This window comes from Promicromonospora sp. NPDC110617 (assembly GCF_055598465.1).
Genome location: NZ_JBVKBM010000003.1, coordinates 55996 through 279815 on the forward strand (window position 1 = coordinate 55996; position 223820 = coordinate 279815).

Genomic DNA, 223820 nt, shown 5'->3' on the forward strand with positions numbered 1-223820 from the left:
CGGTCCCCGCGGGCGAGCCGGTGACGATCGCGGAGGCCGAGGCCGACGGGTGGCTGCCCCCGGACATCGAGTGCACGGCCGGGGCCACGCCCGAGGAGCGCTCGGTGACCGTGGTGCCCGTGGCCGGGCAGGAGATCGGGTGCACCTTCACCAACACGCAGCTCGGCACCGTGATCGTCTCCAAGGAGGCGCACGGCGTCGACGGGCGCACGTTCGACTTCGCGAGCGACATCCCGGGCGGCGAGGCGTTCTCGATCGAGGTCGAGCAGGGCGACGGGACGCTCTACGAGCAGGTCGTCACGGACGTCCCGGCCGGCACCTACACGATCGAGGAGCTGACCGACGCCGCCGACCCGCCGACGGTCCTGGCCGACCTCGCGTGCACCTACGGCGGTTCCGACAACTCGGGCGACCCGGCGACGCGGACCATCGACCTCACGGTGCTGCCCGGCGAGACCGTCCGCTGCTTCTTCACCAACACCCTGCCGGGCTCGATCACGGTGATCAAGCGGACGGTCCCGGTCGAGTACGACCAGGAGTTCGACTTCGTCCTCGACCCGCCCGACGGCGGACCTGAGCCGTTCACCCTGAACGGGAACTCGGAGCCGCCCAACGTCGCGCTGCGGACGTTCCTGGGCCTGGACGAGGGCGTGCACACCATCACGGAGCCGGCCGACGAGCCCGGCTGGGCGTTGTCGGACCTGGAGTGCAACGACGACTTCTGGACACCGACGGCGGACGGCCGCGGCGTCGACGTCGACCTGCCGGCTGGCGGCGTCATCGTCTGCTTCTTCACCAACACGGCCGATCCCGCCGCGGTGTCGCTCACCAAGACGGTCTCCGGCGCCGGCCCGGACCTGGCGTGGTCGTTCGACGTCGAGCTGGTGGCACCGGACGGGACCGTCGTCTCCCGGTCGGCGACCTCCGGCTCGCCGACGGTCGAGTGGGCGGACCTGGTCCCGGGCACGCAGTACACCCTGCGCGAGGCCGGGACGACGCCGGACGGCTGGACCCGGGGCGAGGTCACGTGCACCGGGCTGACCGACCAGAGCCCGGCGGCGGGCTTCCAGCTCGTGGCGACGCCGGGCCAGGCACTGAGCTGCGCGGTGGAGAACACGGTGGCGCCGTCGTCCGTCAGCGTGTCCAAGGTGGCCACGGGGATCGGCACCGACCTGCCGTGGGAGTTCGAGCTGAGCATCGACCCCCTGCCGGCGGGTCAGGTCTCGCCGCTGACGGTCGCGGGCACCGGGCAGGGCGGCGAGACCGTGACGTGGTCGGGGCTGCTGCCGGGGCAGGCGTACTCGATCACCGAGGCGCAGGTCCCGGGGTGGACCGGCGACTTCGAGTGCACGGGCATCACGGACACCGCCCCGGGGACCCCTGGCGTGCAGTTCGTCGCGCCCGTCGGCGTGGAGGCGACCTGCGGAGCCTTCAACACCGCCGTGCAGGGCAGCGGCACGCTCACCAAGACGGCCGTGGGCGGTGACGGGCAGTTCGAGCTCGTCCTGACCGACCTCGACGGGGCGGTGGACCCGGTGGTGGTGCCCGTGACGTCGGAGGGCGGAACGGTGACCGTCGACCTTCCGCAGATCGTCCCGGGCGTGCGGTACTCGCTGGTCGAGTCCGACGCCGACGGCTGGATCGAGGGGGCGCTGACCTGCACGATCACCCCTGCGGACGGCGGGGAGCCGTTCGTGCTCGACGACCTGGGCGACTTCTCGGTCAACCCGGGGGACGTGGGCGACTGCACGGTGGAGAACGTCCGGACGGGCACGATCGTCGTGGCGAAGGCGGTCACCGAGGGGGACGGCGAGTTCGACTTCACGGGTGACTGGCTGGATCCGCCGGAGTTCTCGGTCGCGACCGAGGACGGCGTCGGGACGCGGACGTTCCCGGACGTGGATCCCGGCTCGTACACCGTGACGGAGGAGCCGCAGGACGGGTTCGGGACGACCGACCTGACCTGCGTGGACGGCGACCCGGACGGGGAGCCCTCGGACGCGGACGGCCCGACCGGGTCGATCGCGCTGGACCCCGGCGAGACGGTGACCTGCACCTACACCAATGCACCCTGGGGCATGCTGCTGGTGGACAAGCAGACGAGCCCGGCGGGCTCGCCGCAGGAGTTCGGCTTCTCCTGGGGGCCGGACGGCGGGCCCCAGGAGCCGTTCGTGCTGACCGACGCGGACGAGCCGTTCGTGACCGGGCCGGTGGAACCGGGGGCGTACCAGGTCGCCGAGGACCCGGTGCCCGGCTGGACGCTGACGGGCATCACGTGCACGGGTGCGGCCGGTGAGGTCGCGGTCGAGATCCCGGCGGTCACGGTCGACGTCGGACTGGGCGAGACCGTGCTGTGCACGTTCGCCAACGCCGCAGAGGCCGGCAGCCTCACCGCACGGAAGACGGTCTCCGGCGCGGACGCCGGCGCCTCCTGGATGTTCGACCTGGTGCTGACCGGGCCCGATGGTCCCGACCCCGTCACGGTGACCGACCAGGAGCCCGCGGCGAGCTGGCCGGACCTGGCGCCCGGCGCGTCCTACAGCCTGACGGAGCCGGACCCCGGCGCCGGGTGGACGGTAGAGCTGACCTGCACCGGGGCCGACGACGAGGACCCGGCTGCCGACGGGTTCCAGTTCACCGCGACGGCCGGGCTCGTGCTCTCGTGCGAGGTGGTCAACACCGTGGAGGGGCCGACGCCCACGCCGACCCCGACGCCGACGCCGACGCCGACGCCGACCCCGACGCCGAGCACGCCGGAGCCGACTCCTGCGCCTCCGCCGGGTCCTGGGCCGGACGGGCCGCCCGGACCAGGCGCCGCGCCCGGGTCCGACGACGGCGACCTCGCGGCGACGGGCACCGACGTGGCGGGTCTGCTGGCGGCCGCGACGGTGTTCCTGGTGCTGGGATCCGCGCTCCTGGTCGGGATGCGTGTCCGCCGCGCACGCTGACCGGGGACGATGCCGCGCCGTATGACAGCCGACACATGCGGAATGCGGCATCCCGGGTGAATATGTGCCGGTGCCGATTGTGACTGTGGAGCAGGGTGGGGCAAAGGGCCTCGAAGTGGACGCTCGGGTGGTAGGCGTGGACATCGGCGGCACGGGTTCCCGCCTCCGGTTCAGCTCCGGGCGGGGCGGCGTGTCCTACGAGGTCACGGGGCCGCCGGCGACGATGGTCGGCGGACGGTCGACCGTGCCCGAGGTGGTGCGCGAGCTGTGCCGCGGCTTCGCCGCCCGGTTCGGCGGGCGTCCGCGCGTGTCGGCGGCCGCCGTCGGGATGCGCGGGTTCCGGTCGATGACCCAGTCCGGGACGCTGGACCCCAACCGGGTGCACGACATCCTGTCCGAGGAGCTGCGGACCACCTCGACGGCGGTCTCGAGCGACGCGGTCACGGCGCACCTGGGTGCCATCGGCACGGGGTCGGGTGCCACGCTGGCCGTCGGCACTGGTGCGGTGGCCGTGGCCTGCGACGACGTCGGCCGCTGGCACCTCGCCGACGGGATGGGGCCCCATGTCGGCGACAACGGCGGCGGCGCCTGGATCGGGCGGCGCGGCCTGGACGCCGCCGCGCGGTCGATGGACGGCCGCCGCATGGGCGCGTCGCCGGGCCTGGTCCGGGCCGCCGAGGAGCACTTCGGGCGGCGGGAGCGGTGGGCGTCCGTCAACGACGTGTCGCTGTTCGCCGGGTTCGCACCCCAGGTCATCACGGCGGCGGACTACGGCGACCTGGCGTGCCGCGAGATCCTCGACGAGGCCGCCCGCTCCCTGGCGGACGGGTTGTGCGCGGTGCTGAGCCACCCCGGCGTCGTGCCGGTGGCGGTCACCACGGGAAAGCTGCTGATGCACGCGCCGACGCTGCGGGCGATGGTCGTCCAGCACCTCCTGGAGAAGCGGGACGACGTGCGTGTGCAGCCCAGCGCCGGCCTGCCGCTCGACGGCGCGCTGGCCCTGGCGCGCATGCTGGCCGCGCACCCGAACGTCGTCCAGGAGCACGTGCCGTTGCTGGCGGTCCGGATCGGCGCGGCGCCCCGGCCCGACGATTCCGTCACGCTGCCGCGGGTGGTCCTGCCCGCCGTGCGGCCGTTGCGTGCGGCCACGGCGCCCACCGCCTGGGCGGTCGAGGTCCGGTCGGACTACGAGTGGTCGGCGGAGCAGGCGCCGCAGGACGGCCTGGCCCCGTCGTCCCCGGCAGCCCTGTCGCCCCTGTCGTCGCGGACGTCCCCGGCCTCGGTGGCCGCCACGGCCTCCGTGACCGACGCCGTGGTGCCGCTCACGGGGGAGCGGCTCGTGGTCGGCCGTGCCTCGCGCAGTCGCGGCGTGGTGCCGGACATCGTGTGCGAGGACACCGGCGTCTCGCGTCGGCACTGCGAGATCGCCTGGTCGGAGGGCGGCTGGAGCGTAATCGACCTCGGGTCGGCCAACGGGACGTATGTCGCCGCGCGGGGTGACGCGCTGCCCACCGAACCCCTGCGCCCGGGGGAGCGCCGCTGGCTGGCCGACGGCGACCGCATCTATGTGGGCGGCTCGACCTGCCTCACGGCGCGCGCCGTGACCGCCAGCGTGCGCTGAGCCCGCCGGCCGCCGGCCGTCGGCGGCCGGCGGCCGGCGGCCGGCGTGTGGCGCACGGCCAACGGCGGATGGCGGACAGCGGACGGCGCGCCGTCCCTGCTCCGGTGCGGCCCGCTGACAACCGGTGGTGCGGCGCTGGTCGTGCGGTGCTGGTCGTGCCGCGGTGGGGTGGTGATGCGAACGCGGACGGTGGGTGTCGGCTGGGCTGAATTCCGTGCGTCCTGTGCTGACTCGATCAATCCGAGATGAACTATCTCGCTCAGCCGAATTAGTCGGGGCACAACCATACGTGTTCTGCATTGTCGAAATATTCGGTTGTGCCGGATTTTCCGATATATAGCTTTACCTGGTAGCCGCTCACGTGATTGTTCGGCTGAGCGATATCTTCTGGGATGCTGCCGCACCGGGTTCACGTCGGCCGAATAGTTTGCCCGAGCCGGAATTCCGAAAGCGTGGTTCGCCGTGGGTGGACTGTTCGGGTGAGCCAGATCGTGCGAGGCAGAGCCGAACGCAGTTCATGCCTGCCGACACCCCTCGTACGAGTGGTGTGTGCCCCGGAGCCGGGACCACGCTTTCCACCGCGGCCGCTCCAGGGGGCGGCCCAGGCGCAACGGGCGGGAACAGGGGCGGGCGGGATTCACCTGGACCCGCCCCGTCGCGGCTCCTAGGTTGACCGCATGTCCGGAACCGAGCTCGCCCGCGCGTACTGGGCCGACGTCGTCCGCCCGATCCTGGACCGGAAGCTACCGGAGGTGCCGCGTGCGGCCGCCCGGCTCGGCTCCGGCTCGGACGTGCTGGAACTGGACGACGACACCTCCCGCGACCACGACTGGGGGCTGCGACTGACCCTGCTGGTCCCCGCCCAGCGGGTCCGTGAGGTCGACGAGGTCCTCACGGCGGCCCTCCCGGCGTCGTACCGCGACCTGCCCACGGCGTTCCCGGTCACCTGGGACCCGACCGTGCGGCACCGGGTCGAGGTGGCCGCGCCCGTCGACTTCGTCCGGTCGCGCACGGGGCTCGACCTCGGTGGCGACCTCGGCGTCACCGACTGGCTGTCGCTGACCGGGCAGGCCGTGCTGGAGGTGGCGGCCGGGCCGGTGTTCGAGGACACGCCGGGGGAGCTCACCGCGCTGCGCGAGCGGCTCGCCTGGTACCCGCACGACGTCTGGCTGCACGTGCTGGCCGCCGAGTGGACACGCGTCGAGCAGGAACTGCCGTTCGTCGGCCGCACCGGCCAGCGCGGCGACGACCTCGGCTCCCGGCTCCTCGCCGCACGCCTGGTCACCGCGCTGGTCCGGCTCGGGTTCCTCCTGGAGCGGCACTGGCCGCCATACCCCAAGTGGGCGGGCACGCTCTTCGGGCGGCTGCCCGTGGCGGCGTCGGCCGGCGGAGAGCTGGCGCGGACGCTCGCGGCCGGGACCTGGCAGGAGCGCGACGCCGCCCTGCGCGCGGCGTGCGAGGCGCTGCACGCGCGGCAGCGTGCCGTGGGCCTGCCCGCGCTGGACGGTCCGGTCTGCCACGACTTCTACGACCGGCCGTTCACGGGCCTGCGTGACGTGGCGGCCATGCTGCGCGCCGCCGTCGCCGACCCGGAGGTGCGGGCGCTGCCGCACCGGGGCGGCGTCGAGCAGTGGGTGGACGACGTCGGGACGCTCACCGACCCGGGTGCGCGGGGGCGGCTGGCCCAGGCCGCGCGGGCCTGAGCGGGCGCGGTCCCGCGCGCGGACGGACTCAGCCGCCCGCGTTCTCCAGCAGCGCGGGACACGTGCCGCCGGGTCCGGTCAGCAGCTCGAAGTGCCAGATCTCGTTGGAGTACACCTGGCACAGCCCGTACTCGGTGCCGTGCTGGATGAGCCAGTAGGCGCCCTCGGTCGGGCCGATGTCGATGGCCTTGCCGCTCACGTGCTCGGACAGCTCGGGCGTGCTGACCCGCTCGCGGGCGGCCTCCAGGCTCCCGTACTCGGCGACGGCGTCGTCGAGCAGCCGCTGCTGGTACGCGGGGCTGCGCCAGCCGCTCGTGACCCAGAAGTCGATGCCGTCGTCCGCGGCGTCCGCAGCGGCCTCGCGGACGGCGGCGGCAAGATCGGCGTCGAGGTTGGTGATCGCCGGGAGGTCGTCGTCGAGGGTCGCCGCGCCGTCGGGGATGTCACCGCCGGCCACGCCGGTCGACCCGGCGTCGCCCGCCGAACCCGGCCTCCGGTCGAGCACCTGGTCGACGGCCTGCACGACCGGCGCGTCGCCGCGGTCGAGCAGGGGATAGACGCCGAACACGGCGGTGAGCACCACGGCGGCGACCACGAGGGTGAACGCCATCGGGTGGCGGGTGCGCCGCGGTCGGGGGACGTGCCGGGGCGGGCCGCCGACGCGTGCCGGCGGGTGGGCCAGTTCGTATCGAGTCATGTGCCCAGCCCACCGGGACCGACGTTGCCGGGGCGTCTTCGCTTTTGGATACGCCCCGGATATGTGCCCGCAGGTAGCGTGTGCTGACATGCGCGTCTTGGTGGTGGAGGACGAGCCCTACCTCGCCGAGGCGATCCGGGACGGGCTCCGGCTGGAGGCGATCGCCGCCGACGTCGCGAACGACGGCGCGGCCGCGCTCGACCTGGTGGCCGCCAACCCCTACGACGCCGTCGTGCTCGACCGCGACGTCCCTGTGATGCACGGGGACGAGGTGGCCCGCCGGGTCGTCGCCGAGCATCCCGCGGTCCGGATCATCATGCTGACCGCGGCCGGCGAGCTGACCGACAAGGTGAGCGGCTTCGAGCTCGGCGCCGACGACTACCTGACCAAGCCCTTCGCGATGCGCGAGCTCGTGCTGCGGCTGCGCGCGCTGGCCCGCCGGCCGGAGGCGACGACCCCGCCCGTGCTCGAGCTCGGGCCGCTGCGGCTGGACCCCTACCGCCGCGAGGTATACCGCGACGGCCGGTACATCGCGCTCACCCGCAAGCAGTTCGCCGTGGTGCAGGTGCTGATGGACGCCGGCGGCGGTGTCGTCAGCGCCGAGGAGCTGCTCGAACGCGCCTGGGACGAGAACGCCGACCCGTTCACCAACGCCGTCCGCATCACCATCTCGACGCTGCGCAAACGACTGGGCGACCCCTGGCTGATCCACACGGTGCCCGGCGTCGGGTACCGGTTCGGGGAACACCCGTGACGGTGCCGCCGACCGGCCTGCGCCGCCGCCGCGCCGGGCTGTCGGTGCGCCTGCGGCTCACGCTGAGCTACGCGGGGTTCCTCGTGCTGGCGGGCACGGCCCTGTTCACCGCGCTCCTGCTCGTGCTGCGGTACGTGCCCGACGAGAACCTCACCGTCCAGGACGGTGGGGGCTTCGCGCCCAGCCGCTCGGACCTCCTCGACGTCGCGATCCCGCTGTCGGGAGCGGCGATCGGCTTCCTCGCGCTCGTCGGCCTCGTCGGCGGCTGGATCCTGGCGGGCCGCATGCTCCGGCCGCTGGACCGGATCAGCGAGGCCGCGGCGCTCGCCGCGGACGGCGCCCTCGACCACCGGATCGCCCTGGAGGGGCCCGACGACGAGCTGCGCCGGCTCGCCGACACCTTCGACCTGATGCTCGCCCGGCTGGAGCGCTCCTTCGAGGAGCAGCGCCGGTTCACCGCCAATGCGTCCCACGAGCTGCGCACGCCCAACACCGTGGTCAAGGCGCTGCTGGAGGTGGCGCAGGCGGATCCGGCCGGCCGGGACGTGGACCGCCTGCTGAGCCGGCTGCACGAGACCAACGAGCGCTCGATCGTGATGGTCGAGTCCCTGCTGCAGCTCGCCCGGCTCGATCACGAGAGCCTCCGGGCCGAGCCCGTCGACCTGGCCGACGTCGTCCGCGAGGCCGTCCTGGAGTCGCCGGAGCTGGGCGCGTCCGCCCCGGCCGGAGGCGCCCCGCCGGAGCTGGTCCTGACGCTTGACGAGGTAGCGGTCCACGGCAACCGGGTGCTGCTCGGTCAGCTCGCCGCCAACCTGCTCGGCAACGCCGTGCGGCACAACCTCCCCGCGGGCGGTGAGGTCCGGGTCGGCACGCGGATCGACGACCGTCGTCGTCCGACGCTGGTGGTGGAGAACACGGGGGCGCCGCTCGATCCGGCCGTCGTCGCGACGCTGGCCGAGCCCTTCGTCCGCGCCGACGCCCGGACGCGCCGCCCGGACCGCGCCGCCGGCAGCGGGCTCGGGCTGTCGATCGTCGCGTCGATCGCCCGGGCGCACGGTGCGGAGCTGGCGCTCGGCGCGCGCCCGGGCGGCGGCCTGATCGCGACGGTCACCTTCCCTCCCGCGTGAGCCCTCGTGTCAGACGTACAGGTCACCCGAGTGACCTGTACGTCTGACACGACGGGTTCACGCGGTCTGGAGCTGCGGGTAGAGGTCGCTCAGCGGGCCGGAGAGGGCCGCCTTGACGCGGCGGCTGGTGTCGTCGGCCAGCACCTCGGGCTCGCCTGCCTCCAGCCCGTCGAGGATCGCCGCCACGATGTCGCGCGGGTCCTCCTTCGGCACGTCGAGCCGCTCGGTCATGGGGGTGTCCGTGTAGCCGAGGTGCGCGCCGAGCACCTGCGTGCCCTGGTCCAGCAGCTCCACGCGCAGCGCGTTGCTGTACGACCAGAACGCCGCCTTGGTCGCCGAGTACGTGCCCATGGCGAACCAGCTCAGCGCCGAGTGCATGTTGATGATGGCGCCGCCGCCGTTGCGCGCCAGCACCGGGGCGAACGCCTGCGTGACGCCGAGCTGGGCGAACACGTTGGTCTCGAACACGGCGCGGACGTCGTCGAGCGACGCGGTCAGAACCTTTCGGCCGGCGTCGGAGATCCCGGCGTTGTTGACCAGGACCGTGGTGTCCCCGGCCAGCTCTGCGGCGGCCGCGACCGACCCGGGGTCGTTGATGTCCAGGGGCAGCGGCACCACCCGGGGATCGGTCCACTCCCGCGGCGTGCGGGCGCTGGCGTAGACCTTGGCGGCGCCCCGCAGGAGTGCCTCGGCGACGAACGCGCGGCCGAGGCCGCCGTTCGCGCCGGTGATCAGGACCACGGCGTTCTTCAGATCAGTCATCACGAGCTCGCTTTCATGAGGTGGTGCGGTGCGGTGTCTTCGGGAACGGTGTCGACGGGAACGGTGTCGACGGGAACGGTGTCGACGGGAACGGTGTCGGCGGGTGCGGCTTCGGCGGGGGTGGGCGCCGCCTTGGGCGCGACAGCCCGGGTGCGGACGGTGAGCACGGCGGCCAGCGCGAACGCGATGACGGCGGCGCTGCCCACGACCAGAGCGGTCTGCAGCCCGTGCCCGGTGGCCAGGCGGCCGACGGCGACGGCCGTGCCCGCCTGCACGAGGTAGGCGACCAGGTAGGCCGACGACGTCGTCGCGGCGCGGTGCTCGGCCGGGGCGCTGCGGGTGACCAGGGTGACGCCGCCCGAGAACAGGAGGCTGTAGCCGGCGCCGCCGATCAGGGAGTACAGGACCAGTGCGGTCATCGAGTGGCTGGCGCCCGCGACGAGCATCAGGCTCTGCGCGGCCAGCGCGGCCACGGCGCCGAGGCGCAAGGCCGTCGCGGCTCGCAGCCGCCCGGCGAGCAGGGCGACCACGCCGATGGCGGCGGCAGAGATCGCCAGGACCACACCGTTGACGAAGGCGTCGTCGGACCGCACGGTGTCCCGCGCGAACTGGGCGCCGATCCCGAGGAAGATCGCGCCGAGCGCGTAGGCGGCGCTGACTCCGAGCGCACCCGCCACGAACGGCAACCGGTGCCGCGGCACGGCCAGCGGCCGGGGGCGCCAGCGGTGCACGGCGGCGCGCAGCCGGCGCGGCAGGAACCAGGCGGCCGCCACGGCGACGACGACGCCGGCGAGCAGCACCCCGTAACCCGCGTGCAGCGGGCTGGGGCTGAACTGCACGGTCGCGCCGCCCACGAGCAGCGCGGTGATGAGCCCCACGGCGGACGCCGCGGCGGTGGTCGCGCCGGTGCGGTCGCGAGCGTCGTCGGACCCGGAGGCCGCGATGACGCTCGTGGCCGGACCGAGGCTGAGCCCCACCCCGACGCCCATGAGCGCGCGGCCCACGAGCAGCAGCGCCAGGTTCGGCGCGAGCAGGAAGGTGAGGGCACCGAGTCCCAGGAAGCCGAGGCCCGCGAGGATCGCGCCCCGGTTGCCCACGGTCTCCGCGAGGCCGCCGAGCAGGAGGAGCGTCGCGATCAGGGCCACGGGGTAGGCGGCGAACACGGTGGTGGTGACCGCCGTCGTGAGGTGCCACTCGGCCGCGTAGACGGGGTAGATCAGCGTCGGCGCCGCCGACGCCCAGAGCGCGAGGGCCACGGCGGCGGCCGCCGCCCAGCGGCTCCCACGTGCCGCCCAGGTGAAAGTCATCGGAGGGGGTCCAATCTGAGTTGGGATTCACAACTTAGCATCTGGATTGGAAAAGACAACTCAGATAGGATGTGGGCATGAGCACAACGCCCCGCGAACGCAACGCCCGCTGCTCCGTGGCCCGGAGCCTGGAGGTCCTGGGGGAGAAGTGGACCCTGCTCGTGGTCCGCGAGGCCTTCTTCGGCTACACGCGGTTCGCCGACTTCCGCGCACGCCTCGGCATCGCGCCCGACGTGCTCACGGCCCGCCTGGAGACCCTGGTGGAGGGCGGCGTGCTGGAGCGTCGGCCGTACCGCGACGCGGGTCAGCGGCAGCGCGACGAGTACGTGCTCACCGAGGCGGGGGCGGAGCTCAAGACCGTCCTGGCGGCGTTCGTGGCGTGGGGGGACGAGCACCGGCCCTCGGGCTTCGGGCCGTCGATCGTGTACGTCGAGGAGGCCACGGAACAGCCCGTGCGGGTCGCCTTCCTGACCGAGGACGGTCGGGAGCTCGCACCCGACGCCGTCGCGGTGGTGCCGGGCCCGGGCTCGCTGACGACGGCGGCCTGACCGTCGCCGCTGCGCCGGGTCAGCCCGCCTGGGTCTCGTGGAGGGTCGCGTAGCGGCCGCCGTGGGCGACCAGGTGGTCGTGCGTGCCCTGCTCGACGATCCGCCCGTGCTCCAGCACCACGATGCGGTCGGCCTGCCTGATCGTCGAGAGCCGGTGGGCGACGACCAGCGTCGTCCGCCCGTGCATGAGGCGGCCCAGCGCCTCCTTGACCAGGGTCTCCGACTCGGTGTCCAGCGCGCTGGTGGCCTCGTCGAGCAGCAGGATGCGCGGGTCGCGCACGAGCGCGCGGGCGATCGCGATGCGCTGCCGCTGCCCGCCGGACAGCCGCGCCCCGCGCTCGCCGACCACGGTGTCCCAGCCGTCGGGCTGCGCCTCGACGAACTCCAGCGCGTTGGCGTCCCGCAGCGCGGCGCGCACGACGTCGTCCGAGGCGTCCGGGAGGCCGTAGGTGACGTTGTCGCGGATGGTGCCCTCGAAGAGCACCGACTCCTGCGGCACCACGGAGACGTGGCGGCGCACCGTGCGCAGGTCCAGCTCCTGGGCGTCGACGCCGTCCACGAGCACACGGCCCGACGTCGGCCGGACGAACCCCAGCACCAGGTTGAGCAGCGTGGACTTGCCCGAGCCGGACGAGCCCACGAACGCGACCGTCTGGCCGGCGGGGACCGTGAGGGTCACGTCGTCCAGGGCGTCGTCGTCGGCGCCGGGGTAGCGGTGGTGCACGTGGTCGAGCGTGAGCCCGCCGCTCACGGCGTCCACGGCGCGGCGGCCCTCGTTCTCCTCCAGGTCGGGCTCCTCCAGCACCTCGGCGATGGAGCGCACCGACTCCATGCCGCGCGCCGTGACCGGCAGCAGCATGAGGAGCTGGGTGAGTCCCTGCGTGAGCAGCGTGAAGTAGCTGGAGAGCAGCACCACCTCGCCGGCCGTGACCGGCAGGAACCCGGTGAGCGAGAAGATCGCGGCGAGCGCGAGGCACGTGACGCCGAGCAGCTGCATGGTCACCCAGGACAGCGACGCGACGCGGCCGTTGAGCATGTCGAGGTGCAGGCCGGCGCGGCGGACGCCGTCGGCTCCCGCCGCCAGGCGCGTGACCGCCGTCTGCTCCAGGCCGTGGGCCCGGGTGATCGGGATGAGCGAGGCCATCTCGCCCACGCGCGAGGCGAAGCCCTCGACCTCCCGGCGGAACCGCTCGTTGCGGTCCCGCGAGCGCCGGGCCGTGAACCAGCGCAGCCCGAGCGCGAGCGGCACGGCCAGCAGGTAGACGGGCAGGAACTGCGGCACCTTGAGCGCCGTCATCGTCACGGCGCCCACCAGCACCATGAGCGAGGAGAGCAGGGGATGGGTGACCTGCTGGAGCATCGTCTCGATGTTCTCGACGTCGCGCACCACCTTGGACTGCACCACGGACGAGCTGGCGCGCGAGTGGTACCCGATCGACAGGCTCTGCAGGCGGGCGGCGAGCGCGTTGCGCAGGCCGGCGCCGGTGTCGCGTACCACCGTCATGAAGCTGCGCGTGTAGACCAGGTGGTTGGGGAAGTTCTGCAGGAGCAGGACGGCGGCCACCGCGAACCAGACCAGCACGTCGCGCACCTCGCCGCCGGTGGCCACGATGTCGATGACGGCCGCCGTGACCACCGGCAGGAACCACATCGGGATCTCCTTGACGGTGAACGCCGTGACGGCCACGGTCATGCGGCCGGGACGCCGGGCGAGCAGCCGCAGGATCGACCGTGCGGGCCGCGAGCTGTCGATGCGGATCGGGGCGGTAAGCGCTTTCTCGGCAGCCATGCCGCACATGCTATCCACCCCCGCCCCACGAAGCGCTGAGTGCTGGCTATTTGCGGGTTTCCAGTCCGGAAACCCGCAAATGGCCAGCACTCAGCGATGTCGGGGAGGGGTCAGCGGGTCATGAGGCGGTACTGCTGCGCCACCTCCTGCGGCGTGATGGCGCGGTCCAGGAGCTGGATCGTGTCCATGCGGCAGTTGCAGGGGTTCCGCTCCTGCGTGTCCTGCGGGAAGCTGCCGCCGATCTTGATGCCCCGCGGCGTCGTGGCCGACGTGCCGGTGCCGTCCACCTGCCACGGGTCGCCGTCCACCACGTAGAAGCCCGGCACCCGCTCGCCGTCGCGGAACAGGGCCATCTTCCCTTCTGTGTAGTCGAACGTGGCGGCCAGGTGCACCCACTCGTCCTGCGGCAGCAGGGTGCGCCAGTCCTCGCTCGCGGCGAAGGTCTGCGACGCCCCGCCGTCGACCCGCCGGCCCAGCGCGACCAGCCGCAGCTCGCCGTCCACCTGGATGATCTCCAGCAGGGCGCGCACGCCGTGCCCGTCGGAGTCACCGCTGAGCAGGCCCGCCAGGCCCACGGCGTTGTAGTAGTCGTCCGGGTTCGCGGTGGTGGTGTTCGGGCTCGGGTTCTCGCCGGTCATCTTGACCCAGCCCATCACCGTCACGCCGTCCACCCCGTTGAACGCCGACAGGGTGGGCACCCCGTTCGCGTTGTAGACGCCCGCCTTCCAGTCGTCGTTGCCCGCCGTCAAGGGGTTGATCTGGCCGAGCTGGATCGAGTTGTTGCTGCCCGGGTAGGCGCCGTCCGCCACCCGCATGTCCTCCCCGCCGTTGATCAGGTTGAGGTAGGTGCGCGACAGGCCGCGGTCGATCTCCACGGCGCCGTCCTGCTGGAACGGGTGCTCGAAGTCGTAGAAGCTGACCGAGTTCTGCTCCAGCGACCGCGGCACGTCCTGCGGCACGGGCGCGTGCACGGTGTCCACGATCTTCCAGATCTTGCCGTTCGCCTTGGCCACCAGGTACAGGTCGCCCGACGCGTCCCGGCCCATGCGCAGGTCGGCCCGCTCGTCGCCCGTGAAGTCTGGCATCCGCTTGCGGGTGCCGTCGGTGTCGTAGAGCGCGAGCTCGTACATCTGCGCCTCGGGACGCCCGCGCCGCATCTGCGACTCCTTGGCGTAGAACACGCGTCCCTCGACCAGGTCGGTGAACAGGTACTTGCCGTTCAGCGCGGGCAGGTCGCGCCCGCGGTAGACGAACCCGCCGCTGATCGCATATCCGCTGTCCGCCGTGCACGACCAGCCGGGCGGCGGGTCGTGGTCGTACGCCACCACGGGATACGTGAAGCCGAGCTCGTCGTCGTTCTCCGGCAGCGGGTACAGGTTGCACCGGTCGGACGCGTCGAAGACGTACTTCCCCTCCCGGTCGCCCCAGCCGAAGTTGTCCCCGGCGCGCACGTCGTACACGGCCTCGATCGCATGCTCCCCGATGTGGCCCAGGAACATGCGGCCGGTCCTCGTGTCCCAGCTGAACCGGTGCGGGTCGCGCATGCCGATCGCGTAGATCTCGCCCAGCGTGCCCGGGGTGTCCACGAACGGGTTCGACGCCGGGATGCCGTACGTGCCGCCCGGCCCGTTGGTCCCCGCGGGGTCGATGCGCAGAATCTTGCCCGCGGGTGTGCCCCGGTCCTGCGGCACGCCCGTGCCGACGCCGATGCCGCCGTCGCCCACCGCGAGGTACAGCAGGCCGTAGTCCTCGTCGCCGGGTTCGGCGGTGGGGTTGAAGTCGATCTGCTGGATGGCGTGCACCTGCCCCGCGAAGCCCAGGCGCATCACCTCCCGGCTCGTCCCGGCGAACACGTCGGCGTCCGGGTCGTCCGCGACCCACTCCGTGACCACCGCGTGCAGGAACGTCGGCGTCTGCGCCGGGTAGGTCGTGGGGTCGGACGGCGGCCCGGCGTTGCCGGGGCGCTCGCTGTGCACCGTGTAGAACGTGCCGTTGTGCTCGAAGTCCGGGTGGAACGCCGCGAACCCGAACCCGCTGCCCATGCCCCGCCCGGAGAAGAACTCCGGCGCGAACCGCGCGGCCACGTCCAGGTACACCCGCGGCTCGCCGTCCTCCACGAGGTACAGCGGGCCGTTCAGGTCCGGGACGTACGTGCGGCCCGACCCGTCCGGCAGCTCACCGATGCCGTTGATGCGCGCGTGCCGCATCAGGCGCCGGTCGACGGGCGCCGGGATCGGCTCCGTCTTCGGGAACTGCGCGTACTCCTCGAGCACGAGGCCGATCGTCGACTGCTTCTCCTCGGGGGCCGGGTCCTCGATCGGGTCGCCGACCGGGGCGGCCGCGGCGAGCGTCGCCGTCGTCAGCCCGGCCAGCGCGGCAGCGGTGACCGCCACCGCGGCCACCGCCGACCGCCATCTCTGTCTGGTGCGCATGGTGCCTCCTGAATGTCGTCGTCGTCATTGCGGAGTGCTGTGTCGCTGGTCGAGTCTGTCGAGACCTCCCGGACCTACCGGCAGAAGGGCCGCTCGCCGGCCGCGCTGAGGATGCCGCCCACCACGTGGGTCTTGAACGAGTCGGCGCCGGGCAGCGTCGAGTCCGCGGTCCAGGCGGCCGGGTCGTGGCCGAGCGAGGTGACCCACGCGCGACCGCCGTCGTAGTACTGGCACCAGGAGACGGGGTGCTCGCCCGCGTGCCCGGGGTGCCCGTTGAAGCCGGTGCCGGAGCCGATCGTGGCGGTGTCCACCTCGGCGAGGAACCGCACGCCCGTGGGGAACGGTTCGAGGTTGTACCACTCGTCGCGGAAGTCCCACCGGCGCGGCAGGTCCTTCGTGGACGCGTCGCGCCGGTCGACGGTGAGCACCTGTCCGTCGCGGTGCGGCCCGTGGTCGTAGAAGTTGGCGCCGCCGAGCAGCCCCTGGAACCACGGCCAGTGGTACATCGCGCCGAGCGTGTTGTGCACGGCGACGAAGCCGCCGCCCGAGCGAACGTACTGCAGCAGCGCCGTCTGCGACGCGTCGTCGAGCATGGTGCGGGAGTTGCTGAGGAACACCACGGCGTCGTACGGCGCGAGCTTGGCCGGGGCGTCGAGCTGGCGCACGTCCTCGGTCCAGTCCACCTCGAACCCGTACTCCTGTCCCCAGCGGAGCACGGCGTTCTGCGCCACGTGCGCCGAGGTCAGCGGCGGGTTCATCCCCGCGGGCAGCAGCGGCCCCAGGTGGGCGTGCCGCGAGACGCCGGTCGCGGTGAAGACCAGCACGCGCACCCGCCCGTCGGAGGTGCGGGGCAGGTCCCAGTCGTTGTAGCAGGCCGGGTCGGTGCCCCGGCAGACGCCGTAGTCGGCCACCTTGTCCTGGTAGGGATCCTGCCGGCCCGCGGACGACGGCGGCCCGCCGGAAGCGGCCCCGCCCGACGTGGCCGGCGCGAGGTGCAGGCCGGCGAGCAGCGCGGCCAGGATCGCCAGGCCGAGCACGACCTGTCCCGCACCGCCGAGCGATTTTCCGAGCATGGTTCTGAGCGACATGACGGTTCTCCTTTGAACAGCCAGCAGTCAGTGCACGTGTGAGGCCCCCGCTGGTCGAGCTTGTCGAGACCTGGTGCGGTCTCGACAAGCTCGACCGGCGAGAGGTCCTACGAGACCTCCTTCGGGCGGCCGCCCAGGTAGAGCTGGGCCAGGCGGGGGTCCGCGAGGAGGTCCGGGGCGGGGCCGGTGATGTGCACGCGGCCCAGGTCGAGCACGCAGCCGACGTCGGCCGACTCCAGCGCCCGCCGCGCGTTCTGCTCCACGAGCAGCACGGCCGTGCCGGCGTCGCGCATGCGCTGCACCTGCTCGAACACGACCGCCGTCGCCTTGGGGTCCAGCCCCATCGACGGCTCGTCCAGCAGCACCACCTTGGGCCGCACCATGAGCGAGCGGGCGAACTCGACCTGCTTCTGCTGCCCGCCCGACAGTGCGCCCGCCAGGGCGGACCACCGCTCGCCGACCAGCGGGAACAGCTCCGTCACGGCGTCCGTGCGGGCCGCGATCTCCGCGCGGTCGCGCACGGTGTACGCGCCGAGCAGCACGTTCTCGGCCACCGTCATCTCGGGGAACACGCTGTGCCCCTGCGGCACGTGCGACAGCCCGGCGGCCAGGAGCTGCTGCGGCGAGCGCCCGGTGACGTCGACGCCGTCGACCACCACCTGACCGGCGCGCGGTCTGAGCAGGCCGCTGGCCACCTTGAGCACCGTCGACTTGCCGGCGCCGTTGGGGCCCACGAGGCAGACCACGCTGCCGGGCGCCACCGTCACGGACAGTCCGCGCAGCACGAGGGCGGCGCGGCCGTAGCCGGCCTGCACGTCGGTCAGGCGCAGCAGGGGTTCGGCCACGGGGCCGGGCTGGGCGGCCGGTCCGGCCGCCGTCCGGGGTGCGAGCTCAGACGCCAAGGTAGGCCTCCAGGACCTGCGGGTCGTCCTGGACGACGGCGGGGGTGCCCTGCGCGATCGGGCGGCCCCGGTCGAACACCACCACGTGGTCGCTCAGGCCCATGACCAGCTCCATGTTGTGCTCCACGATGATGAAGGTGCGGCCCTCGGCGTTGAGCTCACGCACCAGGTCGGCGATGCGGTCCACGAGCGCGGGGTTCACGCCGCCGGCCGGCTCGTCGAGCATGATCGTGTGCGGGTCGCCCATGAGCACCCCGGCCAGCTCCAGCAGCTTCTGCTGGCCGTAGGAGACGTCGCGGGCCTCGGCGTGCTCCAGGTGGTCGATGCCCACGCGGGCCAGCAGCTCGCGGGCCCGGGCGACGTCGTCCGGGTTGCGCATGCCGCGCAGCCGCTCCAGCAGGCCGTGCGGCTGCACCGCGACCAGCACGTTCTCCAGCACCGTGAGCCGCGGGAAGACCCGGCAGAGCTGGAAGCTGCGGCCGATCCCGGACCGTGCGATCCGGTGCGGGGCGAGCCCGGTCACGTCCCGGCCGGCGTAGGTGACCGTGCCGGCGTCCGGCCTGATCATGCCGGTGACGCAGTTGAAGAACGTGGTCTTGCCGGACCCGTTGGGCCCGATCAGGGCGTTGATCTCGCCGTCGTGGAACGCCACGGAGGCGCCGTCGACGGCGCGGACGCCGCCGAACGACTTGGTCAGGCCCTCGGTGGTCACCGAGCCGGTGGTGCTCATCGTGCTGCCTCCTCGCGCTGCCGGGCCAGCTCCTCGGCGCTCACCTCGCGGATCGACGCCGCGCGGCGCCGCCGGTTCAGGAACGAGGTGATCGCGGGGATGACGCCGTCGGGCATGAACAGGACGACCAGGCCGAGCAGGATGCCCGTGGCGACCAGGTGGAACTGCGTGTCGCCGTACTGCGACTTGAACACCTCGACCGCGTACCCCACGACGACGGCGCCGAGCAGCGGGCCGAACAGGCTGCGCACCCCGCCGAGCAGGGACATCAGCACCATGTAGGTGCCGACCAGGATCGAGAACTGGAAGATCGGGTCGAGGTAGCCGAACCACAGCGCGTACAGTCCGCCGCCCAGCGCGGTGAAGAACGCGCTGGTCACCAGGGCGGTGAGCTTGTACGCGAACGTGGGCACGCCGAGCGCCTGCGCCTTGTCCTCGTCCTCGCGGATGGCCTTGAGGCCCGCGCCGAGCCGGGAGCGTTCGATGGCCCACCAGGTCAGCAGGGCCAGCGCCAGCAGCGCGGCGTGCAGGTAGAAGAACCGTTCGTGCTGCTCGGGCCGCAGCACGTCCGGGCCGAACGGCCGGGGCACGCGCAGCCCGCCCGAGCCGCCGGTGAACGTGTGCCAGCTCTGGAACGTGAGCTGGAGGATGAGCACCAGCGCGATCGACACGATCACGAACGAGGCGCCGCGCACCCGCAGCGACGCGATACCGACCGGGATGGCGACGAGGGCCACGATCAGCGCCCCGACCACGAGCGCGAGCCACGGGTTCAGCCCGGACCGCAGGATCAGCAGCGCGGTGGCATACCCGCCGAGGCCCGAGTAGGCGGCGTGGCCGAGCGAGATGTAGCCGGTGAAGCCGCCCACGAGGTTCCAGGACGTGGCGAGCACGGCGTAGCTCAGGATCACCACGCCGACGGACAGGATGAACGGGTCGGGGGCCAGCGACGGGAACAGGAGCACGACCACCACGAGGGCGAGCAGGGCGGCGATCCGGACCACGCGTGCCGTCGTCGGGCCGGAGGCTCTGGCGGGGCTAGAAGCGTTGGGCAAGGCGACCTCCGAAGAATCCCTGCGGGCGGATCATGAGGGTCACGAACAGGGCCAGGTAGAACACGGTCTGCGCCCAGGTGGTGCCGAGCGGCACCTGCAACAGGCTCGCGGCCACGCCCAGCAGCAGCGCCGCGATCGCGGCCCCGGGGATGCTGCCCAGGCCGCCCACGACGATGATCGCCATGAGCGGCCCGATCCAGTGCCAGTGCAGCGACGGGTAGATCGTGTAGTCCAGGGCCAGCGCGGTTCCGCCGACGGCGGCCGTGGCCAGCCCCAGCCCGAAGCCGAGCCCGGCCACGCGGTCGGTGTCGATGCCGATCAGCCGCGCGGCCTCCGGGTGCTGGGTGGTGGCCCGCAGCGCCCGGCCGAACGACGTCCGGCGCAGGATCAGGTACAGCGCGCCCAGCGACAGCGCGGCCAGTCCGAACGCGATGAGCTTCACGACGGCGATGCTTACGCCCGCCACCTCGATGCTCGTCCCCGAGTAGCCGAGCTGGATGCGGCGCTGCGTGCCGGTCCAGACGAACCCGAGCAGCCCCTCGATCGTCAGCGCGACGGCGAACGTGAGCAGCACCGACATGGTGGTCAGCGTGATGGGCCGCAGCCGGGACACCAGGAACCGCTGCATCCCGTACCCCACCACGAAGAACAGCGGCACCGTGACGACCAGGGACAGGAGCGGGTCGATCCCCGTACGCTCGTGGAAGTACCAGGCGAGGTAGGCGGCCAGGATCAGGAACGCCGAGTGGGCGATCATCACCACGCGCATCACGCCGAAGTACAGGGTCAGGCCGGCGGCCAGGAGGGCGTAGAGCCCGCCCAGGAGGACGCCGAGCACCAGGCTCTGCGCGAACAGGGCACCGGTCATCGGGTCACCACGCGGGCTTCGGGTGGACGAGGTCGGCTTCCTTGACGTCGTCGGGCAGCACGATCTTGATCTCACCGTCCACGTACTGCTGGATCAGGTGCGCGCTCTGCGGCCGGCCCTGGGCGTCCCAGCTCAGCGCGCCGACGACGGTCTCCACCTCGTTCTCGTGGAGCCACCCGACGAGCTGCTCCTGGCACTCCGGGCTCGGGTCGGCGCAGCCCACGGCCTCCACGGCCGCTGCGACGACCTGGCCGGTGGTCCAGGCGTTCGCCTCGTCCTCGGCGGGCGGGGCGTCGTGCTCCGCCGTGTAGAACTCCACGAACTCCTCGTTGGACGGGTAGGGCGCCGTCGGCGTGTAGCCGGTCGGGGCGAGGATGCCCTCGGTCTTGTCGCCGATCGCCGCCGGGAACTCCGCGTTCGTGGGCGCGCCCGAGATCGCCGCCATCTGCGGCTGGTAGTCCTGCTGCTGCAGCGCGACCACGAGGTTCACGCCGTCCTGGTACTGCGACCCCACGATCAGCAGGTCCGCCTCCGTGTCCGCGATCTTCGCCGCGATGCCGCTGAAGTCGGTGGTGTTCGGCGGGTACACCTCGTCGACCACCACCTCGATGCCGGCCTCGGCGAGCTGGTCGCGCAGACCGTAGGCGGTGCCCTGGGCGAACGGGTCGTCCATCGAGGCCACGGCGACGGTCTTCGGCCGCTCGCCCTCGGGCAGGGCCAGGATGTACTCGGCCAGGTGGTCGTAGTGGTCGTCGGCGATGGCCGGCGCCGCGTAGAACAGGTTGTCGAAGCCCTGCTCGAAGACCTCTGCCGCGGCGCCCGCCGGCTCCACGAACAGGAAGCCGTAGTCCTGCGCGACCTGCGCCGCCGGCACCACGAGCCGGGTCGAGAACGGCCCGAAGACCAGGTCCACGCCGTCCTGGTTGATCAGCCGCTCGTAGTCCGAGGCGACGCGGTCCGCGTTCGACTGGTCGTCGACGATGACCAGCTCGACCTGGCGGTCCAGCAGCCCGCCGTTCTCGTTGACGTGCTTGGCCCAGGCCTCGTAGCCGCGCTGCACCCCCTTGCCCGGCTCGGCGAAGTCGCCCGTCAGGGGGAGCGAGACGCCGATGACGATCGGGTCGTCGGGGCCGGCGGCCTCACCACCCTGCTCCGGGCTCGCCAGACAGGCGGACAGCGACAGTGCCGAGGACGCGGCGACTGCCGCTACCGTCAGGCGTCGGGTTGCTCTCATGGTCCACTCCCTTGTGGGTCCACATCATTGTGGGCAAGCGCTTCCGTAACCGCTTACGGCACTCTAGGAACTGGGACGCTGTGTGACAAGGGTGTTGGCACCATCCATAACCGGTCGCTTGACCTGTGGCGAGGAGATTCGATGCGCAAGCACACCGCCGGGCTCCGCCTGGTCGACGTCGCAGAGCACGCCGGTGTGTCCATCGCGACCGCCTCCCGGGCGCTGTCCGGGGCCGCCGGGGTGTCCGAGGCCCTCGCCGAACGGGTGCGCGCGGTCGCGGCCGAGCTGGGCTACGTCGCGAACGTGCACGCCCGGTCCCTGGCGAGCGGCGCCAGCCCGTCCGTCGGGCTCGTGGTGCACGAGATCGGTGACCCGTACTTCGCCGAGATCGCCAGCGGCGTGCTGGAGGTGGCCGGCGCCCACGGCCGCATGGTGCAGATCTGCCACACCGGACGCGACCCGCACGCCGAGGTGGCCCAGCTCCGGGCGCTCGCGGGCGCGGGCGTGGGGATCATCGTCGTGGCCGGTTCCGGACACCTCGACCGGGAGGTCCAGGGGCAGATGAAGGCGCAGGTGCAGGCCTTCGAGGCGTCCGGCGGGCGGGTCGCCGTCATCGGCCGGCACCCCCTGCTCGGCGTCGACGCCGTGGTGCCGGCCAACGTCGCGGGCGGCCGGGCCATCGCCGACCACGTGCTCGCCCTGGGGCACCGGCACATCGCCGTCGCGTCCGGTTCGCGTCGGCTGGCCACCATGGCCGACCGGCTGGCCGGCGTCGAGCAGGCGCTGGGCGCCCACGGCCTGCGGCTCGCGGACCTGCCCGTGGTCGAGGCGGCCTTCACGCTCGACGGCGGCAAGGACGCGGCCGCGCAGATCCTCGACGCCCACCCGGACGTCACGGCGATCCTCGCGCTCAACGACGACATGGCGGTCGGCGTGCTGTCGGTGCTGGGGGAGCGGGGCGTCTCGGTGCCGGACGACGTCTCGGTCACGGGGTTCGACGACGTGACCGTGGCCGGGCACCTCTCGCCCGCGCTGACCACGGTGCACCTGCCGATGAAGGAGATGGGGCGGCAGGCACTGGAGCTCGCCCTCCTGCCGCGGGCGGCACGTGCCCGCCGTCGGACGGCGGAGCAGCGGTTGATGGTCCGGGCGTCGACGGCGCCGGTGCGGAGCTGACGCGGCCCCTCCGGCTGTGTGTGCTTCGCCCACGGCGAGTCACTGGTCAGGAGGCCAGGACGATCCGGCTCGGGGGTGAACTCCTGAACCCCTGGTTGACGCATGCCGATATGGGTATATGTTTGGGCCATGGCACGAGCAGCGACCACGACCGACGCGTTCAACGCGGTGGCCGAGCCTCGCCGTCGCGAGATCCTCGACGCCCTGGCCGGCGGCGAGCTCGCGGTGGGCGACCTCGTCGCGCTGCTTGGGCTCGCCCAGCCGCAGGTGTCCAAGCACCTGCGGGTGCTGCGGGAGGTGGGGCTGGTGGACGTGCGCGACGACGGGCGCCGCCGCCTCTACCGGGTCAACGGGGCGCCGCTGCGCGCCGTCCACGACTGGGTCTCGCAGTACGAGCGGCTCTGGAACGAGCGGTTCGACCTCATGGACGACGTGCTCGACGAGCTCGGGACGCAACCACCGACCGATGCAGGAACCGGACAAGGAGACTGACATGACCACCACGACCAAGGGCAGCGCCGTCCTGGCGCTCCCGACCGACACCGAGATCCTGGTCACCCGGGAGTTCAACGCGCCGCGCCACCAGGTGTGGCGGGTGCTGACCGAGCCCGCGCTGATCCGGCGCTGGTGGGCCGGGCAGCGCGGCACGGTGACCGAGGCGACCGTCGACCTGCGCGTCGGCGGGGCGTGGCGGTACGTGATGACCGCGAACGACGGCTCCGAGGTCGCGTTCCACGGCGAGTACCGCGAGATCGAGGCCCCGGGACGGATGACGCACACGGAGGTGTTCGAGGGGATGCCCGACGGCGACTCCGAGCCCAGCCTGAACCACTACACGCTCACCGAGCACGACGGCCGCACCACCCTGACCGTCCGCACGATCGTCTCCAGCAAGGAGATCCGCGACATGATCGTCGGCTCGGGCATGGAGGGCGGCATGCAGGAGGGCTACGACCTGGTCGAGGAGCTGGCCGTCGAGCTGGCGGCGTCCTGAGGCGTCGGCGGCGGGGAGGCGTACCGCCGTCCGCCACTGTCTCACTCACCTTTGAGGCCCGGGTTTCTTCGCTTTGACGCGCGTCAAAGCGAAGAAACCCGGGCCTCAAAGGTGAGGGGCTTCGCCGGATCCCAGGCGTTCGCTAGCGGACCGGAGCGCTGCTGCGGCCCTGTTCCCGCCCGCTCAGCTCGGCGTCGAGCGTCGCCTGGGCCACACGCATGCCCTCGGCGTAGACCGGGTCCTGCAGCCGCTGCCACATCACGTCCTCCGGGACGTCCTCGACGTGGCTGACCACCCACCATATGTTGCCGAAGGGATCCCGGACCCGTCCGCCGCGCTGGCCGAAGGCGCTGTCGCTCAGCTCGGTGACGACGACGGCGCCCGCCGTCACCGCCCGGCCGAACGCGGCGTCGGCGTCCGGCACGAACACCCGCAGCAGGCTCGGCATGGCGGGCCACTCAGGTCGTCGGTCGAAGGCCAGCACGACGGTGTCGCCGACGCGGATCTCGCCGTGACCGACCTGGCCGTCCTCGGTCACGACGCGCGCGAGCTCCTCGCCGTCGAACGCCCGTGCCACGAAGTCGAGGAATGCGCCGGTGTCGTCGGTGACGACCCAGGGGGCCACCGACGTGTATCCGGCCGGGGCGGCGGTGCTGGTCTGCTCGGGCATGACGGGTCCTCTCGGGGGCTTGTCTCGTTGTTCCCGACGCTAGACGGAGAAGCGGCCGGCTTCTGTCCTGTACCTGGTCCCCGCCGGCGGATCTCGGTTGGCGCGGGCAACTATGTAAGGTGCAGGTATCCCCCTCGTGCCCGGGCGGTCCTCGTGCTGCGAGCACGCCGAGCGTGCCGAGGCCCGCCCGCTCGTCGAAGGGTTGTCTGCCGCGCATGAGATTCCGCTTTCCCCCTGGTGGCCAGGACCGTTCTCGGCTCACGCGGATGCCGCGCCCGGGCCTGGTGATCGCCGTCCTCGCGTTCGCCGGCATGGGGGCGTCGTTCATGCAGACGATCCTGCTGCCGATCCAGGCGGAGCTGCCCGTCCTGCTGGGTGTCTCGCGGGACGTCACCGCCTGGGTGATCACCGTGACGCTCCTGGTGGCGGCGATCTGCACGCCCATCTCGGGGCGGCTCGGCGACATGTACGGCAAGAAGGCGGTCGCGCTCGTGCTGCTCGGCCTGCTGGCCCTGGGCTCCGTGGTCGCGGCGCTGTCGCCGTCGGTGGTGCTCCTGATCGTCGGGCGTGGCCTGCAGGGCATGGGCATGGGCGTGGTCCCGCTCGGCATCTCGATCCTGCGCGACGTGCTGCACCGGGACCGGCTCGGCTCGGGCATCGCGCTGGTCAGCGCGACGCTCGGCGTCGGCGGCGCGCTCGGCCTGCCGATCAGCGCCTTCGTGACCGAGCGCTACGACTGGCACGTGGTGTTCTGGGTGGCGGCCGGGATCGGCCTGCTCGCGCTGGCGCTGGTCGCGTGGATCGTGCCGGTGAGCACGCTGCGCACGGGCGGCCGGCTCGACGTCGTCGGCGTGATCGGCCTCGCCCTCGGCCTGACGGGGGTGCTGCTGGCGGTCTCGCGCGGCAACGACTGGGGCTGGGGGTCACCGCGCACGCTCGGGCTGCTGCTCGGCGGGCTGCTCGTCCTGCTGGTGTGGGGCTGGTACGAGCTGCGCATCCCCGAGCCCCTCGTGGACCTCCGGGTGACGGCGCGCGGCACGGTGCTGTTCACCAACCTGGCCTCGATCGCGATGGGCTTCGCGCTGTTCGCCTCCAACGTCGTGTTCCCGCAGCTCCTGGAGCTGCCGACGGCGGCCGGCGGGCTGGGGCTCAGCCTCATGCACGCGAGCCTGATCCTCATGCCGTCCGGCCTGGTGATGCTCGCCATGTCGCCCGTCGCGGGCCGGCTCGAGCACCGCTTCGGACCCAAGCCGCTGCTCGCGGCGGGGTCGGCCATCATCGCGATCTCGTACGTGATCGCCGTCGTGGTCGATCTCGACGTGTGGCACGTGCTCGTGGTCAACCTCGTGGTGGGCGTCGGCATCGGCCTGGGGTTCGCGGCCATGCCCGCCCTGATCATGCGGGTGGTGCCGTCGCACGAGACGGGCGCCGCCAACGGGCTCAACACGCTCATGCGGTCGCTGGGCACGACGTCGGCGGCGGCCGTCGTCGGCGGGGTTCTCGCCGCGGGCGGCGCCCGGTATCAGGGAGTCCCGGTACCGTCCGGCGACGCGTTCCGCACGGCGCTGCTGCTCGGCCTGCTCGCGTCGGTCGTGTGCACCGTCCTGGCGCTGCTGATCCCACGGCCCAAGCCGCCCGCCGACGAGCACCCCTCGCTCCCGGACGGGGTGCTGTAGGTAACGCCTGGCGTTCCGGGCGGCGGCGCTCCTGACCAGGCTGACGTCCTGGGGACGTCCTGCGCTCCCGGTCCGCGCGCGGCCCGGGTGACGTTTTCCACAGGCGCTGGTCGCCCGGCGAGAACGGTCGCCCGATCCGTGACAGGCTGTGCGCCATGTTGAGAACGACTCTCGTTCGCGCATCCACGCGCGGAGCGTGCTGACGTGGCGAACCTGTTGATGATCGAGAGCTGGCTCCAGTCGACCGGCCTGATGCTCCCGCCCCTGCTGCACGACGCCGGTCACGAGTACGTGCTGATCACCCGCGACCCCGGCCTCTACCGGCTGCCCGACGGCGCGCCCCATCCGGTCCTGGCGCTCGCCGCCGAGGTCGTGGTCGCCGAGACCAACGACGACGCCGCCCTGCTCGCGGCGGCGCGGGACGTCGCGGCGCGCCGGCCGGTCGACGGCGTGCTGACGACCTGCGACTACTACCTGCCCGCCGTCGCCCACGTCGCGGAGGGCCTGGGCCTGCCCGGTGCGCCCGCCGACGTGCTGCGCACCGCGACGCGCAAGCACCTGGTGCGGCACGTGCTGGCGGCCCGGGGAGTGCCCGACGTGCCGTTCGCGGTGGCCGCCACCTGGGACCAGGCGCGCAAGGAGGCCGCGAGCCTCGGCTACCCGCTCGTGGTCAAGCCGGTCGACATGAACTCCGGCACCGCCGTGCGCAAGGTGGTCGACGAGGCCGGGCTCGCCGTCGCCTTCGCCGAGGCGACCGGTCCTGAGCGCAACACCCGGGACCAGCCGCTGGAGCGCCTCGCGCTGCTCGAACGGGTCGTCGACGGCCCGGAGTACAGCGTCGAGTCCGTGACCCGTGGCGGCGTGACGCGGGTGCTGGGCACTACCGCCAAGTCGGTTGCCGAACCCGGCGTCGCGGCGGGGTCGGGCTTCGTCGAGTCGGGGCACCTGTTCCCGGCCCCGCTGACGCCCGGGGAGCGGGAGGCGATCGAGGCGCACGTCGTCGCGGTGCTCGCCGCCGTCGGACTGACGCACGGCATCAGCCACACCGAGGTGCGGCTCACCGCTGCCGGCCCGCGGCTGATCGAGCTCAACCCGCGCCAGGGCGGCGGGTACATCTTCGAGCTGGTCCGTCTCGTGACGGGGTTCAACCCGCTGCGGGTGCTGGTGGACCTGGCGCTCGGTCGCGAGCCGGTGCCCGGACCGTCGGTCGCGACCAGCGCCGCGGTCACGTTCCTGCTCGCCCCGGCCGCCGGCGTCGTGCGGGAAGTCCGAGGCGCGGAGCGCCTGGCGGACGACGACCGCGTGCTCGGCCACGAGACGCCGTCGCCCGGCCGCGAGGTGCGGCCGGGCGACAACAACGAGCGGATCGGGCACGTGCTGGTCGCGGACCCGACCGGGCACGCGGCCAAGGACTGGGCCGACGAGCTCGCGGCCGGCGTGGAGGTCCGGGTCGAGGCGGGCGCGCTCGCCCGCTGACCTGCCTCCCCGCCGTTCGGACGACGAACGCCCCGGCGCTGCTGCGCCGGGGCGTTCGTGCTGCCGCGCTCCACGAGCTCAGCGGGGTGCGGGTCTCAGTCGGGGACGACCAGGCCACGCCGGAGGGCGGGCACGAGCCGCGCGGGGATGCGCACCTGGCGCCCGTCCACGGTCACCGCGACCAGGTCGGGCACGAGGGCCGTCCACTGCGAGCGGCGGGACCGGGTCCGCGACCGGGACATCTTCCGCTTGGGGACCGCCATCGATCAGCGCTCCTCGCGGAAGTCGACGTGTTGCCGCGCGACGGGGTCGAACTTGCGCAGCACGAGCCGGTCAGGATCGTTGCGCCGGTTCTTGCGGGTCACGTAGGTGAACCCGGTGCCCGCCGTCGAGCGGAGCTTGATCACGGGACGAAGGTCGGTACGCGAGGCCATCAGTTACCACCCTTGCTGTTGTTGCTCGTGTTGTGCTTGGCGTAGCGCTGCCGGAACTTCTCGACGCGTCCGGCGGTGTCGACCACGCGGGCCGAACCGGTCCAGAACGGGTGGCTGGCGCTGCTGATCTCGACGTCGACCACGGGGTAGGTCTGGCCGTCGGACCACTCGATGGTCGCCGTGGGGCGGCCCGGACCGGAGTCCGTGGTGCCGGCGAGCGTCGAGCGGGTCAGGAACGTGAAGCCTGCGCTCGCGTCCCGGAAGACCACGGGGCCGTAGGTGGGGTGAAGGTTCTGCTTCATGGTGTTGTCTCCTGTCCTCAGCCCTGGCGCGCCTTGAAGCGCGGGTTGAGCTTGTTGATCACGAACGTCTTGCCGTGCCGGCGCACGACCTTGGCGCCGGGCTTGTCCTTCAGGGACCGCAGTGATGCGCGAACCTTCATGTGTCACTCCTTGCGTTCAGGGGGCGGACGGCGGGGACGCCCCGGGGGCAGGTCCTCACCAGCTCGACGTGGTCACCCCGGGCAGCTCGCCGCGGTGGGCCATCTCGCGCAGCCGGATCCGGGAGAGCCCGAACTTCCGCGAGTACGCGCGCGGCCGTCCGTCGACGGCGTCGCGGTTGCGCAGCCGGGTCGGGCTGGCGTCGCGCGGCTGGTTCGACAGCTCCGCGGCCGCGGCCTGGCGCTCCTCGGCCGGCAGGTCGAGCCGGCGCAGGGTGCGGCGCAGCTCCGCGCGCCGCTCGGCGTACCGGGCGACGATCTCGCGCCGCCGCTCGTCGGCGGCGATCTTCGACTTCTTGGCCATCAGACCTTCTCCCCTCTGGCCAGGATCTGGGCGACGACGACGTCGATGCCCTTGCGATCGATGGTCTTGATGCCCTTGGCGCTCACCCGCAGCGTGACGTTGCGGCCGAGCGACGGGACCCAGTAGCGCTTCTTCTGGATGTTGGGGTCGAACCGCCGCTTCGTCCGCACGTGGGAGTGCGAGATCGAGTGGCCGAACCCCGGCACGGTGCCGAGCACCTGGCATCTGGCTGACACATGACCTCCTGTGACGACGGACTGGCCGCCGCTGGTGAGAACCGTTCTCATATCGCGCTACAGTGAACCAGAACTGAGAACGGTTATCAATTATTCCGGGGCCTGCCCCCGGGCGAGGAGGCAGCATGTACCGAACCGGAGAGCGCCGCGGAATCATCCCGGTGAGCGTCCTGGCCACCGCCGACCCCGTGCTGCGCGACTCCGCGCTGTTCGGTCTGCTCACCGACACGCCCGGCGTCGTAGCCGCTCGGCACGACATCTACGAGGACCACCTGCGGCGCGTCGTCCTCGACGCCACCGGCGTCCTCGAGGACGTGCTGGTCCCGCTGGAGCACGCCTGCCTGTCCTGCGCCGTCCGCGAGGACGCTGTCCCCACCATCGCGCGCCTCGCCCGCGACGGCCGCTGGTCCCACGTGCTGCTCGCGCTCCCCATCAGCGCCGAACCCCTGCCCGCGGCCCGTGCCCTGACCGCCGAGACCGCACCCGGCGGCGCGCTCGACCACGCACGGATCGCCACGTCCTTCACCGTGGTCGACGTCGACACCCTCCAGCGCGACCTGCTCGGCGACGACACCCTGCTCGAACGCGGCCTCGGCCTCACCAGCGCCGACGAGCGCTCGGTGGGGGAGGCGCTCGCGGCACAGATCGAGCAGGCGGACCTCGTGGTGACGTACACGTCAGCGCCGGTCGAGCCTGCCTCGCTGGTGGAGCCTGCCGCGCTGGTCGAGCCTGTCGAGACCCCCCGGCCCCCGCTCCCGCCCACGGCGTCGGGCCTGCTGGACCGGCTGCGCGGCGCCGGGACGCGCCGGGTGGACGGGCTGCACGCGCTCTCCGTCGCCGGGCTCGCCGCCGCGACGCACTCGCCGGCGCGCGCCGAGCACCGGGCGCACCCGCTCGGCGCCGTCGTCACCGGTCCGGGCGGCGTGCCCGAGGACCGGAGCTGGACGCTGGAGCTGCGCTCACCGCTGCCGTTCCACCCGGAGCGGCTGCTGGAGCACATCGAGTCGCTCGGCGCGGGCGGGCTGCGGGCCCGCGGCGTCTTCCACGTGGCCGACCGGCCCGGCCTCGCCTGCCTGTGGGACGGTGCGGGCGGTCAGCTCGCGGTCGGCGACCTGGGACCGTGGTCGGAGGTCTGCGCGGGCACGCCGCCGCACACCCGGATCGTGGTGGTCGGCGTCGCCGGACCGGACGACGAGCGGCGCCGCCTGCGCGAGGCGTTCCAGGCGGCGCTGTGCACGCCCGAGGAGGCCGCCGCCGGCGTCGAGTGGCTGTGGCGCGAGGACCACCTGGCCCCCTGGCTGGGCGCCCGCTCCGCCTGAACAGTCACGCTGAGTGCTGGATATGTGCGCTTCCGGAGGCGCTGGAAGCGCAAATATCCAGCACTCACCAGGTCTGGGGGCTGGGTCAGCGGGGGCAGAGGTAGGCGGCCGTCCGCGGGCGGACGCCGTCGGGGCCGGTCCAGGCGGCCGGCCCCGACGCCACCCGCACCCAGCCGAGTCGTTCGTACAGGCGGACGGCGGGGCCGCCGTCGTCCACGACGTCGAGCACGAGCCGCCGCCCGCGCCGGGTGGGCGTGTCCTCGACGCGCTCCAGCAGCGCCGTGGCGATGCGGGAGCCGCGCGCCTTCGGCGTCACGAACAGGCGGCTCACTCCGGCAAGCCCGGTCACGCTGGTCCGCGCGGCGGTCGCCAGCTCCTCGACGTGCTCGACGCCGTCCGCGGCGACGAGCATGGCGTGTCCGACGACGGCGCCGTCGTACAGCGCGACCCACGCTCCGATCGTGCCCGCGGGAACGAGCCAGGCGACCGGGTCGTCGGGCCAGACCATCGGGTAGCCGTCGCTCTCGTGCACCTGCCGCAGCGCCTCGACGACCCGGTCGAGATGGGCCGTGTGGCGCTGGGCGATCAGGAGGTCGGGCACGGGCTCAAGGTATCCGACGCCAGGCGGCGCCGGCGCCCGGACAGCGGTCGCGACCGGGTGAAGGGCGGCATCTCGCGCCGGTCGTCCTCAGCGGAGGTGCCCCCGCTCGACGGCCTGCCGGATCGCCGCCCGGTAGCCGGCGGGCAGGTTCAGCGTGGTGGCCTCGTCGGGCGTCACAAGGACCAGCTCCTTGTGCTCGTCGCTGAAGGTGGGCGCGGCGTCGCCGTCGTGGTCGGCGAGGAACGTGAGGACGAGGACGTGACGGTGGGGGAAGACCCGGTACACCCAGCTGTGGAAGGGGTCGCCGACCGTGACGTCCCAGGCGAGCTCCTCCTGGATCTCGCGGGCCAGGCACTGCGCCGGGTCCTCGCCGAGGTCGAGCTTGCCGCCGGGCAGCTCCCACTCGTCGCGCTCGTTGCGCAGGAGGGGAAGCCGGCCGCGCCAGCCGATCACCGCCTTGACCGAGACCGGGAGCTGGTACTCGAAGTAGCCGGGATTGCGTTCGACCAGGTAGGGCTCCTCGGGGGAGCGGGTGTTGAGCATGGGACCGTCCTACCGCACCGGACGGCAGCGCACGATCCAGTGGCGTCGGTGTGGTGCCGGAGGGTACTTTCCTGGACGATTGTTCAACTTTTCTGGACGATTGATCAGAACGCGGTGCGGCCCTTTCCCGGAACTCCGGAAAAGGGCCGCACCGTGCATCTCAGATGTCTTTCATGACGCCGACGTCGGCGTCATGTTCAGCCGACCGGGAGCGGGACCGGCAGCGGGACGGGAAGCCCGCCGCCGAGGGCGCCCAGCAGGGTGCTGAGCAGACCGCCGACCGCGTCCAGCAGGGAGCTCACGAGGCCGCCGGTCGGCGGCAGCGGGACCGGGAGCTCCGGAACCGGCAGGTCGTCGACCGGAAGGGCCGGCACGGGGAGGTCGTCGACCGGAAGGTCCGGGACCGGCGCGTCGATCGGCAGGTCGGGGACCGGGGCGTCGACCGGAAGGTCCGGGACCGGGGCGTCGACCGGCAGGTCAGGCACCGGGGCATCGACGGGAAGGTCCGGGACAGGCGCGTCCACGGGAACGTCGGGGACCGGGGCGTCGACCGGTACGTCCGGGACAGGGGCGTCCACGGGGACGTCCAGGACAGGTGCGTCGACCGGCACGTCCGGCGCGGGTGCGTCGACGGGAACGTCGGGCACCGGCGCGTCCACCGGGGTGTCGGCCGCTGGGGCGTCGACGGGAGCGTCGACGGCTGGGGCGTCGACGGGAGTGTCGGCTGCCGGGGCGTCGACCGGGTCGGTCGCGCCGATGAGGTGGGCCGCGGGCAGGTAGGCCCCTGGCTGCACCATCGCGCTCGCACCTGTTGCTGCCGTGCAGACCAGGCCGGCCGAGATGGCCAGCACCGTTCCCGCACGACTCATGACACGGAATCCTCGGATCATTGTGTTTCCCCTCGAATCGCTCCGCCGGAACAATGGTGTTGCACGTAAGCGTGGGTTCACCGCGAAATAGCGTCGGGCGAGGTTTTCAACCTGTCAATCGGAACGTGACGTGGAACACCCGGAACGAAACAAGACATTCCAGGACCGAACTCTGCGACAGGTCGTCATTAATAGCCGTAACCCAGACATCACAACGGTGATATCTGACCCTTGCCTGGAAGCTGACCGAGTCGTGACGGAGCAGGGTAATCACCTTGGCCTGACGGCGCCCGCGTGCGTACCGTCGCCGCCGATGAGTATTCCGAAGCGACAGGTGCGCGCCGTCCACGACGCCGACACCCTCACCGTCTACCAGGCCTACCCGCCCGCGATCGCCGACGCCGCCCTGCGGGCCGGCCGGTTCGTCCCGCCCTTCAAGCGCAAGCGGATGACCTGGGTCAAGCCGTCGTTCTGCTGGATGATGTACCGCTGCGGCTGGGCGACCAAGCCCGGCCAGGAGCGGGTCCTCGCGGTGCGCATGTCGCGCACCGGCTTCGAGCAGGCTCTCCGCACGGCCACCTTGAGCCACTTCGACCGCTCGGTGCACGGCGACGCCGCGGCGTGGGCCGCGCAGAAGAGGTCCAGCCCGGTGCGGGTGCAGTGGGACCCGGAGCGGACGCCGTCGGGCCACGCGCTGGAGCATCGGTCCCTGCAGGTCGGGATCGGCGGCGAGGCCGTTGATGCCTACGTGGACGAGTGGGTGGTCGGGCTGGACGACGTCACCGACCAGGTCCATGCCTGGCGCGCCGAGCTGACCGGGGGCGGCTCGCCCGCACTGCCGCACGAGGCGCCGTACGCGCTGCCGGCGGACGTGGCGGCACGAATCGGGGCGGACGGATAAAGTCCTCGGCGCCGGGGCGCCCGCCGTGCCAGGATCCCGTCCATGACGACGGTGACCCTGTGGCGGCCGACCGGTCCGGCGGAGCTGGCCCTGGTCGAGGAGTCGGGCTGGCGTGCCTGGCCGCCGCGGCTTCCGGACCAGCCGATCTTCTACCCGGTGCTGAACGAGGACTATGCCACGCGCATCGCGCGAGACTGGAACGTGAAGGCCAGCGGCGTGGGCTACGTGACCCGGTTCGACGTCGCCCAGGAATTCCTCGACCGGTACGAGGTCCAGCAGGTCGGTGGGCAGACGATCCTGGAGTACTGGATCCCCGCGGACGACCTGGACGAGCTGAACGCGAACATCGTGGGCCGGATCGAGGTCGTGGCGGAGTTCCGCTGAGGCTGGCCCGTCCCGGCGCCGTCAGGCCTGTGGGCGGAGCGTCGCGAAGCTGCGTTCGAGCAGCTCGCTCGCGGTGGTGCCGTCGTCGGCGTTCGCCCAGGCAGTGAGGGCGACGTCGAAGCAGGCGAGGGCCGACTGGACGATGATCTCGGCGCGGAACGCGGCGTCGTCGGCGGGGAGGCGTGCCGCGACGAGCGGCGTGAGCATGCGTGCCCACAGGAGGTGCTTCTCCAGGCTGCGGGCGCGCAGCGAGGCGGCGCTGACCATCACGCGCATGGCGCGCTTGCCGCTCTCGTCGTCCCCGCCCTTGTGGGGTGCCTGGGTGACCAGCGTCTCGAAGGCGATGTGCAGCGAATCCCAGACGGGCTCGTCCTGGGGGCGGCCGGCCAGGACGTCGCGCACGAACTCGCCGCCGCGCGCCGGGTCGCCGATGACGACGTCCTCCTTGGCGGGGAAGTAGCGGTGGAAGGTGCGGGCGGACATGCCGGCCTCGGCGGCGATCTGCTCGACGGTCACCTGCTCGAACCCGCGCTCGGCGAACAGGTCCAGGGCGATCTCGGTGATGCGCGCGCGCACGGCGTCGCGGCTGATCTCGCGCAGGGTCTGGCCGCTGCTCGGTCCGCTGCTCGTCGTGCTCGACATGCCCTCAGGGTAGCGCCGATGTCACATGTGTCAGTCTCTGACAGAATCGGCGTATGCTGACACGCGGGTTCGAGCCGGAGTCTCGGACCAGGGCCTCGACCAAGGAGTGGGAACCATGGAGCAACGCACGCTGGGCACGCAGGGCCTGACCGTCTCCGCGCTGGGCTACGGCGCGATGGGGACGGCGATGGCCTACGGGCCGACCGACGACACCGAGTCGATCGCCGCGATCCGCCGCGCGCACGACGAGGGCGTGACCTTCTTCGACACCGCCGAGCTGTACGGCTGGGGCGTGGGGGAGAAGCTGCTGGGCCACGCGCTCGCGCCGATCCGGGACGAGGTGGTGGTCGCGACCAAGTTCGGGTTCACGTCGACCTACGGCTCCGACTCGCGCCCCGGGCACGTCCGTGAGGTGGTCGACAACAGCCTGCGCAACCTCGACGTCGACACCATCGACGTGCTCTACCAGCACGTGCCTGACCCGAACGTGCCCATCGAGGACGTCGTGGGCGTGATGGAGGAGTACGTGGAGGCCGGCAAGGTCAAGTACCTCGGACTCTCGAACGCCGACGAGGACACGATCCGCCGGGCGCACGCCGTGCACCCGATCTCGGTGCTGCAGAACGAGTACTCGATCTTCGCCCGGGAGACCGAGTCCCTGCAGCCCGTCCTGGAGGAGCTCGGCATCGGTCTGGTCGCTTACTCGCCGCTGGCCCGCGGCTTCCTGAGCGGCGCGGTCCAGTCCCGCGACCGGTACACCGCCGACGACGTGCGCCGGATGATCGGCTGGTGGGCGCCGGAGAACTTCGACGCCAACGTCGAGATCGCGCGCCGGTTGACCGAGATCGCGGCGAGCAAGGGCATCACGCTCTCGCAGCTCGCGCTCGCCTGGCTGCTGGCGCAGCAGGACTACGTCGTGCCGATCCCGGGCTCGCGCAACGCCGGCCGGGTCAGCCAGAACAACGCCTCGGCGCAGGTGCGGCTCACCGCCGAGGACCTCGCGCGCATCGCGGAGATCGCGCCCGACGGCGGGGTGGGCAGCCGGGGCCGCTGACGCCCCCGCGGGCCGGTCAGTGCAGGGTCGGCACGTAGACGAGCTCCTGGATGCTGCCGTCGAGGGTCCGGTGCTCGATCAGCTCCAGGTCGAGGTCGGCTGCGCCCTGGAAGACGGGGTCCAGCCCGCTCTGCCCGGTGACGACCGGGAAGAGCGTCACCTGGACGCGGTCGACCAGGCCGGCGGCGAGCAGCGCCCGGTTCATCGACAGGCTGCCGTGGGACCGGAGCGGCACCGTGGACTCCTGCTTGAGCCGGGCGACGACGTCGACGGCGTCGCCGTGCTCGACCGTGGCGTCCGGCCAGTCGAGCGGGTTCTCCAGCGTCGAGGACACGACCGTCGTCGGCAGGTTCCGCATCCGCGTGACCCAGGGGTCGAGCACCTCCGGGTTCTCGGTGCTCGAGGCCAGCATCTGCGCGAAGGCGCGGTAGGTGGTGGCCCCGAGCACCAGGCGCTGGTCGGCGCCGTACTCGGTCAGACGGCGGGCGAGCAGCTCGGGGCCCTGCTTGCCCCAGTAACCCGTCCAGTCGCCGCCCGCGGCACCGAAGCCGTCAAGGCTGGAGAAGACGTCGAACGTGTAGGTCGCGGGCATGGTGTGCTCCTCGTGTCGCGGATGCGGTACGAGGGGGCAGACCGGTCCGTGCCCCAGGACTCATCGGCATCACATCCGGTCGGGCGCCGCGAGGCCCAGCAGGTCGAGCCCGGTCGCCAGGGTGCGGCCCGTCAGCTCGCACAGCGCCAGACGGTTCGCCCGAACGCCGTCGTCGTCCGCCCGCAGGACCGGGCACTGGTCGTAGAACTCGGTGTACGCGCGGGCCAGGCCGAACAGGTAGCCGGCCAAGCGGTGCGGTTCGAGAGTGCCGGCGACGTCGTCGAGTGTCGCCGCCAGCTCGTCCAGCGAGAGGGCCAGCGCCCGTTCCGCCGGATGCAGGGGGAGGGCCGGGTCCACCGGCCGGCCGAGCGGGATCCCGGCGTCGGCCGCCTTGCGCAGGATCGAGCGGACGCGCGCGTGCGCGTACTGGAGGTAGACGCCGGTGTTGCCGTTCAGCGCCACCATGCGGTCGACGTCGAAGACGTAGTCCTTGGTGCGCGTGTTCGACAGGTCGGCGTACTTCACCGCGCCGATGCCCGCCGCCTGCGCCACGCGCTCGAACTCCTCCGGCGTCAGCCCGTGGTCCTTCTCAGCCAGCTCCGCACGGGCCCGCTCGACGGCCTGGTCCAGCAGGTCGTCGAGGCGCACCGTGCCGCCGTCGCGCGTCTTGAAGGGTTTGCCATCGGCGCCCAGGACGGTGCCGAACGGGACGTGGGTCGCGGCGACGTCGTCGGGCAGCCAGCCGGCCCGGCGGGCGACGTCGAAGACCATCCGGAAGTGCAGGGCCTGCCGCGCGTCGACGACGTAGAGGATGCGGGTGGCCTGGTACTCGTCCACGCGCAGGCGCAGCGTGGCGAGGTCGGTCGCGGCGTAGCCGAAGCCGCCGTCCTTCTTGCGCACGATGAGCGGGACGGGAGCGCCGTCCGGACCGACGACGCCGTCCGTGAACGCGCACAGGGCGCCGTCGGAGTCGACGGCGATGCCCTGGGCCACGAGCTCGTCGACGATGCCCGGCAGGTCGGCGTTGTAGCGGGACTCGCCGTCGGCGTCGGCCGGGGTGAGCAGGATGCCGAGGCGGTCGTAGACGGCCTGGAAGGCGGCCTCGGACTCGGCGACGAGCTCGCGCCAGGTGGCCAGCGTGGCGGTGTCGCCGGACTGGAGCGCGACCACGCGGGCGCGGGCGCGGTCGGCGAAGGCCGGGTCGGCGTTGAACTCGGCGCGGGCCGCCCGGTAGAGCGCGTCCAGGGCGGACATGGAGGCCTCGCCCTGCCAGGTCTGCTCGGGGTGCTCGTCGATGTACTGGATGAGCATGCCGAACTGCGTGCCCCAGTCGCCGACGTGGTTCTGCCGGATCACCGTGGCGCCGAGGTGTGTCAGGACGCGGGCCAGGGTGTCGCCGATGATCGTGGAGCGCAGGTGGCCCACGTGCATCTCCTTGGCCACGTTGGGCGCGGAGTAGTCGATGACGGTGCGCTCGCCGTGGTGGGTGCGGGCGATGCCGAGGTTCTCGGCGGTGAGGCGGGCGGCGACCTGTTGCCAGAGGGTCTCGGCCGGGACCGTGAGGTTGAGGAAGCCGGGGCCGGAGACCTCGGCGGTGACGGCTGTGCCGGCGCCGGGCTCGGCGTCGGGCTTGGCGTCGGAGCCGGCTCCCGCGAGGCGGTCGGCCGTGGCCGTGGCGAGGTCGCGCGGGGCGCGTCCCACGCGCTGGGCGACGGCCAGCGGGCCGTTCGCCTGGAAGTCGGCGCGGTCGGATCGTCGGACCACCGGGTCGGTGCCGGCAAGCTCGGCCGGGAGCACCTGGGTCAGGGCGGCCCGGACGGCCGCCTCCACCTGGTCCTTGATCGCGACGACGTGGGACACGCGGGGCTTCTCCTCGTGGGGTGTGCGGGGTGGCAGGCCCTGCCCTGAGGTGGGCGGGTCGGGTCAGTCTAGGGATCGCCGACGGCGTCGTCCCCACGTATTACGCGGGGCGAACGACGGGCTGCACGACCAGGTGAGCGGGCCGCGTAGAGCGTGTCCGACTTGGGCCACAGGCCCTGACCCCAGGACAGCCCGGGTCAGTCCACCGGATCCGCCAGCACGACGACCCCCGACTCAGCGTTCAGCAGCGGCACCGTCAACCGCGCGGCGTCATCCACGTGGATCCGTGGGTGCGCGGGAGGCTCCGTCTCGTAGTACGTGCCCGGGCCGTAGAGCTGGCCGTACCGGACCACGACCCCGTCCGCGTCCAGGACGGCAGCCTCGTGCCAGGCCACGGCGTCGGCTCGGCCGGGCGGCGTCCAGGCGATGGACTGCGCCAGCACCTTGGGCGCGCCCGCGGCTCGGGCCGCCGCGAGCAGGTTCGCCGTGCCCTCGGTACGGATCCGCGAGTTCGCCGCGGCGCGCGCCGGGATCGCGGCGACGTCGTCGGGCAGGTCGGTGAGCTGGTGCATCACCAGGACGGGCCGGAACGCGACGACGGCGGTGGTGAGCGCCTCGACGTCGTAGACGTCCACGACGACCGGGCTGCCCCCGAGCCGCTCGATCGCGCCCGCGCGTTCGGGCGAGCGTGTGGTCCCGGCGACGTCATGACCGGCCGCGACGAGCAGCGGCAGCAGCCGGGACCCGATCACGCCGGTCGCGCCGGCGAGGAAGATGCGCACGGCGGCACCCTATGGACGGGTCAGGACGCGGCGCAAAGTTCTGGGCGCGGATCGTGGTCGCACGCCTGCCTTCACGGGCACCCTGTGGGCCAGTGGGCGGACCAGGGCTCGGCGACGACCTGGGCGCCGTCGGCGTACAAGATGCGGCCTGGATCGAACGTCCGGATCTCGCGCCAGCCGACGCCGTACCGGTCGAGCAGGTTCAGATAGCCGCGGGTGAGGGTGAGCAGCTCGAGTGCGTCGGCGCGGAAGAACGCGCGGGCGCCGGGGTGCAGGTCACGGTCGTAGACGCTCGGATCGACGGACGCCGGGTCCGCGTACGCCGCGTTCATGAGGTCGTTGTGCGTGCGCCACCAGGCCCGGTCTGCGGCCGACAGCTGCCCTGAGTGCGCGAGCCCGTTCGCCAGTGCGAAGACGCCCGGGTAGGTCATGCGGCGGTTCGGCTCGCTCGCCTGGAACCGGACGTACTCGACGAGCGGCTGTAGCTCGTCCAGCCTGCCGGCGATGTCGGCCCAGTCGTCATCGGGAGTCGCGGTGAGGTCCCCGTACCGGGAACCCAGCACGAAGTCGTCGACGAACGTGGCGAGATCGTCGGTGAGCCGTCGGAACGCGGTTCCGTCGCTCCAGTGGCCGCCAGGTTCGCCGTCGACCAGCCACACGGAGCGGTCGTCGTCGTTCACGAGGAGCAGGTCGACGTCGTTCACGTCCCCGACCACGTGCCAGGTACCCGCTGGTGGGTCCTGTTCCAGGACGAGCGCGGCGAAGGGGTCGTAACCCGGCAGCCATGGCCCGTCGTTCAGCCGGACGACGCCGAGTACGAAGCCGTTGGCGACCTGGAGCACGTCGGCGTGGTCGGGGTGAACGTCGGCAGGCCCGCCGTCAGCTGCCGGTCCCCAGACCTGGTGGTTCATCGCCAGGCTCTCGTCGGCGTCCAGCAGGAGGCGTGCCTGGATCAGGCGGCGGGCGACAGTGTCGGGCAGGGGCACGAAGCGAGGGTAGGCCCTAGGTGTCCAGGCGCTCCTGGAGGCCGGCGGTCACGTCATCGCTCTCCTCGAACGAGCTCTCGAACTAGCAGGGCGCCGCGAGACCGACAGCCGTCACGACTCCAGCCACCGCAGGATCGCCAGCACCCGCCGGTTGTACCCGTCCGCCGCCACCAGCTCGAGCTTGTCGAAGATCGCGTTCGAGTGCTTCTCCACTGCCGATGTCGAGATGAACAGCGCCCGGGCGATCCCCGCGTTGGTGCGCCCCTCGGCCATCAGCGCCAGCACCTCCCGCTCCCTCTCGCTCAGGAACCCGAGCGGGTGCGACGTGTCCCGGAAGAGCTGTCCCACCACTTCGGGGTCGAGTACCAGGCCTCCGGCCCGCACCCGGTCGAGGGCCTCCAGGAAGTCGTCGACGCCCATCACCCGGTCCTTGAGCAGGTAGCCGACGGCGCGCGCCTCGTCACCCAGCAGCACCTGCGTGAACTGTCGTTCGACGTACTGCGACAGCACGAGGATGCCTGTGTCCGGCCAGCGCTCGCGGATCTGCACCGCAGCCCGCACGCCCTCGTCGGTATGGGTCGGCGGCATGCGCACGTCGAGCACCACGACGTCGGGCTGCTCGGCCTCGAGGCGCCGCAGCAGGCCGTCGGCGGAGCCGTAGGCGGCGACGACGTCGTGGCCCTCGTCCGTCAGGAGGCTGCGGATACCTTCGCGCAGCAGGGCGGAGTCCTCGGCCAGCATCACGCGCACGGCAGCGTCACCTCGATCCGCGTGGGGCCGCCGGCCGGGCTGTCGATGGTCAGGGCGCCGCCCGCGGCGGCCGTGCGGCCGGCCAGGCCCGCGAGCCCGTGGCCCGAGCGCGGTGCGGCACCGCCCGCGCCGTCGTCGCTGATCACCACGCGCACGTCGCCGCTTCCCGGGTTCTCGTCGCCGACGAGGCACACCGCCACCCGGGCCGCCTCGGCTCCCGAGTGCTTCGCCACGTTCGTCAGTGCCTCCGCCACCACGTAGTACACCGTCGTCTCCACCCCGGGCGGCAGCCGCACAGGGACCGCCCAGTCCAGCACCGTCGGCACCGCGGCGTGCGACACGAGCTGTCGCAGCACCGGCTCCAGCCCGTGCGTGTCCAGCGTGGTGGGTCGCACCCGCCAGGCGACGTCGCGGAGGTCCGTCACGAGTTGCTCCGCCTCGTGCCCCGCCTGCTCCAGCAACAGGGAGCCCGCCGAGCCAGGCCCGGCCAGCCGCCGTGCCCGGTTGACCAGCAGACCGAGGGCGACGGCCCGCTGCTGCACCCCGTCGTGCAGGTCCCGCTCGATGCGGCCGCGTTCCGCGTCGAGCGCCGACAGCAGGTCCGTGCGACTGACCGTCAGCTCCTCGACCTGCGCCTCCAGGCGTTCGCTGCGGCTCGGCGACAACCACCGCGCAGCGGTCCACCGGTCCAGCAGACCCACCCCGAACAGCCCCATGAGGTCCAGGTACAGCAGGATCGCGCCGATCGGCACCAGCACGACCACGTCCCACGTCGACAGGCCGTCGCCCTGGACCGCCGCGTCCACGGTGAGGCGCACGTCGAACAGCCAGGACGCCAGGCTCACGACCACCCCGAACACGCCGTACACCAGCAGCCCCAGCACCAGGAGGCTGAGCGAGCCCATGCCGACGCGCAGCGCGAGGTACGCGGCGGCGCGCCGGGACGTGAGCGGCGCGCCGACGTCGGACCAGTCGAGGAACCGGACCGCGCGCCGGCGGTGCCACGTGACCACGGCACGAACCGGCCCGAGCGGCTCCGGACCGCCTGCCGTCAGGACCGCCAGCACGGCGCAGAACAGGTCGACCGGCCAGGTGACGGCGCCGAGGGCAGCACCCCACATCACCCGTACGGGGGAGCTGTGCGGAGCGACGGGGGCTGGGTTCACCTCGTCAGGATAGGGACGACGGCGGCCGGGCGGACTGCGGAAAACCACACGTCACCTGCGGCATACCCCCACGCCGTGACGGACTACCGCAGTCCGCCGACCCTCCCGGGCCGAATAGCGTAGGGGCATGACGACACAAAGCTTCGCCACGACCGTCGCCGACTGGGCCGTCGGGCTCATGGAGACCCTCGGCGCACCGGGCGCAGGCGTAGCGATCGCCCTCGAGAACCTGTTCCCGCCCCTTCCGAGCGAGGTGATCCTGCCGCTGGCAGGCTTTACAGCGGCGCAGGGCACCCTCGTGCTGTGGCAGGTGCTTGTCTGGACGACTGCGGGGTCCGTGGTCGGCGCCGTCCTCCTGTACGGGCTCGGCGCGTGGCTCGGGCGGGACCGGTTGCGCAACATCGTGGACCGGATGCCGCTGGTGAAGCTGGAGGACGTCGACAAGGCGGAGGCCTGGTTCAACCGGCACGGCGACTGGGCGGTGCTCATCGGCCGCGTCATCCCGATCGTGCGCAGCCTCATCTCCATCCCGGCCGGTGTGGAACGCATGCCGCTGACCCGCTTCCTGCTGTTCACGACGCTCGGCTCGGGCGTGTGGAACACCCTGCTGGTCGGGGCCGGCTACCTGCTGGGGGACCAGTGGCACATCGTCGAGGAGAGCGTCGGGGTGTTCCAGAAGGTCGTCATCGTCGTGGCCGTCCTGCTGATCGTGTGGTGGCTGGTCAAGACGCTGCGCAACCCCGACCGACCGCGCCATGCCCGCCAGCGCTGATCGGGCATGATGCAACCGTGACTGACGACCGCACCGCCCAGACCCTCCGTTCCATCGCCCCCTACCTCGCCGACTGGGCCTCGTTCCAGGCCGCGTACCACGGCATCCCCGGCCTGCAGCTCGCCGTCGGACGCCGCGGCGAGGTGTTCGTCGACCTCGCCTGGGGCAAGGCCGACGTCGAGACGGGGGAGGACCTGACCAGCGACCACCTGTTCCGTGTCGCGTCGCACTCCAAGACGTTCACCGGCGTCATGGTGATGCAGCTCGTGGAGCGCGGCGAGCTGCGGCTCGACGACCGGGTGGGCGACCTCGTGCCGGAGCTGGACGGCTCGCGCGCCGCCGGCGTCACTGTCCGAGAGCTCCTCGGTCACCAGGCGGGGATCATCCGCGACTCCTCCGACGGCGACTTCTGGCAGCACCACCGGCCCTTCCTCGACCGCGCCGAGGTGCTGGAGTGCGTGCGCGCCGAGGGCGTCGTGTTCGAGCCGAACGAGCACTTCAAGTACACGAACATCGGGTACAGCCTGCTCGGGATCATCATCGAGCAGGTCACCGGCAAGACGTACGACGAGGTGGCCCGCGTCGCCGTCATCGAGCCGCTGGGCCTGACACGGACCGGGACCGAGCTGGACCCCGCCCGCGCCACCGAGTACGCCGCCGGCCACACCGGGCGGATCGCCCACGGCGATGCGCGCCGCGTCATCCCGCACGTCGACACCCGCGCGATGGCTGCGGCGACCGGTTGGTACTCCACGGCACGGGAGATGGTCCGCTACGGTGCCGCGCACGTTCACGGCGACACGACCCTGATCAGCGACGCCAGCAAGCGCATCATGCAGCGCGACGAGTCCCACGTCGCGGTGCGCGGCAAGGAGCTCGGCCGCTACGGCGTCGGCATCGAGGTCGGCAAGGTCGGGGACCGTGAGGTCGTCGGGCACTCCGGCGGCTACCCCGGGCACATCACCCGCACCTGGATCGACCCCGTGGACGGGATCGTGGTCTCCGCCCTGACCAACGCCGTCGACGGCACCGCCGGGCAGATCGCCAACGGCGTCATCCAGCTGATCAACCTGGCGCTCGCGGCGGCGGACGAGGTGGCGGCCGCCGCGCTCCCCGGCGGCTCCGGCAAGGGCGGCGACGCGGGCAAGGTCGGCGACCCTGTGCCGGGTGTCCCGGCCGACGCGCCCCTCGGGCGGTTCGCCAACCTGTGGGGCGTGGCCGACGTCGTGGACCTCGGCGGGATCCTGCACGCGATCAACGTGCGCGCCGCCGAACCCGCCGAGGTCGCGCAGCGGTTGGTCGTGTCCGACGGCGGGCTGGTGCACGAGCCGGTCGCCGGGTTCGGCACGGTGGGCGAGCCGGTCCAGACGGAGCGCGACGCCGACGGCGCGATCGTCTCGGTCCGGATCGGTGCGATGACGTCCTGGCCGATCGAGCAGTACCGGAGTCGCACGGCCGGGTAGTCCCGGCCCGGCAGCCTCTGCCCGCGGGCCGGCGGGCCGGCGGGCGTGGGGCGCCGGGCGAGGCCTACCGGTCGAGGTGGTCCCGCACCAGGAGCTCCAGCACCCGCATGAAGCGCTGCGCGCGGGCACGGCCGAGGACGAACGGATTGTGCGTCCCGGCCGTCCCGTCGCGCAGCGCCTCCAGACGGGCCAGACCGTGGTCGGTCTGGGCATGGTTGTTCAGCTCGACGTCCACGCCGGCGCGGCGCATCAGGGCGGCGTAGTCGATCACGGAACGCAGGTAGTCGCGTTTGCCTGACGTCGGCTCCGGGAGGCCGGTGCCGCCCCACAGCATCGCCGTGTGCCGCCGGCCCTTCCACCACACGGGGAAGATCGGCGACACCGTGCCGGGGGTGTGGCCCGGCGTGTACGACAGACGCATCGTGACGCCGCCCAGCGTGAGTCGTTGCCCGTCGGCGATCTCCAGGTCGCGCTCGGGCACGTCAGGGGAGTCGTCCGCGGCGGCGAGGTCCCAGTCGGCGGGGCTCATCAGCACCCGGGCGCCGTAGCGGTCGGCGAGGTACTGGGCCCCGCCGAAGTGGTCGGCGTGCCCGTGCGCCACCACGACGTACCGGATGCGCGCCGGGTCCACGCCCAGCGCCCGCAGCTCGGGGACCAGGATGTCGGCGGCCTGGTCCCGGGACTCCAGCGCGTCGATCAGGATCACACCGTCGGAGGTCTCCACGGCCGTCGCCGACACGAAGTCCGTGCCGATCACGGTGACGTTGTCGAAGATCCGCGTGGGCTCCGGGTCGGGGGCCGACGGCGGCAGCCAGCCGGGCGTGAACGCGGCGAGCAGGGCGAGCAGCACCCGGTCCTCGCCGGCGATCCGCTCGGCCCGCTCGCGATAGTCCGCCGGTTCCGGAGCCTCCGTCGTGGTGGACGGCGACGCCCCGTCGGCCCCTGCGCTCTCGCCCGGTGGGGCCACCGATGCCGCCGGCTCCCGCGCGCATCCCACGAGGGGGACGAACGCCGCGGCGAGCACGGCACGACGGGACAGCTCGGCATGTCGCAGCAGGTCCATGCGCCGATCGTACGAACGGACCCGTCGCCGCGCCGGTTACCGGTCCCCGCCGACCGCACGGCCCCGGTCGGCCCTGCCGAGCACCGTCGCGGTCCTCGACGGGTGCCGTCGGTCCTGGACGAGTGCCGACGAGACATGTTGCGGTGAGTAGACGTTGTCGACGCGGGGCAACACGGCCCGATCGCGTTGCGTCTCCCGGGCCGGACGAGCCTCCGGGTGCCGGCACCCGCGTCGCGGTAGCGTTGTCAGGTGACTTTCAGCGAGGGCGGGCAGTTCGAGGGTGGCCGGGTCCGCAAGGGTGGCGGACGCCGGGGCGCCGTCGGCGCCGGTGTCGGCGGCGGTGCGGCGCTCGTCATCGCGCTGCTCTACATGGTGCTGACCGGCAACAGCCCGGCCGACATCCTCGGGACCACCACCGACAGCGGGGGCGGCGGCGAGCAGGGCTACATCGGCGCGTGCACGGCCGAGGAGGCGAACGTCGACCCCGAGTGCCGGCTCAACGCCGCCGTCGACTCGCTGGACGTCTACTGGGCCGAGACCCTTCCGGAGCAGGGCGGCGTCGAGTACGAGCTGCCCGAGGTCGTCAGCTTCACCGACGCGGTCGACACCGGCTGCGGTTCCGCGACGTCGGCCACGGGGCCGTTCTACTGCCCGGCCGACACGACCGTGTACGAGGACCTCTCGTTCTACGACCAGCTCTCCAGCCAGTTCGGCGCCGAGGGCGGGCCGCTGGCGGAGATGTACGTGACGGCGCACGAGTTCGGGCACCACATCGAGAACCAGCTCGGGCTGTTCGCGCGGGCCGACCGGTCGGGCACCGGCCCCGAGTCCGACTCGGTGCGCATCGAGCTCATGGCGGACTGCCTCGCCGGGATGTGGGCCGGCAACGCCGCGACCACCGAGGACCCGGACACGGGCGTGCCGTTCCTCCAGCCTATCTCGCAGGCGGAGCTGGAGCAGGCGCTGTCCGCGGCCGCGGCCGTGGGCGACGACAACATCCAGCGCCGCTCCGGCGGCGGCGTGAACCCCGAGGCGTTCTCGCACGGCTCCAGCGAGCAGCGCGTGCGGTGGTTCTCGATCGGCTACGACGGCGGCACGATCCAGGACTGCAACGCCCTGGACGCCCGCACCCTCTGACGCTACGGTGGGCGGCATGCACCTCAGCGCACGCACGACGACGCCGGACCCCTCCGGCGCGCGCTGACCTGCACCCAGCACCCAGGCCCCGGAGCTCGCTCCGGGGCCTTTGCCGTGCGCGACGGCGATACCGGGGCGGCTCCTCCATCGAAGGAGCACCGACATGAACGTCCCCGCATCGAACCAGCAGCAGTCCCCGTCCCCGGCAGCGGCTCAGACCCCGGCCCGCGGCTCCGCGCCCGCAGAAGCACCCGCAGAAGCGCCCGCCGTCGTCGACCACCGCACCCTCGGCCGCGACATGCGGATCTTCGACACCAGTCCGCTGGTCGGGCCCGGCCTGCCGCTGTGGCTGCCGGCCGGCGCGGCGATCCGGTACGAGCTGGAGCAGTACGCGCGCGAGGTCGCCCTGCGCACCGGCTGCGAGCCCGTGTACTCACCGGTGCTCGGCAAGCGGTCGCTGTACGAGCGCTCGGGCCACTGGGCCAAGTTCGCCGACGACATGTTCCCGCCGATGTACCTCGGCGGGAACACCGAGGACGACGGCCCGGCCGGCCGGGACGCCGACGCCGACCCCCTCGTCCTGCGCCCCGCCAACTGCCCCCACCACGCGCAGATCTACGCGTCCGAACCCCGCTCGTACCGTGACCTGCCCGTGCGCTACGCGGAGCTCGCGTCGATGTTCCGGGCCGAGCGGTCCGGGGTGCTGTCGGGGCTGAGCCGGGTGCGGCAGATCAACCTGGACGACGCCCATGTCTTCTGCCGGCCCGACCAGGTCGGGGCCGAGGTGCGCACCGCGCTGGCCGCCGTCCTGGAGGTGCTCGACACCCTGGGCATCGAGGTGGCGTACCTGCGCCTGTCCGGCCGGGACGCCTCCGACCGGTGGCTCGGCGTGCCCGAGCAGTGGGCCGCGGCCGAGGAGGCGCTGCGCGTGGTGCTCGACGACGTCGCGTCGCCCGCCGGCGTACCGTGGCACGCCGAGGCCGGCGAGGCGGCGTTCTACGGGCCCAAGATCGACGTCCAGGTGCTCGACGCGCGCGGCCACGAGGAGACCCTCGCGACCGTGCAGCTCGACTTCAACCAGCCCGAGCGGTTCGACCTGACCTACGTCGCGGCGTCCGGCGAGCGCGAGCGGGTCGTCATGATCCACCGCGGCACCGTCGGCGCCATGGAGCGGATGGTCGCGTTCCTCCTGGAGCGGCACGGCGGACGGCTCCCGTTCTGGCTCGCGCCGGTGCAGGTCTGCCTGTTGCCGCTCCCGGACGGCGCCTCCGACGGCGCCCCGGGCGCCGACCAGCTCGTCGACGAGCTCGCCGCCGACCTGAGGGCGCGCGGCCTGCGGGTCCGGGTGGAGCGGGAGGGGTCGCTGGGCAGCCGGATCCGCCGGGCCCGGGAGCGTCGGGACGCGCTCCTGGGCGTGCTGGGCGCCCGTGAGGTGGCGGCGGGCGCGCTGGCGGTGACCGACCCGGCGTCGGGCGCGAAGGCCTCGGTGCCGCTCGCGGAGCTGGGCGACCGCCTCGCCAAGGCGGCGCGCCGGCGCGTGCCGCGCGTCGGGCTGTGAGTGCCGCCAGGCGCGCGGGTCCGGCGGTGCGTCGCCGGACGGTCAGCGCACCCAGGTCCGCCGGTCGCGTGCCGCCAGGTGGACGACCTCCAGCTCGCGGTCGGTGAGCACCGGCCGGTGCTTCTCGAGCCAGGGCACGAGCTCCCGGGCCGTCAGCACCTGGACGCCCTCAGCCGAGCCCTCGACGTGGGGTTCCTTGGTGCGGACGAAGACGATGACCGGCTGCACGGTGATCGGCACGCGCGTGGCCCGGCCCAGGATCTCCTGGGTGCGGCGCGCCTCGTTCCGGGCGGCCTCCGCGGTCACCTCGTGCGCGGGCCGGTAGATCGTGTGGATCGTGAACACGCCGCCGGGCCCGATGACGAGCTGGTCGAGCTCCAGGGCGCCGCCGTCGGACTGGACGGACTGCAGCACCCGCCAGACCGGGCGCCGGGCCACGAGCTTCCAGAGCTCGTCCGCGGCGCCGCGGGCCCCGGTGATCCGGTGCCGCAGCTCGCGGTGGTACGCGTCGGGCCGACCGGTCAGCCGGCCGCGCAGCACGGCGGCGGCGTGCTGCCGGAAGTAGGTGCGGCGCCGGGCGATCAGGTGCTTCGCCGGCCGGTTGGCCGTGAGGTCGTCACCGCCCGTGAGGCGGCCCGCGCGCAGGTGCGGCAGGGCGTCGGCGACGGTGACCGGAACGCTGGAGGTCTCAGGGCCCATGGGGCGGACGTTACGTCCGTGTCGCCGGGTGCGCGCGTCCTGGCGGTGAAGGATCACCTGGCCGGGAACGCCCTGCGCGCCACCAGCACCATGACCAGCGCCGCCACCACGAGCGCCGCGCCGGTGTACGGGACGGCGGCGACGCCCGCGCCGTCGAGCACGAGGGCGCCGAGCGCCGCGCCGCCGCCGATGCCGATGTTCGCCGTCGCGTTCACCAGCGCACCGACGACGTCGGGCGAGGCACCGTGCGTCCGGATCGCCGCCGTCTGGAACACGGCGGCGACGGCGCCGAAGCCGATGCTCCACACGGCCGCGGCGGCGAGCGTGCCGACCGTCGCCGGGAACACGACCCCGAGGGCGAGCACGCCGCCGGCGACCACGGACAGGGTGATCACCGTGGTCTGGCGGGGCCGGACGTCGAGCCGCGCCGCGGCGAACGCGGCCCCGACGAGCCCGAGCGCCCCGATCAGCAGCAGCGCGGGGCCGAGCGCCGCGGTGGCGAGCCCGGCCGCGAGGAGCAGCACGGAGATGTAGGTGTAGACGGTGAAGTGGCCGAGGTACGCCAGCGCGTTGGCCGTGGTGACCTGGGCGAGGGCGGTGCGCCGGGCGCCGCGGGCGGCGTCGTCCGGGGGAGCGCCGCCGCCCGGGACGGACGGCAGCAGGAGGGCCGTGAGCACGCCCGCGACGACGCAGACGCACGTCAGGACGAGGAACGCGTTGCGCCAGCCGACGGCGGTGCCCAGCGACGTCGACAGCGGGACGCCGAGGATGAACCCGGCCGAGGCGCCCAGCGTGACGAGTGCCAGGGCACGGCCCGCGAGGTGCGGTCGCACGAGGCGCGACGCGTACCCGATGCTCACCGAGAAGAAGACGGCGTGCGCCGCCCCGCCGAGCGCCCGGGCCGCGGCGACGACCGCGAAGGTGGGGGCGAGCGCGACGATCAGGTTGCTCACCGTGTAGACGGCGAGCGTGCCGAGCAGCACGGTCTTGCGCGGCAGCCGGCGCGTCGCCGACGTCAGCGGCAGGGCGAGGGCCGCGACCATGAACGCGTACGCGGTGACGAGGAGGCCCGCCACCGGCTCGGAGACGGCGAGGTCGTCGCTGATCAGGGGGAGCAGGCCCACCGGGACCAGCTCGGTGGTGACGGCGACGAACGTGGCGAGGGCCAGGGCGAACAGTCCGCCGGCCGCGTCGCGGACGTCGCCGGGCTGCCAGGCGGTGACCTCACCACGTGAACGGGGCATGGGCTCCATGGTGACATTCGTCGCGACCTGCCCGTTGCCGCACCCGCACCCCCTAGACTGGACCGGCCCCCGCCGCCGTGGGCCGATCCACCCTGCCACCATCCCCCTGACCGTGAGGAACACCTGCGTGATCACTGCCCATGGCGTCGAGCTGCGCGTCGGCGCGCGCGTGCTGCTGAGCGAGGCCACCTTCCGGGTCGCCTCGGGCGACCGGATCGGCCTGGTCGGTCGGAACGGTGCCGGCAAGACCACGCTGACCAAGACCCTCGCGGGCGAGACCCAGCCCACGGGCGGGCAGATCGTGCGTGGTACCGACATCGGCTACCTGCCGCAGGACCCGCGCACGGGCGACCTCGAGGTCCTCGCGATGAACCGCGTGCTCTCGGCGCGCAACCTCGACCGGGTCATCACGCAGATGCGCGAGGCCGAGGGCGAGATGGCGTCGGCCGACCCGGACACACAGGCCGCCGCGCTGGAGCGGTACCCCAAGCTGGAGGCGCGGTTCCTCGCCGCCGGCGGGTACGCCGCGGAGTCCGAGGCGCAGATCATCACGGCGAACCTCGGCCTGGACGAGCGCGTCCTGGGCCAGCCGCTGAGCACCCTCTCCGGCGGTCAGCGCCGCCGGATCGAGCTCGCGCGCATCCTGTTCAGCGGCGTCGAGACGCTGCTGCTGGACGAGCCCACCAACCACCTCGACGCCGACTCCATCATCTGGCTGCGCGACTACCTCAAGGCGTACAACGGCGGGTTCATCGTGATCAGCCACGACGTCGAGCTGCTGCGTGCCACGGTGAACAAGGTGTTCCACCTGGACGCGAACCGGGGCGAGCTCGACCAGTACAACATGGGCTGGGACACGTACCTGGAGCAGCGCGAGACGGACGAGCGGCGGCGCCGGCGCGAGCGGGCCAACGCCGAGAAGAAGGCGGGCACGCTGCTCGCGCAGGCCGAGAAGATGCGCGCCAAGGCGACCAAGGCGACCGCCGCGCAGAACATGATCAAGCGCGCCGAGAAGATGCTCGGCGGCCTGGAGAACGAGCGCGCCGCCGACCGCGTGGCCAAGCTCCGCTTCCCGACGCCGGCGCCCTGCGGGCGCACGCCGCTCACCGCGACCGGGCTGTCCAAGGCGTACGGGTCGCAGGAGGTGTTCGCCGGGGTCGACCTGGCGATCGACCGCGGGTCGCGCGTCGTGATCCTCGGCTTCAACGGCGCAGGCAAGACGACGCTGCTGCGCATCCTCGCGGGCGTCGAGGCCCCGGACACCGGCGAGGTGGAGCCCGGGCACGGCCTCAAGCTCGGCTACTACGCCCAGGAGCACGACACGCTCGACATGAGCGCGACCGTCGTGGAGAACCTGCGGCACGCCGCGCCCGACCTCACCGACACCCAGGTGCGCTCGGTGCTCGGCTCGTTCCTGTTCAGCGGGGACGACGCCGAGAAGCCCGCCAACGTGCTCTCCGGCGGTGAGAAGACCCGGCTCGCGCTGGCGACGATCGTGGTCTCCGGCGCGAACGTCCTGCTGCTGGACGAGCCCACGAACAACCTCGACCCCGCCTCCCGGGCCGAGATCCTCGGGGCGCTCAAGACGTATGAGGGCGCGGTCGTGATGGTGACCCACGACGACGGCGCCGTCGAGGCCCTGGAGCCCGAGCGCGTGCTGCTGCTGCCCGACGGCGACGAGGACCTCTGGAACGACAGCTACCAGGAGCTCGTCTCCCTCGCCTGAGCCGGCCCGTCGCTGGTCGAGCTTGTCGAGACCCCCTGGGCGGCGGGAGAGACCACTACTCCACGGGCCCTGTTGCTCTGCGTCGACAATGTCTACGCAGAGCAACAGGGCCCGCTGTCGTCATGTCTACCCGGAGGCGTGGTGAGGTCTCGACAAGCTTGACCAGCGGTGGACTCGACCGGCGATCGGCTCAGCTCAGTGCAGCTGGGACTCGATCAGCGCGTCTTCCTCGTCCTCGGCGCTGCGCCGGCGCTCCTTGGGCGCCTTGCGGGCCCGGACCCCCTCGCTGTCGGAGGCCTCGCCGGAGGCCAGCAGCAGGTCGCCCGCCGACACGTTCTCCCCGCGCAGGGCCCCGCGCTCGCGGCGCCACAGCACGATGTACCCGCCCACGGCGCCGAGCGCGAAGATGGCCCACTGGAACGCGTACGAGAGGTGCGAGCCCGGGTCGGTGTCCGGCTTGGGCAGGGTCGCCAGCGCGACGTCGGGAGCGGGCTGCTCCGACCGCAGCGCGCCGTACGCGCCGACGGTGCGCCCCTCGGCCCACGCGGCTCCGTCGGGCCCGGCGGCGAGCACCTGGGCCGTCGAGATCGCCTGCACCTGGCCGGGCTGCGCGCCACGGTCCGACGGCGGCTCGTCGGCGCGCAGCGACACCACGACGCTCACGTCGCCCGAGGGCGCGTCGGGGACGGCGTCCGGGCCATGCGCGTCGCGGCCGAGCGGCACCGTGCCGCGGTTGACGACCAGCACGATCTCCTGGCCGTCCGGCAGTCGCGTCTCGAACGGCACCAGCACGTGGTACCCGTTGCGGCCCGCGACCGGCCGGTTGCGCAGCAGCACGGTCGCGTCCGTGACGTAGTGGCCCTCCAGCTCGACCGGGCGCCAGACGTCGGAGTCCGGCACGACCGCACCCGGTCCGGGCAGGATCTCGTCCACGGGCACCGCGGCCGCGGACCAGTTGTTCTCGATGAGGTCGATCTCGGCCTCGCGGGACTCGTACCGGTTCCACTGCCAGCGTCCGGCGACCAGGCACAGCGCGGCCAGCACCACGGCGGCCACCGCCAGGATCACCCACTGGCGGGTCGTGCGCGGACCGCGCGCGTCGTCGGGCGCCGGGGATCGCTCGGCCACGGGCGTCCGGCTCACGAGACCCTTTCCAGCTCCGCGACCGGGACGGTCTGCTTCCAGAAGGACCGCGCGCCCAGGAACTGCTCGAGGTGCTCGCGGTGCTCGTCGCACGCGAGCCAGACCTTGCGTCGCTGCGGCGTGTGCAGCTTCGGGTTGTTCCACAGCAGGCCCCACACGGCCTGGTTGCCGCAGCCCTTGGCGCTGCAGATCAGCTCGCCGTCGGGAACGGCGTCGGGCGTCGCGCCCGCCAGTCCCAGCACGTCCATCAGTCGTCCACGTGGTTGATCACGCGGCCCTGGTGCGGGGCCGGGGGCGCGTCCTCGGGCAGCTCCTCGAGCATCGGGGCAGCCTGCGGCGTGACGGGGGAGGTGTCGTGCGTCGTGTGGTCGCGCCCGGCGTTGGCGATCAGCACTGCGGAGTACGGCAGCACCACCGCGGCGGCCACCAGGGCCCAGCGGATCCAGCCGTCGACCAGCACGGCGCCGATGATGCAGACCACGCGGATGGACATCTGGATGAGGTAGCTGCGCGTGCGGCGCGCCTGGTCCACCGCCAGCGGCTCAGGGGCCGAGGTGATGGAAGGAACCGGCTCGCTCATCCTGCCAGTCTACGTGCGTCCGACGCCGTCGGACACGATGCCGACGCACCTCACACGACGGGGCCCGCGCCCGATACGCTCGGGGTTGTTGTAGAAAACCGACAAGGTCCGGTCCATCCCTGTGGCCCGGCGCGCGCGGCGCGCGTACGACGCGCGGGGTAGCGTCGCAGCGGACCCGGATCGACCCAGGTACCGGCCGCGGCCCCCAGCCTCGCGCGGCCCTTTGCGAAAAGCCCAGCATCGAGGAGCTTCAGGTGACCACCATGCCCGCCACTCAGAGCATTGCCGCAGGTCCGACCGGCCGTGTCGTCGTCGTGACGGGTGCCGCACGCGGCATCGGCCGCGCCATCGCGGAGCGGTTCGTCGCCGACGGCGACCGCGTCGCCACGATCTACCGCGGCGGCGAGCTGCCCAAGGGCGTGGAGCCCTACGTGGCCGACGTCACCGACACCGCGGCCGTCGACGCCGCGTTCACCGCCATCGAGGCCGACCTGGGTCCCGTCGAGGTGCTCGTGGCCAACGCCGGCGTGACCAAGGACCAGCTCCTCATGCGCATGAGCGACGAGGAGTTCGAGACCGTCATCGACGTGAACCTCAAGGGCACCTTCCGCTGCGTGCGCCGCGCGTCCAAGGGCATGATCCGCGCCCGCAAGGGCCGCATCGTGCTGCTCGGCTCGATCGTGGGCCTGTCCGGCGGTCCCGGCCAGGTCAACTACGCGTCCTCGAAGGCGGCCCTGGTGGGCATGGCCCGCTCGATCACCCGCGAGCTCGGGACGCGCGGCATCACCGCGAACGTCGTCGCCCCCGGGTACGTCGAGACCGACATGACGGCCGCGCTGCCCGAGGACGTGCGCAACGGCTACCTGAAGTCGATCCCCGCCGGCCGGTTCGCCACGCCGGACGAGGTGGCCTCCGTGGTCTCCTTCGTCGCGTCCGACTCCGCGGGTTACGTCACGGGTGCCGTCATCCCCGTCGACGGTGGCCTCGGCATGGGGCACTGACCCGTAGTCTGACGCCGCCACCTGCGGCTTCGGCCGTACATATCCAACATTCTCGGCATCGAGAACGGCGCGGAGTTTCGTTCCGCGCGGCAATCCGCATTACGCTCGCACCCAGCACAGGGGTTGCTCCGGCACGCCTGCGCCTGATCGGAAGGACAACATGGGTCTCCTCGAAGGTAAGAAGCTGCTCGTCACGGGCGTGCTGACGGACTCGTCGATCGCATTCCACGCCGCCCGGCTCGCCCAGGAGGAGGGCGCGGAGGTCGTGCTCTCGTCCTTCGGACGGCAGATGAAGCTGACCCAGGCCTTCTCCAAGCGTCTCCCCGTCGAGGCGCCGGTCGTGGAGCTGGACGCCACCAGCCAGGAGAACCTCGACGCGCTGGCCGACGCCGTGCGCGCGGAGGGCTTCGAGCGGCTCGACGGTGTGGTGCACTCGATCGGGTTCGCGCCGCAGTCCGTCATGGGCGGCAACTTCCTGTCGGGCACCTGGGAGGACGTCGCCACCGCACTGCACGTCTCCACGTTCTCGTACAAGTCGATCGCGGTGGCCGCCAAGCCGCTGATGACCGACGGCGGCGCCGTCGTCGGCCTGACGTTCGACGCGCAGTTCGCCTGGCCCGTCTACGACTGGATGGGTGTGGCCAAGGCCGGTCTGGAGTCCGCGAACCGCTACCTGGCGCGCGACCTCGGCCCGGAAGGAATCCGCTGCAACCTCGTCTCGGCCGGGCCCATCCGCACCACCGCCGCCAAGTCCATCCCGGGCTTCGCGACGATGGAGGACGCCTGGCCGACGCGAGCCCCGCTCGGCTGGGACCAGACCACCGCAGAGCCGGCCGCGCGCGCCGTGGCCGCCCTGCTGTCCGACTGGTTCCCGGCAACGACAGGCGAGATCGTGCACGTCGACGGCGGCGTGCACGCCATGGGCCAATAGACGGTCAGGAGGCACTGATGGGCAGAGCGTCGGGCACGGAGCCCACCACGACGCCGTCACGGCGTCTGGTGTTGCTCCGGCACGCCAAGGCGGAGCCGGCGTCGGAACTTCCCGACGAGTCCCGGCCACTCGCCCTGCGTGGCCGGGACCAGGCAGGAAAGGTCGGCGCGGCGCTGGTCGCGTCCGGCCTCGTGCCCGACGCCGTCCTCGTCTCCGGGGCGCTGCGCACGCGGCAGACCTGGGACCTCGTGCGCAAGCACCTGGGCGAGCCGGCGGTGGCCTTCACCGACGACCTGCTCGGTGCCATGCCGCGCGGTGTCCTCGCGCTGGTACGTGAGCTGGACCCCGCGGCGCGGACCGTCCTGGTGATCGGTCACGAGCCCGCCATGGCGGGCACCGCCGAGCTCCTGGCGGGTCCCGGTTCGGAGGACGGAGCCCTCGCGCAGGTGCGTGTCGGCGTCCCGACGGCGACCTACTCCGTCCTGGAGGCCGACCTGGACTGGGCGGACTGGGACCGCAAGACGGCCCGCCTGACGGAGGTCACGCGCCCGGCCTGACGCCCCTGTGTCAGACGCGAACGGACCTGTCAGACGTACGGATCACTCCGGTGACCTGTGCGTCTGACACGTCCGTTCGTGTCGGACAGGACTGGGGTCAGAGGAGGGCCAGGAGGTTGTCCAGGCGGTCCTCGATCACGTGCGGGGCCTGGTCGCGGACGATCTGCTTGGCGTTGAACGCCACGCCCACCCCGGCGGCGGCGATCATGTCGAGGTCGTTCGCGCCGTCGCCCACGGCGACCGTCTGCTCCATCGGCACACCGGCCTGCGCGGCCCACTCGCGGAGCGTCGCGGCCTTGGCGGCGCGGTCGACGACGGGGCCCACCGTGCGACCGGTCAGCACGCCGTCGGCGACCTCGAGCCGGTTGGCCCGCACCAGCTCGATCCCGAGCTCCCGCGCGATCGGCCCGGCGACCTCCTCGAACCCGCCCGAGACCAGCCCGAACGCCCAGCCGCGGGCGTGGCACTCGGCCACGAGCTCCCGGGCGCCCGGCATCAGCTCGACCGCCGCGCGGACCTTGTCCAGCGCCTCGACGGGCACGCCGGCCAGCGTCGCCACGCGCTCGCGCAGCGACCCGGCGAAGTCGAGCTCGCCCCGCATCGCCCGCTCGGTCACGGCGGCCACCTCGTCGCGGGTGCCGGCGTGCTCGGCGATCAGCTCGATGACCTCCTGGCGGAAGAACGTGGAGTCGGCGTCGGACACGATGAGTCGCTTCACGCTCCCCAGTGTGCCGGAGCGGTGCGCCGTCGCGCCCCGGCGTCCACGTCCTGACGGGCCAGGGTGACCCTGCGGCCGACAGAGCCGCAGGACCGTCAGTCGACGACCGTGCCCTTCGGGACCACCACCAGGCCCGACTCCGTCACCGTGAAGCCGCGCGCCCGGTCCTCGTCGTGGTCGACGCCCACGCGGGCCCGCTCGTTGATGATCACGTTCTTGTCGACGATCGCCCGGTGCACGTGGGCGTACCGGTGCACCTGGACGTCGTCCATCAGCACCGAGTTGGACACGTTCGACCACGAGTGCAGGTGCACGCCGGGGGACAGGACCGACCCGGCCGCCTGCGCGCCCGAGATGAGCACGCCCGGCGACACGATCGACTCCGCCGCGTGCCCCATCCGCCCCGGGCCCGCGTGCACGAACTTGGCCGGCGGCAGCCCCGTGTAGCCCGTGTACAGCGGCCACTCCATGTTGTAGAGGTTGAAGACCGGGTGCACGGCGATCAGGTCCGTGTGGGCGTCGTAGAACGAGTCGATGGTGCCGACGTCGCGCCAGTAGTCGCGGTCCCGGTCCGTCGAGCCGGGCACGTCGTTGCGGATGAAGTCGTAGACGCCCGCCTCGCCCTGGGCCACGAACGCCGGGATGATGTCGCCGCCCATGTCGTGCCGCGAGTCCGGGTCGGCGGCGTCGCGCGTGACGGCCTCGACCAGCGCGTCGGCGTCGAACACGTAGTTGCCCATCGAGGCCAGCACCTCGGTGGGGGAGTCCGGCAGGCCTGTCGGGTCGGTCGGCTTCTCCAGGAACTCGCGGATCTTCGTGGGGTCGCCCGGATCCACGTCGATCACGCCGAACTGGTCGGCCATGTCGATCGGCTGCCGGATCGCGGCGACCGTCGCGCGCGCCCCCGACTCGATGTGCGCGTCCACCATCTGCGAGAAGTCCATGCGGTAGACGTGGTCGGCCCCCACCACGACCACGATGTCCGGACGCTCGTCGTCGATGATGTTGAGGCACTGGTAGATCGCGTCGGCGCTGCCGAGGTACCAGTGCTTGCCCACGCGCTGCTGCGCGGGGACGGGGGCCACGAAGTTGCCCAGCAGCGGCGACATGCGCCACGTCTTGGAGATGTGGCGGTCCAGCGAGTGCGACTTGTACTGCGTCAGCACCACGACGTGCAGGTACCGCGAGTTGACGATGTTGGACAGGGCGAAGTCGACCAGGCGGTAGATACCGCCGAAGGGCACAGCGGGCTTGGCGCGGGCGGCGGTCAGCGGCATCAGCCGCTTTCCCTCGCCGCCGGCGAGAACGATCGCAAGGACGCGGGGGGCGGAAGCCATACGGTGAGATTAGGGCCTTTCTGCCGGTTCCGTCAGGTGGCACGCTGAGACGTCGCGCACGCTAGGTTGGCACTGTGCCCGACGTTCCCGCCGCCCCCGGCTCCGCCCCCCGTCCCGACGTCGCCGCGCCGGACGCCGCCGGCCGGCCCGGCGACGCGCTCCGCGTGGACCTGCTGACCCGCGAGTTCCCGCCCCACGTCTACGGCGGAGCGGGCGTGCACGTCGCCGAGCTGGCCGCCGTCCTGGCCCAGCACGCGGACGTGCGCGTGCGCTGCTTCGACGGCCCGCGCGACGCCGCGACCGAGGCGTCCGGCGTCACCGGCTACACGACGCCGACGGCGCTCGCGGACGCGAACGCGGCCCTGGCGACCCTGGGCACCGACCTTGTGATGGCCGACGACGTCGCGGGCGCGGACCTGCTGCACTCCCACACCTGGTACGCCAACATGGCGGGGCACCTCGGCGGCCTCCTGCACGGGGTGCCGCACGTCGTCACGGCGCACTCGCTGGAGCCCCTGCGGCCCTGGAAGGCCGAGCAGCTCGGCGGCGGCTACGCGCTGTCCTCGTGGGCCGAGCGCACCGCGTACCTCGGCGCCGCGGGCGTCATCGCGGTCTCCGCGGGCATGCGGGCCGACATCCTGCGCGTCTACCCGGAGCTCGACCCCGAGCGGGTGCACGTGGTGCACAACGGCATCGACCTGTCGGGCTGGCGGCGGCCCGCCGCCGACGACGCCACGGCGCAGGCCGACGCCGCCGCGACCGTGCGCCGGCACGGCATCGACCCCGACCGCCCCGCGGTCGTGTTCGTCGGCCGGATCACGCGGCAGAAGGGCCTGCCGTACCTGCTGCGCGCGGCCGCCGACCTGCCGCCGGAGGTCCAGCTCGTGCTGTGCGCCGGGGCGCCCGACACGCCGGAGATCATGGCCGAGGTCCGCGGACTGGTCGAGCGACTGCGCGAGACCCGCACCGGCGTCGTCTGGATCGAGGAGATGCTCCCGCGGCCCGACCTGATCGCGGTCCTCGGCGCGTGCACCGTCTTCGTCTGCCCGAGCGTCTACGAGCCGCTCGGCATCGTGAACCTGGAGGCCATGGCCGTGGGCCTGCCCGTGGTGGGCACGGCCACGGGCGGCATCCCCGAGGTGGTCGACGACGGCGTCACCGGCCTGCTCGTGCCCATCGAGCAGGCCGACGACGGCACCGGCACCCCGCTCGACCCCGACCGGTTCGTGGCCGACCTCGCGGCGGCGCTGACCCGCGTGGCGACCGACGCCGAGGGCGCGGCGGCGATGGGGGCGGCCGGCCGGCGCCGGGCGGAGGAGCACTTCACCTGGGCCGCGATCGCGGACCGCACCATGGACGTCTACGAGCGGGTGCTGGCGGGCGCGTAGCGCGTCGGGCGCGGCGTGTCAGGCGATCTGGCCGTACGTCGCCGCGCTCATCGCGTGGCGCGCCGTGCGGTCCACCTCGCGCAGCGCCGTGGACCGCTGGTCGACCTGGAAGACGTTCACCGCCCCGCCGTCGTCCACCGTGCCCAGCGCGACGATCGCGCGCAGCCGGCTCGCGAGGTCCAGCACGCGGGCGCGCCGGCCGTCCAGGTGCGGCACCGGCCACGACGACGTGCTGGCCGAGCGGATCCGCTCGATCGCGTCGGCCGCGTCGTCGCGCCAGCGGGCGACGTCGAGCTGGTCCAGGGCGTCCGTGGCCGTCATCAGGCTCGTGCGCAGCTCCCGCTCGGCGTCGGCCACCGAGCCGATCGTGCCGTGCACCAGCGTGGTCCACGCGGGGACCGGCAGCACGCGCCACGTCACCAGGTGCCCCGGCTCGATGTGGCTGCCGAACGCCTGCACCCGCGGTACGGCGGCCCAGCTCCCGGCCGGCGTGGTGACCACCACGCACTCGCCGGCCTCCGTGGCCTCGTGGTTGGCGGCCGCCGGTACGCCCGCGGCGTCGCCCGGCGCGGGCAGCAGCGCGCAGACCTCACGCGGCCCCTCCGTCCACGCGGTGAAGAGGGTGTCGAGGTCTGTTCCGTCGGCAAAGCCTGCCAGCCCCTCCACGGTGTGCGGCTCGTCGTCGCCCACCACGGACTTCACGGCGTCCGAGGTGTCGCCTATGCCCTGCAGCCACAGGGCGAGCAGCACGCTCCGGGGGAGGTCCTGTTCGATGTCCACCGCAGCACTGTAAATGACGGTCGACCAGGTAGGGTCGGTGCCCATGAGCTCGGTTCTCCACCTTGCGGGCGTCACCGTCCGTCGCGGCACCTCGACCATCCTCGATTCCGTGGACTGGCAGGTGAACGAGGGAGAGCGCTGGATCGTTCTCGGGCCCAACGGCGCCGGCAAGACAACCCTGCTCCAGATCGTCGCCGCGCGCCTGCACCCGACGTCGGGCACGGCGAAGATCCTGGACGCGACCCTCGGCCGCGTCGACGTGTTCGAGCTGCGCCCGCGCATCGGCATCTCCAGCGCGGCGCTCGCCGAGCGGCTGCCGACGGCGGAGACCGTGCGCGACGTGGTGCTCACCGCCGCCTACGGCGTGACGGGGCGCTGGCGGGAGAGCTACGACGAGCTCGACGAGCAGCGGGCCAAGGACCTCCTGTCGGCGTTCGACGTCGACCACCTCGCCGAGCGCACCTACGGCACCCTCTCGGAGGGCGAGCGCAAGCGCGTGCAGATCGCCCGGGCCCTGATGACCGACCCCGAGCTGCTGCTGCTCGACGAGCCCGGCGCGGGACTCGACCTCGGCGGCCGCGAGGAGCTGGTGGCCACGCTGGCTGCCCTGGCGAGCGACCCGGCCTCCCCGGTGTTGGTGCACGTGACGCACCACGTCGAGGAGATCCCGCCGGGCTTCACGCACCTGCTGCTCATGAAGAAGGCCGGGATCCAGGCCGCCGGCCCCATCGAGGAGGTCCTCACCGCGGACAACCTCTCGGCGGCCTTCGGGCTGCCGCTGGTCGTGGCCCACGGCGGCGGTCGCTGGCTGGCGCGCGCCGCGCGCTGACGCATTGACCGGTGCCCGGAACCTGGAATGTTCAGGGCCCTCAGGAAAAGTGTTTTGAAACGGCGATTTCACTACCGCCGTGTCAGTGGTCCTTGGTAAAGTCCGGGCAAAGGTCCGAGGTAGCGGTAATTTCACCGCGAGGGCCCGCCGTCGGAGAGGTTCCGGCGGCGCCCGGTCGCCAACCGGAGTGGACGCTCGGAGGGAGCAACCCATGGCGTGGTTGTGGTGGGTAGGTGCGGCGCTGGTCTTCGCGCTGATCGAGCTCTTGTCGTTGGACTTCGTCTTCATCATGTTCGCCGGCGGTGCGCTGGCCGCGGCCGTCGCGAACGGCGCGGGCGCGCCGCTGTGGGTGCAGGCCATCGTGTTCGTGGTGGCGTCGGTGGTGCTGCTCGTGACGCTGCGCCCCACCCTGATCCGGCACCTGCGCAACAACACGCCCAAGTCGCCCACCAACGCCGAGGCGAACGTCGGCCGGACGGCGTCGGTGGTCCAGGAGGTCAGCACCGCGTCCGGGCTGATCAAGCTGAGCGGAGAGGTGTGGAGCGCGCGGTCCGTGCCCGGGTCGCCGCTGCTGCCCGCCGGCACTAGCGTTCGTGTGGTCCAGATCGACGGCGCCACCGCCGTCGTCGAGCCGGCGTAAGACCGCCTGGCGCCTGGGCGCCCTTTTGTGTTGTCCCCCAGACAGTCCAAGTCAGAAGCTTCCTGTGCTCATCAGGAGCTTGAAAGCCGCCCGCGGGCCAAGGTGCCCGCGTAAGGAGACGTCGTGGAGTCATTCGGGCAAGTCCTGCTCTATCTGATCATCGCCCTGGTGGTGATCGTCGGTATCGTCGCGGTGATCCGCGCCGTGCGGATCGTTCCTCAGTCGGTGGCGCTCGTGGTCGAGCGCCTGGGTCGGTACTCGAAGACGCTCGACCCGGGCCTGCACGTGCTGGTGCCGTTCGTGGACCGCGTCCGTGCCGGCGTGGACCTGCGCGAGCAGGTCGTCTCGTTCCCGCCCCAGCCCGTGATCACCAGCGACAACCTGGTGGTCGAGATCGACACCGTTATCTACTTCCAGGTGACGGACGCCAAGTCTGCGGTCTACGAGATCGCGAACTACATCACCGCCATCGAGCAGCTCACCGTCACCACGCTGCGTAACGTGATCGGCTCGATGGACCTCGAGCAGACGCTGACCAGCCGTGACCAGATCAACGGCCAGCTGCGCGGTGTGCTCGACGAGGCGACCGGTCGATGGGGCATCCGCGTCAACCGGGTCGAGCTCAAGTCGATCGACCCGCCGCCCTCGGTGCAGGGCTCCATGGAGCAGCAGATGCGCGCCGAGCGTGACCGCCGCGCCGCGATCCTCACGGCGGAGGGTGTCAAGCAGTCGGCCATCCTCACGGCCGAGGGTCAGAAGCAGTCCGAGATCCTGAAGGCCGAGGGTGACGCCCAGGCGCAGATCCTGCGCGCCGAGGGTGAGTCGCGAGCGATCCTCCAGGTCTTCGAGGCCATCCACCGCGGCGACGCGGACCCGAAGCTGCTGGCGTACCAGTACCTGCAGACGCTGCCGCAGATCGCGAACGGTACGTCCAACACCACCTGGGTCATCCCCACGGAGTTCACCGCCGCGCTGGGCAACATCGCCTCGGGCTTCGGCGGCGGCGCGGGCCCCGCGGTCCCGCCGCCCCCGCCGGGCGAGGGCCCCTCGGGTCCGCGCCTGCCCATCGACTCGGTGCTGGACGAGCCCCTGCTGCCGGACCCCGCCGAGGCTCTCGCCGAGGCGCAGCGGCAGGCGGAGGCCGCCACGGCCGACGCGACGAGCGCCGGCACGCGGTCGGGCGAGCCGTTCGACAGCGAGTCCGAGCGCGGCCAGCACCCGGGTGGCGCGACGCCGCCCCCGCCGGTGCCCCCGGCACCGCCGGCCGGCTGATCGCCGCACGCCGGTGGGCGGTTCGGCTGAGCCGAACCCGCCGCCAGTAGTTCACGGAAGCCCTCCGGTGCCCGCACCGGAGGGCTTCCGGCATGTCCGGGCCCGGGTCTGCCCTGGGCGTAACGAAGTTGCGGAGTGAGTGCTCACTCAATTACCGTCAGCGCCATGGACAACGCACGGACGCGGGCACCCCGCATGTCTCCCGAGGACCGCAAGGCGGCCATCGTCGACGCGGTGTTGCCGCTGGTCGCCGAGCGGGGGCACGACGTGACCTCCCGCGAGCTGGCCCAGGCCGCCGGGGTCGCGGAGGGCACCCTGTTCCGGGCGTTCGGCGACAAGACGGCGCTGGTCGGCGCCGTCGCCGTCGAGGGCCTGGCGCGGGCGGGCAAGCCCGAGCAGACCCTCGCCGAGCTCACCGGCATCGACTCCGGGCTGCCGCTCGAACGGCGCCTCGAGCTCGTCATCGAGCTGGGCCGGCACCGGGTGGCCGAGGTCATGCGGTGGATGTCGGTCCTGCGCAGCATGGCGCCGTCGCCCGGTGGTCCGGGCATGCCGTTCGGTGCGCCGCCGAGCGCGTCCGGCGCCGCGGGCGGGTCCCCGCCGGTGGCGCCCCCGGGCCCACCGGGCCCGCCGGGCCCGCGCGTCGTGACGCCGGGGCCGCCCCCCGGCACCGGCTCGGTGGCCGACCAGCACGAGCGCATGCTCACGTACCGCAAGACGCTGCTGGAGCAGCGGGCTCGTCAGCGCGCGGCTACGGTCGAGGGGATCACCGCCGTCCTGGCCCCGGACGCGCACCGCCTGCGGGTCCCCGTCGAGGTGGCGATCTCGCTGGTCGAGTCCGCGATCGCGGGCGCGCACCTGAGGATCGACCACCTGCAGCCCGCGGTGCCGGCCGACGTCCTGGCCGACGCCCTCGTGAACGGCCTCGCCGGCCCTCCGAAATTGCCTGGCCCCGATGCCGTGGAAGGTGCAGCCTCCACTGCGGGAGCCGGTGCACCAGGTTCTCCAACCCCCAGCCCTGAAGGGAACTCTTGATGCTCGTCACGCTCGCCCGGAAATATCTGGGCCCGTACCGCTGGGCGGTGGTCGCGGTGCTCGTCCTGCAGCTGGTGCAGACGCTCGCGGCCCTGTATCTGCCCAGCCTCAACGCCGACATCATCGACCGCGGCGTGGTGCGCGGCGACATCGGCTACATCTGGAGCACCGGCGGCTGGATGCTGGTCGTCTCGCTCGGCCAGGTCGTCGCGTCGGTCATCGCCGTCTACTTCGGCGCGCAGGTCGCCACGGCGTTCGGGCGTGACCTGCGCCGCGACGTGTTCCACTCCGTGCAGACCTACTCCGCGCGCGAGATGGCGCAGTTCGGGGCGCCGACCCTGATCACGCGCGGCACCAACGACGTGCAGCAGGTCCAGATGACCGTGCTGATGACGTTCACCATCATGGTGATGGCACCGATCATGCTGGTCGGCGGCGTGATCCTGGCGTTGTCCGAGGACGTCTCGATGTCGGGCCTGCTGCTCGTCATCGTGCCGGTGCTGGCGGCCACGGCCGGCGTCATCGTGTGGCGCATGGTGCCGCACTTCCGGCGCATGCAGAAGCGGATCGACGCCATCAACTCCGTGCTGCGCGAGCAGATCACGGGCCTGCGCGTGGTGCGCGCCTTCGTGCGCGAGCGGCGCGAGACGCAGCGCTTCGGCGTGGTGAACGAGGAGCTGTTCGACACCTCGCTGCGCGCAGGCCGTCTCATGGCGCTCACGTTCCCGGTGGTCATGCTGATCATGAACCTGTCGTCCGTGGCCGTGCTGTGGTTCGGCGCGCACGAGATCGAGGCGGGGGAGATGGAGATCGGCTCCCTCACGGCGTTCCTGAGCTACCTCATGTACATCCTCATGGCCGTGATGATGTCCACGATGATCTTCATGATGATCCCGCGCGCCGCGGTCGCGGCGGAGCGCATCGGGGAGGTCCTGGACACCGAGCCGTCCGTCGTCGACCCGGAGCACCCGGTCGCCCTGCCCGGCCTGCGCGCCGTGGAGGACGGTGCGCCGGAGGGCAACGGCTCGCCCGACGGCGTCGGCGCTGGCCCGCGCGGCCGCGTCACGTTCGAGAACGTCGAGTTCGGGTACCCGGGCGCCGAGGAGCCCGTGCTGCACGACCTGACGTTCACCGCCGAGCCGGGCCAGATCACGGCGATCATCGGCTCGACCGGCTCCGGCAAGTCGACCCTGCTCAACCTGGTGCCGCGCCTCTTCGACGCCACCGGGGGCACGGTCCGGGTGGACGACGTCGACGTGCGGGACCTCCTGCAGCGTGACCTCGGCTCGCTCATGGGCCTGGTGCCGCAGAAGGCGTTCCTGTTCACCGGGACCGTCGCCGACAACCTCCGGTACGGCAAGTCCGACGCCACCGAGGACGAGATGTGGGCGGCGCTCGAGGTGGCGCAGGCGCGCGACTTCGTCGAGGCGCTGCCGGACGGCCTGGAGTCCGTGGTGGCGCAGGGCGGCTCGACGTTCTCGGGCGGGCAGCGGCAGCGGCTCGCCATCGCGCGAGCGGTGATCCGCAAGCCCCGCATCTACCTGTTCGACGACAGCTTCTCCGCCCTCGACTACGCGACCGACGCCCGGCTGCGGGCGGCCCTGCGGCCGCAGACCGCCGACGCGACGGTGATCGTCGTCGCGCAGCGGGTGGCGACCATCCGCGACGCCGAGCAGATCCTGGTGCTCGACCACGGACGCATCGTCGGCCGCGGCACGCACGCGCAGCTGCTGGCGGACAACCCGACGTACCAGGAGATCGTGACGTCCCAGATGAGCTTGGAGGAGGCCGCATGATCAACGATGGCGAAGCCCTGATCATGCGGGTCGACCGGGTGCGGGTGTCCCGCAAGGCAGAGGAGGAGGCGGCGTGAGCGAGCAGGAGAAGCCGCAGAGCGGCACGAAGGACGCTGCACCGGCCCCCGGGCGCGGTCCCGGCGGCCCCGGGCGTGGTCCCGGCGGGGGCGGGCCGATGGGCATGGGCATGGGTATGCCCGTGCAGAAGCCGATGGACTTCAAGGGCTCGCTGCGCCGGTTCGCCGGCATGCTGCGCCCCGAGCGCCTGAACGTCGTGGTGCTCATGGTGCTGGGCATCGGCTCGGTGGCCCTGACCGTCCTCGGGCCCAAGCTGCTCGGCAACGCGACCAACGTGATCTTCGCGGGGGTCGTGGGCGCGCAGCTGCCCGCAGGGGTGACCACCGAGCAGGCCGAGGCCGGTCTGCGGGCGGCGGGCCAGGACCAGATGGCCGACCTGCTGCGGGGCGTGGTCGGCGTCGTGCCCGGCCAGGGCATCGACTTCACGGTGCTCATGCAGACCCTCGGCTGGGTCGTGGCGGCGTACGTCGGCGCGTTCCTGTTCGGCTGGCTGCAGGCACGCATCACCGCCGGCGTCGTGCAGCGGACCATGCGGGACCTGCGCGACCAGGTGGAGGCGAAGCTGCACCGCATCCCGCTCTCCTACGTGGACGCCAAGCAGCGCGGCGAGATCCTCTCGCGGGTCACCAACGACATCGACAACGTGGCGCAGACCACCACGCAGACCCTCGCGCAGCTCGTCACCGCCGTCCTGACGGTGATCGGCGTGCTCGGCATGATGTTCTGGATCTCGCCGGTCCTGGCGCTCGTCGCGCTCGTGACGGTGCCGCTGTCCGTGATCCTCACGGCGCAGATCGCCAAGCGCAGCCAGCCGCAGTTCGTGGAGCAGTGGGCGGCCACGGGGCGGCTCAACGCGCACATCGAGGAGTCGTTCACCGGGCACGCGCTCGTGAAGGTCTACGGGCACCAGGAGTCCACGGCGGAGGCGTTCGCCGAGGAGAACCGCGCGCTGTACGCGTCCAGCTTCAAGGCGCAGTTCATCTCGGGCACGATCCAGCCGGCGATGGGCTTCCTCGCGAACCTGAACTACGTGATCGTCGCGGTGATCGGCGGCCTGCGTGTCGCCTCGGGCACGCTGTCGCTGGGTGACGTGCAGGCGTTCATCCAGTACTCGCGCCAGTTCACGCAGCCGCTCACGCAGGTGGCCTCCATGATGAACCTGCTGCAGTCCGGCGTGGCCTCCGCGGAGCGGGTGTTCGACCTGCTGGACGCCCCGGAGCAGTCCCCGGACCCGGAGCGGTCGCAGAAGGTGGAGCCGGTGCGCGGCCGGGTCGCGTTCGAGGACGTCACGTTCTCGTACACGCCCGACCAGCCGCTGATCACCGGGCTGAACCTGGTCGCTGAGCCCGGGCAGACCATCGCCATCGTCGGCCCCACGGGCGCCGGCAAGACGACGCTGGTCAACCTCCTCATGCGGTTCTACGAGGTGGACGGCGGGCGCATCACCCTGGACGGCGTGGACACGCGCGACATGTCGCGCGACGACCTGCGCTCCTCGGTCGGGATGGTGCTCCAGGACACCTGGCTGTTCAAGGGCAGCATCGAGGAGAACCTCCGGTACGGCGTGCCGGACGGCGTCACGGTGGACGAGGACGGGTTCCTCGCCGCCACCCGGGCCACCCACGTGGACCCGTTCGTGCGGACGCTGCCCGACGGCTACGACACCGTCGTGGACGAGGAGGGCTCGTCGGTCTCGGCCGGCGAGAAGCAGCTCCTCACGCTCGCGCGGGCGTTCCTGGCGGACCCGGCGATCCTCGTGCTCGACGAGGCGACGTCGTCCGTGGACACCCGCACCGAGGTACTGGTGCAGGAGGCCATGAACCGGCTGCGCAAGGACCGGACGTCGTTCGTCATCGCGCACCGCCTGTCCACGATCCGCGACGCCGACGTGATCCTCGTGATGGAGCACGGCGACATCGTGGAGCAGGGCTCGCACGACGACCTGCTCGCCGCGAACGGCGCCTACGCCCGCCTGTACGCGAGCCAGTTCGCGGCCCCGGCGGTGGAGGAGCCGGCAGCGACGTAGTGCGTACGGGGCGGCCCCGGCCGCCACGAGGACCATGCAGCTGCTGCCAGGACGCGCCAGATCCTGGCAGCAGCTGCATGGTCCTTTTTGTCTGGCCCGGCCCGGCCCGGCCCGGCCCGGTCAGGCCGTGGCGGACGCGTGCGGGTCGGTCGCGTTCAGGGTCGCGACGACGTCCGCGTAGTCGCCGCGGACCTCCCCGTACCGGAGGAACTTGACCCGCTCCACCTGGATCTCGTGCGCGTCGGGCCGGCTCTCCAGCAGCGCGAGCGCCTCGTCGGCGAACTCGTCCAGCGGCATGGCGAGCGGGTTGGTGTCCTGCCCGGGCATGAGCTCGGTCTGCACCGACGGCGGCACCAGCTCCACCACGGACACGCTCGTGCCGTCGAACTGCAGGCGGATGCTCTCCGAGAGCATGTGGACCGCCGCCTTGGACGCGTTGTACGACGGCGTGACACCGAGCGGCGTGAAGGCCAGGCCCGACGACACCGTGAGGATCGTCGCGTCAGGCCGGCTCTGCAGGTGCTCGGTGAACGCGGCGATCAGCCGGACCGGGCCGAGCACGTTGGTGGTGACGACAGCCTCGGCGTCCGCGAGGAAGCCCGGGGTGCGCCAGTCCTCGGCGCGCATGATCCCGGCCATGGGGACCAGCACGTTCACGTCCGGGAACCGCTCGATCACCTCGGCGGACGCGGACGCGATCGAGGCGGGGTCGCTGGTGTCGACGCGCACGGTGCCGAACCCGTGCTCCGCGGCGAGCCGGTCCAGCGCCTCCGCGCTGCGCCCGCCGACGATCACGGTGTTGCCCCGGGCCTGCAGGCGGGTGGCGAGGGCGAGCCCGATGCCGCGGGTGCCGCCGGGAAGGAAGATGGTGTTTCCGGTGATGTTCATGGCTCCACCGTGCGGCCGCGGCGCCCGCGGCGGGAGAGACCCGGTGAACCAGGGACCGGCGGTCCCTGGTTCGTGCCCCCGCCGTGGCGCACGATGGGCGCATGAACCGCGCCGCGCTCGCCGACTTCCTCCGCCGCCGCCGGGAGGCCCTGCGCCCGTCCGACGTCGGACTGGTGCCGGGGCCCCGCCGTCGCGCACCCGGGCTGCGCCGGGAGGAGGTCGCCGCCCTGACCGGGATGTCGGTGGACTACTACGCGCGGCTGGAGCAGCAGCGCGGGCCGCAGCCGTCGGAGCAGATGCTCGCCGCGCTCGCCCGGTCCCTGCGCCTGACCGCCGACGAGCGCGACTACCTGTTCCGCCTGGCCGGGCACGGTGTGCCGCGGCGCACACCGGCGGACTCGCACGTGGCGCCGGCCCTGCTCCGGGTCCTCGACCGCCTGGAGGACGCCCCGGCGCTGATCATCTCGGGCCTGGGCGAGACGCTCGTGCAGAACCGGCTCGCCGAGGCGGTCTTCGGCCCGGCGCCCGCCGGCGGCCTGGCCCGCAGCTCCGTCTACCGGTGGTTCACCGACCCCGCGTCCCGGGACGTGTACCCGCCCGAGGACCACGACCGGCAGGCCCGGAGCCAGGTCGCCTCCCTGCGGGCGGCCCACGCGGCGGCCGGGCCCGGCTCGCCCGCCGACGAGGTGCTGCGCGCCCTGCTGCGGCTCAGTCCCGAGTTCGTGCGGCTCTGGGAGCTGCACGAGGTCTCCCGGCGCTTCGAGGACCACAAGACGCTGGTGCACCCCGAGCTGGGCCGCATCGACGTGGACTGCCAGGCGCTGTTCACCGAGGACCAGTCCCAGGCCCTCCTGGTGCTGACGCCCGCGCCGGGCAGCGCGGCCGAGGAGAAGATCCGCCTGCTCGCGGTGCTGGGGCACGAGACGTTCGCGTAGGTGCGAGGATCGTCCCCGTGCACGACGACGACCGCTGCCCCTGCCTCTCCGGCGACACCTACGGTGCCTGCTGCGGGCGCTACCACTCCGGCGCCGCGACCGCCCCGACGGCCGAGGCGCTGATGCGCTCGCGCTACTCGGCCTTCGCCGTGGGCGACGACGCCTACCTGCTCGCGACCTGGGCGCCGGAGACCCGCCCGGACAGTGCCGGGGTCGGTGACGAGCAGTGGCGCCGCCTCGACATCCACCGCACCGAGCGGGGCGGCCCGTTCGACACGGCCGGCCTCGTCGAGTTCACCGCCTTCTACCGCTACCCCGAGACGGGCGTGCGCGGCAGCCTGCACGAGACCAGCCGGTTCGTGCGCACGGGCGGCCGCTGGTTCTACGTCGACGGCGAGCGCGAGGCCCACGACGGCTAGGGCCGGTCAGATCCAGCCCTCCTCCCACGCGCGGTGGGCCGCCGCGTGGCGGGTCGCGACGCCGAGCTTGGCCATCGCCGAGGACAGGTAGTTGCGCACCGTGCCCGGCGCGAGGTGGACGGCGGCCGCGATCTCGGACACCTGCGCACCCGCCCGCGCCGCCCGCAGCACCTCCAGCTCGCGGTCCGTCAGCGGGCACTCGTTCTCGGTGAGCGCGGACGCGGCGATCTCGGGGTCCACGTACCGGTGCCCGACGGCGACGTCGCGCACGATCTGCGCGAGCCGCGCCGCGGGTGTCGACTTGGGCACGAACCCGCTCACCCCGGCGGCCAGCGCCCGGCGCAGGACGGCGGGGCGGGCGTGCCGCGTGACGATGATGACGCGGGGCGGCGTGCCGTCGGCGTCGGCCAGGATCTGCCCGGCGGCGTGCAGCCCGTCGGTGGGCGGCATCTCCAGGTCGAGCACCGCGACGTCGGGCCGGTGCTGCCCCGCGAGCCGCACCGCCTGGGTGGTGGTGGCCGCCTCGGCCACGACGTGCAGGTCCTCCTCGAGGTCGAGCAGGGCGCACAGCGCCCCGCGCAGCAGCTCCTCGTCGTCGGCCAGCAGCAGGCGGATCATCCGGTCACCGTCGCGGTCACCACGAACCTGTCGTCGTCGCTGACCCACGACAGGCGCCCGCCGACGGCGTCGAGCCGTTCCGCGAGCGAGGCCAGCCCGGTCCCGTCACCGGCCACGGCAGGACGCGCGCCGTCGTTGTCGATCACGAGGCGCGCGCCGGCGTCGTCCGGGACCAGGACGATCGCCGCGCGCGTGGCGCTGCTGTGCCGCAGCACGTTGGTCGTGGCCTCGCGCACCACCAGGCCGAGCAGGCTGCGCGGCGCCTGGGGGAGGGCTGCGGCGAGGCCGGCGTCGACGTCGGCGTGCACCTGGACGCCCGCCGCGGCCAGCACCCTGGACGCGTTGGCGATCTCGGCGTCGAGCGTGGTGCGGCGGTAGCCCTGTACCAGGGCGCGGGTCTCGCGCAGGGCGTCGCCGGCGAGCTGCTGCACCTCGCGCATCTGCTCCGCGGCGCGCGCCGGGTCGGCCTCCGCCAGGCGGGCGGCGAGCTCGCTCTTCAGGGCGATCACCTGGAGGTGGTGCCCCTGGATGTCGTGCAGGTCGGCGGCGAACCGGAGCCGCTCGTCCGCCACGGCGAGCTGTCCGGCCAGCCGCCGGGCGTCGTCGAGCCGGGCCGTGACCTGCCAGGCGCGGACCATGCCGAGCATCGCGGGGCCGAACGCGACCACCATCAGGGCGGGCATCCACACCGCGTGCGCCACGTTGGGCTCGCCCGTGGCCAGGGCCGTGACCAAGCCGATCGTGGGCAGGACGAGCAGCGCGAGGGCGAGCGCCTGCCACGCCCGGCGGATCGGCAGGAACATGACCAGCACCGAGATCGTGGCGGCGGGGGCGATGGACCAGATCCCGAAGTTGCCCACCGCGAGCGGCACCGCCCCGGCGACCAGGGCGGCGCAGCCCGCGGTGACCAGCCAGCCGGCCGACGGCGCCCGGTCCCGCATCCGTCGCCCCAGCAGCACGCCGCACGCGACGATCGTGGCCGCCGTGGACAGCCCGGTCAGCGCGCGCAGCTCGGCGGGGACGTCGGGGTCCAGCACCCAGTCGCCGACGGCGAAGCCCAGCACGCACGCCACGGTGCCCGCCAGCCCCCACCAGACGTTGCGGCGGAAGCTCACGAGTCCGCTGCCGCCGTCGTCCGCGACGGCCCGCCCGGTGCTCATGACGCCATCCTGCCAGCGCCGACGCCGCTCCGGGGCGTGCCGCGGCGCCTGGATGACATCTGTCATACGGGCTCGTGACAAGTGCCCGCGCCCGGGTGCGGTCCGGCACTACTGGCGCTGGGCGCCGCGCGACAGCGTGGGGAACAGCGCGGCGAGGGACGCCGCCCGGAGCGAGGAGACGGCGAGATGACGGAGACGACAGGCCGGGTCACGGCGGGAGTTTCGACGACGGTGCCGGTCCGGGGAGACGGCACGGGCGACACCGCGTCGCCGGCGGCGGGCCACCCGGCGGCCCACGCGACGACGCACCCGGCCCACGACGCCGGACCCGTGTCGCGGGCCCGGACGGTCGGCAGGTTCCTGGCGCACCTGGCCGAGATGGTCGTGGTGATGGTGCTCGGCATGCTGGTGCTGGCCCCGGCGTGGGACCTGGCGGGCGCCGCCCTCGGCGTGCAGGCGGTGCTGGCCCGGCCGGACGTCGGAGCGGTCGTGATGGTCCTGGACATGGTCGCGGCCATGACGGTGTGGATGCGGCTGCGGCGCCACGGCTGGGCCGCCATCTGGGAGATGAACGCGGCGATGGCGGCGCCGTTCGCGGTGCTGCTCGCGCTGTTCTGGGCCGGGGCCGCGACGGCGGGCGACCTCATGCTCTGGGGCCACGTGCTGATGGTGCCGGCCATGGCGGGCGCGATGCTGCTGCGCCCCGCCGAGTACACGCACCACGTCCACGGGTTCGACCTGGCGTGGCTGGGCCGCCGGTGGCCCGTGCTGCTCGGGCTGGCGCTGCTCGCGTGCACGATCGCGGGCGGCGTGGGCGGGCTCCCGCCGTGGCAAATCCTCGGGATCGCCCTCGTGTACCCGGTGGTGGGCCTGGTCCGGCGCAGCATCCGGGGCCGGTCGATGATGCTGCTGCAGGCGGCCGGGCTCGCGGTGTTCGCGGTGGTCGCGCTCTTGGCCACGGTCTTCGCGGGGCAGGACACGGGGGCGTACGTGGTCGCTGCGGGCCTGGTGGGCCACGCGGTCTGGGACGCGTTCCACCACCGGGCCGGCGCGGTCGTGTGGCGCTGGTACGCCGAGACCTGCGTGGTCTACGACCTGCTGCTGGCCGCGGCGGTGGTCGCGGTGACGTTCGCCCCCTGAGGCGGCTGCGGCCCAGGTCAGGGCGCCCGGCCGGATCCTGCGTGATTCCCGCAGGATCCGGCCGGGCCGCGCGTGGCGGCACGTCCGGCGGCGTCGGGCACCCCTACGTTGGGGCGCTATGGACAGCGCGCCCGGAACCAGGCCCGAGAACCCGCCCGGAGCCTCGCCCAGCATCCTCGAGCTGCGGATCCACGGCATCGCGAACACGATGCCGTACGGCGCGCTCGGCCTGCCCCGGGGCGAGGTGACCCAGTCCGACGGCGACGGCCTGGGCAGCTTCTGGGTCCCCACGCCGGCCGCCGAGGCGCGCGACCGGGCGCTCCCGCCGGGCGACGTGCACGCCATCCGGCCGGACGTGCGCCGTGAGGCCTACTCGTGGGGCGCGATGGCGCGCCTCGGCGGCCTGCCGTTCGGCGGCGTGCTGGGCGTCGTGGGGACGGTCGCGGTGCGCCTGCTGTGGGCGGCGATGATCCCGTTCGGCCTGGTCAACGCCGCATACTGGGCCCGCCGTATCCCCGCCCCGGTCCCGGCGGCGCACCGGCCCGCGGCGCGCGGCACCCGCTCGGGCAGCCTGCGCCCCGACCCGACGGCCGCGCTGACGCGCGTGTTCTCGCTCGGGCTGACGCTGCTGTTCGTCTCGGCCGTCGCGACGGTCGCGCTGTCGGTGCTCGGCACGCGCTGCATCGGGCTGGCCACCCCCGGGCCCGACGCGGTGGTCCCCGTCTGCGCCCGCATCCCCGGCGCGCTGTACGGCCTGGCCCGGCTGGACGTCGGCGACCGCCTGGCGCTCCTGTCGCTGGCCCCGGTGCTGCTGGTCGCGATCCTGGTGGCCGTGGCGCACAGCGGCCAGGTCCGGTTCGAGTCCAAGTTCTCGGCGATGCGCGCCGGGCGCACCGTGCCGCCGTCGGGCCCGCCGCTGCACCGCGCGGGCTTCTGGTCGCAGCGCTCGGGCTCGGGCCTGCTGTGGGCGCACCTGGGCGCGGCGCTCGCCCTGACGGGGCAGTACCTCACCTGGACCCGCTACGCCGACGCCGGCCTGCCGGCCCCGGGCCTCCCGCTGGTGGCCCTGGCCGTGATCCTGGGGGCGTGCCTGTTCGTCGCCCTGCGCACCGACGACGACGGCGTCCAGGCCGTCACCCCCCGCTGGAAGGCCCGGGCCGGTCTCGCCGTGTTCGCCGCCGGGCTGCTGGTCTGGCTGCTGGCGTGCGCCGCCTGCGTCGCCGGGCCGCAGCCGGAGCGGATGCCCGCGCTGATCGGCCTGGACCTGGTGCCCGCGCTGCTCGGCGTCGGCATGGGCGGCATCGCCGCGACAGGGCTCGCCTGGCGCACCGCGCGCAGCACCCGGGCCGTCGCGGCGTGGACGGCGGTGCCGGTGGTCGCCACCGCGTGCGTCGGCGTCGTGCTGGTCACCCAGCCGGGCCCGGGGCTGCGCTACCTGCTCGTCGCGGTCGCGCTGCTCGCCGTGCTGAGCCCCGTGGTGGTCGTGCTGGCCGCGATGCTGCAGCGGCGCCGGGCCACCGAAGGCTGGAACGGCGCCGGGCCGGGCGTGTTCCTGCTGGTCTCCGTCGCGGCGGCGACGGTCTACTCCAGCCTGCTGGTGCTCGGCGTGCAGTGGGTCCTGCGCGCCGGGGAGCGCCCCGCGCCGGATCCCCTCGGCGGCGGGCTGGTCGGCGTCGCGCGCACCGTGCCCGACCCCGAGCTCGTACGGGTCCCGCCGGTCTACACCGAGTTCGGCACGGCGTCGGTGGTGATCGCGCTCGTGTTCCTGGTGCTGCTGGTCGTGGCGGCCGCCGGGCCCTACGTCATCGACACCCTGCGCTCGCGGGGCCTCTGGATCCCGGGGGCGCCGCGCACGTTGGGGCCGCCGTACGGCCCGGCGGTGCCCGCCTGGCGCGCGGTCGCGGACACTCCGGACCCCGACGGCGGCGCCAACCCCGTGCTGGAGCGCGTGCTGCGCGGCCGGCAGGTCGCGGCCATGTCGCACCGGGTGGAGCTCGCCGTCGGCGCCCTGGCGGCCGCCTGCTACGTCGCGGCCCTGGCGGCCCACATCCCGCTGATCGCCCGGCACGACGGCACCGGCGCCGTGCAGGTGCCGCAGTGGCTGTCCGCGCTGGCGATGCCGGCCCTGGGGGTACTGGCGGCGACGCTGGTGGCCAGCGCGCTGGCGGGCGCCTCGGGCGGCGTCCCGGGCCGCCCGTGGGGGCTGCTGTGGGACCTCCTGTGCTTCCTGCCGCGCAGCGCCCACCCGTTCGGCCCGCCGAGCTACGCCGAGCGGGTGGTACCTGAGGTGCGCTCCCGCGTGGACGCCTGGCTCACCGGTGCCGACATCGCCGACGACGCGGAGCGGGCGCGGGTGGCGCCGCAGCGGCGCGTCGTGCTGTCCGCGCACTCGATGGGCGGCGTGCTGGCGGCCGCCGTCATCCTGATCCGGGCGGGCAACCCCGTGGTACGCACCGTCCCCGACGGCGCGGACGACGCCGAGCCCGGCAGCCGGCCGGGCAGCCTGCCGGACAGTGCGGACGGGCGCCTCGGGCTGCTGACCTACGGCGTGCAGCTGCGGCCGTTCTTCGGCCGGTTCTTCCCCGATCTCCTGGGGTCAGGGACGACGGGCCTGCCGCCGAGCACCGGACCCGCGTGGTCGGCGGACCCGTGGGGCGGGCAGGTCGAGGCCGCCGCGGACGCGGCAGGTTCCGGACCCGGGGCCGTTCCGGCGGCGCCGTTGACGCCGGAGGGCCCCGAGCCCGGCTCGGGGGAACAGGCCACGCTGCTGTCGCTGCTGACCTGCGGTGCGAAGCCCGCGTGGGTGAACCTGTGGCGGCGCACCGACTTCCTGGGCTTCCCGGTGATGGGCTACGGGGAGAACGACGTCGACCGCGGGGCGGAGGAGATGGACCGGTCGGCCTATCTCTTCGCGGTGGCGGCGCACTCGGGGTATCCGGCGTCGTGGGCGTACCACGAGGCGCTGGACGAGGTGATCGACCGGCTCGGCCGATGAGGCAGAAGGGGTCGGCTGCCGCCGGCCGGGCAGTCGGGTGCCCAGCCGGCGGTCACGCAGCGAGGGGAGCCGGGCTGACGACGTCGCGGAGCCGGGCGAGCGCGGACTCGAGGATCTGCGCCACGCGCTCCTTGGTCACGCCGAGGCGGCGGCTGATCTCGTCGAGGGTGCGCGTGGTGCCGTCCAGGAGGCCGAAGCGCATCTCCAGGACCCGGGCCTCGACGGCGTCGAGGTGGGCCAGGGCCTGCCGGACGCGGCGGCGCAGCAGGTTCTGCTCGGGGGTCGGTCCGGGCGTGCGCTCGGCCTGCTCGGCGGCGGCGACGGCGCGGACGATCGAGCGGCGGACCCAGCGGTGGGCGTACGCGGCGAACGTGCCGTGCGCGGGGTCGTACGAGTCGGCGGCGCGCACCAGGCCGACGTTGCCCTCCTGCACGAGGTCCATGAACGGCAGGCGGCCCGCGTAGGAGCCGGCGATCGCCGGGACGAGGCGGAGGTGGGCGAGGACGAGACGCTCCTTCGCGTATTGCCCGTCCTTGACCCTGGTCTCAAGCTGTGCGCGCAGGCTGGGGGAGACCGCGGTGGCGTCGAGGGTGCGCGCGGCGTCCGCTCCGGCGACTGCTCGCTCGAGGAGGGACTCCAGCTGCGCATCGTCCAGCGACGGCGTGCGCTCGATCATTGCCGCGTAGGACTGCGGCAACGCCGGGTGCGGGGCGGGTTCCTTGCCGCGGCGCGAGCGGGGCGACCGGGAGTTCCTGGTAGTTCTCATCGCAGCTCTCCTGTTGAGTGAGACGAACTTTCCTTGCCCGGAGAATATGGAGTCTTGGTGCTCCGGGGGAAGAGGGAAGGGTTTCGCTCTCAGAGATAACGGGACGATAACGGTGTGCCAGCCGGCTGCCGCGCGGCAACGCGCGTTCCAGGCAGGACAGCCCGGGCCGGCTCCGGGAGACTCGTGCCATGGGTCCGCGTGCCTTCCCCTGGGTGCTGCACGTCGACCTCGACCAGTTCCTGGTCGCGGTCGAGGTCCTGCGGCGCCCCGAGCTCGCCGGGAGGCAGGTCATCGTGGGCGGGCGCGGCGACCCGGCGGAACGGACGGTGGTCTCGACCGCGTCGTACGAGGCGCGGGAGCTCGGCGTCGGGTCGGGCATGCCGCTGCGGGTCGCGGCCCGCAAGGCGCCGGACGCGATCATCCTGCCCGTCGACCACGAGGCCTACCTCGAAGCCTCCGGGCACGTGATGGACACCCTGCGCGGGCTCGGGACGGTGGTCGAGGTGCTCGGCTGGGACGAGGCGTTCCTCGGCTGCGACGCCGACGACCCGGAGGCCGTCGCCCGCCGGGCGCAGGCGGCGGTCCTCGACGCCACCGGACTGCACTGCTCCGTCGGCATCGGCGACAACAAGATCCGCGCGAAGATCGCCACCGGGTTCGGCAAGCCCGCGGGCATCTTCCGCCTCACCGAGCGGAACTGGTTCGACGTGATGGGGGACCGGCCCACCATCGACCTGTGGGGCGTCGGGCCCAAGGTCTCCAAGCGCCTCGCGGCCCACGGCATCGAGACCGTCGCGCACCTGGCCGCGGCCGACGGCGACGCGCTGGTCGCCGAGTTCGGGCCGCGCATGGGCGCCTGGTACGGCGACCTGGGCCGGGGACGCGGCTCCGCCGTCGTCGACGACACGCCCTGGGTGGCACGCGGGCACAGCCGCGAGACCACCTACCAGCGCAACCTCACCACGCCCGAGCAGGTGGCGGCGGCGCTGCGGGACCTGGTCACGCAGGTGCACGCCGACACCGAGGCGGAGGGCCGGCCGGTCTTCCGGGTGGGCCTCAAGGTGCGCTACGCGCCCTTCTTCACCAGGGACCGCTCGAAGAAGCTCCCGGCCCCGACGCGGTCGCTCGCGGAGCTGACCGCCGCCGTCCTCACCCTCGCGGAGGACATGGAACCGGGCCGCGAGGTGCGCCTGCTCGGCGTCCGCGCCGAGATGGTGATGCCCGACGACGGCGACCCGGTCGAGCGCACCCCCGTCCGCGGGCGGATCTGACCGGGGCATCAGCGAGAATGGACCGGTGACCACCCTCGACGTCGTCCGCATCGACGACCCCGCCGACGAGCGACTGGCCGACTACAACAGCCTCACGGACGTGGTCCTGCGCTCCAGGCACGAGCCGGCCAAGGGCCTCTACATCGCCGAGAGCTCCACGGTGATCCGGCGGGCGCTCGCGGCCGGGCACCGTCCGCGATCCTTCCTCATGGCGCCCAAGTGGCTCGACTCGATGAGCGAGGTGATCGAGCGGTCCGGCGCCCCGGTCTACGTCGCCGAGGAGCCGTTGCTGAAGGAGATCACGGGCTTCCACCTGCACCGCGGCGCCCTGGCCGCGATGCACCGGCCGCCGCTGCCGAGCGTGCACGAGCTGCTCGCGGGCGCGCGGGGCGGGGCGGGGGCGCGCCGCGTGGCGGTGCTGGAGGACGTCGTGGACCACACCAACGTCGGCGCCGCCTTCCGCAGCGCCGCCGCGCTCGGCGTGGACGCGGTGCTCGTCTCGCCACGGTGCTCGGACCCGCTCTACCGGCGCTCGGTGCGGGTGTCGATGGGCACGGTGTTCCAGGTGCCGTGGACCCGGGTCGACCAGTGGCCGGCGGGCCTGCACGACCTGCGCGCGGACGGTTTCACGGTCGCCGCGCTCGCCCTGACCGACGACTCGATCACGCTCGACGAGCTGGTCGCGGACCCGCCGGACAAGCTCGCGCTCGTGCTCGGTACCGAGGGCGACGGCCTGACCAAGGGTGCGGTCGAGGCCGCCGACCTGGTGGTGCGCATCCCGATGGCGGGCGACGTCGACTCGCTCAACGTCGCCGCGGCGTCGGCGGTGGCCTTCTGGGCCACGCGCGTCTGACGGTGCGCCTGCGGCCCGGCGTCTTCGCCGGGCCGCGTGGGCTCAGAGCAGCTGGGACCGGCGGGGAGCGGCGGTCTCGCGCTGGAGCTCGTCCTGGCGGCCCTGCCAGCCCTTGAACTTCTCCTGCGCCTCCATCTCCTGGGGGCTGGGCGCCAGCCCGACCACCAGGAGCATCATGATCGTGCTGATCGTGACGCCGATGATGAGCGGCCCTAGGAGCGCTCCCACACCGATGCCGGTGTCGATCGGCATGATCGCGTCGGTCTCCTCCGCGCGCATCGCCGCCATGCCCGTGTAGTGCATGCCGGAGACGGCGAGGCCCATGATGACCGTCGCGCCCGCGCCGGCGGCGAAGTTGCGCACCTTCGCCGAGAGCCAGAGGCCCGCGGTCGCGGCGACGATCCCGATGACCACCGACGCGATGACGGTCGGGACGTCGTAGGTGATCTCCACGCCCACGTGCAGCGCGCGCATACCGAGGTAGTGCATAGCGGCGATGCCCAGGCCGGTGATGAGGCCGCCCGCGACCAGGGCGACCGGGCCGACGCCCGCGGTGCGGACGATGAACAGTCCGAGGCCCACGACGACGATGGCGAGCAGGCCGCTCGCCAGCGTCAGCGGGACGTCGAACCGGGTCTCCGTGCCGCGCACGTAGAACCCGAGCATGGCGACGAAGTGCATCACCCAGATGCCCGTGCCGCCGATCGAGATCGCGCCGAGGGCGAGCCAGGCGATGCTTGCGAATCCATGGGCCACACGGGCCCGGGCCGTACAGGTCAGGCCGACCGCGCAGCCGGCGCACGAGAGCAGGAACGAGAGGACGGGGGTGACCCAGCCCAGCGCGAAGTGGTCGATCATGATGTCGTTCTCCAGCGAGTGCAGAGTGTGCAAGGGGGGTGCGACCCGCCGCCGCTCGGGGAAGGACGTCGTGAGGACGTCGCGCGGTCGAAGCGGTTCGGATCGTCGCCAAGTTAGCGGGTCTATGGGACGACATGCACCGTTTGTACAGGGTTAATTTCACGGGCGAAGGGGTGATCTTTTCGTTCCGTGGGGCGCGGCTTTTCCTCCGGTTTCCGTTCCTTGCGTGCGCCCCGCCCCGGCTGTGACACAGGTCCCGTCCCACGCTCCGGAGGGGGTGGAACAGGCGCGGCAAAGTTAGGTTAGGCTCACCGTCGTGACCATCAAGACCGAGGGGCTCGACGTCAAGCCCTCGCGAATGTTCGATGTCCAGGTCGCGCGTGTGACGCGCCTGTGCCCGTCCTTCGTCCGGTTCACCTTCACGGGTCCGGACCTGGACAAGTTCGCGGACAACGGCCGTGACCAGCGCATCAAGCTGCTGCTCCCGTCGCCCCAGGGCGGCTGGGACGCCCTGCGCCGCGACGACCCCGACTGGTACGCCGCCTGGCGGATGCTTCCCGACGAGCACCGCAACCCGATGCGCACCTACACGGTCCGCACCGTGCGGCAGAACATGCGCGAGGTCGACGTCGACGTCGTGATGCACGGTGACACCGGCCCCGCGTCCCGCTGGGCCCTGACGGCGGCCGCCGGCGACCCCCTGGTCATCATGGGCCCCAACGCGGAGTACGACGGCGTGCACGGCGGCGTCGAGTTCGCTCCGCCGGAGTGCGGCCACGCGCTGCTGCTCGCGGGTGACGAGACCGCCGTGCCGGCCATCGCGGCCATCTGCGAGTCCCTGCCCGAGGACGCCGTGGGCGAGGTCTTCCTCGAGGTGCCCCACCCCGAGGACGGCTGGCAGCTCGGCGCGCCGGAGGGCGTGCGCGTGCACTGGCTGGCCCGCGACGGGCGCGAGCACGGCGACGTGCTGGTCCCGGCCGTGCAGGCCGCCGCCGACCGGCTGCTCGCGATGGGCGTGCGCCCGTCGTCGGACACCTCGCCGGCGCTGACGGCCGCGGGGGTGGACCTGTCGGGCGAGGCGGACGACGTCGACATCGACACGGGCATCCTCTGGGAGGTGCCGGTCGACGAGGCGGGCCGCCCCCTGGCGCAGGACACCGTGCTGTACGCGTGGCTCGCGGGCGAGGCGGGCGTCATCAAGACGCTGCGCCGCTACCTCGTCAACGAGTGCCAGGTGGACCGCAAGTCCGTGGCGTTCATGGGCTACTGGCGCAAGGGCCGCGCGGAGAACTGATCCCGCGGCGTGCGAGCCCACGAACCGCGTCGACCGTGCCGGTCGACGCGGTTCGTCGTCTCAGCGCAGGACGCCCAGGTCCTCGATCACCTCGACGCCCGGCATGGCGCACAGCAGCGGCCCGGGCATGAGCAGCTTGGAGCGCCGCACGCCGGAACCCATCAGCGCCATGGTGCCGTCCTGCGTGAACCGGGAGTCGACGAGCACGCGGTAGTGCCCGGGCAGGCCCACGGGCGTGATGCCGCCGTACTCCATGCCGGAGTCGGCCACGGCGCGGTCGGTCGACAGGAACGACGCCTTGCGCACGTCGAGCAGCTTGCGCACGCGCTTGTTGACGTCGGCGAACGTGCTCGCGGGCACCACGCAGGCCGCGATGCGCTCCTCCTCGGCCCGCTTGCCGGCCACCAGCACACAGTTGGCCGAGGCCTCCGGCGGCAGGTCGTGCAGCTCGTTGAGCGTGGCGGTGTCGGCGTGGTCCGGGTCGATCTCGGTGACCGCGACCTGGCCGGCGACCCGCTCGTCGGCGGCGGCCCAGGCGGCCAGCGCCGCGCCGACGGGCTCGGCGAGGAGCTCCGGGTGGTCGAGCGCGGGCACCCAGGTGAGGTCACCCAGCGTCGGCAGGGTGGCGTGGTCGCTCATCGGCTGTACGTCGCCGTCAGCGTGGCGCGGCCCAGCAGGTGGAAGTACACGTTGAACGCCACCTGCGCGTTGGTGCTGTCCGGCCCCAGGCCGAGCTCGCCGGGCGCGGTGTCCAGCGCGTGCACGGCGAAGATGTACCGGTGCGGGTGGTCGCCGGGCGGCGGGCCTGCGCCCTCGAAGCCCGGGGTGTGGCCGTCGCCGCTGGTCTGGAACGCGCCGGCGGGCAGCCCCGAGCCGTCGGGTGCGCCCGCGCCGGTCTCCAGCGACGTCACGTCGGTCGGCAGGTCGCCCACGGTCCAGTGGTGGTAGCCCATCGGCGTCGGCGCGTCCGGGTCGAAGCAGGTCACGACGAACGACCGGGTGCCCTCGGGGAAGCCGCTCCACTCGAGCGCGGGCGAGAGGTTGCCGGCGTGCGCGGCATGGGCGTCCGGCATGCGCTCACCGTCGATGAGGTCGGTGCTCTTCAGCTCGAAGACGGCGGGCGCGGGCAGCAGCGTGTACGGGTCCGGCGGGTAGGGACGAGTGAAATCCATGGCCCCACTCTGCCGAACCGGCGGGTCGGGTGCCAGCAACCACCCCGCCGGACGCCCGGGAGCCCGCTCAGGTGACCCGGAGCAGGTGGCGGAACGCTGTGCGGGCCCGCGCCGGGCTGGGCTCGTCGCCCGTGATGAGGTCGGCGTAGGTGAGCGACTCCGAGACCCGCACCAGCAGGTAGGCCAGCTCCTCGGGCGTGATGGTGCCGCCGAACGGCTTCTCGCCCAGGTCGCGGACCACGAGCCACTCGACGGTCGCGACGAAGCGGCGCTGGATCGGGCTGTCCGCGGTGGTGAGCAGGCGCAGGGAGCGGGCCGGCTCGCGGCGCAGGAACGCGCGGAAGTAGTCGGCCACGATGAGGTCGTGCGCGAACGTGGTCAGCAGGTCCGCGAGCCGCTCGGCGCCGGTCAGGTGCTCGGTCGCGTGCTCCGCCTGCACCAGCGTGGGCACGGCGAGCGACCACAGCACCTCGGACAGCAGGGCGTCCCGGTTGCCGACCCAGCGGAACACCGACGTGCGGTCCACACCGAGCTGCGTGGCCAGCGGGCCCATGTCGATGCGGTAGCCCTCGATGAAGGTGTCCCGCGCCAGGTCGAGCACGCGCTGCGCCTCGGGGTGCGTGGCCAGCCGGGCCGAGAGCCGGCTCGGCGCCGCCTGCAGCCCGACCGTCGCGATGCTCGACGTCGTGGTCGTCATCAGGTCATCCAACCGCTGGACCGGCGTCCCGTGCAACACAATGCAGAATGATGCATACGGGACATCCCTCTCTGAACAGCACCCTATCCCCGGGCGTGCGGGCGTGCTACGGTCCTCGCACAAACCGACCAGACGGTACGGAGGTGCACGTGGCTGACGACGACGTCGCCGAAAGCTTCGGGAGCGGGTCCGCGGGCGGGCCCGGGCGCAGGTTCGAGGGCCGTGTCGCGCTCGTCACCGGGGCGAGCCGGGGGATCGGGCTCGCGGTCGCCCGCCGGATCGTGGCCGAGGGCGGCCGGGTGGTCGTCACGGGCCGCTCCGCCGACACGCTGGCCGAGGCCGTGGCCGGGCTCGGCGGGGACCACGCCCTGGGTGTGGCGGGCAAGGCGGACGACGCCGAGCACCGCGCCGCCGCGATCGCGCGGACGATCGAGCACTTCGGGCGGCTGGACCACCTGGTGAACAACGCCGGGATCAACCCCGCCTACGGACCGCTCGCGGGGCTGGACGTGGGCGCGGCCCGCAAGATCCTCGACGTGAACGTGATCGCGGCGCTGGAGTGGACGCGCGAGGCGGTCGCGGCGGTCGCGGCGGCCGCAGCAGGCACCGCGGCCGCAGAAGGCACCGCCGGCTCCGGCGACGGCAACGCACCGAGCCTCCGCTCCGTCGTCAACATGGCCTCGCTGGCGGGCACGACGTCGGCCGCGAACATCGGCTTCTACGGCGTCTCGAAGGCGGCCCTGATCAACCTGACGGTGCAGCTCGCCGACGAGCTCGCCCCGGCCACGCGGGTCAACGCCCTCGCGCCCGCCGTGGTGAGGACGCGGCTGGCGCGCGCCCTGTACGAGGGCCGCGAGGAGGAGGCGGCGCGTGCCTACCCGCTGCGCCGGCTCGGCGTGCCGGACGACGTCGCCGGGCCTGCCGCCTTCCTCCTCTCGGACGACGCCGCCTGGGTGACCGGCCAGACCCTCCTGGTCGACGGCGGGGCGAGCGTGCGGGCGGCCTGGTGAGCCGCGCCGCCGTGGCGGAGCGGACGGTGAAGGATGTGGCCATGCGCACCACGAACGTCCACGACCAGGTCCTGCGGGCCGCCCTCGACCTGTTCGCCTCGCAGGGTTACGCGACCACGAGCGTCCAGCAGATCGTCGCCGCCGCGGGCGTCACCAAGGGGGCGATGTACCACTACTTCGCCTCCAAGGACGACCTCCTGTTCGCGATCTACGAACGGATGCTGTCGCTGCAGAAGGCGCGGCTCGACCAGCTCGTCGCGGCGGGCGACGCGCGAGGTGACGACGTGGAGCAGGTGCTGCGCGCCGTGTGCGAGGACGTGGTGACGACGTCGATCGAGCTGCTGGCCGAGGGCACCGTGTTCACCCGGAGCCAGCACATGCTCGCGCCGGAGCGGCAGGCGGAGGTCAAGCGCCGCCGCCGGGCCTACCACGACGACTTCCAGGCGCTGCTGGAGCGCGGGATCAAGGAGGGGGTGTTCCGCGACGACGTGCCCACGGCGGTGCTCATCGCCCACTTCTTCTCCGACGTGCACTACCTGCCCCAGTGGTACTCGCCCGCGGGGCCCGAGACCACCGCCGAGGTGGCGGAGCAGCTCACCGAGCTGTTCCTGCGCGGCATCAGGCACAGCAGCAGGAAGGACTGAGACGTGAACCCACCCACGGCGATGAAGGCGTGGCGCGTGGTCTCCCACGGGGAGCCCGAGCAGGTGATGGAGCTGCACGACGTGCCGGTGCCCGAGCCCGGCCCGGGCGAGGTGCTGGTCCGGGTGCGGGCCGTCGCGGTGAACTTCCCCGACGTCCTGCTGGCGCGCGGCCAGTACCAGGAGCGGCCCGAGCTCCCCTTCGTGCCCGGGATCGAGCTGTGCGGCGACGTCGTGGCGCTGGGGCCCGGCGTGACCGAGGGGGAGCGGGTACGGGTGGGCGACCGCGTCGTCGGCTCGAGGATCGGGGTGCTCGCGCAGTACGCGACGGTACCGGCCCAGGCCGTGCACGCGGCGCCGTCGGCCCTGGACGACACCCAGGCCGCGGCGCTGACGATCGCCTACCAGACGGCGTGGTTCGGGCTGCACCGGCGCGCCGGCCTGCGGGCCGGGGAGACGCTGCTGGTGCACGCCGCCGCGGGCGGCGTGGGCACGGCCGCGTGCCAGCTCGGCAAGGCGGCCGGCGCGCGCGTGGTCGGGGTGGTGGGCAGCCCGGAGAAGGTGGCCGCGGCCCGCGCCGCGGGCGCGGACGAGGTGTTCCTGCGCGACGACGACTGGGTCGGCGCGCTGCGCGGCGGCGTGGACGTGGTGTTCGACCCGGTGGGCGGCGACTCGTTCGAGCGCTCCACCCGCTGCCTGGCGTTCGAGGGCCGGATCGTGGTGGTCGGGTTCGCGAGCGGGCAGCAGCCGGTGGTCCGGGCCGACCTCGCCCTGGTGAAGAACTACGGGGTGCTCGGCCTGCACTGGGCGCTCTACCAGCAGCGGCGGCCCGACCTCGTGGACGCCGCGCACGCCGAGCTGACCCGGCTCGCCGCCGATGGTGTGCTGCGCCCGGCGCTGGGCGACGTGGTCGGGTTCGACCAGGCGCCCGCCGCGGTGGCGCGGCTGGCGGGCGGCGCGACGACGGGGCGGCTGGTGGTCCGGGTGGCCGACGACGCCGGCGACGGGGAGGTGGCGGCATGACGGGCCCCACGGTCGCCGAGCTGCACGACCTGACCGGCCGGGTCGCCCTCGTGACGGGTGCGGCCCGCGGCATCGGCGAGGCGTACGTCCGGATCCTGCACGACGCCGGGGCCCACGTGGTGATCACCGACGTGCTGGACGCCGAGGGCCGGGCCCTGGCCGACGAGCTGGGGGAGCGGGCCCGGTTCGCGCACCTGGACGTGACCGACGAGGACGCGTGGCAGGCGGTCGTGGCCGAGGTGACGGGCGCGCTCGGCGGCGTGGACGTGCTGGTCAACAACGCGGGCATCGCGAACGCCGCCCCGATCGAGCACTTCACGCTCGCCAAGTGGAACGCCGTCATGGCGGTCAACGCCACGGGCGTGTTCCTGGGCTGCCGGGCGGTGGTGCCCACGATGAAGGCGGCGGGCCGCGGCTCGATCATCAACATCTCCTCGGTGGAGGGGTTGCGCGGCAGCTGGAGCCTGCACGGCTACACCGCCTCCAAGTTCGCGGTGCGGGGGCTGACCAAGTCGCTCGCCGTGGAGCTGGGCAAGGACGGGATCCGGGTCAACTCGGTGCACCCCGGCCTGGTCCTGACGGAGATGAGCACGCGGATCGACCCCGACGCGCTGGTGATCCCGCTCGGCCGGCCGGGCGTACCCGCCGACCTAGCGGGAACCATCCTGTTCCTCGCGAGCGAGGCGTCGGCCTGGATCTCCGGCCAGGAGATCGTGGTCGACGGCGGCATGACGAGCGGGATACCGCACCGGTAGGACCGCCGCCGGCCGGTCGGCGACGGGCGTCCTGAGCCCGCAACAAACCGGCCGGTCGGTTTCTCACCCATCCATCCGACACGACGAGGTGCCGATGACGACGCAGAGCAGGGAAGCAGACGGCCCGCCCCGGCTGGAGGTCTCGGGGCTGACCGTGACGTTCGGCGGCCTGACCGCCGTGGACGACGTGTCCTTCACCGTGGCCGACGGCGAGACCGTCGCGCTCATCGGCCCCAACGGCGCGGGCAAGACCACGGTGTTCAACGCCGTGTGCGGCCTGGTGCGCGCCCGGCGGGGCCGGGTCCGGGTGGACGGCGCGCCCGCGCCCTCGTCCGCGGACCGGCTGCTGGGAGCCGGAGTCTCCCGGACCCTGCAGGGCCTGGGGCTGTTCGACCGGCTCACGGTGCTGGAGAACGTGCTCGTGCCGCTGACCGGGGCGAGCCGGCGCGCCCGGACTCCCGGGCTCGATACCGCCCGCGAGACCCTGGACGCTCTCGGCCTGGGCGACCTGGCGGGCATGCCCGCCGGGACGCTGCCCTACCCGGAGCGCAAGCGCGTCGCGCTCGCCCGGGCCCTGGTCACCCGGCCGCGGCTCCTGCTCCTCGACGAGCCCGCCGGCGGGCTCGGCCCCGCGGACATCGACCGGCTCGCGGGGACCGTGCGCGACGTGTCCGGCGACGGCTGCTCCGTGCTGCTGGTCGAGCACCACGTCGACTTCGTGACGGACGTGGCCGACCGCGTGGTGGTGCTCGACTTCGGGCACGTCATCGCCGCCGGCACGCCGGACGAGGTGCGCCGCGACCCCGCCGTCGCGGAGGCCTACCTCGGGGTCCCCGCGGAGGTCTCGACAGGCTCGACCAGCGGTTCGGCGGGGGAGACGGCTTGAGCACCCTGACGATCGAGCGCCTCACCGTCGGCTACGGCGACGGCGCCCCCGTGCTGGACGGCCTCGACCTGGAGGTGCCCGACGGCGGCGTCGTCGCGCTGCTCGGGGCCAACGGCGCCGGCAAGACGACGCTGCTGCGCGCCCTGCTGGGCCTGGTCCCCGTCCAGGGCGGCCGCGTGCTGCTCGACGGCGCCGACCTGACCGGGCTGCCCACCGAGGACCGGGTGCGCCACGGGCTCGCGCTCGTCCCCGAGGGGCGCTCCGTGGTGGCCGAGCTGACCGTCGCGGAGAACCTGCGCCTCGGGGCGCTGTGGAGATACGCGGGACGGAAGCACGCCCGCCCGGAGCGCGACGCCGCCGTCGGGCAGATGTACGAGCTGTTCGAACCCCTGGCGCGCCGGCGCGACGCCGCCGGCCACACCCTGTCCGGGGGCGAGCGGCAGATGCTCGCGCTCGCCCGCGCCCTGGTGGCCCGGCCCGCGGTGCTCCTGCTCGACGAGCCCTCCCTGGGGTTGGCGCCGCTGGTGGTCGCCCAGCTCCTCGGCGTGCTCCGTGACCAGGCCGAGGCCACCGGGCTCACCGTGCTCCTGGCCGAGCAGAACGTCACGGGCGCGCTGTCGGTGGCCGACCGCGGCGTCGTCCTGTCCCTGGGGGAGGTGGTCGCCGACCGCCCGGCCGCCGCGCTGGCCGCCGACCCCGCCCTCCGCCACGCCTACCTGGGCTTCTAGCCGGCCAAGAGAGGAGACCTGCCGTGGAAAGACTCGTGTTCCTGCTGTCGACCGGACTGGCGCGCGGCGCCGTCCTCGCCCTGTTCGCGCTCTCGCTCGTGATCGTCTACCGCTCCGCCCGGGTCGTGAACTTCGCCCAGGCCGCCCTGGCGGTCGTGCCCGTGTACGTCGCGGTCGCGATCGCGTCCGCCACCGGCTCGTACTGGCTGGGGCTCGCCGCCGCGCTCGCGACCGGGGCGCTGCTCGGCGCCGTCGTCGAGCGGTGGCTCATGCGCCGGGTGCCGCAGGACAACCCGCTGGCCGGCATCATCGTGGCGATCGGCCTGGTCATGGTGCTCCAGGCCGGGCTCGCGATCGCCTTCGGACCCGACCACCGGCCCGTGCACGCGCCGTTCTCGCAGCGGCCCCTCGAGGTGGGCGGCGTGGCGCTGACGAGCCCGTACGACCTGTTCGTGCTCGTGGTCGCCGCCGTCGTCATGGGCGGCCTGGCCCTCCTGTTCAACCGCACCGCGCTGGGGCTGCGCCTGCGCGCCGCGGCCTTCGCCCCCGAGACCTCCCGCCTGCTGGGCGTGCGCGTGCCCCGCATGGTCACGCTCGGCTGGACGCTCTCGATCGCCGCCGCGGCGCTCGCGGCCCTGCTGCTGGTGCCCACGGGGCTCGGCCTGGACCCGCACGCCGCCGACGTGCTGTTCGTCAACGCCTTCGCCGCCGCCGTCGTGGGCGGGCTCGACTCGCCCGTGGGCGCCCTGGTGGCCGGGCTGTCGGTCGGCGTGCTTGCGGCCCTCGTGACCGGGTACGCGTCGGCCGCCGCGGCGCCGCCGGCGGTGCTCGCGCTGCTCACGGTCGTGCTGCTCGTGCGGCCGCAGGGGCTCTTCGCCGCGAGGGAGGCCCGGACCGCATGAGGACGTCCGGAACGAGACTCCTGCTGCGCGCGGGCCTGCTCACGCTGCTGGCCCTGGGCGCCACCTTCCTGCTCGACCCGTACCGCAACTACCAGCTCGCGACCGCGACTGGCGTCTTCGTCGCCGTCGCGGGGCTCACGCTGCTGGTCGGGCTCACCGGCCAGCTCTCCCTGGGGCACGGCGTCCTCATGGCCGCCGGCGGGTACGGGTACGCGCTGTCCGCGACCCGGGTCGCCACCGCGGTCGAGGGCACCGCGGTGTCCGACGGCGTGGGCGGCTGGCTCCTGCCCCTGCTCGCCGGGGTGGCCGGCGCTCTGGTCACCTCGGGGCTGCTCGGCCTGCTGCTCGGGCTGGCCGCGGCCCGGCTGCGCGGCCCCTACCTCGCGGGCCTGACGCTCGCCCTGGTGATCGCGCTGCCCTCGGCCGCGAGCACCATCCCGGGCCTGGCGGGGGAGCAGGGCGTGCGCGCCCCGTTCGTCCCGGTGCCCGACGCGCTGGCGCTGCTGATCGCGACCGAGCAGTGGCACGCGTGGCTCGCGATCCTGGTCGCGGCCTGCGCCGTCACGCTGCTGGTCGCCCTGCGTGCCGGTCGCGCGGGCCTGCGCATGCGTGCGGTGCGCGACGACGAGACGGCGGCCCGGCTGGCCGGCGTCGACCCCGGCCGGGTCAAGGCCGGGGCGTTCGCGGTCAGCTCGCTCGCCGCAGGCCTGGGCGGCGTGGTGCTCGCGATCGTCACGCAGCAGGTCAGCCCCGGGGCCTACGGCCTCGGGGTCTCGCTGCTGCTCGTGGTCGCCGCCGTGGTCGGCGGGCTCGGCTCGCTCGGCGGCGCCGCGATCGGGGCGGTGCTCGTGACGCTGCTGCCGTGGGTCGTCGACCAGGCCACGGCCGCACTGCCCGCCGACCTGGGCCACCGCCTGCAGGGCAACGTCGAGATCGCGCTGTTCGGCGTGGTCGTGATCGTCGTGACCGTGCTCCGGCCGGGCGGTCTCGCGGACCTCCTCCCCGAACGCAAGCTCCTTCCCAACACAGTGAGGTGAACGGAAATGCGCACTGCTTCCTTGTCCCACCCCCGCTCCGTCGGCGCGGCGGCCGTCCTCGGGCTCACCGCCGCCACGGCGCTGTCGGCCTGCTCCACCCCCGCGGCCGCCGAGGTGCCCGGCGTCACCGACGACACGGTGACCATCGGCACCCACCAGCCGCTGACGGGTCCGGCCGCCGCCGGCTTCGCGTCGATCTCGGCGGCCACCGCGGCGTACTTCGAGTACGTCAACGCGAACGGCGGCATCCACGGCCGCGAGATCGAGTACGTCGTCAAGGACGACGGCTACAACCCCGCGAACACCCAGACGGTCGTGCGCGAGCTGGTCCAGGAGGACGAGGTCTTCGCGGTCGTGGGCGGCCTGGGCACGCCCACGCACTCCAGCGTGCTCGACTACCTGGCCCAGAACGACGTGCCCGACCTGTTCGTCGCCTCCGGATCCCTGACCTGGGACCAGCCCGACGAGTACCCGAACACGTTCGGCTTCAACGCCGACTACGTGACCGAGGGCGCGGCGCTGGCGCAGTACGCGCTGGACACCGAGCCGGACGCCGTCGTCTGCGTGCTGGGCCAGGACGACGACTTCGGCGAGGGCATCCTGGCGGGCGTCGAGCTCGCCGTGGGCGAGGGGAAGGTGGCGAGCAGCCAGACCTACTCCACCGCCGACCAGGACGTGACCGCGCAGCTCGGCGCCATGAAGGAGGCCGGCTGCACGCACAACGTGCTCGGCACCATCAACGGGTTCACCGCCCTGGCCGTGGGAACGGCCGCGCAGATGGACTGGTTCCCGAGGTGGCACGTCTCCTCCTCGGGCGCCGACCACCCGACCCTCGTCGAGTACCTCGGCGCGGACGTCGCGCCCGTGCTGGAGGGCCTCGTCTCGGTGAACTACCTGCCCAACAGCCCGTCGTCCGAGTGGTACGAGCTGTTCTCGACGATCAACGACGAGTACAACGACGGCGCGCCCTACACGGGCAACACCACCTACGGCATGAGCGTGGGCTACCAGTTCGCCGAGGCGCTCGCGGCGGCGGGGCCCGACCCGACGCGGGAGTCGATCGTGGCCGCGATCGAGTCCGGCGAGCTGCAGGGCAACGGCATAGCGCCGCCGACGTACTCCGCGGAGGATCATCTTGCGCACCGCACCGTCCGCATCGCGGTGGTGACGGACGGCGTGCAGGACTTCACCGACGAGGCCTACACGGTGTCCGAGGCCGGGGCCACCCCGGTCGAGCCCATGCAGGTGCCGCTGGAGAACGAGGGCATCCCGGCCACCGAGTGACCGGAGCCGGCGAGGGCGCCGCACCAGAACCACCGCATCACCGCACCACCGCACCGAAGGGGAACCATGACGCACGAACTGCCCGGCCTGGACGTCGCCGGTCTGGCCGCCTGGCTGGCCCGGGAGCACCCGGAGCTCAGCGGCCCGGGCCCCGCCCCAGGTCCGGGCCCGGGCCCCGGGCTCACGGCGACCCTCATCACCGGCGGGCGCAGCAACCTCACCTACCGGGTGGACGGCGCCGCCCGTCCGCTGGTGGTGCGGCGCCCACCGCTGGGGCACGTGCTGTCCAGTGCGCACGACATGCGCCGGGAGCACCGGGTCATCACCGCGCTGGCCGGCACCGTCCCGGTGCCGCCCACGGTGGCGGTGGTGGACGACACCGCCGCCGCCGAGGTCACGGGCACCGTGTTCTTCGTCATGGAGCACGTCGACGGCGCCGTCCTGGCCCGGCCCGAGGACAACGCGGCCTGGACCCGCGCGGGTCTGGGCGCGCTGTCCGTCGAGCTGGCCGAGGTGCTGGCGGACCTGCACGGCACCGACCCCGCGGCGGTGGGGCTGGCCGACTTCGGCCGGCCCGCCGGGTACCTCGGCCGGCAGCTGACGACCTGGCGGCGCCAGTACGACGCCTCCCGGTCGCGGCCCCAGCCGCTCCTGGACACCCTCCAGGAGCGGCTGGGCGCCACGGTGCCCGACGACGGGACGCGCTCCGGCATCGTGCACGGCGACTACCGGCTCGACAACGTGCTGTTGGCCGGGCCGCCCGACACACCGCACGTCGCGGCGGTGCTGGACTGGGAGATGGCCACGCTCGGCGACCCGCTCGTGGACCTCGGCATGCTCGGCATGTACTGGGACATCCACGACCTGACGCGGGCGGCGGGCGTCGTCGGCGTCGCCGGGGCGATCGTGCCCGGCGCGGGCTACCCGGACTTCGCCGAGGTCATCGACGCCTACGCGGCCCGCGCCGGCAGCGCCGTGCCGGACCTGGGCTGGTACCGGGCGTTCGCCTGCTACAAGCTCGCCGTCATCCTCGAGGGCATCCACTACCGGTACACCGGCGGCCAGACCGTCGGCGCCGGGTTCGACACGATCGGCGCGCTCGTCGGCCCGCTGGCCCGCGAGGGGCTGGCCCGGCTCGGCGCCTCACCCGCTGGCGGCGCCGGCATCACGACAGGAGGAGCCTGATGGACTTCGCACCCGACGCGACCACGCGGGAGATCACCGCCCGGGTCCGGGACTTCCTGACCGGCGAGGTGCTGCCCGCCGAGCCGGTGCTCGCCGCACAGCTCGCGGCCACCCCCGACGACTGGTCCTTCCGCCCCGTCGTCCGGCACCTCCAGGCCACCGCGAAGGAACGGGGGCTCTGGAACCTGTTCCTGCCGCCGGACGGCCCCGCCGCCGGGCGCGGCGGCGGCCTGACCAACCTGCAGTACGCCCCCGTGGCGGAGCTGACCGGGTACAGCCCGAAGCTCGCGCCCGTCGCCATGAACTGCGCCGCGCCCGACACCGGCAACATGGAGCTGCTCGCGCACTTCGCCACGCCCGGGCAGCGCGAGCGGTGGCTCGACCCGCTGCTGGACGGCGCGCAGCGGTCGGCGTTCTGCATGACCGAGCCCGCCGTCGCGTCGTCGGACGCCACGAACATCGCCACGCGCATCGTGCGCGAGGGCGACGAGTACGTGGTCACGGGCCGCAAGTGGTTCGCGACCGGCGCCATGAACCCGGACTGCGGGCTGCTGGTCGTGATGGGCAAGACGGACCCGGACGCACCCCGGCACCGGCAGCAGTCCATGGTGCTCGTGCCCCGCGAGACCCCCGGCGTCACCGTGCTGCGCGGCCTGACCGTGCTCGGCTACGACGACCGCGACCACGGCGGCCACGCCGAGATCGTGTTCGACGACGTCCGCGTGCCCGCCACCGCCCTGCTGGGCGGCGAGGGCGACGGGTTCGCCATGGCCCAGGCCCGCCTCGGCCCGGGTCGCATCCACCACTGCATGCGCGCCCTCGGCATGGCCGAGCGGGCGCTGGACCTGGTGCGCGAGCGCGCCGCGGAGCGGGTCGCGTTCGGCGGGCCGCTGGCCGACCAGGGCGTGGTCCGCGAGTGGGCCGCCACCTCCCGCATCGAGCTCGAGTCGCTGCGCCTGCTCGTGCTCAAGACCGCCTGGCTCATGGACACCGTCGGCAACAAGGCGGCCATGACCGAGATCCAGGCCATCAAGATCGCGGTACCCCGCGCTGTCGGGCAGATCCTGGACCGCGCCGTCCAGGTGTTCGGCGCCGCCGGGGTCTCCGGCGACCACCCCCTGGCCGAGCTGCTCGCCGGCGTGCGCACCCTGCGCCTGGCCGACGGGCCCGACGAGGTGCACCTGGCCTCCCTCGGCCGGGCCGAGCTCCGCCGGCGCGCGCCCTACCTGACGCGCGTCGCCCCCGAACCGTCGACCGTCGAAGGAGACCCGACATGACCCACGCGCCAGCGCCCATCCCGGCCCGGCCCACCCCGGCCGCCCCCGACCCCGCCGTCGACGGACCCGGGTACGGCACCCTGTCCATCGCGAGCATGCTGGCCGAGACCGCCCGCCGGTTCCCCGACCGCCCCGCCCTGTACTTCCTGGGGCAGTCCACCACCTACGGCGACCTCTGGGACCAGACCCGCGCGTACGCGGGGGCGCTCGCGGCCCGGGGCATCGGGCCGGGCTCGCGCGTCGCGATGATCGTGCCGAACGTGCCCGACTTCGCGCGCGTCTACTACGCCACGCTCGCGCTCGGCGCCGTGGTGGTGCCGGTGCACCTGCTGTTCCGCACCGACGAGATCGAGTTCGTCCTGCGGGACGCCGGGGCCGACGTCGTCGTGGTCGCCGCCCCGATGCTGGCCGAGGCCGCCCCCGCGGCCGCCCGGGCCGGGGTGCCGCTGCTGACCGTGCTGCTGCCGCCGGACGCCGCGCGCGGCCTCGCCGAGCAGGGCACCCCGGTGGCGCGGCTGGAGGAGGAGGCCGCCGGGGCCACGCCGATCGAGCGGCACGCGGGCGTGAACCCGCTGGCGGCGGCCACGATCCTGTACACGAGCGGCACCACGGGCACCCCGAAGGGCGCCGTCGGGTCGCACCTGGCGATGGTCGAGCAGGTGCACTGTTCCCTGATCGACTCGTTCGACCTGCGGCCCGACGACGTCGTGTACGGCGGCCTGCCGTTCTTCCACTCGTTCGGTCAGATGGCGGTGCTGAACATGGCTTTCCGGCGCGGCGCGTCCATCGTGCTGCTGCCGAGGTTCGACCCGGACGAGGCCCTGGAGCTGCTGGTGGCGCACGGCGCGACCGTGTTCACGGCGGTGCCGACCAACTTCGCCGGCATGGTCGAGGCGGCCCGCCGCACGGCGGCGCGGCCCCCGCTGCGGTTCGCCGTCTCCGGCGGCGCGGCCCTGCCGGTGGCGCTGCTGGAGGCGTTCGAGGAGGCGTTCGGCGCGCAGGTGCACGAGGGGTACGGGCTGACCGAGACGTCGCCGTCGTGCACGTTCAACGTGACGTCGGAGCCCATCCGGCCCGGCACCGTGGGGCGGCCCATGTGGGGCGTCGACGTGGCGGTGGCCGTGGCCGAGGTGGAGGACCGGGTCGAGCTGCTGCCCGCCCCGGCGCCGGGCGCGGCGGCCGGGGAGCAGAGCGACCTGGGCGAGATCGTGGTGCGCGGGCACAACCTGATGAAGGGGTACCTGGGGCGGCCCGACGCCTCTGCCGCCGCCGTCGTCGACGGGTGGTTCCGCACGGGCGACCTCGGGACCGTGGACGCCGACGGCATCGTGACGATCGTGGACCGCAAGAAGGACATGATCATCCGCAGCGGCTACAACGTGTATCCCACGGAGGTCGAGGCGGTGCTGGCCCGCTACCCGGGGGTCGCGCTGGCGGCGGTGTTCGGGGTGCCCGACGCCGCGCGCGGGCAGGAGGTGCACGCCGCCGTCGTGCCCTCGGACGGGGCCGAGGTGGACCCGGCCGCCGTCGTCGCCTGGATGCGGGAGCGCGTGGCGGCGTACAAGTACCCGCGCGTCGTGCACGTCTCGGCCGACCTGCCACTCGGCCCGAGCGGCAAGGTGCTCAAGCGCGAGCTGACGGCCCGGCACACGTCCCCGGAACAGGCCCCGGCTACGGACTCGGCGGGGTGACGCCCAGGTGCTGCTCGACCGCCGCGCGGATCACGTCCGGGACCGGCACCGGGCGTCGCTCGACCTGGTCCACGAAGACGTGCGTGAAGCTGCCCGTCGCGTACGCCTCCGCGCGGTCGGGCGCGCCCGCCCGCAGGATTGCCAGGTCCCAGGTCAGCGAGGTGCGCCCGAGGCGCCCGACGGCGACGTCGACCTCCAGCTCCTCGGGGAACGACGCCGGGGCCAGGAACTCGCACGAGGAGGCGCGGGCAAGCCCGATCACGGCACCCGCGGGGTCCAGGTCGGTGTGCCTGATGAGCCAGGTGTTCACCGCCGTGTCCATGGCCTCGTAGTAGACGGTGTTGTTCATGTGGCCGTACTGGTCGTTGTCGTTCCAGCGCAGCGGGAAGGGGTGGCGATAGCCCATCGAGCCAGCGTAGACCCACACCGTGAGGGCGGTGCAACAAATCCACGAATGATGCATACTGGACATGCATCAGATCGACGACGATCGGAGGACCGATGACGCTCGCACCCGAGCCGCCCGCCACTGAGCCGGGCACCGACCTGCTGGAGGCGGACTTCTACGCGTTCCAGGACCTGCTCACCCCGGCCGAGCAGAAGAAGGCCCTGGCCGTGCGGGAGTTCATGGAGCGCGAGGTGCGTCCCATCGCGGACGACTACTGGGAGCGCGCCGAGTGCCCCGTGCACCTGTTCAAGCCCTACGCGCAGCTCGGCACCATCGGCTCGGGCTGGGCCGAGACGCAGGGGGAGGAGACCTCGGCCGTGTTCCGCGGCTGGGTGGGCATGGAGACGGCGCGCGTCGACTCCTCGTTCTGCACCTTCATCGGGGTGTCCGGCGGCCTGGCGATGACCTCGATCGGCGTCGGCGGCAGCGCCGAGCAGCGCGCGAAGTGGCTGCCGCCCATGGCGGCCGGCGACCTGATCGGCGCGTTCGGGCTCACCGAGCCCCTGGCCGGCTCCGACACCGCGAAGGGCCTGCGCACCACCGCCACCCGCACGGGCGACACCTGGGTGATCAACGGCGCCAAGCGCTGGATCGGCAACGCCACGTTCGCCGACGTCGTCGTCATCTGGGCCAAGGACACCGCCGACGACCAGGTCAAGGGCTTCCTGGTGCGGAAGGGCACACCTGGCTTCACCGCCACCAAGATCGAGCGCAAGCAGTCCCTGCGCATCGTGCAGAACGCCGACATCGTGCTCGACGACGTGCGCGTGGACGAGGCCGACCGGCTGCAGGGCATCGACGGCTTCCGCGACGTCGCCAAGGTGCTGCGCATCACGCGCGACGGCGTGTCCTGGCAGGCGCTCGGCACCATGATCGGCGCCTACGAGGCCGCCGTGGCCTACACGAGGCAGCGCGAGCAGTTCGGCAACCCCATCGCCAGCTACCAGCTGATCCAGGACAAGCTCGCCACGGCGTACGCGAACGTCACGGCGAGCTTCGCCATGTGCGTGCGAGTGGCCCAGCTCCAGGACCTCGGCACCCAGAAGGACGCCCACGCCGCGATGGCCAAGGCGTTCGTCACCACCCGGATGCGCGAGACCGTCGCGCTGTGCCGGGAGGCGTGCGGCGGCAACGGGATCACACTGGATCACGGCGTCGCCCGGTTCTTCGCCGACGCCGAGGCCGTCTACACGTTCGAGGGGACCAAGGACATGAACCAGCTCATCGTGGGCCGGGCCATCACCGGCCACGCGGCGTTCGTCTGAACCTGGCTCACCCCCCCCACAGGCTCAAGGAGGAGCTATGACCGAGGCCTACATCGTCGCCACCGCGCGCTCGCCCATCGGGCGCGCGCACAAGGGGTCGCTCAAGGACGTCCGTCCCGACGACCTGGCCGCCGAGATGGTGCGCGCCGCCGTCGACAAGGTGCCGGGCCTGGACCCGGCGCGCATCGACGACCTGCTGCTGGGCTGCGGCCTGCCCGGCGGCACGCAGGGCATGAACCTGGCCCGCATCGTCGCCGTGCTGTGCGGCTGGGACATGGTGCCCGGCGCGACGGTCACGCGGTACTGCAGCTCCAGCCTGCAGACCACCCGCATGGCCTTCCACGCCATCAAGGCGGGCGAGGGCGACGTCTTCGTCTCCGCGGGCGTGGAGTCCGTCAGCTCGTTCGCCACCGGGTCGAGCGACCACATCCCGGGCGTGGACCTGCACAACCCGGTCTTCGCCGACGCCCTGGCCCGCACCGAGAAGCGCGCCGGGGCCGGCACGGGACTGTGGACCGACCCGCGGCTGGAGGGCGTGCTGCCCGACGCGTACATCTCCATGGGCCAGACGGCGGAGAACGTCGCCGCGCTGCGCGGCGTTACGCGCACCGAGCAGGACGAGTTCGCGGCCCGCAGCCAGCAGCGGGCCGAGGCGGCCGTCGCGGCCGGCTTCTGGGCCCGGGACATCACGCCCGTCACCCTGCCCGACGGCACGGTCGTCTCCGCCGACGACGGCCCGCGGCCGGGCACCACCGTGGAGAAGCTCGCGACGCTGGAGCCGGTGTTCCGCCCCGACGGCAGCGTCACCGCGGGCAACGCCTGCCCCCTGAACGACGGCGCGGCCGCGATCGTCATCGTCTCCGGCCGCGTGGTCGACGAGCTCGGCCTGACCCCGCTGGCCCGCATCGTGTCCACCGGGGTCAGCGGGCTGTCCCCGGAGATCATGGGGCTCGGCCCCGTCGAGGCCAGCCGGCAGGCGCTGCGCCGCGCCGGGCTCACGGTCGACGACATGGACCTCGTGGAGATCAACGAGGCGTTCGCCGCCCAGGTGATCCCGTCGGCACGCGAGCTCGGCGTCGAGCCGGAGCGGCTGAACGTCAACGGCGGCGCCATCGCCGTCGGGCACCCGTTCGGGATGACCGGGGCGCGCATCACCTCCACCCTGATCAACGCGCTCGCCGACACCGGGGGCCAGTACGGTCTGGAGACGATGTGCGTGGGCGGCGGCCAGGGCATGGCGATGGTGCTGGAGAAGCTCTGATGCGGGTCACCGGCGCGGTGCTGGAGCGCTGCGGCGCCCCGGCGCCCTACGCGGAGTCCCGGCCGGTCACGGTCGGGCCGCTGGAGCTCGACCCACCGGGCGAGCGTGAGGTGCTGGTGCGGATCGAGGCCGCGGGGCTGTGCCACTCCGACCTGTCGGTCGTGGACGGCAACCGCGCCCGGCCGGTGCCGATGCTGCTCGGCCACGAGGCCGCCGGCGTCGTGGAGGCGACCGGCCCCGGTGCACGCCTCGCCGTCGGGCAGCGGGTGGTCATGACGTTCCTGCCGCGCTGCGGGCAGTGCGCGCAGTGCGCCACCGACGGGCGGCTGCCGTGCGCGGTGGGGTCGGCGGCCAACGCGGCCGGGACGCTCGTGGGCGGTGGGCGGCGGCTGTCGCGTGCCGTTCCCGGGGCGAGCGGCACGCAGGAGGTGCACCACCACCTCGGGGTGAGCGCGTTCGCGACCCACGCCGTGGTCTCGGAGACCTCCGTGGTGCCCGTCGACGACGACGTGCCGCCCGACGTCGCGGCGCTGCTCGGCTGCGCGGTGCTGACCGGCGGCGGCGCCGTCGTCAACGCCGGCAAGCCCGCGCCGGGCGACCGGGTCGCCGTCGTGGGGCTCGGCGGCGTGGGCATGGCGGCGCTCCTGGTGGCCGTGGCGCTCGGGCACGAGGTGGTGGGCGTCGACGCCGTGCCCGCCAAGCTCGACCTGGCGCGCGAGCTCGGCGCCGCCCAGGCCGTCGGGCCGCAGGAGGCCGCCGACCAGGGCCTGCGCGCCCCCGTGGTGATCGAGGCGGCGGGCTCGGCCCGCGCGTTCGAGACCGCCTACGCGCGGACGGCCCCGGGCGGCACCACCGTCACGGTGGGGCTGCCCCACCCCGACGCGCGGGCGAGCGTCTCCCCGCTCAGCCTCACCGCCGAGGCCCGCACCGTGGTGGGCTCCTACCTCGGCTCCGCGGTGCCGAACCGCGACATCCCGCGCTACGTGGAGCTGTGGCGGGCCGGGCGGCTGCCCCTGGAGCGGCTGGTGTCCGACCGCATCACCCTGGACGACCTGCCCGTCGCGCTCGACCGCCTCGCCTCCGGCGCGGCGCTGCGGCAGCTCGTGATGTCCTGACCTGAGATATTCGCACCGTACGTCGCACGACGACGTCCACCGAGATGAACGCATCGAGAGGAAACCCCTGATGACTCGTACAGCCATCGTCACCGGAGCGGCCCGCGGCATCGGCGCCGCCACGGCCCGCCGGCTCGCGCGGGACGGCTTCGCCGTCGCCGTCCTGGACCTCCTGGAGGACCAGGCCAAGGACACCGCGGAGGCCATCGTGGCCGACGGCGGGCGGGCGCTCGCCGTGGGCGTCGACGTCGCCGACGAGGACTCGGTCGCCGCCGCCGTCGCCCGCGTCACCGCCGAGCTGGGCGCCCCCACCGTGCTGGTGAACAACGCCGGGATCCTGCGCGACAACCTGCTGTTCAAGATGTCCGTCGCCGACTGGGACGCCGTGCTGGGCGTGCACCTGCGGGGCGCGTTCCTGATGACCCGGGCCGTGCAGGCGCACATGGTGGAGGCGAAGTACGGCCGCATCGTGAACCTGTCCTCGACGTCGGCGCTCGGCAACCGCGGCCAGGCCAACTACTCGGCAGCCAAGGCGGGCATGCAGGGCTTCACCAAGACCCTGGCGATCGAGCTCGGCAAGTTCGGCGTCACCGCGAACGCCGTGGCGCCCGGCGTGATCGAGACCGACATGATCCGCGAGACCGCCGAGCGCATCGGGGTGTCGCTGGCCGACTACCTGAGCGTGGCCGCCAAGGACGTGCCCGTGGGGCGCGTGGGCCAGCCCGAGGACATCGCGAACGCCGTGTCGTTCTTCTGCGCGGAGCAGTCCGGGTTCGTCTCGGGGCAGGTGCTGTACGTGGCGGGCGGCCCCAAGGCATGACGGCGGCCGCGGAGAGCGTCATCGCCGTCGGCTCGCCGGCGGACCTCGCCGACGCCGTGGGCCGCACCGCCACGGGCGAGTGGTTCGAGGTCACCCAGGAGCGGATCGCGGCGTTCGCCGACGCGACCGAGGACCACCAGTGGATCCACCTCGACGCCGAGCGGGCAGCCGCCGGGTCGTTCGGCTCCACGATCGCGCACGGCTACCTCACCCTGTCGCTGCTGCCGCGCCTGGCGTCCTCGCTCGTCGAGGTCGGCGGTGTCGCCATGGTGATGAACTACGGCATGGACCGGCTGCGGTTCCTCAGCCCGGTGCCGTCGGGCGCGCGTGTGCGGGCCGTCACCGAGATCCTCTCGGCCGAGCCGACGACGGCCGGCGTGCGGCTCGCCTCGAAGGTCACCGTCGAGATCGAGGGGGCCGAGAAGCCGGCCCTCGTGGCGCACACGCTGTCGCTCTACGTGCCGGAGACCTGACCGGCTTTCGCGGGGCCTGCCGTACTCCCTGCTGTTCGGTCCCTCCGAGGCCCGGACGCTTCCCGCATCGCTGACCGGTGCGGGAAGTGTCCGGGCCTCGGCGTGTTCCGGTCGCGGTGCCTGCCTGCTGTCTGGCTGTCTGGCGGGCTGGTCGGGGGAGGCTCTGGCAGGCAATGCATGGTCAGCCAGGGGGTGCCGGTTCTGCTGGAGAACGTCCACCTCAGCCCTTGGTGATTCAGCCCAGCTTGAGAATTCAGCAGGGCTGAAGATCGCTGGCTCCTGCCACGCCTGGTTCAGCATGGCCGAACTATTCGGATCAGCTGGAAGACCCGACTTTGAGCCGAACGGAATTCGGCCCCGCCGGCCCCTGCCGTCTGGGCATGCTCTACCTGGGATGTCTGCCCGACGTCGCTCTGTGACGCCTGCCCCACGTCCCTCAGGGCGCCTGCCCCACGTCCCTCAGGGCGCCTGCCCGGCGTCGCTCGGGATCGTGCGCCGTGACGGCCTACCTGTCCCGGGTCGGGCCTTCGGCGCGCGGGCAGTGTTGCGAACCGGATGGTTTGACAGCGCGCGCCAGGGGCGGTGTACTGGTGTTCTATCGAACGTGTGTTCGTAGAGTGCTCCACCACCGGTCTCCGCCGGCAGGCACCATCGCTGGAGGGACATGACCGTCGTAACCATCTCCTCGAAGGCCGACACCGCCGCCGACGCCGTCCCTGCCGGCGACGGCAGCAAGCACGCGCAGGCGCTCGCGGCGCTGCGGTCGGCCGAGGCGCGCACCGGTGTCCGCCGGCAGGCCACGTCGCACGAACCCTCCAGGATGCAGGTCCGGGCGCTGCGGGGCGGGCTCCTGACCGATCCGGTGCCGGTGTCCGCGCCGGCCGAGGTCCGTCCCGCGGAACCCGCGGCGTCGTCGGGCGGCCGGGTGGGGCACCCGGGCGAGGACACGCGGGTGCTGCCCGTGCACCCGCACCTGGCTGCCCTGCTGCCGGACGGCGGCCTGCGGGCCGGGACCACCGTGGTGGTCCGGGGCTCGACGTCGCTGCTGCTCACGCTGCTTGCCGAGGCGTCCCGGGATGGGGCCTGGACGGTGCTGGTCGGGTACCCCGCCGCGGGGCTGGCCGCGGCCGCCGACGCCGGGTGCGACCTGGCGCGCACCTTGGTGGTGCCGCTGCCGGCCGGGTCGGGGGTGGACGCGCCCGCCGTGCTCGCCGCGCTGATCGACGGCATGGACGTGGTGGTGGTCGGTCCGGAGGTGGCCCTCCTGGACCAGGACCGCCGCCGGTTGTCGGCGCGCGCCCGCGACCGGGGCACCGTCCTGCTCCCGGCCGCCTCGTCAGGTGCCGCAGGCGGCTGGGCCGGGGCGCACGTGGTGCTCGAGGCCACCGGCGGGGCCTGGTCGGGGGTCGACGGCGGGGTGGGCTGGCTGCGGCGCCGGACCCTGCGGGTGCGCCGCACCGGCCGGGGGAGCGCGGCGCGCCCGGTGCACCTGGACGTGGAGGTGCCGGTGTGCCGGGCGGCCGCGGTCGAGCCCCTCGGCGCCCGGGGTGCGGGGACCGTGCGGGACGAGGATGCCGAGGGTCGCCCGTCGCTGGAGCTGGTGGGATGAGCGAGCGCACCGCCACCGCGACGGCCGTGACCCGCACCGCGTGCCTCTGGGTGCCCGACTGGCCGGTCGTCGCCGCCCTGGTCGTCGCCGGCCTGGGCCCCGAGGTGCCCGCCGCCGTCACGGGCGGCCCCGGCGGGCGGATCGTCGCGGTGTCCGCCCCCGCGCGCAGCGCCGGGGTGCGCCGCGGCATGCGCCGTCGCGAGGCCCAGGGGCGCTGCCCCGACCTGCAGCTCTGGGCCGCCGACGACGCCCGCGACGCCCGCGAGTTCGAACCCGTCGCCGTGGCCGCCGAGACCGTGGTCTCGGGGCTGGAGATCGCCCGCCCGGGACTGCTCCTGCTGCCGTCCGGCGGCGCGGCCCGCTACCACGGCTCCGAGCACGACCTGGCGCGCGAGCTGACCGAGCAGGTCGCCGTCCGCACCGGCCACGAGTGCCAGGTCGGGGTCGCGGACGGCTACCTGGCCGCCGTCCTGGCCGCGCGGGACGACGCCGTCGTGCCGCCGGGGGACTCCCGGGACTACCTCGCGCCCCGTCCCGCCGCCGTGCTCGTGCACGCCCGGCCCGCCGACCGGGCGCTGACCGAGCTGGTCGACCTGTGGCGCCGCCTCGGCGTGCGCACGCTCGCGGACCTGGCCGCCCTGCCCGACGCCGCCGTCGCCGCCCGGTTCGGCGACCTCGGCGTGTGGGCGCAGCGCCTCGCCCGCGGGCAGGACGTGCGCCCGCCCGCCCGGCGCCGGCTCGTCGAGGACCTGACCGTCACCGAGGAGCTGGACCCGCCGGCGCACCGGGTCGACGTCGCGACTTTCGCGGCCCGCCGCCTCGCCGAGCGCCTGCACGACGACCTGCACCGGGGCGGTCTGGCGTGCGGCCGGCTGCGGATCACGGCGCGCGCCGTCGACCCGGTCACGGGCGATGCCCGCACCCTGGAGCGGCTGTGGCGCACGGACGACACCCTCGGCGGGCTGTCGGCCGCCCGGATCACCGACCGCGTGCGCTGGCAGCTCGAGGGCTGGCTCACGGCGTCGTCCCTCGGGCAGAGCGAACAGCCCGCCCCCATCGCGGGCCTGAGCCTGGCTGCCGAGGAGGTCACCCCCGCCGGGGCGCTGCAGCCGCGCCTGTGGGGGCCCGGCGCCGGCGAGGACCTGCGTGCCCGCCGCGCCGTCGAGCGCGTGCAGGCCCTGCTCGGCGGCGACGCCGTGCTCACCGTGCGGCTCCAGGGCGGGCGTGACCCCCGCGACCGCGTGCAGCTCGTGCCCTACGGCGAGCAGGTCCCGGCCGAGCGCGACCCCGACCGGCCCTGGCCCGGTGCGCTGCCGCCCCCGGCGCCGTCGGTCGTGCTGCCCGAGCCCGTCCCCGCGCGCGTGCTGGACGCCGCCGGGCGGCCCGTCGTCGTCGACGTGCGCCTGGCGGTCAGCGGCGAGCCGGCCCGCGTGCTGGTGCCGGAGGAGCCGGCCGACGACGGCGCGGCATGGGCCGGTCTCGACGCCGCCGTCGTCGACTGGGCCGGGCCCTGGCCGGTCGCCGAACGCTGGTGGACGTCGCGGGGCAAGCGCCGCGTGTTCCTCCAGGTGGTGGTCGACGGCCCCGCCGGACGGGACGGGCTCACGCTCGGCCTGCTGCTCTCGTCGGCAGCGGGGACATGGTCCCTGGAGGCGCTCTATGACTAGGCCCGCGCCGCGCGACCGGGACGTGCCCTATGCCGAGCTGCACGCGCACTCCGCGTTCAGCTTTCTCGACGGCGCCTCGCACCCCGAGGAGCTCGCCGCCGAGGGTGCGCGCCTCGGGCTGAAGACGCTCGCGATCACCGACCACGACGGGCTGTACGGCGTGGTGCGGTTCTCGCAGGCGGCGAAGAAGGTCGGGCTCAAGACCGCGTTCGGGGCGGAGCTGCACCTGCCGACGGTCTCGACCGGCAGGCGCGGCTCCGCCGGCATGCCCGTGCTCGACCCGCCGACCGGGACCCCCGACCCGCGCGCGACGCACCTGCTCGTGCTCGCGCGTGGGCCGCAGGGGTATCGCAACCTGTCGAGCGCGATCGGCACCGCGCACCTCGACGCGGGCGTCAAGGGCGCCGCGAACTACACCCTGGAGACCCTGGGCGAGGCTGCGGACGGGCAGTGGCTGGTCCTCACGGGTTGCCGCAAGGGCCCGGTCCGCCAGGCCCTGTCCCCCTCGTCGAGTGCTGGGTATTTGCGCTCTCGAACCGATTCGACCCCACAGATACCCAGCACTCAACGAGCTGGGAACCGGGTTGATCGGTTGGATCGGGGGCGGCGGGAGCTGCGGCGCCTGGTCGATGCGTTCGGGCGGGACAACGTGGCCGTCGAGATCACCGCGACCGGCGACCCGCGCGACGCCGACCTGCACGACGCGCTCGCCCTCCTCGCGCAGGAGGAGCGGCTGCCGCTGGTCGCCACCACCGCCGCGCACTACGCCCGCCCCCGGGACGCCGACCTCGCCGGGGCGCTCGCCGCGGTCCGGGCCCGGTCGAGCCTGGACGACCTGGACGGCTGGCTGCCCGGCGCGCCCACCGCGCACCTGCGCAGCGGCGCGGAGATGGCGCGCCTGCACCGCAGGCACCCCCAGGCCGTGCCGACGGCGGCCGCGCTGGGCGCCGAGTGCGCGTTCGACCTGAAGCTCATCGCGCCCAGGCTGCCGCCCTACCCCGTCCCGGAGGGGCACGACGAGAAGTCCTGGCTGCGCGAGCTCGCCTACCAGGGCGCGACCCGGCGCTACGGCCCCCGGGAGGGCAACCGGAAGGCCTGGAAGCAGATCGACCACGAGCTGAAGGTCATCACCGACCTGGAGTTTCCCGGGTACTTCCTCGTGGTCTACGACCTGGTGGAGTTCTGCCGGCGCAACGGCATCCTCGCGCAGGGGCGGGGCAGCGCCGCGAACTCGGCGGTCTGCTTCGCCCTGGGGATCACCGCCGTGGACGCGGTGCGGCACGGGCTGCTGTTCGAGCGGTTCCTCGCGCCGGAGCGGGACGGCCCGCCGGACATCGACGTCGACATCGAGTCGGTACGCCGCGAGGAGGTGATCCAGTACGTCTACGAGAAGTTCGGGCGCACGCACGCGGCCCAGGTCGCCAACGTCATCTCCTACCGGCCACGCTCCGCGGTGCGCGACGCCGCCCGCGCGCTCGGCTACGACATCGGGCAGCAGGACGCCTGGTCCAAGAGCATCGAGCGCTGGGGCACGCTCAAACCGCGGGTGACCACCCCGCCGTCGGACGGCGTGCCGGACGGCGCCCCTGGCGCGCAGAACCGGACCGCCGCCAAGGACGCCCGCATGACGGCGCTCTGGGGCCCGGGGGAGAACGGGACCTTCGTCGACGTGCTCGCGCAGGAGGCGCGCGCCGCGGGCGAGCCCCGGGAACGCGCCGACGACACCCACGACGTCGTGCCGTTCCGCACACCGCCGTCGGCCGCGCAGGAGGGGGAGATCCCCGACGACGTGCTCGACCTCGCCGACCGCATGCTCCGCCTGCCCCGCCACCTGGGCATCCACTCCGGCGGCATGGTGATGTGCGACCGCCCGGTGATCGAGGTGGTCCCCGTCGAGTGGGCCCGCATGGAGGGACGCACCGTGCTGCAGTGGGACAAGGAGGACTGCGCCGACGCCGAGCTGGTCAAGTTCGACCTGCTGGGCCTGGGCATGCTGACCGCCATCCGGTACGCGTTCGAGTCCGTCGAGGAGCACACCGGGGAACGCCTCGAGCTCCACGACCCGCCGCAGGACGACCCGCTCGTGTACGACCTGCTGTGCGCCGCCGACACCGTGGGCGTGTTCCAGGTGGAGTCGCGCGCTCAGATGGCGACCCTCCCGCGGCTGCGGCCGCGCGACTTCTACAGCATCGTCGTGGAGGTCGCGCTCATCCGGCCCGGCCCCATCCAGGGCGGGTCCGTGCACCCCTACATCGAGCGGGCCCGCGGGCGCGAGAAGGTCGAGTACCTGCACCCGCTGCTCAAGAACTCCCTGAGCCGCACCCTGGGCGTGCCGCTGTTCCAGGAGCAGCTCATGCAGATGGCGATCGACGTCGCCGGGTTCACGCCCAAGGAGTCCGACGAGCTGCGGCGCGCCATGGGGTCCAAACGGTCCCAGGAGCGCATGGAGGCACTGCGCGAACGGCTCTACGCCGGGATGACCGCGAACAAGATCCCGCCCGGGGTGCAGGAGCAGATCTTCGAGAAGCTCAGGGCCTTCGCCGACTTCGGCTTCCCCGAGTCGCACGCCTACTCCTTCGCGCACCTCGTGTACGTGAGCTCGTGGCTCAAGGTGCACCACCCGGCCGCGTTCTACGCCGGGCTGCTCGCCGCCCAGCCCATGGGGTTCTACTCCCCGCAGTCCCTGGTCGCCGACGCGCGCCGGCACGGGGTGCGCGTGCTGCGACCCTCGGTCGCGGCGTCCCGGGTGCTCTCCTCGGTCGAGCCTGTCCCTGCGCTGGTCGAGCCTGTTCCTGCGCTGGTCGAGCCTGTTTCTCCGCTGGTCGAGCCTGTCGAGACCCCCGCCTCGTCCGTCGCCGACCTCGTCCGGGCCGACCCGGCGCTCGCGGTCCGCATGGGGCTGGAGTCCGTGCGGGGCATCGGGAAGGACAAGGCGGAGGAGATCGTGGCGGCCCGCGACGCCGCGGGCCCGGCGGGGTTCGGATCGCTGCGGGACCTGGTCCGGCGGGTCGAGCTGTCCACGGCGCAGCTCGAGTCGCTCGCGACGGGCGGGGCGCTGGAGCCGCTCGGCGTCGACCGGCGGGAAGGGCTGTGGGCCGCGGGAGCCCTGGGCCAGGAGGGGCCGACGACGCTGCCCGGCGTCAGCGTGGGCGTCGACGCCCCGGTGCTGCCGGGGATGAGCGAGGTCGAGCTGGCGCAGGCCGACGCGTGGACGACCGGCGTCACGCCCGACTCGTACCCGACGCAGCACGTCCGGCCGGGTCTGGAGGCGGCGGGCGTGCTCACGGTCGCCCAGGCGATGGTGACCGAGCCGGGACGCCGGGTCGCCGTCGGCGGGGTGGTGACGCACCGGCAGCGGCCGGGCACGGCCGGGGGCGTGACGTTCCTGTCCCTGGAGGACGAGACGGGGCTGCTGAACGTGATCTGCACCGTCGGGCTGTGGCAGCGGTTCCGCCGGGTCGCGCGGTCGGCGCAGGCCATGGTGGTCCGCGGGCGGATCGAGGCCGCCGACGGTGCCGTCAACCTCCTGGCGGAGCACCTCGCCCCGCTGTCGCTGGCGGTCCCGGGGCGGTCGCGGGACTTCCGTTAGCTCTGCCGGGACCAACCCCGCTGCATGTGTCCTGCCCGCGGCCCGGTGGTGTCAGCCGAGGACGAGCTGACCCGTGCTGTTGGCCCACAGGAGCGCCGAGCCGGCGGCGATGAGCACCGAACACAGCACGTAGACCCAGATCCACATGCGGTGCCCGGCGATGCGCAGCAGCACGGCCAGCCCGAACGCGGCGGTCCCGAGGGCCGGCGCGGCGAGGAACGGGTCGCCGCCCTGGGCGTCCTGGGTGACCAGCACGTACACGGCGCTCACCAGCAGCAGCCGGGGGACCCAGCGCAGCAGGGCGCCGAGCAGCCGGACCGGCCACGGCCGCCTGCGCGGCGCGACGGGTGCGGGTGCCGGCGACCGCGGCTGCTTGCCCGGCTTGCCCTGCTTGCCGCGGGGCTGCGCGGCGGGCTGACCGCCCGGCGGCATGCTCTGCGGACGGTTCGCGACGGGCCGCTGCACGAGCGTGGGCTGCACGGCGGGCTGTCCCGTGGGCTGCCGGGCGGGCTGCCTGGCGGGCTGCGCAGCCGGCTGCCCGCTCGGCTGCGCCGCCGGCTGCCTGGTGGGCGCCACGGTGGGCATCGGGCGGGTGGTGCGTACGGACGAGCCGGGTCGGGCCTGCTGCGGGGCGGGGCCGAGGTGCTTCACCGGGCTCTTGCGCGGCTGGTACGACTGCGGCGGCGGCACCTGGCTGCGCACCACCTGGGTCGCCGTGGCCGACGGCGGCGCCGCGGCGGTCGACCCCGCCGCGGACGACCCGACCGGGGTCACGGACCTGGGCCGGCTGGTGACGGGTGCGCGCTTGTTCGCCGGCGCCGGCGCGGGTTCCGGGCTGCGGAACGCGCGCCAGCCGCGCAGCGTGTCCGCGTGCCCCTCCGGGGGAGTGGCGACCCGCCAGCGCATCGCCTGCCAGATCCAGTCCTTGATCTCGGCCGGGGTCCGGCCGCCCGCGACCTCCGCGCCGATCTCCGCGACGTGGTCGGCCACGACCTGCTCCGCGGCGCCGTCGAACCCGTCCGCATGCACCTCGGTGAGCACGCTCATCAGCGCCCGGTCGTAGACCAGGGCGTGCCAGGGCTCCGGGACGCGGGTGGGCGTGACCTCGTCCGACCGGTCGAGGTCACGCTGGAACATCTTGGTGTGGCCCCGGCCCGGCAGGATGTCCGTCGAGGGCAGCGTGGCGACCTCCGCCGCCGTCACACCGTCGCTGACGAGCTGCGAGGTGAGCAGGAGCGTCGGGTCGGGCGTCGCGCTCGCGATCCGGGCGCGCACCACGCTCGCGATGTTCTCCAGCGGCGGCCGGTGGTTCGGCTGGTACCGCGTCATGGCCAGGACCAGGGACTGCAGGTGCCGGTCGATGGCCGGGCGCTCGGGCAGGGGGTCGTCGTCCGGGACGACGCCGGCCGGCTCCTCCTCCACGAGGTCGGCGGGCGTCAGGTCCCGGCCCAGGAAGTTCAGGTCCAGCGGCAGCGCGCCCGTGCTCGCGTACACGAGGAGCAGGCCCAGGCTGTACACGTCCGACCGCGGGTGCACCCGGCGTCCGAACAGCTCGGGCGCCATGTAGGCCATGGTCCCGGCGGGCTGCGTCGAGGTCGCGGCGTCGAACACCTTGGCGATGCCCAGGTCGATGAGGACGGCGCGGTCGCCGTCGACCATGATGTTCGCCGGCTTGAGGTCGCGGTGCAGGCAGCGCTCCTCCTGCAGCACGAGCAGCGCGTCGACGATCTGCCGGGCCAGGTGCAGCGCCTCGGGGCCGGACAGCGGCCCGTCCTCGCGCACCCGGTCGCGCAGCGTGGTGCCGGGCACGAGCTCCATCGCGAACCAGGGCTGCGTCGCGTCCAGGCCGGCCTCGACGAAGCGGGGGAAGCCCCGGCCGTCGAGCCGTTCCAGCAGGTGCGCCTCCTGGGCGAAGCGCTCCCGGGCATCGTCGTGCAGGCCGGTCAGGACCTTCAGGGCCACCTCGGTGCCGTCGTCGGCCTGTGCCTGGTACACGTGCGCGAAGCCGCCGTGGCCCAGCGCCTCCGCGAGCGTGAACCGGCCCAGGCGCTCGCCGCTGGCGGGGATGCGCCGCACCGGCCGCATCGGCAGGGCGGCGGCGCGAGGGGCGGGCGCGAGGGGCTGGGCAGGCTCCGCGGGTGGGGTGGGCGGGAGCTCCGGGGTGGGCTCAGGGATCGGACCGGGCTCCGCAGGCTCAGCGTCGTCTCCCGAGGACAGCTCAGGTTCGGCGGCCGGCTCAGGATCGTTCGCGGGCTCGGCGCCGTCGTCCACGGCCTCGGTCGCGCCGCCGTCCGCGGGCTCGGCGCCGTCGTCCACGCTCGGCGGCGCGGGTACGGGCGCGAGCTCCCTGGTCGGGTCCTCGTCCGGCGGGGCGGGGACCGGCGCGAGCTCCGGGGTCGGCGGGGGGCCTGCTGCGGGCTCGGCATCCGTTGACGGGACCGGACCGGGGCCGACGGCCGCTGGCGCGACCTCGCCGACGCCGGGTGCTGGTGACGTCATGCCGGAAAACCTACCAGCGGACCCCCACGGATCGGAGGAAAGTCCACGCCGGGTCGACCTACACACCCTGGGTGCGGTACCAGGCGATCTTCTCCCGGAGGCGCTCCTGCTGGGTGCGCAGGGCGTCGATCGACTCCTGCACCCGCCGGTCGTGCTCCTCCAGCAGCGCGACGCGCGCCGCCAGCGTCGCCTCGTCGAGCGACAGCTCGGCGTAGCGCTTGAGGTCGGCGATCGGCATGCCGGTGTCGCGCAGGCAGTGCACGAGGTCGAGCCAGCCCAGGTCGTCCTGCGTGTAGGTGCGGTGCCCGCCCGACGTCCGCGCGATGGGCCGCAGGATGCCCTCGCGCTCGTAGTACCGCAGCGTGTCGATGCTGAAACCGGAGACCTCGGCGGCCTGCGCGGGCGAGTACGTGATCATGTGCTGATCCTGCCCTTGACCTGGAGCGCGCTCCAGGGTTTTCGCTGTTCTCATGACCACGACCCAGCACGCCACCCAGCACGCCACCTTCCACGACACCACGCCCGCCGCGCGTCTGGTGCTCGGCGCCATGATGTTCGGCACCGCGGTGGACGAGACCACGTCGTTCGCCCTTCTCGACCAGTTCGTCGACGCCGGCGGCCGCTGGATCGACACCGCCGACTGCTACTCCTTCTGGGCCAGCGAGTCCGGCTACGGCGGGCAGAGCGAGGAGGTGCTCGGCCGCTGGCTCGCCGCGCGCCCCGGCGTCCGCGACCGCGTGCTGCTCTCCACCAAGTTCGGGGCCGAGCCGCGCGACGCCGCGAACTGGCCCGCCTCCCGCACCGGCCTCTCGGCCGCCGCGGTCCGGGAGCAGCTCACGCGCAGCCTGCGGCGGCTCGGCACCGACCACGTCGACCTGGCCTGGGCCCACATGGAGGACCGCTCGGTCCCGGTCGAGGAGACGGCCGAGGCCTGCGCGGCCCTCGTGTCCGACGGCGTCGTGGCGCGGATCGGCACCTCGAACCACCCCGCGTGGCGGGTCGAGCGGGCCCGGCGGCACGCCGTCGGGCAGGGCGAGGAGCCGTTCAGCGTGGTGCAGCACGCCTACAGCTACCTCCAGCCCCGCCCGGGCACGCTGACGGGGAACCACCGGTTCGGCTGGCTCGACGACGAGCTGGTCGACCTGGCCGCCGTCGAGCACCTGGACGTCTGGGCCTACACGCCGCTGCTGTCCGGCGCGTACGACAACCCGGCCAAGCCCATCCCCGAGGTCTTCGACCACCCGGGCAGCACGCGGCGGCTCGCCGTGCTCGACGACGTCGCGGCCGAGCTCGACGCGTCCCGCGGCCAGGTGGTCCTCGCCTGGCTGGCGGCCCGCGGCATCCACCCGATGCTGGGCGGCAGCAAGCAGTCCCAGCTGACCACGGCGATCGCGGCCCTGTCCCTGCCCCTCACCGAGGCGCAGGCGACCCGCCTGAGCGAGGTAGACGTCACCCCACCCACCTCCTGACCGCTCGCCACCTCGTTGAGTGCTGGCTATTTGCGCTCTCGGAACGTTCCGAGAGCGCAAATGGCCAGCACTCAACGAGGTGGGTCAGGTGAGGTCGATCGTCAGCGGCTCGAAGGGGGTCGCCGGCGGGTAGCTGCCGCCCCAGAGCTTCGCGCCGTCCTCCGTGAGTTCGACCTGCGCCCAGGTGAGGCGCGCGCCGTCGGCCGAACGCTCCGGGGCGCCCGCCAGGCGGAAGGCGACCGTGCGCACGTCCGACTCACGGTCCCGGATCGACATGGTCCAGTCGGCGCCGCCGTCGGCGGGTGCGACGATCTCGATGTCGGCGACCTCGCCGACGAACGAGCCGAAGTGCCCGATGAAGATCACGGAGCCGGTGAACGCGAACGAGGAGGAGTCCGCGGACACCTCGGGCGTGCGCTCCGGGTCGAGCGGGAAGTGGAACGAGGCGCCCGTGCCGCCCACGGCGTCGTCCTGCACGATGCGGCCGCCCGGCGCCCCCATCACGTACATCAGCAGGCTTGCCTTGATCTCCCAGTCCAGATGAGCCACGCGAGAACGGTACTCCTACCTGGGGATTCGCACGGCTTCGTCGTCCGACGACCCGGGGGAAGGTGTACTCCACCGGGCAGGTAACGCTGAGCGAGCAGTGCTAGCACAGCGTTACCCACCTGGAGAGCTACAACTTTTCCCCGGAGGTGCTGTGCGCCCGGCGTCCCTCCGGGAACGCGCGGGCCGGGGCCCGGTGGTCGCCGTGCGTTCACGGGCGCGTCGCCGGGCCGACGGCGGCGGGCCTTGCCCCGGACACCGGGCCCGTCCAGGCTCGGGCACATGAGGACCCTCCCACACCGCACTGCCGGCGCTCGCGCTGCCGCCGCTCTCGCCATGACCCTCGTGGGCGCGCTGGCCCTGGGCGCCGCGCCGGCGTCGGCCCTGCCCGCCGACGCCGCCGACGCGGGCGACGCCGCGCGCGCAGCCGCGCACCACCACCGCACCTTCGACCTGCAGGCTCACCGGGGCGGCATCGCGCTGACCGTCGAGAACACGCTCCCGGCCTTCGACAACGCCCTCGCGCTCGGCGTCAGCACGCTCGAGCTCGACGTGCAGATCACGCAGGACGGCTACGCCGTCGTGACCCACGACCGCGACCCGAGCCCGGCCAAGTGCGTCGACACGGAGCCAGCGTTCCCGGGCGACCCCGAGTTCCCCTATGTGCCCAACAAGACGTACATCAAGGACCTCACGCTCGCGCAGGTCCGCACCCTGGACTGCGGGTCGCTGCGCCAGCCGCAGTTCCCCGGCCAGGAGCTGCACCCGGGTGAGCGGATGCCGCTGCTGTCGGAGGTCCTGGCCCTGGTCAACCGGCACCGGACGCACCAGGTCATGCTCAACATCGAGACCAAGGTCGAGGCCGGCGCCCCCGAGCAGACGGCGCCGCGCGAGCAGTTCGTGCAGGTCGTCGCCCGCGAGGTGCGCAAGGCACGGCTGGTCGACCAGGTGACGATCCAGAGCTTCGACTGGGGCTCGCTCATGCGGATGAGCGAGGTCGAGCCGCGCTTCGGCCTGGTGGCGCTGACCAACGGCCAGCAGTTCCTCCAGGTCGGCGTCGACGGCGCGTCGCCGTGGCTCGGCGGCCTCGACATCGACGACTTCCCGGGCTCGATCCAGCAGAAGTTCGTCGCCGCAGCCGCCTCGTTCGGCGCCGACGCCGTCTCGCCCGTGCACGGTGACCCCCAGGGCGGCAGCGTGTCCGACCCGGGCTACGTCCCGTTCACGACGCCCGAGCTCGTCCGCGCCGCGCACCGTGCCGGCATGGACGTGATCCCGTGGACCGTCGACGACCGCGCCACCATCGAGTCCCTGATGGACATCGGCGTCGACGGCCTCATCACCGACCGGCCGGACCTGCTGCGCACGATCATGGCGGAGCGCCACCTCAAGCTGCCGAAGCGGTACTGACGGGCGCCCGGTGGAGGCGTGGGCGGCGGCGACCCATCGCCGTCGGCGCGCCGGACCTTCTACCGACCACCCGCCTCTGGGCTCAGCCCGCGGCCTCATCGACGGTAGACGTGGTGTCCGGCGCTGCCCGACGGCGCTCGCGGCGGCCGCGGGCCAGCTCCGTCGCCAGGGCGTCGAGCGGCTGCGCGAACGTGTCCTCGAACCGAGCGAGCCAGGCCTGCGCCGCGGCGGTCCCGGTGTCGTCCACGGCGTACAGGCGGCGCGTGCCCTCGGCGCGCACGCGCACGAGCCCGGCCTCGCGGAGCACCTTCAGGTGCTGCGACACCGCGGGCTGCGTGATGCGCACGCGCGCCTGCAGGGCGGTGACCAGGGCTCCGGCGGGCTGCTCGCCGGTGGCGAGCAGCTCCAGCAGCCGCCGGCGGACGGGGTCGCCGAGCGCCTCGAACACCCCGGCCTGCGCCGTGTCCAGGGCTGCGTCCCGCGTCCGCCCGCCGGGGGAGTCGCCGTCGGCAGCCATGTCGCCGCCGAGCGCACCGCTGCGGTGGGCGGGCCGGTCCTCGGAGCTCGCGCCACCGCGCCGCCGGGCGGCGGCCGGCACTCAGGCCTCCGGCTGCGTGGTGTAGAACGCGATCGTGCGCTGGGCGGCGGCGCGAGCCTGGGCGGCGTCCTCCCCGGACCTGATGGCCGCGTCGGCCCAGTCCGTGCTCGCCAGGCGGACGAACTCGACGCCGACGGGGGAGAGGGTCCACTGCTCGAACTCGGTGGCGTCGTTGGTGGAGCCTGTCGCGAGGTGCAGGCCGAGCCCGACCAGGCCGAGGTCCCAGCCGACGCCGACGGCACCGGGGCCGTACTGGTCCCAGAAGTCGGGGTCGACGTGCGCCTCGTGCACCAGCTCGAGCGTGGTGCCGCCGTCGGCCGGGCTCAGGGAGACCTCCACCCAGGAGACCTGGCCGCCGAACTCCCAGGTGACGGCGAAGCCGCGCGGTGCGTCGCAGCGCTCGACCGAGCCGCCGGCCTGGCCCTCGAACTGGTAGCGGCCGCCCACGGTGAGGTCGCCGGTGACCGGCAGGAACCAGCGGGGGAGGCGTTCGGCGGACGTGAGGGCGTTCCACAGGTCGTCCTGGTCGGCCGCGTAGGTGCGGCGGGCGACCGCGACCTTGGTCGGCTTGCCGTCCCGGCTGCCGTCGCGGACCTCGCGGGTCATGAGGCCGGCCGTCGCGACCGGGTCGATGGTGCTCGTGCTGGTCATGATCTGTCTCCTTGTATAAGCGGTCACTTATTTATGACACACGACGGGGGTGCCACGCAAGGGGGCGTGGGGCGGCCCGCGGGCGTCCGTTAAAAAAGTGTGCCAAGCGCATCGTCCCGCGGGTGTCGGTGAGGCGGAGTAGGTTCCGTACATGGCCCAGATCCCGGAGGCCCGCATCGCGGTGGTGCCCGCCACGGCCGACCGGTTCGACGACGTCGCGCGCGTCCTCAACCCGAGCGGACGCGAGCAGGCGTGCTGGTGCATGCACTGGCGCGCGCCGGCGAAGGAGGACGTGACGACGCGCGAGGCCCGGCTGCGTGCCCTCACGGAGGAGGAGCCCGCGCCGGGGATGCTCGCGTACCTCGGCGGTGACGTCGACGGTGACGGCGAGGTCGCCGGCTGGCTCGGCTTCTCCCGGCGGTCGGCGGCCCGGCCGCTCCAGCGGTCGCGCGTGCTGCCGGTGGGGGAGCCGGAGACCTGGCCCACCACCTGGGTGTTCATGTGCGTGACGGTGCGCGCGGGCTTCCGCAGGCAGGGGGTCGCTCAGGCGCTGCTCGACGGCGGGGTCGACTACGCCGCAGCGCACGGCGCGACAGCGTTGGAGGCCTTCCCCGTGGAGCCCGAGGTCGGCCGTAGGGTCCCGGTGAGCGCGGCGTTCGTCGGTACGGTCGGGATGTTTGAGCGCGCAGGCTTTGACCGGCTCGAACCGACGGACGCCACGAGCGGACGGCTGACCCGCTGGCACATGCGACGGGAGGTCAGGGCGGCCTGAGCCGAGTCGTCCGGCGCCGACGCCGTCCGGCCCGCGTCGTCCTGGACCGCGCCGTCCGACACCCCACCGTCCCGGGACCTACTCCTCGACCGGCACGACCACGCACAGCTCGAAAGTGTCCCGGCCCCGGCGCACGAGGTAGCGCGCCCGGTCCGCCGCGGCCTCCGAGGCGTTCTCGTCCTTGAAGCTCCACCGCACGTCGACCCACAGCAGCGCGTCGCCCACCTGCTCGACCGCCTTGATCTCGGGCACGGCGGCGACCAGCCCCTGCTCCCGGTAGGAGCCGAGCATGCCGCCGAGACTGGCGCGCGCGCCCTCGGCGTCGGGCACCACGACGGACCGGTCCGCCTCGACGATCACCGATGGGTAGGCGAGGCCGTCGGCCAGGGCGTCCAGGTCGCCCGCCCCGAGCGCGACGCCGTAGCCGACGAGGAACGCGAGCAGGTCGTCGTGGTCGTACGGGGTGCTGGTCATGCCCTCACGCTAAGCGGCCGCCGCCCGCCCCACCACCTCGTTGAGTGCTGGCTATTTGTTGCTTCGACGCGGTGGGAGCAACAAAAAGCCAGCACTCAACGGGCTTTCAGCGGGCGGCGTGGGATAGGGCCTGGGACAGGTCGGCCCAGAGGTCGTCGACGTCCTCCAGGCCGACCGACAGCCGCACCAGGTCCGGCGAGATGCCCGCCTCCTTGCGGGACACCTCGTCCATGATCCGGTGGGTCAGCGACGCCGGGTGCTGGATCAGGCTGTCCACGCTGCCGAGGCTCACGGCCGGGGTGATCAGCCGCACGGCCGAGACCAGCGCCACCGGGTCGGCGGAGGTCTCGAACGAGACCATCGCCCCGCCGATGCTCGGGTAGTGCACCCGGGTCACCCGCGGGTGCTCCCCGAGCCGGCGGGCCAGCTCCGCCGCCGTCGCCGCCGCCCCGCGCACCCGCACGGGCAGCGTCGCCAGGCCGCGGAGCAGCTCGTACCCGGCCATCGGGTGCAGCATGGCGCCGGTGACGAACCGGACCTGGCGCAGCGACCGCGCCAGCTCCTCACCGCAGGCCACGACGCCGCCCATCACGTCGCCATGTCCGCCCAGGTACTTCGTCGCGCTGTGCAGCACCATCGTCGCCCCCTGCTCCAGCGGGCGCTGCAGCACGGGCGTGGCGAACGTGCTGTCCACGAGCACGGGCACCGGCGCGCAGGCGTCGGTCAGGGCCCGCAGGTCCACCTCGTCGAGCGTGGGGTTGGCCGGGCTCTCCACCACCACGAGCCCGGTCCGGGCCGTGATGGCCGACGCCGCGTCCTGCGGCGTCGCCCACGTCACCGAGGTGCCGAGCAGCCCGGAGTCGAGCAGGTGGTCGGTGGTGCCGTACAGCGGCCGCACCCCGACGACGTGCGGGCGGCCCGCAGCGACCTGGGTCAGCAGGCACGCCGACAGCGCGGCCATGCCGCTCGCGAACGCGACCGCGGCCGCCGCTCCCTCGAGCTCGGCCAGGGCGTTCTCGAAGCGGCGCACCGTCGGGTTGGCGACCCGGCCGTAGACGGGCGGACCGCCGTCGTCGTGCCCCTCGGCGAACTCGTCCAGGCGGGCGGCCTCCGCGACGACGTCGTGCGACGGGTAGGTGGTGGACAGGTCGATCGGCGGGGCATGGAGCCCGAGCGCGGCGAGGTCGTCCTTGCCGGCGTGGACGGCGCGCGTGGTCCAGGAATGCATGCTCATGGGTGACTATCGGCATTCGGGCTGTCCGACGGCGCCGCGGCGTGCTAGATATTCGGCCCATGACCCAGAACGTGCTCCTGGATTCGGTGGACCGGGCGCTGCTGACCGAGCTGCAGAACGACGGGCGTCTCTCCAACAAGACGCTCGCCCAGCGGGTCGGCGTCGCGCCGTCGACCTGCCTGGCGCGCATCCAGCGGCTGCAGAACGCCGGGGTGATCCGCGGGTACCACGCCGCGATCGACCCGGCCGCCGTCGGGCGCGGGCTGCAGGCCATGCTGATGGTGCGGCTGACCACGCACTCGCGGCCCCTGCTGGGGCCGTTCGTCGAGTGGGTGCGGCGGCTGCCGCAGACCCGGGCGGTGCACCACGTGTCGGGGCCGGACGACTTCCTGATCAACGTGGCCTGCGCCGACACCGACGAGCTGCAGCGCCTCGTGCTCGACCTGACCGCGCGCGGCGAGGTGGGCCGGGTGCAGACCGACCTGGTGTTCTCGTCCTGGACCTGCGGCCCGGTCACCCCGGCCTGATCCCGTGTCAGACGTACAGGCCCCTCGGGGGACCTGTACGTCTGACACGTCGGGCGCTGCTGACGCCGTGGCGTGCGCGGCGGCTCAGAAGGCCTGCGCCAGCAGGTCGGCGAACAGGGCGTCCGGGTCGACGTCGAGCCCGCGGGCGATGAACCAGTCGGACACGGTGCGGCAGTCGCGCAGGAGCACGTCGCTGGAGAACGGGTTGGCGGCCAGGTCCACGACCTGCGGCAGGTCGATGATGACCAGTCGCTCGCCGTGGGCCAGGATGTTGTACGGCGACAGGTCGCCGTGCGCCAGCCCGATCCGGGCCAGCACGGACATGCCGTGCGTGAGCTGGTCCCAGTAGGACTCGAGCAGGTCGTCCGACGGGCGCACCCGGGTCAGGCGCGGTGCGGCGACCGCCTGGGTGCGGCCCAGGTCGTCGGTCTCCTCGGTGCCGATGAACTCCATCAGCACCTCGGTCCCGTCGATCTGCACGGGGTAGGGCACGGGCGCGCCCGCCGACCAGGCCTCACGCAGCGCGACGAACTCGGCGTCGGCCCACTGAGTGGCAGACACCGCGCGGCCCCAGGCGGACTTGCGGTCCTCCATGGCGCGCTGGTCGCGCGTGCGCCGCACGGTGCGGCCCTCGGTGTACTCGGACCCGCGGTGGAACTGCCCGTGCTGCAGGCTGCGGTACCGCTTGGCGACCAGCAGACAGCGCGTGGCCGCCTGGTCGAGCGCCAGATCCGGGGCGTCCGACGCCGGGCCCGCGCCGTCCGGGACCGCGCGCTCCACGAGGAACGCGTCGGCCTCCTTCCCGGTCTTGAGGATGCCGAGCTCGGTGTCGAGCGCGGCGTCACGGGTGACCACCCACTCCGGCAGCGGTTCGGGTCCGCGCGCCCCCTTCGCGACCGAACGCCAGGTGGACCAGCGCTGCCCGGGGCCGGGTTGCGTGGGATCGGTCTGGTGGTTGTCGTCCTGGTCGTGCGGGACGCCGGACGGGTGCCGGTCGGTGCTGTCCTGAACCGTGCCGTCCTGAACCGTGCCGTCGTGCCCGAACGCGTCGGAACCGAACTCGTCGGAACCGACCTCGTCGGTGTCGAACGTGCCCGGGTAGGGGCCTTCCAGGTCCTCGCGGCCGACCCGCATGGTGCGCGCAGGCCGGCGCTCGTCGTCGGCCGACCGGTTGTTGTGCTTCTTGCCGCCCCTACCGGCTGCTGCCTGGATGAGGACGGACTTCGGTGCTTCGGGAAAACGGGGCAAGTCGGTGCTCCTTGATGCTGGAGCATCGCCGGGTCAGTCCCGGGTGCTCCTGGTGACAGTGGCGTCTGCTGCCGCGGAGGCAGCCGCGCGAACGACGTCGTCCATCACTGCCTCCTTCCTGTCCGCACCGCGCTCGAACGCACGTGCCGGAACTGTCCTTACCTGATGAGCTGGCCGGTCAGCGAGCGCCTCAGGGGTTGACCCGATGACCGTGCGAGGAGCATGTCACGCCTGCCGGACGGGGCGCACCTGATTATTCGAGGTCGGCACTTTCCTGCGGCGTCGGCAGCTTGTGTCGAGGTCGGCACAGGCCTGTGCCGACCTCGATGCAGACTGCCGACTTTGCGCGGCAAACTGCCGACCTCGGAGGTCAGCCAGCCGGCAGACCTCAGACAGGTGGCAGGTGTGCGTTGATCCGGGACCTGCTGACCACGTCGGGCGGCAGGTGGGCCGTGATCCTGGCGAGCATCTTCCGGGTGTCGGCGCGGTCGGCCGCACTCGTCCGCTCCAGGGTGATGCCGGCCCGGCGGATCGCTTCGGCCCGGTTCTTCTCGTTCATGTACTCGGTGGCCGGGTCGTGACCTGGGCGGACGCCGTCGGGGCGGTACTTGACCAGGCCGTCGAACTCGATCCCGAGGGCCCACTGCTCGTACCCGAGGTCGGTGTGAAACAGGCCACGGTCTGTCCGGACCGGCATCTGCGTGCTGGGACGGGGGAGGCCTGCGCGCAGAATCTCGTAGCGCACCCAGGTCTCCCAGGCCGATCCCGAGCCGGCGTCCGCGAGCTCGACGACCAGCCGGGCCTGCTGGATCCCGCGGCGGCCGGCCCGGGCGTCGATCATCTCGAGGAGCACCTGACGATCGGCGCCGAGTGCCAGGGCGGAGTCGGCGATCACGAGCGCCTCCAGCGGGTGCAGTGCCAGGGCGCAGTCGATCACGGTGCGTTCGAGCGAGGTGACCGGAAGATCGTCGACCGCTGTGACCTCCGTGGGCGGGATCTTTCCCCGGTGACGCACGACGTCTCTCGCGGATCGGCCAGAGGCCCGTGAGCGCTGGTAGACGTGCGTCGTGTCGGGCACCGTCCAGACCCGGCAGCCCAGCAGCAGGGCCGCGGTCGCGTGGCTGAAGACATGGTCCGAACGCAGCTGGGAGTGCAGGGCGCGAGCCCGGGCCAGCTCCTTCATCCGTTTCTCGCGGGGTGCCGCCGAGGGGCCGCCGACCTGAACGGCCTCCGCCTCGCAGTAGGCGCCGCGTCGCACCCTGACGAGCGTGCCCCGGCGCTGGGCATCGGCCAGCTTGTTGCGGTCGCGCTCTCTCGCGAGCAGGACCGAGGGGATGTCGACGACGGGGGCGGGCGAGGTGGTGGTCATGGAACGAGAGTGCGTCAGGTCCGCGAGGCGCGTGCTCTCCGGCGCGAGGAGATGTGCACAGGTACGACGTCGCAGCGCATGTGGTCGGGCTCGAACCCCTGCGACGTCGTGGGGAGGGTCTGTCGTCGGCTGACACCTTGTTGACGTCGGCACATCCGGGCGGCGTCGGCACAATCCTGTGAGGTCGGCACCTTCCTGCGACGTCGGCAGGCCGCATCGAGGTCGGCACTTTCCTGCGGCGTCGGCAGTCTGTATCGAGGTCGGCACAGGCCTGTGCCGACCTCGATACAGACTGCCGACTTTGCGCGGCAAACTGCCGACCTCACGAGTCCGGCGTCAGGAGGCTGCCGACCTCGCGGCCCGCTGAGTCCCGCCCCAGACGTCCGCGCCCCCAGACGTCGAGCCCCCGGACGCCCCTGTCGCCTGCCGTCGCTGCCGCCTGACCTCGCGGCCCTCTGAGTCCCCGCCCCTGACGCTTCTGTCGCCTGCCGTCGCTGTCGCCTGACGCCGCTGACCGTGACGTCGCTGACCGTGACGCCGTGGGGTCAGTTCTCTTCGGAGTTCCAGGGGAGGGCGTCCTCGAAGGACTGCCAGATCGAGTCGCGCACGTCCTCGGTCGTGTCCTGGACGCCCTGTTCGAGGTCGTCCTGGATCTGCTCGCGCTGTTCCTGCAACGAGTCGCGCGCGTCCTGCGTGACCTGCTGCGCGTAGCCGACCACGCCCTGCACCGCGATCACGATGACCCACACCACGACGACCAGCCAGAACGGCCAGGTGCGGCCGCCGCGGCGCGAGCGCACCGCGCGCACGAGGTTGACGAGGGCGGCCGCGATGATGCCGAGCAGCGGGATCGAGAGCTCCGCCATGCGCGGGGCCCACTCCGGGTCGAGGCCCAGCGTCGCCACCGTGATGTCGCCGAGCGCCGCGAACAGCGGCAGCTCGGCGGCGCTGGGCATCGCGTCGAAGCCCGGGATCAGGCGCACGAGCTGGTAGAGCGCGATGAGGAGAAGGATCCGCGGGATCCAGCCGAGGATCGTCGCCGCGGCGCCCAGGCCGCCGCCGGAGCTCCGGTCGACGCGCGCACTTCGTTCGTCACGGGAGTCCTGGGCGTCCCGCCGCGACAGCCCCGTGGGCTGCACCGGCCCCGTGGGGTGCTGCGGCACAGGACGCTGCTGCGGCGCGGGAGGCTGCTGCTGCACAGGCGGCTGCACCGGCCCGGTCGGCCGGTGCACGGGCTGCGTGCCGGTCGTCCCGGGCTGCTGCGCCGGGCCCGGCGCCGTCCGGGCGACGGCCGCCGCCGACCCCGGTCGGAACGACGGGGCGACCTGCGTCGCCTGCTGCGGGGCCGGGGCCACCCGGGGCGCGCTGCTGGTGTGCCGCCGGGGCGGGGTCGCCCCGGGGGTGCCGGGCAGCGGCAGGCCGTGGCGCTGCCGGTAGGCTGCCCAGCCCTCGAACGTGTCGGGGTACCCCTCCGGCGTGAACGCCGGGGCCCACCGCATCGCGGCCCACAGGTAGTCCTTGATCGCGGCGGGCGCGCGCCCGCCGGCCCGCTGCGGCCCGACGGCGGCCAGGTACGTCGAGATGACCTCCTCGGCCGCGCCGTCGAACCCGTCGCCGTGCACCTGGTGCAGGCGGCCCATGAGCTGCTGGTCGTAGACCAGGTTGGTCATGGGCTCGCCCGGCTGCACGGGGTTGCTCGCGAGCACGCTGGTGGGCGCCACGGTGGCCGCCGCCGTGCTGCCCGTCAGCACCTCGGTGACCAGGCCGCGCTCGATCGTGGTGGCCCCCGCCGCGGCGAGCAGCGCCGGGTCGAGCCGGGCGCTGTCCGTGGCGAGCTGGGCCACGGTGCGCGACAGGTTGTGCAGCGGCGGGCGGTCCTCGGGCCGGTGCCGGGTCATGGCCAGGATCAGGGGCAGCAGCCGCTGGTCCACGGGCCCGACGTCGGCCGCCGTCAGGTCGCGCCCCGCGAAGTTGAGGTCGTTGGGGAGCTCGCCCGTGGCGAGGAAGATCAGCAGGAGGCCCAGGCTGTAGACGTCGGAGCGGGCGTGCGGCTTGCGCACGAACAGCTCGGGCGCCATGTACGAGATGGTGCCCGCCGCGTGCGTCGACGTCGTGGTGCCGTGCCCCTTGGCGATGCCGAGGTCGATGAGCACGTACCGGTCGGGCGCGGCGATGATGTTGGCCGGCTTCACGTCCCGGTGCAGGAAGTGCTCCTCCTGGAGCACGGCGAGGGCGTCGAGCACGTCGTCGGCCACGCGCAGCACCTCGTGCACCGGCAGGGGGCCCTCGGCCGCCAGGCGCTGGGACAGCGTGGGTCCCGGCACGAGCTCCATCGCGAACCACGGCGTGGGCGCGTCGATCCCGGCAGCGACGAGCTGCGGGAAACCGCGCCCGGCGAGCCGCTCCAGGAGGGCGGCCTCGCCGACGAACCGGTCCAGCGAGCCGGACTCGGTGTTGGTCAGCACCTTGAGCGCGACCTCGCCGCCCGGGCCCGTGGCGCGGTACACGTGCGCGAACCCGCCGTGGCCGAGGGAGTCGCCGAGCTGGAAGGGCCCGAGGACCTCGCCCGTCGCCGGGATCCGCGGCACGGCTCCGGGCATCCCGGAGCCGGTGTACCCGCCACCGGTGTACCCGCCCCCGACGGCGCCCCCGGACGGCCCGGTGGGCAGCACCACGCGGGTGGGCGCGGTGAACGGCGGGACCGCCCGCGAGGGCGCGGGCGGCGGCGGCACCGCCCGCGTGGACGGCGTCGGCACGACGGCGGTCTGGTCGCCACCCCCGACCGGCTGTCCGGCAGGGCGTGCGGCCGTCATGCGGGTGGTCTCGTCGGACAAGCAAGGACTCCTCAGCAGCGCACCGGAACTACCGGTTGGACGTGAGAAACGCTATCAGCGTCCTGCTGCCCACCGAGGTCGGCGTGCCCGACCCGTGACCTGACCCGGTCAGCCGTTCCCGCCGGGCAGGGCGTTCTCGAGCTGGTCGCCGATGGTCTCCTCGACGCTGTCCGTCGCGTTCTGCTGGGCGTCCTCGACGCTCTTGTCGATCTCCTCCTGCACCGAGTCCTTCGCGTCCTGCTTGGCGTCCTCGATCTCCTGGTCCACCGTGTCCTGGACGTCCTGCTTCACGTTCTCCGTGGCGTCCTGGGCGTAACCGACGATGCCGCCGACGGCGAACACGACGATCCAGGCGACGATCGCCAGTCCGTACGGCCAGATCGCCAGCGACGTGTTCAGCGAACGGATCGTGTTGAACAGGCCCGCGAGCGCGATGCCGAGCACCGGGATGGTCATGTTCGCGGCCTGGTCCGACCACTCGGGGTTGAGGTTGAGCATGCCGAGCACGCCGTCGCCGATCCCGCGGAACAACGGGAACTGCGAGACGTCAGGCATGACGTCGAAGCCCGGGACCAGCCGGATCAGCTGGTAGACGCTCAGCGCGAGCAGGATCCGCGGGATCCACGCCAGGACGGCGCCCGCCGTCGCTCCGCCCCCGCCGGAGTCGTCGTCGCGGCCGCGGCGCTGCGGCGTCGGCTGGCCGGACTGTGGGCCGAAACCCTGCTCGAACGGGTTGGGCGGGCCCGCCTGCTGCCCCTGCTGCTGACCGGGGTAGCCGCCCTGCTGCCCGTAACCCTGCTGGCCCTGCTGCCCGTAGCCCGGCTGCCCGTAACCCTGCTGGCCGTACCCCGGCTGCCCGGCCTGGCCCGGCTGGCCGTACGCCGCGGTCTGCCCGTAACCCTGCTGACCCGGCTGCCCGTAACCCTGCTGGCCCTGCCCGTAGCCGTTCTGCTGGCCGTATCCCTGCTGGCCCTGCCCGTAGCCGGGCTCGCCCGGAAAGGCACCGGGAGCCTGGACCTGCGTGGGCTGCTCGGTCTCGTAGGGCCGGTACGGCCGCGCCGGGGGCGGCGTCGCCGACCGGTAGTCCCGCTGCGCGCCCGCCGGGGGCAGGAGCTGCGTGGACTCGTCGACGGCGGAACCGCCGCGCGGGGGCGGCATCACCTGGGTCGACTCGTCGATGGGGGAGCCGCCGCGCGGCGGGGGCATGAGCTGGGTCGACTCGTCGACCGGTGACGCGCCGCGCGGCGGCGGCATGAGCTGCGTGGACTCGTCGACGGGGGAGCCACCCTGGTTACCCGGGACCCGCTGTCCGGCGCCACCACCCGGTGCGAAGGCGCTCATCCGCTGGGTCGCGTCATACGATGACGGGGCGCCCGGCTGTCCCGGACGAGCCGGTGGTCGCTGGATCTGCGTCGGGTCGGCCGCCGGAGGAATTCGGCGGGTGGGCTCGTCGGACACGCAAGGGCTCCTCGGTTGTGGTCCCGGTTTCGACACCTGTTTGCGCGAGAACCTACCAGGTGGGGTGAATGCCCCGTTGGGGTGGCCAGCGGGCCGATCATGGCCGACGCTTGCTCTCGGGGGCGAACCCACGCTATGCCGCCTGCCCAGGAACTTCGGAGGAAACGCATGAGCTCTGACACCGTGCCACGCTGGCCTCGGATCGACGCGATCGTCCGTGAGGACGGCTCCGGGGAGGTGACGATCGACGGCACGTTCCATCCGATCGCCACCGGCAGCCTGGAGGAGGCACGGGTGGAGGTCCTGCGCCGGGTGACGGAGAACGCCGTACAGATCGGCCGGCCCGTGCGGGCCTCCGCGACAGGCCCGGAGGGGCTCTGGAACCTGATCGTGCACCCGGACGGGACAGTGGTGCCGGAGGAGGACGAGCTCGCGCCGCCGACACCGGCGACGCCGCCGACGCAGGCGCCGTCCGCCTCCCCGCGGCCCGAGCCGCTCCCGGAGCCCCGGACCGAGCCGTTCCCGGAGCCTCTGCCGGAGCCGACGGCGGGGCAGGGAACGATCCCGGCCCCCGCGTTCGAGGGCGTGCCGGTCGCGGACCTGCCCCCGAACGGCGACTCAGCGGCCGCCGAGCCGGCCGACCCGATCGACACGGACACGGTGCGCCGCGCCCCGCGGGCGCCCGAGGGGTCGAACGGCGTCGGCGCGCCGTCCGCCCCGGAAGCCGGCTCCGCGTTCGAGCCGGACGCCCCGGCGTTCGCGCCGGAACCCGCGGAGCACCTGCCTGCCCCGGGCGTCGCGCCCACCATTCCCCTCCCGTCCGACGGCGCGCACGCGGCCGGCGACCAGGACGTCGCCGAGTGGGTCCGCGAGAACGCAGCGCAGGACCTCCCGGGTAGCAGCTCCGACGGCGTCCCGGGCGGTGTCCCCGGCGACCTCGCACACCCGCTCCCGGCGCCCGTGACCGGGGCGCCCGCGGCCGGCCACACCCGTCCGGACGACGGGCTCTCCACGCCGCCGTCGGGCCCCACGCGGACGGTCGAGGCTGACGCGCCGCGCTCCCGCCGCGAGGCGCGGCAGTCGTTCCTCACGCACCAGCAGGACGAGGACCCGGCCACCCAGGGCTTCCGCGGGATGCTCACCCGTCTGGGCATCCGCGTGGGCCCGAGCGAGTCGGAACGGGCCGAGCGGGCCGACGAGCGTGCGGTGAGCCAGCACTGGCCCGGCCCGCGCACCATCTCGATGGTCAACGGCAAGGGCGGCGCGGGCAAGACGCCGTCGACGGTGCTGCTCGCGGCGGTCTTCGCGCAGTTCGGTGGCGCGGGCGTGGTCACGTGGGACAACAACCAGACGCGCGGCACGCTGGGCTGGCGCACCGAGCAGGGCCCGCACGAGTCCACCCTGCTGGACCTGCTGCCGCAGACCGACCGGCTGCTGGGCCCGTCGGCGCAGGCCGCCGACCTCGCGCGGTACGTGCACCACCAGACCCGCGACCGGTTCGACGTGCTGCGGTCCAAGCCGATCGCCATGGCCAACGAGCAGCGGATCGAGCCGCGGGACGTGGACGCGATCCACTCCGTGCTCTCGAAGTACTACCGGATGATCCTCATCGACTCCGGCAACGACGAGTCCGACCCGATGTGGCAGCGGATGATCGACCTGACCGACCAGCTCGTGGTCGCCACCACGACACGCGACGACCACGCCGAGGCCGGGGCTCTGCTGCTGGAGGCGCTCGGCACCCGCGACGGCCGGTCGGCGTACCTGGCGCAGCAGTCGGTGGTCGTGGTGAGCCAGGCCGACCCCAAGGAGTCGTCGGGCGAGCTGGAGAAGGTCGCCGACGGGTACCGGGCGCTGGCCCGCGAGGTCGTCACCATCCCGTTCGACCCGGCGATGGTCGACGGTCACCTCCGGTACGGCGCGCTGCGCCCGGAGACGCGGCGCGCCTGGCTGGCCGCCGGCGCCGCCGTGGCCGGCGGCCTCTGAGCGACGGCAGAGCGACGTCCGGCCCCCGCCCGGCAGCGGGCGGGGGCCGGACGACGTCGTCGTGCCACGAGGCTCGGCGGGGGAGGCCTCAGCCCGGGAAGAGCCCGAGGAACTGGTACCAGACCGCCATCGTGTCGTAGCCCATCTCGTTCAGCAGCGCCCACACGATGCCGATGACGGCGTACAGCGAGACGGGGATGAGGAAGATCCACTCCCGGACCGAGCCGGCGTCGCCCAGGATCGGCAGCGACAGGTTGCCGCCGGACCGCCAGATCATGTCGAGCTCCAGGCCGCGCCCGTCGCGCATCCAGCGGGGGCTGCGGAACTTCAGCGGCCACAGCAGCGGCACGCCGTTGGTCGTGATCATGTCGCCCAGGATGTGCACGGTGCAGCCGAGCGCCACGCTGAACGGCATCCAGAACCATTCCTCGGGCGCGAAGATCGCGATGAGCACCGCGAGCGTGATCGACGTCGTCCACGGCAGGATCTTCGTGTCCCGCGTGATCTTCAGCGCCTTGAGCGCGAACGCGACCAGCAGCACGCACATGATGCCCGGGCCGATCAGGATCGCGCCGATCTGCTCGTTGCCCGTGTCGATGCTCAGGAAGCTGAGCCCCCAGGCGATGGCCGTGAACACAGCGATGCCGAGGATCGAGTGCGTGCCCTTGCGGTGCCCGCCCGAGACGGCCTCGATGACCTTGACCACGCCGTTCGAGACGGGTTTGAGCGAGTTCGCGATCGTGCCGGAATGATGGTCGGCGTCCGGCAGCAGCGCGGCTCCCGCGCAGACGAGCGCTCCCGCGACGACGCCGGTGTCGGTCACCGGATACCAGCCGAACGCGATCGGCGTCGACGCCGTGACCGCTACCCAGGCCGCGGCTCCCGTCGCGGCATGGTTGCCTCCCATCATGGTGGTGTGCGCTCCAGTTCCCGGGGGTCGCCCCGAATCGGCAGTTTGACCTTCTGACCAGGTCTGTTCCTGGCCGGGGCACACCCTAGCGCGGGCTACCGACACAGAGCTGGAGGAGCACGCCGCGCGTGCCGCACCTCGGTGCGGTCAGGCGCCCGTCACGTACGCGTAGTGGTGGAAGTGCTGGTCGCGCACGAAGCCCTCCGACTCGTAGAGGCCCTGTGCGGCAACGTTGTCCCACGCGGTGGCCAGCGAGACGCGGATGGCGCCGGCCTCCTTCGCGCGGCGGCAGGTCTCCTGGACCAGGGCGCGCGCGGCGCCCGTCCCACGCGAACCCGGGGCGACGAAGAGGTCGTTCAGCACCCACGACCGGCTCAGGCTCACCGACGACCACGTGGGATAGCTCTGCGTGAACCCGACGATCCGGGCGTCCTCCGCGGGGTCCGCGCCCTCCGCGGCCACCTCCGCGACGAGCAGCACGCTGTCGCCCGCGTCGCGGCGAGCGGTCAGGTAGGCCCTGGCCTCGGCGTCGGGCACCTCCTGCCCGTAGAACCTCAGGTACTGGCGGAACAGGTCGACCACGACGTCGACGTCGTCGTCGGTCGCGGGGCGCACATCAACAGACACGCACGTGATCATGTCAGGCCGACCGGGGTGGGCGCCATGACCTCCCGCGATACCGAAACCGGTACAGAACTGGTAAAGGGCGGCGGCCGAGGAACACGCCGGACCCCGCGACGGTTGACCAAGGCGATGAACACCCAGCCACGCCTCTCCGTCCTCGACCTCGTGCCCGTCCGCTCGGGCCAGACCAGCGCCCAGGCCCTGTCGGCCTCGCTCGACCTGGCGGCGCTCGCCGACCGGCTCGGCTACGAGCGCTACTGGTTCGCGGAGCACCACAACATGGCGGCGGTCGCCGCGTCGTCGCCGCCCGTGATGATCGCCGCGGCGGCCGCGCGGACCTCGCGCATCCGGGTGGGGTCGGGCGGCGTGATGCTGCCGAACCACGCGCCGCTCGTGGTCGCGGAGCAGTTCGCGGCGCTGGAGGCGGTGGCCCCCGGACGCATCGACCTCGGCATCGGCCGTGCCCCGGGCAGCGACCCCGTGGTCACCTCCCTGCTGCGCGCCACGGGTCCGACGGCGGACGTGGACCGCTTTCCGCAGCACGTCACCGACATCCTGAGCCTGATGGGACCGGACGGCGCCCGGCTGCGCCTGGTCTCGGGCGACATCTACGACGTGCGGGCCACACCCGCCGCCGGCAGCGTGCCGACCGTGTGGCTGCTGGGCTCCAGCGACTACTCCGCGCGCCTGGCCGCGGAGCTCGGGCTGCCGTACGTGTTCGCGAACCACTTCTCCGGGCAGGGCATGGACCAGATCCTCGCCCTGTACCGGGACGGCTACCGGCCCTCGCCGGAGCACCCGGAGCCGCGCACGTTCGTCACGGTCAACGCGGTGGCAGCGCCGACGTCGGACGAGGCCCACGACCGCGCCCTGCCGCAGCTGCGGCAGATGGCCCGGCTGCGCTCCGGCCAGAAGCTCGGGCCGCTGGAGACCGTCGAGGAGGCGCTGCGCGCCACGGCAGACGAGCCTGCCGACGGCATGATCGCGCAGTCGATCGAGGCGATGCGGACGCGCTGGCTGATCGGCGACGCGGAGCACGTGGCGGCGGAGGTGCGCGGCCTGGCCGAACGGCACGGCGTCGAGGAGGTCATGCTCGTGCCGGTGGCCGGCTCGCGCGACGACGAGCCGCTGGACGCGACGTTCGGGCGCTCGCAGACGCTGGAGCTGGTGGCGGGCGCGCTCGGCGGCTGACGGCCGCCGCGTGCCTGGCGGCACGACCGAGCAGGGCACGGGGTGCCGGATCCGAGGATCCGGCACCCCTTTGTCGTTGCCAGGGCTTGTCGCGCCGGGGGAGCGGGTGCATAGTGGGAAGAGGCAACCAACTAGTTGGTTGGACACTCGCCGACACCGGCGCCGAAACCCGAGGAGCCCCATGTACACCGTGCCCGACCAGACCGGCCGCACCGTCGTCGTCACCGGTGCCAACAGCGGCACCGGCCGCGAGGCCGCCAAGCGCCTGGCGGCCGCCGGCGCCCGCGTGATCCTCGCCGTCCGCAACGCGGACAAGGGCGCCGACGCCCTTGCCGAGGTGCTCGCCACCCGGCCCGGCGCGCGGGCGGAGGTGCGGCTGCTGGACCTCGCCGACCTGGCGTCGGTCCGGGCCTTTGCCGACGGGCTCGGGCGTGACCTCGACCGCGTCGACACCCTGGTGAACAACGCGGGCGTGATGGTCCCGCCGCAGCGGTACACGACCGCCGACGGCCACGAGCTGCAGTGGGGCACCAACTTCCTGGGCCCGTTCGCCCTGACCAACCTGGTGCTGCCGCTGCTCCTGGCGGCGCCCGCGCCGCGCGTCGCCACCATGAGCTCCGGCGTGGCCAACCGGGGGACCATCGACTTCGGCGACCTCGACTGGGAGCGCCGTCCCTACCGGGCCTGGGCCGCGTACGGGCAGTCCAAGCTCGCCGACCTGCACCTGGCCCGGCACCTCGCGCACCTGGCCGCGCACCGCGAGTGGGCGCTGACGAGCACCGCGGCGCACCCCGGCTTCACCCGGACCAACCTCCAGGTCACAGGGCCGAGCATGGGCAAGGAACGGCAGGTGCGCTGGTCCCCGGGCTCGCTCCTGCCGTCGATGGACGCCCCGGAAGGGGCTGGCTCGATCCTGCTGGCCGCCGCCGACCCGGGTGCCCCGTCCGGCGCCTACTACGGGCCGCGGTTCGGTCTCGTCGGCGAACCCCGCACCGCACGGCTCAACCGGCGCATGCGCGACGACGCGACGGCAGCCCGCCTCTGGTCCGTCGCCGAGGAGATCACGTCCACCGCCCTGCCGGCGGCCCGGAGCTAGGCTGGGCGACATGCCCACCCCCCGTGCCGACGTCGGACGCGCCGCAACACCCGAGCGCATCCTGGAGGCCGCCGCCGAGGAGTTCGCGCGGTACGGGCTCGCCGGCGCGCGCGTGGACCGGATCGCCGAGGGTGCGTCGGCCAACAAGCAGCGCATCTACGCGTACTTCGGCGGCAAGGAGGCGCTGTTCGACCAGGTGGTCAGTGCGCGGATCCTCGACCTGCTGGACGCCGTGCCCTTCACCGCCGACGACCTGCCCGGCTACGCCGTGCGCCTGTTCGACTTCACGGTGGGCCACCCCGAGCTGGTGCGGCTCCTGCTCTGGCACACGCTGGAGCGGCCGGGCGTGCTCGGCGCCCTGGAGCGGTCGGCGACGTCGAGCGCGGCCAAGGTCGAGGCGCTGCGCGACGTCCAGGCGCGGCACCCCGACCGGATCGACGCCACGGTGCCGGCCGACCGGCTGCTCGGCCAGCTGCTCGCCGTGGTGCACGGCTCGGTGCTCACCGTGGGCGGGATCCTCGCCGTCCCGGAGGGCACGGAGGCGGCGGACGACGTGCGGGCCGACGTCCGCCGCGCCGTGACCCGGATCGTCGCCCCGGCGCCGTCGGCGTAGCTCGTGGCGGGGTCAGAAGCCCCGAGCCAGCGCCGCGCCCGCGGCGAGCCACGCCCGGCGCGTCTGCGGGCGCAGGGCGCGGTAGACGAGCTGGCCGTCGACCATGGCCGGGTCGAACGGGACGGTGACCACCTCGCGCGCCAGCGAGCGGTACCCCTGGGCGACGCGGCGCAGGTCGGCGGGTGTCGCCTTGGGGTCCGACTGGCTCACCACGACCACGGCCTTGCGGGCCAGGTCCGCCATGTGCTCCCCGCGGTTGGCCAGCGCCTCCAGCAGCAGCGCGCCCGCCTCGGCGTGGTCGTCACGGGTGCTGGTGGCGACCACGAGCTGGTCGGTGTGGTCGATCATGCGCAGCCACATCGGGTCGGACTCGTCGTTGCCGGAGTCGATGAAGATCATCCGGTAGTACTTGGCGAGCACCGCGTGGATCGCGTCGACGTCCTCGGACGAGATGCGCTGCTCGTGCGCGAGCGCCATCGGCTTGGACCGCAGCACGTCGAACCGATCGCGCGACTGGTGGTGCACGAACCAGGCGAGGTCGGCGAGCTGCGCCGTCGGGCCCAGGAAGTGCTCGGTCTGGGGGATCAGGTCGAGCAGGGTCGCCTCGTGCGGCCCCTGCTCGGTGCGCCAGCCCAGCGTGCCGCGGGTCTGGTTGTTGTCCCACGCGACGACGCCGGAGCCGCCGTGCGAGGAGAAGACCGCGGAGAGGAGCACCGTGGCCGGCGTCTTGCCGGCGCCGCCCTTGCCGTTCACGATCGAGATGGTGCGGGGGCCGGGCCAGTGCTGGCTCACCACCTGCTCGTCGGCGCGCTCGGCCCGCTCGGTCTCGCCGGGGCGCACCCGCAGCCCGACCCGCGCCAGCACGCCGCGCACACCCTGCGTGGCCGGCTCGTCGAGGCGGTCCTGCACGAGGAAGGACGACCGGCGGCTGTCGCGGCGTCCGCCGTCGTGCCCGGGTCCGGGGCTGAAGGAGGACTCGGCCTCAGGGGCGTAGGTGCCGAACGAGCCACTCGCCCCCTGCGGGCCCGGGGCCCGGGGCGCCGGCTCCTGCTGCGGCATGCCGTGCGGCGCCGGGCCGCGCCCGTCCGGTGCGGGTGCCTCCGGCCCGGGTGCCTCCGGCTGGAGGTCCTGCTGCCCGACGCCGCTCGGAGCCGCGTGCTGGCCCACACCGTGCTGGCCCACACCGTGCTGGCCGACGGCGTGCTGGCCGACACCGTGCTGCCCGACGCCCGGCTGCGCGACGTCCTGCTGGTCGGCATGGCCCATGACGCTCGTCCGCTGCGGCACGGCAAGCCCGGCCGGCCCGGGCGCCGTCGGCCCGGTGTGTGCCGCCGCGACGGCGGGCTGGGCGAGGCTCTGCGGCGCCGCGGCCTGGACCGCCTGCGCGGCCCCCGCGCCGCCGTCCTGCACCACCCTGCCGTCGGGGTGGACGGTCAGGCCGGTAGGCCCTTCGGGGCCCAGGGCCTGGACCTCGACCGCGAGCCCGATGCTCGCCGAGTACTCCATGACGAGGCGCATGACCTCGCTGCGGGCCTCGCCCAGGCTGTTCCGGTAGACGGGTACCGTCTGACCGTTGATCGTCACCTGGCCTGAGCCGTCGTCACGCACGACCACATCGGCGCGCGGCCACCCCGCGGTTTGGACGCTCACTCGCGTGCTCCCCTTCTCCGGTCGCCGGACATCGTCGTGGCGAGTTCATGAACGCGCACAGGGTACCGGTGGCTTTCACCCGTCATGTTTCGGCGCCGAACCACCGGCGCACCTGGTCCAGCAGGTCCTGCTGGTCCGCGCCCACCCAGGCCACGTGGCCGTCCGGCCGCAGCAGGACGGCGGGCACGTCCAGCGCGGCGTCGGCGTCGGTCACGTGGTCGACCCGGTCGGCCCACCCGTCGATCGTGAGCCGTCCGGTGCGGTCCAGCAGCAGGCCGCGGCCGGCGCGCAGGAGCTCGTAGAGCCGGCCCTGCCGCAGGCCGACGTCGGGCAGGCGCCGCCCGAGCAGCGTGGGCCCGGCGCCGAGGTCGTAGCGGACGCCGGTCGCGGTGACTTTCTCCACGAGGAGCCGGCGCACGTCGTCGAGGCCCATCAGCTCGGTCAGCAGGCGGCGCACGGCCTGCGGGCCTGGCTCGGGGGAGAGCAGCACGTGCTGGGCGCGGGTGTTGTCCAGCACGTCGGCGGCCACCGGCCGGCGCTCGGCGGCGTAGGTGTCCAGCAGCCCGTCCGGGGCCTGGCCCGTGACCTCGGCGGCCAGCTTCCAGCCCAGGTTGAACGCGTCCTGGACCCCGAGGTTGAGGCCCTGCCCGCCGTACGGCGGGTGGACGTGCGCGGCGTCCCCGGCGAGCAGCACGCGGCCGGCGCGATACCGGTCGGCCATCCGGGTGGCGTCGCCGAAGCGGGACAGCCAGCGCGGCGAGTGCGCGCCGAAGTCGGTGCCGGCGAGCGTGCGCACCTGTCGGCGCAGCTCGTCCAGGGAGGGCGGGACGGCGCGGTCCTCGGCCACGCCGTCGGCGGGAGCGCCGAGCCGGTACAGGCCGTCCCCGAGCGGCATGGCGCCGAAGTCGTTGTAGGTCTTGCGCACCTCCGCGACGGTCGCGGCGATCGTCTCGGCGGATGCGGTCAGCTCCACCTCGCCCAGCAGGGTCTCGTGGGTGCTGGGCTCACCGGGAAAGCCGATGCCGAGCAGCTTGCGCACGGTGCTGCGGCCACCGTCGCAGCCCACGAGGTAGCGCGAGCGCAGCCGCGTGCCGTCGGCCAGCTCGGCGGTCACGCCGTCGTCGTCCTGGCTCAGCCCGGTGACCTCGTGGCCGTACCGGATCTCGACGCCCAGCTCGGCGGCGCGCTCGCGCAGCAGACGTTCCGTGACGGGCTGCGGGATGCCGAGGACGAACGGGTACGCGGTGTCCAGCCCGGCGGGTGTGGGGCCGCTGATGCCCGCGAAGCCGCCGACGGGGTACTGCGTGCCCAGCGGCAGGAACCGGTCCAGCAGGCCGCGCTGGTCCAGGATCTCCAGGGTGCGCGCGTGCAGGCCGAGCCCACGGACCACCTTCGTCGGCTCGGTGTCCTTCTCCAGCACGAGCACCCGCACGCCGCGCAGCCGCAGCTCGCAGGCCAGCATCACGCCGGTCGGGCCGCCCCCGGTCACGAGCACATCCGTCATGTGCGCGTCGGTCGCGTTCACCTCGGTCAAGAGAACCTCGTTTCGTCAGGCGCCAAAGCCGGCGACGGCCGACGATTCTGCGCCCCCACGGGCCCCTTGCCGCAAGCCCCCCACTGCGTTATACGTTGAAACTGGCAGGAGCGCGCGACCCCGAGCGCGGACTCACCGCGGCACTCATGGAGCCGGGCTGGGGCGAACGCCGGCAAGTGATCGGTAAAAGGTCAGGTGATCGGCAACTCGAGTTGCCGATCACCTGACCTTTTACCGATCACCCGCTTGGTTCAGCTCGGCTCACGCCGCGCGGGCCGCTCTGTGCCGGATGGCGCGGGCGTAGTCCGCGCGTGGGACGTGCGGCGTCACGTGGAGCACCATGCCGGCCTCGGCCGGGGTGCGGTCCGCCTTGTGCGAGTTGCACTCGTAGCAGGCGGCCACGAGGTTCATCCACGTCGAGGGCCCGCCGCGGGACCGCGGCAGGATGTGGTCCACGGTCTCGGCGGGGCCGCCGCAGTAGGCGCACAGGCCGTCACGGCGCTTGACGCCGAGCTTGGTGCACGCGGGCGCCCCGCCCGACTTGTAGAGCCACCGCATCGTCACGTACCGGACCAGCCGCAGCACGCGCGGTAAGGGGAACGGCCCGAAGGAGCGGCCGTCGACCGCCTCCTCCACGACCGCGACCTCGCGCACGAGCATGTGGATGGCGTGCCGGACCGATACCCGGTGCAGCGGCTCGTAGCCGGCATTGAGGACTAGGACGTCGGCCACGGGCCTGCTCCTTCCGGTGAGCTTGTCGTCTCGGTTCTTGTCTTTCTGGTGGTGCTGGCTGTGCTGCTCCTCAGCCCCGGGACGACAAGAGCCGCCCGGGAACAAGATGTCCCGAGGCGGCTCACGTTCACTGGTCCGGCCATTGCCGGATCAGGAGCGTATGGCGCCCCGGATGGCCTCGCGGCCGTCCCAGAGGTGCTGCGCGGTGGTCGGGTAGGACGACTCGGTGGCGGCACTGGCCTTGCCCAGGCCTGCGGCCTGGAGCGCGATGCGGGTGCGAACCATCGTGTGTCTCGTCCTTTCCAGTGGTGTCGGAGGTGGCTGTCGGTCGTGCTGCGTTCGGGTCTGACGGCGGTGCCGGCGTCGTGGAACAGGCGGTCACAGACACACAACCTGCCGCCACGGCACCAGTCCGTGTGTGAAGAAAGGTACAACGAGGACTTGGTAGCGTCTATGGCTTTTCCGGAACTGCAACCCAAGGATGCATCAAGTGCGCGGCGTGGCGGGGTCCAACGGCGTGTCGCGCCGGGCCGCCGCGAGCTCGGCCTGCAGCACGCCGAGCTGCGCGCGGATGGCGCGCAGCTCGTCCATGACCTCCGCGTCCGACCGCTCCTCGTGCTCGGTGAGCTCGTCGATGCTCTCCATGCCGCTCACGACCACCGCGATGAACAGGTTCAGCACCGCGAACGACACCACGAGGATGAAGACGACGAAGAAGATCCACGCCGTCGGCTCGTCCTCCATCACGTCCTCCGCGATGTCCGGCCACGCCTCGCCCGTCATGACCTGGAACAGGGTGAACGCCGTGGTGCCCAGGTCGCCGAAGTGCTCCGGCGCGATCGCCCCGTACAGGTTGGTCGCGATCACCACCGACACGTACAGGACCAGCACCAGGAGCGCGCCCACCGAACCCATCCCGGGCACCGCCGCGACCAGGCCGTTCACCACACGCTTCATCGAGGGCACGGAGTCGGCCAGGCGCAGCACGCGCAGGATCCGCAGGGCGCGGAGCAGGGACAGCGGGCCGGTCGCCGGGATCAGGGCGATCCCCACCACGAGCAGGTCGAACACGCTCCACGGGTCCCGGAAGAAGCGCGGCCCGTGCGCCACCAGGCGCAGGGAGATCTCGGCGACGAAGAACCACAGCATCGCGTCGTCGATCACCTGCAGCACCTGGTCGACGGGCCCGTCGACGATCGAGGTCTCCAGCCCGAGGACCACCGCGTTGGCGATGATCACGCCGAGCACCACCCGCTGGAACGACTGGTGCTCCACCAGCCTGCGCAGGCGCTCGCGTACGGGCACGCCACCGACCGACATCCGGACTCCTTTCAGGGTTTTTGTCCGGAATGCAGGGTAACTGCCGGGCGGTCGGTGGCGTGCGGGGGTCCAGCCCCTACCAGCTCACGGGCTCCCGGATGATCGGGCAGGTCATGCAGTGCCCGCCGCCGCGCCCGCGGCCCAGCTCGCCGCCCGCGATCTCGATCACGTCGATGCCGGCCTTGCGCAGCAGGTCGTTGGTGGTCGTGTTGCGGTCGTAGGTGAACACGACGCCTGGCTCGACGGCCACGGAGTTGTTGCCGCTGTCCCACTGCTGCCGCTCGGACTCATAGACGTCGCCGCCGGTCTCGATGACCCGCAGCTGGCCCAGCCCGGAGACCTGCCCCACCACGTCGAGGAAGGACGACCGGCCGGCGTCGGTCACCGAGACGCCGAGCGGCCCGGAGTCGGGGCGCAGCACGAACGGGTGCACGCGGTCCACGATGCGCGGGTAGACCGTGACGGTGTCGACGTCGACGAACGTCATGATCGTGTCCAGGTGCATGGCCGCGCGCAGCCGCGGCATGCCGGCCACCACGATCTGCTCGGCCGCGCCCGCCTGGAACAGCGAGGCCGCGACCTGCGTGATCGCCTGGCGCGACGTGCGCTCGCTCATCCCCATCAGCACGGTCCCGTTGCCGATCGGCATGATGTCGCCGCCCTCGAAGGTGGCCTCGCCGTGGCTGCTCTCCGGGTCGCCCCACCACACGCGGCTGCCCACGAAGTCGGGGTGGAACGAGTAGATCGCCTTCATGAGCAGCGTCTCGTCCCGGCGTGCCTGCCAGTACAGCGGGTTCAGGGTGAGGCCGCCGTAGATCCAGCAGGTCGTGTCCCGCGTGAACAGCGTGTTGGGCAACGGGGGCATGAGGTACTCGCGCGCGTCCGGGCTGAGGTCCGCCAGCGCGCGGAAGCCCGGCGGCAGCTCGGGCACGTCGGCCACGGCGAGGCCGCCGATCAGGTACCGGGCCAGCTCGTGCTCCGGCAGGGACTCCAGGTACTCGCGCGTCGCCTCGACCAGGCCGTTGCCCACGATCTCGGGCACGATCTTGCGGTCGAGCAGCCAGTCGCGCGCCCCGGGCACGCGGAGCGTCTCGGCGAGGAGGGCGTGCAGCTCGACGACGTCGACGTCGCGCTCGCGCAGCTCGGCCACGAAGTCGGCGTGGTCCTGCTGGGCGCGCTCGACCCACAGGACGTCGTCGAACAGGAGGCCGGCGGAGTTGGACGGGGTGAGGCGCTGGTGGGCCAGACCGGGGGCGCAGACCAGGACCTTGCGCAGGCGGCCCACCTCGGAGTGGACGCCGTACGCCGACGAGGGTGTGCCGGCCGGGGGCGGTGTGCTGTCGATGGTGTTCATCGGGCGATAACGGTACTCACCCGACCGCCGTCGTGCCGAGCAGGGAGCCGATCGCGAAGGTCGCGCCGAGCGCGAGCGCCCCACCCACGACGACGCGCGCCGTGGCGCGCACCCGCGGCGCGCCGCCGATCCAGGCCGCGATCCAGCCGGTGCCCGCGAGCGCCGCCAGCACGACGACGAACGTGACGCCCACCCGCCAGGGCTCGGGGATCAGCAGCACGGCGGCGAGCGGCAGCACGGCGCCGAGCGTGAAGGCGACGGCGGACGCGAGCGCTGCGTGCCAGGGGCTGACCACGCCGTCCTCGTCGATGTTGAGCTCGGCCTCCAGGTGGGCGGCGAGCGCGTCGTGCTCCGTGAGCTCGACGGCGACCTGGCGGGCGGTGGCGGGGGACAGGCCCTTGGCCTCGTAGAGCTCGGCAAGCTCCGCGAGCTCCTCGTCCGGCATGGTAGCGAGCTCGGCCTTCTCCTTGGCGATGAGCGCCCGCTGGGTGTCGGACTGGCTGGAGACCGACACGTACTCGCCCAGCGCCATGGAGATGGCGCCGCCGACGAGGGCGGCGACGCCGGCGGTGAGGATCGGGCCGGTCTGCGACGTCGCCGCCGCGACACCCACGGCCACCGCGGCGACCGAGACGATGCCGTCGTTCGCGCCGAGCACGCCGGCGCGGAGCCAGTTCAGGCGCTCGGCGAGCCCGTTGGTGTGGGGTTCGTCGGGGTGGCCGACGGCGGTGGGGCCGCCGGTGTCCGGGTGCTCGGCGCCGGACGCTTCTGTCGTCATGGCCTCAGGCAACCAGGAGACGCGGCGGGAGGCCAACATCAGGCCCGAGGTTGGGAAGCCTCACCTCTTCGGTGTTGTGTTCCCCTTCGAGGCCCGGGTTTCTTCGCTTTGAGCCGCCCCAGAGCGAAGAAACCCGGGCCTCGTAGGGGAGCGGGGGCGGCGACGAGTTCGTCGTGGTGCAGGGCTGACTCTCAGTACGACGAGGTCAGCGGGGTACGCTCGCCGACCGGGACCTCGACCGCCAGCGTGTTGCCCTCCTGGGCGAGCGGGCACGTCCACGCCGGGTCGTAGGCGCAGGACGGGTTGTAGGCGAAGTTGAGGTCGAGCACCAGGTCGCCGACGCCGAAGTCGTCGGGGCCGCCGCCCTCGCCGCCGTCCGACCCGCCGGTGTGCCCGAGCCAGGAGCCCTTGATCGTGTCGATGAGGTAGCGCCCGCCGCCGTAGGTGCCGCCGGGCGGGCCGGCGAGCGCGTCCTTGATCGGCACGAACAGGCCGCCGCCGTAGGAGGCGAGGCGCCAGACGTCGAGGGTGCCGAGGTCGCCCAGGGCGTCGGACCCGAGGGCGACCGTGCCGAGCAGCTCGAACGGCACCACGCCGTCGGTCCCGGTGGGGACGTCGAGGCGGCGCGGCGCGCCGTCAGGCCCGGGCTCGGCGGGCACGATCGGGGCGCTCAGGCGCCAGGCCGGGTCGTACGGGGTGACGCTCAGCCCGGTGAAGCCGGGCCGCTGCTCCGGGAGGATCGGCGAGACGGGGTGGGTCGCGAAGAGCTCGTCCCGCGCGGCGATCCAGCCCGCGTGCGCGGCGGCCGGGTTCACGACGGCCCGGGTGCGGGCCTCGGCGTACAGCGCGAAGACGCGCCGCCGCCAGTCCGCGGTCTGGAGTGCTGTGATGGCGGGGGAGGTGGTGGCGGCGTGCGTCATGCGTCCGACACTACCCACCGCCGGTGACACACCGCGGGCGGGGCCTCACACGGGCACGCGCAGCGTCGTGGTGCCCGTGCGAACTCGTCACCCGCGTTCGAACAGCTCGTAGACCTGGTCCAGGCGGTCGTAGGCCTCGTCGAACCACTCGTCGGACACGGGGACGGCGGTCGTCACGTCGGTCAGCAGGCCCATCCTGTCGCGGACGGTGACGACGAGCAGGTCGTCGTCCTCCCACCGGACGTGCACCTCTGGGGCCCGCAGATTCTCGCGCCAGGCGACGTCCTGCCCCAGGTCCAGCGCGTCGAGGAGCCCCCGCCAGGCGTCCAGGTCCACGTCGCCGACGAACGTCGGCTGCACGCCCTTGACGCCGCGCCCGGCCGCGACATCGCCGCAGTCGATCTCGATCGTGCCGCGCGCCTGACTGGCGGTCCCGTCGGGCCGGCGATCCAGCGAGTCGATGCGGAGGGTCACCGTGTTCCCGTCGCCCTCGAAGCGGAAGAGCTCGCACGGCAGACCCGCATCCTGTGATGTCACGGGCCGGAGTCAACCACGACTCACCGACATCCCGGGATCAGCCCTTCGGCGTCAGTTGGATGACCGGCATCTCGCGGTCCGTCGTCTGCTCGTACCGGCGGAAGTTCGCCGCCTCGGCCGTGATCCGCTGCCACGCCTCGGCGCGTTCCGCGCCGTGCAGCTCATGGGCGGTCACGGCGACCTTGCGGCCGCCCAGCTCGACCGTCAGCCGGTCGGGATGGGCGGCCACGTTGAGGTACCAGGCCGGGTTGGTCGCCGCGCCCCAGGCGGAGGCGACGACGAGCCAGGAGCCGTCCGGGCCGGGGAACCACGCGAGCGGGGTCGGCCGGGCCTGTCCGCTCCTGCGTCCGACGGTGGTCAGGACCAGGAGGTTCTTGCCCATGGTCGTGGCCGTGGTGCGCCGGGCGTGCCCTGCCATCAGGCGGTTCAGCCAGCGGAACACGGGCCCGGGGACGCGGGCCCCGCGGGTGCCCGTCGGGTGGGAGAAGCTCATGGAGCGGTCCTCGTCGGATGGTCGGGTTCGGCCGCCGGGAATCATGCCAGAGGTCAGGGCTTCGGCGTCAGGTGGATCACCGGGATCTCCCGGTCGGTGGTCTGCTCGTACTTGCGGAAGCCCGGGGACTCGTCGGTGATCTGCTTCCAGACCTGTGCACGCTCCGTGCCGTGCAGCTCGCGCGCGGTCACCGCCACCTTGCGGCCCGCCAGCTCCACGATCACCTGGTCCGGGTGCGCCGCGAGGTTGAGGTACCAGGCGGGGTTGGCCTGGGCTCCGGCCGCCGACGCCGCGATGAACCAGCCGCCGTCGGGCGCCGCGAAGTAGCCGACCGGGTTCTCGCGGGGCTGGCCGCTCTTCCGGCCGACGGTGGTCAGCACCAGCGCATGGTCGACCTGGCGCAGCTCCTCGGGATCGAGAAGGCGGCACTCACCGGCCTCGTCGACCGGGCGGAGCGGCGCGGGCTGCTGGAGCGCGGCCCCGTTCCCGGCGACCGCCGGGCGGTCCAGGTGTCGCTGACCGACGCCGGCACCCAGGCGGTGGCCGCCTTCGAGGCCGGCGTCACGAGCGCGCTCGACGGCCTGCTGGCCGCGCTGCCCGCCGGCGACCGGCCGGAGTTCCGCCGGCTGGCGTCGGCCGTGGTCGTGGCGGCCCGGGGTGCGCGCGCGGCCTAGGATCACGGGGTGCTGCGACTCTCCGACGTCACCTATCTCGTCCACGACCACGACGAGGCGATCACCTTCTTCGTCGACGCCCTCGGGTTCGCCCTGCGGGAGGACGAGACCAACGCGGCCGGCCGCCGCCGCGTCGTCGTCGGCCCCGCCGACGGCGGGACCGGCCTCGTGCTTGCGCTCCCGGGTGCCGACGACGTCGTCGGGCGCCAGGCGGGTGGGAAGGTCGCGTTCTTCCTCGAGACCGACGACTTCGCTGCGCAGCACGCGCGGATGATCGCGGCGGGCGTGCGGTTCCGGGAGGAGCCGCGGTACGAGGAATACGGGACCGTCGCCGTCTTCGAGGACCTGTACGGCATGCCGTGGGACCTGATCGAGCCGCCGTCGGGCGCCTGAGCCCTCAGGCCGCGGTCAAGGCCGAAGGCCCCCGAGGCGTACCTCGGGGGCCTTCGGTGTCGCGGAGCGGGCGTCAGCCGCAGTGCTCGAACGGGCTCGTGTAGCTGGTGGAGCCCACCGAGCCGCCCCACTTGACGCAGGTGCCGGGCGCGGACCGCTTGACCGGGCCCGCGTAGTACCCGTAGCTGCCGGAGTCGGTGGTGCGCGACGCGCCCTGTGGTTCCAGGAAGGCCGAGACCGCGGTCGGGGTGCCGAGGTTGGTCGACTTCAGGGTGACCACGCAGTTGTTGCCGGTGCCGGAGTTGTACAGCAGGTAGGTCCGGCCCACCGTGCCGAGCGCCGCCTGGTCGACCACCGTGAAGCCGCTGCCGCAGACCTCCGCCGGCGTGTACGGGTTGCTCGACCCGCAGGCGTTGGTGCTGGTGACGGCCTTCTTCTGGCCCACGGAGACGGTCACGCCGTCGACGGTCGGCGAGGTGTCCACGACGCCGGACGAGCTGCGCTGCTCGTAGTGCAGGTGCGGTGCCGACGAGCCGCCCGTGGAGCCGACGGTCCCGATGACGGTGCCCTGGCTGACCGACATGGTCTGACCCGGGTTGCGCACCATCGTGGCCAGGTGGGCGTAGCGCGTGCGGGTGCCGTCGCTGTGCACGATCTGCACCCACTTGCCGTAGCTGGTGCCGCCCTCGTCGTCGAAGGTGGCGGTGCCGCCGGCCGTGGCCCGCACGGTCTCGCCGTTGATGGCGTCGCTGCCGTAGGTCTGCCAGTCGATGGAGCCGTTGGGGCTGTGGCCCCCGCTCCAGTTGTTCGCGTAGAACGTCTTGCTGCAGTTGAAGGGTGACTTGTGGGAGATCGCCAGCACGCCGGCGCCGCCACCCGGCGTCGTCGGAGAGGCCGTGGCCGACGCCGTCGGCGAGGCGACCAGGGCGAGCGCGGCCAGGGCCGCGAACGCCCACTGCCTGGCGGATCTTCTGCGGAACGGGGAGTTGCCTGTCATTGGTGCTCTCCATCCTGAGGTCTGACTCTTGGTCTGACGCAGGAAGGCTGGCACGCCGCCGGGCTGGTGCCCATGGGGAGTACTGCCCGTCAGCCGCTGACCCGCCCGGCCCCGCCGTCGACCGTGACGGTCTCGCCGTCGCGCAGCGTCGTCGTGGCGCCGGGTACCGCGAGCACCGCGGGGATGCCGTGCTCGCGGGCCACGATCGCGGCGTGCGACAGGACGCCGCCGGTCTCGGTCACCACAGCCGAGACCAGGCCGAACAGGGCGGTCCACGACGGTTCGGTGAAGCGGCACACGAGCACGTCACCGGGGCCCACGTGGGTGAAGTCGTCCGGTCCGTGCACCACGCGTGCGGGGCCGGAGGCCCGGCCCGGGCTGCCGGGGGTCCCGGCCAGTTCGACGACAGAGCTGTCCGACATGACTTCCTCCCTGGGCGTAAGCGCCCGCGTTGACACCGGCGGCCGCGGGATGCACGGTGCACTATGACCCACATCCCGGTGCTCGGCAGATCTTCGCAGCCGGAGCTGCTCGTCCTCCACTCAGTTCGGATCCAGGGCATGGCGGACGACGACGCCGTGGCCGCCCGGTTCGGCCTCGACCAGGCGGACGCGCGCGAGCTCCTGCTCGACGACGAGGCGTACGGCTGGGTCCGCCAGGCGGCGTTCGGCAGCACGGCGGGCTGGTCGCTCACGGAGCGCGGCCGCGCCGAGGACGACCGGCTCCTCGCCCTGGAGCTGGCCGAGTCGGGTGCGCGGGCCGTCGTCGAGGAGGCGCACGAGGCCTTCGGGCCGCTGAACGCCCGCCTCCTGCAGGCGTGCACCGACTGGCAGCTGCTTCCCGCGGAGGACGACCGGCTCGCGCCGAACACGCACGCCGACGCGGACTGGGACGCACGCGTGCTGGACGAGCTCGGCGCGCTGGGCGGTGAGCTGACGCCGCTCGTCGCCTCGCTCGCCGCGGTGCTGGCCCGGTTCGACGGGTACGACACGCGGTTCGCCCGGGCGCTCGACCGGGCACGCGCCGGGCAGGGCGAGTGGGTGGCCGGGACCGGCATCGGCTCGTGCCATGCCGTCTGGATGGAGCTGCACGAGGACCTGCTCTCGACCCTGGGGATCCCGCGCGGCGCGTGACGGGCCGCGGCGCGCGGGCCCGTGGCAGCCCGTGGCGGCCCGTGCGGTGCGTCGTGCCAGGTCCGGGCGCTAGGTTCGTCGCATGGCGACCCGACACCTGTACCTGGCCCGACACGGCGCGGCGGACGCGTTCGGCGCGCTGACCGACGTCGGACGGCGGCAGGCGGACCTGCTGGGGGCGCGGCTGTCCGCGCTGCCGGTCGACGCGGTGTGGCACTCGCCGCTGCCGCGCGCGGTGGCGAGCGCGCACGTGCTCGGCGAGCACCTCCCGGGGGTCCCGGTCGCGGAGGCGGCCGAGCTGGTCGACCACGTGCCGTACGTGCCCGCCGCGCCGGACCTCCCGTCGGCCTGGGCCGGCTTCTTCGACGGGTTCGACGACGCCGAGCGCGCCCCGGGCGAGCGGCTCGCGGCCGCGCTGGTCGACCGGTTCGCGCGGACCGCAGACGCCGAGACCCACGAGGTGCTGGTCACCCACGCGTTCCAGGTCGCGTGGCTGCTGCGCCACGCGCTCGATGCGCCCCCGGCCCGCTGGCTCGGTCTGAACAGCGGCAACGCCGCGCTGACCGTGATCGAGTACCGCGACGGGCTGCCGCCCACGGTCGTGCTGTTCAACGACATGGGGCACCTGCCCGCCGACCTGCGGTGGACGGGCTTCCCGCCGTCGGCGCGCCCCTGACGTGTCAGACGCACAGCTCACTGGGGTGACCTGTGCGTCTGGCAGGCCCTACGGGATCAGGCCCGCCCAGCGGCGCGACAGGTCCACCAGTGCAACCCGGTTCAGCGCGTCGATCTCCTGCTGGGTGTGCCAGGCGACGCCGTCGGTGGAGCCGTCCTCCTCGACGCGCAGCTCGCCGCCCGTGATGTGCGCCCGGTACACGATGCGCAGGGCCTGCCCGGGACGGTCCGCCGGATGTACGCGCTCGGCGGCCGGGAACACGACGCTGTCGACGCCGAGCAGCCCGGCCAGCTCCACGTGGTAGCCGGTCTCCTCGTAGACCTCCCGGACGGCGGCGTCGGCCGGGTGCTCGCCCGGGTCGATGCCGCCGCCGGGCATCGTCCAGCCGTGGTGCGTCCCCTCGGACCAGTGGGGCAGGAGCATCCGGCCCGCCTCGTCGGTGATGACCGCGTACGCGGAGACCCGCAGGTCCATGGTCCCGTCGGTGCTGGTGAACATGGTGCCCATCATGGCGCGCGCAGAACATGTGCACGATGCACAAGGCCTGGTACGGTCGGCAGCGAGGTCCGGGCCAGGCGTCCGGACGCCCCAGCGCACAGGAGGCTCCGCGTGCATCCCGGACACACCTCGGTCCCCGTCGGCGAGGGCCCCTTTCCCGGCGTCGTCGTGGTGCACGACGCGTACGGGATGACCGCCGAGCTGCGCCGCGTCTGCGACCACCTGGCCGCGCAGGGCTACCTCGTGCACGCGCCGTCGATGTACCAGCGTGGACGGTGCCTGCGGCAGACCTTCGCGAGCTTCGTCGCCGACCAGGGACCCGCCTACGACCGGCTGGAGGAGACGCGCGCGGCGCTCGCGGCCCGGCCCGACTGCACCGGCCGGGTGGGCGTCCTGGGGTTCTGTCTGGGCGGCCGGTTCGCGCTGGTCGCCGCCGGGCGCGGCGGGTTCGACGCCGCGGCGGTGAACTACGGCCTGCTGCCCGCGGGCAAGCAGGAGCCTGCGGAGCTGGACCGGATGCTGGCGGCCCCGTGCCCGGTCGTGGCGAGCTACGGCGGCCGCGACAGGGTGGTCGACGTCGCCGAGGTGGACAAGCTGCGCGCCGGCCTGGAACGCAGCGGTGTGGCCGTGGACCTCAAGGTGTACCCCGAGGCGACCCACTCGTTCCTCGCGCAGTACACCGGCACGCTCGGCATGCTCATGCGGGTCCAGGGCATGTCGCACGACCCGGAGGCGTCGGCGGACGCCTGGGCGCGGACGCTCGGGTTCTTCGCCGAGCATCTGGGCGGGCCGACGCCGGCCGCCCCGGCCCAGGCCGAGTGAGGCCGGGTCAGGCGAACAGCGCGGCCAGCTCCGCCGCCTGCGCCCGCCCCACCGCGCGGCCCGCGACCGCCGACGGCGCCCGCGTGGCAGGGGAGAGCGGATTGATGCCGAACGCCTCCATCGAGGCGTCGTCGGCGCAGATCATGAGCACCTTTGCGGGCGCCAGGGCCTCGACCTGCTCGGTGGCCGACGGGCCGAACGGCGACGGCGACCCCGGCCGCTGCGGGGTGATGACCAGCACGTGGTCGGCGCCGGCGGCCAGGTCGACGTTCGCCACCGACCGGATGCCGCCGTCCACGTAGCGCCGGTCGCCGATGGTCACGGGCGGCCACACGCCGGGCACCGCGCAGCTCGCCGCGATGGCGTCCAGGAGCCGCACGCCCGAGTCGCTGCGGAACACCCGTAGCTCGCCCGACTCGGCGTCGACGGCGGGGATGGCGAGGTCGGTGGCCGGCCACTCGGTGCTCAGCAGGTGCGCCTCGTGCTCCTTGAGGCGGGTCGCCTCGTCGGTGGTGGTGGCGGCAAGGGCCATGGCGCCGATCCGGCGTCGGATCTCGGCTGGTTCGGGCGGGGTGCCGTCGGGGGCGGGCTCGAAGGCGGCGGCCCAGCCCGCGAACATCGCGGGCCCGTCGAACTCGACCACGAAGTCGAGGCCGTCGTCGACCAGCTGCGCCTCGTAGAGCTCCTCCAGTGGTGTGCCGCTGGTGACCTGGGCGGCCACGGCGGACCCGGCCGACGTGCCGACCACTCGTCCGGCGCCCAGCAGCCGGGCCGCGAGCTCCCGGTCCTTGTCGGCGATGCCCTGCAGCACGCCCAGCTCCCAGGCGACGCCGGCGACGCCGCCACCTCCGAGTACCAGTGCGTCTGTCATGCCTCGCACATTACGACGGGGCCTCCCGCCCGGCGCGGTCACGCGGGGGTGATCGTGGGGCGCTCCCGAGGGCGCAGGACGGCCGTCGTCGGGCGGTCCGGAGCGGCGGTCTCGACCAGCCGGTCGACCGCGTCCTCCAGCGCATCCAGCACTTTCGGCAGGGCGGCGGCGACGTCCGCGGGGTCGGCGTCGGCGCGGTCGTAGGTGGACCCGATGAGTCGTTCGGCGGCGTCCAAGATCACCCCCCGGCGCTCCGGGTCCGCCAGGCCGATCAGGACCGAACCCGACATCACGGTCTGGAAGGCGGTGACGATCTCGGCGGTCGGGGTGTCGTGCACCAGTCCGTGCGCCTGCATGATCGAGACGATGCGGTGCAGCGCCGGGCCGGGGAAGTCGTCCGAGCCCGCCGGGCCGCCCGGCTCGCCCAGCCGCTGCGTCGCCAGGCCGGGGATGTCGAGCACGGAGGCGATCTCCCGGCGCACCACGTGCGCGATGGTCAGGGGCGTCGCTCCGGCGCGCAGCTCGTCCGCGAGCGAGGTGAGGAGACCGGCGGCCTCGAGGTGCAGCACGGCGTCGTGCAGCCTGGCCTTGGTGGGCCAGTACAGGAAGACCGTCCCCTTGCCGACGCCGGCGCGGGCGGCGACGGCGTCGACCGTCGTGCGCTCCGAACCGTCCAGGAGGAACTGCTCCCTGGCGGCGGCCAGGATCGCCGCCGCCCGGTCCTGTACCGGACGTGCCATCGTCACCCCTCTTCTCGTGCCCGGCCATCCTAGTCGCCAGTTCTTGACTCGTGATGATCTGTCAGTCAATAATCGGGTCACGTGATCCGGAGGTCCGAGGAGAGGGATCGGCATGAGCAAGCCGCGCGCACTGGTGGTCGGCACGGGTATCGGGGGTCTGGCCACGGCCCTGCGTCTGCACGACGTCGGCTGGGAGTCGGTGCTCGTCGAGCGGGCGCCTGCGCGTCGCGGGGCCGGGTACTTCGTCGGGATGTTCGGTACCGGGCAGTCGGCGGCGGCCCGGCTCGGCGTGCTGGACGCCATCGGCAACCGCACCGACCCGGCCACGATCACCTACGACGTCGAGCGTGACGGCCGACGTCGGCCCGGCATGGGCTACGGCGACCTGCCGGGCATGCCGCAGCTCGTCCTGCGCGGCGACATCGAGGGCGCGCTGTACGACGCCGTCGAGCAGCTCGCCCCGCTCCGGTACGGCACCACGCCGGTCGCGATCGAGGAGCGGCCCGACGGCGTCGACGTCACGCTGCGCACCACGCCCGACGGCGGTGGCGACGGCGTCGAGACCACCGAGCAGTTCGACCTCGTGGTGGGCGCCGACGGCCTGCGCTCCACGGTGCGCCGCCTCGCGTTCGGGCCGGACGCCGACTACCTACGGCCGTTCCATCACATCATCGGCGTCTCCGTGCTGGACGAGCCCGTGCCCGGGTTCCGCGCCACCGACGGCATCGTCCTGGCCGAGCCGGGCCGGTCCGTGTGGGTGTTCCCGTTCACCGACCACCGGCCGACGGTCCTGTTCAGCTACCGCACGGACGACGAGGACGCGCAGTTCCGCCGTCCGCCCGCCGATTCGCTGCGCCGGGCGTTCGGCCCCGAGCCCGCCGGACCCGTGCTGGGCAACCTGCTGGACCAGTTCGAGGCGGCCGACGAGCCCCTGTTCGACTCCGTGCACCAGGTGGTGATGCCGAGCTGGCACACCGGCCGCGTGGTGCTGCTCGGCGACTCCGCGTGGTGCGTGACCCTCTACTCGGGCATGGGGGCCTCCAGCGCCATGGCCGGCGCCGACCTGCTCGGCACCGTGCTCCAGCGCAACCCCGGCAGCCCCGCCCGGGCGCTGCGTGAGTGGGAGCTGCGGATGCGCCCGTTCATCGCGACTCACCAGAGCAACGGCCGCCGGGACCTGGTGATGTTCGTGCCGCAGAGCCGCAGGGACAAGCGGGCCAGGACCCTCACCCAGAGCCTCCTGGGCAACGCCACGGGAAAGCGCTTGATGCAGCGGGTCTTCGCCCCGCGCTTCGCGGAGAAGTCCCTGGACGTGGCGGCGGCCTGACCGGTCCGGTCAGCCGATCTCCTCGCCGGCCAGCGCCCTGGCGGCCAGGCGTTCCTCCTCGCTGGCCTCCCAGACCTCGTGGGCGGCGTGGAGCGCCAGGAGGATGATGACGCAGCCCAGGACCAGGTCGGGCCAGCCGGAGCCCGTCCACGCGGTGACCAGGCCCATCGCGATGATCGCGACGTTCACGAGGACGTCGTTGCGGGCCGAGAGGAACGCCGCCCTGCCCAGCGCGCCGCCGTGGTGGTGGGCCCGGGCCAGCAGCCAGGCGCTGGTGCCGTTGACGACGACCGCCCCGAGCGACGCGACGACCAGCGGGACGACGTCGGGCGCCACCGGGTCGGCGAACCGGCCCACGGCCTGCCAGGCCGCCACCGCCGCGGGACCCAGGATGATCAGGGCCATCACCTTGCCCATCAGCGCCCGCCGGGCCGGCGGCCAGCTCAGGGCGACCAGGATCAGCAGGTTGATCGCCGTGTCCTCGAGGAAGTCGACGCTGTCGGCGAGCAGGGAGATCGACCCGGCGGCGAGCGCCACGGCGAGCTCGACGAAGAAGTAGGTCAGGTTGAGGACCGCGACGACCAGCACGGTCCGGCGCAGACCGGCCACGCGGTCGTCAGGTGGGGTGGGCACGGGGTCATTGTGCCGCGCGTGGCGCTCCTGGCCGGTCCGGGGCGCCCTGCTTCGCTTCGAGGCCCGGCTTTCTCCTCTTTGACGCGCGTCAAAGCGAAGAAAACCGGGCCTCGAAGGGAAGCGCAGAGGCGCGACGGGGGTCAGTCGGCGGAGCGCACCATCGCCCGCACCCCGACCGTCAGGCCGACGGCGGCCGTGGCCACCGCCGCCACCCAGCCCCACGCGACGGCGGACGACGCCAGGTCGCCCGCGAAGGCGGCGCGGCCCGAGTCGACGACGTACCGCAGCGGGTTGACCGTGGAGAGGGCGCGCATCCACGCCGGCCCGGTCTCCAGCGGCAGCAGCATGCCCGAGAGCAGCATGACCGGGAACAGCACGGTCTGCTGCACCACCCAGAACATCCACTCCTGCTTGCGCACCGCGAGCGCCAGCGCGTACGACAGGGCGCCGACGCCGATGCCGAGCACGGCGAGCTGCAGCAGGGTGAGCACCGCTCCGAGCGGGTCCGGGCGCAGGCCGAACGGCAGCATGACGAGCAGCACCACCGCGGACTGGGCCAGGACCGGCACCATCTCCTTCAGGGCGCGGCCCACGAGCTGCGCCGGCCGGGACAGCGGGGTCACGAGCATCCGCTCGTGGACCCCGGAGGAGATGTCGAGCTGGAGGTTGGAGCCGGTCACGGAGCTGCCGAACAGCGTGGTCATCGCCAGCACGGCGGGCACGAACCACAGCCAGACGTCGGTGCCGAGGGTCGCACCCGCTGAGCCGACCAGCAGCGGGCCGAACAGCCCGAGGAACACGAGCGGCTGGATGAGCCCGAACAGGATCGAGAACGGGTCGCGCGCCACCGGGCGCAGCTCCCGCAGGAGCACGATCCGGGTGTCGCGCACGAAGCTGCGGCGCGCGAGCGGGCGCTCGGCGGAGGCCTGCGAGGCGGGGGTCAGGGTCGCGGCGCTCATGCCGGGACCTCCTTCTTGGTCGTCGTGGAGGTGGTCGTCGCGGAGGTGGTGGGGGTGTTCGCGGGTTCGTCCGGTCCGGCGCCGTCGACGCCGGTCTCGCGGAGGCTGCGGCCGGTGAGGCCGAGGAAGACGTCGTCGAGCGTGGGCCGGGCGACATCGATGCGACGCACCTCGACGCCGGCCGCGTCGGCGGCACGCAGCAGCCCCGGCGTGACGCCAGGCCCGTCCGCGGTGCGGATCTCGACGGTCCGGTCGGCGTCGTCCGCGCCCCCGGCGGCCTGGGCCCGCACCTCGGCATCGGCCACGCGGACCGACCGGGTGCCGGGCGCGCGCTCGGCGATCGCCGCGAGGGCCGCCGTCTGCCCGGCCGGGACCCGCAGGGTCACCAGGTCGCCCGCCAGCTCGGCCTTCAGGGCGTCGGCGGTGTCGTCGGCGATGACCTGCCCGTGGTCCACCACGATGACGCGCTCGGCGAACGTGTCCGCCTCGTCGAGGTAGTGGGTGGTCAGCACGATGGTCATCGGTTCGGCGGCCGCGGTGCGCATCCGCAGGATGTGCTCCCAGAGGTTGGCGCGGTTGTGCGGGTCCAGCCCGGTCGACGGCTCGTCGAGGAACAGCAGCGGCGGCCGGTGGACCAGACCGACGGCCACGTCCAGGCGGCGCTTCTGGCCGCCCGAGAGGCTCTCGACCTTGCGGTCGGCCTGCTCGGTCAGGTCCAGGGCCTCCAGCAGCTCGGCGGCGCGGGTCCGGGCCGTGCGGCGGTCCAGGCCGTAGATCTCGCCCTGGGTGACGAGCTCGTCACGGACGTGCTGGGCGGCGCCGCCGGCGCCGCCCTGGCCCACGTAGCCGATGGCCGCGCGGACCCGGTCGGGGCGCTCGACGACGTCGTACCCGGCCACCTCGGCCGTGCCCGACGTCGGCTGGATGAGGGTGGTCAGCATGCGCAGGGTCGTGGTCTTGCCGGCGCCGTTGGGGCCGAGCACGGCCACCAGCTCGCCCGGCTCGACGTCGAGCGAGATGCCACGCACGGCGTGGACGGTGCGGGTGCGGCTCACCACGAAGTCCTTGGTGAGTGCTCGGGTGCGGATCACGATGTCTCCTTCTTGCGGTCCGTGCGTTCGGTCGGTTCCTGCTCTGCGGTACCCCCTCAGCCTTCCCGAGGTAGAGGTCAGGTCCTGGCCTGTATTGCGTGCGATCCTGGATTCGTGCTCGAGACCTCCGGACGCCTCCTCGCCCTCCTGTCGCTGCTCCAGGCCCGCCGCGACTGGCCCGGCGCGCTCCTCGCCGAGCGGCTGGACGTCAGCCCCCGCACGGTGCGGCGTGACGTCGACCGGCTGCGCGAGCTCGGCTACCCCGTCACCGCGACCAAGGGGCCCGACGGCGGCTACCGCCTCGACGCCGGGGCAGAGCTGCCCCCGCTGCTGTTCGACGACGAGCAGGCGGTCGCCGTCGCCCTCGCGCTGCGCACCGGCTCCATCCCCGGCGCCGAGGAGGGGGCGTTGCGGGCGCTGGCGACCATCCGCCAGGTCATGCCGGCCCGCCTCCGGGCGCGACTGGACGCGCTCGAGGTGACCACCGTGCGGCGTCGGCTGGGACCGGAGGAGCCGGCCGTGGACCCCGACCTGCTGCTGGCGCTCGGCTCGGCCTGCCAGGCCCGCGAGGTCGTGCGGTTCGACTACACGGGGGGCACCATGGCCACCGTCGGGGAGGGCGACGCCGCGTTCCGGCCGCCGCGCCGGGTCGAGCCGCACCACCTCGTGACGTCGGAGGGGCGCTGGTACCTCGTCGCCTTCGACCTCGACCGCGACGACTGGCGGCTGTTCCGGGTGGACCGCCTGACGCTCCGCTCGGGCACGGGGCCGCGGTTCGCGCCGCGGGAGGTGCCGGGCGGCGACGTCGCCGCGTTCGTCGGGCCGCGGATCACCGGGTCCCGCTCGCCGGTGCGCGGCGAGGCGGTGCTCCACGCGCGGGCCGCCGACATCGCGCCGTGGGTCGGCGGCCACGGCCTGTGCGAGCCCCTGCCCGACGTCGACGGCGCGCCCCGGTGCCGCGTGGTGCTGGGCTCGTGGTCCTGGGCGGGGCTGGCCGGGCGGCTCAGCGTCTACGACGTGCCGTTCGAGGTGGTGGGTCCGCCCGAGCTCGTGGCGGCGACCCGGGAGCTGGCGGGCCGGTACGCGGCGGCGGTGCCGGACTGACCCGCCGCCTGACCTGCGAGAAGGGGCGCGTGGCGGGGGAACCGCACAGTAGGTTGAGGCGTTCCCCGTATCCACGACCCCGACAGAGAGCGTGCGCATGACGAACCTGGCCGACTTCACCGCCGACGAGCTCGCCCCGATCCTGGACGCCCCGGGAGCCGTGCTGAAGGGCGCGACCCTCGCCGACGGCCGTCCGGGAGCCTTCCAGTTCCTCAAGGAGATGACCTCGGGCGCCAAGGTGTTCCGCGAGGCCCAGGAGCACGAGAACGACTTCGTCCGTTCTGTGGCGATCGGCATGCGCGACCGGCTCAAGGAGCAGGACGCGGCCGAGGCCGAGGCGGCGGCGAACCCCGCCTCGCAGGTCGGGGTGGCGGCCGCGGCCGCCGCCACGGAGCGCGCGGCCCAGGAGGGCGCCCGTCCCGACCCGGAGGGCGAGACCGCCCGGGCGGTCGAGCTGACCGGCGCTGCCGTAGCGCTGCTGCGCGCCCGCGGCGACGAGAAGGACGCCATCGCCTACGGCGAGTGGATCCTCCGGATCGCCGAGCAGGTCGCGGAGGCCTCGGGCTCCAAGGTGGGCGGCTTCTTCAGCAAGCGGGTCAAGGTCAGCCCGGGGGAGCAGGACTTCATCGACCGGCTGACGGCGGCTGTCGGGGCCTGAGGCCGTCGGACTGCCTGGTCGGGCCGCCTGGTTGTCCGCCGTCGCCCACTCCCTTTGAGGCCCGGGTTTCTTCGCTTTGAGCCGGCTCAATGCGAAGAAACCCGGGCCTCAAAGGGAATCCGGTGGGCGTCAGGCCGGACGGCGGCGGGCGTACTCCAGCTCCGGACGGCCGCGCGTGCCGTAGCGGGGCGCGCGGGTCGCGACGCCGCGGTCCGCGAGGAACTCCAGGTACCGGCGGGCCGTGATCCGCGCCAGGTGCAGCTCGTCGCCCACCTCGCTCGCGGACAGCGCGCCGGAGGCCCGGGCGAGCAGGTCGGACACCGCGTCCAGGGTGTCCTGGGACAGCCCCTTGGGCAGCCCGGCCGCGTTGGAGGTGCGCAGCGCCGCGAACGCGGTGTCCACCTCGCGCTGGCTCATCGTCGAGACCGGCGAGCGCATCTGCTCGAAGTACTTGCGGTACGCCCCGAGCTTCTCGGCGAACAGCCCGAACGCGAACGGCTTGATGAGGTACTGCACCACGCCGACGGCGACCGCCTCGCGCACCACCTCCAGCTCGCGCGCCGCCGTCACGGCGATCACGTCCACCACCAGGCCCGCCGCGCGGAGCTGGCGGCACAGCACCAGGCCGTGCCGGTCGGGCAGGTTCATGTCCAGCAGGAGCAGGTGCACTTCCTGCCCGGCAGCCTGGGCGTCGCGCAGCGCGCGGACGGTCTCGCCCGCCGTGTGCACCACCCCGGCCAGCTCGAAACCCTCGACGCGGCGCACGTACTCACCGTGCGCGTCGGCGGTGCGGTGGTCGTCCTCCACGACCAGGACCCGGATCACCCGCGGCCGCCCGGCGCGCTCGGCCCGGCCAGCCGGGCCGGTTCGGCCAGCCCGGCCGGTTCTGCCGGTTCGGCAGGTCCGGTCCGGCCGGCGAGAGCGGGCGGTACGACGACGGCGGCGTCGTCGGGCGGGCTGCCGGGCGACGCCTCCTCGGGACGGGGGAGCGTGACCGTGAAGACCGCGCCCGTGCCCGCCCCGCGCGTCACCTCGACGTCGCCGCCGAGGCTCTCGACCACCTGGCGCACCAGCGCCAGGCCGTAGCCGCGGCCGCCCGCCGCGGCGTCCTTGGTGCTCCAGCCGTGCTCGAAGATGCGGCCGAGGTCGGCGTCCGCGATGCCGGCCCCGCTGTCGGAGACCTGGAAGACCAGCGAGCCGTCGTCGCCGTTGGCGAGGTAGATCTCGACCCACGCCTCGGTCGCCCCGGCCAGCGCGCGGGCCGACGCGGCGTCGATCGCGTTGTCGATCAGGTTGCCCAGGATCGTGACGACGTCCACGGGCTCCAGCCAGTGCGTGCCCGGCGTCAGGTGCGTCTCGAAGTGCATCTCGACGGCGCGCTCGCGGGCCTGGGCGGCCTTGCCCAGCACGAGCGCGGCGATGACGGGCTCCTCGATCGCCTGGACCACGCGGTCGGTGAGCCGCTGGCCCAGGTCCTTCTCGCCGGCGATGAACCGCAGCGCCTCGTCGCTGCGGCCCAGCTCGATGAGGGTCGCGATGGTGTGCAGCCGGTTGCTGAAGTCGTGGGTCTGGGCGCGCAGCGCCTCGGAGATGGTGCGCACCGACGACAGCTCGCCGGTGACACGCTGCAGCTCGGTGCGGTCGCGCAGGGACACGACCTCGCCGACGGTGCGTCCCGCGGCCGCGGCGGCGTCGCGGCCCACGAGGAGCACGCGGTCGCCCACGCGGACCGGGCCCTCGGGCGCGGCGCCGACCAGCACGTCGTGCACGGCGGGGGACAGACGCTCGTCGTCCACGGCGAACGGCGCCGTGAGGTCCGGGACGTCGAGCAGCCGCAGCGCCTCGTCGTTGGCCAGCACCACGGTGCCGTCCTCGACCAGGAGCATGCCCTCCTCGACGGAGTGCAGCACCGCCTCGTGCGCGGTGAACAGGTGCGCCAGCTCGTCCGGGCCCTTGCTCTCCGTGATCCGGTCCAGCCGGCGCGCCAGCAGCGTCGCGGCCACCGCGCCCGTGCCGAACGCCAGCAGCGTGCCGACACCGACGATCACCAGGCGGGGGACGATGCTGTCCCACAGGCGGTCGAGCGTGACGCCGGCGGAGACCATGCCGACCACCTCGCCGTCGTCCGTCACGACGGGGACCACGGCGCGTACCGACGGGCCGAGCGTGCCGTCGTAGACCTCGGTGAACGTCTCGCCGCGCAGCGCCGGCGCCGTGGTGCCCACGAACTCGCGGCCGATCTGCCACGTGTTGCGGTGCGTGTAGCGCGTCCGGTCGGTGTCCATGACGGTCAGGTAGTCGATCTCCGTGGTCGCCATGACCCGCTCGGCGTACGGCTGCAGCAGCCCGGAGGCCTCGGCGACGGCGCCCGGGCGGTCCGTCCCCAGCGTGTCGTGCGCCCGCGCCACGGTGTCGATCACGAGGGCCTCCGCCGCGACCGTGGCCGCCAGGTCGGTGCTCTCCTTCGCCGCGTGGGTCTCGGCCGAGGACCGGGCGTCCAGCGCCAGCAGCCCGAACACGATGACGGCTCCGGCGAACAGCAGCGCCGTGTGCACGGCGAGGAACCACCTCGCGATACTCGCACCCCGTCGCTGCGCCACGGGGTCCATTGTGGACCGCCCGCACGGGTGCTCCGACCGCCGCGAGAACACTATGTACGCAATGGTGGGGTTCGCCGCCCTGGCCAGCACTCTTGTCGCTGACCACACAGCGTTGTGAGAGGAACACACCATGGCGGTAACGCAGCCCGCCGGCGCCGGGACCACCCCGCGCCGCCGGCTCGACAAGAGTCACTACCTGTACATCGCGGTGATCGTCGCCGTCGTCGCCGGCGTCATCGTGGGCCTGGCCTCCCCGGAGACCGGAGTGGCGCTGAAGCCGCTCGGCACCGGGTTCGTGGCCCTGATCAAGATGATGATCTCGCCGGTCATCTTCTGCACCATCGTGCTGGGCATCGGCTCGATCGCGAAGGCCGCCACCGTCGGCCGGGTCGGCGGGCTGGCGCTGCTCTACTTCCTCGTGATGTCCACGTTCGCGCTGTTCATCGGCCTGGTCGTCGGCAACGTGCTGCACCCGGGCGAGGGCCTGAACATCGCGGACGCCAGCTACGAGGCGGAGGGCGAGGCCGCCGGCCTGGTCGACTTCGTGCTCGGCATCATCCCCACCACGCTCGTCTCGCCGCTGACCGGCGAGTCCGTGCTGCAGACGCTGTTCGTGGCGCTGCTCGTCGGGTTCGCCATCCAGCAGCTCGGCGCCCGCGGCAAGCCCGCGCTCGACGCGATCCGGCTGATCCAGGCGATCGTGTTCCGCGTGCTGACGATGATCCTGTGGGTCGCCCCCGTGGGTGCGTTCGGGGCCATCGCGGGCGTCGTCGGCGAGACCGGCTGGGGAGCCGTCGTCGCCCTGGGCACGCTGATGGTCGGCTTCTACCTGACCTGCATCCTGTTCATCGCGGTGGTGCTGGGCGCCGTGCTCTGGTTCGTGGCCCGCGTGAACATCTTCTCGCTCATGAAGTACCTGGCGCGCGAGTACCTGCTGATCGTCAGCACGTCGTCGTCCGAGGCGGCCCTGCCGCGCCTCATCGCCAAGATGGAGCACCTGGGCGTGTCCAAGCCGGTCGTCGGCATCACGGTGCCGACCGGGTACTCGTTCAACCTGGACGGCACGGCCATCTACCTGACCATGGCGTCGCTGTTCATCGCGTCCGCCATGGGGACGCCGCTGTCCGTGCCCGAGCAGATCGGCATGCTCGCCTTCATGATCATCGCCTCCAAGGGCGCCGCCGGGGTCACCGGCGCCGGCCTGGCGACGCTCGCCGGCGGCCTGCAGACCTACCGCCCCGACCTGGTCGACGGCGTGGGCATCGTGGTGGGCATCGACCGCTTCATGTCCGAGGCGCGCGCCCTGACCAACTTCACCGGCAACGCCGTGGCCACGGTCATCATCGGCACCTGGACCAAGGAGATCGACCGCGACCGCGTGACCGAGGTGCTGTCCGGCGCGCTCCCGTTCGACGAGAGCGCGGCGGACGACCTGCACGCGCCGGACGCCGCCGCCGGCACGCGGGACGGCGACGCCGCCGGGGATGCCGGCGACGACGGTGACCGCACGGGCGGCTCGCGCCCGCGGGTGCCGGAGCCGACGGGCGTCTGAGGGCGCCGCCGGCGCCGGCTGACGGCGCCGGCCACGGACCGACGCCGGCCGGGGAACTCTGGGGGGACCCCGGCCGCCGTCTGACAGGAGGGTCCGCCTCCAGCAGGTGATCAGGCATGTCTCCGACGCGGAGCATGCGGGATCGCCTGCTGGAGGCGGACCTTTTGGCGTCGACCCGGGACCAGTGTGCGGGAATATATGGACGGCGCGTGCACTTCTGTGCTTATATGGACGCGCAGTCCACATCGAGACCGACATCGAGACCAGGGAGCACCTCATGAGCACCAGCACGGACACCAGCGGCACCCAGCGCGTCGCGCTCGTCACCGGCGGGTCGGGCGGCATCGGCCGTGCCGTCGTCGGGCGGCTCGCGGCGGACGGCTACGCCGTCGCCGTCCACTACGCCGGCAACCAGGCCCGGGCCGACGAGGTCGTGGACGAGGTCCAGGCCGCAGGCGGCCAGGCGATCGCCGTCGCCGGGGACGTCGCCGACGAGACGGCGATGGTCGCCGCCTTCGACGCGACCGAGGCGGCGTTCGGCGGCGTCGACGTCGTCGTCAACACGGCAGGGATCATGCTGCTCGGCCCGGTCGCCACCTTCGACCTGGCCGACCTCGACCGCATGCACCGCACCAACATCCGCGGCACGTTCGTCGTGGCCCAGCTCGCCGCGAACCGGCTGCGCGCCGGCGGCGCACTGATCAACTTCTCGACGTCGGTGGTCCGGGCGCAGTTCCCGGCGTACGCCGCGTACGTGGCCAGCAAGGCCGCCGTCGAGGGGATGACGCTCATCCTCGCCCGCGAGCTGCGGGGCAAGGACATCACCGTCAACGTCGTGGCGCCCGGCCCCACGGCCACCCCGCTCTTCCTGAACGGCAAGGACGAGCAGACCATCTCGAACCTGGCGCACGCCGTGCCGCTCGAGCGCCTCGGCCAGCCCGAGGACATCGCCGAGACGGTCGCCTTCCTGGCCGGACCCGCGCGGTGGGTCAACGGTCAGGTCATCTACACCAACGGAGGCCTGGCATGAGCGCCGTCGTCGTCATCACCGGAGCGTCGAGCGGGTTCGGAGCCCTCACGGCGCGGGCCCTGGCCGCCGCGGGCCACACCGTCTACGCGGGCATGCGAGAGACCGAGGGGCGCAACGCGCCGCAGGTCGACGCCGCGCGGGCCTGGGCCTCCGAGCATGCGGCCGACCTGCGGCCGGTCGAGCTCGACGTGAGCTCGCAGGAGTCGGTCGACCGCGCCGTCGGGCAGATCGAGGCCGCGCACGGGAAGGTGGACGTGCTGATCCACAACGCCGGGCACATGGTGGTCGGCCCGGCGGAGGCCTTCACGCCGGAGCAGCTCGCGCAGCTCTACGACGTCAACGTGCTGTCCACCCAGCGCGTGAACCGGGCGGTCCTGCCCGGGATGCGCCGGCGGGGCGCGGGGCTCGTGATCTGGGTGTCCAGCTCCAGCGTCAAGGGCGGCACCCCGCCGTACCTCGCCCCGTACTTCGCGGCCAAGGCGGGCATGGACTCCCTCGCGGTGTCGTACGCCGCCGAGCTGGCCCGCTGGGGAGTGGAGACCTCGATCGTGGTGCCCGGCTCGTTCACGAGCGGCACCAACCACTTCGCGCACGCGGGCCACCCGGCCGACGCCGCGGTGGAGGCCGACTACGAGACCCGGTACGCCGGGCTCATGGGCCAGGTCGCGGAGAAGCTCGCGGCCCTGGCGCCCGACGCCGACGTGTCGCTGGTCGCGGACGAGATCGCCCGCATCGTGGCCCTGCCCGCCGGGCAGCGGCCGTACCGCGTGCACATCGACCCGGCCGACGACGGATCCGCGGCGGTCTCCGACCTCGCCGACCGGACCCGCCGCGAGTTCCTGGAGCGCGTGGGCCTGCCGGATCTGCTCACGGCCGGCGCCGGCACCGGTGCCAGTGGATCAGCGTGATCGGTAGAACGTCAGGTGATCGGCAGCCCGAGGCGCCGATCACCTGACATCCTGCCGACCGACCAGGTCAGCTCCGCGAGCCCACCTAGACTCGCGGGAGTTCAGCGAGGAGGGGACATGACGAACCAGGTGACGTCCGACGTCGATCCTGCGCCCGCGCGTGGCCGGGGGCGCGGGCGGCGACCCGCCGACGAGGTGCGCGCCGACGTGCTGTGCACCGTCGGTCGGCTGCTGCTGGACGAAGGCATCGCCGACCTGACGTTCGAGCGGGTCGCGCGGCTGTCCGGCGTCAGCAAGACGACGCTCTACAAGTGGTGGCCGTCCAAGGGGGCGCTGGCCCTGGACGGCTACTTCCACGCGGTGCAGCACACGCTCGCCTTCCCCGACACCGGAGACATCCGTGTGGACCTGCGCGACCAGCTCCGGGCGTTCGTGCACCTGATGACGACGACGCCCGCGGGGCGCATCCTCGCCGAGCTGATCGGCCAGTCCCAGACCGACCAGGACCTCGCCGTCGCCTACCGCACGCTGTACTCGTCCGAGCGGCGCCGCCTCGCGGCCGAGCGACTGCGCGCGGCGCAGGAGGCGGGCCAGGTGCGGGACGACGTCGACGTGCAGGTGGTGGTCGACCAGCTCTGGGGCGCCGTCTACCACCGGCTGCTGGTCCCGGACGAGCCGGTCACCGAGGGGTTCGCCGACGCACTGGTGAACAACCTGCTGGGCGGGATCGCGCGCCCCTGACCGTACCGCCGGGCGGGCCTGTGGGCCGCGGCAGGTGAACGTAGGTCTGGTCGCGCTCTCGGCGCTCAGAGTGCGACTACTCCTACGTTCGATTGCGGTGGTCGTCGGCGTCAGCCCAGGAGCAGGGTGATCAACAGGGATATCGGCAGCGCCAGCACCATGCTCAGGAGGGTGACGTCGCGGACCGACGTCGTCGCCAGGCGGAAGTGGCCCGCGAACAGGAACACGTTCTGCGCGGTGGGCAGCGCCGCCATCAGCACGACCCCCAGCAGGTCCAGGCCGTCCAGCCCGAACAGGAACCGGCCCACGACCCACGCGAGCGCCGGCATGACCAGGGACTTGAGCACGGTGCCCAGCACCACCTCGGCCCGTGCCTCGCGGCCCAGCGGTCGCTGACCCCGCAGCGACATGCCGAACAGCAGCAGGAGCAGCGGCACCGAGGCGTGGCCGAGCATCTCGACCGGCTGCCCGAGCACCGCGGGCAGGTCCACGGAGAACGCCGCGGCGAGCAGGCCGAGCCCGGTCGCGACCGTGACCGGGTTGGCCAGCGACCGGGCGAGGGTGGCGCCGAGGGAACGGCCGGAGTCGCCGCTGCCGTCGGCCACGGCTGAGTTGTCGTCGGGCGCGGCGGCGCCGTCGTCGACGGCGTCCGCGAACCGGCCCGCCCGCCCCGCCCGGTGCCGGCACCACGCGAACACCGACAGGTAGACCGGCGCGACCACGAGGAGCTGCGCGATGAGCACGGAGACCACCGGGGCGGCGGTCCCCACCGCGTACAGCGCGATCGGCACGCCGATGTTGCCCGCGTTCACGTACGAGCTCGCCATCGCGCCTGCGGCGACCGGGCCGGCGGGCCGCCGCAGCAGCCCGCCCGCGACCACCGCGTACAGCAGGCCCGTGGCCGCCGCGGTGATCAGTGCGATCGGCGTGTAGGTGCGCAGCACCGCGCCCAGGTCGGCGTCGGACATGAGCAGGAACATCAGCGCCGGGTTGGTGATGTAGTACACCAGCGGCGCGATGCCGCGTTGCATGGCGCGGGCCTCGCCCGGCAGCACCCACGCGGCCACGAACCCCACGCCCACCAGCACCAGGACGATCGCGAACCCGAGCAGCACCCCGCTCATCGCACACCTCGCCCCGCCCGACACCGCTGAGTGCTGGGTATCTGCGGGGTCGTGGGGCTTTTGTACCGCAAATACCCAGCACTCAGCGGGCGAGGGAGACGAGTCAGCGGACCAGGCACGGGCGTTTCGGGTCGAAGGCCCAGCCCGGGACCAGGTACTGCATCGCTGTCGCGTCGTCGCGGGCGCCCAGGCCGTGCTCCAGGTAGAGCTCGTGCGCGGCGGCCAGGCGCTCGCGGTCGAGCTCGACGCCGAGCCCCGGCGTCGTCGGCACCTGGATCGCGCCGCCCTGGATCCGCGGCGGGGCCGTGGTCAGGCCCTGCCCGTCCTGCCAGATCCAGTGCGTGTCCAGCGCCGTGATCTCGCCGGGCGCCGCTGCTCCGACGTGCGTGAACATCGCCAGCGAGATGTCGAAGTGGTTGTTGGAGTGCGACCCCCAGGTCAGCCCGAACTCGTGGCAGAGCTGCGCCACGCGCACGGAGCCCGCCATGGTCCAGAAGTGCGGGTCGGCCAGCGGGATGTCGACGGCGCTCGCGCGCACGGCGTGCGCCATCTCGCGCCAGTCCGTCGCGATCATGTTGGTCGCCGTCGGCAGACCGGTCGCCCGCTTGAACTCGGCCATGACCTCCCGGCCGGAGAACCGGCCCTCCGCGCCACAGGGATCTTCGGCGTACGCGACGACGCCCCGCATCCGCCGGCCCAGCCGGATCGCGTCGTCCAGCAGCCAGCCGCCGTTGGGGTCGAGCGTGATCCGCGCGTCGGGGAAGCGCTCCTTGAGCGCGACGACGGTGTCGACCTCCAGGTCACCGGCCTGCACGCCGCCCTTGAGCTTGAAGTCGGTGAACCCGTAGCGCGCGGCGGCGGCCTCGGCCAGCCGCACGACGGCGTCCGGCGTCATCGCCTCCTCGCGGCGCAGCCGCCCCCACGCGTCGGACTCGTCGTCCCCACGCAGGTACGGCAGGTCGGTCGCGCCCGGGTCGCCCACGTAGAACAGGTACCCGAGCATCGGCACGGCCTCGCGCTGGACGCCGTCGCCGAGCAGCTCGGCCACGGGCACGCCCAGGTCCTGGCCGTGCAGGTCGAGCAGCGCGGACTCCATGGCCGTGACCGCGTGCACCGTGGTGCGCAGGTCGAAGGTCTGCAGCCCGCGCCCGCCCGCGTCGCGGTCGGCGAAGGCCCGGGCGACGTCGCGCAGCAGGGAGCGGTACCGCGCCACCGGCTGCCCGACGACGATCGCGCCGGCCTCCTCGATCGTGGCCCGGATCTTCTCCCCGCCGGGCACCTCGCCCAGCCCGGTGCGGCCGTCGGAGTCGGTGACGATCGCGACGTTCCGCGTGAAGAACGGGGCGTGTGCGCCCGACAGGTTGAGCAGCATCGAGTCGTGGCCCGCGACGGGCACGACCTCGACGCGGGCGATCGTGGGGTGCGCGGTCACCGGGCGGCCTCCGCCGCCGCGGCCTCGGGGGCGCCGGTGTCGGTCGCGCCCAGGACGACGTCGAGCACGCCGTCCACCCGCCGCGTCAGGTGCCACGGGTTGTCCGACCGGAGCGGCTCGGGCAGCAGGTACTCCGGCAGGTTCTGGTAGGCGACGGGTCGCAGGAACCGCTCGATCGCGAGCGTGCCCACCGAGGTGGTGCGCCCGTCCGACGTCGCGGGGAACGGCCCGCCGTGCACCATCGCGTGCCCCACCTCGACGCCGGTGGGCCAGCCGTTGGCCAGGATGCGCCCGGCCTTGCGCTCCAGCACGGGCAGCAGCGCGGCGGCGGTCTCGCGGTCGTCCTCGGTCAGGTGCAGCGTCACGGTGAGCTGCCCCTCGAGGCGCTCGACGGCGGACAGCAGCTCGGCGGCGTCCGAGTACCGGACCACGAGCGAGGCCGCACCGAAGATCTCGGCCTGCAGCACGGGGTTGCTGAGCAGGGTCGGCACCGCGCTGGCGAACACGGCAGGCGCGGGGGCGTTCTGCGTCGCGCCCGGCGAACCGGCCCCCACGAGCGAGACGCCGTCCTGCGCGGCCAGCGCGTCGACGCCGTCCTGCCAGGCCTGCGCGATGCCGTCGGTGAGCATGGTCTGCCCGGCGGCCGCCGCCGCGGCGCGCCCGGCGGCGGCCACGAACGCGTCGCCGCGCTCGCCGTCCGGCACGAACACGAGGCCCGGGGCGGTGCAGAGCTGGCCCGACGAGCCGGTGACCGACGTGAGGTACGCCGCGGCCAGGGCGTCGACGTCGCCCGCGAGGGCGCCGTCGAGCAGGATCGTGGGGTTGATCGAGCTCATCTCGGCGTAGACCGGGATGGGCACGGGCCGGGCCGCGGCGGCCGCGACGAGCGCGAGGCCGCCGCCGCGGGAGCCGGTGAAGCCGACGGCCTGGATCACCGGGTCGGACACCAGGGCCTGGCCGACGACCTTGCCCGGCCCGTAGACCAGCGAGAACACGCCGGGGTGCAGTCCGGCGGAGGCGACGGCGTCCGCCACCGCGCGGCCCACCAGCTCGGCTGTGCCGGGGTGCGCGTTGTGTGCCTTGACGACGACCGGGCAGCCCGCGGCCAGCGCGGAGGCGGTGTCGCCGCCCGCGGTGGAGAAGGCGAGCGGGAAGTTGCTGGCGCCGAACACGGCGACGGGGCCGACGGGCACCTTGCGCTGCCGGATGTCGGCGCGCGGCAGGGGAGCGCGGTCGGGCAGGGCGGGGTCGATCCGCACGCCGCGGTGGTCGCCCTGGCGCACGACCTGCGCGAACAGCCGGAGCTGGCCTGTGGTGCGGGCGACCTCGCCCGTGAGGCGGGCCGCCGGGAGACCGGTCTCGCGCATGGCCCGCGCGACGACGTCGGGCGCGATCGCCTCGATGTTGGCCGCGACCTGCTCCAGGAAGCGGGCGTGCGGCTCGGGCGCGAGCGCGGAGAAGGAGGCGAAGGCCTCCTGTGCGGCGGCCGTCGCCTGCGCGACCTGCGCCTCGTCGAGCAGCGAGTAGGCGGGTTCGAGCGCCTGGGCGGTGGCCGGGTCCTGCCCGGCGAAGGTGCCGGCGGTGCCCTGCAGGGGCGCGCCGGCGACGATCGAGTGACCGGTGAGCTGGGTCATCGCATGTCTCCTTGAGTGCGTTCGGGTCAGCCGGCCAGGGTGTCGACGGCGGCGTCGGCTGAAGCGGCCGGCGCGGCGGCGTCAGCGGCGGGGCGCACCCCGGCGGCGTCGATCAGGGCGGTGAGGTCGGCGAGGTCCCGGGCCGTGAGGTCCTGCAGGGGCGCGCGGACGCTGCCCATGTCGCGGCCGACCGCCTTCATGCCGCCCTTGACGATCGAGACGCCGTAACCCTTGGTGCGGTCGCGGATGTCGAGGTAGGGCAGCACGAACCGGCGCAGCTTCTCGGTGACCGCCGCGTGGTCCTGGCTGCGGACGTCGCGGTAGAACTGGAGGGCGAACTCGGGCACGAAGTTGTACATGGCCGACGAGTAGGTGCTCATGCCGAGCTGCAGCAGCGGCAGGGCGTAGGTCTCGGCGGTGGGCAGTCCGCCCAGGTAGAACAGCCGGTCGCCGTTGGTGGCGTAGACACGCGTGAGGTGCTCGATGTCGCCGATCGCGTCCTTGAACCCGATGAAGTTGGGGTGCCGCTCGGCCAGCCGGGCGACGGTGGTCGCGGAGTAGATCGCGTTGCCGCGGTTGTAGACGATGACGCCGAGATCCGTGGCGGCGCAGACGGCGGAGGCGTGCTCCAGCAGCCCGTCCTGGTCGGCCTCGGTGAGGTACGGGGGCAGCAGCAGGAGGCCCTCGGCGCCGGCGTCCTGCGCGGCGCGCGCATTGTCGATCGCCTGGGCGGTGTTGCCGCCCGCGCTGCCGAGCACCGGGGTGCGGCCCGCGGCGGTCTCGACGGCGAGGCGCACCACGCGGGCCGACTCCTGCGGCGTCAGGCTGAAGCCCTCGCCCGTGCCGCCGGCGGCGAAGAGGCCGCCGATCCGGAAGCTCGACTGCCAGTCGATGTGGTCGCGGTAGCGCTCCTCGTCGATCGCGCCGTCCGCGGTGAACGGCGTGACGGGAAACGACAGCAGCCCGTCCTTGAGGGCGACGGCGAGCTCCTGCGGTGCATACGTGGCCAAGGTGGCCCCCTCCTGTGACAGACGCCGGCGATGACATGCTGATCGGCTAGGTTCTCGCGGCCACGGTAGGAACCGCCCACGATGCCTGTCCAAGCCCAAAACGGCATCAACTCATGCCGCAACTGCATCGCTAGGTGACCGCTCGGTCTCAGGACGAGGGGTGGAGGTAGCGGAGGAACTCGTGCAGGGCCGGGTTCTTCGAGGTGCGGTCCCAGATGGCGTGCAGCTCGACGACGCCGTGCGGCACGTCGAGCTCCACGAACGTCACGCCCGGCAGGCCCAGCAGGCGGGCCGACTCCGGGACGAACGCCACGCCGCGCCCGGCGGCGACCAGCGAGCACATCGTCAGGATCTGGCTGACGACGTGCACCACGTTGCCGTGCTCGACGGCGATGTACCGCACCACCATGTCGTAGAAGTACCGCGCCTTGGTGGGATGGTGGCCGACGACGGGCTGGTCGCGCAGGTCGGCGGCGGTCACGGGACGGTCCAGGCGGGCCAGCGCGTGGCCCGGCGGCACGGCCAGCACCAGGTCCTCGGACAGCAGGAGCCGGGAGTCGAAGCTCTCCTGGTCGAACGGCGGCCGGCCGAGCGCCAGGTCGAGCTCGCCACGGCGGATCGCCTCGATCTGCTCGATCGTCACCAGCTCCTGGAGGTCGAGGTCGACGTCGGGCATGAAGTCGGTGATCTCCTGCACGAGCGTGCCGAGCAGGCTGAACCCCGAGGCCGCGGTGAAGCCGAGGCGCAGCACGCCCGCGCGGCCGGCGGCGATCTTGCGGGCCAGGGCGGGGGCGGCGTCGGCGGCGGTCAGGAGGCGCCGGGCCTCCTCGAGGAACACGGTGCCGGCCGTCGTCAGCTCGACGTGCCGGTTGTCGCGCTCCAGGAGCGGGACGCCGACCGCGCGTTCCAGCTTCTGGACCTGACGGCTCAGGGGCGGCTGGGTCATGTTGAGTCGTTCCGCCGCGCGGCCGAAGTGGAGCTCTTCCGCGACGGCGATGAAGCAGCGGACCTGATCGAGGGTGTACACGAGGGCCTTTCCGGGAACTGATGCATTCCGAGTATCAAGCAATGCAGTAAGAGGCTTAGACAGGCATCGTATGGGCTTCCTATGCTCAACGCCCGACCGGCAGATGCCCGTCGAAGATCTCAACGAGGAGAGCTGTGATGACAACTCCTGACCGCCGTAGCCCGCGCCTCCGCCGTGTCGCCCTGGGCGCCACCGCCGCGGCCGCCGCCCTGACGCTCGTCGCGTGCGGCGGCAACGTGGGCGCCACCGGTGGCGGCGAGGGCGAAGACTTCCCGTCCGGCCCGGTGACCATCACCGTGGGGCAGGACGCCGGCGGGTCGACCGACCTCATCGCCCGGGCCGTGGCCGAGGGCATGGCCGAGGACCTCGGCGTGGCGGTGCCGGTGGTCAACCGTGCCGGCGCCAACGGCGCCCTGGCGACCGAGGAGGTCGCGGGCAAGCCGGCCGACGGCTACGAGCTGGTGCTGCTCAACGCCTCCCTCATCACCATCACGCCGCTCGCGGTGTCCGAGGACGAGGCCGTGGACCTGGCGAACCTCGACGTGATCAAGGGCCTCTCGCAGGACGACTACGTGCTGCTGGCCAGCGTCGACTCCGGGTTCGAGAACCTCGACGACCTCAAGGGCGCGTCCGGTGAGATCAAGTACGGCACCACGGGTGTCGGCACCGGCTCGCAGCTCGCCCAGGCCGCCCTGTTCGCGCAGGCCGAGATCGACGGCACCGCTGTCCCGTTCGACTCCGGATCGCCCGCGCTGACCGCCGTCGTCGGCGACCAGGTGCAGGTGGCCACGGTGCAGCTCGGCGAGGCCAAGCCGCAGATCGACGCCGGCAAGGTGGTGCCGCTGCTGGCCTTCTCGGCCGAGCGCAACCAGTTCCTGCCGGACGTGCCGACCGCCGTCGAGGAGGGCTACGACGTGCCCGTGTCGCAGTACCGCGCCCTGGCCGCCCCGAAGGGCCTGCCGGAGGACGTCAAGGCCCGGCTCGTCGAGTCGGTCGACGCCGCGATCGCCTCGGACACCTACACGTCGTTCAACGAGAACAACCTGCTGACGCCGCACGAGATCTCGGGCGAAGAGGTCACCACGGAGTGGACCGAGCTCGCCGACAAGTACCGGGCGCTCACCGAGGAGTACGACATCAGCCTCGCGGAGGGCTGATCCACCGTGGCAACGGCAACCAAGGAGGTAGGCGTGGACGGCAGCTCGAACGGCGGCTCGAACGGCGGGCCGGACGGCGCAGCGGCCGTCGCGCCCGCCGACCCCGCGCAGGCCCTCGCCGACGAGTGGGCCGAGGAGGCGCCTCCGCCCGCCGGGCCGGTCGCGAACCTCGCGGCCAGCCTGGTCACGACCGGGATCGGCGTCCTGGGCGCCGTGACGGCGGTCGGCCTGGGGCTCGGCACGCCGACCCAGCCGGGCGCCGGCCTGTGGCCGCTCGCGATCAGCGTCGCCGTGGTGGTGCTGTCGCTCGCCCAGGTCGTCGTCGGACGGCGGGGCGGCGACGGGGAGAAGTTCTCCCGGTACTCGTGGCTCTCGCTGGTCGGCCTCGCGACGCTCCTGGGGCTCGTGGCGCTGCTGCCGGTGATCGGCTTCGAGATCCCCGCGCTGCTGCTGAGCCTGATCTGGATGAAGTTCCTGGGCGGCGAGTCCTGGCGCTCGGCCGTCCTGTACTCGGTGCTCGTGGTCGGGGTGCTGTACGGGGTCTTCGTCGGGGCGCTCGGCACCAACGTCCCGCACCTCTTCTGACCGCACCGCAGGTCTGATCCGCAAGGGAAACGCACGTGGAATCACTGCAGAACGTAGCCGCCGGCTTTGCCGTCGTGCTCGAACCGACCAACCTCCTGTACTGCCTGCTCGGTGTGGTCATCGGCATGCTCATCGGGGTGCTGCCGGGCCTCGGCCCCGCCGCCACCATCGCCATCCTGCTCCCGCTGACGTACGGCGTGGAGCCGGTCACCGCGATCATCATGCTCGCCGGGATCTTCTACGGCGCCCAGTACGGCGGCACCATCACGTCCGTGCTGCTCCGCCTGCCCGGCGAGGCCAGCTCGGTGGTCACGGTCCTGGACGGGCACGCGCTCGCCAGGCAGGGCAAGGCGGGCACGGCGCTCGGCGTCGCGGCCGTCGGGTCGTTCATCGGTGGCACCGTCGCCATCGTCGGGCTGACCTTCCTCGCCCCGGTCGTGGCGGGCTTCGCGCTCGACTTCGGGCCGCCCGAGTATGCGGCCCTGGCCCTGCTGGGCATCCTCCTGGTCTCGACCATCGCGTCCGGCGCGCGGCTCAAGGCCCTGATCGCCGCGGCGATCGGACTGCTGCTGGCCACCGTCGGCCGCGACGCCTTCACGGGCGCCGAACGCTTCACGTTCGACAGCCTGAGCCTGGCGGACGGCATCGACTTCGTGCCCGTGGCCATGGGCCTGTTCGGTCTCGGCGAGATCCTCTACAACCTGGAGGAGCGGCACCGCGCGGTGCATGCGCCGGGCAAGGTGGCCAACGTCTGGCCGTCGCGCAAGGACCTCAAGGAGTCCTCGGGCGCCGTGACCCGCGGGTCGGTGCTCGGGTTCTTCCTCGGCATCCTGCCCGGCGGTGGCGCGACAATCGCCTCCATGGCCGCCTACGCCGCGGAGAAGAAGCGCGCCAAGGACCCGAGCCGGTTCGGCAAGGGCGCCATCGAGGGCGTGGCCGGCCCGGAGACGGCGAACAACGCCGCCGCGACCAGCTCGTTCATCCCGTTGCTCACGCTCGGCATCCCCGCCAACGCGACCATGGCGCTCATGTTCGGCGCGCTGCTCATCCAGGGCATCACCCCCGGGCCGCAGCTCGTCACCGAGCACCCCGAGCTGTTCTGGGGCGTCGTCAACTCGATGTACATCGGCAACGTGCTGCTGCTCATCATGTCGATCCCGCTGGTGGGCGTGTTCGTGCGCATCCTGCGGGTGCGCGCCGCGATCCTGGCGCCCGTGACGGCCCTGATCACGATGGTCGGCGCCTACACCATCAACAACTCCGTGTTCGACGTGCTCCTCGTGGTCGTCTTCGGCGCCGTCGGATACCTGATGAAGAAGTTCGGGTTCGAGCCGGGACCGCTCGTGCTGGCGTTCGTGCTGGGCTCGCTGCTGGAGTCCAGCCTGCGGCGCTCGCTGCTGATGTTCGACGGGTCGGCGGCGGGCTTCTTCACCCGTCCCATCTCCGCCACGCTGCTGGTGGTGTTCGTGGTGGTGGCCGTGCTGCCGCTGATCCGTGCGGTCCGTGACCGGCGGAACGTCGGGGCCGTTGCTGGTGCGCCGGACGCCGGTGCGTCGGCGAAGAACCGAGAGGAAGAGTCCGTATGAGCATCGTCGTTGGCTACGTCCCCACGCCCGCGGGGGAGGCCGCCGTGCAGGCGGCGATCGTCGAGGCGGGGCTCCGGGACGAGGACCTGCTCGTCGTGAACTCGGCGCGGGAGGGTTCCGTGGTGGAGACCACGGTCGCGGCCGAGGAAGACCTCGACCGGGTGCTCGCGCAGGCCGCCGCGGCGGGGGTGAAGGCGCAGCTCGTGCGCGGCACGCACCGTGACGACTTCACCGACGAGATCCTCGACCTCGCCGAGAAGCACGAGGCGTCGCTGATCGTGATCGGCCTGCGCCGCCGCAGCACGGTCGGCAAGTTCATCATGGGCTCGGTGGCGCAGCGCATCCTGCTCCAGGCCGAGCACCCCGTCCTGGCGGTCAAGCCCCCGCGCTGACGGGCCCGGCCGCCGTCCGGCCGCCGCTCAGACGCGGGTGTTGACCACAGCAGCTGCTGCCAGGAGGCCGTCCCACCTGGCAGCAGCTGCTGTGGTCAACGGCTCTGTCCGACGGCGGCTTTGTCCGACGGCGGCGCGCGGCCGGGTCAGGGGGCGGCGTCGCCCCGTGATTCCTGGAGCAGGCGGCGGCGCGACGACGTGAGGTGGACCCGCATCGCCGCGGCGGCGGCGAGCGGGTCCTGCGCGTCCAGGGCGTCGAGCACGGCCCGGTGCTCCTGGACGACGCCGGCGAACCGGCCACCGTCCTGCGCCGTGGCCTCGTGGGTGTCGAGCCGGCCGCGGGGCATGGCGATCATCTGCGGGCCGAGCCGGTCCAGGGCCTCCAGGAGGAACCTGTTGTCCGCGGCCTCCGCGACGAGCCGGTGGAACGCGAAGTCGTGCTGCATCGCGGTCGCGGGGTGGCCGTCGGACGCCGCGAGCGCGTCGAGCCGGTCGGCGAGCGCCGCGAGCTGCGCGGGGGTGCGCCGTCCGGCGGCGAGCGCCGCAGCCTCGGCCTCCAGGGCCAGGCGGTACTCGACCAGTGCGAGGCGGTCGGCCAGCGACCGGGCGACGGGGGCGCCGCCGTCGTCCGCCTCGGCGGGCGGGGTGAGCGCGTAGCTGCCGCTGCCGCGCCGGGTGTGCACCAGGCCCTCCAGGTTCAGGCGGGCGATGGCCTCGCGGACGACGGTGCGGCTGACCTGGTGCTCGACGGCGAGGCGCGGCTCGCTGGGCAGCTTCTCGCCCGGGGCGATGTCGCCGTTGACGATGCGGCTGCGCAGCGTCTCCACCAGGGTGCCGCTCAGGGTCTGGGCCATGGGCTCATGCTTCCATCTCGGTGCTGCTTCCCGCGGGACGTGTCAGACGTACAGGTCACTCGGGGGACCTGTACGTCTGACACGTCGGGGGTGTCGCGGCTCAGGCCGGACCGAACGTGGCGCTGTCCGTGGTCCAGGCGCGGGCCTGCTCGCTGAACGTCACGCCGAGGCCGGGGCGGTCCGGCACGAGCATGCGCCCGTCCTTGGTCTCGAGCCGCTCGTTGAACAGCGGGTCGAGCCAGTCGAAGTGCTCCACCCACGGCTCGCGCGGGTAGGTGGCGGCGAGGTGCAGGTGGATCTCCATCGCGAAGTGCGGCGCGAGGTCCAGCCCGGCCTGGTCGGCGAGCGTGAGCAGCCGCAGGAACTGCGTGATGCCGCCGACGCGCGGGGCGTCCGGCTGGATGATGTCGCACGCGCGGGTCGCGATGAGCCGCTCGTGCTCCGCCACCGAGGCGAGCATCTCGCCCGTGGCGATCGGGGTGTCCAGGGCGGCGGCCAGCGCCGCGTGGCCCTCGGCGTCGTAGGCGTCCAGGGGCTCCTCGATCCAGACGAGGTCGAACTCCTCCAGGCGCCGGCCCATGCGCAGGGCGGTGCCGCGGTCCCACTGCTGGTTGGCGTCGACCATGAGCGGCACGTCGGGGCCGATGTGCTCGCGGACGGCGGCGACGCGGGCGAGGTCCGTGCGGCCGTCGGGCAGGCCGACCTTGATCTTGATGCCGCCGATGCCCTCGGCGATCGACCGGCTGGCGCGCTCGGTGACCTCCTCGATGCTCGCGTTGAGGAAGCCGCCCGAGGTGTTGTAGGTGCGCACGGAGTCGCGGTGCGCGCCCAGCAGCTTGGCCAGCGGCAGACCGGCGCGCTTGGCCTTGAGGTCGTACAGGGCGATGTCGATGGCGGCCAGCGCCTGGGTCGCGACGCCGGACCGGCCGACCGACGCGCCCGCCCACAGCAGCTTCGTGTAGAGCTTGGCGATGTCGTTGGGGTCCTCGCCGATCGCCGACTGCGCCACCTCCTTCGCGTGCGCGTACTGCGCGGGGCCGCCCGCGCGCTTGGAGTAGGAGAAGCCGAGGCCCTCGAACCCCTGCTCCGTGGTGATCTCCGCGAACAGGAAGACGACCTCGGTCATGGGCTTCTGCCGCCCGGTGAAGACCTTGGCGTCGGAGATGGCGGTGGCCAGCGGCAGCGTGACAGTCGAGAGCTGCACGGTCCGGATGGCGTCGGGCTGGTACGTCATGGCGCTCCTTTGCGGCGGGATGTTCGCTCGCGATCATACAAGTTATCAACCTGTCTGACTAATATCGATGGGACCCTGGGTCCATGACCTCCCACCTCGTCCTCGGCGCCGGGCCCGTCGGCACCGCGCTCGCCCTCCGGCTGGCGCACGCCGGCCGTTCCGTCGCGGTGGTCACCCGCTCCGGCGGCGGCCCGGCCCACCCCCGCGTGGAGCGGATCGCCCTCGACGCCACGGACGCGGCGGCGCTCGCGGCGTCGGCCCGGGGCGCGGACGTGCTGTACAACTGCGCGAACCCTGGCTCGTACCAGGCGTGGGAGCGCGGCTGGCCCCCGCTGGCGGCCGCGGCGCTGCACGCCGCCGAGTCCTCCGGCGCGGTGCTCGTGACGCTGAGCAACCTCTATGGCTACGGTCCCGTCGACGGGCCGATGACCCGCGACCTGCCGCTCGCGGCGTCGGACCACAAGGGCCGGCTCCGGGCCCGGCTGTGGCAGGAGGCGCTCGCCGCCCACCGCGCGGGACGGGTGCAGGCCACCGAGGCGCGCGCGTCGGACTACATCGGGCCGACCGTCCCCGCCTCGCACGGCCTGCTGCCCATGTACGCCGCCGCGACGCTCGCGGGCCGGACCGCGAACGTCATGGCCGACCCGGACCAGCCGCACACCTGGACGGCGGTCGACGACGTCGCCGCGACCCTCGTCGCGCTCGGCGCCGACGACCGGGCCTGGGGCTCGCCGTGGCTGGTGCCGTCCAACCCGCCCGCGACCGTCCGCGAGGTGCTGCGCGCGCTGGGTGCGCGGGCCGGGACGGGGGAGCCCCGGCTGCGCCGCGTGCCGCGCGCGGTGCTGCGGGCCGGGGGTCTCGTGGTGCCGCTGCTGCGCGAGGCCCTGGGCGTGCTCTACCAGTTCGACCAACCCTTCGTGGCGGACGCGGCCGAGACCACCGGGCTGTTCGGCGTCCGGCCGACGCCGTGGGACGACGTCCTGGACGCGACGGCGACGGCCTGGCATGCCCGGGCGGTGGCCTGAGGGCGGAGCCGGGTCGGGCGGGGCCGGGTTGGGCGGGGCCGGTCGGGCGGCGCCGGGTCGGGAGGGCCTGCGTCGTCGTCGGACCTTCTTTTGAGGCCCGGGTTTCTTCGCTTTGGGTCGGCTCAAAGAGGAGAAACCCGGGCCTCAAAGGGGAGTGGGGGTGGCTGGTAGCATCGTCGCATGGCGATGACAGAGGTGACGGGCGATGTCGCAGCCCGCGAGTCCGAGGCGATGGTCGTGGCGGCGTGCCTGTTCCACGGGTTCTCGGATCCGTCGCGGCTGGCGATCCTGCAGCACCTGGCCCTCGGCGAGCACCGCGTGGTCGACCTGACCAAGCACCTCGGCCTGGCCCAGTCCACGGTGTCCAAGCACCTGGCCTGCCTGCGGGACTGCGGGCTCGTCGAGTCGCGGCCGCAGGGGCGGGCGTCCGTGTTCTCGCTGACCCACCCGGAGGCGACGCTCGCGGTGCTCGCGTCGGCCGAGCAGCTGCTGGCGCTGACCGGCGACGCCGTGGCCCTGTGCCCGGTCTACGGCGTGGACGGCTCGGCGGGAGCGGCGTCGTGAGCCACGGTCACGGTCCCGGTGGCCACAGCCACGGGCACGACGGCGGAGCGCACGCCGACCCGGGCGGACGGCGCCGCCTGGCCGTCGCGTTCGGCATCACGGCGTCCGTCTTCGTCGCTCAGGCGGTCGGCGCGCTGCTCACCGGCAGCCTCGCGCTCCTGGTCGACACCGCGCACATGCTCACCGACGTGGCGGGCCTCGCCATCGCGCTGGGGGCGGCGTCGCTCGCGCTGCGGCCGCCGTCGTCGCGCCGGACCTGGGGGTTCCGGCGGGCCGAGATCCTGGCCGCGCTCGCGCAGGCCGCGGTGCTGCTCGCCGTCGGCGTCTACGCCCTGGTCGAGGGAGTGAGCCGCCTCGTCGGACCGGCGGAGGCGCCGGGGCCGGGCCTGCTCGTCTTCGGGATCGTCGGCCTGGTGGGCAACGTCGTGGCGCTGCTCGTGCTCGCGGGCGGGCGCTCGGCGTCGTTCAACCTGCGCGCCGCGTTCCTGGAGGTGGTCAACGACGCGCTCGGCTCGGTCGCGGTGATCGTGGCCGCGGTCGTGATCGCGACGACGGGCTGGGAGCGGGCCGACGCCGTCGCGGGGCTCGTCATCGCCGTCCTCATCCTGCCGCGAGCCGCCCGGCTGCTGGCCGACTCCGCGAGCGTGCTGCTGGAGTCGACCCCGCCGGGCATGGACCTCGACGAGGTGCGGGCGCGGCTGCTGGAGGTGGAGCACGTCGAGGAGGTGCACGACCTGCACGCCTCGCTGGTCGCCACCGGCCTGCCGACCATCAGCGCCCACGTCGTGGTGCGCGACGTCTGCTTCCGGGACGGCCAGGCGCCGCCAGTGCTCGACGCCCTGCAGCGGTGCGTCGCCACGCAGTTCGACGTGCGCGTGGAGCACTCGACCTTTCAGCTCGAACCCGCCGAGCACGCCCGCCACGAGGCGCCGACGCACGCTTGATCGTTCGTCGGTCGAGCTTGTCGAGACCCAGGTCACGAACCGGGGTCTCGACAAGCTCGACCAGCGGTGCTCGACCGGCTCTGCGTGATCCGGGTCTCGACAGGCTCGACCAGCGGTTGCCCGCGCGGCCTACGCTTCGGAAACCCCGCACACCCGCTCGACCAGGTCGCGCCAGCCCGCCTCGAACCGCGCCGTCGGCTCCGGCCCGACCAGCTCCGGCCCCGCGAAGAGCTGGAGCAGCAGCGGGCCGTCCAGCGCGTACGCGAGCTGGCCCGCGAGCACCTCGACGTCGGCGCCGGGCAGGTCGACCTCGCGCAGCAGCACCCGCAGGTGGATCTCGGACAGCGGGCGCCGCCCGCCCGCGCGGCGCCCGTCGAGCGTGGCGCGCGCGACCGCGTGGTGCTCCGCGAGGAAGCGGACCCGGGCCGTGCCGTAGGCGACGATCCGGTCGACCGGCGGCGCCCCGGGGCCGAGCGGCGGCGGGCCGCTCAGGACCTGCTGCTGCAGGTCGCGCTCGGCGTCGTCGAGCAGGGCCTGGAAGATGCCCGCCCGGGAGCCGAACCGGCGGAACACCGTGCCCTTGCCGAGCCCCGACCGTTCGGCCAGGAGGTCCATCGTCAGGCAGTCCGGTCCCGCCTCGGCCAGGAGCTCCCGGGCCGAGGCGAGCAGGAGCTGCCGGTTGCGCGCGGCATCGGCCCGCTCCGGCCGCGGTGTGCCCCACGTCATCGGCGTGCTCATGTCCGGATGCTATCCGGCGGAGCTTAACCGGGGTAAAGTCCGGTTAGGCCGGCCGGGGGGTCGGCGGAGGTCGGAGGAGGACCAGATGTCAGACATGAACACCGAGATCATCGAGGCGTTCCGGGCGAACGCGGGCATCGTCGAGTCACCCGTCGCGGGCGGGCACTTCGACGGCAAGCGCCTGCTGCTCCTGCACCACGTCGGGCGGGTCAGCGGCAAGCAGTACGTGACGCCGCTGGTGGCCGCCGTCGACGGCGACGCCTACCTGGTCGTGGGGTCGATGGGTGGCGCGCCGAAGGACCCGACCTGGGTGGCCAACGTCGAGGACGGTACGGGCGAGACGACCATCGAGGTCGGCGACGAGACCCTGCGGGCGACCACCACCGTGGTGCGTCCCACGTCGCCCGAGTGGGAGCGGCTCTACGGGATCTGGGCCGCGTACTGGCCGGACGCCAAGGTGTACGAGACCCACACCGACCGCAAGTTCCCGGTGATCCGGCTCGAGCCCAAGGCCTGAGCCAGGGCTCAGCCGCCGTCGACCTCGCCGTCGACCGACCGGACGAACTCCCGCACGCGCGCCGCCATCTCCTCAGGCACCTCACCCACCGTGAAGTGACCGCCCTCTTCCAGGCGGTCGAACACGCGCAGGTCGAGGTAGTGGCGGCGCGCGAGCGACTCGGGATACGTGCCCTCGTGCCGCTGGACGAACACCGCTGCCGGCACCGTCGTCGGCGGGATCGGGTCGGGCTGGTCGGCGCCCTCGTAGTACGGCCGGAACGACGACGCGATGCTCTGGGTGGCCCAGTAGATCGTCGCCTCGGTGAGGATGCGGTCGCGCGAGATGCGCCGCTCGACGGCGCGGGGGTCACCCGGTGGGGTGTCGCTCCACTCGACGAGCTTCTCGGTCAGCCAGGCGAGGAGGCCGGCGGGGGAGTCGTTGAGCGCGGTCGCGAGCGTGTCCGGCCGGGTGGCCTGGACGTGCCCGTACGCGCCGTCGGTCTGGTGCTGCGCGGCGATGCCGTCGAAGAACTCCTTGACCTCGGGGTCGTCGAGCGCCGCCCGCTCCGCCGTGGTCGGGAAGTGCGCGTGCGTGGCGACGATGCCCGCGACGTGCTCCGGATACCGGGCCGCGATGAGGTCGCTGACGTTCGCCGTGACATCCTCGCCGTAGGTGAGGTACCGCTCGTAGCCGAGCACGTCGGTCATCAGCGCGTGCATCGTGCCGGCCAGCCGCTTCTCCGACATCTCGCCGTCCGCGTACGGCGTCGAGAACGCGAAGCCGGGCAGGCTTGCCACCACGACGTGGACGTCGGGCAGCAGGTCCGCGAAGTCGAGCTGCAGCGCGAACGTGTGCGGCCACCCGTGCAGCACGAGCAGCGCCGGGGCGTCCGGCTGCTCCGACCGGAGGTGCACGAAGTGCACGTCCGCGCCCCCGACCTCGGCCAGGAACTGCGGGTGCCCGTTGAGCCAGGCCTCGCGCGCCCGCCAGTCCCAGCTGATCCAGTGGTCGACCAGCTCGTGCAGGTAGCCGGACGTCATGCCCGACGGCGGACGCCGGGGCGAGTCCTCGGGGATCCTGCTGCGCGCCAGACGTTCGCGCAGGTCGCCGAGGACCTGGTCGGGGACGTGGACCGTGAAGGGCCGGGGCTCGCTCATGGCACGACGGTAGACGCCGCCACTGACATCGACCGGCCTGCCGCCCGTGTCGGACGTCCGGGTCACCCGGGTGACCTGGACGTCCGACACGGAGGGATCAGGGAGTGACCGTGACGCGCAGCGTGCCCGCCGGGCCCGCCCGGAACGCGAGCACCGCACCCGTCGTCGGCTCGGTCCAGGACGAGCCCGCCGCGAACGGGGCGTCGTCCAGACCGTCCGCCGAACCCGGCGTCGCGTCCACCACCCGGACCGGGCCCTCGCCCGAGCGCACGGACGTGTCGACCGTGTACACCAGGGCGCCCCGCGCCTCGATGCCCTCGTCGTAGCCCACCGGCTGCCGGTTCTCGACGACGACGGCGCGCGTCTCCGACAGCGGGTAGACCACCATGGCGGCCTGCCCTGGCCTGGCGTCGGCGGACAGCGCCACCGGTGCCAGGCGCGCCGACGTCGTCCGGTCCGATCCGGCGCACACCACCTGGTCGTCGTCGAGCCAGCCGAGCTGCCAGCGGTGCCAGGCGAAGTACTCCGGCCCCGCGCCCGAGATGAGCCCCATCAGGTCCCAGCCGCCGACCGCCGCGTGGTAGTTGCCCGGGTCCTGAGGCGGCGCCTCGAACAGGTACAGGTCCGGCAGGCCGAGCGTGTGCCCCGACTCGTGCGCCAGCACCAGCCCGCCCCAGCGCCACTGGTCGTAGCCGAAGGTCACGGCGTGCGTGAGGTGGTTGCCGTCGGCGGTGACGTCCAGGAAGTTCGTCGTGGGCGAGTAGGTGATGTTCGGCGCCTCCTTCGTGGCCGTCACCCAGACCACGTCGACGTCGGAGAAGTCGAACGTGTCGTTGGCGGCCGTGATCGCGTCGCCGATGTACCGCACGTGGTCCTCGTAGCTCAGGCCTCGCTCGAACGGGTACGACGTTGAGGGCTCGGGCATCCGCACCCAGCCGTCCGACACCGTCGTGGTGACGTCCAGCTGGCCGCCCGAGACCCGCTCCAGGTACTCGACGCCGGGGGCCAGGTTGGCCTCCGCCTCGGCCGCGGAGGCCGCGGACGCCGGATGGTCGTCGAAGTCCACGAGCAGCAGAGCCGCCTTGAGCGTGCCGGCGGCCGGGAGCGCCTGGTCGTCCACCGGGAACCCGGAGCCGAGCCCGTCGACGGCGGCGGGCAGGCGGCAGGCGTCGGACGCCGGGGCGGCGACTGCGGAGGACGGCGGGGCGGCTGCCGCGCTCGCCGGCACGGCACCGAGGGCGAGGGCGCTCGCGGCGATCGCCGCGAGCGGTAGGGCCAGGGACTTCCGGACGGCTCGCTGGTTCATGCGTGCTCTCCTGTTCGCTGGTCTGAGTGTTCGCTGGTCTGACATCAGTGGAACCTTGACCCGGTTACTCGGCGTCCGCGGGCGGGAGCACCAGGGTGCGTACCGGCTCCTGGTTGCCCGCCCGGTCGGTCGCGGCGAACTCGATCACCTGGGGCACGTCGGACAGCGCCCGGCTGAATGGCTCGGCGAACGTGGCCCAGAACGTGTCCGGCCCCTTCCACCGGATGCTGTCCACGCCCGAGACGTCGTCGACGGCGGCGAGGTTGATCTCGACGCCCCGCGGGCCTAGCCGCTTGGTCGTCACCGTGGTCCGCGGCGGCTTGGTGTCCACGCTGACCTCGCGGACGACGCGCCGTTCCCGGCCCGCGTCGTCGACGGCGCGCGCGGTGACCGTGTGCACGCCGTCGGCCAGCACCAGCGGTTCCTGTCCGGCGGGGGCCCACGGCTCGTCGCCGACGCGGACCTCGACGACGGGCTCGCCGACGTCGGCCCGCGCGGTGACCGTGAACTCTGGCGGCCGGAGGTACCAGCCGGTGACGCCGGGCGCGGCGGCCGCGACGATCTCGACGCGGGGCGCGGAACCCTCGTGCGTGGTGGTCGGCGCTCGCGACAGGAGCGCGGCCTCCTCCGTGGCCCGGCCCGCGGATCCGGGCCCGCCGTCGGCCTCGGACGGCCGCCCGACGGCGGAGCGCGCCGCCGCCAGCAGCACCTGCCGCCCCTCCGCGGCGCTCAGCAGCCCGAGCTCCACGAACTCGTGCGTCGCGCGCAGCACCCCTTCGACGAACGCGGAACGGTCGGCGAACCCGCCGTCCGACCACAGCACGTCGAGAAAGGTGCGGCCGTCCGCACGCGCCGCGTTCGGCACGCCCGAGTCCGCCGCCGGGTCGACCCCCGCGAACGCGATCCGCGCGTCGGCCCGGCGCAGGTACATGTGGTACCTGGCGTCGGACCCGGACCACGTCGGCTCCAGGACGAGGTCGCCGAGGCGCCACGTGCCGTCGTCGGCGGAGGTCAGCGGGGCCTCCAGCGTGCCGTCGAGCCGCCGCCAGGTCGCGGCCTCCAGCGGCAGCCAGGTCGTGGCGGCACTGCGGGCCAGGAGCACCGTCGGCCCGAGCTCGAGGGTGACCACCGAGGTGTCGTCGGGGGCCGGGACCTCGCGCAGGGTGAGCGGCATGTCGATCTCGACGACGGTGCCGGGCCGCCAGTCGCGCCGCAGGGCGACGTACCCGCCGTCGGCCCGGACGGGCTGCGCCTCGCCGTCCACCGTCACGGTGAAGGCGCCGTCCGCGACCCAGCCCGGCACCCGCAGGCGCAGCTCCAGGTCGCCGGTCGCGTCGACCTCGATCCGGCTGCTGCCCTCCAGCGGGTAGTCCGTGCGCTGCACCAGCCGGACGCCGGCCTCCGGCCAGCTCGCCGTCGAGGCCACGTAGAGGTTGACCCAGACGACCCGCGCGGCACCGGCGAACGACCGGAAGTACACGGAGTCCTGGTACTTGACGTGGTTCTCCAGCCCCGTGCCGCCGCAGCACGTGCCCACGTTGTCCCACTCGCGCAGCGCCCCCGGGTGCACGGGGAACATGTACGTCACCTCGGGCGAGTCGTCCGAGTCGGCGTCGCGCCGCGAGCCCAGGATCTGGTTGGTCACGGCCCGCTCGTAGTAGTCGGCGAACCGCGCCTTGCCGGTGCGCTCGAACAGGGCGCGCGCGATCTTGAGCATGTTGTAGGTCACGCACGTCTCGGCGTTCCGGTTGCCGATGTCGCCCGCCACGGCGCCCGCCGGGCCCCAGAGCTCGTTCTCGCCGGAGCCGCCGTGGGCGTAGGTGCGGCCGGGCACGAGCATGTCCCAGAGGTGGACGACGGCGTCCGTGTAGCGCGTCTCGCCGGTCAGGTCACCCAGCGCGAGGTAGCCGAGCAGCGTCGCGGCGTGCTGGTTGGCGTGCATGCCGTCCAGCTCGTCGCGGCCCGCCGCCGCGAAGTCCAGCAGGGTGTCCAGGTCGAACAGCCGCGCCGTGTCGACGAACGTGCGGTCCCCGGTAAGCACGGCGAGGTCGCACAGCACCTCGTTCATGCCGCCCGCCTCGCCCGCGATGTACAGGGCCCACATCTGCGCGCGCTGCTCCGCGGGCAGGACGGACAGCCGCCCGTGCACCCAGCGCCCCATCTCGGCGGCGACGTCCAGCGCCACGACCGAGCCCGTGTGCCGGTACGCGTCGAGCAGCCCGGCCATGATCTTGTGGCACGTGTAGTACGGCGCCCAGATCTCGCCGTAGGGCGCCAGGCCCTCCAGGCGGGAGAACTGCCACTCGCCGTAGGCGGCCAGGAACCCGGGGTGGCTGTACCGGCCGGTCGCGGCCAGGGTCTCCTGGACCTCCCGCAGCCCCTCGACCATGTCGTCGACCTTGGCCTTGAGCTCGGCCCGCTCCGCGGCGTCGCCCGGGCCGCCGGCCGCGAGCGCCAGCATGGACAGGAAGTGCCCGGCGTAGTGGCCGCGCAGCAGGTTGGCGGTGGGCGCGGCCTCGCGGCCGGGGTAGTCGTGCGGGCCCCAGGCGTCCTCGTCGGGGTGGCCGAAGTCCTCCCAGCCGCCCGGCGGCAGCGCGCCGCGCGTGTCCAGCCCGGCGTTCGCGCGGAAGACGGCGAGCAGCCGGTCCACGGGGTACACGCGGGCCAGGTGCAGCATCTGGTCCCGCGCCCGGGTGAAGACGCCGCCCGTCAGGACGACGTCGGCGAGCGGGAACGGCTCGGCCACCCGGGCCCCCACGCCCGGCACGGAGAGCACGGCCTCAGGCATCGCCGATCCGTTCCGCGGTCCAGCGCTCGATGCCGGCGGCGTCGATGGGCAGCGCGTCCGAGAGTACCTCGGCGCCGTCGGGGGTGACCAGCAGGTCGTCCTCCAGGCGCACGCCGATGCCGCGCAGCTCGGGCGGCACGGTCTCGTCGTGGGCGTGGAAGTACAGGCCGGGCTCGACGGTCATCACGACGCCGGGGGCCAGGGGAGCGGCCTGGTAGGCCTGGTAGTCGGAGTGGGCGCAGTCGTGGACGTCCAGCCCGAGGTGGTGCCCGATGCCGCAGACCAGCCAGCGCCGGTGCTGCTGCCCGCCCGGCGACAGCGCCTCGTCGACGGAGACGTCGAGCAGCCCCCAGTCGTGCAGACCCTGGGCGATGACCTCCATGGAGGCGTAGTGGAAGTCGAGGTACTCCACGTCCGGGCGGATCTGCGCCATGCCGGCGCGGTGCGACTTCTCCACGAGGTCGTGCACCTGGCGCTGGACCGCGCTGAAGGTGCCCGACGGCGGGATGGTGCGCGTCACGTCGGCGGTGTACAGGGAGTTGGCCTCGACGCCCATGTCGAGCAGCAGCGGCAGGTCGGGCAGGATCGGGCCGTCGCACCGCACCCAGTGCAGGGTCGGGGCGTGCGGGCCGGAGCCGACGATCGTCGAGTAGCCCGGCCCGTTGCCGAACGTGCGCGCGTGGCGGTCGAACGTGCCCTGCAGCCAGCGCTCGCCGAGCCCGCCGACGGCGCGCGGCACCTCGCGGGCCACGGCGTCGAACCCGGTCACGGTGTGGTCGATCGCCTCGCGGAGCTGGCCGATCTCCCAGTCGTCCTTGATCATCCGCAGGTCGGACAGGGCGCGGGCCAGGTCCTCGGACGGCTTGAGGCCGAACCGGCGCACCAGGTCGTCGTCCACCGACGGCGCGGCGAGCGCGCCGTCCAGCTTCTCCAGCACGCCGTCGAGCGCGGCCCGCGGCTCCACCGCGATGCCCAGCGCTCCGGCCCAGGCGGCCAGGTCCGGGGAGGGCCCGACCCAGAGCTCGCCGTAGGCCGCGTTGGCGAAGAACTCGCTCTCTCCGGGCCGGGCGGGCGGCGGCAGGTACAGCGTGGCGTCGTGCCCGCCGTCGCCCGCCCGCAGCACCAGGACGCCGTCCTCGGCCTGCGTGCCCGTGAGCCACACGAAGTCGCTGTCCGCGCGGAACCCGTACATCGCGTCGCCGTTGCGCAGCGGCGCGCGTCCGGCGCTGACCACGGCGTCGCGCGCGCCGATGCGCTCCGAGAGCCGGCGGCGGTGGTCGGCGGCGGCCTCCGGCGCGCCGGGGATCACCGGGACGACGACGTCGGGCGCGCCCCAGCCGCGGGCCATGTGGGCGTTGAACGCCGGGCTGTCGGCCAGGCGGGGTGCGCGGGTGCCCGCGTAGGGCGGCCGGCCAGGGGTGTGGTGCGTGCTCATCGGATCTCTCCTCCTCGGTCGCGGACCAGCTCGCGCAGGCGCTCCAGCACGCGTGCGTCGCCGATCCCGTCGTGCTCGTACTCGTTGGTGACCCAGGCCTGCGCCGACCCGACCCGCGAGAGCGTGTCGAGCTGCAGACCCGAGTCCACGAACATGTCGTCGTGGTAGACGATCGCCGCCAGGGGCACCTCGTTGGCGGCCAGGCGGTCCAGGTCGTACAGCGGCGACCACTCCTGGCGCGCCGCCAGCTCGTGCACCGCTCCCGCGAAGGGGCGCAGCAGCCGGATCTCGTCGAACATCCACGGGAACGCCATCTCGCCCGTGAACAGCAGCGGACGGCGGTCCGCGTCGAACTCCGGCCGCCGGTCCCGCTCGGCCTGCGCCGCCCAGCCCGTCGGGCCGTTTCCGCCGTGCCCGTAGATCGACTCCTGCAGCGTCCAGAACAACGGGCCGTCCGCCTGCGCGGTGCGGACCATCGCCTCCTGCAGGAACCCCGCCGACAGCCGGCCCGGCGCCGCGAACGCCTTCTCGACGAACCAGTGCAGGCGCTCCGGCCCCGGCTTCATGCCCAGGTCGATGCCCATGGACTGGAACCGGCGCACCGTCAGCACGTCGCCGTCCGGCAGCCGGACGTCGCCCTGCGCGAGCCGGTCCGCGATCGCCGCCACGGCCTCGACGTCGGCCGGGTAGCGCCGGTAGAACTCCGCCGTCTTGCCGGCTACCCGGCCGAACGTGCGGCGGTAGACCTCCGCGGCGTCCGGCGGCGTGCCCGGGATGCCACCCGCGACGTAGCAGGCGCGCAGCGCCTCGGGTGCGCACGACAGGTACGTCAGCGTGATCCAGCCGCCGAAGCTCTGCGCCAGCGTGGCCCACCGGCGCCCGCCGTACACCTGCCGGCGCACGTCCTCCAGGTCCGCGACGATCGAGTCGGCCCGGTAGCACGCCAGCAGGTCGGCGCCCGCGCGGGCGTCCAGCCCGGCCAGCGCCTCGCCGTCCAGCGGCGAGCTGCCGCCCGTGCCGCGTTGGTCCACCAGCACCACGCGGTGGTCGCGCAGCGCCACGTCCAGCCAGCCGTCCCGGCGCAGCGGCCGCGGGTTCGCGCCGCCCGGCCCGCCCTGCAGGTACACCAGCAGCGGCAGGTCCTCGTCGCCCCGGGTCGGGTCCACGAGCTCGCGGACCAGCAGCGTCACCTCGCCCGCCAGCCTGCCCGACCGGTCCAGCGGCACCGCGAGACGGCGCTCGCGGACGCCGATGCCCGGCAGCAGGTAGGTGGTTGTCCAGGCCGCGCTCATCGGGCCCCCTCCGCCGCGAGCGCCGCGTTGCGCCGTCGGGCCGCCTCCCACTCGGGGCGGATGCGGGGCACGGCGTCGAGCAGCTTGCGCGTGTACTCGTGCTGCGGCGCGTCGAAGACGGCGTCGCGGTTGCCCTCCTCGACGATCCGGCCCTGCGTCATCACCGCGACCCTGGTGGCGATCTGCCGCACCACGGCCAGGTCGTGCGCGATGAACAGGTAGGTCAGCCCCTCCTCGCGCTGGAGGTCGCGCAGCAGGTTGATCACCTGCGCCTGGACGGAGACGTCCAGGGCGGAGACCGCCTCGTCGCACACCACCACGCGCGGCCCGACGGCGAGCGCGCGGGCGATGCCGATGCGCTGCGCCTGACCGCCGGAGAACTGCGCCGGGTACTTCTGCGAGTGGTCCGGGTCCAGCCCGACCCGCTCCATGAGGGCCTGGGTGAACGCACGCCCCCCGCCGGGAACCGACCGCTGCTGGTAGAGCAGGGGAGCGGTGACGATCCGCTCCACGGTGTGCCGCGGGTTGAGCGAGGAGTACGGGTCCTGGAAGACGACCTGCACGTCGCTGCGGAACCGGCGCAGGTCGGTGCGGCCCAGCCGGGTGACGTTCTCGCCGTCGAGCTCGACGGTGCCCGAGGTGACGTCGAGCAGCCGGGCGGCCAGACGCGCCGTCGTCGACTTGCCCGAGCCGGACTCGCCCACCAGGGCGAGCGTGTCGCCCGCGTTGATCTCGAAGCTCACGTCGTCCACGGCCCGGAAGGTGTCCGGACGGCGCAGGATGCCGCCCGTGCCCAGGACCGGGAACTCCTTGACGAGGTGCGTGGCTCTCAGGAGCGGCGCACTCATGCGGGGCCTCCGTCCTTCTCGTTGTTCGCTGCGACATCACCGGCGCCGCCGGCCGTGACCGCGCGCAGCTCGCCGATCTCGTCGTCGATGCGCGGTACGGCGTCGAGCAGCGCCCGGGTGTACGCGTGCCGCGGGTCGGTGAAGATCTGCTCGACGGCGCCGCGCTCGACGCACACGCCGTCCTTCATGACGACGATGTGGTCGGTGACCTCGCTGACCACGGCCAGGTCGTGCGTGATCAGCACCAGGCCGGTGCCGGTCTCGCGCCGGATCTCCTGCAGCAGGTCGAGGATCTGCGCCTGGACGGTGACGTCGAGCGCTGTGGTGGGCTCGTCGGCGATCAGCAGCTCGGGTTCGGTGCTCAGCGCCATGGCGATCATGACGCGCTGGCGCATGCCGCCCGAGAACTGGTGCGGGTAGTGGTCCACGCGCCGCGCGGCGTCGCGGATGTGCACCCGCTCCAGCGCCTCGATCGCCACGCGCCGGGCCACGCGTCGCGTGGTGCCGGGCCGGTGGGCGCGGTAGGCCTCCTCGATCTGCAGCCCGACCGTGTAGTACGGGTTCAGCGAGGAGAGCGGGTCCTGGAAGACCATCGCGACGCGGTCGCCACGCACACGGCGCAGCTCGGCCTCGGACATCCCGACGAGCTCCTGGCCGCCCAGGCGCACGCTGCCGGTGCGCTGCGCGGCCCGGGGCTGCAGCCCCATGATCGCCAGGCTGGTCATGGACTTGCCGGAGCCGGACTCGCCGACGATGCCGAGCGCCCCGCCTGCCTCCAGGTCGAGGTCGAGCGAGCGGACGGCGTCCAGCGGCCCGCGCGGGGTGGGAAAGGTGACCGTGAGGTCGCGCACCTGCAGCAGGCTCATGCGTTCACCCGCACTCTCGGGTCGATGGCGGTGTACACGACGTCGACCACGATGTTGCCGACGACGACGAGGAACCCGGCGAGCAGGGTGACGCCCATGATCACCGGCTGGTCGTTGCGGGCGATGGAGTCGGCGGCCATCTTGCCCACGCCGTTGATGCCGAACACGGTCTCGGTGATGAGCGCGCCGCCGAGCAGGCCGGCGAAGTCCATCCCGAAGATCGTCACGATCGGCGTCAGCGCGGGCCGCAGCGCGTGCCGGCGCCAGACGAGCGGCTGGGCGAGGCCCTTGGCGTAGGCGGTGCGCACGTAGTTCTCGCGCAGCACGTCGAGCACGTTGGCCCGCGTCAGCCGCGTGTAGGCGGCCGCGTAGCCGACGGCGAGCACGATCCACGGCATGACGAAGTTCGCGAACCACTGCCCGGGGTCGTCGGCGAACGCGACGGCCTGCGGGAACGGCAGCCACTGCAGCTTGACCACCAGCACGTACTGCAGCACGAGCGCGAGCACGTAGTTGGGGATCGACATGCTGGTCAGCGTCAGCCCGGTGGTGAACCGGTCGAGGAACGTGCCCTCCTTGACGGCGCTGAGCAGGCCGCCGGCCAGCCCGGCGAGCAGCCACAGCACGGCGGCGCCCACGGCGATCGTCGCGGAGACCGGCAGGCGCTGGATGATCATGTCCCAGACGGCCTGGCTGGACTGGAACGAGTAGCCGAGGCAGGGCGCGGCGCACTCGACGGCGCCGACCCCCTCGCCGTAGGTGCGACCCGCGAAGATGCCGACGACGAAGTGGAAGAACTGGGTCCAGAACGGCTGGTCCAGCCCGAGGTTGCCGCGGATCTGGTCGATGACCTCGGGCGTGCAGTTCTTGCCGCAGATCTGCACCGCCGGGTCCGGCGACAACGCGAAGAAGACCAGGTACGTGAACAGGCAGACCAGCAGCAGCACGCCGAGGCCGGAGGCGACTCGGGTGATCAGGAACCGGGGCATCAGCGGCCCTCCTGGGCGTCGACGACGGCGCGCAGGCGGTCGCCGAGCACGGTGAACGAGAGCACGAGCAGGAACAGGCACGTGCCGGGGAAGACGAAGTACGCGGGGTCGACGGCGTACCACTTCACGGACGCGGCGATCATCTGGCCCCAGCTCGGCGCCGGGGGTACCACGCCGACGCCGAGGAACGACAGGCCGGCCTCGGTGCCGACGTAGCCGGGCACGGCGAGGGTCGCCATCACGATGATGGTCGAGCGCAGGTTGGGCAGGATCTCGCGGAACACGATGCGGGTGCCGCTCGCCCCGGCGGCGCGCGCCGCCTCGACGAACTCCCGCTGCGCGAGCGACATGGTCTGGCCGCGCACGATGCGCGCCAGGTAGGGCCAGCCGAACACGGAGATCACGACCACCAGGAGCGTGGACCGGTTGCCCGCCGGCAGGGCGGAGAGCACGGCGATCATGAAGATGAGCGCCGGGAAGGCCATGAGGAAGTCCATGACGCGCGAGATCACCAGGTCGACCCGGCCGCCGAAGTAGCCGGCCACGAGCCCGAGGGAGACGCCCAGCACGGTGGTCAGCGTGGTGGCGGACAGCGCGATGCTCATGGACACCCGCGCGCCGTAGACGATGCGGGCGAAGATGTCGCGGCCGCTGCCCGGTTCGACGCCGAACCAGTGCTCGGCGCTGACGCCGCCCCACGGGCCGATCGGCATGCCGCCGAGGTTGGGGTCGATCGCGGTCTGGTCGAACTCGTACGGGGTCCAGCCGCTGACGGCGGTCAGGACGGGCGCGAAGATCGCGACGAGCGTGACGAGCACGATGTAGCCGAGGCCGAGCATCGCGCCGACGTCGCGGCGCAGGGCCTGCCAGGTACCGCCGGCACCCGCCCGGAGGGCGCCGGCGGCTGGTGCCGCCGGCGCCTCGGGGGTGTCGTCGGTCCCGGCCTCGACGGGCCGGGCCGTCGTGAGATCGGTCGGGAAGGACGTCATGGATCAGCCCTTCTCGGGGTCCTTGAGGCCGACACCGACGTAGTCGATGCCGCCGCTCGCGGCGTTCGCCGAGGAGTGCAGCCCGGTGACGTTCTCACCCGGCAGGAGCACCGTCTTGGCGACCATCAGCGGGACGATCGGCGCCAGCTCGAGGATCTCCTCGTCGAGGGCGCCCCACTGCTCGTTCGCCGCGGCGATGTCGGTCATGGCCCCGATCTCGTCGATCCGGGCGTTGACGTCCTCGTCGTCGAGCTGGGCGAGGTTGTTGTTGCCCTTCTCGTAGATGTTGCGGCCGTCGAACAGCGGCGGGATGAAGGTCGCCGCCGACGAGGCCCAGTCCGGGCACCAGCCGGTGATGGCGGCGTCGTGCTGCTGCGACGGGGTGCCGATGGTCTCGTAGTAGGTGGACGTGTCGATCAGGTTGAGCTCGACGGTGATGCCGACGCGCTCGAGCGCCTGCTGGACGGCCTCGCCCTGGGCCTGCATCGACTCCTGCGAGCGGATGTCGAGGGTCAGGGTGAACCCGTCGGACAGGCCGGCCTCGTCGAGCAGCTTCTGCGCGGCCTCGACGTCGCCCGTGCCGTCCGCCGAGGGGTACAGGTCGAAGTCCTTGTGACCGGCGACCGCCGGCGGGATGATCGTCGTGGACGGCGCGCCGAGCTGAGTGCCGCCGCTCGCGTTGACGATCGTGGTGCGGTCGATGGCGTAGCTGATCGCCTGGCGCACCCGGACGTCGTCGAGCGGTGCCTTGGTGGTGTTCAGGCCCATGTAGGTGGTGCAGATGCCGGGGTACTCCAGCACCCGCTCCTGCAGCTGCGGCGTCTGCAGACGGGGGAGCGTGGCCGCCTGGATGTTGCCGGCGATCGCGTTGACGTCCGCGCCCTGCCCGGCGATGAGGCGCTCGTCGATGGTGGCGGGGTCGAGGCCGATGGTGAACTCCCAGCCGTCCGGCTTGGCGGCGCGCACCTCGTCGGTCGCGGGGTCCCAGCTCTCGTTGCGCTCGAGCTTGATGGTGCTGCCCGGCACGTACTCGGCCAGCTTGTAGGGCCCGGAGGCGACGATCTCGTGGATGAACTCGTCGCCGGCGCCGCTGCCCTCGGGGAACGGGGTCGCGTTGACCTGGGAGACGACGGCGTCGAACTCGGGGAACGGCTTCTTCAGGTGGAAGACGATCGTCTGCTCGTCCGGGGTCTCGATGGTCGGCAGGTCGCCGGTCCTGTAGGGGCCCTCGTAGTCCTCGGGGGCGTCGATGACCTGCTTGAGGTACGGGGAGCCGATGCCGATCTCCGGGTCCCAGGCCCGCGAGACGCCGAACTTGACCTCGGCGGACGTGATCGGGTCGCCGTTCTCGAACTTCAGTCCGTCCTTGAGCGTGTAGGTCCAGGTCAGACCGTCGTCGGACACCTCGCCCAGGGACTCGGCCAGGTCCGGGACGATCGCGGTCGGGTCGTCCGCCGAGCCCGGCGCGGACGTCGTGAGCTGGCGGTAGACCAGCCGGTAGAAGTTGTTCACGCCGCCGTCCCAGCCGCGCGCCGGGTCGAGGTAGGAGAAGTCGGCGTTCTGCAGCACGTGGACGGTCCCGCCCTCGGCGGGCTCGGCGGCGAACCCGCCGCCGCCCGTGGAGGAGGAGGCGTCCTGGCCGCCGCCGCACGCGGCGAGCGCGAGTGTCGCGGCGACGGCGACGAGTGCCGTCGTTGTCCGATGGAGCTTCACGATGTGGCCCTTCGATCAGTGACGCAGGTGCGTCGGGTGGTCTGCGGTACGGCCCCGGCGCGGCCACGGTCGTCGTCGACGTGGCCAGCCTTCGATATGTGATGCGTGATATGTTACTGAGACGGTACAGGGATGTCGATGGGGTGATTGTAAACGTCGCGTTTCGGCGGGATGACGCCAGTTCTGGCGGGCGAAAGACCGGCGAACCGGCCCGCGCTCAGGTACCCTCTGGCGGCATTGACGACGGGTTTCCTGTCGTGTGTAATATTCTACTGTCGAAGCCTGGCACCCCTGGAGAGCACCATGAGCTCAGTTTCACCGACCCCGTCGGTCCGTCGTCTACCCCCGGTCGCGAGCCTGCGCGAGCAGGTTCACCGCGCCCTCGTGGCGGCGATCGTCGCGGGCGAGCTGGAGCCCGGCGAGCTGGTCTCCGTGCCGACGCTGGCCGCACGCTTCGACGTGTCCGCGACCCCGGTGCGCGAGGCGGTGCTGGACCTGGAACGGCGCGGCTTCCTGGAGGCGGTGCGCAACAAGGGCTTCCGCGTCACCCGCGTGAGCGACCAGACCCTGCGGCACGTCGCCGCCGTCCGGCTCGTGATCGAGCCCGTCTGGATGGAGCGGCTCGCCAAGTCGTTCCCCGTGGGGCAGCTCGGGGAGTTCCGGGCGCTCGCCGACGAGATCGTCGAGGGCGCGCGCACGGGGGACCTCATCGCGTACCTGCAGGCGGACCAGGCGTTCCATCTGCGGCTCATGGGGCTGCTGGGCAACCCGGTGGCCGGCGAGATCGTGGCCGACCTGCGCGACCGCGCGCGGCTGCTCGGGCTCTCGACGATGGTCGCGGGCGGCACGCTGGCCGCCTCCGCCCAGGAGCACCACGAGCTGCTCGACCTGCTCGCGGCCGGCGACGGCCCCGGCGCCAAGGCGCTGATGGAGCGGCACATCGGGCACTCGCTCGGCACGTGGGCGGGCAAGCCCGAGGACTGAGCGGTAGCGCCGGGTCAGCCCGGCGGCCGGGCCGCGGGCCCGGGAGAGACACAGGGACAAGGGACAGCGGAGCGATGGAGGGGGTGGAAGTGGCTGCGGACGTCGTCATCGTCGGCGCCGGGATCGTGGGCGCCGCGTGCGCGCGCTCCCTGGCGCTCGCGGGTGCCTCGGTGGTGGTGCTCGACCGCGGGGCCGCGGCCGCCGGCACGAGCGCGCACGGCGAGGGCAACCTGCTGGTCTCGGACAAGGGTCCGGGGCCGGAGCTGGTGCTCGCCCAGGAGTCGCTGCGCCGGTGGACGGCGCTCGCGGTCGAGCTGGCCGACGAGCTCGGCCCCCGGTTCCCGTCGATTGAGCACGACGCCAAGGGCGGCGTGGTCGTGGTGGCCTCGGACGCCGGCCTCACGGGGCTGCGCGAGTTCGCCGCGGCACAGCGGGCCGCGGGCGTCGAGGCCGTCGAGGTGTCCGGCGACCGGGCCCGCGAGCTCGAGCCCGACCTCGCGCCCGGCGTCCTGGGCGCGATCCACTACCCGCAGGACGCGCAGGTACAGCCGGTAGCCGCCGCCGAGGCGCTGCTGGCGTCCGCGCGCCGGGCCGGCACCGTCGTCCGCACGGGGATCGAGGTGACCGGGCCGCTGCTGGGTGCCGACGGGCGCCTGACCGGCGTCGCCACCACCCAGGGTGACGTCGCCGCGGGAGCCGTGGTCGTCGCGGCCGGCCCGTGGTCGGCGGACGTCGCGACGCGGCTCGGCTCGTGGATACCCGTGCGGCCGCGCCGCGGGACCGTGCTCGTGACCACGCCGATGCCGCAGCGCATCCACCACAAGGTGTACGACGGCGACTACTTCGCCGCGACCCAGTCCGCGGGCGCGGAGCTGCAGACGTCCGCCGTCATCGAGTCGACGCGCGGCGGGACCGTGCTGATCGGGTCGAGCCGGGAGCAGGTGGGCTTCGACGAGCGGTTCGGCGCGGAGGTGCTCGCCCAGATGGCGCGGCGCGCCGTGGCGGTGTTCCCGTTCCTCGCCGAGACGAACGTGATGCGTTCCTACCTGGGCTTCCGCCCGTACATGCCGGACCACCTGCCCGTGATCGGCGCCGACCCGGCGCTGCCCGGGCTGTGGTTCGCGACCGGTCACGAGGGCGCGGGCGTGGGCCTCGCGCCCGCGACCGGCGACCTGATCGCCGCCGGTCTGCTGGGCGCGGAACCCGCCGTCGACCCGCGCCCGTACGCGGCGGACCGCCCCACGCTCCAGGCCCTGCGCCCCACCCCGGACGTGTCAGACGTACAGATCCCTCGGGCGACCTCTGCGTCCGACACGCCTGCGACCGACACGTCGGAGAGCACTCACGAGGGAGCACGACCATGACGTCGCGCCGCATCCCGGCCGCCGCCGACCCGGTACGCCCGGGACCCGACCGGCCCCTGACGATCTGGGTCGACGGCGAGCCCGTCACCGGCACGGCCGGGCAGACCATCGCGGGCGTCCTGCTGGGCGCCGGACGGCGCCAGTGGCGCTCGACCGGCCAGAGTGCCGCTCCGCGCGGCGTCTTCTGCGGGATCGGCGTGTGCTTCGACTGCGTCGTGGAGGTCAACGGCCTGCGCGACGTGCGGGCCTGCCTGCGCCGCGCGCAGGACGGCGACGTCGTGGCGCGGCAGGGCGGGCCGTTCGGCGAGCCCGGAGGGCAGGCGGACGAGCACGACGGACGTGCGGACGAGCACGACGGACCGGAGGCGACCCGATGAGCGGGCAGGAGCGGCACGTCTTCGTCGTGGGCGCGGGCCCGGCGGGCCTCGCCGCCGCGCGCGCCGCCGCCGACGCCGGGGCACGGGTCACGGTGCTCGACGCCGCGGACGTGCTCGGCGGCCAGTACTGGCGGCACCTGCCCGACGAGCGCCCGGCCGGGCGCGAGCACCTGCTGCACCACAGGTGGGCCACGTACCGCGCGCTGGCCGACGCCCTGCGGGCGCACCCCGCGGTCACGGTGGTCCCGACGGCGCAGGTGTGGTCGCTGGAGCAGGTGTCGTCGCCGGGGCGTCCGGACGGCGGCGTCCGTCTGAACGTGCTCGTCGGGGAGCCCGACGGCGTCGGGCGTGACGCTCGCACGTACGAGCCCGACGCCCTCGTGCTCACGACCGGGGCCCACGACCGGACCCTCCCGTTCCCCGGCTGGCAGCTCCCCGGGGTCTACTCCGCCGGGGCGGCGCAGGCGCTGGCGAAGGGGGAGCGGGTCGCCGTCGGGCGCCGCGTCGTCGTCGCCGGGGCCGGCCCGTTCCTGCTGCCCGTGGCCTCCTCGTTGCTCCGGACCGGGGCCACCGTGCTCGGCGTGCACGAGGCGAGCCGCACCGGGTCGCTGGCCCGTGGCTGGCTGGACCGCCCCTGGGAGCTGGCCGGCGCCGTCGGCAAGGCCGGTGAACTGGCCGGATACGTCGGCGAGCTCGTGCGCCACCGCGTGCCGTGGCGGCCCGGCGAGGCCGTGGTCGCCGCGCACGGCGACGGCCAGGTCGAGGCAGTGACGATCGCCAGGCTCGACGCCCGCTGGGCGCCCGTGCCGGGGACGGAACGCCAGGTCGAGGCCGACGCCGTCGCCGTGAGCCACGGGTTCACGCCGCGCCTGGAGCTGGCGGTCGCGGCCGGGTGCGCCCTCGCGCCGAGCCGGTTCGTGATCGTGGACGGCGCGCAGGCCACATCCGTGCCGGGCGTGTGGGCCGCGGGCGAGATCACCGGGATCGGCGGGGCCGACGCCGCGCTCGCCGAGGGCGCCGTCGCCGGCACCGCCGCGGCCGGGGGCGACCTCGGCTCCGGTGCCGCCGGCCGCGCGGTCCGGTCCCGGGATCACGCGCGCGGCTTCGCCGCCCGGATCGAGGCCGCCCACGGCATCCGCGGCGGGTGGGTGCGCTGGCTGCGCGAGGACACCGTCGTCTGCCGCTGCGAGGAGACCACCTACGGCCGCGTGCGCGAGGTCGTCGACCTCACCGCCTCGCGCGAGACCCGCTCCGTGAAGCTCACCAGCCGCGCCGGGCTCGGCCCCTGCCAGGCGCGCATGTGCGGCCGGACGCTCCAGGAGCTGCTCGACGGCGACGCCGCGGACGGGGCGGCGGACGACGCCCCGGACGGCGCGGCCGGAGCCGCGCCCGGCGTCGACCGCCGTCCGGTCGCGGTGCCCGTGCGGCTCGGTGACCTCGCCGCCCTGCCCTCTCCCGCTACCTCACTTCCCCCTGCTTCTTCCCACAGCATCGCAACCACAGGAGACCTGACATGAACCAGCGATTCGACCTCGGCGGCGTCATCGTCGCCACCACCCTCGCCTTCACGCCGGACGAGTCCGCGCCGGCCGGGCTGGCCGTCGACTACGAGAAGTTCGCCGCGCACTGCGACTTCCTCATCGAGAACGGCTGCCGCGGCGTCGGCCCGAACGGGTCGCTCGGCGAGTACTCCTCGCTCACCGACGACGAGCGCCGCAAGGTGATCCAGACCGCCGTCCAGGCGGTGGACGGCCGGGGCCTCGTCGTCGCCGGCGTGCACGGCGTGGGCTCGCACCAGGCCAAGCACTGGGCCGAGCTCGCCGCCGAGGACGGGGCCGACGGCGTGCTGCTGCTGCCGCCGACCATCTACCGTGCCAACCGCTCCGAGGTGATCGCGCACTACGCCGCCGTGAACGAGGTGGGCCTGCCGATCATGATCTACAACAACCCGATCGACACCAAGGTCGACCTCACGCCCAGCATCCTGGCCGAGCTCGCCCAGCTCGAGAACGTCGTGGCCGTCAAGGAGTTCTCCGGCGACGTGCGCCGCGTGCTGGAGATCAAGGAGCTGGCCCCGGACCTCGACGTCATCGCGGGCGCCGACGACCTGCTGTTCGAGTCGCTCGTGGCCGGCGCCGTCGGCTGGTTCGCCGGCTACCCGAACGCGTTCCCGCGCGAGGCCGTCGAGATCTACACCCTGGTCACCGAGGGCAAGATCGACGAGGCCCGCGAGCTGTACCGCCACCTCGTGGCCGTGTTCCGCTGGGACTCGCGCACCGAGTTCGTGCAGGCCATCAAGCTCTCGATCGACATGGCCGGGCAGAGCTACGGTGGGCCCACCCGCCCGCCGCGCGGCCCGCTGTCCGCGGAGCACGAGGCGCAGGTGCGCAAGGACACCGAGGCGGCGCTCAGCTACATCGCCTCGCGCTGACCTCGTCCGGACCGAGCACAGGAGCGACATGCGCAGCAGCAGGACCATCACCGCCGTCGACTCGCACACGGAAGGCATGCCGACGCGCGTCGTCACCGGCGGCGTCGGCCCCATCCCGGGCGAGACGATGAACGACAAGCGGCTGTACTTCATGGAGCACATGGACGAGCTGCGGCACTTCCTGATGGACGAGCCGCGGGGGCACGGCGCGATGAGCGGCGCCATCCTGCAGCCGCCCACGCGGTCCGACTGCGACTGGGGCGTCGTCTACATCGAGGTGTCCGGCTGCCTGCCCATGTGCGGCCACGGCACCATCGGCGTGGCCACGGTGCTGGTCGAGACGGGCATGGTGGACGTCGTCGAGCCCGTCACCGAGATCCGGCTCGACACGCCCGCCGGGCTCGTCGTCGCGAAGGTCGCCGTCAGCGACGGCCACGCCGACGCCGTGACCATCGAGAACGTGCCCAGCTTCGTCACCGCCCTCGACCAGACCGTCGAGGTGCCCGGCTACGGCACCGTGCCCTACTCCATGGCGTTCGGCGGCAACTTCTACGCCCTGGTCGACCTCGACGACCTCAAGCTGCCGTTCGACCGCGACCGCCAGCAGGACCTGCTCGCCGCCGGGCTCGCGATCATGGACGCCGTCAACGAGACGGCGAAGCCCGTGCACCCCGAGCTCGACGGCGTCGAGGGCTGCCACCACGTCGAGCTGATCGCCCCCGGCTCGGACGCCAAGCATTCCCGGCACGCCATGGCGATCTACCCGGGCTGGTTCGACCGCTCGCCGTGCGGCACGGGGACGTCGGCCCGCATGGCCGAGCTCTGGGCGCGCGGCGAGCTGGCCCTGGACACCGACTTCGTCAACGAGTCGTTCATCGGCAGCCGGTTCGTCGGCCGCCTGGTGGGGGAGACGACGGTCGCGGGCCTGCCCGCCGTGCTGCCCACCATCACCGGGCGGGCCTGGGTGACCGGCACCGCCAACTACCTGCTCGACCCCAGCGACCCGTTCCCCACGGGTTTCGTCTTCTGACCCGCCTTTTTCGATGAGGAGCCCTATGACCGCCACCGCGGCGTCCGACCTTGACCGCACCGTCGACGAGGTGGCCCGCCGGGCCGCCGAGGCGTTCGCCGGGCTGGCCCAGGTGACCCCCGCGACCCGCGCCGACGGCCTGCGCCGTGCCGCCGCGGCCCTCGGCGACCACGCCGACGAGCTCGTCGCCACCGCCCACGTGGAGACCGGCCTCGCCGAGGCGCGGCTGCGCGGCGAGCTCAGGCGCACGCAGGTGCAGCTGCGCCTCTTCGCCCGCGTCGTGGAGGACGGCGCCTACCTCGACGTCCGCATCGACGAGGCCGACCCCGACTTCGTGCTCGGCCCCCGCCCCGACCTGCGCCGCGCGCTGTGGCCCGTGGGCCCCGTGCTCAACTTCGCGGCCAGCAACTTCCCGTTCGCGTTCTCCGTGGCGGGCGGCGACACCGCGGCGGCGCTCGCGGCGGGCTGCCCGGTGATCGTCAAGGCGCACCCGGGGCACCCCTGGCTGTCGGAGCGCACGGCCCGCATCGTGGCCGGCGCGCTCGTCGAGGCCGGGCTGCCGGAGGACACGCTCCAGCTCGTCACCGACCAGGACGCGGGCGTGGCCCTGCTGGAGCACCCGGCCGTGCGGGCCGCGGCGTTCACCGGGTCGCAGCACGTGGGGCAGCTCCTGGCCGCCCGGGCCGCCGCGCGGCCCGACCCGATCCCGTTCTTCGGCGAGCTCGGCAGCGTCAACCCGGTGCTGGTCTCGGCGGCGGCCCTGGCGGAGGGCGCGGACGCGCTGCTCGCCGGGTTCGTGGCGAGCGTCTCCGGCTCGGCCGGCCAGCTGTGCACCAAGCCGGGCTTCCTGCTCGTCCCGGAGGGCACGGCGTACGACGACGCCGTGGTCGCCGCCGCGGCCGACGTGCCCGAGCACCGGCTGCTCAACCCGTCGATCGCCGACGGTTACGAGCGGCGCGTGGCGCAGGTGCTGGGCGCGGACGGCGTCCGCGTGGTGCGCTCCGGCGCGTTCCGTCGCGACGCCGACGGGCAGGCCTGGGTGACGCCGACGTTCGTCTCGGTGCCGCTGGAGGCGCTCCGGTCCGCCGGGCCGGCGCTGCTCGACGAGGTGTTCGGGCCGTTCTCCGTGATCGTGGAGTACCCGGTCAGGTCCGACCTGGCCGCCGTCGTCGGCGAGCTGTTCCCCGGGAACCTCACGCTCACGCTCCACCTGGGCGCCGGGGAGACCGGCGCGGAGCAGGGCGCGCTCGTGGCGGCGCTGGGCCGGTACGCCGGGCGGGTGCTGCTCGGCGGCTGGCCGACGGGTGTGGCCGTGACGCCCGCGATGCAGCACGGGGGGCCGTCGCCCGCGACGACGACGGACGGCACGTCGGTGGGCACCGCCGCGATCGGCCGGTTCCTGCGCGGCATCACGTTCCAGGACGCCCCGCAGGAGCTGCTGCCCGCGCCGCTGCGCGACGACAACCCCTGGGGCGTGCCGCGGACGGTGTCGCCCCGGGGCGCGTCGGCGGAGTGGTGACGAGTTCGGCAGCCTGCTGGGCGTGGCCCGGCTGGTCGGCAGTTCGCTGAGCGGGCTCGGCCGGTCGGCAGTGTGCATCGAGGTCGGCACGAGCCTGTGCCGACCTCGATGCACACTGCCGAGTTCGTGCGACAAACTGCCGACCGGGCGGGCGCTGTTAGGGCCGTCGGGCGCTGTCAGGTGCGTCAGGCCGGGCGGTACTGGCGGAAAAAGTCGCGCAGCTCCTGGGCGTACAGCTCCGGCTCCTCGAACGCCGCGAAGTGGCCGCCGCGCTCCGGCTCGGTCACGCGGACGGTGTGGGCGGTCCGCTCCAGCCAGGCCCTCGGCGGGCGCACGATGTCGCCCGGGAACAGCGAGAACCCGGACGGCACCTCGACGCGGCGCGTGAGCTGCCGGGCCGGGATCGCGCCGTTGGCGTGGTACATCCGCATCGAGGAGCCGATGGTGCCCGTGAGCCAGTAGATCGTGATGTTCGTCAGGATCTCGTCACGGGTGTAGGCGTCCTCCAGGTCGCCGAAGCTCCAGGCCCGGAGCTTCTCGACGATCCACGCCGCGAGCCCGGCGGGCGAGTCGGTGAGCCCGGCGGCCACGGTCTGGGGCTTGGTGCGGTGCATGGCGCCGTACGCGCCCTCGGTCGCGCTCCACGTGGCGGTCTCGGCGAACCACGCGCGCTCCTCGGCCTGGAGCGTCGCCGGGTCGCCCGCGAACACGGGCAGCCCGCCGTCGGTGCGGTGCACGGCGACCACGCGGTCCGGGTGGTCCAGCGCCAGGTACCGGCTCACGTGGCTGCCGATGTCGCCGCCCGCCGCGCCGAACCGCTCGTACCCCAGCACCGTCATGAGCGAGGCCCACAGCCCGGCGACGGCGATCGAGCTCAGCGGCGCGCCCGCCGGCCGGTCCGAGTAGCCGAAGCCCGGCATGTCCGGGACCACGACGTCGAACGCGTCGGCCGGGTCGGCGCCGTGCGCGCCCGGGTCCGTCAGGAGCGGCACCACCTTCGAGTACCGCCAGAACGAGTCCGGCCAGCCGTGGCTGAGCACCAGCGGCAGCACAGGCCCGGACGGCGCGACGGCGCGGGCGTGCACGAAGTGGATCCCCAGCCCGCCGACCGGCGTCCGGAACCGGGGGAGCCGGGCCAGCGCCGCCTCCTGGGCGCGCCAGTCGAACCCGTCCGCCCAGTACGCGACGAGCTCGCGGAGGTAGTCGAGATCGGTGCCCAGCGACCACCCGACGTCCTCGGGGGCGTCGGGCCAGCGGGTCGCCCGCAGCCGCGCGCGCAGGTCCTCGATCGCCTCCGGCGCGGCCTGCGGGGCGAACGGCTCAGGGGCGGTGGTGTCCGGCACGGCACACACCCTACGTGCGGCCCGCGCGCGCGGCGCGCCACCGTCGTGCGGTCGGCACGACGGCGGCGCGGGACCGCCGACCGGTCAGTCGGTGGGCGAGACGCGGATCAGGTTGCCGTCGGGGTCGGCGACCACGAACGTGCGCCCGAAGACCTCGTCGTGCGGCTCCTCGACCACGGTGACGCCCTTCGCGACCCACGCCGCGTACACGTCGTCGACGGCCGCCGCGGACCGGGACACCATCAGGCCCACCTCGAACGACCGCGGCGTCTGCGCGGAGAGGCCCTCGGTGTGGCCGCTCCACAGCGCGAACAGCACGCCGGGCGCGATCTCGAAGGGCACGTAGCGCGGCGTGCGCACGACCGGTTCGATCTCGAACAGGTCGGCGTAGAACGCCGTGGCGCGCTCGACGTCGGACACGTAGACGAGGAAGAGGTTGGGCGCGGGCATGGGTTGCTCCTTCCGGGGTGTCGCCGACGTTCGGCGACGGACCCACGCTCGCGCGATAAGGTGACAGAACCTGTCAGGTTCAATCCGCCAACGACCGACCGGAGAGAAAAGTGGGCTCGGCACAGCGCCTCATCGGCCTGCTCGGCGCGCTCCAGGCACGCCGGCACACCACGGCGGAGGCGCTCGCGGAGGAGTTCGGCGTGTCCACGCGGACGGTGCTGCGCGACGTCCAGAAGCTCGTCGACGCCGACATCCCCGTGCTCACCGAGCGCGGGAAGTACGGCGGCATCAGCCTGCTCCCGGGGCAGCAGGTGGACCTCAGCCGGCTCACCACGTCGGAGGCCGACGTGCTCCGCGCCGTCGGCGTCGACCTCGAACGTGCCAAGGCGCTCGGCGCGGAGACGGCGGCGCGGGCGGCCGTCGGCAAGTTCGCGATCCGGCCCGGCGCGCCCCCGGCGCGGTCCGGGGCGGCGCCGCTCTCCCTCGCCGACGTCGTCACGGTGGAGAACCGGGCCTGGTTCGCGCCGCGGGAGCCGCACGAGGCCCCCGACGTCGCCGCGCTCGCGCGCGACCTGCGCCAGGCCCGGCGGCTGCGCGTCACCTACCGCCGCAGCGGGGAGCGGTCGGCCGCGGACCTGGTGGTCGACCCGTACGGGCTGCTGCTGCGGGTCGACCGCTGGTACCTCGTCGCGGACGTCGACGCGGCGCCCCGGCTGTTCGCGCTGACACGGCTGGACCGCTGGGCGCTGCTCGACGAGCCGCGCCGGGTCCGCGACGTCGCCCTGGAGGACGTCGCGCGCGGGCTCGGTGAGGCACTGGAGACCCGGCGCGGGATGACGGTCGAGGCGCTCCTGGACGCCGGCACCGTGGACCTGGCCCGCCGCATCCTGGGCTCACGCCTGCGCACCGTGGGACCGGCCGACGACGCCGGACGGGTGCCGATCACCGTCGTCTACGCCCAGGTCCAGGCCGCCCGGCAGCTCCTCCAGTTCGCCGACCACATCGAGGTCACCGGCCCGCCCGAGGCCCGGGCGCTGCTCCACCGCCTGGCCACGGAGACCGCGCGCCGCCACGCCTGACCACCACGACGTCGTTGAGTGCTGGGTATCTGCGCTCTTGCGGGCTGCGGAAGCGCAGATACCCAGCACTCAACGAGGCTGTCAGGGGGCCAGGCGGCGGGTTGCCTCCAGCAGGGCGCGGGTGCCCTGCGTGAGTGCCCGGAGGTCGTCGACGTCGAGCAGGTCGACCAGGTCGGGCGGCAGGTCGTCCTCGAGCGCGACGATGCGCCGGATCGCCTCGCTGCCCTTCTCCGTGCTGGTCACGCGACGTACCCGGCCGTCGTCGGGGTCCGGGGTGCGCACGACCATCCCGGCGGCCGTGAGCCGGTCGAGGATGCCGGAGACCGTCGCGGCGGACACGCCGAGCGCCTCGGCGAGCCGCTGCGGCGTCGAGTCGCGATCCACCTGCACCAGGGCCAGCGCTCTGAGCTGCTGCACCGTGAGATCCGTCTCCAGCAGGGGCCGGAGCCGGGAGGCGAAGAACGCCTCACCCAGCTGGTGGTGCAGGTCGGCGAGCTCGGCGGCGAGCTGCGCGCGGGTCACGTCGGTCACGGGGTGACTTTAGTGGTCCCGGGCCGGCGCGAGAACCGGAGTTGCGTCGCGGGAACCCGGGCGTGATCCTTTGCGTTAGGCAAAATACTGCGCCGACGGAGTCGTGGACCCCGGCGCGTATACCCCAGACCTGGAGGAAGTGTGTTTCGTCTTGCCCGGATATCGCTCGCGAACCGTGCTCTGGTAGCACTCGCGACGATCGCCGTCTTCGTCGTCGGCATCGTCAGCATGGGGCAGCTCCGCCAGGAACTCATACCGTCCCTGAACGTGCCCGTGGTCGCGGTCACCGCGGTCTACCCCGGTACCTCGCCGGAGCTCGTCGCGGAGCGGGTCACCGACCCGATCGAGACCGCGGTCGAGAGCATCGACGGCGTCACGGGCGTGACCTCGACGGTCTCCACCGGCGTCTCGATGACCACCGTCGAGCTCGAGTACGGCACCGACATCGACGCGGCCAGCCAGGAGATGACCTCCGCCGTCGGGGGCCTGTCGGACCTGCCGGACGACGTCGAGCCCGACGTCATGGCCGGCTCGTTCGACGACCTGCCCGTGGTGCAGCTCGCGGTGTCCGGCGACGGCAGCGAGCGGGAGCTGACCGACACGATCGACTCCGTGCTGGTGCCCGAGCTCTCGGGCATCGCGGAGGTCCGCGACGTCACGGTGACCGGCACCACCGAGCGCCAGGTCGTGATCGAGCCCGACGACGAGAAGCTCGCCGCCGCCGGCCTCACCGCCGCCCAGCTCTCGTCGCTGCTGCAGGACAACGGCACGGTCACGCCGGTCGGCTCGGTCACCGAGGACGGCCGCACGAGCAGCGTCCAGGTCGGCACCACCGTCAGCACCGTCAAGGAGCTCGAGAAGCTGCCGATCGTCCCGTCCGCCGGTTCCGCGGGATCGGGCGCGGCCGGGGCGGCGGGGGCCGGCGCGGCCGGCGCAGGCGCGGCCGCGGGCGCCCCGGGCGCCACCGGTGAGGCGCCGGCCGGCGAGGCGCCGGCCGCCGAGGCCGGCCCCGCCGCCGTCGTGCACCTGGGCGACGTCGCCAAGGTGAGCGTCAAGGACGTCGAGCCCACCTCCTTCTCGCGGCTGGACGGCGAACCCTCCCTCGCGATCGCGCTGACCAAGACGCCCGACGGCAACACGGTCGACGTGTCGCACGCCGTGCAGGACGTGCTGGCCGACGTGCAGGACGAGCTCGACGACGCGGGCGTGAGCACCGCCGTCACGTTCGACCAGGCGCCGTTCATCGAGGAGTCGATCGAGGGCCTGACCACGGAGGGCGGGCTCGGCCTGCTGTTCGCGGTGCTCGTGATCCTGGTGTTCCTGGCCTCCCTGCGGGCCACGTTGGTCTCCGCGATCTCGATCCCGCTGTCGCTGGCGGTGACGTTCGCGGCGATGAACCTGACCGGCTACACGCTGAACATCCTCACGCTCGCGGCCATGACCATCTCGATCGGGCGCATCGTGGACGACTCGATCGTGGTGATCGAGAACATCAAGCGGCACCTGTCCTACGGCGAGGACCGCGTCGACGCCATCGTCACCGCGGTCCGCGAGGTGGGCGCGGCCATCACCGCCTCCACGGTCTGCACCATCGCCGTGTTCGCGCCGATCGCGCTCGTGGGCGGCATGGCGGGCGAGCTGTTCCAGCCGTTCGCCGTCACCGTGGCGATCGCCATGGGCGCCTCGCTGGTCGTCGCGCTGGTCGTGGTGCCGGTGCTCGCGTACTGGTTCATCAAGGTGCCGGTCTCGGCCGACGGCGGCGTCGCGATGCGCGAGGCCGCCGAGCTCAAGGAGCGCCGTGGCGTCTGGCAGCGCGCCTACGTGCCGTCGCTCGCGGCCGCGCTGCGCCACCCGGCGGTCACGCTGACGGTCGCGGTCGCGCTGCTGGGCGGGACGCTCGCGCTGGTGCCGCGCATGGAGACCAACTTCATCGGGGCCGCCGGACAGGACACGCTGTCGGTGACCCAGGAGTTCGAGCCGGGCACGTCGCTGGAGAATCAGGACGCGGCGGCCAAGGAGGTCGAGGACGTCCTCGCCGGCGTCGACGGCATCGCGACCGTGCAGACCACGGTCGGGTCGGCCGACGGCATGGCCGCCGCCTTCGGCATGGGCGGCGGCGGGAGCAGCGCGTCGTTCGCCATGACGCTGGACGAGGACGCCGACGGCGAGGTGGTGCAGGACGACGTCCGCGAGGCGCTCGACGACGCCACCCTGGACGGCGAGGTCACCGTCGCAGCCGGCGACTCCGGCTTCGCCAGCACCACCGTGGACCTGGTGGTCACCGCACCCGACGCCGACGACCTCGCCGCCGCTGCGAGCGACGTCGAGGACGCGGTGACGGACCTCGACGGCGTCGAGAGCGTGACCAACAACCTGGCCGCCGAGCAGTCGACGGTGCAGGTGACGGTGGACCGCGACGCGGCGGCCGAGGCCGGGCTGACGGAGGCGACGGTCTCCGGCCTGGTGGCCGGGGCGATGAACGAGATGAGCATCGGCACCGTGGACGTCGACGGCACGTCGCTGGACGTCGTCGTCGCCGGTGACGTGCCGGCCACGACGGCCGAGATCGAGAAGATCGACGTGCCGACGGCGGCGGGCGTGGTGCCGCTGAGCGACCTGGTCACGGTCGAGGAGGTGTCGGCCCCGGCGTCGGTCACGCGGGTGGACGGCGAGCGCAGCGCGACCGTGGCCGTGACCCCGGCGGGTCAGGACCTGGGCACGCTGACCACGGCCCTGACCGAGGAGATCGACGGGCTGGACCTGCCGAACGGCGCCGAGGTGAGCGTGGGCGGCGTGGCGGCCGACCAGGCCGACGCGTTCGCGGACCTGGGCCTGGCCCTGCTGGCGGCGATCCTCATCGTGTACCTCGTGATGGTGGCGACGTTCCGCAGCATCGGGCAGCCCCTGATCCTGCTGGTCTCCGTGCCGTTTGCGGCGACGGGCGCCCTGCTGGCGCTGCTGCTGACGGGCACGCCGCTGGACGTCGCGGCGCTGATCGGCGTGCTGATGCTGGTGGGCATCGTGGTCTCCAACGCGATCGTGCTGATCGACCTGATCAACCAGTACCGGGCTGACGGGCGCCCGCTCGACGAGGCGGTCCGGGAGGGTGCGCGCCAGCGCCTGCGGCCGATCGTGATGACCGCGGCCGCGACGATCCTGGCGCTGACCCCGATGGCGTTCGGCCTCACGGGCGGCGGGGCGTTCATCTCGCAGCCGCTGGCGCTGGTGGTGATCGGCGGGCTCGTCTCGTCGACGCTGCTGACGCTGTACGTGGTGCCGGTGATCTACACCCTGTTCGAGCGGCGTTCGGAGGGCAGCACGCCGAAGCGGGCCGCCAAGGCCGCGCGGCGGGCGGAGAAGGCGCAGGTCAAGGCTGCCGAGGCGGCTGCGGTCGCGCAGCGGCTGGCGGCGGACGCGGGGTAGTCGGCGCCGGGTCGGCGGGGCAGGCCGCCCCGCCGACCCGAGCGGTCAGGCGTCCTCGGCGAGCCACGCCGGCGGGTGGGACCGGGCCAGCTCGGTCAGGTCCCGCCGGTCGCGCACGCCCAGTTCCGCGTAGATCTGGCGGAACCGGTTGGCGACCGTGCGCAGCGAGATGTAGGCGATCTCCGCGATCTGCGCGTTGGTCGTGCCGCGCAGCGCCAGGCGGACGATCTCGCGCTCGTCCTCGTTGAGCCCGTCCCAGCTGCGCTCGTCCGGGGTGTCGTGGCCGGTGAGGCAGGCGTCGATCGCCTGGCCCCAGCCGGGCACCCCGGCCAGGCGCGCCAGCGTCCGGGCCTCGCGGAGCGCGGGTTCCGCGTTCGCGCGGTCGCCCCGGATCAGGCCGTACCGGCCGTAGGCGACCAGCGTCCGCAAGCGCTGCCACGACGAGACCGGTGACAGCGAGGCGGGCAGCCACTCGTCGACGCCGGCGGGGCCGGTCCCGCGGCCGGCCAGGACGGCCCGCATCCGCGCGTGCGCGGCGCCGGTGTCGGCGTCGGCCCGCTCGTCCGGGTGCACGGGCGGGTCGATCAGGGCCGCGACCTGGCGGGGGAGCGTGTCCCGGGTGCGGTCGTGGACCACGGCGGCCTCGACCAGGTCGGCTCGTGCCTGGACCCGGCCCCGGTAGGGCCAGGCGCAGCGTTCGAGCCCGATCGTGAGGAGCTCGGCGGCGTGCTCCACGTGTCCCACGGCGAGGTGCGCCGTGCCGAGGTCCACGGCGAACTCGCCGAGCGCGCGGGTCGACCACGCCCCGGGCCGGGTCGGCAGCTCGGTCACGGGCCCCCGCCCGTCGAGCATGGCCGTCGTGGCCGCCCGCAGGCCCCGCACCGGGAGCCAGTCCTGGATGCTGGGCCGCAGGTCGGTCGCGCGGTCGAGGTGGGCGCGGGCGTCCGCGGCACGGCCGTCGAACATCGCGACCCGGGCCGCCGCGAGGTCCCGGGCGACGACCTCCGCGACCGACCGGCCGTCCGCCGGGCCCGACTGCTTCTCCAGCAGCAGGCGCGCACCCGGTGCGTCGCCCAGCAGCAGGCGGCCGCGCACCTGGACGCACAGGCCCACCCAGTGCGGGTCGGGCCGTGCCCCGATCAGGCCGAGGTCGGCGCGGAGCGTCGCGGGGTGGGCGAGCCGGCCCGTGTGCTCCAGCTCGACGAGCGCGGCGGCTGCGCGCCGGCCCGCGGCCCGGGTCGCGGGGTCGACGTCGGCCGGGTCCCGCCACCACAGGTGGTCGGTCCACTCGGCGCCGGCCACGGGCGGCGCCCACCGCCCGGCGCCGTCCTCGGCCCAGGTGGTCCCCGTCAGGAGCGTCACGCCCGCGGCGCGCGCGGCGGCACGGGGCTCGGCGCCCACCTCGGCCATCCCGGCGACGTCGTCCAGGTGCAGGCCGTCCAGGATCGCCTCGGCGACGGTCGCGGACCCGGCGAACGCGGGCCGCCCGGCGGCGTCGGCGGGCGTCGCCGCCAGCTCCTCGCGCAGCAGGGCCAGCAGCGGGTAGCGGTCCGAACCCGCCTCCTCCGTGGCGCCCGGCCCGTCCAGGAGGTCCCGGTACGCGCGCCGGGCCGCGGGTCCCACGGTGCGCGGGCCCGGCCACTCGGTGTCGCCGCGCTGCTGGGCCGGGCTGAGCCCGTCGGCGAGCTCCAGCGCGATCCGCGGGTTGCCCGCGCTCCACCGCAGCAGGCGGCCGGCGACGTCGGCGGCGACCGGCAGGCCGAGCTCGGTGTCCAGCAGGAGGCGCAGCGACCGCTCGTCCAGCGGGTCCACGTCGAGCACCTCGACGTCGTCCGGCAGCCGGCCCGGGGCGATGCGCCGGGCGGCGACCACGACCCGCCAGTCGCGCTCGTACGCGACGTCGCCGAGCTGCTGGAGCCACGCGGCGCGGCTGGGCGAGAGCACCTCGACGTCGTCGACGAACAGCACGCGGGGGCCGGTGGCGGCGAGCCCGATGCCGGCGGCCACCGCCTCCAGGAGGCCGGTGGCGTCGATCTCGTAGCCGGGTCCCGGGTCCGCGGGCCCGGCGTGCTTCGCCAGGTCCATGCGGTCCCGGCCCACCAGGTCGTGCGCATACGGACGCGACGAGCACGACCGCACGACGCGCACCGCCGACGTCTGCGCGCCGATCCGGTGCAGCGCGGCGAGCACCGTCGCACTCTTGCCGATACCGCTGAGACCGCTCACGACCAGGGTCGTCGGGTCCAGGCCGGTCGCGAACGCTCCGATGACCCGCAGCTCCCGATCCCGCCCGTGCACCACACGGCCCAGCCCCCTGCTGCCCGCGGCCGGCGCCCGCCCGGAGGAATCCGAGGGCGCCGATGCCGCCGGTCCGCTTTCTGGACCCACGTCTCGTTCCTTTCCAGAAGGCTCCATGAATACCCGCCGGAGCTTCCTGTGGGGAGCATATGACATCGGGTGAATTGTGCGAGATATCGACACGATCTACTGGGCCCGGCACCGGCGCGGCGGCATCGATCCGCTCCGCTGGCTGCGCGAACGCACCCGGGGTATTTTTCACCCGCTCCCATTCTTGGTTTCCTGGGCATGGTGTGCTGCCTACCGAATTGCCCCGTCAATGGCATTCCGGAATGTCCTCGGTTGCATCAACGCAACCGCCGGTGCATTGCCCTGCACCCGTGCACGATTGCCCTTTGCGCGTGGCAGGTACCCGGGAACGTGTGTCTTCTGAGACCGGGCCCGCAGCATTCTCGTCGCGGCCTGCACGTCACCCAGACGCCGTCACGAGACGCGCGAACGTGAGGAGTGATCTTCGTGATTCCGACGCATGTGCCGACAGGTCGTACCAGGAGGCGGAGTGGCGCGAGGTGGCGCCGCGGACTCGCCGTGGTGGCCGCCTCAGCCCTCATCGCCACGACGGCGGGCCTTCCCGCCGCGGCCGTGGACAACTACCCCGACGAGCCCGCGGAGGCCGCGGCCAGCGTGCTGGCGGCCGAGCTGATGCAGCAGGCGCTGCTGGGCGCGGCGACCTCCGACGCGGGGTCGGTGAGCAACCCGGGGCCGAACACGGAGAACCTGGACGTCGACGTCCTCGGCTCGCAGGTGCTCGCGCTCGGTGACCTCCAGCTCCCCGTGGACCAGTTCCTCGACTTCGGCCAGATCGGTGCCCTCGCCAGCACGAGCGAGGCGTCCGGCCCGGCCGACGCGCACGCCGTGTCCGGCCTGCTGGGCGCCGACGGCGGCGTCACGCTCGACGGCGCCGAGGACGCGTTCGGCGCGGCGAGCATCGACGTGCTGTCGCTGGCCCGGCTCGCCGGCGTCGACGGCATCTCGGACGCGGTGGTGGACCAGCTCACGATCGAGCTCGGCGCCCTGGCCGCGGAGGTCACCGCCGAGGACGGCGTGATCCTCGACCCCGACGGCGGAGTGACCGGCCCGGGCCAGTACCGGCTCGGCGACGGCACCCTCCTGCTCCACTCGCCGGTCATCGAGGACGCCGCCGGCACGATCTTCGACATCGGCGGCGCCGTGGACTCGCAGATCGAGACCCTGGTCAACGACACGTTCGACGTGTCGGAGCTGACCGCCCTGCTGTCGGCCGTGCCGGGGATCCCGGAGCCGACGGTCACCGTGGACTCGAACATGCAGGAGACGCTGTTCCAGTCGGTGGTGGGCGAGCCCATCACCTCGGCGAACCAGCTCGTGACCATCGACTTCTCCACCGGTGAGCTGCAGCTCCACCTGGAGCACCTGGTCGAGGGCAACGACCCCTGGGGCGGTGGCGACGACGTCGGCATGAACGGCCTGGCACCCAACTACGAGGTGCTGGACGACCAGACGTACCCGCAGATCGCCGAGGGCGTGCACGAGATCATGCAGGAGGCCACGCGCATCATGATCGGCGCGATCGAGGACTCCCTGAACGCCGTGACGATCAACATCGCGTTCTTCGACGAGTCCCCGCTCGGCACGCTGGACGTGTCCTGGTCGGTGCCCCTGGCGGACGCCGTGAACGGCGACTTCCCGCAGGTCGTGAACAACAGCACCGGGACGCAGGCGATCACCGGCACGCTGCTGGCCACCACGATCAACGGCCTGGGCAACGCGGCGGCGCCGATCTTCGGCACGGTCTACGACCTGGTCATCAGCGACGAGGGCGACCAGATCTTCGACCTGCTGATCAACGACCTCAAGTCGGGCATCACCTCGACCATCGGGGCGGCGCTGTCGCCCGTGTTCGACGTGCTGGTCCAGTTCGTCTCCCTGCAGATCAACCACCAGGAGACGGCGACCTGCACCACGGCCGGCGGCGACGAGCTGCTCGGCCAGGTCGAGGTGTCCGCGCTCAGCCTGGGCCTGGTGCAGTCGGCCGACGCCGGCCGGATCGGGCTCGGCAACGCCGGCGTGCGCGTCGACGCGTGTGACCTCGCGGCCCTCGCCCCGACCCTGACGGCGGACCCCGCCGAGGTCGCGCCGGGCGGCACCACCACCGTGACCGGCGCGGGCTACACGCCGGACGCCACCGTGACGGTGCAGCTCACGGACGCGGACGGCAACCCCGTCGGTGAGCCGGTCACGGTGGACACCGACGCGGACGGCGGCTTCACCACGCCGCTGGTCGTCCCGGAGGACGCCGAGCCGGGCGACTTCACCGTCGTCGGCACGGACGACACCACGGGTACCCCCGCCGAGGCGCCGCTCACGGTGACCGAGGCACCGGCCATCACGCCGGAGCTCACGGTAGACCCGACCGAGGTCGTCCCGGGTGAGTGCACGGAGGTCTCGGGCACCGGCTACACGCCGGACAGCACCGTGACCGTCCAGCTCACCGACGCCGACGGCAACCCGGTCGGTGACCCCGTCACCGCCGAGACCGACGACACGGGCGCGTTCACCGCGGAGCTGTGTGTCCCGGCGGACGCAGAGCCGGGCGACTACACGGTGGTCGGCACGGACGACACCACGGGTACCCCCGCCGAGGCGCCGCTCACGGTCACCCCGGCCGCGGCGATCGACCCGGCGATCACGGTCGCCCCCGAGGAGGTCGCGCCGGGCGGCACCACCACGGTGACGGGTTCCGGCTACACGCCGGACGCCACCGTGACCGTGCAGCTCACGGACGCCGACGGCAACCCGGTGGGTGACCCGGTCACGGTGGACACCGACGCGGACGGCGGCTTCACCACGCCGCTGGTCGTCCCGGAGGACGCCGAGCCGGGCGACTTCACCGTCGTCGGCACGGATGACACGACGGGCACCCCCGCCGAGGCGCCGCTGACCGTGATCACGGCCGCCGAGCAGTGCGAGACGGCGCCCGCGATCACGGTGACGCCCGGTTCCGTGCCCGCGGGCGGGACGGTGACGGTCGTGGGTACCGGCTTCCCGGCCGGCGGCGACGTCACGGTCCAGCTCTTCGACGCCGACGGCGCGCCGATCGGTGAGCCGGTGACGGTGACCGCTGACGACGCCTGCGGCTTCACGACGGACTACGCCGTGCCCGAGGGCACCGAGCCCGGCGACTACGAGGTCGGCGCGGAGCCCGAGGACGGCAGCGAGGGCGCCACGGCGCCGCTCACGGTCGAGGGCGCGGACATCGCCCCCGAGCTGACGGTCGCCCCGGCGGAGGTCGCGCCGGGCGGCACGACGACGGTGACCGGCACGGGCTACACGCCCGACGCCACCGTGACGCTGCAGCTCACGGACGCCGACGGCAACCCGGTGGGTGACCCGGTCACGGTGGACACCGACGCGGACGGCGGTTTCACGACGCCGCTGGTCGTCCCGGAGGACGCCGAGCCGGGCGACTACACGGTCGTCGGCACGGACGACACCACGGGTACCCCCGCCGAGGCACCGCTGACCGTGATCACGGCCGCCGAGCAGTGCGAGACGGCGCCCGCGATCACGGTGACGCCGGACTCGGCCCCCGCGGGCACCGACGTCACCGTCGTCGGTACCGGCTTCCCGGCCGGCGTCGACGTGACGGTCCAGCTCACCGACGCGGACGGCAACCCGGTGGGCGATCCGGTCGTGGTCACGCCGGACGAGACCTGCTCGTTCGCCACCCCGTACACGGTCCCCGAGGGGACCGAACCCGGTGACTACGAGGTGGTGGCCGAGCCCGAGGACGGCAGCGAGGGCGCCGAGGCGCCGCTCACGGTCGAGGGTCCCGCGGACATCACGCCGCAGATCGCGGTCGACCCGTCCGAGGCGGCCCCGGGGGACGACGTCGTCGTCACCGGCACCGGCTACACGCCGGACGCGACGGTGGACCTGGAGATCACCAGCGACCAGGGCGTTCTCTACACCGCCCTCGTCCCGACCGACGGGGACGGCGCGTTCGAGCACGAGGTGCCGCTGCCCGAGGACGCGGCCCTGGTCGAGCACGAGGTGACCGGCACCGACGTCCCGACCGGGATCCCGGCGACCGCGAGCCTGCGGATCGTCGCCGACCCCTCCGCGATCACGCCGATGCTGGTGCTGAACCCGTCCGAGGTGGCCCCGGGCGGTACCACGGAGGTGACGGGCGAGGGGTTCACCCCGGACTCGACGGCCACGGTCCAGCTCACGGAGTCGGACGACGACCCCGTCGGTGACCCGGTCGCCGTGGACACCGACGAGAACGGTGCCTTCGTCACCGACCTGACGGTGCCCGAGGACGCCGTGCCGGCCGACTACCCGGTGGTCGGTACCGACGACGCCACCGGTGAGGCGGCCGAGGTGGTGCTGACCGTCGCGGCGGCGCCCGGCGAGGCGTGCACGGACCCGACCCTGGTGGCCGACCCGAGCACCGTCGAGGCCGGCGGCGAGGTCACGGTCACCGGCACGGGCTTCCCCGCCGGGGTGGACGTGAGCGTCACGCTGACCGACGCCGCCGGGGAGCCGGTCGGCGAGCCCGTCGTGGTGGTCCCGGACGAGACCTGCGGGTTCACCGTCACCATCACGGTCCCGGAGGACGCCGAGCCGGGTCTCCACGTCATCGTCGCCGAGCCGGAGGACGGCAGCGAGGGCGCCGAGGTGCCCATCGAGGTCTCCGCCGACGGCGCCCGTGCGCTGCGGGCATGGTTCGCGAAGGACTCGGTCGTCGCGGGGGACAGCCAGACGTTCTCTGCCTCCGGGTTCGAGCCCGGTGAGCTGGTCAGCGGCACGGTGCGGTCCTCCGAGATCGTGCTGACCAGCCGGGCGGCCGACGAGTCCGGCGAGGTCCGGTGGACCTTCACGGTCCCGGCGGACCTGGCGACCGGGACGCACGTCGGCATCGCCACCAGCGCCGCCGCGGGCGACTCCGCCCTGGCGCGGTTCGAGGTCGAGCCCACCTCGGTGGACGGCTCGGGCGGCGGCTCGGGCGATGGTTCGGGTAGTGGGAACGGGGGCGGTTCCGGGGACGGCGGCGGCCTCGCGGCCACCGGCGCGGACGTCGCGACCCTCGTGACCACCACGCTCCTGCTGCTCACGGCGGGCGGGCTCCTGGTCCGCCGCCGGCGCGAGCTCGGCCAGGCGCTGGCGACGGCCCTGGGCCGGATGCCGGAGGAGGAGGACCGGACGCGCTGACCCGGGACCCCGCCGGCCGGGGATCCCACCGATGACGAGCCGGCCCGGTACGACCTGTGTCGTGCCGGGCCGGCTCCGTGCGTGCCCTCTGCGTCCGGGACGTGTCCTATGCGGCCAGGGAGGCCGCGAACTGCGCGAAGAACGCGTCGATCTCGGCCGCCTCGTGGACCTGGCGTCCGAGCACGAGCGCCAGCTCGTCGCAGCAGTGCTCCGTGCACCAGGACCGGACCTCGGCGGCCTCGAAGAGGTCCCACGACGGGCTCAGGTTGGACAGCAGGCCCGCACGGACGAAGCACGCCGCCGGGGCGAGGCTGTCGAAGAAGGCCCAGCCGTCGCCGATGTCGACGGCGGCCCCGCGGTGCACGCTCAGCTCGTCGTCCTGCGACGCCGGCGGGAGCGGCGCGTGGTCCACGACGGCGCAGTACTCGCCGTGCTCGGCCGGTGTCCGGACCCCCGGATGGTTCCCGTAGCTCCGGCAGACCGACGTCGTCGGTGCGCTGTCGACGGTCGGCTGGCCGTCCATCAGGCTGGTGGTGAAGGCCTGAACGAGCATCGCGGTCCTTACGTTCGAGATCCAGGTCGTGGACACGACTCAGTGCAGAGCGGACCAATTGGTCGAACCCGGCGTCGGCGGCAGCGTAGCGACAAGTGGTGCATTTCGCCTGCGGAACGAAAGCGCGGGGCGCACGGTTGCCCGTGCGCCCCGCGAGGACTGACGTCAGCCGTTCCGGTCGACCGGCGTCAGCTGTTCCACCTGGAGACCTGGTACAGCTTCCCGTCGACCATGAAGGCGACCTCGGCCCCGTTGTACTTGGCGCTCATGAAGCACGAGAGCGTTCGGTTGCCGTTGGCCCCGTTCATCGGGTACGTGGTGCTGCCGCCCCAGCTGGTGGCGTGCGGCGGGTGGATGTCGTGCCAGACGGTCGGGCTGTCCTGGTCGTACTTCTGGGTGTTGCCCGCCCAGCAGGCCGCCTGATGGTTGCCCGTGTCGAAGCCCGACCAGTTCAGCACCCAGTTGCGGCAGCTCGCGCAGTCACCGCTGTTGCCGCCCACGGTCACCCAGGCCCGCGGCGTCAGGGCCGCAGCCGAGTCACAGGCGCGGGCCGTACGGTTCTGGGAGTCGGTCACCGTGACACAGGCCTCCTTGGTCTGGCCCTCGCCGGCCGTGGCCGACGCGGTGCCGTTCTTGGCCGTGCTGCTGATCGCGCCGGTCACCCGCGCGGTCGTGGGCAGGCCGTTCTCCGCCCGTGCGTCCCACGTGAACGTGACCTTGCCGATCCCGGCGGTGGCCGTGATCGTCGGCGTCTTCGGCGGGCCGTACGGGGTCACCGCGTTCGAGGCGGCGGACCAGTCCGAGCAGGCGTCGGCGTTGCACGCCCGCACCTGGAACGTGTACGCCGTCCCGTTGGTCAGGCTCTTGTAGGTGTACGTCGTCGAGTTGCCCGCACTGGGGTGCTCCGTGCCGTTGTTGTGCGTGACCTCGTACCGCGGGCTCCTGCCGCGGAACTCCGAGCTCGGGATCGCGGCCCAGCTCACGTCCGCCTGGTTGCTCGTGTTCGACCCGAGCTTCGCCGTGGGCTGGCCGGGCTTCTTCGGCACGCCGTACGGGACCACCGCGTTCGACTGCGGGCTGGCCTCGGAGCGTCCCGCCTTGTTCTCGGCCTGGACCGTGAACGTGTAGGTCGAGGTGGTGCTCAGTTTCTGGACCGGCTTCGACGTACCCGTGACGGGGATGGTGTTGACCTTCGATCCGTCCTTGTACACGTTCAGGTAGTACATCTTCACCGCGTCGCCGTTGTTGGCCGGGGCCGTCCACGACACGGTGATCTGGCCGCCCACGCCCGTGTCCACGCGCTGCGCGGTCGGCGCGGCCGGCTGAGCCGGGGGAGCGGCCGGGGTCTCCGGCGCGGAGGGGTCGCTCCAGTCCGACGGGCTGTCGGCCTCGTTCTTGGCCTGCACCCGCACCGTGTACGCCGTGCCGTTCTCGAGCCCCGACCACTCGACCGAGGTGTTCTGGACGCAGGCCTTCTGGGTCACGTTGTTCGCCGGCGCGGGGCTGATCTCCAGGTTGACGCACTCGATCGGCGAGCGGTCCGTGTAGGCCTTGTTCTTCCAGCTGACCTTCAGGCTCCGGTCGTCGAAGTCGAGCGTCGGGGGCTCGGGCTTGTCCGGCTTCTCGTCGGGGCGCACCTCGCGGGACGCCGGTGACGGGTCGGACTCGGCCACCTCGTTGGTCGCGGTGACCGTGAACCGGTACTTCACGTTGTTCTTGAGCCCGTCAAAGGTGCAGGTGGTCGTCTTGCAGGCGTGCTCCTGGCCGGTCTGCGTCCGCAGGGTGTAGCCGGTGATCTCCGACCCGTTGTTGTTGGGCTGGTCCCAGCTCAGCACGACGGTCTCCGAGCGCACCTCCTCGACCCGCGGCGCGCGCGGCGCCTCGGGCCGGCCCAGCACGGTCAGCTTCGCGATGCCGTCGACCTCACGGTCGGGGTCACCGGTCGCGTCCTGCACGCGGTAGCGCACGGTCATGACGCCGGTGAAGTCGGCGCCCGGGGTGACGATCACCTCGGAGCCGTTGTGCGAGACCTCGCCCTGGCCCGTCTCGCGCGCCGCGTCGACCACCTTGAGCGGGGTCTCCGGGAACGGGTTGGTGTCGTTCCTCAGCACCGGGACCGTGGTGGCCTCGCCCTGGTGGGCGTCGAGCACCACGTCCGGCGTCGTCTTGGCCTTCTCCCGGGTCGACGGCACCACCTCGACGGTCAGCTCGGCCTCGACGGGCGGGTTCTTGCCGTCCGAGACCGTCATGGGGATCTCCTGGAACGTGCCCTTCGGCACCGACGCGTCGACCTCGCCGCGCACGGTCGTGCCCGTAACGGACGTGATGATCTTCTCGGTGCCCTTGACCTCGAAGGTCAGCGGGTCCTTGTCGGGATCCCTGGCGTACCGCGACAGGTCGACCTCGGCCATCTCGGCCGGGGCGACCCTGAGCACCGGCGTCCCGGTGATCTTGGGCGGCATGTTCTTCGACGGCGTCACGTCGATCGGCAGCCTGAGGACCGCCGTCAGGCCCTCGGTGTCGTCGGGCCCGTCGCCGTCGGTCACCTCGAAGCTGACCGCCGCGGCTCCGGCGTAGTCCGCGGTGGAGGTGTAGACGATCGTGTCGTGGTCCTCGACCGCGACCGTGCCCTCCAGCGCCTTGACCGTCCGGTCCTCGGTGATCCGCGGCTCGGTGCCGTCGCGCACCACCACGTAGTCCGCGATGTCGATCGTCAGCGGCTCGCCGCTGGTCGCCTTGAGCGGCTCCAGGCCCGGCTTGACGTGCGGCCGGGACTGGTCGCCCGGCACGCGGATGAACGCCTTGGCCTCCAGGCCGTCGATGTCGGTCACGGTGTAGGTGATGACCTGGGCGTCCTGCGTCAGCTCCACCTTGACGGCGCCGGACTCGGTGACGGTCACGCCCTCCCGGTCCCCGTCCACGGAGACATCGAGGTCGGCGGCCACGCCGTCCGGGTCCACGTCGTTGGCCAGCACGTCGAGCGTGACGCTGCTCGACCCCTCCACGTCGTCGACCGTCACGACGTCGTCGTGGGCGATCGGCCGCAGCAGCGGCGCGTTCGCGTCCACGTTCACGGTGATGGCGCCGCTGGCGCGGGCCTTGTAGGTGTCCTGGATGCCGTAGTAGAAGGAGTAGGGGCCCTCCGTCTCGGGTGCGGTGACCACGACGTCGTCGTCCACCGCCTTGGGTTCGAGGTCGCCCGTGCCCTCGAAGCCCTTCGCCACCAGTCCGATCTGGTTGCCGTCGGGGTCCGAGTCGTTCTCCAGGGCCGCGACCGCGACGGTCCGGCCGGGCCGCACCGTCGTCACGTCGTCGACCGCCTGCGGGTCCTGGTTGGACGCCGGGGGCACCGCGATGCCGACCCGGACGACGCCCTCGGCGGGGGCGCCGCGCGTGTCGGTGACCTGGTAGGTGAAGGTGTCCAGGCCCGCCGAGCCCGCGGAGGCCGCGTAGTCGATGAACCCGTCCACGATCGTGGCGGTGCCCTGCGACGGCGCCGCGGAGATCGAGCTCAGGGAGACGTAGTCGCCGTCGGGGTCCGTGCCGTCCAGCGGCAGCGGGATCCGGACGACGCCCTCGCTGAGCACCCGGGCCTCGACGTCGGGCAGCTGCGGGGCGGAGTTCTCCGGTGCGTCGAGCACGTTGATCGTGACCTGGGCCGAGTCCTTCTGCCCGTTGGCGTCCCTCACCTCGTAGACGGCGTGGTACGTCCCGGCCTCCTGGCCGGCCCGGAACCGCACCGTGTCCTCCGAGACGAACGCCTCGCCCGCCGACGCCGGCGGCGACTCCTGCAGCTCGTCGGTCAGCGTCAGCTCCAGGCCGTCCGGGTGCGTGTCGTTCTTCAGCACCGGGATCGTCACCACGTCACCGACGTGCACCGTCGCCTCGTCGGGACCCGCCTCCGGCGGGCGCAGCTGGGCCGGCGCCGGGATCGGCACCACACGCACCTGACCGGTGGACGTGCTCGTGCCGTTGGCCACCTTGTAGCTCAGGGTCACCGGACCCTCCAGGCGCTTGACCTCCGAGACCTTCAGGATCTGGTGGTTGAGCACCGACACGGTCACCGGCGCGTCGCCGGGCACGCTGACCCCCTGCACCACGAGCACGCCGCCCGCGGGGTCGGTGTCGTTGGCGAGCACGTCCACCAGGGCGGTGCCGCCGGCCGGCAGCAGCACCTGGTCGGAGACCGCGACGGGCGCCCCGGACTCCTCCGGCGGCTCCACCACGTCCACGCGTACCAGACCCATCGTCGGCGCGAGGCCGTCGCTGACGTGATAGATCACGTCGTACGAGCCGGGGGTGTCCGACTGGAACTTGAAGGTCTCGGCCGTGGCGTTGGTCGTGATCGTCGCGCCCTGCTTGTCCTCGACCCGGATCAGCCGGAAGTCGTCGCCGTTGGGGTCGAAGTCGTTGGCCACCGGGTCCACCGTCACCGGCTCGCCCGCCAGCACGGCCACGTGGTCCTGCACCGCGACCGGCGGCACGTTGGTGGCGACCACGTTGACGATCAGCGTGCCGGGGAAGGACTGGCCCATGGCGTCCGACACCAGGACGTCGACGATCTTGTTGCCCGTCACGGTGCCGCCGTCCCGGAACTCGACGGTGCCGTCCGGGCGGAACCGCACCTCGTCCAGCGGGTCGGCCGTGGTGGCGCTGGACAGGAACATGTCGTCGCCGTCCGGGTCCTTGAAGTACGGCAGGACCTTGATGGTGCCCAGGCCGCCCTGGCCCACCGCGAGCACCGGCTTGCCCGGCTGCTCGGGGGCGTTGTTCTCCTCCGGCGGCACCACCTTGACGTCCACGGAGCCCTCGTCGACGCCACCCCGGCCGTCGTTCACCTCGTACGTGAAGCTGGTGGTCCCGGTCGCGCCGTCGGGCACGTTCGCCTGCAGCGCGGTGCCGTCGAGCACGCGGTCCACCGCGATGTCACCCTCGACCTCACCCTTGACCGACGCCACCATCACGTCGCCGTCCTGGTCCGAGTCGTTGCCCAGCACGTTGAGCACCGTGGTGCGGCCGGGCCGCACGCCGAACGTGTCGTCCACCGCCTTGGGCGCGCGGTTGGGCTTGCTGCGGTCGGCCACGGCCTGGTCGACCTGCTCCGGCGTGGCCTCCTCGGTCTCGGTCTTCTCGCCCTTGCCGTCCTTGGGGATCGTGAGCTTCCAGGTGTCGACCACCTCGAACTTCTCGGCGGCCATCCACAGCAGCCCGCCCGCCATGTCGTTGAGCACGATCACGTTCCGGTTGACCCGGTAGACGAGGTTCATCCCGGCGCTCACGCCCTCGAGCACCTCGTTGACGTCGTTGTCCGTGCCCTCGCAGTCCCGGAGCACCTGGCCGCCGGCCCACGCCCCGTAGAGGCAGCCCCCGAGCTGCACCGGGGCGGACGGCGTGCCGCCGGCCGCGCCCTGGAAGCCGAACGTGGTCGGCTTCCCGCCGCCGACCGGCACCGTCACCAGCGCCTTCGGGGTGGCCAGCACCACGTTCTCCGCCTCGTCGGAGGGCTGCTGCAGCATGCTCTGCGCGCCCTCCTCGATCGTGACGGTGTCGCCGCCCGGCAGCACGAGGTTGCCGGTGGACTGGTCGAGCACCACGGGCTGGTCACCCACCGCGGAGACCAGCACCGTGGCGTCGGGGCTCACGGGGAGCGACGACTCGTCGGCGTCCTCGGCGACGCCCTGCGAGCTGGTGGGGATCGTGTAGAGCTTGCCGTCGGCCGGCACGGCCAGGAACACGGTGCCGTCCTTGCCCACCGCGAGCTTGCCGCCCTGGCCCGCCTCGACCGTGGGCTTGACCTTCTCGTCGAACGCCGCCGAGTCGAACGGGATCACCCACGCCCGGCCGGTCTCGCCGTCGTACACCGCCGTGGTGGCGCCGCCCGCGGCGACCTGCGCGCCCGCCGGGTAGTTCATCGTGGTGTCGAACGCGAGCTGCGCCGGGTTCACCGGGCTCGCGGACGAGCTGCCCGTGCTGTCGAGGAGCACGCGCTGGGCGTTCTGCTCCACGTCGAAGCTCCCCGCGCCCGCCACGAGCACGCCGTCGATGGTCTTGGCCTCGTAGTTGAACCGGCCGAGGTTGCCCTTCGCCGTCTGGGTCACCCAGACGCCCGAGTCGTTCAGGTCGACGTCGGCGGTGGCCTCGCCGTCGTACAGGAGCGCGAAGCCGACCAGACCCGCGCCGAAGAGCGCCACCACCCCCACCGAGACGACCGACCGACGGTTCTCAAATACGCGTGAGGCAAAGCTCATGCGTCCTCCTGATCATCACTCCACAAAAAGAAAGTCCGCCCGGTCACTACACAGGCGCAACGTCGGTAACCCTATCGACGGAGGAGGTGAATTGTCGCCGAAATACGGTTCTTCCGCCGCGTGAATGACGAGGCCGGACGTCGCGGGGCGCGTCGCGACGAGGGGTCGGCGCGACGACGGGTCAGAAGGACTCCGCGCGCCGGTCGACCCACTCCTTGGCCTCGACGAGATCCGCGTCGGTGGCGCCCCGGTACAGCTTGATCGCCTGGATCCGGCGGTCGGCCAGGATGTGCCGGTCGATCTCGCTCAGCGTCTCCGGCGGGATCCCCTCGGCGGCCGGCCCCTCGATCCCGAGGTGCTTGATCACCAGGTCCAGCTTGCGCTCGACCCGCTCGACCGCCTTTCCGTTCTCGCGCAGATGGCCGCTGACGGTCAGGTACAGGAACAGCAGGACGACGAATATCGCGACAGGGACGATCTCCAGCGGAAACATGTCCGTACGGTAGCCGTCAGGCTCGCCGCGCGCGGAGGCTGAACGTGTTGGGCACGCGCCCGTCCCAGGCGACGGCGGTGAAGCCCTCGGGACGCCAGAACGGCTCGGGGTGCTCGTGCAGCTCCTCGATCTCGAAGCCCGCGCCCAGGCAGGCCGTGACGATGCCCGCGAGCGTGTGCTGCCGCTCCACGGCGCCGTTGCCGGGAAAGGTGTCGTTCACGTGCGCGGGAGCGAAGTAACCCCGGTCGGGGCGCACCTGGATCTGGTCGGCGTCCCAGTCCCACAGCGGCACCAGCGGGTGCGCCTCGTAGACGTAGAGGCGGCCGTCCGGCCGGAGCAGGCGGTGTGCCTCCGTGAAGAACGCGCCCAGGTCGGCCAGCCAGATCAGGGCGCCCTTGCCGGTGTAGACCAGGTCGGCGCACGCCGTCTCCAGGCCGCTCGCGGGCAGGGTCGCCCGGGTGTACCGGCACGGCAGACCGAGCTCGTCCGCCCGCCGCTGCGCGCTGGAGACGGCGGCCTCGCTGTAGTCGAGCCCGTGCACGGACCGTGCCCCCAGGCGCGCGAGCGCGATGTCGTCGAGCCCGTGGCCGCTCATCGGGTGCACCACGTCGGCGCCGGCGACCAGGTCGCCGAGGGCGTCGACCTCGGCGGGCAGGAGCTCGGCGGTGCGGGCCAGCTCGAGGTGCTCGGCGTACTCGTCCTCGTACTTGCGCGCCGCGACGGCCCAGGCGGCCCGCGTCTCGTTCCCGGTGGCGTCCATCGCGCCACCCTGCCAGGGGCGGAGGGTGCGGTGCACCACCTTTCTGTCGGGCGAGGGCGGGTGCGATGTTGCGCGCGATACCCCTCAGGGGTATATGGTGAGCGACATACGGTTACCCCCTAGGGGTAGCAAGGTATCAACACCGAGAGGCGAGACGATGACGACGAGCGAGTACCAGGTGACGGGGATGACCTGCGGGCACTGCGAGATGTCGGTGCGCGGCGAGGTGAGCCGCCTCCCGGGTGTGGAGCAGGTCGAGGTGAGCGCGGCGACCGGCCGGCTCGTGGTCCGCAGCGCCGCGGCGCTGGACGAGACCGCGGTCCTGGCCGCCGTGGACGAGGCGGGATACGAGGCGGCGCGTCTCTCATGAACGCGCCCCAGCGGCTGGGCCTGTACGGCGGGGGACTGGCGGCGCTGTTCGTCGCGTCCTTCGCCGTCGCGGGCGCGGTCGTCCCGGAGGCCTCGGTCGTCGCCTGGTCGGCGGCGGCCGGGGCCGACGGGGCCGACGACATGGAGATGGCCGGCGCGGCCCACGGGGACGCGGGCGCCGCGCCGGACGAGGAGCCTGCGGGCGCCCATGGGCAGGAGGGCGCCGGCCCGGCGCCGGTGCGCGGGCTGTCGCTGGAGCAGGACGGCCTGCTCCTGAGCCCGGTGACCGTCCCGGACGAGGTGGGCGAGCGGGGCACGCTCTCGTTCCTGATCACGTCGGCCGACGGCACGGCGGTCACCGAGTTCGCCACGGAGCACGACAAGGAGCTGCACCTGGTCGTCGTTCGCTCCGACGGCGAGCAGTTCCGGCACGTGCACCCGACGATGGCGGCCGACGGCGTCTGGTCGATGCCGTGGACCTGGGAGGAGGCGGGCACCTACCGCGTGCTCGCGGACTTCGTTCCCCAGGCGGCCGGGGTGGCGACCGGCGAGAACCTGACGCTCGGCCGGACGGTCGACGTCGCGGGTGACCTCGACTCCCGGCCGGCGACGGCGGTGTCGGCGTCCGACACGACCGGGGGCTACACCGCGACCCTCACGGGGGACCTGAGCGCGAGCGGGGAGTCGACGCTGACGGCGACCGTCACGCGCGACGGTGAGCCGGTCACGGACCTGGAGCCGTACCTCGGCGCCTTCGGGCACCTCGTCGCGCTGCGCGCGGGCGACCTGGCCTATCTGCATGTGCACCCCGAGGGCGACGAGCCCGAGCCGGGTGCGGTGTCCGGGCCGGACGTCACGTTCATGACCGAGGCGCCCACCCCGGGCCGCTACCTGCTGTACCTGGACTTCAAGGTGGACGGGGACGTGCACACCGCGCGCTTCGTCCTGGACACGAAGGGGAGGGGCTGATGTCCGGCACCACGTCCCGCACGGACGAGCCGACGACCACGGTCGACCTGGAGATCGGCGGCATGACCTGCGCGTCGTGCGCCATGCGGATCGAGAAGAAGCTCAACCGCCTCGACGGCGTGACCGCGAGCGTCAACTACGCCACGGAGAAGGCAAAGGTCACCGCACCCGCCGGGTACGACCTGGGCGCCCTGGTGGCCGAGGTCGAGAAGACCGGCTACGCCGCCGTCCTGCCCGCGCCCCCCGAGGCGCCCGCGGAGGACGACGGCGCGGCCGGCGCGCAGGACCGGGAGCTGTCCGCGCTGCGGGGCCGGCTGATCACGACGGTCGTGCTCACCGTGCCGGTGATCGCGCTCGCGATGGTCCCGGCCTGGCAGTTCACGTACTGGCAGTGGGCGTCGCTGGTCCTGGCCGCCCCCGTCGCGCTGTGGGGCGCCTGGCCGTTCCACCGGGCGGCGTGGACCAACCTGCGGCACGGCGCGGCGACGATGGACACCCTCGTCTCGCTGGGGGTGCTGGCCGGGTTCGGCTGGTCCCTGTACGCGCTGTTCCTCGGCACGGCGGGCGAGCCCGGGATGACGCACGGGTTCGAGCTGACAGTCGCGCCGTCCGACGGCGCCGCCAACATCTACCTGGAGGTGGCCACCGGCGTCACGATGTTCGTGCTGGCCGGGCGCTACTTCGAGAAGCGGTCCAAGCGCCGGGCGGGTGCCGCGCTGCGCGCGCTGCTGGAGCTGGGCGCGAAGGACGTCGCGATGCTGCGCGACGGCGCCGAGACGCGCGTGCCGGTCGAGAGCCTGGCCGTGGGCGACGAGTTCGTGGTGCGGCCGGGGGAGAAGGTCGCGACGGACGGGGTGGTCGTCGCCGGCTCGTCCGCGATCGACGCGTCGCTGCTCACGGGCGAGTCCGTCCCCGTCGAGGTCGGCGTCGGCGACACCGTGGCCGGGGCGACCGTGAACTCGGGCGGCCGCCTCGTCGTGCGGGCCACCGAGGTCGGGTCGGGCACCCAGCTCGCGCGGATCGCGCGCCTGGTCGAGGACGCGCAGTCCGGCAAGGCGGAGATCCAGCGCCTGGCCGACCGGGTCTCCGGGATCTTCGTGCCGGTGGTCATCGCGATCGCGGTGGCGACCCTGGGCTTCTGGCTCGGCGCCGGGTTCCCCGCGGCGGCCGGCCTGACCGCGGCCGTCGCGGTGCTGATCATCGCCTGCCCGTGCGCCCTCGGGCTGGCCACGCCCACCGCGCTGCTGGTGGGCACCGGCCGCGGGGCCCAGCTCGGCATCCTCATCAAGGGGCCGGAGGTGCTGGAGTCCACCCGCAAGGTCGACACCGTGGTGCTCGACAAGACCGGCACGGTCACCACCGGCCGGATGACGCTCCAGGAGGCCGTCCCCGCGGACGGCACCTCGCGCGAGGAGCTGCTGCGGCTCGCGGGCGCCCTGGAGGACGCCTCCGAGCACCCGGTGGCGCAGGCCGTCGCCAAGGGCGCCACCCAGGAGGTCGGTGACCTGCCCGTCCCCGAGTCGTTCGAGAGCGTCCAGGGCCAGGGCGTGCAGGGCGTCGTCGACGGGCACGCCGTCGTCGTCGGGCGCGAGAGCCTGCTCGCCGACTGGTCGCAGTACCTGCCTCAGGACCTGGCCCGGGCCAAGGCCCGCGCGGAGGGCGAGGGCCGGACCGTGGTCGCCGTCGGCTGGGACGGGGAGGCCCGCGGCATCCTCGTCGTGGCCGACCAGGTCAAGCCGACCAGCGCCGACGCCGTCGCCCAGCTCGTGGCGCTCGGCCTCACGCCCGTGCTGCTCACCGGCGACAACCGGGCCGTGGCCGAGCAGGTCGCCGCCGCGGTGGGGATCACGGAGGCGATCGCCGAGGTCATGCCGCAGGACAAGGCCGACGTCGTGGCGAAGCTGCAGGCCGAGGGCAGGATCGTGGCGATGGTCGGGGACGGCGTCAACGACGCCCCGGCGCTCGCGCAGGCCGACCTGGGCCTGGCGATGGGCACGGGCACGGACGTCGCGATCGAGGCCGCCGACATCACGCTCGTGCGCGGCGACCTCACCTCGGCCGCCGACGCGATCCGGCTGTCGCGCCGCACGCTCGGCACCATCCGGACCAACCTGTTCTGGGCCTTCGGGTACAACGTCGCCGCGATCCCGCTGGCGGCCCTCGGCCTGCTCAACCCGATGCTGGCCGGCGCCGCGATGGCGTTCTCCAGCGTGTTCGTGGTGGGCAACAGCCTGCGGCTGCGCACCTTCCGCCGCTGACGCCTCCGCTGAGTGCGGGGTATCTGCGCTTCTGGACCGCTCAGAAGCGCAGACACCCCGCACTCAGCGGGCTGGTCAGGCGTGCAGCGGCTCCAGCGCGCCGGACCAGGCGACCGTCTGGTCCAGCAGCGTGTCCAGCGCGGGGGTCAGGTGCTCGCCCGGCTTGAACACCGAGTAGTTCTCGAACTCGGTGATCAGCGACAGCGCGACCTGCTGGCGCACCGTGGCGACCTGCAGCTCCGCGAGGATGAGGCGCAGGTGCTCCGCGGCGCGGGCACCGCCGACACCGCCGTAGGAGACGATGCCGGCCGCCTTGTTGTTCCACTCGCCGTAGACGAAGTCGAGGGCGTTCTTGAGCACACCCGAGGTGGAATGGTTGTACTCCGGCGTCACGAACACGTAGCCGTCGAACTCGGCGACCTTGGCGGCCCACTCCTTGGTGTGGTCGTGGGCGTACTGGCCCATGGCCGGGGACATGGGCTCGTCGAGGTGGGGCAGGGGGTAGTCCGCCAGGTCGACGAGCTCGAACTCGGCGTCCGTGCGCTGCGACGCGATCTCGTAGACCCACTTGGCCACGGCCTCGCCGTTCCGGCCGGGGCGGGTGCTGCCGAGGATGATTCCGATCTTGAGCATTGCTCGTCCTTCGCTTCCGGGTGTGCTGTTGATGGACCCCCGGGCGCGGGAACGAACGCAGGGCCGGGGTGGTTGGTCCACGTGACACAACAGTGCGGAGACGCGGGTAATCCGGATTTCAATTACGCACTTTGCAGTTCGTCGGTTACCGGAGAGGAAGCAATGCGGCATGGCGCCGATCTCGCGTGACACGCGTCTGGACAGCCTGGCGGCCAGGATGCCCGGGGGGCCCGACTCGCCGTGCGACAGCGAGACGCACGAGCTGACCCGGGACCTCATGGGCCAGGTCGCCGACCGGTGGACGCTGCTCGTGGTGGCCTCCCTCTCCGACGGGCCGCAGCGCTTCTCCGCCATCCAGGCGGTCGTGGCCGGCGTCTCGCACCGGATGCTCAGCAAGACCCTCCGCGGCCTGGTGCGCGACGGGATGGTCACCCGCACCGCCTATGCCGAGGTGCCGCCGCGCGTCGAGTACGAGCTGACCCCGCTCGGCTGGAAGCTCATGGACCTGGCCCACGGCTTCGTGGACTGGGCGCAGGACCACGGGCAGCAGCTCCGCGAGAGTCGCGACCGGTTCGACCGGGGGAGCGGGGCGGTCTGACGACGGTGGCGGGTACCGCCTGCCGCCGTCAGGCCGGGGGCGCGGTGAGCGCCAGCAGCTGCTCGCGCAGCCGGGCCAGCTCCTCCGGCGTCGGCTCGCCGCCCCAGGCGGGCTGCGCGCTCGCGCCGTCCGCCGCCGCCACCACGAGCGAGAGCACGTCCTCGGGCAGGCCGTCCGCCCGCAGGTCGTCGTTCCACCGGCGCGCGTCCGCGCGGGCCAGGTCGATGACGGCGTCCACGCTCGACAGGTGCGCGATCACCACCAGCGCGTCCCGGGAGGCCGCAGCGTCCAGCGCACCGTCGATCGACACGCGCACGTAGGCGCGGGTGAGGCGGCCGGGGGCGGCGTCGTCGGCCGGGATCGCGGCGAGCACCGCCGTGCGGAACCGCTCCAGCCACTCGGTCGCCAGGGCGAGGTGCAGGTCGTGCTTGCTCGCGAAGTGGTAGAGCAG

General features: G+C 73.3%; 206 protein-coding genes and 1 pseudogene (2 of these 207 only partly in view). 99 read left to right on the forward strand and 108 right to left on the reverse strand.

Annotation, left to right across the window (positions count from 1 at the left end; all coding sequences use genetic code 11):
• The 3 genes from ACZ7LE_RS17945 to ACZ7LE_RS17955 all read left to right on the forward strand — a co-directional run.
• Positions 1-2948: the 3' portion of an MSCRAMM family protein gene (locus ACZ7LE_RS17945; RefSeq protein WP_470404616.1), read on the forward strand. The gene continues 1405 nt to the left of window position 1, outside the view; 2948 of the gene's 4353 nt are visible here — the last part of the coding sequence; the start codon falls outside the window, past its left edge; the stop codon is at positions 2946-2948.
• A 115-nt stretch (positions 2949-3063) separates the two neighbouring features.
• A complete protein-coding gene (locus ACZ7LE_RS17950; RefSeq protein WP_470404617.1) occupies positions 3064-4569 on the forward strand; it encodes a BadF/BadG/BcrA/BcrD ATPase family protein in 1506 nt (501 codons plus the stop codon).
• A 677-nt stretch (positions 4570-5246) separates the two neighbouring features.
• Positions 5247-6272: a DUF4037 domain-containing protein gene (locus ACZ7LE_RS17955; protein ID WP_470404618.1), complete on the forward strand. Its 1026-nt coding sequence runs from the start codon at positions 5247-5249 to the stop codon at positions 6270-6272.
• Positions 6273-6300: 28 nt separating this feature from the next.
• On the opposite strand, the gene ACZ7LE_RS17960 is transcribed toward ACZ7LE_RS17955, so the two are convergent.
• Entirely contained in the window at positions 6301-6969 is a 669-nt protein-coding gene (locus ACZ7LE_RS17960; protein ID WP_470404619.1) for a M15 family metallopeptidase, read from the reverse strand.
• An 88-nt stretch (positions 6970-7057) separates the two neighbouring features.
• Between ACZ7LE_RS17960 and ACZ7LE_RS17965 the strand changes: the two genes are divergently transcribed.
• Positions 7058-7723 carry a response regulator transcription factor gene (locus ACZ7LE_RS17965; protein WP_470404620.1) on the forward strand — a complete coding sequence of 222 codons (666 nt, stop codon included), beginning with the start codon at positions 7058-7060 and terminating at the stop codon, positions 7721-7723.
• Complete coding sequence (locus ACZ7LE_RS17970) at positions 7720-8850, forward strand: sensor histidine kinase (protein ID WP_470404621.1); 1131 nt, start codon at positions 7720-7722, stop codon at positions 8848-8850. The genes ACZ7LE_RS17965 and ACZ7LE_RS17970 overlap by 4 nt, the downstream gene beginning before the upstream one ends.
• Before the next feature lie 57 nt (positions 8851-8907).
• On the opposite strand, the gene ACZ7LE_RS17975 is transcribed toward ACZ7LE_RS17970, so the two are convergent.
• Positions 8908-9612 carry an SDR family oxidoreductase gene (locus tag ACZ7LE_RS17975; RefSeq protein ID WP_470404622.1) on the reverse strand — a complete coding sequence of 235 codons (705 nt, stop codon included), beginning with the start codon at positions 9610-9612 and terminating at the stop codon, positions 8908-8910.
• Positions 9612-10919 carry an MFS transporter gene (locus ACZ7LE_RS17980; RefSeq protein WP_470404623.1) on the reverse strand — a complete coding sequence of 436 codons (1308 nt, stop codon included), beginning with the start codon at positions 10917-10919 and terminating at the stop codon, positions 9612-9614. Before ACZ7LE_RS17980 ends, ACZ7LE_RS17975 begins: the two co-directional genes overlap by 1 nt.
• A gap of 77 nt (positions 10920-10996) precedes the next feature.
• Here ACZ7LE_RS17980 and ACZ7LE_RS17985 point away from each other — a divergent pair, with 77 nt between their 5' ends.
• Positions 10997-11467, forward strand: coding sequence for a winged helix-turn-helix transcriptional regulator (locus tag ACZ7LE_RS17985; protein WP_470404624.1), 471 nt, complete (start codon positions 10997-10999; stop codon positions 11465-11467).
• 19 nt (positions 11468-11486) lie between these two features.
• Here ACZ7LE_RS17985 and ACZ7LE_RS17990 read toward each other — a convergent pair whose 3' ends face one another.
• From ACZ7LE_RS17990 to ACZ7LE_RS18025, 8 genes are all read right to left on the reverse strand, one after another.
• Positions 11487-13256, reverse strand: a complete 1770-nt coding sequence (locus ACZ7LE_RS17990) for an ABC transporter ATP-binding protein (protein WP_470404625.1) — start codon at positions 13254-13256, stop codon at positions 11487-11489.
• 110 nt (positions 13257-13366) lie between these two features.
• Complete coding sequence (locus tag ACZ7LE_RS17995) at positions 13367-15688, reverse strand: PQQ-dependent sugar dehydrogenase (RefSeq protein ID WP_470404626.1); 2322 nt, start codon at positions 15686-15688, stop codon at positions 13367-13369.
• A 74-nt stretch (positions 15689-15762) separates the two neighbouring features.
• Positions 15763-16776, reverse strand: a complete 1014-nt coding sequence (locus ACZ7LE_RS18000) for a ThuA domain-containing protein (RefSeq protein WP_470404627.1) — start codon at positions 16774-16776, stop codon at positions 15763-15765.
• Between the two features lie 107 nt (positions 16777-16883).
• Complete coding sequence (locus ACZ7LE_RS18005) at positions 16884-17678, reverse strand: ABC transporter ATP-binding protein (protein WP_470404628.1); 795 nt, start codon at positions 17676-17678, stop codon at positions 16884-16886.
• Complete coding sequence (locus ACZ7LE_RS18010; protein WP_470404629.1) at positions 17668-18408, reverse strand: ABC transporter ATP-binding protein; 741 nt, start codon at positions 18406-18408, stop codon at positions 17668-17670. Before ACZ7LE_RS18010 ends, ACZ7LE_RS18005 begins: the two co-directional genes overlap by 11 nt.
• A complete protein-coding gene (locus tag ACZ7LE_RS18015) occupies positions 18405-19412 on the reverse strand; it encodes a branched-chain amino acid ABC transporter permease (protein ID WP_470404630.1) in 1008 nt (335 codons plus the stop codon). Before ACZ7LE_RS18015 ends, ACZ7LE_RS18010 begins: the two co-directional genes overlap by 4 nt.
• 34 nt (positions 19413-19446) lie before the next feature.
• Complete coding sequence (locus ACZ7LE_RS18020; RefSeq protein ID WP_357484885.1) at positions 19447-20331, reverse strand: branched-chain amino acid ABC transporter permease; 885 nt, start codon at positions 20329-20331, stop codon at positions 19447-19449.
• 4 nt (positions 20332-20335) lie between these two features.
• Positions 20336-21565: an amino acid ABC transporter substrate-binding protein gene (locus ACZ7LE_RS18025; RefSeq protein WP_470404631.1), complete on the reverse strand. Its 1230-nt coding sequence runs from the start codon at positions 21563-21565 to the stop codon at positions 20336-20338.
• 141 nt (positions 21566-21706) lie between these two features.
• Between ACZ7LE_RS18025 and ACZ7LE_RS18030 the strand changes: the two genes are divergently transcribed.
• From ACZ7LE_RS18030 to ACZ7LE_RS18040, 3 genes are all read left to right on the forward strand, one after another.
• Complete coding sequence (locus ACZ7LE_RS18030; protein WP_470404632.1) at positions 21707-22741, forward strand: LacI family DNA-binding transcriptional regulator; 1035 nt, start codon at positions 21707-21709, stop codon at positions 22739-22741.
• Between the two features lie 129 nt (positions 22742-22870).
• Positions 22871-23233, forward strand: coding sequence for an ArsR/SmtB family transcription factor (locus ACZ7LE_RS18035; RefSeq protein ID WP_470404633.1), 363 nt, complete (start codon positions 22871-22873; stop codon positions 23231-23233).
• A gap of 1 nt (position 23234) precedes the next feature.
• Positions 23235-23735, forward strand: coding sequence for an SRPBCC family protein (locus ACZ7LE_RS18040; RefSeq protein WP_470404634.1), 501 nt, complete (start codon positions 23235-23237; stop codon positions 23733-23735).
• Positions 23736-23877: 142 nt separating this feature from the next.
• Here ACZ7LE_RS18040 and ACZ7LE_RS18045 read toward each other — a convergent pair whose 3' ends face one another.
• The gene (locus ACZ7LE_RS18045) at positions 23878-24405 is read right to left on the reverse strand and encodes a VOC family protein (RefSeq protein WP_470404635.1); all 528 of its coding nucleotides are present in this window, start codon (positions 24403-24405) and stop codon (positions 23878-23880) included.
• A gap of 266 nt (positions 24406-24671) precedes the next feature.
• Between ACZ7LE_RS18045 and ACZ7LE_RS18050 the strand changes: the two genes are divergently transcribed.
• Positions 24672-26081: an MFS transporter gene (locus ACZ7LE_RS18050; protein WP_470404636.1), complete on the forward strand. Its 1410-nt coding sequence runs from the start codon at positions 24672-24674 to the stop codon at positions 26079-26081.
• Positions 26082-26285: 204 nt separating this feature from the next.
• Positions 26286-27557: an ATP-grasp domain-containing protein gene (locus ACZ7LE_RS18055; protein ID WP_470404637.1), complete on the forward strand. Its 1272-nt coding sequence runs from the start codon at positions 26286-26288 to the stop codon at positions 27555-27557.
• A gap of 95 nt (positions 27558-27652) precedes the next feature.
• Here the strand turns inward: ACZ7LE_RS18055 and rpmF are convergent, their stop codons facing one another.
• Genes rpmF through rpmB form a run of 6 tightly spaced genes read right to left on the reverse strand, consistent with a single transcriptional unit; the run spans position 27653 to position 29030 of the window.
• Positions 27653-27820 (reverse strand): 50S ribosomal protein L32, encoded by a 168-nt coding sequence (gene rpmF / locus ACZ7LE_RS18060; protein ID WP_470404638.1) that lies wholly within the window; start codon positions 27818-27820, stop codon positions 27653-27655.
• Positions 27821-27823: 3 nt separating this feature from the next.
• The gene (gene rpmG, locus ACZ7LE_RS18065) at positions 27824-27991 is read right to left on the reverse strand and encodes a 50S ribosomal protein L33 (protein WP_285106734.1); all 168 of its coding nucleotides are present in this window, start codon (positions 27989-27991) and stop codon (positions 27824-27826) included.
• Positions 27991-28293 (reverse strand): type B 50S ribosomal protein L31, encoded by a 303-nt coding sequence (locus ACZ7LE_RS18070; protein ID WP_397394300.1) that lies wholly within the window; start codon positions 28291-28293, stop codon positions 27991-27993. Before ACZ7LE_RS18070 ends, rpmG begins: the two co-directional genes overlap by 1 nt.
• A gap of 17 nt (positions 28294-28310) precedes the next feature.
• Entirely contained in the window at positions 28311-28433 is a 123-nt protein-coding gene (gene ykgO / locus ACZ7LE_RS18075; RefSeq protein WP_470404639.1) for a type B 50S ribosomal protein L36, read from the reverse strand.
• A gap of 55 nt (positions 28434-28488) precedes the next feature.
• Positions 28489-28794 carry a 30S ribosomal protein S14 gene (gene rpsN / locus ACZ7LE_RS18080; RefSeq protein WP_470404640.1) on the reverse strand — a complete coding sequence of 102 codons (306 nt, stop codon included), beginning with the start codon at positions 28792-28794 and terminating at the stop codon, positions 28489-28491.
• The gene (rpmB, locus tag ACZ7LE_RS18085; protein ID WP_026365262.1) at positions 28794-29030 is read right to left on the reverse strand and encodes a 50S ribosomal protein L28; all 237 of its coding nucleotides are present in this window, start codon (positions 29028-29030) and stop codon (positions 28794-28796) included. Before rpmB ends, rpsN begins: the two co-directional genes overlap by 1 nt.
• 125 nt (positions 29031-29155) lie before the next feature.
• On the opposite strand from rpmB, the gene ACZ7LE_RS18090 reads away from it, so the two are divergent.
• Positions 29156-30349, forward strand: coding sequence for a CobW family GTP-binding protein (locus ACZ7LE_RS18090; RefSeq protein ID WP_470404641.1), 1194 nt, complete (start codon positions 29156-29158; stop codon positions 30347-30349).
• Between the two features lie 85 nt (positions 30350-30434).
• On the opposite strand, the gene ACZ7LE_RS18095 is transcribed toward ACZ7LE_RS18090, so the two are convergent.
• From ACZ7LE_RS18095 to ACZ7LE_RS18105, 3 genes are all read right to left on the reverse strand, one after another.
• Positions 30435-30950, reverse strand: a complete 516-nt coding sequence (locus tag ACZ7LE_RS18095; protein WP_470404642.1) for a GNAT family N-acetyltransferase — start codon at positions 30948-30950, stop codon at positions 30435-30437.
• 87 nt (positions 30951-31037) lie between these two features.
• Positions 31038-31493, reverse strand: coding sequence for an NUDIX hydrolase (locus ACZ7LE_RS18100; RefSeq protein WP_470404643.1), 456 nt, complete (start codon positions 31491-31493; stop codon positions 31038-31040).
• Positions 31494-31690: 197 nt separating this feature from the next.
• Entirely contained in the window at positions 31691-32362 is a 672-nt protein-coding gene (locus tag ACZ7LE_RS18105; RefSeq protein ID WP_470404644.1) for a hypothetical protein, read from the reverse strand.
• Between the two features lie 313 nt (positions 32363-32675).
• Between ACZ7LE_RS18105 and ACZ7LE_RS18110 the strand changes: the two genes are divergently transcribed.
• Together ACZ7LE_RS18110 and ACZ7LE_RS18115 are read left to right on the forward strand one after the other, a co-directional pair.
• A complete protein-coding gene (locus ACZ7LE_RS18110; protein WP_470404645.1) occupies positions 32676-33263 on the forward strand; it encodes a DUF4291 domain-containing protein in 588 nt (195 codons plus the stop codon).
• A 42-nt stretch (positions 33264-33305) separates the two neighbouring features.
• Positions 33306-33647 carry a hypothetical protein gene (locus ACZ7LE_RS18115; RefSeq protein ID WP_470404646.1) on the forward strand — a complete coding sequence of 114 codons (342 nt, stop codon included), beginning with the start codon at positions 33306-33308 and terminating at the stop codon, positions 33645-33647.
• A gap of 21 nt (positions 33648-33668) precedes the next feature.
• Here the strand turns inward: ACZ7LE_RS18115 and ACZ7LE_RS18120 are convergent, their stop codons facing one another.
• On the reverse strand, positions 33669-34289 hold the full coding sequence (locus ACZ7LE_RS18120) for a TetR family transcriptional regulator (protein ID WP_470404647.1): 621 nt from the start codon (positions 34287-34289) through the stop codon (positions 33669-33671).
• Between the two features lie 115 nt (positions 34290-34404).
• Here ACZ7LE_RS18120 and ACZ7LE_RS18125 point away from each other — a divergent pair, with 115 nt between their 5' ends.
• Positions 34405-35343 carry an aldo/keto reductase gene (locus tag ACZ7LE_RS18125; RefSeq protein WP_470404648.1) on the forward strand — a complete coding sequence of 313 codons (939 nt, stop codon included), beginning with the start codon at positions 34405-34407 and terminating at the stop codon, positions 35341-35343.
• Between the two features lie 16 nt (positions 35344-35359).
• On the opposite strand, the gene ACZ7LE_RS18130 is transcribed toward ACZ7LE_RS18125, so the two are convergent.
• The 6 genes from ACZ7LE_RS18130 to ACZ7LE_RS18155 all read right to left on the reverse strand — a co-directional run bounded on the left by ACZ7LE_RS18130 (position 35360) and on the right by ACZ7LE_RS18155 (position 41479).
• Positions 35360-35935: a dihydrofolate reductase family protein gene (locus ACZ7LE_RS18130; RefSeq protein WP_470404649.1), complete on the reverse strand. Its 576-nt coding sequence runs from the start codon at positions 35933-35935 to the stop codon at positions 35360-35362.
• Positions 35936-36004: 69 nt separating this feature from the next.
• Positions 36005-37795 (reverse strand): arginine--tRNA ligase, encoded by a 1791-nt coding sequence (argS, locus tag ACZ7LE_RS18135; protein ID WP_470404650.1) that lies wholly within the window; start codon positions 37793-37795, stop codon positions 36005-36007.
• Between the two features lie 197 nt (positions 37796-37992).
• Positions 37993-38577 carry an NAD-dependent epimerase/dehydratase family protein gene (locus tag ACZ7LE_RS18140; RefSeq protein WP_470404651.1) on the reverse strand — a complete coding sequence of 195 codons (585 nt, stop codon included), beginning with the start codon at positions 38575-38577 and terminating at the stop codon, positions 37993-37995.
• Between the two features lie 71 nt (positions 38578-38648).
• Positions 38649-39563, reverse strand: a complete 915-nt coding sequence (locus ACZ7LE_RS18145; RefSeq protein WP_470404652.1) for a hypothetical protein — start codon at positions 39561-39563, stop codon at positions 38649-38651.
• Positions 39564-39674: 111 nt separating this feature from the next.
• The gene (locus ACZ7LE_RS18150; RefSeq protein ID WP_470404653.1) at positions 39675-40313 is read right to left on the reverse strand and encodes a response regulator transcription factor; all 639 of its coding nucleotides are present in this window, start codon (positions 40311-40313) and stop codon (positions 39675-39677) included.
• Positions 40304-41479 (reverse strand): sensor histidine kinase, encoded by a 1176-nt coding sequence (locus ACZ7LE_RS18155; protein ID WP_470404654.1) that lies wholly within the window; start codon positions 41477-41479, stop codon positions 40304-40306. Before ACZ7LE_RS18155 ends, ACZ7LE_RS18150 begins: the two co-directional genes overlap by 10 nt.
• A gap of 127 nt (positions 41480-41606) precedes the next feature.
• Here ACZ7LE_RS18155 and ACZ7LE_RS18160 point away from each other — a divergent pair, with 127 nt between their 5' ends.
• Positions 41607-42251, forward strand: coding sequence for a DedA family protein (locus ACZ7LE_RS18160; protein WP_397394346.1), 645 nt, complete (start codon positions 41607-41609; stop codon positions 42249-42251).
• A 17-nt stretch (positions 42252-42268) separates the two neighbouring features.
• Entirely contained in the window at positions 42269-43714 is a 1446-nt protein-coding gene (locus tag ACZ7LE_RS18165) for a serine hydrolase domain-containing protein (protein WP_470404655.1), read from the forward strand.
• A gap of 64 nt (positions 43715-43778) precedes the next feature.
• Here ACZ7LE_RS18165 and ACZ7LE_RS18170 read toward each other — a convergent pair whose 3' ends face one another.
• Positions 43779-44777: an MBL fold metallo-hydrolase gene (locus ACZ7LE_RS18170; protein ID WP_470404656.1), complete on the reverse strand. Its 999-nt coding sequence runs from the start codon at positions 44775-44777 to the stop codon at positions 43779-43781.
• Between the two features lie 249 nt (positions 44778-45026).
• On the opposite strand from ACZ7LE_RS18170, the gene ypfJ reads away from it, so the two are divergent.
• Both ypfJ and thrS read left to right on the forward strand, forming a co-directional pair.
• Entirely contained in the window at positions 45027-45914 is an 888-nt protein-coding gene (gene ypfJ / locus ACZ7LE_RS18175; protein ID WP_470404657.1) for a KPN_02809 family neutral zinc metallopeptidase, read from the forward strand.
• A gap of 163 nt (positions 45915-46077) precedes the next feature.
• On the forward strand, positions 46078-47472 hold the full coding sequence (gene thrS, locus ACZ7LE_RS18180) for a threonine--tRNA ligase (protein ID WP_470404658.1): 1395 nt from the start codon (positions 46078-46080) through the stop codon (positions 47470-47472).
• 42 nt (positions 47473-47514) lie between these two features.
• On the opposite strand, the gene ACZ7LE_RS18185 is transcribed toward thrS, so the two are convergent.
• Positions 47515-48171 carry a hypothetical protein gene (locus ACZ7LE_RS18185; RefSeq protein ID WP_470404659.1) on the reverse strand — a complete coding sequence of 219 codons (657 nt, stop codon included), beginning with the start codon at positions 48169-48171 and terminating at the stop codon, positions 47515-47517.
• 53 nt (positions 48172-48224) lie between these two features.
• Complete coding sequence (locus ACZ7LE_RS18190; protein WP_470404660.1) at positions 48225-49415, reverse strand: MFS transporter; 1191 nt, start codon at positions 49413-49415, stop codon at positions 48225-48227.
• Between the two features lie 127 nt (positions 49416-49542).
• Here ACZ7LE_RS18190 and ACZ7LE_RS18195 point away from each other — a divergent pair, with 127 nt between their 5' ends.
• Positions 49543-51141 carry an ABC-F family ATP-binding cassette domain-containing protein gene (locus ACZ7LE_RS18195; RefSeq protein ID WP_470404661.1) on the forward strand — a complete coding sequence of 533 codons (1599 nt, stop codon included), beginning with the start codon at positions 49543-49545 and terminating at the stop codon, positions 51139-51141.
• Between the two features lie 195 nt (positions 51142-51336).
• Here the strand turns inward: ACZ7LE_RS18195 and ACZ7LE_RS18200 are convergent, their stop codons facing one another.
• Genes ACZ7LE_RS18200 through ACZ7LE_RS18210 form a run of 3 tightly spaced genes read right to left on the reverse strand, consistent with a single transcriptional unit; the run spans position 51337 to position 52864 of the window.
• Positions 51337-52269, reverse strand: coding sequence for an SURF1 family cytochrome oxidase biogenesis protein (locus tag ACZ7LE_RS18200; RefSeq protein ID WP_470404662.1), 933 nt, complete (start codon positions 52267-52269; stop codon positions 51337-51339).
• Positions 52270-52280: 11 nt separating this feature from the next.
• Positions 52281-52532 carry a hypothetical protein gene (locus tag ACZ7LE_RS18205; protein ID WP_470404663.1) on the reverse strand — a complete coding sequence of 84 codons (252 nt, stop codon included), beginning with the start codon at positions 52530-52532 and terminating at the stop codon, positions 52281-52283.
• Positions 52532-52864 (reverse strand): DUF3099 domain-containing protein, encoded by a 333-nt coding sequence (locus tag ACZ7LE_RS18210; protein WP_470404664.1) that lies wholly within the window; start codon positions 52862-52864, stop codon positions 52532-52534. The genes ACZ7LE_RS18205 and ACZ7LE_RS18210 overlap by 1 nt, the downstream gene beginning before the upstream one ends.
• A gap of 263 nt (positions 52865-53127) precedes the next feature.
• Here ACZ7LE_RS18210 and fabG (ACZ7LE_RS18215) point away from each other — a divergent pair, with 263 nt between their 5' ends.
• The 3 genes from fabG (ACZ7LE_RS18215) to ACZ7LE_RS18225 all read left to right on the forward strand — a co-directional run bounded on the left by fabG (ACZ7LE_RS18215) (position 53128) and on the right by ACZ7LE_RS18225 (position 55353).
• Positions 53128-53865, forward strand: a complete 738-nt coding sequence (fabG, locus tag ACZ7LE_RS18215; RefSeq protein ID WP_470405312.1) for a 3-oxoacyl-ACP reductase FabG — start codon at positions 53128-53130, stop codon at positions 53863-53865.
• 160 nt (positions 53866-54025) lie between these two features.
• Entirely contained in the window at positions 54026-54796 is a 771-nt protein-coding gene (fabI, locus tag ACZ7LE_RS18220) for an enoyl-ACP reductase FabI (protein WP_020013108.1), read from the forward strand.
• 17 nt (positions 54797-54813) lie between these two features.
• Positions 54814-55353: a SixA phosphatase family protein gene (locus ACZ7LE_RS18225; protein WP_470404665.1), complete on the forward strand. Its 540-nt coding sequence runs from the start codon at positions 54814-54816 to the stop codon at positions 55351-55353.
• A 97-nt stretch (positions 55354-55450) separates the two neighbouring features.
• Here the strand turns inward: ACZ7LE_RS18225 and serB are convergent, their stop codons facing one another.
• Positions 55451-56071: a phosphoserine phosphatase SerB gene (gene serB, locus ACZ7LE_RS18230; RefSeq protein WP_470404666.1), complete on the reverse strand. Its 621-nt coding sequence runs from the start codon at positions 56069-56071 to the stop codon at positions 55451-55453.
• Positions 56072-56166: 95 nt separating this feature from the next.
• Positions 56167-57408 carry a glucose-1-phosphate adenylyltransferase gene (glgC, locus tag ACZ7LE_RS18235; RefSeq protein WP_377233437.1) on the reverse strand — a complete coding sequence of 414 codons (1242 nt, stop codon included), beginning with the start codon at positions 57406-57408 and terminating at the stop codon, positions 56167-56169.
• Positions 57409-57572: 164 nt separating this feature from the next.
• Between glgC and glgA the strand changes: the two genes are divergently transcribed.
• Entirely contained in the window at positions 57573-58796 is a 1224-nt protein-coding gene (glgA, locus tag ACZ7LE_RS18240) for a glycogen synthase (RefSeq protein WP_470405313.1), read from the forward strand.
• 18 nt (positions 58797-58814) lie between these two features.
• Here glgA and ACZ7LE_RS18245 read toward each other — a convergent pair whose 3' ends face one another.
• The gene (locus ACZ7LE_RS18245) at positions 58815-59576 is read right to left on the reverse strand and encodes a hypothetical protein (RefSeq protein WP_470404667.1); all 762 of its coding nucleotides are present in this window, start codon (positions 59574-59576) and stop codon (positions 58815-58817) included.
• A gap of 43 nt (positions 59577-59619) precedes the next feature.
• Between ACZ7LE_RS18245 and ACZ7LE_RS18250 the strand changes: the two genes are divergently transcribed.
• The 6 genes from ACZ7LE_RS18250 to ACZ7LE_RS18275 all read left to right on the forward strand — a co-directional run bounded on the left by ACZ7LE_RS18250 (position 59620) and on the right by ACZ7LE_RS18275 (position 67252).
• Entirely contained in the window at positions 59620-60405 is a 786-nt protein-coding gene (locus ACZ7LE_RS18250; RefSeq protein ID WP_470404668.1) for an ABC transporter ATP-binding protein, read from the forward strand.
• A 211-nt stretch (positions 60406-60616) separates the two neighbouring features.
• Complete coding sequence (locus ACZ7LE_RS18255) at positions 60617-61045, forward strand: NfeD family protein (protein ID WP_285106800.1); 429 nt, start codon at positions 60617-60619, stop codon at positions 61043-61045.
• Positions 61046-61168: 123 nt separating this feature from the next.
• Complete coding sequence (locus ACZ7LE_RS18260; protein WP_470404669.1) at positions 61169-62317, forward strand: SPFH domain-containing protein; 1149 nt, start codon at positions 61169-61171, stop codon at positions 62315-62317.
• A gap of 165 nt (positions 62318-62482) precedes the next feature.
• Entirely contained in the window at positions 62483-63352 is an 870-nt protein-coding gene (locus tag ACZ7LE_RS18265) for a TetR/AcrR family transcriptional regulator (RefSeq protein WP_470404670.1), read from the forward strand.
• Positions 63352-65148 carry an ABC transporter ATP-binding protein gene (locus ACZ7LE_RS18270; RefSeq protein WP_470404671.1) on the forward strand — a complete coding sequence of 599 codons (1797 nt, stop codon included), beginning with the start codon at positions 63352-63354 and terminating at the stop codon, positions 65146-65148. Before ACZ7LE_RS18265 ends, ACZ7LE_RS18270 begins: the two co-directional genes overlap by 1 nt.
• Positions 65149-65341: 193 nt before the next feature.
• Positions 65342-67252 (forward strand): ABC transporter ATP-binding protein, encoded by a 1911-nt coding sequence (locus tag ACZ7LE_RS18275; protein ID WP_470405314.1) that lies wholly within the window; start codon positions 65342-65344, stop codon positions 67250-67252.
• A gap of 120 nt (positions 67253-67372) precedes the next feature.
• Here ACZ7LE_RS18275 and ACZ7LE_RS18280 read toward each other — a convergent pair whose 3' ends face one another.
• Positions 67373-68140, reverse strand: coding sequence for an SDR family oxidoreductase (locus tag ACZ7LE_RS18280; protein WP_470404672.1), 768 nt, complete (start codon positions 68138-68140; stop codon positions 67373-67375).
• A 101-nt stretch (positions 68141-68241) separates the two neighbouring features.
• Here ACZ7LE_RS18280 and ACZ7LE_RS18285 point away from each other — a divergent pair, with 101 nt between their 5' ends.
• Both ACZ7LE_RS18285 and ACZ7LE_RS18290 read left to right on the forward strand, forming a co-directional pair.
• The gene (locus ACZ7LE_RS18285) at positions 68242-69075 is read left to right on the forward strand and encodes a helix-turn-helix transcriptional regulator (RefSeq protein WP_470404673.1); all 834 of its coding nucleotides are present in this window, start codon (positions 68242-68244) and stop codon (positions 69073-69075) included.
• 17 nt (positions 69076-69092) lie between these two features.
• Positions 69093-69494, forward strand: coding sequence for a YchJ family protein (locus ACZ7LE_RS18290; RefSeq protein WP_470404674.1), 402 nt, complete (start codon positions 69093-69095; stop codon positions 69492-69494).
• A 6-nt stretch (positions 69495-69500) separates the two neighbouring features.
• Here ACZ7LE_RS18290 and ACZ7LE_RS18295 read toward each other — a convergent pair whose 3' ends face one another.
• The gene (locus ACZ7LE_RS18295; protein WP_470404675.1) at positions 69501-70112 is read right to left on the reverse strand and encodes a response regulator transcription factor; all 612 of its coding nucleotides are present in this window, start codon (positions 70110-70112) and stop codon (positions 69501-69503) included.
• Positions 70109-71272 (reverse strand): sensor histidine kinase, encoded by a 1164-nt coding sequence (locus ACZ7LE_RS18300; protein WP_470404676.1) that lies wholly within the window; start codon positions 71270-71272, stop codon positions 70109-70111. The genes ACZ7LE_RS18295 and ACZ7LE_RS18300 overlap by 4 nt, the downstream gene beginning before the upstream one ends.
• Before the next feature lie 186 nt (positions 71273-71458).
• Between ACZ7LE_RS18300 and ACZ7LE_RS18305 the strand changes: the two genes are divergently transcribed.
• Positions 71459-72412 carry a hypothetical protein gene (locus tag ACZ7LE_RS18305; protein WP_470404677.1) on the forward strand — a complete coding sequence of 318 codons (954 nt, stop codon included), beginning with the start codon at positions 71459-71461 and terminating at the stop codon, positions 72410-72412.
• Between the two features lie 118 nt (positions 72413-72530).
• Positions 72531-75407: a hypothetical protein gene (locus ACZ7LE_RS18310; protein WP_470404678.1), complete on the forward strand. Its 2877-nt coding sequence runs from the start codon at positions 72531-72533 to the stop codon at positions 75405-75407.
• Positions 75408-75459: 52 nt separating this feature from the next.
• Here ACZ7LE_RS18310 and ACZ7LE_RS18315 read toward each other — a convergent pair whose 3' ends face one another.
• Complete coding sequence (locus ACZ7LE_RS18315; protein WP_470404679.1) at positions 75460-76173, reverse strand: sigma-70 family RNA polymerase sigma factor; 714 nt, start codon at positions 76171-76173, stop codon at positions 75460-75462.
• A 188-nt stretch (positions 76174-76361) separates the two neighbouring features.
• On the opposite strand from ACZ7LE_RS18315, the gene ACZ7LE_RS18320 reads away from it, so the two are divergent.
• Both ACZ7LE_RS18320 and ACZ7LE_RS18325 read left to right on the forward strand, forming a co-directional pair.
• Positions 76362-77444 (forward strand): DNA polymerase IV, encoded by a 1083-nt coding sequence (locus tag ACZ7LE_RS18320; protein WP_470404680.1) that lies wholly within the window; start codon positions 76362-76364, stop codon positions 77442-77444.
• A gap of 25 nt (positions 77445-77469) precedes the next feature.
• Entirely contained in the window at positions 77470-78297 is an 828-nt protein-coding gene (locus ACZ7LE_RS18325; protein ID WP_470404681.1) for a TrmH family RNA methyltransferase, read from the forward strand.
• 42 nt (positions 78298-78339) lie between these two features.
• On the opposite strand, the gene ACZ7LE_RS18330 is transcribed toward ACZ7LE_RS18325, so the two are convergent.
• Entirely contained in the window at positions 78340-79155 is an 816-nt protein-coding gene (locus tag ACZ7LE_RS18330; RefSeq protein WP_470404682.1) for an MHYT domain-containing protein, read from the reverse strand.
• 316 nt (positions 79156-79471) lie between these two features.
• Here ACZ7LE_RS18330 and ACZ7LE_RS18335 point away from each other — a divergent pair, with 316 nt between their 5' ends.
• The gene (locus ACZ7LE_RS18335; protein WP_470404683.1) at positions 79472-80449 is read left to right on the forward strand and encodes a siderophore-interacting protein; all 978 of its coding nucleotides are present in this window, start codon (positions 79472-79474) and stop codon (positions 80447-80449) included.
• Positions 80450-80509: 60 nt separating this feature from the next.
• Here ACZ7LE_RS18335 and ACZ7LE_RS18340 read toward each other — a convergent pair whose 3' ends face one another.
• The 3 genes from ACZ7LE_RS18340 to ACZ7LE_RS18350 all read right to left on the reverse strand — a co-directional run bounded on the left by ACZ7LE_RS18340 (position 80510) and on the right by ACZ7LE_RS18350 (position 82318).
• Complete coding sequence (locus ACZ7LE_RS18340; protein WP_470404684.1) at positions 80510-81088, reverse strand: YbaK/EbsC family protein; 579 nt, start codon at positions 81086-81088, stop codon at positions 80510-80512.
• Positions 81085-81621, reverse strand: coding sequence for a YbhB/YbcL family Raf kinase inhibitor-like protein (locus tag ACZ7LE_RS18345; protein WP_470404685.1), 537 nt, complete (start codon positions 81619-81621; stop codon positions 81085-81087). The genes ACZ7LE_RS18340 and ACZ7LE_RS18345 overlap by 4 nt, the downstream gene beginning before the upstream one ends.
• Before the next feature lie 67 nt (positions 81622-81688).
• Positions 81689-82318, reverse strand: coding sequence for a QsdR family transcriptional regulator (locus ACZ7LE_RS18350; RefSeq protein ID WP_470404686.1), 630 nt, complete (start codon positions 82316-82318; stop codon positions 81689-81691).
• A 149-nt stretch (positions 82319-82467) separates the two neighbouring features.
• Here ACZ7LE_RS18350 and ACZ7LE_RS18355 point away from each other — a divergent pair, with 149 nt between their 5' ends.
• The 12 genes and pseudogenes from ACZ7LE_RS18355 (at position 82468) to ACZ7LE_RS18410 (ending at position 94737) form a co-directional block, all read left to right on the forward strand.
• Positions 82468-83328: an SDR family oxidoreductase gene (locus ACZ7LE_RS18355; RefSeq protein WP_470404687.1), complete on the forward strand. Its 861-nt coding sequence runs from the start codon at positions 82468-82470 to the stop codon at positions 83326-83328.
• Positions 83329-83369: 41 nt separating this feature from the next.
• Positions 83370-83972, forward strand: a complete 603-nt coding sequence (locus ACZ7LE_RS18360) for a TetR/AcrR family transcriptional regulator (protein WP_470404688.1) — start codon at positions 83370-83372, stop codon at positions 83970-83972.
• A gap of 3 nt (positions 83973-83975) precedes the next feature.
• Entirely contained in the window at positions 83976-84992 is a 1017-nt protein-coding gene (locus ACZ7LE_RS18365) for an NADPH:quinone oxidoreductase family protein (protein WP_470404689.1), read from the forward strand.
• Positions 84989-85747, forward strand: coding sequence for a glucose 1-dehydrogenase (locus tag ACZ7LE_RS18370; RefSeq protein ID WP_470404690.1), 759 nt, complete (start codon positions 84989-84991; stop codon positions 85745-85747). Before ACZ7LE_RS18365 ends, ACZ7LE_RS18370 begins: the two co-directional genes overlap by 4 nt.
• A 94-nt stretch (positions 85748-85841) precedes the next feature.
• Complete coding sequence (locus ACZ7LE_RS18375) at positions 85842-86633, forward strand: ABC transporter ATP-binding protein (protein ID WP_470404691.1); 792 nt, start codon at positions 85842-85844, stop codon at positions 86631-86633.
• Between the two features lie 50 nt (positions 86634-86683).
• Positions 86684-87139 (forward strand): annotated as a pseudogene (locus tag ACZ7LE_RS18380) (ABC transporter ATP-binding protein); the annotation flags it as partial.
• 245 nt (positions 87140-87384) lie between these two features.
• Positions 87385-88263 (forward strand): branched-chain amino acid ABC transporter permease, encoded by an 879-nt coding sequence (locus ACZ7LE_RS18385; protein ID WP_470404692.1) that lies wholly within the window; start codon positions 87385-87387, stop codon positions 88261-88263.
• The gene (locus ACZ7LE_RS18390; protein WP_470404693.1) at positions 88260-89300 is read left to right on the forward strand and encodes a branched-chain amino acid ABC transporter permease; all 1041 of its coding nucleotides are present in this window, start codon (positions 88260-88262) and stop codon (positions 89298-89300) included. The genes ACZ7LE_RS18385 and ACZ7LE_RS18390 overlap by 4 nt, the downstream gene beginning before the upstream one ends.
• A 6-nt stretch (positions 89301-89306) precedes the next feature.
• The gene (locus tag ACZ7LE_RS18395) at positions 89307-90584 is read left to right on the forward strand and encodes an ABC transporter substrate-binding protein (protein WP_470404694.1); all 1278 of its coding nucleotides are present in this window, start codon (positions 89307-89309) and stop codon (positions 90582-90584) included.
• Between the two features lie 66 nt (positions 90585-90650).
• Positions 90651-91769 (forward strand): phosphotransferase family protein, encoded by a 1119-nt coding sequence (locus tag ACZ7LE_RS18400; protein WP_470404695.1) that lies wholly within the window; start codon positions 90651-90653, stop codon positions 91767-91769.
• A complete protein-coding gene (locus ACZ7LE_RS18405; protein WP_470404696.1) occupies positions 91769-93046 on the forward strand; it encodes an acyl-CoA dehydrogenase family protein in 1278 nt (425 codons plus the stop codon). The genes ACZ7LE_RS18400 and ACZ7LE_RS18405 overlap by 1 nt, the downstream gene beginning before the upstream one ends.
• Positions 93043-94737: an AMP-binding protein gene (locus ACZ7LE_RS18410; protein ID WP_470404697.1), complete on the forward strand. Its 1695-nt coding sequence runs from the start codon at positions 93043-93045 to the stop codon at positions 94735-94737. Before ACZ7LE_RS18405 ends, ACZ7LE_RS18410 begins: the two co-directional genes overlap by 4 nt.
• Here the strand turns inward: ACZ7LE_RS18410 and ACZ7LE_RS18415 are convergent.
• A complete protein-coding gene (locus ACZ7LE_RS18415) occupies positions 94718-95143 on the reverse strand; it encodes an acyl-CoA thioesterase (protein WP_470404698.1) in 426 nt (141 codons plus the stop codon). The two genes, ACZ7LE_RS18410 and ACZ7LE_RS18415, sit on opposite strands and share 20 nt — an antisense overlap.
• A 95-nt stretch (positions 95144-95238) precedes the next feature.
• Between ACZ7LE_RS18415 and ACZ7LE_RS18420 the strand changes: the two genes are divergently transcribed.
• From ACZ7LE_RS18420 to ACZ7LE_RS18455, 8 genes are all read left to right on the forward strand, one after another.
• A complete protein-coding gene (locus ACZ7LE_RS18420; protein WP_470404699.1) occupies positions 95239-96450 on the forward strand; it encodes an acyl-CoA dehydrogenase family protein in 1212 nt (403 codons plus the stop codon).
• A 37-nt stretch (positions 96451-96487) separates the two neighbouring features.
• Positions 96488-97711, forward strand: coding sequence for an acetyl-CoA C-acetyltransferase (locus ACZ7LE_RS18425; RefSeq protein ID WP_470404700.1), 1224 nt, complete (start codon positions 96488-96490; stop codon positions 97709-97711).
• Positions 97711-98826 carry an alcohol dehydrogenase catalytic domain-containing protein gene (locus tag ACZ7LE_RS18430; protein WP_470404701.1) on the forward strand — a complete coding sequence of 372 codons (1116 nt, stop codon included), beginning with the start codon at positions 97711-97713 and terminating at the stop codon, positions 98824-98826. Before ACZ7LE_RS18425 ends, ACZ7LE_RS18430 begins: the two co-directional genes overlap by 1 nt.
• Positions 98827-98896: 70 nt before the next feature.
• The gene (gene fabG, locus ACZ7LE_RS18435; RefSeq protein WP_470404702.1) at positions 98897-99646 is read left to right on the forward strand and encodes a 3-oxoacyl-ACP reductase FabG; all 750 of its coding nucleotides are present in this window, start codon (positions 98897-98899) and stop codon (positions 99644-99646) included.
• Positions 99643-100119, forward strand: a complete 477-nt coding sequence (locus ACZ7LE_RS18440) for a MaoC family dehydratase (RefSeq protein ID WP_470404703.1) — start codon at positions 99643-99645, stop codon at positions 100117-100119. The genes fabG (ACZ7LE_RS18435) and ACZ7LE_RS18440 overlap by 4 nt, the downstream gene beginning before the upstream one ends.
• A gap of 664 nt (positions 100120-100783) precedes the next feature.
• The gene (locus ACZ7LE_RS18445) at positions 100784-101728 is read left to right on the forward strand and encodes a hypothetical protein (protein WP_470404704.1); all 945 of its coding nucleotides are present in this window, start codon (positions 100784-100786) and stop codon (positions 101726-101728) included.
• Positions 101725-103395, forward strand: a complete 1671-nt coding sequence (locus ACZ7LE_RS18450; protein ID WP_470404705.1) for a DNA polymerase Y family protein — start codon at positions 101725-101727, stop codon at positions 103393-103395. The genes ACZ7LE_RS18445 and ACZ7LE_RS18450 overlap by 4 nt, the downstream gene beginning before the upstream one ends.
• Positions 103388-106984 carry an error-prone DNA polymerase gene (locus ACZ7LE_RS18455; protein ID WP_470404706.1) on the forward strand — a complete coding sequence of 1199 codons (3597 nt, stop codon included), beginning with the start codon at positions 103388-103390 and terminating at the stop codon, positions 106982-106984. The genes ACZ7LE_RS18450 and ACZ7LE_RS18455 overlap by 8 nt, the downstream gene beginning before the upstream one ends.
• A gap of 51 nt (positions 106985-107035) precedes the next feature.
• Here the strand turns inward: ACZ7LE_RS18455 and ACZ7LE_RS18460 are convergent, their stop codons facing one another.
• The gene (locus ACZ7LE_RS18460) at positions 107036-109483 is read right to left on the reverse strand and encodes a serine/threonine-protein kinase (RefSeq protein WP_470404707.1); all 2448 of its coding nucleotides are present in this window, start codon (positions 109481-109483) and stop codon (positions 107036-107038) included.
• A 58-nt stretch (positions 109484-109541) separates the two neighbouring features.
• Entirely contained in the window at positions 109542-109901 is a 360-nt protein-coding gene (locus tag ACZ7LE_RS18465; RefSeq protein WP_400545397.1) for a MerR family transcriptional regulator, read from the reverse strand.
• A 52-nt stretch (positions 109902-109953) separates the two neighbouring features.
• Here ACZ7LE_RS18465 and ACZ7LE_RS18470 point away from each other — a divergent pair, with 52 nt between their 5' ends.
• A complete protein-coding gene (locus ACZ7LE_RS18470) occupies positions 109954-110952 on the forward strand; it encodes an aldo/keto reductase (protein ID WP_470404708.1) in 999 nt (332 codons plus the stop codon).
• 84 nt (positions 110953-111036) lie between these two features.
• Here the strand turns inward: ACZ7LE_RS18470 and ACZ7LE_RS18475 are convergent, their stop codons facing one another.
• Positions 111037-111501: an HtaA domain-containing protein gene (locus ACZ7LE_RS18475; protein WP_470404709.1), complete on the reverse strand. Its 465-nt coding sequence runs from the start codon at positions 111499-111501 to the stop codon at positions 111037-111039.
• A 333-nt stretch (positions 111502-111834) separates the two neighbouring features.
• Here ACZ7LE_RS18475 and ACZ7LE_RS18480 point away from each other — a divergent pair, with 333 nt between their 5' ends.
• Positions 111835-112908: a glycerophosphodiester phosphodiesterase family protein gene (locus tag ACZ7LE_RS18480; protein WP_470405315.1), complete on the forward strand. Its 1074-nt coding sequence runs from the start codon at positions 111835-111837 to the stop codon at positions 112906-112908.
• Positions 112909-112990: 82 nt separating this feature from the next.
• Here the strand turns inward: ACZ7LE_RS18480 and ACZ7LE_RS18485 are convergent, their stop codons facing one another.
• Positions 112991-113506 (reverse strand): ArsR/SmtB family transcription factor, encoded by a 516-nt coding sequence (locus ACZ7LE_RS18485; protein WP_470404710.1) that lies wholly within the window; start codon positions 113504-113506, stop codon positions 112991-112993.
• The gene (locus ACZ7LE_RS18490) at positions 113507-114157 is read right to left on the reverse strand and encodes an SRPBCC family protein (RefSeq protein ID WP_470404711.1); all 651 of its coding nucleotides are present in this window, start codon (positions 114155-114157) and stop codon (positions 113507-113509) included.
• A 151-nt stretch (positions 114158-114308) separates the two neighbouring features.
• Here ACZ7LE_RS18490 and ACZ7LE_RS18495 point away from each other — a divergent pair, with 151 nt between their 5' ends.
• Complete coding sequence (locus ACZ7LE_RS18495) at positions 114309-114929, forward strand: GNAT family N-acetyltransferase (protein ID WP_470404712.1); 621 nt, start codon at positions 114309-114311, stop codon at positions 114927-114929.
• Between the two features lie 78 nt (positions 114930-115007).
• On the opposite strand, the gene ACZ7LE_RS18500 is transcribed toward ACZ7LE_RS18495, so the two are convergent.
• Both ACZ7LE_RS18500 and ACZ7LE_RS18505 read right to left on the reverse strand, forming a co-directional pair.
• On the reverse strand, positions 115008-115403 hold the full coding sequence (locus tag ACZ7LE_RS18500; protein ID WP_470404713.1) for a hypothetical protein: 396 nt from the start codon (positions 115401-115403) through the stop codon (positions 115008-115010).
• Positions 115404-115509: 106 nt separating this feature from the next.
• Complete coding sequence (locus tag ACZ7LE_RS18505) at positions 115510-116637, reverse strand: trans-sulfuration enzyme family protein (protein ID WP_470404714.1); 1128 nt, start codon at positions 116635-116637, stop codon at positions 115510-115512.
• A gap of 59 nt (positions 116638-116696) precedes the next feature.
• Here ACZ7LE_RS18505 and ACZ7LE_RS18510 point away from each other — a divergent pair, with 59 nt between their 5' ends.
• Positions 116697-117164: an Lrp/AsnC family transcriptional regulator gene (locus ACZ7LE_RS18510; RefSeq protein WP_470404715.1), complete on the forward strand. Its 468-nt coding sequence runs from the start codon at positions 116697-116699 to the stop codon at positions 117162-117164.
• A gap of 84 nt (positions 117165-117248) precedes the next feature.
• Here ACZ7LE_RS18510 and ACZ7LE_RS18515 read toward each other — a convergent pair whose 3' ends face one another.
• The 4 genes from ACZ7LE_RS18515 to ACZ7LE_RS18530 all read right to left on the reverse strand — a co-directional run bounded on the left by ACZ7LE_RS18515 (position 117249) and on the right by ACZ7LE_RS18530 (position 123956).
• Positions 117249-118412 carry a serine protein kinase RIO gene (locus ACZ7LE_RS18515; protein WP_470404716.1) on the reverse strand — a complete coding sequence of 388 codons (1164 nt, stop codon included), beginning with the start codon at positions 118410-118412 and terminating at the stop codon, positions 117249-117251.
• Positions 118413-118800: 388 nt separating this feature from the next.
• Positions 118801-119781: a hypothetical protein gene (locus ACZ7LE_RS18520; protein WP_470404717.1), complete on the reverse strand. Its 981-nt coding sequence runs from the start codon at positions 119779-119781 to the stop codon at positions 118801-118803.
• A gap of 545 nt (positions 119782-120326) precedes the next feature.
• Positions 120327-122615, reverse strand: coding sequence for a serine/threonine protein kinase (locus ACZ7LE_RS18525; protein ID WP_470404718.1), 2289 nt, complete (start codon positions 122613-122615; stop codon positions 120327-120329).
• Positions 122616-122723: 108 nt separating this feature from the next.
• Positions 122724-123956, reverse strand: coding sequence for a hypothetical protein (locus ACZ7LE_RS18530; protein WP_470404719.1), 1233 nt, complete (start codon positions 123954-123956; stop codon positions 122724-122726).
• Positions 123957-124241: 285 nt separating this feature from the next.
• Here ACZ7LE_RS18530 and ACZ7LE_RS18535 point away from each other — a divergent pair, with 285 nt between their 5' ends.
• Positions 124242-126059 (forward strand): MinD/ParA family ATP-binding protein, encoded by a 1818-nt coding sequence (locus ACZ7LE_RS18535; RefSeq protein WP_470404720.1) that lies wholly within the window; start codon positions 124242-124244, stop codon positions 126057-126059.
• Between the two features lie 88 nt (positions 126060-126147).
• Here the strand turns inward: ACZ7LE_RS18535 and ACZ7LE_RS18540 are convergent, their stop codons facing one another.
• Both ACZ7LE_RS18540 and ACZ7LE_RS18545 read right to left on the reverse strand, forming a co-directional pair.
• Positions 126148-126966, reverse strand: coding sequence for a metal-dependent hydrolase (locus ACZ7LE_RS18540; protein WP_470404721.1), 819 nt, complete (start codon positions 126964-126966; stop codon positions 126148-126150).
• A gap of 150 nt (positions 126967-127116) precedes the next feature.
• Positions 127117-127596, reverse strand: a complete 480-nt coding sequence (locus ACZ7LE_RS18545) for a GNAT family N-acetyltransferase (RefSeq protein WP_470404722.1) — start codon at positions 127594-127596, stop codon at positions 127117-127119.
• Positions 127597-127722: 126 nt separating this feature from the next.
• Between ACZ7LE_RS18545 and ACZ7LE_RS18550 the strand changes: the two genes are divergently transcribed.
• The 3 genes from ACZ7LE_RS18550 (at position 127723) to ACZ7LE_RS18560 (ending at position 130493) form a co-directional block, all read left to right on the forward strand.
• Positions 127723-128784, forward strand: coding sequence for an LLM class flavin-dependent oxidoreductase (locus tag ACZ7LE_RS18550; RefSeq protein WP_470404723.1), 1062 nt, complete (start codon positions 127723-127725; stop codon positions 128782-128784).
• 181 nt (positions 128785-128965) lie between these two features.
• Positions 128966-129880: an oxidoreductase gene (locus ACZ7LE_RS18555; RefSeq protein WP_470404724.1), complete on the forward strand. Its 915-nt coding sequence runs from the start codon at positions 128966-128968 to the stop codon at positions 129878-129880.
• 10 nt (positions 129881-129890) lie between these two features.
• Positions 129891-130493, forward strand: coding sequence for a TetR/AcrR family transcriptional regulator (locus ACZ7LE_RS18560; RefSeq protein ID WP_470404725.1), 603 nt, complete (start codon positions 129891-129893; stop codon positions 130491-130493).
• Between the two features lie 12 nt (positions 130494-130505).
• Here the strand turns inward: ACZ7LE_RS18560 and ACZ7LE_RS18565 are convergent, their stop codons facing one another.
• The 11 genes from ACZ7LE_RS18565 to ACZ7LE_RS18615 form a co-directional block, all read right to left on the reverse strand.
• Positions 130506-132143: a MinD/ParA family ATP-binding protein gene (locus ACZ7LE_RS18565; protein WP_470404726.1), complete on the reverse strand. Its 1638-nt coding sequence runs from the start codon at positions 132141-132143 to the stop codon at positions 130506-130508.
• A gap of 82 nt (positions 132144-132225) precedes the next feature.
• Complete coding sequence (gene rox / locus ACZ7LE_RS18570) at positions 132226-133647, reverse strand: rifampin monooxygenase (RefSeq protein ID WP_470405316.1); 1422 nt, start codon at positions 133645-133647, stop codon at positions 132226-132228.
• A gap of 291 nt (positions 133648-133938) precedes the next feature.
• Positions 133939-134409, reverse strand: a complete 471-nt coding sequence (locus ACZ7LE_RS18575; RefSeq protein WP_020018328.1) for an HNH endonuclease — start codon at positions 134407-134409, stop codon at positions 133939-133941.
• Between the two features lie 150 nt (positions 134410-134559).
• Positions 134560-134694 carry a hypothetical protein gene (locus ACZ7LE_RS18580; RefSeq protein WP_470404727.1) on the reverse strand — a complete coding sequence of 45 codons (135 nt, stop codon included), beginning with the start codon at positions 134692-134694 and terminating at the stop codon, positions 134560-134562.
• A gap of 201 nt (positions 134695-134895) precedes the next feature.
• Positions 134896-135729, reverse strand: coding sequence for an ion transporter (locus ACZ7LE_RS18585; protein WP_470404728.1), 834 nt, complete (start codon positions 135727-135729; stop codon positions 134896-134898).
• Between the two features lie 76 nt (positions 135730-135805).
• Positions 135806-137083 (reverse strand): arginine deiminase, encoded by a 1278-nt coding sequence (locus ACZ7LE_RS18590; RefSeq protein WP_470404729.1) that lies wholly within the window; start codon positions 137081-137083, stop codon positions 135806-135808.
• Positions 137084-137099: 16 nt separating this feature from the next.
• Complete coding sequence (locus ACZ7LE_RS18595) at positions 137100-137861, reverse strand: VIT1/CCC1 transporter family protein (RefSeq protein WP_470404730.1); 762 nt, start codon at positions 137859-137861, stop codon at positions 137100-137102.
• Positions 137862-138052: 191 nt separating this feature from the next.
• Complete coding sequence (locus tag ACZ7LE_RS18600; protein WP_470404731.1) at positions 138053-138781, reverse strand: DUF1684 domain-containing protein; 729 nt, start codon at positions 138779-138781, stop codon at positions 138053-138055.
• An 87-nt stretch (positions 138782-138868) separates the two neighbouring features.
• Positions 138869-139318, reverse strand: coding sequence for a DUF5959 family protein (locus ACZ7LE_RS18605; RefSeq protein WP_470404732.1), 450 nt, complete (start codon positions 139316-139318; stop codon positions 138869-138871).
• Between the two features lie 37 nt (positions 139319-139355).
• Positions 139356-139811, reverse strand: a complete 456-nt coding sequence (locus tag ACZ7LE_RS18610; protein WP_470404733.1) for a nitroreductase/quinone reductase family protein — start codon at positions 139809-139811, stop codon at positions 139356-139358.
• Positions 139812-139864: 53 nt separating this feature from the next.
• Positions 139865-140191 (reverse strand): nitroreductase/quinone reductase family protein, encoded by a 327-nt coding sequence (locus ACZ7LE_RS18615; protein ID WP_470404734.1) that lies wholly within the window; start codon positions 140189-140191, stop codon positions 139865-139867.
• Between the two features lie 6 nt (positions 140192-140197).
• Here ACZ7LE_RS18615 and ACZ7LE_RS18620 point away from each other — a divergent pair, with 6 nt between their 5' ends.
• Complete coding sequence (locus ACZ7LE_RS18620) at positions 140198-140485, forward strand: MarR family winged helix-turn-helix transcriptional regulator (protein ID WP_470404735.1); 288 nt, start codon at positions 140198-140200, stop codon at positions 140483-140485.
• A 9-nt stretch (positions 140486-140494) separates the two neighbouring features.
• Positions 140495-140878: a VOC family protein gene (locus tag ACZ7LE_RS18625; RefSeq protein ID WP_470404736.1), complete on the forward strand. Its 384-nt coding sequence runs from the start codon at positions 140495-140497 to the stop codon at positions 140876-140878.
• 73 nt (positions 140879-140951) lie between these two features.
• Here ACZ7LE_RS18625 and ACZ7LE_RS18630 read toward each other — a convergent pair whose 3' ends face one another.
• Both ACZ7LE_RS18630 and ACZ7LE_RS18635 read right to left on the reverse strand, forming a co-directional pair.
• Positions 140952-141875, reverse strand: a complete 924-nt coding sequence (locus ACZ7LE_RS18630) for a M23 family metallopeptidase (RefSeq protein WP_470404737.1) — start codon at positions 141873-141875, stop codon at positions 140952-140954.
• Positions 141876-141964: 89 nt separating this feature from the next.
• Positions 141965-142297: a PEP-utilizing enzyme gene (locus ACZ7LE_RS18635; protein ID WP_470404738.1), complete on the reverse strand. Its 333-nt coding sequence runs from the start codon at positions 142295-142297 to the stop codon at positions 141965-141967.
• 138 nt (positions 142298-142435) lie between these two features.
• Between ACZ7LE_RS18635 and ACZ7LE_RS18640 the strand changes: the two genes are divergently transcribed.
• Together ACZ7LE_RS18640 and ACZ7LE_RS18645 are read left to right on the forward strand one after the other, a co-directional pair.
• Positions 142436-143008: a transcriptional regulator gene (locus ACZ7LE_RS18640; protein ID WP_470404739.1), complete on the forward strand. Its 573-nt coding sequence runs from the start codon at positions 142436-142438 to the stop codon at positions 143006-143008.
• An 82-nt stretch (positions 143009-143090) separates the two neighbouring features.
• Positions 143091-143684, forward strand: a complete 594-nt coding sequence (locus ACZ7LE_RS18645; RefSeq protein WP_470404740.1) for a histidine phosphatase family protein — start codon at positions 143091-143093, stop codon at positions 143682-143684.
• A gap of 48 nt (positions 143685-143732) precedes the next feature.
• On the opposite strand, the gene ACZ7LE_RS18650 is transcribed toward ACZ7LE_RS18645, so the two are convergent.
• Positions 143733-144158: an NUDIX hydrolase gene (locus ACZ7LE_RS18650; RefSeq protein WP_470405317.1), complete on the reverse strand. Its 426-nt coding sequence runs from the start codon at positions 144156-144158 to the stop codon at positions 143733-143735.
• 135 nt (positions 144159-144293) lie between these two features.
• On the opposite strand from ACZ7LE_RS18650, the gene ACZ7LE_RS18655 reads away from it, so the two are divergent.
• Positions 144294-145004 carry a dienelactone hydrolase family protein gene (locus ACZ7LE_RS18655; RefSeq protein WP_470404741.1) on the forward strand — a complete coding sequence of 237 codons (711 nt, stop codon included), beginning with the start codon at positions 144294-144296 and terminating at the stop codon, positions 145002-145004.
• A gap of 7 nt (positions 145005-145011) precedes the next feature.
• Here ACZ7LE_RS18655 and ACZ7LE_RS18660 read toward each other — a convergent pair whose 3' ends face one another.
• Together ACZ7LE_RS18660 and ACZ7LE_RS18665 are read right to left on the reverse strand one after the other, a co-directional pair.
• The gene (locus ACZ7LE_RS18660; RefSeq protein WP_470404742.1) at positions 145012-145875 is read right to left on the reverse strand and encodes a patatin-like phospholipase family protein; all 864 of its coding nucleotides are present in this window, start codon (positions 145873-145875) and stop codon (positions 145012-145014) included.
• A 38-nt stretch (positions 145876-145913) separates the two neighbouring features.
• Positions 145914-146615, reverse strand: a complete 702-nt coding sequence (locus ACZ7LE_RS18665; RefSeq protein ID WP_470404743.1) for a TetR/AcrR family transcriptional regulator — start codon at positions 146613-146615, stop codon at positions 145914-145916.
• Positions 146616-146727: 112 nt separating this feature from the next.
• Between ACZ7LE_RS18665 and ACZ7LE_RS18670 the strand changes: the two genes are divergently transcribed.
• Positions 146728-147942, forward strand: coding sequence for an FAD-dependent monooxygenase (locus ACZ7LE_RS18670; protein WP_470404744.1), 1215 nt, complete (start codon positions 146728-146730; stop codon positions 147940-147942).
• 9 nt (positions 147943-147951) lie between these two features.
• Here ACZ7LE_RS18670 and ACZ7LE_RS18675 read toward each other — a convergent pair whose 3' ends face one another.
• The 3 genes from ACZ7LE_RS18675 to ACZ7LE_RS18685 form a co-directional block, all read right to left on the reverse strand.
• On the reverse strand, positions 147952-148575 hold the full coding sequence (locus tag ACZ7LE_RS18675; protein ID WP_470404745.1) for a cation efflux transmembrane domain-containing protein: 624 nt from the start codon (positions 148573-148575) through the stop codon (positions 147952-147954).
• Between the two features lie 140 nt (positions 148576-148715).
• On the reverse strand, positions 148716-149534 hold the full coding sequence (locus ACZ7LE_RS18680; protein ID WP_470404746.1) for an ABC transporter permease: 819 nt from the start codon (positions 149532-149534) through the stop codon (positions 148716-148718).
• On the reverse strand, positions 149531-150625 hold the full coding sequence (locus tag ACZ7LE_RS18685; protein WP_470404747.1) for an ATP-binding cassette domain-containing protein: 1095 nt from the start codon (positions 150623-150625) through the stop codon (positions 149531-149533). Before ACZ7LE_RS18685 ends, ACZ7LE_RS18680 begins: the two co-directional genes overlap by 4 nt.
• A gap of 114 nt (positions 150626-150739) precedes the next feature.
• Here ACZ7LE_RS18685 and ACZ7LE_RS18690 point away from each other — a divergent pair, with 114 nt between their 5' ends.
• Together ACZ7LE_RS18690 and ACZ7LE_RS18695 are read left to right on the forward strand one after the other, a co-directional pair.
• Positions 150740-151729, forward strand: a complete 990-nt coding sequence (locus tag ACZ7LE_RS18690; RefSeq protein ID WP_470404748.1) for a helix-turn-helix transcriptional regulator — start codon at positions 150740-150742, stop codon at positions 151727-151729.
• Between the two features lie 97 nt (positions 151730-151826).
• Positions 151827-152387, forward strand: a complete 561-nt coding sequence (locus tag ACZ7LE_RS18695) for a hypothetical protein (protein ID WP_470404749.1) — start codon at positions 151827-151829, stop codon at positions 152385-152387.
• A 129-nt stretch (positions 152388-152516) separates the two neighbouring features.
• Here ACZ7LE_RS18695 and ACZ7LE_RS18700 read toward each other — a convergent pair whose 3' ends face one another.
• Together ACZ7LE_RS18700 and ACZ7LE_RS18705 are read right to left on the reverse strand one after the other, a co-directional pair.
• Positions 152517-153212, reverse strand: coding sequence for a response regulator (locus ACZ7LE_RS18700; protein ID WP_470404750.1), 696 nt, complete (start codon positions 153210-153212; stop codon positions 152517-152519).
• Positions 153209-154987: a sensor histidine kinase gene (locus ACZ7LE_RS18705; RefSeq protein ID WP_470404751.1), complete on the reverse strand. Its 1779-nt coding sequence runs from the start codon at positions 154985-154987 to the stop codon at positions 153209-153211. The genes ACZ7LE_RS18700 and ACZ7LE_RS18705 overlap by 4 nt, the downstream gene beginning before the upstream one ends.
• Positions 154988-155117: 130 nt before the next feature.
• Here ACZ7LE_RS18705 and ACZ7LE_RS18710 point away from each other — a divergent pair, with 130 nt between their 5' ends.
• The 4 genes from ACZ7LE_RS18710 to ACZ7LE_RS18725 all read left to right on the forward strand — a co-directional run bounded on the left by ACZ7LE_RS18710 (position 155118) and on the right by ACZ7LE_RS18725 (position 159218).
• On the forward strand, positions 155118-156539 hold the full coding sequence (locus ACZ7LE_RS18710; protein WP_470404752.1) for a cation:dicarboxylate symporter family transporter: 1422 nt from the start codon (positions 155118-155120) through the stop codon (positions 156537-156539).
• A 277-nt stretch (positions 156540-156816) separates the two neighbouring features.
• A complete protein-coding gene (locus ACZ7LE_RS18715; protein WP_470404753.1) occupies positions 156817-157569 on the forward strand; it encodes an SDR family oxidoreductase in 753 nt (250 codons plus the stop codon).
• Complete coding sequence (locus ACZ7LE_RS18720; RefSeq protein WP_470404754.1) at positions 157566-158477, forward strand: SDR family oxidoreductase; 912 nt, start codon at positions 157566-157568, stop codon at positions 158475-158477. Before ACZ7LE_RS18715 ends, ACZ7LE_RS18720 begins: the two co-directional genes overlap by 4 nt.
• A gap of 117 nt (positions 158478-158594) precedes the next feature.
• Complete coding sequence (locus tag ACZ7LE_RS18725) at positions 158595-159218, forward strand: TetR/AcrR family transcriptional regulator (RefSeq protein WP_470404755.1); 624 nt, start codon at positions 158595-158597, stop codon at positions 159216-159218.
• A gap of 110 nt (positions 159219-159328) precedes the next feature.
• Here the strand turns inward: ACZ7LE_RS18725 and ACZ7LE_RS18730 are convergent, their stop codons facing one another.
• The 5 genes from ACZ7LE_RS18730 to ACZ7LE_RS18750 all read right to left on the reverse strand — a co-directional run bounded on the left by ACZ7LE_RS18730 (position 159329) and on the right by ACZ7LE_RS18750 (position 165445).
• Positions 159329-160342: an AEC family transporter gene (locus tag ACZ7LE_RS18730; RefSeq protein ID WP_470404756.1), complete on the reverse strand. Its 1014-nt coding sequence runs from the start codon at positions 160340-160342 to the stop codon at positions 159329-159331.
• Positions 160343-160445: 103 nt separating this feature from the next.
• Positions 160446-161774, reverse strand: a complete 1329-nt coding sequence (locus ACZ7LE_RS18735; RefSeq protein ID WP_470404757.1) for an enolase C-terminal domain-like protein — start codon at positions 161772-161774, stop codon at positions 160446-160448.
• The gene (locus ACZ7LE_RS18740) at positions 161771-163408 is read right to left on the reverse strand and encodes an aldehyde dehydrogenase (NADP(+)) (protein WP_470404758.1); all 1638 of its coding nucleotides are present in this window, start codon (positions 163406-163408) and stop codon (positions 161771-161773) included. Before ACZ7LE_RS18740 ends, ACZ7LE_RS18735 begins: the two co-directional genes overlap by 4 nt.
• Before the next feature lie 26 nt (positions 163409-163434).
• Positions 163435-164418, reverse strand: coding sequence for a 5-dehydro-4-deoxyglucarate dehydratase (gene kdgD, locus ACZ7LE_RS18745; protein ID WP_470404759.1), 984 nt, complete (start codon positions 164416-164418; stop codon positions 163435-163437).
• Positions 164419-164566: 148 nt separating this feature from the next.
• Positions 164567-165445 (reverse strand): LysR family transcriptional regulator, encoded by an 879-nt coding sequence (locus ACZ7LE_RS18750; RefSeq protein ID WP_470404760.1) that lies wholly within the window; start codon positions 165443-165445, stop codon positions 164567-164569.
• A gap of 137 nt (positions 165446-165582) precedes the next feature.
• Here ACZ7LE_RS18750 and ACZ7LE_RS18755 point away from each other — a divergent pair, with 137 nt between their 5' ends.
• The 4 genes from ACZ7LE_RS18755 to ACZ7LE_RS18770 are packed head-to-tail and all read left to right on the forward strand — an operon-like array spanning position 165583 to position 169165.
• On the forward strand, positions 165583-166602 hold the full coding sequence (locus ACZ7LE_RS18755) for a tripartite tricarboxylate transporter substrate binding protein (RefSeq protein ID WP_470404761.1): 1020 nt from the start codon (positions 165583-165585) through the stop codon (positions 166600-166602).
• A gap of 33 nt (positions 166603-166635) precedes the next feature.
• Complete coding sequence (locus tag ACZ7LE_RS18760; protein ID WP_470404762.1) at positions 166636-167187, forward strand: tripartite tricarboxylate transporter TctB family protein; 552 nt, start codon at positions 166636-166638, stop codon at positions 167185-167187.
• A gap of 35 nt (positions 167188-167222) precedes the next feature.
• Positions 167223-168773 (forward strand): tripartite tricarboxylate transporter permease, encoded by a 1551-nt coding sequence (locus ACZ7LE_RS18765; RefSeq protein ID WP_470404763.1) that lies wholly within the window; start codon positions 167223-167225, stop codon positions 168771-168773.
• Positions 168770-169165 carry a universal stress protein gene (locus tag ACZ7LE_RS18770; protein ID WP_470404764.1) on the forward strand — a complete coding sequence of 132 codons (396 nt, stop codon included), beginning with the start codon at positions 168770-168772 and terminating at the stop codon, positions 169163-169165. The genes ACZ7LE_RS18765 and ACZ7LE_RS18770 overlap by 4 nt, the downstream gene beginning before the upstream one ends.
• Positions 169166-169311: 146 nt before the next feature.
• On the opposite strand, the gene ACZ7LE_RS18775 is transcribed toward ACZ7LE_RS18770, so the two are convergent.
• Positions 169312-170019 (reverse strand): FadR/GntR family transcriptional regulator, encoded by a 708-nt coding sequence (locus ACZ7LE_RS18775; RefSeq protein WP_470404765.1) that lies wholly within the window; start codon positions 170017-170019, stop codon positions 169312-169314.
• A gap of 100 nt (positions 170020-170119) precedes the next feature.
• Entirely contained in the window at positions 170120-171253 is a 1134-nt protein-coding gene (locus ACZ7LE_RS18780; RefSeq protein ID WP_470404766.1) for an L-talarate/galactarate dehydratase, read from the reverse strand.
• A gap of 83 nt (positions 171254-171336) precedes the next feature.
• On the opposite strand from ACZ7LE_RS18780, the gene ACZ7LE_RS18785 reads away from it, so the two are divergent.
• The 3 genes from ACZ7LE_RS18785 to ACZ7LE_RS18795 all read left to right on the forward strand — a co-directional run bounded on the left by ACZ7LE_RS18785 (position 171337) and on the right by ACZ7LE_RS18795 (position 173786).
• Complete coding sequence (locus ACZ7LE_RS18785; RefSeq protein ID WP_470404767.1) at positions 171337-172278, forward strand: NAD-dependent epimerase/dehydratase family protein; 942 nt, start codon at positions 171337-171339, stop codon at positions 172276-172278.
• Positions 172279-172458: 180 nt separating this feature from the next.
• A complete protein-coding gene (locus ACZ7LE_RS18790) occupies positions 172459-172842 on the forward strand; it encodes an ArsR/SmtB family transcription factor (RefSeq protein WP_470404768.1) in 384 nt (127 codons plus the stop codon).
• A complete protein-coding gene (locus ACZ7LE_RS18795) occupies positions 172839-173786 on the forward strand; it encodes a cation diffusion facilitator family transporter (protein WP_470404769.1) in 948 nt (315 codons plus the stop codon). Before ACZ7LE_RS18790 ends, ACZ7LE_RS18795 begins: the two co-directional genes overlap by 4 nt.
• Positions 173787-173915: 129 nt before the next feature.
• Here ACZ7LE_RS18795 and ACZ7LE_RS18800 read toward each other — a convergent pair whose 3' ends face one another.
• Positions 173916-174524, reverse strand: a complete 609-nt coding sequence (locus tag ACZ7LE_RS18800) for a TetR/AcrR family transcriptional regulator (protein ID WP_470404770.1) — start codon at positions 174522-174524, stop codon at positions 173916-173918.
• Positions 174525-174609: 85 nt separating this feature from the next.
• Between ACZ7LE_RS18800 and ACZ7LE_RS18805 the strand changes: the two genes are divergently transcribed.
• Positions 174610-175041, forward strand: a complete 432-nt coding sequence (locus ACZ7LE_RS18805) for a nitroreductase/quinone reductase family protein (protein WP_470404771.1) — start codon at positions 174610-174612, stop codon at positions 175039-175041.
• An 8-nt stretch (positions 175042-175049) separates the two neighbouring features.
• Here the strand turns inward: ACZ7LE_RS18805 and ACZ7LE_RS18810 are convergent, their stop codons facing one another.
• From ACZ7LE_RS18810 to ACZ7LE_RS18855, 10 genes are all read right to left on the reverse strand, one after another.
• Positions 175050-176180 carry an epoxide hydrolase family protein gene (locus ACZ7LE_RS18810; protein ID WP_470404772.1) on the reverse strand — a complete coding sequence of 377 codons (1131 nt, stop codon included), beginning with the start codon at positions 176178-176180 and terminating at the stop codon, positions 175050-175052.
• 97 nt (positions 176181-176277) lie between these two features.
• Positions 176278-177486, reverse strand: coding sequence for a M6 family metalloprotease domain-containing protein (locus ACZ7LE_RS18815; RefSeq protein WP_470404773.1), 1209 nt, complete (start codon positions 177484-177486; stop codon positions 176278-176280).
• Positions 177487-177550: 64 nt separating this feature from the next.
• Complete coding sequence (locus ACZ7LE_RS18820) at positions 177551-180274, reverse strand: glycoside hydrolase family 127 protein (RefSeq protein ID WP_470404774.1); 2724 nt, start codon at positions 180272-180274, stop codon at positions 177551-177553.
• Positions 180267-181709 (reverse strand): aminopeptidase P family protein, encoded by a 1443-nt coding sequence (locus ACZ7LE_RS18825; protein WP_470404775.1) that lies wholly within the window; start codon positions 181707-181709, stop codon positions 180267-180269. The genes ACZ7LE_RS18820 and ACZ7LE_RS18825 overlap by 8 nt, the downstream gene beginning before the upstream one ends.
• The gene (locus ACZ7LE_RS18830; RefSeq protein WP_470404776.1) at positions 181706-183001 is read right to left on the reverse strand and encodes an alpha/beta fold hydrolase; all 1296 of its coding nucleotides are present in this window, start codon (positions 182999-183001) and stop codon (positions 181706-181708) included. Before ACZ7LE_RS18830 ends, ACZ7LE_RS18825 begins: the two co-directional genes overlap by 4 nt.
• Positions 182998-183849: an ATP-binding cassette domain-containing protein gene (locus ACZ7LE_RS18835; protein ID WP_470404777.1), complete on the reverse strand. Its 852-nt coding sequence runs from the start codon at positions 183847-183849 to the stop codon at positions 182998-183000. The genes ACZ7LE_RS18830 and ACZ7LE_RS18835 overlap by 4 nt, the downstream gene beginning before the upstream one ends.
• Complete coding sequence (locus ACZ7LE_RS18840; RefSeq protein WP_470404778.1) at positions 183846-184715, reverse strand: ABC transporter ATP-binding protein; 870 nt, start codon at positions 184713-184715, stop codon at positions 183846-183848. Before ACZ7LE_RS18840 ends, ACZ7LE_RS18835 begins: the two co-directional genes overlap by 4 nt.
• Entirely contained in the window at positions 184712-185704 is a 993-nt protein-coding gene (locus tag ACZ7LE_RS18845) for an ABC transporter permease (protein ID WP_020018274.1), read from the reverse strand. The genes ACZ7LE_RS18840 and ACZ7LE_RS18845 overlap by 4 nt, the downstream gene beginning before the upstream one ends.
• Positions 185704-186693, reverse strand: a complete 990-nt coding sequence (locus tag ACZ7LE_RS18850; RefSeq protein WP_470404779.1) for an ABC transporter permease — start codon at positions 186691-186693, stop codon at positions 185704-185706. Before ACZ7LE_RS18850 ends, ACZ7LE_RS18845 begins: the two co-directional genes overlap by 1 nt.
• A gap of 3 nt (positions 186694-186696) precedes the next feature.
• Entirely contained in the window at positions 186697-188406 is a 1710-nt protein-coding gene (locus ACZ7LE_RS18855) for an ABC transporter substrate-binding protein (protein ID WP_470404780.1), read from the reverse strand.
• A gap of 303 nt (positions 188407-188709) precedes the next feature.
• Here ACZ7LE_RS18855 and ACZ7LE_RS18860 point away from each other — a divergent pair, with 303 nt between their 5' ends.
• From ACZ7LE_RS18860 to ACZ7LE_RS18890, 7 genes are all read left to right on the forward strand, one after another.
• Positions 188710-189390, forward strand: coding sequence for a GntR family transcriptional regulator (locus ACZ7LE_RS18860; RefSeq protein ID WP_377231611.1), 681 nt, complete (start codon positions 188710-188712; stop codon positions 189388-189390).
• An 89-nt stretch (positions 189391-189479) separates the two neighbouring features.
• Complete coding sequence (locus ACZ7LE_RS18865) at positions 189480-190754, forward strand: NAD(P)/FAD-dependent oxidoreductase (RefSeq protein ID WP_470404781.1); 1275 nt, start codon at positions 189480-189482, stop codon at positions 190752-190754.
• Positions 190751-191131 carry a (2Fe-2S)-binding protein gene (locus ACZ7LE_RS18870; protein WP_470404782.1) on the forward strand — a complete coding sequence of 127 codons (381 nt, stop codon included), beginning with the start codon at positions 190751-190753 and terminating at the stop codon, positions 191129-191131. The genes ACZ7LE_RS18865 and ACZ7LE_RS18870 overlap by 4 nt, the downstream gene beginning before the upstream one ends.
• Positions 191128-192648: an FAD-dependent oxidoreductase gene (locus tag ACZ7LE_RS18875; protein WP_470404783.1), complete on the forward strand. Its 1521-nt coding sequence runs from the start codon at positions 191128-191130 to the stop codon at positions 192646-192648. The genes ACZ7LE_RS18870 and ACZ7LE_RS18875 overlap by 4 nt, the downstream gene beginning before the upstream one ends.
• Positions 192645-193562 carry a dihydrodipicolinate synthase family protein gene (locus ACZ7LE_RS18880; RefSeq protein ID WP_470404784.1) on the forward strand — a complete coding sequence of 306 codons (918 nt, stop codon included), beginning with the start codon at positions 192645-192647 and terminating at the stop codon, positions 193560-193562. Before ACZ7LE_RS18875 ends, ACZ7LE_RS18880 begins: the two co-directional genes overlap by 4 nt.
• A gap of 28 nt (positions 193563-193590) precedes the next feature.
• Positions 193591-194592: a proline racemase family protein gene (locus ACZ7LE_RS18885; RefSeq protein ID WP_470404785.1), complete on the forward strand. Its 1002-nt coding sequence runs from the start codon at positions 193591-193593 to the stop codon at positions 194590-194592.
• Positions 194593-194617: 25 nt separating this feature from the next.
• Positions 194618-196111 carry an aldehyde dehydrogenase family protein gene (locus ACZ7LE_RS18890; RefSeq protein WP_470404786.1) on the forward strand — a complete coding sequence of 498 codons (1494 nt, stop codon included), beginning with the start codon at positions 194618-194620 and terminating at the stop codon, positions 196109-196111.
• Positions 196112-196296: 185 nt separating this feature from the next.
• On the opposite strand, the gene ACZ7LE_RS18895 is transcribed toward ACZ7LE_RS18890, so the two are convergent.
• Positions 196297-197454: an epoxide hydrolase family protein gene (locus ACZ7LE_RS18895; RefSeq protein ID WP_470404787.1), complete on the reverse strand. Its 1158-nt coding sequence runs from the start codon at positions 197452-197454 to the stop codon at positions 196297-196299.
• Between the two features lie 84 nt (positions 197455-197538).
• Positions 197539-197904 (reverse strand): VOC family protein, encoded by a 366-nt coding sequence (locus ACZ7LE_RS18900; RefSeq protein WP_470404788.1) that lies wholly within the window; start codon positions 197902-197904, stop codon positions 197539-197541.
• Between the two features lie 110 nt (positions 197905-198014).
• Here ACZ7LE_RS18900 and ACZ7LE_RS18905 point away from each other — a divergent pair, with 110 nt between their 5' ends.
• Positions 198015-198983 carry a helix-turn-helix transcriptional regulator gene (locus tag ACZ7LE_RS18905; RefSeq protein ID WP_470404789.1) on the forward strand — a complete coding sequence of 323 codons (969 nt, stop codon included), beginning with the start codon at positions 198015-198017 and terminating at the stop codon, positions 198981-198983.
• Between the two features lie 81 nt (positions 198984-199064).
• On the opposite strand, the gene ACZ7LE_RS18910 is transcribed toward ACZ7LE_RS18905, so the two are convergent.
• Positions 199065-199514, reverse strand: coding sequence for a MarR family winged helix-turn-helix transcriptional regulator (locus tag ACZ7LE_RS18910; protein WP_470404790.1), 450 nt, complete (start codon positions 199512-199514; stop codon positions 199065-199067).
• Positions 199515-199655: 141 nt separating this feature from the next.
• On the opposite strand from ACZ7LE_RS18910, the gene ACZ7LE_RS18915 reads away from it, so the two are divergent.
• On the forward strand, positions 199656-202937 hold the full coding sequence (locus ACZ7LE_RS18915) for an efflux RND transporter permease subunit (protein ID WP_470404791.1): 3282 nt from the start codon (positions 199656-199658) through the stop codon (positions 202935-202937).
• Between the two features lie 45 nt (positions 202938-202982).
• On the opposite strand, the gene ACZ7LE_RS18920 is transcribed toward ACZ7LE_RS18915, so the two are convergent.
• Positions 202983-205325: a helix-turn-helix transcriptional regulator gene (locus ACZ7LE_RS18920; protein ID WP_470404792.1), complete on the reverse strand. Its 2343-nt coding sequence runs from the start codon at positions 205323-205325 to the stop codon at positions 202983-202985.
• Positions 205326-205826: 501 nt separating this feature from the next.
• On the opposite strand from ACZ7LE_RS18920, the gene ACZ7LE_RS18925 reads away from it, so the two are divergent.
• Positions 205827-210488, forward strand: coding sequence for a choice-of-anchor G family protein (locus ACZ7LE_RS18925; protein WP_470404793.1), 4662 nt, complete (start codon positions 205827-205829; stop codon positions 210486-210488).
• A gap of 106 nt (positions 210489-210594) precedes the next feature.
• Here the strand turns inward: ACZ7LE_RS18925 and ACZ7LE_RS18930 are convergent, their stop codons facing one another.
• From ACZ7LE_RS18930 to ACZ7LE_RS18945, 4 genes are all read right to left on the reverse strand, one after another.
• Complete coding sequence (locus ACZ7LE_RS18930; protein ID WP_470404794.1) at positions 210595-211041, reverse strand: hypothetical protein; 447 nt, start codon at positions 211039-211041, stop codon at positions 210595-210597.
• Positions 211042-211229: 188 nt separating this feature from the next.
• Positions 211230-217289: an Ig-like domain-containing protein gene (locus ACZ7LE_RS18935; RefSeq protein ID WP_470404795.1), complete on the reverse strand. Its 6060-nt coding sequence runs from the start codon at positions 217287-217289 to the stop codon at positions 211230-211232.
• 181 nt (positions 217290-217470) lie between these two features.
• A complete protein-coding gene (locus ACZ7LE_RS18940) occupies positions 217471-217782 on the reverse strand; it encodes a hypothetical protein (protein WP_470404796.1) in 312 nt (103 codons plus the stop codon).
• A 16-nt stretch (positions 217783-217798) separates the two neighbouring features.
• On the reverse strand, positions 217799-218542 hold the full coding sequence (locus ACZ7LE_RS18945) for a class I SAM-dependent methyltransferase (protein WP_470404797.1): 744 nt from the start codon (positions 218540-218542) through the stop codon (positions 217799-217801).
• 157 nt (positions 218543-218699) lie between these two features.
• Between ACZ7LE_RS18945 and ACZ7LE_RS18950 the strand changes: the two genes are divergently transcribed.
• Genes ACZ7LE_RS18950 through ACZ7LE_RS18960 form a run of 3 tightly spaced genes read left to right on the forward strand, consistent with a single transcriptional unit; the run spans position 218700 to position 222138 of the window.
• Entirely contained in the window at positions 218700-218912 is a 213-nt protein-coding gene (locus ACZ7LE_RS18950; protein WP_470404798.1) for a heavy-metal-associated domain-containing protein, read from the forward strand.
• Positions 218909-219880: a heavy-metal-associated domain-containing protein gene (locus ACZ7LE_RS18955; protein ID WP_470404799.1), complete on the forward strand. Its 972-nt coding sequence runs from the start codon at positions 218909-218911 to the stop codon at positions 219878-219880. The genes ACZ7LE_RS18950 and ACZ7LE_RS18955 overlap by 4 nt, the downstream gene beginning before the upstream one ends.
• The gene (locus tag ACZ7LE_RS18960; protein ID WP_470404800.1) at positions 219880-222138 is read left to right on the forward strand and encodes a heavy metal translocating P-type ATPase; all 2259 of its coding nucleotides are present in this window, start codon (positions 219880-219882) and stop codon (positions 222136-222138) included. Before ACZ7LE_RS18955 ends, ACZ7LE_RS18960 begins: the two co-directional genes overlap by 1 nt.
• Before the next feature lie 75 nt (positions 222139-222213).
• Here the strand turns inward: ACZ7LE_RS18960 and ACZ7LE_RS18965 are convergent, their stop codons facing one another.
• Positions 222214-222771, reverse strand: a complete 558-nt coding sequence (locus ACZ7LE_RS18965; protein WP_285107052.1) for an NADPH-dependent FMN reductase — start codon at positions 222769-222771, stop codon at positions 222214-222216.
• A 169-nt stretch (positions 222772-222940) separates the two neighbouring features.
• On the opposite strand from ACZ7LE_RS18965, the gene ACZ7LE_RS18970 reads away from it, so the two are divergent.
• Positions 222941-223369: a winged helix-turn-helix transcriptional regulator gene (locus ACZ7LE_RS18970; protein ID WP_470404801.1), complete on the forward strand. Its 429-nt coding sequence runs from the start codon at positions 222941-222943 to the stop codon at positions 223367-223369.
• 28 nt (positions 223370-223397) lie between these two features.
• Here the strand turns inward: ACZ7LE_RS18970 and ACZ7LE_RS18975 are convergent, their stop codons facing one another.
• Positions 223398-223820, reverse strand: partial view of a TetR family transcriptional regulator gene (locus ACZ7LE_RS18975; protein WP_470404802.1) — the 3' portion only. The gene runs 147 nt beyond the window's last position; only the last 423 of its 570 coding nucleotides appear in the window; its start codon lies off the right edge, out of view; the stop codon is at positions 223398-223400.

What these genes read in the sequence shown, in the direction of transcription:
- ACZ7LE_RS17955 (WP_470404618.1), top strand. Translation starts at nt 5,247, where the DNA reads ATGTCCGGAACCGAGCTCGCCCGCGCGTACTGGGCCGACGTCGTCCGC.
- ACZ7LE_RS17960 (WP_470404619.1), bottom strand. Translation starts at nt 6,969, where the DNA reads ATGACTCGATACGAACTGGCCCACCCGCCGGCACGCGTCGGCGGCCCG.
- ACZ7LE_RS17965 (WP_470404620.1), top strand. Translation starts at nt 7,058, where the DNA reads ATGCGCGTCTTGGTGGTGGAGGACGAGCCCTACCTCGCCGAGGCGATC.
- ACZ7LE_RS17975 (WP_470404622.1), bottom strand. Translation starts at nt 9,612, where the DNA reads ATGACTGATCTGAAGAACGCCGTGGTCCTGATCACCGGCGCGAACGGC.
- ACZ7LE_RS17980 (WP_470404623.1), bottom strand. Translation starts at nt 10,919, where the DNA reads ATGACTTTCACCTGGGCGGCACGTGGGAGCCGCTGGGCGGCGGCCGCC.
- ACZ7LE_RS17985 (WP_470404624.1), top strand. Translation starts at nt 10,997, where the DNA reads ATGAGCACAACGCCCCGCGAACGCAACGCCCGCTGCTCCGTGGCCCGG.
- ACZ7LE_RS17990 (WP_470404625.1), bottom strand. Translation starts at nt 13,256, where the DNA reads ATGGCTGCCGAGAAAGCGCTTACCGCCCCGATCCGCATCGACAGCTCG.
- ACZ7LE_RS17995 (WP_470404626.1), bottom strand. Translation starts at nt 15,688, where the DNA reads ATGCGCACCAGACAGAGATGGCGGTCGGCGGTGGCCGCGGTGGCGGTC.
- ACZ7LE_RS18000 (WP_470404627.1), bottom strand. Translation starts at nt 16,776, where the DNA reads ATGTCGCTCAGAACCATGCTCGGAAAATCGCTCGGCGGTGCGGGACAG.
- ACZ7LE_RS18010 (WP_470404629.1), bottom strand. Translation starts at nt 18,408, where the DNA reads ATGAGCACCACCGGCTCGGTGACCACCGAGGGCCTGACCAAGTCGTTC.
- ACZ7LE_RS18020 (WP_357484885.1), bottom strand. Translation starts at nt 20,331, where the DNA reads ATGACCGGTGCCCTGTTCGCGCAGAGCCTGGTGCTCGGCGTCCTCCTG.
- ACZ7LE_RS18025 (WP_470404631.1), bottom strand. Translation starts at nt 21,565, where the DNA reads ATGAGAGCAACCCGACGCCTGACGGTAGCGGCAGTCGCCGCGTCCTCG.
- ACZ7LE_RS18030 (WP_470404632.1), top strand. Translation starts at nt 21,707, where the DNA reads ATGCGCAAGCACACCGCCGGGCTCCGCCTGGTCGACGTCGCAGAGCAC.
- ACZ7LE_RS18035 (WP_470404633.1), top strand. Translation starts at nt 22,871, where the DNA reads ATGGCACGAGCAGCGACCACGACCGACGCGTTCAACGCGGTGGCCGAG.
- ACZ7LE_RS18040 (WP_470404634.1), top strand. Translation starts at nt 23,235, where the DNA reads ATGACCACCACGACCAAGGGCAGCGCCGTCCTGGCGCTCCCGACCGAC.
- ACZ7LE_RS18045 (WP_470404635.1), bottom strand. Translation starts at nt 24,405, where the DNA reads ATGCCCGAGCAGACCAGCACCGCCGCCCCGGCCGGATACACGTCGGTG.
- ACZ7LE_RS18050 (WP_470404636.1), top strand. Translation starts at nt 24,672, where the DNA reads ATGCCGCGCCCGGGCCTGGTGATCGCCGTCCTCGCGTTCGCCGGCATG.
- rpmF (WP_470404638.1), bottom strand. Translation starts at nt 27,820, where the DNA reads ATGGCGGTCCCCAAGCGGAAGATGTCCCGGTCGCGGACCCGGTCCCGC.
- rpmG (WP_285106734.1), bottom strand. Translation starts at nt 27,991, where the DNA reads ATGGCCTCGCGTACCGACCTTCGTCCCGTGATCAAGCTCCGCTCGACG.
- ACZ7LE_RS18070 (WP_397394300.1), bottom strand. Translation starts at nt 28,293, where the DNA reads ATGAAGCAGAACCTTCACCCCACCTACGGCCCCGTGGTCTTCCGGGAC.
- ykgO (WP_470404639.1), bottom strand. Translation starts at nt 28,433, where the DNA reads ATGAAGGTTCGCGCATCACTGCGGTCCCTGAAGGACAAGCCCGGCGCC.
- rpsN (WP_470404640.1), bottom strand. Translation starts at nt 28,794, where the DNA reads ATGGCCAAGAAGTCGAAGATCGCCGCCGACGAGCGGCGGCGCGAGATC.
- ACZ7LE_RS18090 (WP_470404641.1), top strand. Translation starts at nt 29,156, where the DNA reads ATGTACCGAACCGGAGAGCGCCGCGGAATCATCCCGGTGAGCGTCCTG.
- ACZ7LE_RS18100 (WP_470404643.1), bottom strand. Translation starts at nt 31,493, where the DNA reads ATGCTCAACACCCGCTCCCCCGAGGAGCCCTACCTGGTCGAACGCAAT.
- ACZ7LE_RS18105 (WP_470404644.1), bottom strand. Translation starts at nt 32,362, where the DNA reads ATGAGTCGTGCGGGAACGGTGCTGGCCATCTCGGCCGGCCTGGTCTGC.
- ACZ7LE_RS18110 (WP_470404645.1), top strand. Translation starts at nt 32,676, where the DNA reads ATGAGTATTCCGAAGCGACAGGTGCGCGCCGTCCACGACGCCGACACC.
- ACZ7LE_RS18115 (WP_470404646.1), top strand. Translation starts at nt 33,306, where the DNA reads ATGACGACGGTGACCCTGTGGCGGCCGACCGGTCCGGCGGAGCTGGCC.
- ACZ7LE_RS18120 (WP_470404647.1), bottom strand. Translation starts at nt 34,289, where the DNA reads ATGTCGAGCACGACGAGCAGCGGACCGAGCAGCGGCCAGACCCTGCGC.
- ACZ7LE_RS18125 (WP_470404648.1), top strand. Translation starts at nt 34,405, where the DNA reads ATGGAGCAACGCACGCTGGGCACGCAGGGCCTGACCGTCTCCGCGCTG.
- ACZ7LE_RS18130 (WP_470404649.1), bottom strand. Translation starts at nt 35,935, where the DNA reads ATGCCCGCGACCTACACGTTCGACGTCTTCTCCAGCCTTGACGGCTTC.
- ACZ7LE_RS18160 (WP_397394346.1), top strand. Translation starts at nt 41,607, where the DNA reads ATGACGACACAAAGCTTCGCCACGACCGTCGCCGACTGGGCCGTCGGG.
- ACZ7LE_RS18170 (WP_470404656.1), bottom strand. Translation starts at nt 44,777, where the DNA reads ATGGACCTGCTGCGACATGCCGAGCTGTCCCGTCGTGCCGTGCTCGCC.
- thrS (WP_470404658.1), top strand. Translation starts at nt 46,078, where the DNA reads ATGAACGTCCCCGCATCGAACCAGCAGCAGTCCCCGTCCCCGGCAGCG.
- ACZ7LE_RS18185 (WP_470404659.1), bottom strand. Translation starts at nt 48,171, where the DNA reads ATGGGCCCTGAGACCTCCAGCGTTCCGGTCACCGTCGCCGACGCCCTG.
- ACZ7LE_RS18190 (WP_470404660.1), bottom strand. Translation starts at nt 49,415, where the DNA reads ATGCCCCGTTCACGTGGTGAGGTCACCGCCTGGCAGCCCGGCGACGTC.
- ACZ7LE_RS18205 (WP_470404663.1), bottom strand. Translation starts at nt 52,532, where the DNA reads ATGGACGTGCTGGGACTGGCGGGCGCGACGCCCGACGCCGTTCCCGAC.
- ACZ7LE_RS18210 (WP_470404664.1), bottom strand. Translation starts at nt 52,864, where the DNA reads ATGAGCGAGCCGGTTCCTTCCATCACCTCGGCCCCTGAGCCGCTGGCG.
- fabG (WP_470405312.1), top strand. Translation starts at nt 53,128, where the DNA reads ATGCCCGCCACTCAGAGCATTGCCGCAGGTCCGACCGGCCGTGTCGTC.
- fabI (WP_020013108.1), top strand. Translation starts at nt 54,026, where the DNA reads ATGGGTCTCCTCGAAGGTAAGAAGCTGCTCGTCACGGGCGTGCTGACG.
- ACZ7LE_RS18225 (WP_470404665.1), top strand. Translation starts at nt 54,814, where the DNA reads ATGGGCAGAGCGTCGGGCACGGAGCCCACCACGACGCCGTCACGGCGT.
- glgC (WP_377233437.1), bottom strand. Translation starts at nt 57,408, where the DNA reads ATGGCTTCCGCCCCCCGCGTCCTTGCGATCGTTCTCGCCGGCGGCGAG.
- ACZ7LE_RS18250 (WP_470404668.1), top strand. Translation starts at nt 59,620, where the DNA reads ATGAGCTCGGTTCTCCACCTTGCGGGCGTCACCGTCCGTCGCGGCACC.
- ACZ7LE_RS18255 (WP_285106800.1), top strand. Translation starts at nt 60,617, where the DNA reads ATGGCGTGGTTGTGGTGGGTAGGTGCGGCGCTGGTCTTCGCGCTGATC.
- ACZ7LE_RS18265 (WP_470404670.1), top strand. Translation starts at nt 62,483, where the DNA reads ATGGACAACGCACGGACGCGGGCACCCCGCATGTCTCCCGAGGACCGC.
- ACZ7LE_RS18270 (WP_470404671.1), top strand. Translation starts at nt 63,352, where the DNA reads ATGCTCGTCACGCTCGCCCGGAAATATCTGGGCCCGTACCGCTGGGCG.
- ACZ7LE_RS18275 (WP_470405314.1), top strand. Translation starts at nt 65,342, where the DNA reads ATGCCCGTGCAGAAGCCGATGGACTTCAAGGGCTCGCTGCGCCGGTTC.
- ACZ7LE_RS18280 (WP_470404672.1), bottom strand. Translation starts at nt 68,140, where the DNA reads ATGAACATCACCGGAAACACCATCTTCCTTCCCGGCGGCACCCGCGGC.
- ACZ7LE_RS18285 (WP_470404673.1), top strand. Translation starts at nt 68,242, where the DNA reads ATGAACCGCGCCGCGCTCGCCGACTTCCTCCGCCGCCGCCGGGAGGCC.
- ACZ7LE_RS18295 (WP_470404675.1), bottom strand. Translation starts at nt 70,112, where the DNA reads ATGATCCGCCTGCTGCTGGCCGACGACGAGGAGCTGCTGCGCGGGGCG.
- ACZ7LE_RS18300 (WP_470404676.1), bottom strand. Translation starts at nt 71,272, where the DNA reads ATGAGCACCGGGCGGGCCGTCGCGGACGACGGCGGCAGCGGACTCGTG.
- ACZ7LE_RS18305 (WP_470404677.1), top strand. Translation starts at nt 71,459, where the DNA reads ATGACGGAGACGACAGGCCGGGTCACGGCGGGAGTTTCGACGACGGTG.
- ACZ7LE_RS18310 (WP_470404678.1), top strand. Translation starts at nt 72,531, where the DNA reads ATGGACAGCGCGCCCGGAACCAGGCCCGAGAACCCGCCCGGAGCCTCG.
- ACZ7LE_RS18315 (WP_470404679.1), bottom strand. Translation starts at nt 76,173, where the DNA reads ATGAGAACTACCAGGAACTCCCGGTCGCCCCGCTCGCGCCGCGGCAAG.
- ACZ7LE_RS18320 (WP_470404680.1), top strand. Translation starts at nt 76,362, where the DNA reads ATGGGTCCGCGTGCCTTCCCCTGGGTGCTGCACGTCGACCTCGACCAG.
- ACZ7LE_RS18330 (WP_470404682.1), bottom strand. Translation starts at nt 79,155, where the DNA reads ATGATCGACCACTTCGCGCTGGGCTGGGTCACCCCCGTCCTCTCGTTC.
- ACZ7LE_RS18340 (WP_470404684.1), bottom strand. Translation starts at nt 81,088, where the DNA reads ATGAGCGACCACGCCACCCTGCCGACGCTGGGTGACCTCACCTGGGTG.
- ACZ7LE_RS18345 (WP_470404685.1), bottom strand. Translation starts at nt 81,621, where the DNA reads ATGGATTTCACTCGTCCCTACCCGCCGGACCCGTACACGCTGCTGCCC.
- ACZ7LE_RS18350 (WP_470404686.1), bottom strand. Translation starts at nt 82,318, where the DNA reads ATGACGACCACGACGTCGAGCATCGCGACGGTCGGGCTGCAGGCGGCG.
- ACZ7LE_RS18360 (WP_470404688.1), top strand. Translation starts at nt 83,370, where the DNA reads ATGCGCACCACGAACGTCCACGACCAGGTCCTGCGGGCCGCCCTCGAC.
- ACZ7LE_RS18370 (WP_470404690.1), top strand. Translation starts at nt 84,989, where the DNA reads ATGACGGGCCCCACGGTCGCCGAGCTGCACGACCTGACCGGCCGGGTC.
- ACZ7LE_RS18375 (WP_470404691.1), top strand. Translation starts at nt 85,842, where the DNA reads ATGACGACGCAGAGCAGGGAAGCAGACGGCCCGCCCCGGCTGGAGGTC.
- ACZ7LE_RS18390 (WP_470404693.1), top strand. Translation starts at nt 88,260, where the DNA reads ATGAGGACGTCCGGAACGAGACTCCTGCTGCGCGCGGGCCTGCTCACG.
- ACZ7LE_RS18395 (WP_470404694.1), top strand. Translation starts at nt 89,307, where the DNA reads ATGCGCACTGCTTCCTTGTCCCACCCCCGCTCCGTCGGCGCGGCGGCC.
- ACZ7LE_RS18400 (WP_470404695.1), top strand. Translation starts at nt 90,651, where the DNA reads ATGACGCACGAACTGCCCGGCCTGGACGTCGCCGGTCTGGCCGCCTGG.
- ACZ7LE_RS18405 (WP_470404696.1), top strand. Translation starts at nt 91,769, where the DNA reads ATGGACTTCGCACCCGACGCGACCACGCGGGAGATCACCGCCCGGGTC.
- ACZ7LE_RS18410 (WP_470404697.1), top strand. Translation starts at nt 93,043, where the DNA reads ATGACCCACGCGCCAGCGCCCATCCCGGCCCGGCCCACCCCGGCCGCC.
- ACZ7LE_RS18415 (WP_470404698.1), bottom strand. Translation starts at nt 95,143, where the DNA reads ATGGGCTATCGCCACCCCTTCCCGCTGCGCTGGAACGACAACGACCAG.
- ACZ7LE_RS18420 (WP_470404699.1), top strand. Translation starts at nt 95,239, where the DNA reads ATGACGCTCGCACCCGAGCCGCCCGCCACTGAGCCGGGCACCGACCTG.
- ACZ7LE_RS18425 (WP_470404700.1), top strand. Translation starts at nt 96,488, where the DNA reads ATGACCGAGGCCTACATCGTCGCCACCGCGCGCTCGCCCATCGGGCGC.
- ACZ7LE_RS18430 (WP_470404701.1), top strand. Translation starts at nt 97,711, where the DNA reads ATGCGGGTCACCGGCGCGGTGCTGGAGCGCTGCGGCGCCCCGGCGCCC.
- fabG (WP_470404702.1), top strand. Translation starts at nt 98,897, where the DNA reads ATGACTCGTACAGCCATCGTCACCGGAGCGGCCCGCGGCATCGGCGCC.
- ACZ7LE_RS18440 (WP_470404703.1), top strand. Translation starts at nt 99,643, where the DNA reads ATGACGGCGGCCGCGGAGAGCGTCATCGCCGTCGGCTCGCCGGCGGAC.
- ACZ7LE_RS18445 (WP_470404704.1), top strand. Translation starts at nt 100,784, where the DNA reads ATGACCGTCGTAACCATCTCCTCGAAGGCCGACACCGCCGCCGACGCC.
- ACZ7LE_RS18450 (WP_470404705.1), top strand. Translation starts at nt 101,725, where the DNA reads ATGAGCGAGCGCACCGCCACCGCGACGGCCGTGACCCGCACCGCGTGC.
- ACZ7LE_RS18455 (WP_470404706.1), top strand. Translation starts at nt 103,388, where the DNA reads ATGACTAGGCCCGCGCCGCGCGACCGGGACGTGCCCTATGCCGAGCTG.
- ACZ7LE_RS18460 (WP_470404707.1), bottom strand. Translation starts at nt 109,483, where the DNA reads ATGACGTCACCAGCACCCGGCGTCGGCGAGGTCGCGCCAGCGGCCGTC.
- ACZ7LE_RS18465 (WP_400545397.1), bottom strand. Translation starts at nt 109,901, where the DNA reads ATGATCACGTACTCGCCCGCGCAGGCCGCCGAGGTCTCCGGTTTCAGC.
- ACZ7LE_RS18470 (WP_470404708.1), top strand. Translation starts at nt 109,954, where the DNA reads ATGACCACGACCCAGCACGCCACCCAGCACGCCACCTTCCACGACACC.
- ACZ7LE_RS18480 (WP_470405315.1), top strand. Translation starts at nt 111,835, where the DNA reads ATGACCCTCGTGGGCGCGCTGGCCCTGGGCGCCGCGCCGGCGTCGGCC.
- ACZ7LE_RS18490 (WP_470404711.1), bottom strand. Translation starts at nt 114,157, where the DNA reads ATGACCAGCACGAGCACCATCGACCCGGTCGCGACGGCCGGCCTCATG.
- ACZ7LE_RS18495 (WP_470404712.1), top strand. Translation starts at nt 114,309, where the DNA reads ATGGCCCAGATCCCGGAGGCCCGCATCGCGGTGGTGCCCGCCACGGCC.
- ACZ7LE_RS18500 (WP_470404713.1), bottom strand. Translation starts at nt 115,403, where the DNA reads ATGACCAGCACCCCGTACGACCACGACGACCTGCTCGCGTTCCTCGTC.
- ACZ7LE_RS18505 (WP_470404714.1), bottom strand. Translation starts at nt 116,637, where the DNA reads ATGAGCATGCATTCCTGGACCACGCGCGCCGTCCACGCCGGCAAGGAC.
- ACZ7LE_RS18510 (WP_470404715.1), top strand. Translation starts at nt 116,697, where the DNA reads ATGACCCAGAACGTGCTCCTGGATTCGGTGGACCGGGCGCTGCTGACC.
- ACZ7LE_RS18520 (WP_470404717.1), bottom strand. Translation starts at nt 119,781, where the DNA reads ATGACCACCACCTCGCCCGCCCCCGTCGTCGACATCCCCTCGGTCCTG.
- ACZ7LE_RS18530 (WP_470404719.1), bottom strand. Translation starts at nt 123,956, where the DNA reads ATGAGCGCCTTCGCACCGGGTGGTGGCGCCGGACAGCGGGTCCCGGGT.
- ACZ7LE_RS18535 (WP_470404720.1), top strand. Translation starts at nt 124,242, where the DNA reads ATGAGCTCTGACACCGTGCCACGCTGGCCTCGGATCGACGCGATCGTC.
- ACZ7LE_RS18540 (WP_470404721.1), bottom strand. Translation starts at nt 126,966, where the DNA reads ATGGGAGGCAACCATGCCGCGACGGGAGCCGCGGCCTGGGTAGCGGTC.
- ACZ7LE_RS18550 (WP_470404723.1), top strand. Translation starts at nt 127,723, where the DNA reads ATGAACACCCAGCCACGCCTCTCCGTCCTCGACCTCGTGCCCGTCCGC.
- ACZ7LE_RS18555 (WP_470404724.1), top strand. Translation starts at nt 128,966, where the DNA reads ATGTACACCGTGCCCGACCAGACCGGCCGCACCGTCGTCGTCACCGGT.
- ACZ7LE_RS18560 (WP_470404725.1), top strand. Translation starts at nt 129,891, where the DNA reads ATGCCCACCCCCCGTGCCGACGTCGGACGCGCCGCAACACCCGAGCGC.
- rox (WP_470405316.1), bottom strand. Translation starts at nt 133,647, where the DNA reads ATGACGGATGTGCTCGTGACCGGGGGCGGCCCGACCGGCGTGATGCTG.
- ACZ7LE_RS18580 (WP_470404727.1), bottom strand. Translation starts at nt 134,694, where the DNA reads ATGGTTCGCACCCGCATCGCGCTCCAGGCCGCAGGCCTGGGCAAGGCC.
- ACZ7LE_RS18585 (WP_470404728.1), bottom strand. Translation starts at nt 135,729, where the DNA reads ATGTCGGTCGGTGGCGTGCCCGTACGCGAGCGCCTGCGCAGGCTGGTG.
- ACZ7LE_RS18590 (WP_470404729.1), bottom strand. Translation starts at nt 137,083, where the DNA reads ATGAACACCATCGACAGCACACCGCCCCCGGCCGGCACACCCTCGTCG.
- ACZ7LE_RS18595 (WP_470404730.1), bottom strand. Translation starts at nt 137,861, where the DNA reads ATGACGACAGAAGCGTCCGGCGCCGAGCACCCGGACACCGGCGGCCCC.
- ACZ7LE_RS18600 (WP_470404731.1), bottom strand. Translation starts at nt 138,781, where the DNA reads ATGACGCACGCCGCCACCACCTCCCCCGCCATCACAGCACTCCAGACC.
- ACZ7LE_RS18610 (WP_470404733.1), bottom strand. Translation starts at nt 139,811, where the DNA reads ATGAGCTTCTCCCACCCGACGGGCACCCGCGGGGCCCGCGTCCCCGGG.
- ACZ7LE_RS18620 (WP_470404735.1), top strand. Translation starts at nt 140,198, where the DNA reads ATGGTCGACCTGGCGCAGCTCCTCGGGATCGAGAAGGCGGCACTCACC.
- ACZ7LE_RS18630 (WP_470404737.1), bottom strand. Translation starts at nt 141,875, where the DNA reads ATGACAGGCAACTCCCCGTTCCGCAGAAGATCCGCCAGGCAGTGGGCG.
- ACZ7LE_RS18635 (WP_470404738.1), bottom strand. Translation starts at nt 142,297, where the DNA reads ATGTCGGACAGCTCTGTCGTCGAACTGGCCGGGACCCCCGGCAGCCCG.
- ACZ7LE_RS18640 (WP_470404739.1), top strand. Translation starts at nt 142,436, where the DNA reads ATGGCGGACGACGACGCCGTGGCCGCCCGGTTCGGCCTCGACCAGGCG.
- ACZ7LE_RS18645 (WP_470404740.1), top strand. Translation starts at nt 143,091, where the DNA reads ATGGCGACCCGACACCTGTACCTGGCCCGACACGGCGCGGCGGACGCG.
- ACZ7LE_RS18650 (WP_470405317.1), bottom strand. Translation starts at nt 144,158, where the DNA reads ATGGACCTGCGGGTCTCCGCGTACGCGGTCATCACCGACGAGGCGGGC.
- ACZ7LE_RS18660 (WP_470404742.1), bottom strand. Translation starts at nt 145,875, where the DNA reads ATGACAGACGCACTGGTACTCGGAGGTGGCGGCGTCGCCGGCGTCGCC.
- ACZ7LE_RS18665 (WP_470404743.1), bottom strand. Translation starts at nt 146,615, where the DNA reads ATGGCACGTCCGGTACAGGACCGGGCGGCGGCGATCCTGGCCGCCGCC.
- ACZ7LE_RS18670 (WP_470404744.1), top strand. Translation starts at nt 146,728, where the DNA reads ATGAGCAAGCCGCGCGCACTGGTGGTCGGCACGGGTATCGGGGGTCTG.
- ACZ7LE_RS18680 (WP_470404746.1), bottom strand. Translation starts at nt 149,534, where the DNA reads ATGAGCGCCGCGACCCTGACCCCCGCCTCGCAGGCCTCCGCCGAGCGC.
- ACZ7LE_RS18695 (WP_470404749.1), top strand. Translation starts at nt 151,827, where the DNA reads ATGACGAACCTGGCCGACTTCACCGCCGACGAGCTCGCCCCGATCCTG.
- ACZ7LE_RS18710 (WP_470404752.1), top strand. Translation starts at nt 155,118, where the DNA reads ATGGCGGTAACGCAGCCCGCCGGCGCCGGGACCACCCCGCGCCGCCGG.
- ACZ7LE_RS18715 (WP_470404753.1), top strand. Translation starts at nt 156,817, where the DNA reads ATGAGCACCAGCACGGACACCAGCGGCACCCAGCGCGTCGCGCTCGTC.
- ACZ7LE_RS18720 (WP_470404754.1), top strand. Translation starts at nt 157,566, where the DNA reads ATGAGCGCCGTCGTCGTCATCACCGGAGCGTCGAGCGGGTTCGGAGCC.
- ACZ7LE_RS18725 (WP_470404755.1), top strand. Translation starts at nt 158,595, where the DNA reads ATGACGAACCAGGTGACGTCCGACGTCGATCCTGCGCCCGCGCGTGGC.
- ACZ7LE_RS18730 (WP_470404756.1), bottom strand. Translation starts at nt 160,342, where the DNA reads ATGAGCGGGGTGCTGCTCGGGTTCGCGATCGTCCTGGTGCTGGTGGGC.
- ACZ7LE_RS18740 (WP_470404758.1), bottom strand. Translation starts at nt 163,408, where the DNA reads ATGACCCAGCTCACCGGTCACTCGATCGTCGCCGGCGCGCCCCTGCAG.
- ACZ7LE_RS18755 (WP_470404761.1), top strand. Translation starts at nt 165,583, where the DNA reads ATGACAACTCCTGACCGCCGTAGCCCGCGCCTCCGCCGTGTCGCCCTG.
- ACZ7LE_RS18770 (WP_470404764.1), top strand. Translation starts at nt 168,770, where the DNA reads ATGAGCATCGTCGTTGGCTACGTCCCCACGCCCGCGGGGGAGGCCGCC.
- ACZ7LE_RS18775 (WP_470404765.1), bottom strand. Translation starts at nt 170,019, where the DNA reads ATGGCCCAGACCCTGAGCGGCACCCTGGTGGAGACGCTGCGCAGCCGC.
- ACZ7LE_RS18780 (WP_470404766.1), bottom strand. Translation starts at nt 171,253, where the DNA reads ATGACGTACCAGCCCGACGCCATCCGGACCGTGCAGCTCTCGACTGTC.
- ACZ7LE_RS18785 (WP_470404767.1), top strand. Translation starts at nt 171,337, where the DNA reads ATGACCTCCCACCTCGTCCTCGGCGCCGGGCCCGTCGGCACCGCGCTC.
- ACZ7LE_RS18790 (WP_470404768.1), top strand. Translation starts at nt 172,459, where the DNA reads ATGGCGATGACAGAGGTGACGGGCGATGTCGCAGCCCGCGAGTCCGAG.
- ACZ7LE_RS18800 (WP_470404770.1), bottom strand. Translation starts at nt 174,524, where the DNA reads ATGAGCACGCCGATGACGTGGGGCACACCGCGGCCGGAGCGGGCCGAT.
- ACZ7LE_RS18805 (WP_470404771.1), top strand. Translation starts at nt 174,610, where the DNA reads ATGTCAGACATGAACACCGAGATCATCGAGGCGTTCCGGGCGAACGCG.
- ACZ7LE_RS18810 (WP_470404772.1), bottom strand. Translation starts at nt 176,180, where the DNA reads ATGAGCGAGCCCCGGCCCTTCACGGTCCACGTCCCCGACCAGGTCCTC.
- ACZ7LE_RS18815 (WP_470404773.1), bottom strand. Translation starts at nt 177,486, where the DNA reads ATGAACCAGCGAGCCGTCCGGAAGTCCCTGGCCCTACCGCTCGCGGCG.
- ACZ7LE_RS18820 (WP_470404774.1), bottom strand. Translation starts at nt 180,274, where the DNA reads ATGCCTGAGGCCGTGCTCTCCGTGCCGGGCGTGGGGGCCCGGGTGGCC.
- ACZ7LE_RS18825 (WP_470404775.1), bottom strand. Translation starts at nt 181,709, where the DNA reads ATGAGCACGCACCACACCCCTGGCCGGCCGCCCTACGCGGGCACCCGC.
- ACZ7LE_RS18830 (WP_470404776.1), bottom strand. Translation starts at nt 183,001, where the DNA reads ATGAGCGCGGCCTGGACAACCACCTACCTGCTGCCGGGCATCGGCGTC.
- ACZ7LE_RS18835 (WP_470404777.1), bottom strand. Translation starts at nt 183,849, where the DNA reads ATGAGTGCGCCGCTCCTGAGAGCCACGCACCTCGTCAAGGAGTTCCCG.
- ACZ7LE_RS18840 (WP_470404778.1), bottom strand. Translation starts at nt 184,715, where the DNA reads ATGAGCCTGCTGCAGGTGCGCGACCTCACGGTCACCTTTCCCACCCCG.
- ACZ7LE_RS18845 (WP_020018274.1), bottom strand. Translation starts at nt 185,704, where the DNA reads ATGCCCCGGTTCCTGATCACCCGAGTCGCCTCCGGCCTCGGCGTGCTG.
- ACZ7LE_RS18850 (WP_470404779.1), bottom strand. Translation starts at nt 186,693, where the DNA reads ATGACGTCCTTCCCGACCGATCTCACGACGGCCCGGCCCGTCGAGGCC.
- ACZ7LE_RS18860 (WP_377231611.1), top strand. Translation starts at nt 188,710, where the DNA reads ATGAGCTCAGTTTCACCGACCCCGTCGGTCCGTCGTCTACCCCCGGTC.
- ACZ7LE_RS18870 (WP_470404782.1), top strand. Translation starts at nt 190,751, where the DNA reads ATGACGTCGCGCCGCATCCCGGCCGCCGCCGACCCGGTACGCCCGGGA.
- ACZ7LE_RS18875 (WP_470404783.1), top strand. Translation starts at nt 191,128, where the DNA reads ATGAGCGGGCAGGAGCGGCACGTCTTCGTCGTGGGCGCGGGCCCGGCG.
- ACZ7LE_RS18880 (WP_470404784.1), top strand. Translation starts at nt 192,645, where the DNA reads ATGAACCAGCGATTCGACCTCGGCGGCGTCATCGTCGCCACCACCCTC.
- ACZ7LE_RS18885 (WP_470404785.1), top strand. Translation starts at nt 193,591, where the DNA reads ATGCGCAGCAGCAGGACCATCACCGCCGTCGACTCGCACACGGAAGGC.
- ACZ7LE_RS18890 (WP_470404786.1), top strand. Translation starts at nt 194,618, where the DNA reads ATGACCGCCACCGCGGCGTCCGACCTTGACCGCACCGTCGACGAGGTG.
- ACZ7LE_RS18900 (WP_470404788.1), bottom strand. Translation starts at nt 197,904, where the DNA reads ATGCCCGCGCCCAACCTCTTCCTCGTCTACGTGTCCGACGTCGAGCGC.
- ACZ7LE_RS18930 (WP_470404794.1), bottom strand. Translation starts at nt 211,041, where the DNA reads ATGCTCGTTCAGGCCTTCACCACCAGCCTGATGGACGGCCAGCCGACC.
- ACZ7LE_RS18935 (WP_470404795.1), bottom strand. Translation starts at nt 217,289, where the DNA reads ATGAGCTTTGCCTCACGCGTATTTGAGAACCGTCGGTCGGTCGTCTCG.
- ACZ7LE_RS18940 (WP_470404796.1), bottom strand. Translation starts at nt 217,782, where the DNA reads ATGTTTCCGCTGGAGATCGTCCCTGTCGCGATATTCGTCGTCCTGCTG.
- ACZ7LE_RS18945 (WP_470404797.1), bottom strand. Translation starts at nt 218,542, where the DNA reads ATGGACGCCACCGGGAACGAGACGCGGGCCGCCTGGGCCGTCGCGGCG.
- ACZ7LE_RS18950 (WP_470404798.1), top strand. Translation starts at nt 218,700, where the DNA reads ATGACGACGAGCGAGTACCAGGTGACGGGGATGACCTGCGGGCACTGC.
- ACZ7LE_RS18955 (WP_470404799.1), top strand. Translation starts at nt 218,909, where the DNA reads ATGAACGCGCCCCAGCGGCTGGGCCTGTACGGCGGGGGACTGGCGGCG.
- ACZ7LE_RS18960 (WP_470404800.1), top strand. Translation starts at nt 219,880, where the DNA reads ATGTCCGGCACCACGTCCCGCACGGACGAGCCGACGACCACGGTCGAC.
- ACZ7LE_RS18965 (WP_285107052.1), bottom strand. Translation starts at nt 222,771, where the DNA reads ATGCTCAAGATCGGAATCATCCTCGGCAGCACCCGCCCCGGCCGGAAC.
- ACZ7LE_RS18970 (WP_470404801.1), top strand. Translation starts at nt 222,941, where the DNA reads ATGGCGCCGATCTCGCGTGACACGCGTCTGGACAGCCTGGCGGCCAGG.